Source organism: Pseudomonas sp. NFX183, from assembly GCF_047943075.1.
Lineage (GTDB): Bacteria > Pseudomonadota > Gammaproteobacteria > Pseudomonadales > Pseudomonadaceae > Aquipseudomonas.
In genome coordinates this window covers 112148-336460 of record NZ_CP181333.1, presented here as the reverse complement: position 1 = coordinate 336460, position 224313 = coordinate 112148, and the positions used below count along the sequence as shown (strand labels likewise).

The 224313-nt window shown below is 59.9% G+C and carries 211 protein-coding genes, 4 tRNA genes and 4 pseudogenes (2 of these 219 only partly in view); 141 read left to right on the top strand and 78 right to left on the bottom strand.

The genetic code is table 11. The annotated features are described in order from the left end of the window. The 3 genes in view from ACM530_RS01665 to ACM530_RS01655 are tightly spaced (at most 1 nt apart) and all read left to right on the top strand, a layout consistent with a single transcriptional unit that may run on beyond the window. A protein-coding gene (locus ACM530_RS01665) for an ABC transporter ATP-binding protein (RefSeq protein WP_416364136.1) crosses the window boundary here: on the top strand, positions 1–273 show its final stretch. 684 nt of this gene lie to the left of the window's left edge; 273 of the gene's 957 nt are visible here — the last part of the coding sequence; its start codon lies beyond the left edge, outside the window; the stop codon is at positions 271–273. Further along, positions 270–1268 carry an ABC transporter ATP-binding protein gene (locus tag ACM530_RS01660; RefSeq protein WP_416364135.1) on the top strand — a complete coding sequence of 333 codons (999 nt, stop codon included), beginning with the start codon at positions 270–272 and terminating at the stop codon, positions 1266–1268. Before ACM530_RS01665 ends, ACM530_RS01660 begins: the two co-directional genes overlap by 4 nt. A 1-nt stretch (position 1269) precedes the next feature. Next, positions 1270–2784 carry an ABC transporter substrate-binding protein gene (locus ACM530_RS01655; RefSeq protein WP_416364134.1) on the top strand — a complete coding sequence of 505 codons (1515 nt, stop codon included), beginning with the start codon at positions 1270–1272 and terminating at the stop codon, positions 2782–2784. A 150-nt stretch (positions 2785–2934) separates the two neighbouring features. Here the strand turns inward: ACM530_RS01655 and ACM530_RS01650 are convergent, their stop codons facing one another. From ACM530_RS01650 to ACM530_RS01635, 4 genes are all read right to left on the bottom strand, one after another. Next, the gene (locus ACM530_RS01650; RefSeq protein ID WP_145163133.1) at positions 2935–3675 is read right to left on the bottom strand and encodes a YciK family oxidoreductase; all 741 of its coding nucleotides are present in this window, start codon (positions 3673–3675) and stop codon (positions 2935–2937) included. Between the two features lie 177 nt (positions 3676–3852). Continuing rightward, positions 3853–4524: an N-acetylmuramic acid 6-phosphate phosphatase MupP gene (gene mupP, locus ACM530_RS01645; RefSeq protein ID WP_106576876.1), complete on the bottom strand. Its 672-nt coding sequence runs from the start codon at positions 4522–4524 to the stop codon at positions 3853–3855. 4 nt (positions 4525–4528) lie between these two features. Continuing rightward, on the bottom strand, positions 4529–5227 hold the full coding sequence (ubiG, locus tag ACM530_RS01640) for a bifunctional 2-polyprenyl-6-hydroxyphenol methylase/3-demethylubiquinol 3-O-methyltransferase UbiG (protein ID WP_003189760.1): 699 nt from the start codon (positions 5225–5227) through the stop codon (positions 4529–4531). 63 nt (positions 5228–5290) lie between these two features. Continuing rightward, positions 5291–6622 carry a TRZ/ATZ family hydrolase gene (locus tag ACM530_RS01635; RefSeq protein WP_416364133.1) on the bottom strand — a complete coding sequence of 444 codons (1332 nt, stop codon included), beginning with the start codon at positions 6620–6622 and terminating at the stop codon, positions 5291–5293. A 109-nt stretch (positions 6623–6731) separates the two neighbouring features. Here ACM530_RS01635 and mtnA point away from each other — a divergent pair, with 109 nt between their 5' ends. The 24 genes from mtnA (at position 6732) to ACM530_RS01515 (ending at position 35411) form a co-directional block, all read left to right on the top strand. Next, complete coding sequence (mtnA, locus tag ACM530_RS01630; RefSeq protein WP_416364132.1) at positions 6732–7802, top strand: S-methyl-5-thioribose-1-phosphate isomerase; 1071 nt, start codon at positions 6732–6734, stop codon at positions 7800–7802. 422 nt (positions 7803–8224) lie between these two features. Further along, on the top strand, positions 8225–10882 hold the full coding sequence (gene gyrA / locus ACM530_RS01625; RefSeq protein ID WP_145163138.1) for a DNA gyrase subunit A: 2658 nt from the start codon (positions 8225–8227) through the stop codon (positions 10880–10882). Between the two features lie 244 nt (positions 10883–11126). Further along, on the top strand, positions 11127–12212 hold the full coding sequence (serC, locus tag ACM530_RS01620) for a 3-phosphoserine/phosphohydroxythreonine transaminase (RefSeq protein ID WP_145163139.1): 1086 nt from the start codon (positions 11127–11129) through the stop codon (positions 12210–12212). Beyond that, entirely contained in the window at positions 12212–13306 is a 1095-nt protein-coding gene (pheA, locus tag ACM530_RS01615; RefSeq protein ID WP_053132458.1) for a prephenate dehydratase, read from the top strand. Before serC ends, pheA begins: the two co-directional genes overlap by 1 nt. A gap of 9 nt (positions 13307–13315) precedes the next feature. After that, entirely contained in the window at positions 13316–14428 is a 1113-nt protein-coding gene (gene hisC, locus ACM530_RS01610; protein ID WP_416364131.1) for a histidinol-phosphate transaminase, read from the top strand. A gap of 28 nt (positions 14429–14456) precedes the next feature. Next, positions 14457–16667 carry a bifunctional prephenate dehydrogenase/3-phosphoshikimate 1-carboxyvinyltransferase gene (locus ACM530_RS01605; RefSeq protein WP_416364130.1) on the top strand — a complete coding sequence of 737 codons (2211 nt, stop codon included), beginning with the start codon at positions 14457–14459 and terminating at the stop codon, positions 16665–16667. Further along, positions 16664–17353 (top strand): (d)CMP kinase, encoded by a 690-nt coding sequence (gene cmk, locus ACM530_RS01600; protein ID WP_145163144.1) that lies wholly within the window; start codon positions 16664–16666, stop codon positions 17351–17353. The genes ACM530_RS01605 and cmk overlap by 4 nt, the downstream gene beginning before the upstream one ends. 119 nt (positions 17354–17472) lie before the next feature. Then, positions 17473–19167, top strand: a complete 1695-nt coding sequence (gene rpsA, locus ACM530_RS01595) for a 30S ribosomal protein S1 (RefSeq protein WP_064451489.1) — start codon at positions 17473–17475, stop codon at positions 19165–19167. 163 nt (positions 19168–19330) lie between these two features. Further along, on the top strand, positions 19331–19615 hold the full coding sequence (locus ACM530_RS01590) for a hypothetical protein (protein ID WP_242193867.1): 285 nt from the start codon (positions 19331–19333) through the stop codon (positions 19613–19615). Positions 19616–19747: 132 nt separating this feature from the next. After that, a complete protein-coding gene (gene ihfB, locus ACM530_RS01585) occupies positions 19748–20044 on the top strand; it encodes an integration host factor subunit beta (protein ID WP_003218804.1) in 297 nt (98 codons plus the stop codon). A 24-nt stretch (positions 20045–20068) separates the two neighbouring features. Further along, complete coding sequence (locus ACM530_RS01580; protein WP_416364129.1) at positions 20069–20314, top strand: lipopolysaccharide assembly protein LapA domain-containing protein; 246 nt, start codon at positions 20069–20071, stop codon at positions 20312–20314. 964 nt (positions 20315–21278) lie between these two features. Continuing rightward, a complete protein-coding gene (locus ACM530_RS01575; RefSeq protein ID WP_416364128.1) occupies positions 21279–22409 on the top strand; it encodes a DegT/DnrJ/EryC1/StrS family aminotransferase in 1131 nt (376 codons plus the stop codon). 2 nt (positions 22410–22411) lie between these two features. Continuing rightward, a complete protein-coding gene (locus ACM530_RS01570; protein ID WP_416364127.1) occupies positions 22412–23671 on the top strand; it encodes an O-antigen translocase in 1260 nt (419 codons plus the stop codon). A gap of 13 nt (positions 23672–23684) precedes the next feature. Continuing rightward, a complete protein-coding gene (locus tag ACM530_RS01565; RefSeq protein WP_416364126.1) occupies positions 23685–25133 on the top strand; it encodes a hypothetical protein in 1449 nt (482 codons plus the stop codon). Further along, positions 25130–26365 (top strand): hypothetical protein, encoded by a 1236-nt coding sequence (locus ACM530_RS01560; protein ID WP_416364125.1) that lies wholly within the window; start codon positions 25130–25132, stop codon positions 26363–26365. Before ACM530_RS01565 ends, ACM530_RS01560 begins: the two co-directional genes overlap by 4 nt. Further along, positions 26340–27233: a hypothetical protein gene (locus tag ACM530_RS01555; RefSeq protein ID WP_242193855.1), complete on the top strand. Its 894-nt coding sequence runs from the start codon at positions 26340–26342 to the stop codon at positions 27231–27233. The genes ACM530_RS01560 and ACM530_RS01555 overlap by 26 nt, the downstream gene beginning before the upstream one ends. Beyond that, on the top strand, positions 27214–27903 hold the full coding sequence (locus tag ACM530_RS01550; protein WP_416364124.1) for an acyltransferase: 690 nt from the start codon (positions 27214–27216) through the stop codon (positions 27901–27903). Before ACM530_RS01555 ends, ACM530_RS01550 begins: the two co-directional genes overlap by 20 nt. Positions 27904–27913: 10 nt before the next feature. Then, complete coding sequence (locus tag ACM530_RS01545; RefSeq protein ID WP_416364123.1) at positions 27914–29008, top strand: glycosyltransferase family 4 protein; 1095 nt, start codon at positions 27914–27916, stop codon at positions 29006–29008. Beyond that, positions 28998–30104 carry a DUF1972 domain-containing protein gene (locus ACM530_RS01540; protein ID WP_416364122.1) on the top strand — a complete coding sequence of 369 codons (1107 nt, stop codon included), beginning with the start codon at positions 28998–29000 and terminating at the stop codon, positions 30102–30104. Before ACM530_RS01545 ends, ACM530_RS01540 begins: the two co-directional genes overlap by 11 nt. Positions 30105–30106: 2 nt before the next feature. Next, positions 30107–31117 (top strand): UDP-glucose 4-epimerase family protein, encoded by a 1011-nt coding sequence (locus ACM530_RS01535; protein ID WP_416364121.1) that lies wholly within the window; start codon positions 30107–30109, stop codon positions 31115–31117. Further along, entirely contained in the window at positions 31110–32222 is a 1113-nt protein-coding gene (locus tag ACM530_RS01530; protein WP_416364120.1) for an acyltransferase family protein, read from the top strand. The genes ACM530_RS01535 and ACM530_RS01530 overlap by 8 nt, the downstream gene beginning before the upstream one ends. 20 nt (positions 32223–32242) lie before the next feature. Further along, positions 32243–32803, top strand: coding sequence for a sugar transferase (locus ACM530_RS01525; RefSeq protein WP_106576857.1), 561 nt, complete (start codon positions 32243–32245; stop codon positions 32801–32803). Positions 32804–32922: 119 nt separating this feature from the next. Further along, positions 32923–34920 (top strand): polysaccharide biosynthesis protein, encoded by a 1998-nt coding sequence (locus ACM530_RS01520; RefSeq protein ID WP_416364119.1) that lies wholly within the window; start codon positions 32923–32925, stop codon positions 34918–34920. A 158-nt stretch (positions 34921–35078) separates the two neighbouring features. Beyond that, positions 35079–35411, top strand: a complete 333-nt coding sequence (locus tag ACM530_RS01515) for a ComEA family DNA-binding protein (RefSeq protein WP_106576856.1) — start codon at positions 35079–35081, stop codon at positions 35409–35411. 27 nt (positions 35412–35438) lie between these two features. Here the strand turns inward: ACM530_RS01515 and ACM530_RS01510 are convergent, their stop codons facing one another. Continuing rightward, a complete protein-coding gene (locus tag ACM530_RS01510) occupies positions 35439–36017 on the bottom strand; it encodes a TetR/AcrR family transcriptional regulator (protein WP_416364118.1) in 579 nt (192 codons plus the stop codon). Between the two features lie 132 nt (positions 36018–36149). Here ACM530_RS01510 and ACM530_RS01505 point away from each other — a divergent pair, with 132 nt between their 5' ends. Together ACM530_RS01505 and ACM530_RS01500 are read left to right on the top strand one after the other, a co-directional pair. After that, on the top strand, positions 36150–36794 hold the full coding sequence (locus tag ACM530_RS01505) for a GntR family transcriptional regulator (protein WP_416364117.1): 645 nt from the start codon (positions 36150–36152) through the stop codon (positions 36792–36794). A gap of 14 nt (positions 36795–36808) precedes the next feature. Next, complete coding sequence (locus ACM530_RS01500) at positions 36809–37657, top strand: urea carboxylase-associated family protein (protein ID WP_242193836.1); 849 nt, start codon at positions 36809–36811, stop codon at positions 37655–37657. Between the two features lie 8 nt (positions 37658–37665). Here ACM530_RS01500 and ACM530_RS01495 read toward each other — a convergent pair whose 3' ends face one another. Together ACM530_RS01495 and eat are read right to left on the bottom strand one after the other, a co-directional pair. Next, positions 37666–37833: a DUF2897 family protein gene (locus ACM530_RS01495; protein WP_083359476.1), complete on the bottom strand. Its 168-nt coding sequence runs from the start codon at positions 37831–37833 to the stop codon at positions 37666–37668. Between the two features lie 110 nt (positions 37834–37943). After that, positions 37944–39308 (bottom strand): ethanolamine permease, encoded by a 1365-nt coding sequence (eat, locus tag ACM530_RS01490; protein ID WP_145163183.1) that lies wholly within the window; start codon positions 39306–39308, stop codon positions 37944–37946. 393 nt (positions 39309–39701) lie between these two features. Between eat and kdpF the strand changes: the two genes are divergently transcribed. From kdpF to ACM530_RS01460, 6 genes are all read left to right on the top strand, one after another. Further along, a complete protein-coding gene (gene kdpF / locus ACM530_RS01485; protein ID WP_003218754.1) occupies positions 39702–39791 on the top strand; it encodes a K(+)-transporting ATPase subunit F in 90 nt (29 codons plus the stop codon). Positions 39792–39800: 9 nt separating this feature from the next. Further along, positions 39801–41495, top strand: a complete 1695-nt coding sequence (gene kdpA, locus ACM530_RS01480) for a potassium-transporting ATPase subunit KdpA (RefSeq protein WP_416364116.1) — start codon at positions 39801–39803, stop codon at positions 41493–41495. A 14-nt stretch (positions 41496–41509) separates the two neighbouring features. After that, a complete protein-coding gene (gene kdpB, locus ACM530_RS01475; protein WP_416364115.1) occupies positions 41510–43567 on the top strand; it encodes a potassium-transporting ATPase subunit KdpB in 2058 nt (685 codons plus the stop codon). A 64-nt stretch (positions 43568–43631) separates the two neighbouring features. Beyond that, positions 43632–44177, top strand: a complete 546-nt coding sequence (kdpC, locus tag ACM530_RS01470) for a potassium-transporting ATPase subunit KdpC (RefSeq protein WP_416364114.1) — start codon at positions 43632–43634, stop codon at positions 44175–44177. A gap of 126 nt (positions 44178–44303) precedes the next feature. Then, complete coding sequence (locus tag ACM530_RS01465) at positions 44304–46955, top strand: DUF4118 domain-containing protein (protein WP_416364113.1); 2652 nt, start codon at positions 44304–44306, stop codon at positions 46953–46955. A 37-nt stretch (positions 46956–46992) separates the two neighbouring features. After that, on the top strand, positions 46993–47682 hold the full coding sequence (locus tag ACM530_RS01460) for a response regulator (protein WP_242193825.1): 690 nt from the start codon (positions 46993–46995) through the stop codon (positions 47680–47682). Positions 47683–47804: 122 nt separating this feature from the next. On the opposite strand, the gene ACM530_RS01455 is transcribed toward ACM530_RS01460, so the two are convergent. Beyond that, a complete protein-coding gene (locus ACM530_RS01455) occupies positions 47805–48842 on the bottom strand; it encodes a patatin-like phospholipase family protein (RefSeq protein ID WP_262207617.1) in 1038 nt (345 codons plus the stop codon). Between the two features lie 215 nt (positions 48843–49057). Here ACM530_RS01455 and ACM530_RS01450 point away from each other — a divergent pair, with 215 nt between their 5' ends. The 3 genes from ACM530_RS01450 to ACM530_RS01440 all read left to right on the top strand — a co-directional run bounded on the left by ACM530_RS01450 (position 49058) and on the right by ACM530_RS01440 (position 51028). Beyond that, positions 49058–49336, top strand: coding sequence for a hypothetical protein (locus ACM530_RS01450; protein ID WP_010176194.1), 279 nt, complete (start codon positions 49058–49060; stop codon positions 49334–49336). Between the two features lie 43 nt (positions 49337–49379). Further along, a complete protein-coding gene (locus ACM530_RS01445; protein ID WP_242193821.1) occupies positions 49380–50141 on the top strand; it encodes a CHAD domain-containing protein in 762 nt (253 codons plus the stop codon). A gap of 89 nt (positions 50142–50230) precedes the next feature. Then, a complete protein-coding gene (locus ACM530_RS01440; RefSeq protein WP_145163196.1) occupies positions 50231–51028 on the top strand; it encodes an acyl-CoA thioesterase in 798 nt (265 codons plus the stop codon). 4 nt (positions 51029–51032) lie between these two features. On the opposite strand, the pseudogene ACM530_RS01435 reads toward ACM530_RS01440, so the two are convergent. From ACM530_RS01435 to ACM530_RS01425, 3 genes and pseudogenes are all read right to left on the bottom strand, one after another. Continuing rightward, a pseudogene (locus ACM530_RS01435) lies at positions 51033–51281 on the bottom strand (terminase); the annotation flags it as partial. Positions 51282–51390: 109 nt separating this feature from the next. Continuing rightward, positions 51391–52872, bottom strand: coding sequence for a methyl-accepting chemotaxis protein (locus ACM530_RS01430; RefSeq protein WP_416364112.1), 1482 nt, complete (start codon positions 52870–52872; stop codon positions 51391–51393). A gap of 96 nt (positions 52873–52968) precedes the next feature. Next, the gene (locus ACM530_RS01425; protein WP_416364111.1) at positions 52969–53775 is read right to left on the bottom strand and encodes a TatD family hydrolase; all 807 of its coding nucleotides are present in this window, start codon (positions 53773–53775) and stop codon (positions 52969–52971) included. Positions 53776–54011: 236 nt separating this feature from the next. On the opposite strand from ACM530_RS01425, the gene ACM530_RS01420 reads away from it, so the two are divergent. From ACM530_RS01420 to ACM530_RS01410, 3 genes are all read left to right on the top strand, one after another. After that, positions 54012–55433, top strand: a complete 1422-nt coding sequence (locus tag ACM530_RS01420; RefSeq protein ID WP_145163202.1) for a transglycosylase SLT domain-containing protein — start codon at positions 54012–54014, stop codon at positions 55431–55433. 104 nt (positions 55434–55537) lie between these two features. Next, on the top strand, positions 55538–55972 hold the full coding sequence (locus tag ACM530_RS01415; RefSeq protein ID WP_416364110.1) for a DoxX family protein: 435 nt from the start codon (positions 55538–55540) through the stop codon (positions 55970–55972). Between the two features lie 258 nt (positions 55973–56230). Continuing rightward, the gene (locus tag ACM530_RS01410; protein ID WP_416364109.1) at positions 56231–56539 is read left to right on the top strand and encodes a class I SAM-dependent methyltransferase; all 309 of its coding nucleotides are present in this window, start codon (positions 56231–56233) and stop codon (positions 56537–56539) included. 4 nt (positions 56540–56543) lie between these two features. Here ACM530_RS01410 and ACM530_RS01405 read toward each other — a convergent pair whose 3' ends face one another. The 3 genes from ACM530_RS01405 to ACM530_RS01395 are packed head-to-tail and all read right to left on the bottom strand — an operon-like array spanning position 56544 to position 59953. After that, positions 56544–58289 carry a Gldg family protein gene (locus ACM530_RS01405; RefSeq protein ID WP_416364108.1) on the bottom strand — a complete coding sequence of 582 codons (1746 nt, stop codon included), beginning with the start codon at positions 58287–58289 and terminating at the stop codon, positions 56544–56546. Between the two features lie 15 nt (positions 58290–58304). Then, positions 58305–59030, bottom strand: a complete 726-nt coding sequence (locus tag ACM530_RS01400; protein ID WP_242193808.1) for an ABC transporter permease — start codon at positions 59028–59030, stop codon at positions 58305–58307. After that, positions 59027–59953, bottom strand: coding sequence for an ABC transporter ATP-binding protein (locus ACM530_RS01395; protein WP_416364107.1), 927 nt, complete (start codon positions 59951–59953; stop codon positions 59027–59029). Before ACM530_RS01395 ends, ACM530_RS01400 begins: the two co-directional genes overlap by 4 nt. A 240-nt stretch (positions 59954–60193) precedes the next feature. On the opposite strand from ACM530_RS01395, the gene ACM530_RS01390 reads away from it, so the two are divergent. Continuing rightward, a complete protein-coding gene (locus ACM530_RS01390; protein WP_404487415.1) occupies positions 60194–61192 on the top strand; it encodes a hypothetical protein in 999 nt (332 codons plus the stop codon). Positions 61193–61322: 130 nt separating this feature from the next. Beyond that, positions 61323–61796: a transcription elongation factor GreB gene (gene greB / locus ACM530_RS01385; RefSeq protein ID WP_083360479.1), complete on the top strand. Its 474-nt coding sequence runs from the start codon at positions 61323–61325 to the stop codon at positions 61794–61796. A gap of 45 nt (positions 61797–61841) precedes the next feature. Here greB and ACM530_RS01380 read toward each other — a convergent pair whose 3' ends face one another. Further along, entirely contained in the window at positions 61842–64352 is a 2511-nt protein-coding gene (locus ACM530_RS01380; RefSeq protein WP_262207642.1) for an ABC transporter permease, read from the bottom strand. Further along, positions 64352–65035 carry an ABC transporter ATP-binding protein gene (locus tag ACM530_RS01375; RefSeq protein ID WP_016972350.1) on the bottom strand — a complete coding sequence of 228 codons (684 nt, stop codon included), beginning with the start codon at positions 65033–65035 and terminating at the stop codon, positions 64352–64354. Before ACM530_RS01375 ends, ACM530_RS01380 begins: the two co-directional genes overlap by 1 nt. Positions 65036–65045: 10 nt before the next feature. Here ACM530_RS01375 and ACM530_RS01370 point away from each other — a divergent pair, with 10 nt between their 5' ends. The 3 genes from ACM530_RS01370 (at position 65046) to ACM530_RS01360 (ending at position 67070) form a co-directional block, all read left to right on the top strand. Next, positions 65046–65651 carry an arylesterase gene (locus tag ACM530_RS01370; protein WP_369300540.1) on the top strand — a complete coding sequence of 202 codons (606 nt, stop codon included), beginning with the start codon at positions 65046–65048 and terminating at the stop codon, positions 65649–65651. A gap of 58 nt (positions 65652–65709) precedes the next feature. Continuing rightward, positions 65710–66003: a hypothetical protein gene (locus ACM530_RS01365; RefSeq protein ID WP_016972348.1), complete on the top strand. Its 294-nt coding sequence runs from the start codon at positions 65710–65712 to the stop codon at positions 66001–66003. A gap of 95 nt (positions 66004–66098) precedes the next feature. Further along, complete coding sequence (locus ACM530_RS01360; protein ID WP_145163219.1) at positions 66099–67070, top strand: L,D-transpeptidase family protein; 972 nt, start codon at positions 66099–66101, stop codon at positions 67068–67070. Between the two features lie 134 nt (positions 67071–67204). Here the strand turns inward: ACM530_RS01360 and oprI are convergent, their stop codons facing one another. Further along, on the bottom strand, positions 67205–67456 hold the full coding sequence (gene oprI, locus ACM530_RS01355; protein ID WP_003172710.1) for an outer membrane lipoprotei OprI: 252 nt from the start codon (positions 67454–67456) through the stop codon (positions 67205–67207). Positions 67457–68068: 612 nt separating this feature from the next. Here oprI and ACM530_RS01350 point away from each other — a divergent pair. Next, positions 68069–68350 carry a GNAT family N-acetyltransferase gene (locus tag ACM530_RS01350; protein WP_003189869.1) on the top strand — a complete coding sequence of 94 codons (282 nt, stop codon included), beginning with the start codon at positions 68069–68071 and terminating at the stop codon, positions 68348–68350. Positions 68351–68416: 66 nt separating this feature from the next. Here the strand turns inward: ACM530_RS01350 and ACM530_RS01345 are convergent, their stop codons facing one another. Continuing rightward, positions 68417–69493: a 3-deoxy-7-phosphoheptulonate synthase gene (locus ACM530_RS01345; protein ID WP_145163221.1), complete on the bottom strand. Its 1077-nt coding sequence runs from the start codon at positions 69491–69493 to the stop codon at positions 68417–68419. 131 nt (positions 69494–69624) lie between these two features. Further along, positions 69625–70059: a PilZ domain-containing protein gene (locus ACM530_RS01340; RefSeq protein ID WP_106576830.1), complete on the bottom strand. Its 435-nt coding sequence runs from the start codon at positions 70057–70059 to the stop codon at positions 69625–69627. Here ACM530_RS01340 and ACM530_RS01335 point away from each other — a divergent pair. From ACM530_RS01335 to cysB, 5 genes are all read left to right on the top strand, one after another. Next, the gene (locus ACM530_RS01335; RefSeq protein ID WP_119739477.1) at positions 70058–70444 is read left to right on the top strand and encodes a thioredoxin; all 387 of its coding nucleotides are present in this window, start codon (positions 70058–70060) and stop codon (positions 70442–70444) included. The two genes, ACM530_RS01340 and ACM530_RS01335, sit on opposite strands and share 2 nt — an antisense overlap. Next, a complete protein-coding gene (locus tag ACM530_RS01330; RefSeq protein ID WP_242193801.1) occupies positions 70441–71403 on the top strand; it encodes a putative 2-dehydropantoate 2-reductase in 963 nt (320 codons plus the stop codon). Before ACM530_RS01335 ends, ACM530_RS01330 begins: the two co-directional genes overlap by 4 nt. Before the next feature lie 15 nt (positions 71404–71418). Then, positions 71419–72336 (top strand): 5'-nucleotidase, encoded by a 918-nt coding sequence (locus ACM530_RS01325; protein ID WP_145163225.1) that lies wholly within the window; start codon positions 71419–71421, stop codon positions 72334–72336. A 66-nt stretch (positions 72337–72402) separates the two neighbouring features. Then, a complete protein-coding gene (locus ACM530_RS01320; RefSeq protein WP_242193799.1) occupies positions 72403–72903 on the top strand; it encodes a universal stress protein in 501 nt (166 codons plus the stop codon). Between the two features lie 103 nt (positions 72904–73006). After that, the gene (gene cysB / locus ACM530_RS01315; protein WP_003189876.1) at positions 73007–73981 is read left to right on the top strand and encodes an HTH-type transcriptional regulator CysB; all 975 of its coding nucleotides are present in this window, start codon (positions 73007–73009) and stop codon (positions 73979–73981) included. A gap of 5 nt (positions 73982–73986) precedes the next feature. Here cysB and ACM530_RS01310 read toward each other — a convergent pair whose 3' ends face one another. Together ACM530_RS01310 and ACM530_RS01305 are read right to left on the bottom strand one after the other, a co-directional pair. After that, entirely contained in the window at positions 73987–74469 is a 483-nt protein-coding gene (locus tag ACM530_RS01310; RefSeq protein WP_416364106.1) for a GreA/GreB family elongation factor, read from the bottom strand. A gap of 5 nt (positions 74470–74474) precedes the next feature. Beyond that, a complete protein-coding gene (locus tag ACM530_RS01305; RefSeq protein WP_416364105.1) occupies positions 74475–74846 on the bottom strand; it encodes a hypothetical protein in 372 nt (123 codons plus the stop codon). 132 nt (positions 74847–74978) lie between these two features. On the opposite strand from ACM530_RS01305, the gene earP reads away from it, so the two are divergent. Further along, positions 74979–76112: an elongation factor P maturation arginine rhamnosyltransferase EarP gene (gene earP / locus ACM530_RS01300; RefSeq protein WP_416364104.1), complete on the top strand. Its 1134-nt coding sequence runs from the start codon at positions 74979–74981 to the stop codon at positions 76110–76112. 49 nt (positions 76113–76161) lie between these two features. Continuing rightward, on the top strand, positions 76162–76734 hold the full coding sequence (locus tag ACM530_RS01295) for an elongation factor P (RefSeq protein WP_003218698.1): 573 nt from the start codon (positions 76162–76164) through the stop codon (positions 76732–76734). Between the two features lie 266 nt (positions 76735–77000). Here ACM530_RS01295 and ACM530_RS01290 read toward each other — a convergent pair whose 3' ends face one another. The 3 genes from ACM530_RS01290 to ACM530_RS01280 all read right to left on the bottom strand — a co-directional run bounded on the left by ACM530_RS01290 (position 77001) and on the right by ACM530_RS01280 (position 79159). Beyond that, entirely contained in the window at positions 77001–77420 is a 420-nt protein-coding gene (locus ACM530_RS01290) for an organic hydroperoxide resistance protein (protein ID WP_416364103.1), read from the bottom strand. 255 nt (positions 77421–77675) lie between these two features. Next, a complete protein-coding gene (locus tag ACM530_RS01285) occupies positions 77676–78128 on the bottom strand; it encodes a MarR family winged helix-turn-helix transcriptional regulator (RefSeq protein WP_179606946.1) in 453 nt (150 codons plus the stop codon). 80 nt (positions 78129–78208) lie between these two features. After that, positions 78209–79159 carry a LysR family transcriptional regulator gene (locus tag ACM530_RS01280; RefSeq protein ID WP_416364102.1) on the bottom strand — a complete coding sequence of 317 codons (951 nt, stop codon included), beginning with the start codon at positions 79157–79159 and terminating at the stop codon, positions 78209–78211. Between the two features lie 108 nt (positions 79160–79267). On the opposite strand from ACM530_RS01280, the gene ACM530_RS01275 reads away from it, so the two are divergent. Beyond that, positions 79268–80017: a sulfite exporter TauE/SafE family protein gene (locus ACM530_RS01275; RefSeq protein ID WP_106576820.1), complete on the top strand. Its 750-nt coding sequence runs from the start codon at positions 79268–79270 to the stop codon at positions 80015–80017. Here the strand turns inward: ACM530_RS01275 and ACM530_RS01270 are convergent. After that, positions 80007–80861 carry a LysR family transcriptional regulator gene (locus ACM530_RS01270; RefSeq protein ID WP_145165127.1) on the bottom strand — a complete coding sequence of 285 codons (855 nt, stop codon included), beginning with the start codon at positions 80859–80861 and terminating at the stop codon, positions 80007–80009. The genes ACM530_RS01275 and ACM530_RS01270 overlap by 11 nt on opposite strands. Before the next feature lie 97 nt (positions 80862–80958). On the opposite strand from ACM530_RS01270, the gene ACM530_RS01265 reads away from it, so the two are divergent. Continuing rightward, the gene (locus ACM530_RS01265) at positions 80959–81165 is read left to right on the top strand and encodes a DUF1127 domain-containing protein (RefSeq protein WP_256676509.1); all 207 of its coding nucleotides are present in this window, start codon (positions 80959–80961) and stop codon (positions 81163–81165) included. 45 nt (positions 81166–81210) lie between these two features. Then, positions 81211–82428 (top strand): winged helix-turn-helix domain-containing protein, encoded by a 1218-nt coding sequence (locus ACM530_RS01260; protein ID WP_145165123.1) that lies wholly within the window; start codon positions 81211–81213, stop codon positions 82426–82428. A 170-nt stretch (positions 82429–82598) separates the two neighbouring features. On the opposite strand, the gene ACM530_RS01255 is transcribed toward ACM530_RS01260, so the two are convergent. Next, the gene (locus tag ACM530_RS01255; protein ID WP_242193789.1) at positions 82599–83945 is read right to left on the bottom strand and encodes a class II 3-deoxy-7-phosphoheptulonate synthase; all 1347 of its coding nucleotides are present in this window, start codon (positions 83943–83945) and stop codon (positions 82599–82601) included. Positions 83946–84069: 124 nt separating this feature from the next. On the opposite strand from ACM530_RS01255, the gene ACM530_RS01250 reads away from it, so the two are divergent. Further along, complete coding sequence (locus tag ACM530_RS01250) at positions 84070–84825, top strand: spermidine synthase (protein WP_242193787.1); 756 nt, start codon at positions 84070–84072, stop codon at positions 84823–84825. A 102-nt stretch (positions 84826–84927) separates the two neighbouring features. Here ACM530_RS01250 and ACM530_RS01245 read toward each other — a convergent pair whose 3' ends face one another. Further along, a complete protein-coding gene (locus ACM530_RS01245) occupies positions 84928–85719 on the bottom strand; it encodes a crotonase/enoyl-CoA hydratase family protein (protein WP_145165117.1) in 792 nt (263 codons plus the stop codon). 421 nt (positions 85720–86140) lie between these two features. Here ACM530_RS01245 and ACM530_RS01240 point away from each other — a divergent pair, with 421 nt between their 5' ends. Beyond that, on the top strand, positions 86141–87814 hold the full coding sequence (locus ACM530_RS01240; RefSeq protein WP_065872724.1) for a DEAD/DEAH box helicase: 1674 nt from the start codon (positions 86141–86143) through the stop codon (positions 87812–87814). Positions 87815–87925: 111 nt separating this feature from the next. Here ACM530_RS01240 and ACM530_RS01235 read toward each other — a convergent pair whose 3' ends face one another. Further along, entirely contained in the window at positions 87926–88693 is a 768-nt protein-coding gene (locus ACM530_RS01235) for a DODA-type extradiol aromatic ring-opening family dioxygenase (RefSeq protein ID WP_145165115.1), read from the bottom strand. Positions 88694–88797: 104 nt separating this feature from the next. On the opposite strand from ACM530_RS01235, the gene ACM530_RS01230 reads away from it, so the two are divergent. Continuing rightward, a complete protein-coding gene (locus ACM530_RS01230; protein WP_242193786.1) occupies positions 88798–89454 on the top strand; it encodes a thiopurine S-methyltransferase in 657 nt (218 codons plus the stop codon). Positions 89455–89626: 172 nt separating this feature from the next. Here ACM530_RS01230 and htpX read toward each other — a convergent pair whose 3' ends face one another. After that, positions 89627–90514 (bottom strand): protease HtpX, encoded by an 888-nt coding sequence (gene htpX, locus ACM530_RS01225; protein ID WP_106576811.1) that lies wholly within the window; start codon positions 90512–90514, stop codon positions 89627–89629. Positions 90515–90818: 304 nt separating this feature from the next. Continuing rightward, the gene (locus ACM530_RS01220) at positions 90819–92030 is read right to left on the bottom strand and encodes a pyridoxal phosphate-dependent aminotransferase (protein WP_027607001.1); all 1212 of its coding nucleotides are present in this window, start codon (positions 92028–92030) and stop codon (positions 90819–90821) included. Between the two features lie 202 nt (positions 92031–92232). On the opposite strand from ACM530_RS01220, the gene msrB reads away from it, so the two are divergent. The 3 genes from msrB (at position 92233) to ACM530_RS01205 (ending at position 93835) form a co-directional block, all read left to right on the top strand. Beyond that, the gene (gene msrB, locus ACM530_RS01215) at positions 92233–92625 is read left to right on the top strand and encodes a peptide-methionine (R)-S-oxide reductase MsrB (RefSeq protein ID WP_416364101.1); all 393 of its coding nucleotides are present in this window, start codon (positions 92233–92235) and stop codon (positions 92623–92625) included. Positions 92626–92861: 236 nt separating this feature from the next. Beyond that, a complete protein-coding gene (locus tag ACM530_RS01210) occupies positions 92862–93347 on the top strand; it encodes a glutathione peroxidase (RefSeq protein WP_416364100.1) in 486 nt (161 codons plus the stop codon). Beyond that, positions 93344–93835 carry a MarR family winged helix-turn-helix transcriptional regulator gene (locus tag ACM530_RS01205; protein WP_416364099.1) on the top strand — a complete coding sequence of 164 codons (492 nt, stop codon included), beginning with the start codon at positions 93344–93346 and terminating at the stop codon, positions 93833–93835. Before ACM530_RS01210 ends, ACM530_RS01205 begins: the two co-directional genes overlap by 4 nt. Here ACM530_RS01205 and ACM530_RS01200 read toward each other — a convergent pair. Next, a complete protein-coding gene (locus tag ACM530_RS01200; RefSeq protein ID WP_145165102.1) occupies positions 93789–96098 on the bottom strand; it encodes a hybrid sensor histidine kinase/response regulator in 2310 nt (769 codons plus the stop codon). The two genes, ACM530_RS01205 and ACM530_RS01200, sit on opposite strands and share 47 nt — an antisense overlap. Before the next feature lie 172 nt (positions 96099–96270). Here ACM530_RS01200 and ACM530_RS01195 point away from each other — a divergent pair, with 172 nt between their 5' ends. Together ACM530_RS01195 and ACM530_RS01190 are read left to right on the top strand one after the other, a co-directional pair. Then, positions 96271–97161, top strand: coding sequence for an ATP-binding protein (locus tag ACM530_RS01195; RefSeq protein ID WP_416364098.1), 891 nt, complete (start codon positions 96271–96273; stop codon positions 97159–97161). Then, positions 97158–97640 (top strand): GAF domain-containing protein, encoded by a 483-nt coding sequence (locus ACM530_RS01190; protein WP_145165098.1) that lies wholly within the window; start codon positions 97158–97160, stop codon positions 97638–97640. Before ACM530_RS01195 ends, ACM530_RS01190 begins: the two co-directional genes overlap by 4 nt. A 37-nt stretch (positions 97641–97677) precedes the next feature. Here ACM530_RS01190 and ACM530_RS01185 read toward each other — a convergent pair whose 3' ends face one another. The 8 genes from ACM530_RS01185 to ACM530_RS01150 form a co-directional block, all read right to left on the bottom strand. Next, on the bottom strand, positions 97678–101316 hold the full coding sequence (locus ACM530_RS01185; protein ID WP_416364097.1) for a transporter substrate-binding domain-containing protein: 3639 nt from the start codon (positions 101314–101316) through the stop codon (positions 97678–97680). Positions 101317–101324: 8 nt separating this feature from the next. Next, on the bottom strand, positions 101325–101948 hold the full coding sequence (locus tag ACM530_RS01180; protein ID WP_106576804.1) for a response regulator transcription factor: 624 nt from the start codon (positions 101946–101948) through the stop codon (positions 101325–101327). Between the two features lie 255 nt (positions 101949–102203). Further along, entirely contained in the window at positions 102204–102599 is a 396-nt protein-coding gene (locus ACM530_RS01175; RefSeq protein WP_145165094.1) for a response regulator, read from the bottom strand. A gap of 172 nt (positions 102600–102771) precedes the next feature. After that, complete coding sequence (locus tag ACM530_RS01170) at positions 102772–104103, bottom strand: deoxyguanosinetriphosphate triphosphohydrolase (RefSeq protein WP_106576802.1); 1332 nt, start codon at positions 104101–104103, stop codon at positions 102772–102774. 71 nt (positions 104104–104174) lie between these two features. Continuing rightward, positions 104175–105338 (bottom strand): EAL domain-containing protein, encoded by a 1164-nt coding sequence (locus tag ACM530_RS01165; protein ID WP_416364096.1) that lies wholly within the window; start codon positions 105336–105338, stop codon positions 104175–104177. Between the two features lie 92 nt (positions 105339–105430). Continuing rightward, positions 105431–105766 carry a hypothetical protein gene (locus ACM530_RS01160; RefSeq protein WP_145165090.1) on the bottom strand — a complete coding sequence of 112 codons (336 nt, stop codon included), beginning with the start codon at positions 105764–105766 and terminating at the stop codon, positions 105431–105433. After that, a complete protein-coding gene (locus tag ACM530_RS01155; RefSeq protein WP_064451560.1) occupies positions 105763–106149 on the bottom strand; it encodes a phage holin family protein in 387 nt (128 codons plus the stop codon). Before ACM530_RS01155 ends, ACM530_RS01160 begins: the two co-directional genes overlap by 4 nt. 4 nt (positions 106150–106153) lie before the next feature. Next, on the bottom strand, positions 106154–106468 hold the full coding sequence (locus tag ACM530_RS01150; RefSeq protein ID WP_106576799.1) for a DUF883 family protein: 315 nt from the start codon (positions 106466–106468) through the stop codon (positions 106154–106156). A gap of 361 nt (positions 106469–106829) precedes the next feature. On the opposite strand from ACM530_RS01150, the gene ACM530_RS01145 reads away from it, so the two are divergent. After that, positions 106830–108038, top strand: a complete 1209-nt coding sequence (locus ACM530_RS01145; protein WP_145165088.1) for an ammonium transporter — start codon at positions 106830–106832, stop codon at positions 108036–108038. Here ACM530_RS01145 and ACM530_RS01140 read toward each other — a convergent pair. After that, positions 108025–109743, bottom strand: a complete 1719-nt coding sequence (locus ACM530_RS01140) for a cation:proton antiporter (protein WP_416364095.1) — start codon at positions 109741–109743, stop codon at positions 108025–108027. The genes ACM530_RS01145 and ACM530_RS01140 overlap by 14 nt on opposite strands. Positions 109744–110086: 343 nt before the next feature. On the opposite strand from ACM530_RS01140, the gene ACM530_RS01135 reads away from it, so the two are divergent. The 3 genes from ACM530_RS01135 to ACM530_RS01125 all read left to right on the top strand — a co-directional run bounded on the left by ACM530_RS01135 (position 110087) and on the right by ACM530_RS01125 (position 111696). Next, positions 110087–110323, top strand: a complete 237-nt coding sequence (locus ACM530_RS01135) for a glutaredoxin family protein (protein ID WP_145165084.1) — start codon at positions 110087–110089, stop codon at positions 110321–110323. A 74-nt stretch (positions 110324–110397) separates the two neighbouring features. Further along, positions 110398–110733, top strand: coding sequence for a hypothetical protein (locus ACM530_RS01130; RefSeq protein WP_017529348.1), 336 nt, complete (start codon positions 110398–110400; stop codon positions 110731–110733). Between the two features lie 72 nt (positions 110734–110805). Beyond that, positions 110806–111696 carry a pseudouridine synthase gene (locus tag ACM530_RS01125; protein WP_416364094.1) on the top strand — a complete coding sequence of 297 codons (891 nt, stop codon included), beginning with the start codon at positions 110806–110808 and terminating at the stop codon, positions 111694–111696. A gap of 56 nt (positions 111697–111752) precedes the next feature. Here the strand turns inward: ACM530_RS01125 and ACM530_RS01120 are convergent, their stop codons facing one another. Both ACM530_RS01120 and mobA read right to left on the bottom strand, forming a co-directional pair. Continuing rightward, the gene (locus tag ACM530_RS01120) at positions 111753–111974 is read right to left on the bottom strand and encodes a YgdI/YgdR family lipoprotein (RefSeq protein ID WP_065901933.1); all 222 of its coding nucleotides are present in this window, start codon (positions 111972–111974) and stop codon (positions 111753–111755) included. Between the two features lie 79 nt (positions 111975–112053). Beyond that, a complete protein-coding gene (gene mobA, locus ACM530_RS01115) occupies positions 112054–112656 on the bottom strand; it encodes a molybdenum cofactor guanylyltransferase MobA (RefSeq protein ID WP_416364093.1) in 603 nt (200 codons plus the stop codon). Positions 112657–112732: 76 nt separating this feature from the next. On the opposite strand from mobA, the gene moaB reads away from it, so the two are divergent. Further along, positions 112733–113272 (top strand): molybdenum cofactor biosynthesis protein B, encoded by a 540-nt coding sequence (gene moaB / locus ACM530_RS01110; protein WP_416364092.1) that lies wholly within the window; start codon positions 112733–112735, stop codon positions 113270–113272. Between the two features lie 22 nt (positions 113273–113294). Then, complete coding sequence (glp, locus tag ACM530_RS01105; RefSeq protein WP_416364091.1) at positions 113295–114482, top strand: gephyrin-like molybdotransferase Glp; 1188 nt, start codon at positions 113295–113297, stop codon at positions 114480–114482. A gap of 237 nt (positions 114483–114719) precedes the next feature. On the opposite strand, the gene ACM530_RS01100 is transcribed toward glp, so the two are convergent. After that, positions 114720–115049 (bottom strand): EscU/YscU/HrcU family type III secretion system export apparatus switch protein, encoded by a 330-nt coding sequence (locus tag ACM530_RS01100; protein WP_242193754.1) that lies wholly within the window; start codon positions 115047–115049, stop codon positions 114720–114722. Next, positions 115046–116623 carry a flagellar hook-length control protein FliK gene (locus tag ACM530_RS01095; RefSeq protein WP_416364090.1) on the bottom strand — a complete coding sequence of 526 codons (1578 nt, stop codon included), beginning with the start codon at positions 116621–116623 and terminating at the stop codon, positions 115046–115048. Before ACM530_RS01095 ends, ACM530_RS01100 begins: the two co-directional genes overlap by 4 nt. Positions 116624–116823: 200 nt before the next feature. Here ACM530_RS01095 and ccmA point away from each other — a divergent pair, with 200 nt between their 5' ends. From ccmA to ACM530_RS01045, 10 genes are all read left to right on the top strand, one after another. Further along, positions 116824–117459, top strand: coding sequence for a cytochrome c biogenesis heme-transporting ATPase CcmA (gene ccmA, locus ACM530_RS01090; RefSeq protein WP_416364089.1), 636 nt, complete (start codon positions 116824–116826; stop codon positions 117457–117459). Beyond that, the gene (gene ccmB, locus ACM530_RS01085; protein WP_416364088.1) at positions 117456–118124 is read left to right on the top strand and encodes a heme exporter protein CcmB; all 669 of its coding nucleotides are present in this window, start codon (positions 117456–117458) and stop codon (positions 118122–118124) included. The genes ccmA and ccmB overlap by 4 nt, the downstream gene beginning before the upstream one ends. Positions 118125–118205: 81 nt before the next feature. Continuing rightward, positions 118206–118961, top strand: a complete 756-nt coding sequence (locus ACM530_RS01080) for a heme ABC transporter permease (RefSeq protein ID WP_145165067.1) — start codon at positions 118206–118208, stop codon at positions 118959–118961. Beyond that, positions 118958–119134 (top strand): heme exporter protein CcmD, encoded by a 177-nt coding sequence (ccmD, locus tag ACM530_RS01075; RefSeq protein WP_106576792.1) that lies wholly within the window; start codon positions 118958–118960, stop codon positions 119132–119134. The genes ACM530_RS01080 and ccmD overlap by 4 nt, the downstream gene beginning before the upstream one ends. Then, entirely contained in the window at positions 119131–119586 is a 456-nt protein-coding gene (gene ccmE / locus ACM530_RS01070; protein ID WP_106576791.1) for a cytochrome c maturation protein CcmE, read from the top strand. The genes ccmD and ccmE overlap by 4 nt, the downstream gene beginning before the upstream one ends. A gap of 4 nt (positions 119587–119590) precedes the next feature. Next, the gene (locus tag ACM530_RS01065) at positions 119591–121579 is read left to right on the top strand and encodes a heme lyase CcmF/NrfE family subunit (RefSeq protein WP_416364087.1); all 1989 of its coding nucleotides are present in this window, start codon (positions 119591–119593) and stop codon (positions 121577–121579) included. Continuing rightward, positions 121576–122112 (top strand): DsbE family thiol:disulfide interchange protein, encoded by a 537-nt coding sequence (locus ACM530_RS01060; RefSeq protein ID WP_404487433.1) that lies wholly within the window; start codon positions 121576–121578, stop codon positions 122110–122112. The genes ACM530_RS01065 and ACM530_RS01060 overlap by 4 nt, the downstream gene beginning before the upstream one ends. Further along, complete coding sequence (locus ACM530_RS01055; RefSeq protein WP_065901641.1) at positions 122109–122582, top strand: cytochrome c-type biogenesis protein; 474 nt, start codon at positions 122109–122111, stop codon at positions 122580–122582. The genes ACM530_RS01060 and ACM530_RS01055 overlap by 4 nt, the downstream gene beginning before the upstream one ends. Then, positions 122575–123765, top strand: coding sequence for a c-type cytochrome biogenesis protein CcmI (gene ccmI, locus ACM530_RS01050; protein ID WP_416364086.1), 1191 nt, complete (start codon positions 122575–122577; stop codon positions 123763–123765). Before ACM530_RS01055 ends, ccmI begins: the two co-directional genes overlap by 8 nt. A gap of 16 nt (positions 123766–123781) precedes the next feature. Further along, positions 123782–124177, top strand: a complete 396-nt coding sequence (locus ACM530_RS01045) for a hypothetical protein (RefSeq protein ID WP_416364085.1) — start codon at positions 123782–123784, stop codon at positions 124175–124177. A gap of 315 nt (positions 124178–124492) precedes the next feature. Here the strand turns inward: ACM530_RS01045 and ACM530_RS01040 are convergent, their stop codons facing one another. After that, complete coding sequence (locus ACM530_RS01040; RefSeq protein WP_416364084.1) at positions 124493–124768, bottom strand: DUF6124 family protein; 276 nt, start codon at positions 124766–124768, stop codon at positions 124493–124495. 384 nt (positions 124769–125152) lie between these two features. Between ACM530_RS01040 and ACM530_RS01035 the strand changes: the two are divergent. The 3 genes and pseudogenes from ACM530_RS01035 to phnP all read left to right on the top strand — a co-directional run. After that, positions 125153–125520: pseudogene (locus ACM530_RS01035) on the top strand (alpha-D-ribose 1-methylphosphonate 5-triphosphate diphosphatase); the annotation flags it as partial. Next, on the top strand, positions 125520–126092 hold the full coding sequence (phnN, locus tag ACM530_RS01030; protein ID WP_242193740.1) for a phosphonate metabolism protein/1,5-bisphosphokinase (PRPP-forming) PhnN: 573 nt from the start codon (positions 125520–125522) through the stop codon (positions 126090–126092). The pseudogene ACM530_RS01035 and the gene phnN, both read left to right, overlap by 1 nt. Beyond that, positions 126083–126832: a phosphonate metabolism protein PhnP gene (gene phnP / locus ACM530_RS01025; protein ID WP_416364083.1), complete on the top strand. Its 750-nt coding sequence runs from the start codon at positions 126083–126085 to the stop codon at positions 126830–126832. Before phnN ends, phnP begins: the two co-directional genes overlap by 10 nt. A 113-nt stretch (positions 126833–126945) precedes the next feature. On the opposite strand, the gene ACM530_RS01020 is transcribed toward phnP, so the two are convergent. Continuing rightward, positions 126946–127641 carry an ArsR/SmtB family transcription factor gene (locus ACM530_RS01020; RefSeq protein ID WP_416364082.1) on the bottom strand — a complete coding sequence of 232 codons (696 nt, stop codon included), beginning with the start codon at positions 127639–127641 and terminating at the stop codon, positions 126946–126948. A gap of 75 nt (positions 127642–127716) precedes the next feature. Between ACM530_RS01020 and ACM530_RS01015 the strand changes: the two genes are divergently transcribed. Together ACM530_RS01015 and ACM530_RS01010 are read left to right on the top strand one after the other, a co-directional pair. Further along, positions 127717–128835, top strand: coding sequence for a cytochrome P450 (locus tag ACM530_RS01015; RefSeq protein ID WP_416364081.1), 1119 nt, complete (start codon positions 127717–127719; stop codon positions 128833–128835). Positions 128836–129159: 324 nt separating this feature from the next. Beyond that, positions 129160–131199 (top strand): M10 family metallopeptidase C-terminal domain-containing protein, encoded by a 2040-nt coding sequence (locus tag ACM530_RS01010; RefSeq protein WP_416364080.1) that lies wholly within the window; start codon positions 129160–129162, stop codon positions 131197–131199. On the opposite strand, the gene ACM530_RS01005 is transcribed toward ACM530_RS01010, so the two are convergent. Beyond that, on the bottom strand, positions 131156–132070 hold the full coding sequence (locus tag ACM530_RS01005) for a LysR family transcriptional regulator (protein ID WP_416364079.1): 915 nt from the start codon (positions 132068–132070) through the stop codon (positions 131156–131158). The genes ACM530_RS01010 and ACM530_RS01005 overlap by 44 nt on opposite strands. Positions 132071–132084: 14 nt before the next feature. Beyond that, positions 132085–132741: a peroxiredoxin-like family protein gene (locus tag ACM530_RS01000; protein WP_145165039.1), complete on the bottom strand. Its 657-nt coding sequence runs from the start codon at positions 132739–132741 to the stop codon at positions 132085–132087. A 225-nt stretch (positions 132742–132966) separates the two neighbouring features. On the opposite strand from ACM530_RS01000, the gene ACM530_RS00995 reads away from it, so the two are divergent. Beyond that, entirely contained in the window at positions 132967–133155 is a 189-nt protein-coding gene (locus ACM530_RS00995) for a type II toxin-antitoxin system HicA family toxin (RefSeq protein WP_065901605.1), read from the top strand. An 11-nt stretch (positions 133156–133166) separates the two neighbouring features. Beyond that, complete coding sequence (locus tag ACM530_RS00990) at positions 133167–133571, top strand: type II toxin-antitoxin system HicB family antitoxin (RefSeq protein WP_159955072.1); 405 nt, start codon at positions 133167–133169, stop codon at positions 133569–133571. 6 nt (positions 133572–133577) lie between these two features. Here the strand turns inward: ACM530_RS00990 and ACM530_RS00985 are convergent, their stop codons facing one another. Continuing rightward, positions 133578–134774, bottom strand: coding sequence for an MFS transporter (locus tag ACM530_RS00985; protein WP_242193729.1), 1197 nt, complete (start codon positions 134772–134774; stop codon positions 133578–133580). Positions 134775–134952: 178 nt separating this feature from the next. Between ACM530_RS00985 and ACM530_RS00980 the strand changes: the two genes are divergently transcribed. Beyond that, complete coding sequence (locus ACM530_RS00980) at positions 134953–135567, top strand: DUF5666 domain-containing protein (protein ID WP_145165032.1); 615 nt, start codon at positions 134953–134955, stop codon at positions 135565–135567. A 136-nt stretch (positions 135568–135703) separates the two neighbouring features. Here ACM530_RS00980 and ACM530_RS00975 read toward each other — a convergent pair whose 3' ends face one another. The 8 genes from ACM530_RS00975 to gcl all read right to left on the bottom strand — a co-directional run bounded on the left by ACM530_RS00975 (position 135704) and on the right by gcl (position 145158). After that, entirely contained in the window at positions 135704–136708 is a 1005-nt protein-coding gene (locus tag ACM530_RS00975) for a sulfate ABC transporter substrate-binding protein (RefSeq protein ID WP_106576766.1), read from the bottom strand. A gap of 105 nt (positions 136709–136813) precedes the next feature. Then, positions 136814–137638: an ion transporter gene (locus ACM530_RS00970; RefSeq protein WP_416364078.1), complete on the bottom strand. Its 825-nt coding sequence runs from the start codon at positions 137636–137638 to the stop codon at positions 136814–136816. A 31-nt stretch (positions 137639–137669) separates the two neighbouring features. Continuing rightward, entirely contained in the window at positions 137670–138539 is an 870-nt protein-coding gene (locus ACM530_RS00965; RefSeq protein ID WP_416364077.1) for an urea transporter, read from the bottom strand. Positions 138540–138661: 122 nt separating this feature from the next. Then, positions 138662–140077, bottom strand: a complete 1416-nt coding sequence (gene pyk / locus ACM530_RS00960) for a pyruvate kinase (protein WP_416364076.1) — start codon at positions 140075–140077, stop codon at positions 138662–138664. Next, on the bottom strand, positions 140067–141347 hold the full coding sequence (locus ACM530_RS00955) for a glycerate kinase type-2 family protein (protein ID WP_369300490.1): 1281 nt from the start codon (positions 141345–141347) through the stop codon (positions 140067–140069). Before ACM530_RS00955 ends, pyk begins: the two co-directional genes overlap by 11 nt. Positions 141348–141524: 177 nt before the next feature. Then, a complete protein-coding gene (locus tag ACM530_RS00950; protein WP_145165023.1) occupies positions 141525–142415 on the bottom strand; it encodes a 2-hydroxy-3-oxopropionate reductase in 891 nt (296 codons plus the stop codon). Between the two features lie 174 nt (positions 142416–142589). Further along, entirely contained in the window at positions 142590–143372 is a 783-nt protein-coding gene (hyi, locus tag ACM530_RS00945) for a hydroxypyruvate isomerase (RefSeq protein WP_242193717.1), read from the bottom strand. A 10-nt stretch (positions 143373–143382) separates the two neighbouring features. Further along, a complete protein-coding gene (gene gcl, locus ACM530_RS00940; RefSeq protein WP_145165019.1) occupies positions 143383–145158 on the bottom strand; it encodes a glyoxylate carboligase in 1776 nt (591 codons plus the stop codon). Between the two features lie 256 nt (positions 145159–145414). Between gcl and ACM530_RS00935 the strand changes: the two genes are divergently transcribed. Then, entirely contained in the window at positions 145415–145855 is a 441-nt protein-coding gene (locus ACM530_RS00935) for a GlcG/HbpS family heme-binding protein (protein ID WP_106576758.1), read from the top strand. Between the two features lie 108 nt (positions 145856–145963). Here ACM530_RS00935 and ACM530_RS00930 read toward each other — a convergent pair whose 3' ends face one another. Both ACM530_RS00930 and ACM530_RS00925 read right to left on the bottom strand, forming a co-directional pair. Further along, a complete protein-coding gene (locus ACM530_RS00930; protein ID WP_416364075.1) occupies positions 145964–146422 on the bottom strand; it encodes an REP-associated tyrosine transposase in 459 nt (152 codons plus the stop codon). Positions 146423–146629: 207 nt separating this feature from the next. Next, the gene (locus ACM530_RS00925) at positions 146630–147235 is read right to left on the bottom strand and encodes a TetR/AcrR family transcriptional regulator (protein WP_145165015.1); all 606 of its coding nucleotides are present in this window, start codon (positions 147233–147235) and stop codon (positions 146630–146632) included. A 241-nt stretch (positions 147236–147476) separates the two neighbouring features. On the opposite strand from ACM530_RS00925, the gene ACM530_RS00920 reads away from it, so the two are divergent. The 6 genes from ACM530_RS00920 to ACM530_RS00895 all read left to right on the top strand — a co-directional run bounded on the left by ACM530_RS00920 (position 147477) and on the right by ACM530_RS00895 (position 158223). Beyond that, positions 147477–148604, top strand: coding sequence for an efflux RND transporter periplasmic adaptor subunit (locus ACM530_RS00920; protein WP_145165013.1), 1128 nt, complete (start codon positions 147477–147479; stop codon positions 148602–148604). A gap of 13 nt (positions 148605–148617) precedes the next feature. Then, positions 148618–151680: an efflux RND transporter permease subunit gene (locus ACM530_RS00915; protein ID WP_416364074.1), complete on the top strand. Its 3063-nt coding sequence runs from the start codon at positions 148618–148620 to the stop codon at positions 151678–151680. A gap of 4 nt (positions 151681–151684) precedes the next feature. Further along, on the top strand, positions 151685–154810 hold the full coding sequence (locus tag ACM530_RS00910) for an efflux RND transporter permease subunit (RefSeq protein WP_416364073.1): 3126 nt from the start codon (positions 151685–151687) through the stop codon (positions 154808–154810). Continuing rightward, positions 154807–156216 carry an efflux transporter outer membrane subunit gene (locus tag ACM530_RS00905; protein WP_416364072.1) on the top strand — a complete coding sequence of 470 codons (1410 nt, stop codon included), beginning with the start codon at positions 154807–154809 and terminating at the stop codon, positions 156214–156216. Before ACM530_RS00910 ends, ACM530_RS00905 begins: the two co-directional genes overlap by 4 nt. Before the next feature lie 582 nt (positions 156217–156798). Further along, entirely contained in the window at positions 156799–157704 is a 906-nt protein-coding gene (locus tag ACM530_RS00900; RefSeq protein WP_416364071.1) for a DUF808 domain-containing protein, read from the top strand. A gap of 147 nt (positions 157705–157851) precedes the next feature. Next, positions 157852–158223 carry a DUF805 domain-containing protein gene (locus ACM530_RS00895; protein WP_353188882.1) on the top strand — a complete coding sequence of 124 codons (372 nt, stop codon included), beginning with the start codon at positions 157852–157854 and terminating at the stop codon, positions 158221–158223. 64 nt (positions 158224–158287) lie between these two features. Here ACM530_RS00895 and ACM530_RS00890 read toward each other — a convergent pair whose 3' ends face one another. Beyond that, entirely contained in the window at positions 158288–159076 is a 789-nt protein-coding gene (locus ACM530_RS00890) for a VacJ family lipoprotein (RefSeq protein ID WP_145164999.1), read from the bottom strand. Beyond that, positions 159069–160367, bottom strand: coding sequence for a serine/threonine protein kinase (locus tag ACM530_RS00885; protein WP_106576749.1), 1299 nt, complete (start codon positions 160365–160367; stop codon positions 159069–159071). The genes ACM530_RS00890 and ACM530_RS00885 overlap by 8 nt, the downstream gene beginning before the upstream one ends. A gap of 235 nt (positions 160368–160602) precedes the next feature. Between ACM530_RS00885 and ACM530_RS00880 the strand changes: the two genes are divergently transcribed. After that, positions 160603–160971 carry a hypothetical protein gene (locus ACM530_RS00880; protein WP_106576748.1) on the top strand — a complete coding sequence of 123 codons (369 nt, stop codon included), beginning with the start codon at positions 160603–160605 and terminating at the stop codon, positions 160969–160971. 90 nt (positions 160972–161061) lie between these two features. Here ACM530_RS00880 and ACM530_RS00875 read toward each other — a convergent pair whose 3' ends face one another. Next, a complete protein-coding gene (locus ACM530_RS00875; protein WP_416364070.1) occupies positions 161062–162615 on the bottom strand; it encodes a glycosyl hydrolase family 17 protein in 1554 nt (517 codons plus the stop codon). A 331-nt stretch (positions 162616–162946) separates the two neighbouring features. Here ACM530_RS00875 and ACM530_RS00870 point away from each other — a divergent pair, with 331 nt between their 5' ends. The 3 genes from ACM530_RS00870 to ACM530_RS00860 all read left to right on the top strand — a co-directional run bounded on the left by ACM530_RS00870 (position 162947) and on the right by ACM530_RS00860 (position 166051). Further along, complete coding sequence (locus tag ACM530_RS00870) at positions 162947–163798, top strand: glycine betaine ABC transporter substrate-binding protein (protein WP_145164995.1); 852 nt, start codon at positions 162947–162949, stop codon at positions 163796–163798. Positions 163799–164084: 286 nt separating this feature from the next. After that, the gene (locus tag ACM530_RS00865; RefSeq protein ID WP_106576745.1) at positions 164085–164396 is read left to right on the top strand and encodes a DUF485 domain-containing protein; all 312 of its coding nucleotides are present in this window, start codon (positions 164085–164087) and stop codon (positions 164394–164396) included. Beyond that, positions 164393–166051 (top strand): cation acetate symporter, encoded by a 1659-nt coding sequence (locus tag ACM530_RS00860; protein WP_145164993.1) that lies wholly within the window; start codon positions 164393–164395, stop codon positions 166049–166051. The genes ACM530_RS00865 and ACM530_RS00860 overlap by 4 nt, the downstream gene beginning before the upstream one ends. Positions 166052–166270: 219 nt before the next feature. On the opposite strand, the gene gltA is transcribed toward ACM530_RS00860, so the two are convergent. After that, positions 166271–167560: a citrate synthase gene (gltA, locus tag ACM530_RS00855; protein WP_078047629.1), complete on the bottom strand. Its 1290-nt coding sequence runs from the start codon at positions 167558–167560 to the stop codon at positions 166271–166273. 365 nt (positions 167561–167925) lie between these two features. Between gltA and sdhC the strand changes: the two genes are divergently transcribed. The 11 genes from sdhC (at position 167926) to ACM530_RS00800 (ending at position 181998) form a co-directional block, all read left to right on the top strand. Then, complete coding sequence (gene sdhC / locus ACM530_RS00850) at positions 167926–168300, top strand: succinate dehydrogenase, cytochrome b556 subunit (RefSeq protein WP_106576743.1); 375 nt, start codon at positions 167926–167928, stop codon at positions 168298–168300. Beyond that, on the top strand, positions 168294–168662 hold the full coding sequence (sdhD, locus tag ACM530_RS00845) for a succinate dehydrogenase, hydrophobic membrane anchor protein (RefSeq protein ID WP_003172805.1): 369 nt from the start codon (positions 168294–168296) through the stop codon (positions 168660–168662). The genes sdhC and sdhD overlap by 7 nt, the downstream gene beginning before the upstream one ends. Positions 168663–168665: 3 nt before the next feature. Beyond that, on the top strand, positions 168666–170438 hold the full coding sequence (sdhA, locus tag ACM530_RS00840; RefSeq protein ID WP_145164991.1) for a succinate dehydrogenase flavoprotein subunit: 1773 nt from the start codon (positions 168666–168668) through the stop codon (positions 170436–170438). Positions 170439–170449: 11 nt separating this feature from the next. Beyond that, positions 170450–171154: a succinate dehydrogenase iron-sulfur subunit gene (locus ACM530_RS00835; RefSeq protein ID WP_003172807.1), complete on the top strand. Its 705-nt coding sequence runs from the start codon at positions 170450–170452 to the stop codon at positions 171152–171154. A gap of 261 nt (positions 171155–171415) precedes the next feature. Then, entirely contained in the window at positions 171416–174247 is a 2832-nt protein-coding gene (locus ACM530_RS00830; protein WP_145164989.1) for a 2-oxoglutarate dehydrogenase E1 component, read from the top strand. Positions 174248–174291: 44 nt separating this feature from the next. After that, positions 174292–175524, top strand: coding sequence for a 2-oxoglutarate dehydrogenase complex dihydrolipoyllysine-residue succinyltransferase (odhB, locus tag ACM530_RS00825; protein ID WP_262210685.1), 1233 nt, complete (start codon positions 174292–174294; stop codon positions 175522–175524). A 99-nt stretch (positions 175525–175623) separates the two neighbouring features. Next, entirely contained in the window at positions 175624–177060 is a 1437-nt protein-coding gene (gene lpdA, locus ACM530_RS00820; protein WP_106576739.1) for a dihydrolipoyl dehydrogenase, read from the top strand. Between the two features lie 202 nt (positions 177061–177262). Next, on the top strand, positions 177263–178429 hold the full coding sequence (sucC, locus tag ACM530_RS00815; RefSeq protein ID WP_003233235.1) for an ADP-forming succinate--CoA ligase subunit beta: 1167 nt from the start codon (positions 177263–177265) through the stop codon (positions 178427–178429). Next, positions 178429–179310 carry a succinate--CoA ligase subunit alpha gene (gene sucD / locus ACM530_RS00810; protein ID WP_003172813.1) on the top strand — a complete coding sequence of 294 codons (882 nt, stop codon included), beginning with the start codon at positions 178429–178431 and terminating at the stop codon, positions 179308–179310. The genes sucC and sucD overlap by 1 nt, the downstream gene beginning before the upstream one ends. Before the next feature lie 418 nt (positions 179311–179728). Further along, positions 179729–181042 carry a branched-chain amino acid transport system II carrier protein gene (gene brnQ, locus ACM530_RS00805; RefSeq protein ID WP_106576738.1) on the top strand — a complete coding sequence of 438 codons (1314 nt, stop codon included), beginning with the start codon at positions 179729–179731 and terminating at the stop codon, positions 181040–181042. Positions 181043–181257: 215 nt separating this feature from the next. Then, positions 181258–181998 carry a DUF599 domain-containing protein gene (locus ACM530_RS00800; RefSeq protein WP_145164982.1) on the top strand — a complete coding sequence of 247 codons (741 nt, stop codon included), beginning with the start codon at positions 181258–181260 and terminating at the stop codon, positions 181996–181998. A gap of 102 nt (positions 181999–182100) precedes the next feature. Here ACM530_RS00800 and ACM530_RS00795 read toward each other — a convergent pair whose 3' ends face one another. Then, positions 182101–182358, bottom strand: a complete 258-nt coding sequence (locus ACM530_RS00795; protein ID WP_106576736.1) for a hypothetical protein — start codon at positions 182356–182358, stop codon at positions 182101–182103. Between the two features lie 158 nt (positions 182359–182516). On the opposite strand from ACM530_RS00795, the gene ACM530_RS00790 reads away from it, so the two are divergent. The 4 genes from ACM530_RS00790 to ACM530_RS00775 all read left to right on the top strand — a co-directional run bounded on the left by ACM530_RS00790 (position 182517) and on the right by ACM530_RS00775 (position 186230). After that, positions 182517–182993, top strand: coding sequence for a PaaI family thioesterase (locus ACM530_RS00790; RefSeq protein WP_416364069.1), 477 nt, complete (start codon positions 182517–182519; stop codon positions 182991–182993). Beyond that, entirely contained in the window at positions 182990–183442 is a 453-nt protein-coding gene (locus ACM530_RS00785) for a PaaI family thioesterase (protein WP_106576734.1), read from the top strand. Before ACM530_RS00790 ends, ACM530_RS00785 begins: the two co-directional genes overlap by 4 nt. An 89-nt stretch (positions 183443–183531) precedes the next feature. After that, a complete protein-coding gene (gene htpG / locus ACM530_RS00780) occupies positions 183532–185436 on the top strand; it encodes a molecular chaperone HtpG (protein ID WP_369300470.1) in 1905 nt (634 codons plus the stop codon). A gap of 65 nt (positions 185437–185501) precedes the next feature. Continuing rightward, positions 185502–186230, top strand: coding sequence for a dienelactone hydrolase family protein (locus ACM530_RS00775; protein WP_145164974.1), 729 nt, complete (start codon positions 185502–185504; stop codon positions 186228–186230). A gap of 98 nt (positions 186231–186328) precedes the next feature. On the opposite strand, the gene ACM530_RS00770 is transcribed toward ACM530_RS00775, so the two are convergent. After that, complete coding sequence (locus ACM530_RS00770; protein ID WP_416364068.1) at positions 186329–187195, bottom strand: pirin family protein; 867 nt, start codon at positions 187193–187195, stop codon at positions 186329–186331. A 64-nt stretch (positions 187196–187259) separates the two neighbouring features. After that, positions 187260–187676 (bottom strand): OsmC family protein, encoded by a 417-nt coding sequence (locus ACM530_RS00765; RefSeq protein ID WP_145164970.1) that lies wholly within the window; start codon positions 187674–187676, stop codon positions 187260–187262. Between the two features lie 140 nt (positions 187677–187816). Here ACM530_RS00765 and ACM530_RS00760 point away from each other — a divergent pair, with 140 nt between their 5' ends. The 3 genes and pseudogenes from ACM530_RS00760 to ACM530_RS00750 all read left to right on the top strand — a co-directional run bounded on the left by ACM530_RS00760 (position 187817) and on the right by ACM530_RS00750 (position 190562). Beyond that, complete coding sequence (locus ACM530_RS00760) at positions 187817–188839, top strand: amidohydrolase family protein (RefSeq protein ID WP_369300466.1); 1023 nt, start codon at positions 187817–187819, stop codon at positions 188837–188839. After that, positions 188823–189707, top strand: a pseudogene (locus ACM530_RS00755) (MCP four helix bundle domain-containing protein); the annotation flags it as partial. The gene ACM530_RS00760 and the pseudogene ACM530_RS00755, both read left to right, overlap by 17 nt. Beyond that, on the top strand, positions 189699–190562 hold the full coding sequence (locus ACM530_RS00750) for a methyl-accepting chemotaxis protein (protein ID WP_410017234.1): 864 nt from the start codon (positions 189699–189701) through the stop codon (positions 190560–190562). The pseudogene ACM530_RS00755 and the gene ACM530_RS00750, both read left to right, overlap by 9 nt. 177 nt (positions 190563–190739) lie before the next feature. Here the strand turns inward: ACM530_RS00750 and fabB are convergent, their stop codons facing one another. The 5 genes from fabB to ACM530_RS00725 form a co-directional block, all read right to left on the bottom strand. Next, on the bottom strand, positions 190740–191960 hold the full coding sequence (gene fabB, locus ACM530_RS00745; protein ID WP_106576728.1) for a beta-ketoacyl-ACP synthase I: 1221 nt from the start codon (positions 191958–191960) through the stop codon (positions 190740–190742). Between the two features lie 11 nt (positions 191961–191971). Beyond that, entirely contained in the window at positions 191972–192487 is a 516-nt protein-coding gene (gene fabA, locus ACM530_RS00740; protein WP_003210552.1) for a 3-hydroxyacyl-[acyl-carrier-protein] dehydratase FabA, read from the bottom strand. A gap of 249 nt (positions 192488–192736) precedes the next feature. Beyond that, positions 192737–194638: an ATP-binding protein gene (locus tag ACM530_RS00735; protein WP_145164964.1), complete on the bottom strand. Its 1902-nt coding sequence runs from the start codon at positions 194636–194638 to the stop codon at positions 192737–192739. Further along, a complete protein-coding gene (locus ACM530_RS00730) occupies positions 194635–195564 on the bottom strand; it encodes an ABC transporter substrate-binding protein (protein WP_369300461.1) in 930 nt (309 codons plus the stop codon). Before ACM530_RS00730 ends, ACM530_RS00735 begins: the two co-directional genes overlap by 4 nt. A 1-nt stretch (position 195565) precedes the next feature. After that, positions 195566–197686: a TonB-dependent receptor plug domain-containing protein gene (locus tag ACM530_RS00725; protein WP_416364067.1), complete on the bottom strand. Its 2121-nt coding sequence runs from the start codon at positions 197684–197686 to the stop codon at positions 195566–195568. A 195-nt stretch (positions 197687–197881) separates the two neighbouring features. Here ACM530_RS00725 and ACM530_RS00720 point away from each other — a divergent pair, with 195 nt between their 5' ends. The 9 genes from ACM530_RS00720 to ACM530_RS00680 all read left to right on the top strand — a co-directional run bounded on the left by ACM530_RS00720 (position 197882) and on the right by ACM530_RS00680 (position 206471). After that, positions 197882–198907, top strand: a complete 1026-nt coding sequence (locus ACM530_RS00720) for an NAD(P)H-dependent glycerol-3-phosphate dehydrogenase (protein ID WP_416364066.1) — start codon at positions 197882–197884, stop codon at positions 198905–198907. Between the two features lie 10 nt (positions 198908–198917). Then, positions 198918–199265: a DUF4389 domain-containing protein gene (locus ACM530_RS00715; protein WP_416364065.1), complete on the top strand. Its 348-nt coding sequence runs from the start codon at positions 198918–198920 to the stop codon at positions 199263–199265. Further along, a complete protein-coding gene (gene sixA, locus ACM530_RS00710; protein WP_242193686.1) occupies positions 199262–199711 on the top strand; it encodes a phosphohistidine phosphatase SixA in 450 nt (149 codons plus the stop codon). The genes ACM530_RS00715 and sixA overlap by 4 nt, the downstream gene beginning before the upstream one ends. Positions 199712–200538: 827 nt before the next feature. Beyond that, positions 200539–202188, top strand: a complete 1650-nt coding sequence (locus tag ACM530_RS00705) for an AMP-binding protein (RefSeq protein WP_416364064.1) — start codon at positions 200539–200541, stop codon at positions 202186–202188. Positions 202189–202219: 31 nt separating this feature from the next. Next, on the top strand, positions 202220–202663 hold the full coding sequence (locus tag ACM530_RS00700) for a hotdog fold thioesterase (protein WP_145164952.1): 444 nt from the start codon (positions 202220–202222) through the stop codon (positions 202661–202663). 97 nt (positions 202664–202760) lie between these two features. Next, positions 202761–203564, top strand: coding sequence for an alpha/beta fold hydrolase (locus ACM530_RS00695; protein ID WP_145164950.1), 804 nt, complete (start codon positions 202761–202763; stop codon positions 203562–203564). Continuing rightward, entirely contained in the window at positions 203561–204415 is an 855-nt protein-coding gene (locus ACM530_RS00690; RefSeq protein WP_416364063.1) for an alpha/beta hydrolase, read from the top strand. Before ACM530_RS00695 ends, ACM530_RS00690 begins: the two co-directional genes overlap by 4 nt. 102 nt (positions 204416–204517) lie before the next feature. Continuing rightward, a complete protein-coding gene (locus tag ACM530_RS00685; protein ID WP_242193681.1) occupies positions 204518–205336 on the top strand; it encodes a DUF4892 domain-containing protein in 819 nt (272 codons plus the stop codon). Positions 205337–205409: 73 nt separating this feature from the next. Beyond that, the gene (locus tag ACM530_RS00680) at positions 205410–206471 is read left to right on the top strand and encodes an AI-2E family transporter (protein WP_145164944.1); all 1062 of its coding nucleotides are present in this window, start codon (positions 205410–205412) and stop codon (positions 206469–206471) included. Here ACM530_RS00680 and ACM530_RS00675 read toward each other — a convergent pair. Further along, positions 206468–207502 carry a sensor histidine kinase gene (locus tag ACM530_RS00675; RefSeq protein ID WP_145164942.1) on the bottom strand — a complete coding sequence of 345 codons (1035 nt, stop codon included), beginning with the start codon at positions 207500–207502 and terminating at the stop codon, positions 206468–206470. The two genes, ACM530_RS00680 and ACM530_RS00675, sit on opposite strands and share 4 nt — an antisense overlap. Beyond that, positions 207502–208266 carry a response regulator gene (locus ACM530_RS00670; protein ID WP_106580678.1) on the bottom strand — a complete coding sequence of 255 codons (765 nt, stop codon included), beginning with the start codon at positions 208264–208266 and terminating at the stop codon, positions 207502–207504. Before ACM530_RS00670 ends, ACM530_RS00675 begins: the two co-directional genes overlap by 1 nt. 261 nt (positions 208267–208527) lie before the next feature. Between ACM530_RS00670 and pyrF the strand changes: the two genes are divergently transcribed. Then, complete coding sequence (gene pyrF, locus ACM530_RS00665) at positions 208528–209226, top strand: orotidine-5'-phosphate decarboxylase (RefSeq protein WP_416364062.1); 699 nt, start codon at positions 208528–208530, stop codon at positions 209224–209226. 122 nt (positions 209227–209348) lie between these two features. On the opposite strand, the gene ACM530_RS00660 is transcribed toward pyrF, so the two are convergent. Then, entirely contained in the window at positions 209349–210356 is a 1008-nt protein-coding gene (locus tag ACM530_RS00660; protein ID WP_416364061.1) for an NADP-dependent oxidoreductase, read from the bottom strand. A gap of 228 nt (positions 210357–210584) precedes the next feature. On the opposite strand from ACM530_RS00660, the gene ACM530_RS00655 reads away from it, so the two are divergent. The 4 genes and pseudogenes from ACM530_RS00655 to ACM530_RS00640 all read left to right on the top strand — a co-directional run bounded on the left by ACM530_RS00655 (position 210585) and on the right by ACM530_RS00640 (position 215044). Beyond that, entirely contained in the window at positions 210585–211346 is a 762-nt protein-coding gene (locus tag ACM530_RS00655; RefSeq protein WP_145164936.1) for an SDR family oxidoreductase, read from the top strand. Positions 211347–211549: 203 nt separating this feature from the next. Next, positions 211550–212962 carry a PLP-dependent aminotransferase family protein gene (locus ACM530_RS00650; RefSeq protein WP_416364060.1) on the top strand — a complete coding sequence of 471 codons (1413 nt, stop codon included), beginning with the start codon at positions 211550–211552 and terminating at the stop codon, positions 212960–212962. A 114-nt stretch (positions 212963–213076) separates the two neighbouring features. Continuing rightward, a pseudogene (locus ACM530_RS00645) lies at positions 213077–214183 on the top strand (HAMP domain-containing protein); the annotation flags it as partial. Then, on the top strand, positions 214163–215044 hold the full coding sequence (locus ACM530_RS00640) for a methyl-accepting chemotaxis protein (protein WP_416365070.1): 882 nt from the start codon (positions 214163–214165) through the stop codon (positions 215042–215044). The pseudogene ACM530_RS00645 and the gene ACM530_RS00640, both read left to right, overlap by 21 nt. A gap of 39 nt (positions 215045–215083) precedes the next feature. Here the strand turns inward: ACM530_RS00640 and ACM530_RS00635 are convergent, their stop codons facing one another. Then, positions 215084–215896: an alpha/beta fold hydrolase gene (locus tag ACM530_RS00635; protein ID WP_416364059.1), complete on the bottom strand. Its 813-nt coding sequence runs from the start codon at positions 215894–215896 to the stop codon at positions 215084–215086. Positions 215897–216011: 115 nt separating this feature from the next. Then, positions 216012–216782: a hypothetical protein gene (locus tag ACM530_RS00630; protein ID WP_416364058.1), complete on the bottom strand. Its 771-nt coding sequence runs from the start codon at positions 216780–216782 to the stop codon at positions 216012–216014. A gap of 358 nt (positions 216783–217140) precedes the next feature. Between ACM530_RS00630 and ACM530_RS00625 the strand changes: the two genes are divergently transcribed. The 5 genes from ACM530_RS00625 to gltS all read left to right on the top strand — a co-directional run bounded on the left by ACM530_RS00625 (position 217141) and on the right by gltS (position 218967). Continuing rightward, a tRNA-Glu gene (locus ACM530_RS00625) sits at positions 217141–217216 on the top strand. A gap of 3 nt (positions 217217–217219) precedes the next feature. Further along, positions 217220–217295, top strand: a tRNA-Gly gene (locus ACM530_RS00620). A 104-nt stretch (positions 217296–217399) separates the two neighbouring features. Further along, positions 217400–217475, top strand: a tRNA-Glu gene (locus ACM530_RS00615). A 3-nt stretch (positions 217476–217478) separates the two neighbouring features. Next, positions 217479–217554, top strand: a tRNA-Gly gene (locus ACM530_RS00610). Positions 217555–217755: 201 nt separating this feature from the next. Continuing rightward, on the top strand, positions 217756–218967 hold the full coding sequence (gltS, locus tag ACM530_RS00605; RefSeq protein WP_416364057.1) for a sodium/glutamate symporter: 1212 nt from the start codon (positions 217756–217758) through the stop codon (positions 218965–218967). 11 nt (positions 218968–218978) lie between these two features. On the opposite strand, the gene ACM530_RS00600 is transcribed toward gltS, so the two are convergent. Further along, complete coding sequence (locus ACM530_RS00600; RefSeq protein ID WP_416364056.1) at positions 218979–219770, bottom strand: helix-turn-helix domain-containing protein; 792 nt, start codon at positions 219768–219770, stop codon at positions 218979–218981. Between the two features lie 139 nt (positions 219771–219909). Here ACM530_RS00600 and ACM530_RS00595 point away from each other — a divergent pair, with 139 nt between their 5' ends. The 3 genes from ACM530_RS00595 to ACM530_RS00585 all read left to right on the top strand — a co-directional run bounded on the left by ACM530_RS00595 (position 219910) and on the right by ACM530_RS00585 (position 221575). Beyond that, positions 219910–221013: a polyamine ABC transporter substrate-binding protein gene (locus ACM530_RS00595; protein WP_242193668.1), complete on the top strand. Its 1104-nt coding sequence runs from the start codon at positions 219910–219912 to the stop codon at positions 221011–221013. Positions 221014–221051: 38 nt separating this feature from the next. Further along, a complete protein-coding gene (locus ACM530_RS00590) occupies positions 221052–221264 on the top strand; it encodes a hypothetical protein (protein ID WP_416364055.1) in 213 nt (70 codons plus the stop codon). 65 nt (positions 221265–221329) lie between these two features. Next, complete coding sequence (locus ACM530_RS00585; RefSeq protein ID WP_145166078.1) at positions 221330–221575, top strand: hypothetical protein; 246 nt, start codon at positions 221330–221332, stop codon at positions 221573–221575. Between the two features lie 23 nt (positions 221576–221598). Here ACM530_RS00585 and ACM530_RS00580 read toward each other — a convergent pair whose 3' ends face one another. After that, positions 221599–223080, bottom strand: a complete 1482-nt coding sequence (locus ACM530_RS00580; RefSeq protein WP_416364054.1) for a PLP-dependent aminotransferase family protein — start codon at positions 223078–223080, stop codon at positions 221599–221601. 77 nt (positions 223081–223157) lie between these two features. Between ACM530_RS00580 and ACM530_RS00575 the strand changes: the two genes are divergently transcribed. Beyond that, positions 223158–224313, top strand: the 5' portion of a protein-coding gene (locus ACM530_RS00575; protein WP_416364053.1) for a M24 family metallopeptidase. The gene runs 506 nt beyond the window's last position; the window shows 1156 of its 1662 coding nt (coding positions 1–1156); the start codon lies at positions 223158–223160; its stop codon lies beyond the right edge, outside the window.

Genomic DNA, 224313 nt, shown 5'->3' with positions numbered 1-224313 from the left:
TACGCCGGGCGCCTGTGCGAGCACGGCAGCAAATACGAGTTGCTGGCCAACCCGCAACACCCGTACACCGCCGGCCTGATTGATTGCCAGCCCGCCCACAGCAGTGGGCACGCGTTGCTGCGCACGATTCCCGGCCAGCCGCCGTTGCTGGACGCACTGCCGCAAGGGTGTCGCTTCAACCCGCGCTGTGCGCAGGCGGGCGCCTTGTGCACGCAGTTGTTGCCGGAAGGCGCGCGGGTGGCGTGTCACTATCCCTTGGGAGACCGATCATGAGCCTGTTGCAGATCAAGGATCTTGAGGTGCGTTTCGCAGCGTCCGGTACCGGTGTGTTCGGCCTGCATAGACAGTGGGTGAGGGCGGTCAATGGTGTCTCGCTGAACCTGGCCGCCGGTGAAACCCTGGGGCTGGTGGGCGAGTCCGGCAGCGGCAAGAGCACGCTCGGCCGGGCGATCCTGCACCTCAACCCGATCAGCGCTGGCCAGGTGCTGTTCGATGGCGTCGACATGGCCCACGGCAGCGCTATTGATATCGCCCGCCTGCGCCATGAAACCGCGATGATCTTCCAGGACCCGTACGCCGCGCTGAACCCGCGCCACACCATCGGCGAAACCCTTGCCGAAGTGTTGCGCGTGCAGCGCAAAGTCGCGCCGCAGCAGATACCGGCCCGCGTGAATGAACTGCTCGATCTGGTCGGCCTGCGCCCCGAATTGGCCAGCCGCAAACCCGGCTCTTTAAGCGGCGGCCAGTGCCAGCGTGTGGGTATCGCGCGGGCGCTGGCGGTGGAGCCGCGCTTGATCATCGCCGATGAATGCGTGGCGGCGCTGGATGTGTCGATCCAGGGCCAGATCATCAACCTGTTGCTGGAACTGCAGCAGCGCATGAACCTGGCGATCCTGTTTATCGCCCATGACCTGGCCATCGTGCGGCGCCTGTGCGACCGCGTGGCGGTGATGTACCTGGGCAAAATCGTCGAGGAAGGCCCGGTGGAAGCGGTGTTTACCGCACCGCGCCATCCGTACACAGCGGCGTTGATCGAGGCGATCCCCGAGATCGATCCGCACCGGCCGTTGCCTGCAGAACCTTTGCCCGGTGAGCCACCGAGCCCGCTGAATTTGCCCACAGGCTGTGCCTTTCACCCGCGTTGCCGATACGCCCGAACGATGTGTTCCGTGGTGTTGCCGCCGACGCATTTCCTGCACGAGCATCGATACAGTTGCGTGCTTGAAGCGCCATTAACCCTTTCTGCCGTCCTAAACAAGGAGTTATGACATGCAATCCCGCCATTTGAAGTTGCTCGCCGCCGCTACGTTGACCGCGTGGTCCCTTACTGCCGGCCTGGCCCAGGCCGCCGGTGTGCTGACCATCGGCTGCCGTGAAGACAGCACCACGTTCGACCCGATCAAAAGCGCGCAAAACCGCGACACCTGGGTGTTCGCCAACGTCTACGACACGCTGGTGCGCGTGGATAACCTGGGCACCAAGATGGAACCGGGCCTGGCAGAAAGCTGGGACATTTCCAAGGACGGCCTGACCTACACCTTCAAGCTGCGCGAGGCGAAGTTTTCCGACGGCTCGCCGATCACCGCCGACGACGCAGCGTTCAGCCTGTTGCGTATCCGCGATAACAAGGCCTCGCTGTGGAGCGACCCGTTCAGCCTGATCAACACCGCCAAGGCGTCGGACCCGCACACCCTGGTGGTCACCCTGAAAACTCCGGCTGTGGCCTTTCTCTCGCAATTGGCGTCGCCGACGGTGTCGATCCTGTCGGAAAAAGCCATGACCAAGATGGGCGAAGACGCTTACTCGGAAAACCCGGTGACGTCCGGCGCGTTTACCGTGGACGAGTGGCGCAAGGGCGACCGGGTGATTTTGAAGAAGAACCCGAATTTCTGGCAGGCCAACAACGTGAGCCTGGATGGTGTTGAGTGGGTGTCGGTTACTGACGACAACACGCGCATGCGCATGGTGCAGAACAACGAGCTCGACACGGCGATCTTCGTACCGTTCTCCCGCGTGGAAGAGCTGAAAAAAGACAAGAACGTGGTGATCCACTCCGACCCGTCGACCCGCGAAGACCACTTGCTGATCAACCACGCCCACGGCTTGCTGGCCAAACAGCAAGTGCGCGAGGCGCTGGACATGGCCATCGACAAACAATCGCTGGTCAAGACCGCCACTTACGGTCAGGGCACCGTGGCCTATTCCTACATTCCGAAAGGCTCGCTATACCACTACGCCAACAACCTGCAACGCCCGTATGACCCGACCGCCGCCAAGAAGCTGCTGGAAGAGGCCGGGGCCAAGGACTTGAAGCTCAACTACGTGGTCAACGCCGGCAACGAAGCCGACGAGCAGATTGCGGTGATCATCAAGGACCAGTTGGCCAAGGTCGGCGTGACCGCCAACCTGCAGAAAGTCGACCCGACCCAAAGCTGGCAGATGCTGGTGGACGGTGAGTACGATATTTCGGTGATGTACTGGACCAACGACATCCTCGATCCGGACCAGAAAACCACCTTCGTGCTCGGCCACGACACCAACCAGAACTACATGACCCGCTATAAGAACGACAAGGTCAAGGCACTGGTGGCGGCCGCGCGGATCGAGGCTGACCCGGTCAAGCGTGAGCAGATGTACGTCGAGTTGCAGAAGCTGGCGAAACAGGATGTGAACTGGATCGACCTGTACTACAGCCCGTACATCAACATCTCACGCAAGAATGTGAGCAACTTCCTGCAGAACCCGCTGGGGCGTTTCACCCTTGAGGAAGTGGTGAAAAACTAACCCCCAGATACACCGCAAACCAATGTGGGAGCTGGCTCGCCTGCGATGGCATCAACTCGGTATGTCAGATACACCGCGGTGATGCCATCGCAGGCAAGCCAGCTCCCACTTAAACCCGGTTCCACAGTTTGATTTGTGCTGTGTCAGGTTTTATTGCGCATCAAACGCCTGCCCATTAATACCGGTACTGTCCGGCCCCATCAGGTACAGGTACACCGGCATGATCTCTTCCGGCGCCGGCCTTTCCATCGGGTTTTCCCCTGGATATGCCTGAGCGCGCATGCTGGTGCGCGTGCCGCCTGGGTTGATGCTGTTGGAACGCACCGATGCGACATCCTCCAGCTCATCTGCCAGGGTTTGCATCAAGCCTTCAGTCGCGAACTTCGATACGCCGTACGCGCCCCAGTAGGCACGGCCCTTGCGCCCGACGCTGCTGGAGGTGAACACCACCGACGCATCCTGGGACAGCTTGAGCAGCGGCAGCAACGTGCTGGTCAGCATGAACATCGCGTTGACGTTGACGTGCATCACCCGCATGAAATTCTCACCGGACAGCTGCTCGATCGGCGTGCGCGGGCCGATGATCGAGGCGTTGTGCAGCAGGCCGTCGAGGCGGCCGAACGCCTTTTCGATCATCGCGGCCAGCTCATCGTATTGATGGGGCAGGGCGGTCTCGAGGTTGAACGGGATCACCACCGGTTGCGGTTGGCCTGCCGCTTCGATTTCGTCATACACCTGAGCCAGGTTGGCTTCGGTTTTGCCCAGCAACAGCACGGTAGCGCCATGGGCGGCGTAGGTTTTTGCCGCCGCCGCGCCAATCCCGCGACCGGCGCCGGTCACCAGGATCACCCGGCCTTTGAGCAGTTCTGGACGTGCGCAGTAATCAAACATAAATAGCCTCGACAGAATTCAAGATATTGCAGCTCTTGAAGTGGAATCCATTTCAGGTGGGAGCTGGCTTGCCTGCGATAGCAGAGTGCCTGTCTCCAGATGTGCTGGCTGGCAGACCGCTATCGCAGGCAAGCCAGCTCCCACATTGATCTCAGTGTTGGCGAGATCTTCCAACAATCAGCAACTGCACAGTGCGTTATCCAGCACCTTGCGCAGTTCCAGCGGGTGATCCACCACGACATCGGCGCCCCAGTTGCGGGGGTTGTCGTCCGGGTGGATGTAGCCGAACGTGACCGCTGCGGTACGGGTGCCAGCATCGCGGCCGGACTCGATATCGCGCAGGTCATCGCCCACGAACAGCACGCTGGCCGGGTCCAGGTCGAGCATCTTGCACGCCAGGATCAGCGGCTCCGGGTCTGGCTTGCTGTTTTTCACGTGGTCCGGGCAGATCAGCAGCGCCGACCGCTCGGCCAGGCCCAGCTGCTGCATGATCGGTTCGGCAAAGCGCAGCGGCTTGTTGGTGACCACGCCCCAGACCAGGTTGGATTTTTCGATGTCCTGCAGCAGTTCTTCCATGCCGTCGAAGAGCTTGCTGTGGATGGCGCAGCCCTTGAGGTAGCGCTCCAGAAACTCCAGGCGCAACGCTTCAAAGCCTGGGGATTCCGGGTCCATCGAGAAGGTCACGGCAACCATCGCCCGCGCGCCGCCGGAGATTTCATCGCGGATGTGCTGGTCGTTGATCGGCGCCAGGCCGCGGTCGGCGCGCATCGCCTGGCAGATCGCGATGAAGTCCGGCGCGGTGTCCAGCAATGTACCGTCCATATCGAAGAGAACCGCTCGCAACTTCACAGGCTTACTCCTCGCGCAGGGTCTGGATCATGTAGTTGACGTCAACGTCGTTGGCCAGCTTGTAGTGCTTGGTCAGCGGGTTGTAGGTCAGGCCGATGATGTCTTTGACGGTCAGCCCGGCCTGGCGGCTCCAGGCGCCCAGCTCGGAAGGGCGGATGAATTTCTTGAAGTCGTGGGTGCCGCGCGGCAGCAACTTCATGATGTATTCGGCGCCGATGATCGCGAACAGGTAGGCCTTGGGGTTGCGGTTGATGGTGGAGAAGAACACCTGGCCGCCTGGCTTGACCATGCGGAAACAGGCGCGAATCACCGAGGAGGGGTCTGGCACGTGCTCGAGCATCTCAAGGCAGGTGACCACGTCGAACTGCTCGGGCATTTCCTCGGCCAGGGCTTCGGCGGTGATCTGGCGGTATTCCACGCTGACGCCGGATTCCAGCTGGTGCAGTTGCGCGACGGCCAGCGGGGCTTCGCCCATATCGATGCCCATCACGGTGGCGCCACGCTGGGCCATCGCTTCGCTGAGGATGCCGCCGCCGCAGCCGACGTCGAGTACCTTTTTGCCGGCCAGGTTGACGCGTTCGTCAATCCAGTTGACCCGCAGCGGGTTGATGTCGTGCAGGGGTTTGAACTCGCTTTCGCGGTCCCACCAGCGGTGAGCCAGGGCTTCGAATTTGGCGATTTCGGCGTGGTCGACGTTGCTCATGGTGAATCCTCTAAATCTGATAAATCGGTTTGCAGGTGTTCAAGCGTAGGTGCAAACCCTGCGTTATTCGCTGTGCCCGCTGATGCGTTGGCCCCAGGCAATGGCCGTGGCGGTCAACTGTTGTTCATCCATGCGGGTCAATTGCCGGTCGTCGAGCAACTGCTTGCCGGCGACCCAAAGGTGTTTCACGCAATCGCGTCCGGTGGCATAGATAAGCTGTGAGACCGGATCGTAGATCGGTTGTTGCGCCAGCCCCGAAAGATCAAAGGCCACGATGTCGGCAGCCTTGCCGACCTCCAGTGAGCCAATCTCGCTTTCCAGGCCCATGGCGCGCGCGCCGTTGAGCGTGGCCATGCGCAGGGCGCGATGGGCGTCCAGGGCGGTGGCCGAACCGGCGACGGCCTTGGCCAGCATGGCGGCGGTACGGGTTTCGCCGAGCAGGTCGAGGTCATTGTTGCTGGCGGCGCCGTCGGTGCCGATCGCCACGTTGACACCAGCCTGCCACAGACGCTCCACCGGGCAAAAGCCGCTGGCCAGTTTCAGGTTCGATTCCGGGCAATGGATGACGCTGGTGTTGCTTTCTACCAGCAAAGCCAGGTCGTCCTCGCTGATTTGGGTCATATGAACGGCCTGGAAGCGCGGGCCAAGCAGGCCGAGACGGCCCAGGCGCGCGAGTGGGCGTTCGCCGGTCTGCTCGACGGCCTGCTGCACTTCGAAGGCGGTTTCGTGCACGTGCATATGGATCGAGGCGTCCAGCTCTTCGGCAATTATCCGGATCTTTTCCAGGTTTTCATCGCACACGGTGTACGGCGCGTGGGGCCCGAAGGTGATCCGGATGCGCGGATGGTGCTTGAGGTCGCCGAACAGCTCGATGCCCTGGCGAATCGCCTCGTCGGCCGTGCTGGCGCCGGGAATCGGGAAGTCGAGGATCGGAATCGCGATCTGCGCGCGCATGCCGCTGTTGTGCACGCAGTCGCTGGCGACCTTGGGGTAGAAGTACATGTCGCAGAAGCAGGTGATGCCGCCCTTGAGCTGCTCGGCGATGGCCAGGTCGGTGCCGTCGCGCACGAAGGCTTCATCGACCCACTTGGATTCGGCGGGCCAGATGTGTTTTTCCAGCCAGGTCATCAGCGGCAAGTCGTCGGCCAGCCCGCGAAACAGGCTCATCGCCGCATGGCCATGGGCGTTGATCAAGCCCGGGCTGAGCAGCATGCCCGGCAGCTCGCGCACCTCGGTGGCGGCCAGCTTCAATGCCGCGGCCCGTGGCCCGATAAAGGCGATGCGACCATCGCGGATGCCCAGGCCATGTTCCTTGAGCACCACGCCGGCAGGTTCGACAGGTACCAGCCAGGTCGGCAGCAGCAATAAGTCGAGCGGGGCGGCAGTGGAGGTCATCGCAGGCTTCTTCCCGGGCAGCTATAAAAGAAGGGCGAAGTATACCCGAGCGTCCTGGCTGGCGGATCGCTATAATCGGCGGCTTTTGTTCATGAGTGCGGGGTAAGGGATGCGCGAGCGACTGTTAGCAGCGGAGAAAGTGAAAGCCATCGAATGGCGTGATGGCGCGCTGCACCTGCTCGATCAGCGTGCCTTGCCGTCTCGGGAAACCTGGGTTGCCTGCACCTCTGTGGCTGAAGTGGCCGATGCCATACGTACGATGGTGGTGCGCGGCGCGCCGGCCATTGGTATCAGCGCCGCCTATGGCCTGGTGCTCGCCGCGCGTGAACCCATCGCTGAAGGCGGCGACTGGCAGGCCGCGTGGGAAGAAGACTACGCGCTGTTGGCTGATAGCCGTCCGACAGCCGCGAACCTGTTCTGGGCCTTGAAGCGCATGCGCGATCGCCTGGACCGCATCAAGAAGCACGCCGACCCGGTGGCGGCGCTGGAGGCGGAAGCGATTGCGATCCATGAAAGTGATCGGGAGGCCAATGTGGTCATGGCCCAGTTGGGCCTCGAGCGGATTCGCAAGCACCAGGGCAACGCCCAGGCGATCCTGACCCACGGCAATGCCGGCGCACTGGCCACAGGCGGCGTCGGCACGGCCCTCGGGGTGGTTCGCGCCGCGTTTCTGGAGGGGTTGGTCGAGCATGTCTATGTCAACGAGACGCGCCCCTGGCTGCAAGGTTCGCGGCTGACGGCGTGGGAGCTGGCAGGCGAGGGTATTGCGGCGACGGTGAATGCTGACTCGGCTGGCGCGCATATCCTCAAGACCAAGGGCGTGACCTGGGTGATCGTCGGCGCCGACTGCATTGCCGCCAACGGTGATGTGATCGGCACGATCGGCACGTATCAGTTGGCCGTGTGCGCGATGCACCATGGCGTGCGCTTTATGGTGGTGGCGCCAAGCTCGACACTCGATTTGATGATGGCCACGGGTGAAGACGTCGCTTTGGAGGAGCGTGATCCCGGTGAGTTGCTGGAGGTCATGGGGCAACGGTTGGATGTGGCCGCTTTGAATCCCGTGTTCGACGTAACCCCGGCTGATCTGATTGATGTGATCGTGACCGAAAAAGGCATCGTTGAGCGCCCGGACACCGCCAAGCTGGCCAAGTTGATGTGCCGTAAGCGCCTGCATTGAGGGCGTTGGTGACTGTCTGACGGCTATCGGGGGCAAGCCCCCTCCCACATTTTGACTGTGTTCACACTTCGAGTGTGGGAGGGGCTTGCCCCCGATTGGCCTTATAAGTCAATAAAACCCTTGGATCTGCCCTCAAAAAACAGCACCACCCTACCTCTGAGCCCCTCTCGTCGCCCTCAGGCCCGTCATCCGTCAACTAACTATGCTCCATGCGCATCTGGGGGATAGGTGCGTGGCGGCGATTGTGATAACATCCGGCGGTTTCCAGGGCTGCCTCAAGGGGCTGCCCATAACGTGCAGATCCGTGTCATAACTCGTTGATTTGTCGTAAGTCGTTGTCAGGCACTCTGCCGGCAGCGGCGAGCTTCGTTCGTCCCATAGGATGTGACGAGGTTTCACCCGAAAAAGGAATCAGGCTTCTCATGGGCGAACTGGCCAAAGAAATCCTCCCGGTCAATATCGAAGACGAGCTGAAACAGTCCTACCTCGACTACGCGATGAGCGTAATTGTCGGTCGAGCACTGCCTGATGCGCGCGATGGCTTGAAGCCCGTGCACCGGCGTGTGCTGTTCGCGATGAGCGAGCTGGGTAACGACTGGAACAAGCCGTACAAGAAATCTGCCCGTGTTGTCGGTGACGTGATCGGTAAGTATCACCCTCACGGCGACACTGCGGTGTACGACACCATCGTTCGGATGGCGCAGCCGTTTTCCCTGCGCTACCTGCTGGTAGACGGCCAGGGCAACTTCGGTTCGGTCGACGGCGACAACGCTGCGGCCATGCGATACACCGAAGTGCGCATGACCAAGCTGGCGCACGAGCTGCTGGCCGACCTGCACAAAGAAACCGTGGACTGGGTGCCGAACTACGACGGCACCGAAATGATCCCGGCCGTCATGCCGACCAAGATCCCCAACCTGCTGGTCAACGGCTCCAGCGGTATCGCCGTCGGCATGGCGACCAACATCCCGCCACACAACCTCGGTGAAGTCATCGACGGTTGCCTGGCCCTCATCGACAACCCTGAGCTGACCGTCGATGAGCTGATGCAATACATCCCCGGTCCGGACTTCCCGACCGCCGCGATCATCAACGGTCGCGCCGGCATCATCGAAGCCTACCGCACCGGTCGCGGCCGCATTTACATGCGCGCCCGCTCGATCATCGAAGACATCGACAAGGTCGGTGGCCGTCAGCAGATCGTCATCACCGAACTGCCTTACCAGTTGAACAAGGCGCGTCTGATCGAGAAGATCGCCGAGCTGGTTAAAGAGAAGAAGCTGGAAGGCATCACCGAGCTGCGCGACGAGTCCGACAAAGACGGTATGCGCGTAGTGATCGAACTGCGTCGTGGCGAAGTGCCTGAGGTGATCCTCAACAACCTCTATGCCCAGACCCAGCTGCAAAGCGTGTTTGGCATCAACGTGGTTGCACTGATCGACGGCCGTCCGCGCATCCTGAACCTCAAGGATCTGCTGGAAGCCTTCGTGCGTCACCGCCGCGAAGTGGTTACTCGCCGTACCGTGTTCGAACTGCGTAAAGCGCGCGAACGTGGTCACATCCTGGAAGGCCAGGCCGTTGCCCTGTCGAACATCGACCCGGTCATCGCCCTGATCAAGGCTTCGCCGACGCCGTCGGAAGCTAAAGAAGCGCTGATCAAGATGCCGTGGGAATCCAGCGCCGTTGTGGCGATGGTTGAGCGTGCCGGCGCCGATTCGTGCCGCCCCGAGACCCTCGACCCGCAATACGGCCTGCGTGACGGCAAGTACTTCCTGTCGCCGGAACAGGCCCAGGCCATTCTGGAACTGCGCCTGCACCGCCTGACCGGTCTGGAGCACGAGAAGCTGCTGGCCGAGTACCAGGAAATTCTCAACCAGATCGGCGAGTTGATCCGCATCCTCAGCAGCGCCGTGCGCCTGATGGAAGTGATCCGCGAAGAACTGGAAGTGATCCGCGCCGAATACGGCGATGTACGTCGCACCGAAATCCTTGATGCGCGCCTCGACCTGACCCTGGGTGACATGATCCCGGAAGAAGAGCGCGTGGTGACCATCTCCCACGGTGGCTATGCCAAGACCCAGCCGTTGGCTGCGTACCAGGCCCAGCGTCGTGGTGGTAAAGGCAAATCGGCTACCGGCGTGAAGGATGAGGACTACATTGCTCACCTGCTGGTCGCCAACAGCCACACCACGCTGCTGCTGTTCTCCAGCAAAGGCAAAGTGTACTGGCTGAAAACCTACGAAATCCCGGAAGCCTCGCGTGCCGCCCGTGGTCGCCCGTTGGTCAACCTGCTGCCGCTGGACAGTGATGAATACATCACCACCATGCTGCCGGTCGAGGAATACACCGAAGGTCACTTCATCTTCATGGCTACCGCCAAAGGCACCGTGAAGAAGACCCCGCTGGAATCCTTCAGCCGTCAGCGCAGCGTGGGCCTGATCGCCCTGGAGCTGGACGAAGGCGACGTGCTGATCTCCGCTGCCATCACCGACGGCGAGCGTGAAGTCATGCTGTTCTCCGACGGCGGCAAAGTAACGCGCTTCAAGGAATCCGACGTGCGTGCCATGGGCCGTACTGCCCGCGGTGTGCGCGGTATGCGTCTGCCAGAAGGGCAGAAGCTGATTTCGATGCTGATTCCGGAAGAAGGCAGCCAGATCCTCACCGCTTCGGCGCGTGGTTATGGCAAGCGCACGGCGATCACCGAGTTCCCGGAGTACAAGCGAGGCGGCCAGGGCGTTATCGCCATGGTCAGCAACGATCGCAACGGCCGTCTGGTCGGCGCGGTCCAGGTGCTCGATGGCGAGGAAATCATGCTGATTTCCGACCAGGGCACCCTGGTGCGTACCCGTGTGGCCGAAGTGTCGAGCCTGGGCCGTAACACCCAGGGTGTGACCCTGATCAAGCTGGCCAAGGATGAAAAACTGGTCGGCCTGGAGCGTGTGCAGGAACCGTCGGAAGTTGAAGGCGAAGAGCTGGAAGAAGGTGAAGAGTTCGACGGCGAGGTGATCGCAGCTGGCGATGACAACGTCGACGAGCCAACCCTCGATGCTGCCGCAGACGAAGAAGAACCGCAGGAATAAGCGGACACACAGGGGGCGGATGAAGATTCGCCCCCTTGTTGTTTGTCCCCTTTGAAATACAAGTCCTTTGTCCGGACTCGGTCCATGTGGGAGCTGGCTTGCCTGCGATACAGGCACCTCGGTAGTTCAAGTGATACCGCGGTGATGCCATCGCAGGCAAGCCAGCTCCCACAGAGGTTCGCTCCAGAAAAGGGACGTTGCCAAACATGATTGCAGCCCCAACCAGATCAGAGTGAGATTGGATGTGAGCAAGAGAGCCTATAACTTCTGTGCCGGTCCCGCGGCGCTTCCTGAAGCAGTCCTGCAGCGCGCGCAGGGTGAACTCCTCGACTGGCATGGAAAAGGCCTCTCCGTGATGGAAATGAGCCATCGCAGCGATGAGTTCGTGTCCATTGCCACCAAGGCCGAGCAGGATCTGCGCGACTTGCTGGACATCCCCTCCCACTACAAAGTGCTGTTCCTGCAAGGCGGCGCCAGCCAGCAGTTTGCTCAACTGCCGCTGAACCTGCTGCCCGAAGATGGCACGGCCGACTATATCGACACCGGTATCTGGGGGCAGAAGGCCATTGAAGAGGCCTCGCGTTACGGTCACGTCAACGTGGCGGGCACTGCCAAGCCTTACGACTACTTCGCCATCCCTGGTCAGAACGAGTGGAAGCTCTCGAAAGATGCGGCCTACGTTCACTACGTCGCCAACGAAACCATCGGCGGCCTGGAGTTCGACTGGGTGCCGGAAGTGGGCGATGTGCCGTTGGTGTGCGACATGTCCTCGGACATCCTCTCGCGCCCGATCGACGTGTCCAAGTACGGCATGATCTACGCCGGGGCGCAGAAGAACATCGGCCCTAGCGGCATCCTGGTCAACATCATCCGTGAAGACCTGCTGGGTCGCGCCCGTTCGGTGTGCCCGACCATGCTCAACTACAAGGTCGCGGCCGATAACGGCTCGATGTACAACACGCCGCCGGCGTTCGCCTGGTACCTGTCTGGCCTGGTGTTCGAGTGGCTCAAAGAGCAGGGCGGTGTCGCCGCCATGGGCAAGCTCAACGAAGAGAAGAAGCGCACCCTGTACGACTTCATCGACGCCAGCGGCCTGTACAGCAACCCGATCAACCTGACCGACCGCTCGTGGATGAACGTGCCGTTCCGTCTGGCTGATGATCGCCTGGACAAGCCTTTCCTGGCCGGCGCCGACGAGCGCGGCCTGCTGAACCTCAAGGGCCACCGTTCGGTCGGTGGCATGCGCGCCTCCATCTACAACGCTGTCGACATCAACGCGATCCACGCGCTGGTTGCCTACATGGCAGAGTTCGAAAAGGAACACGGCTAATGTCTGAGCAAGAACTCAAGGCCCTGCGTGTACGCATTGACAGCCTGGACGAGAAAGTCCTGGAGCTGATCAGTGAGCGCGCGCGGTGCGCCCAGGAAGTGGCACGGGTAAAAATGGCGTCCCTGGCTGAAGGCGAAGTACCGGTTTTCTACCGGCCTGAGCGTGAAGCGCAGGTGCTCAAGCGCGTGATGGAGCGCAACAAGGGGCCATTGGGCAACGAAGAAATGGCGCGGTTGTTCCGTGAAATCATGTCCTCGTGCCTGGCGCTGGAGCAGCCGCTGAAAGTGGCTTACCTCGGCCCTGAAGGCACCTTCACGCAAGCGGCGGCCATGAAACATTTCGGCCACGCAGTGATCAGCAAGCCAATGGCGGCGATTGACGAAGTGTTCCGTGAAGTGGCGGCCGGTGCGGTGAACTTTGGCGTGGTGCCGGTGGAAAACTCCACCGAAGGCGCGGTCAACCACACGCTGGACAGCTTCCTTGAGCACGACATGGTGATTTGCGGCGAAGTCGAGCTGCGTATCCACCACCACCTGCTGGTGGGCGAGAGCACCAAGACCGACAGCATTAGCCGCATCTACTCCCACGCCCAATCCCTGGCCCAGTGCCGCAAGTGGCTGGACGCACATTACCCGAATGTCGAGCGCGTGGCGGTGTCCAGCAACGCCGAAGCGGCCAAGCGGGTCAAGGGTGAGTGGAATTCGGCAGCAATCGCCGGCGATATGGCAGCGGGCCTGTATGGCCTGACGCGCCTGGCCGAGAAAATCGAGGACCGCCCGGACAACTCCACGCGCTTCTTGATGATTGGCAGCCAGGAAGTGCCGCCGACCGGCGACGACAAGACTTCGATTATTGTCTCCATGAGCAACAAGCCCGGCGCGCTGCATGAGCTGCTGGTGCCATTCCACGACAACGGGATTGACCTGACGCGAATCGAGACACGTCCTTCGCGCAGCGGTAAATGGACTTATGTGTTCTTTATCGACTTCATCGGCCATCACCGCGACCCACTGGTCAAGGGTGTGCTGGAGAAAATCAGTCAGGAAGCCGTGGCACTCAAGGTGCTGGGCTCTTACCCGAAAGCGGTTTTGTGAGGCTTTAACATGAGTGGCAACTTCCTCGCCCTGGCTCAGCCGGGCGTGCAACAACTGTCGCCTTACGTTCCAGGCAAGCCTGTGGACGAGCTGGCGCGTGAGTTGAACCTGGACCCGTCAAAGATCGTCAAGCTGGCCAGTAACGAAAACCCGCTGGGCCCGAGCCCCAAGGTATTGGCGGCGATTCGTGACGAGTTGGCTGAGCTGACCCGCTACCCGGACGGTAATGGTTTTGCCCTCAAGTCTCTGCTGGCGCAAAACTGCCGGGTCGAGCTGAACCAGGTGACCCTGGGTAACGGCTCCAACGACATTCTTGAATTGGTCGGCCGTGCTTACTTGGCGCCTGGACTGAATGCGGTATTCAGCGAGCACGCGTTTGCCGTTTACCCGATCGTCACTCAGGCAGTCGGCGCCGACGCGCGAGTTATTCCGGCCAGGGATTGGGGGCACGACCTGCCGGCCATGCTGGCGGCCATCGACGCCCAGACCCGCGTGGTGTTTATCGCCAACCCGAATAACCCGACCGGCACCTGGTTCGATGCGCAAGCGTTGAACGACTTCCTGCAAGACGTGCCGGAGCATGTGCTGGTGGTGCTGGACGAGGCCTACATCGAGTACGCAGAAGGCAGCGACCTGCCGGATGGTCTGGATTTTCTCGCGGCGTACCCGAACCTGCTGGTGTCGCGCACCTTCTCCAAGGCCTACGGCCTGGCGTCGTTGCGGGTTGGCTACGGCTTGTCGACGGCGGTGGTGGCTGATGTGCTGAACCGTGTGCGCCAGCCGTTCAACGTCAACAGCCTTGCCCTGGCGGCGGCGTGTGCGGCGGTGAAAGATGCCGAGTACCTGGAAGAAGGTCGTCGCATCAACGAAAGCGGCATGCTGCAACTGCAGGAAGGTTTTCGTGAGTTGGGCTTGGGCTGGATTCCGTCCAAGGGCAACTTTATTTGTGTCGATCTTGCTCAAGTCGCCGCCCCGGTGTTCCAGGGGCTGCTGCGCGAAGGCGTGATCGTGCGCCCAGTGGCTAACTACGGCATGCCGAACCACCTGCGTATCACCATCGGATTGCCGGCGGAAAACAGCCGCTTCCTGGAGGCATTGGCCAAGGTTCTGGCTCGTGGTTGATGTCACTGCATTGCAACCTGCTGTGCCTATGATCGGACGCCTGGTGGTGGTGGGTCTGGGATTGATCGGCGGCTCGTTTGCCAAAGGCCTGCGTGAAAGCGGGCTGTGCCGCGAAGTGGTCGGTGTGGACCTGGATCCGCAATCGCGCAAGTTGGCGGTTGAGTTGGGCGTGGTGGATCGCTGTGAAGCAGACCTGGCGCTGGCTTGCCAGGGTGCGGACGTGATCCAGCTCGCGGTGCCGATTCTGGCGATGGAGAAGCTGCTGGCCTTGCTGGCCGGCATGGACCTGGGGCAGGCGATTCTCACGGATGTCGGCAGTGCCAAGGGCAACGTGGTGCGCGCGGCGCAACGGGCGTTTGGCGGCATGCCGGCGCGTTTTGTGCCGGGCCACCCGATTGCCGGTTCCGAGCAGAGTGGTGTCGAGGCGTCCAATGCGCAGTTGTTCCGTCGTCATAAAGTGATCCTGACGCCGCTTGAGCAAACCGACCCGGCCGCCTTGGCTGTGGTCGATCGCCTGTGGCGTGAACTGGGTGCGGATGTCGAGCACATGCAGGTCGAGCGTCACGACGAAGTGCTGGCGGCGACCAGCCATTTGCCGCATTTGCTGGCTTTTGGCTTGGTGGATTCGCTGGCTAAACGTAACGAGAATCTCGATATTTTCCGCTACGCCGCCGGTGGTTTCCGCGATTTCACGCGTATTGCCGGCAGTGATCCGGTGATGTGGCATGACATCTTCCTTGCCAATCGCGAGGCGGTGTTGCGCACCCTGGACACCTTCCGCAGCGACCTCGACGCCTTGCGCGACGCGGTGGATGCCGGGGACGGCCATCAATTACTGGGCGTGTTCACCCGTGCGCGGGTGGCGCGTGAGCACTTCAGCAAAATTCTGGCGCGTCGGGCTTATATGGAAACTGCTGTGAACGCCGATGAGCAGACCTTCCTCGCCAACCCGGGTGGCCGCCTGAGCGGACAGATTCGGATGCCGGGCGACAAGTCGATCTCCCATCGCTCAATCATGCTCGGCTCGCTGGCCGATGGCGTGACAGAGGTTGAAGGTTTCCTTGAGGGCGAAGATGCCCTGGCGACCTTGCAGGCGTTTCGCGACATGGGCGTGGTGATTGAAGGGCCGCACCATGGGCGCGTGACCATCCATGGCGTTGGCCTGCATGGCTTGAAGCCGGCGCCGGGGCCGATCTACCTGGGCAACTCCGGAACGTCGATGCGCCTGTTGTCCGGCTTGCTGGCGGCGCAGCGCTTCGACAGTGTGTTGACCGGCGATGCTTCGCTGTCCAAGCGCCCGATGAGCCGCGTGGCCAAGCCACTGCGCGAAATGGGCGCGGTGATTGAAACCGGGCCGGAAGGGCGTCCGCCGTTGACTATTCGTGGAGGTCAGGCATTAAAAGGCCTGACCTATACGCTGCCAATGGCCAGTGCGCAGGTTAAATCCTGCCTGTTGCTGGCGGGCTTGTATGCCGAGGGTAAAACCTCGGTGACCGAGCCTGCACCGACCCGTGACCACACCGAACGAATGCTGCGCGGCTTCGGTTATCCGGTGCAGGTGCAGGGCGCTGCGGCGTCGGTTGAGTCGGGCCATGCGTTGACCTCCACGCATATTGAAGTGCCGGGGGACATTTCTTCTTCTGCATTCTTCCTGGTCGCGGCGTCGATTGCCGAGGGTTCCGAGCTGTTGCTGGAGCATGTGGGGATCAATCCGACACGGACCGGCGTGATCGATATCCTGCGGCTGATGGGCGCGGACATCACGCTGGAAAACCTGCGTGAGGTCGGCGGGGAGCCGGTCGCCGATCTGCGCGTGCGTGCTGCTGCGCTGAACGGCATCGAGATTCCCGAGGCGTTGGTGCCGCTGGCGATTGATGAGTTTCCGGTGTTGTTCATCGCGGCGGCCTGTGCTCAGGGCCGTACCGTGTTGCGCGGCGCTGCAGAGCTGCGCGTGAAGGAATCCGACCGTATCCAGGTAATGGCCGACGGTCTGCTGGCGTTGGGCGTGAAGTGTGAACCGACACCCGATGGGATTATCATTGACGGTGGCCTGATAGGCGGCGGCGAGGTGCATTCCCATGGCGATCATCGAATTGCCATGGCCTTCAGTGTGGCGTCCCTGCGGGCGACAGCGCCGATTCGTATCCGTGACTGTGCCAATGTGGCTACATCTTTTCCGAACTTTCTTACACTGTGTGCCCATGTCGGCATTCGTGTTGCCCAAGAGGCTCAATTGTGAATATCAAAGCACCGGTGATTACCATCGACGGGCCAAGCGGCTCGGGCAAAGGCACGATTGCCGGCATTTTGGCCAAGCGCCTGGGCTGGTGCCTGCTGGATTCCGGCGCGCTGTACCGTTTGCTGGCCTTTGCCGCGCGTAACCACGGCGTCGACCTGACCAACGAAGAATCCCTGAAGCTGCTGGCGGCGCATCTTGATGTGCAGTTCGTCGGCGCGACGGAAGGTCATCCGCAACGCATCATCCTCGAAGGCGACGATGTGACCGATGATCTGCGTAACGAACAAGTTGGCTCCTGGGCCTCCCAGGTTGCCGCGCTGCCGGCCGTGCGCGACGCGCTGCTGCAGCGCCAGCGGGCGTTTCAGGAGCCGCCGGGCCTGGTCGCGGATGGTCGCGACATGGGCACCGTGGTGTTTCCAGACGCGCCGTTGAAGATTTTCCTGACCGCCAGCGCCGAAGAGCGGGCGCGCCGCCGTTACTTGCAGTTGAAGGGCAAAGTCGATGGTGTTAGTCTGTCGAGTCTGCTAGATGAGATCCGTGCACGCGATGAGCGTGATACCCAGCGTGCGGTAGCCCCGCTCAAGCCGGCGGCTGACGCCATACAGCTGGATTCCACGGAGTTATCCATCGAGCAGGTGCTGGAACGCATCTTGAGTGAAATCGCCATTCGCGATATCACCGGGTGACCAAGAAGGCTGCAGGGGACCAGTCATAGTCCTGCGGTGCTTCTTTTAATTGAAACTGACCCACACCGTCTGGGGTGTGGAGATGGGCGTATTCTTCGCCCTTATCAACAGGAATTAAAATGAGCGAAAGCTTTGCGGAACTCTTTGAAGAAAGCCTAAAAACCCTGAACCTTCAGGCAGGCTCCATCATCACCGGTGTTATCGTTGATATCGATTACCAAGCTCGCTGGGTAACCGTTCACGCTGGTCTGAAGTCTGAAGCTCTGATCCCGCTGGAACAGTTCTACAACGATGCTGGTGACCTGACTATCAATGTCGGTGACGAAGTTCACGTTGCTCTGGACTCGGTTGAAGACGGTTTCGGTGAAACCAAGCTGTCCCGTGAAAAAGCCAAGCGCGCTGAATGCTGGATTGTTCTCGAAGCAGCCTTCGCAGCTGAAGAAGTGGTCAAGGGCGTTATCAACGGTAAGGTTAAAGGCGGCTTCACTGTCGACGTTAACGGCATCCGTGCGTTCCTGCCAGGTTCTTTGGTCGACGTTCGTCCAGTGCGCGACACCACGCACCTGGAAGGCAAAGAACTCGAATTCAAGGTCATCAAACTCGACCAGAAGCGCAACAACGTTGTCGTTTCCCGTCGCAGCGTCCTGGAAGCAGAGAACTCCGCCGAGCGTGAAGCTCTGCTGGAATCCCTGCAGGAAGGCCAACAAGTCAAAGGTATCGTCAAGAACCTCACCGATTACGGCGCATTCGTCGATCTGGGTGGCGTCGATGGCCTGCTGCACATTACCGACATGGCTTGGAAGCGTATCAAGCATCCTTCTGAAATCGTCAACGTTGGCGACGAGATCGATGTCAAGGTTCTGAAGTACGATCGTGAGCGTAACCGCGTTTCCCTGGGCTTGAAGCAGCTGGGCGAAGATCCATGGGTTGCTATCAAAGCTCGTTACCCAGAAAGCACTCGCGTAACCGCGCGTGTTACCAACCTGACCGACTACGGCTGCTTCGCAGAGCTGGAAGAAGGCGTGGAAGGCCTGGTACACGTTTCCGAAATGGACTGGACCAACAAAAACATCCACCCTTCGAAAGTCGTACAAGTCGGCGACGAAGTGGAAGTTATGGTTCTGGACATCGACGAAGAGCGTCGTCGTATCTCCCTGGGCATCAAGCAGTGCAAATCTAACCCATGGGAAGATTTCTCTGGCCAGTTCAACAAGGGCGATAAAATCTCCGGCACCATCAAGTCGATCACCGATTTCGGTATCTTCATTGGTCTGGACGGCGGCATCGACGGCCTGGTTCACCTGTCCGACATCTCCTGGAACGAAGTTGGCGAAGAAGCTGTTCGTCGTTTCAAGAAGGGCGACGAGCTGGACACCGTTATCCTGTCGGTTGACCCTGAGCGCGAGCGCATCTCCCTGGGTATCAAGCAACTGGAAAGCGATCCGTTCTCCGAGTACGTTCAAGAGAACGACAAAGGCGCAATCGTTAAAGGCACTGTGAAAGAAGTTGACGCTAAAGGCGCCATCATCACTCTGGCCGACGATATCGAAGCGACTCTGAAAGCCTCCGAAATCAGCCGTGACCGCGTTGAAGACGCACGTAACGTTCTGAAAGAAGGCCAGGAAGTAGAAGCCAAGATCATCAGCGTTGACCGCAAGAGCCGTGTAATCCAGCTCTCCATCAAGTCGAAAGACGAGATCGAAGAGAAAGAAGCCATTCAGAGCCTGCGCGACAAGCCAGCCTCTTCTGAGCCTTCTGCTGGTCCTACCACTCTGGGCGACCTGCTGCGTGCACAGATGGAAAAACAGAACTAAGTTCTGTCAGACCATAGAAAAAGGGCGACTTCGGTCGCCCTTTTTTGTGCCTGAAATTCGTTGAATCAATACCTAGAACCAAGGTGCGCAGCACAGTGTCAGAACTGGCTATAGTTTTATTAAAAGCACGGTTGTCAGTGATGTTGTTTCAATAAGGATTTCGATGAACAAGTTTATTTTAATCTTCGCCGCAGTCATGCTTGCCGGCTGCTCTACCACCAGCGCCAAAACTCACGTCAAGCGCGGTGTCAGTGGTATCGAGGTCGACTGCTCGGGCCTCGGTGGCAATTGGAGCAAGTGCGAGAAGCGCGCTGCTCGCGAATGCAAGATGCAAGGCTATAAGGTCATCACTCGATCCAGCGATGCCAAGGACGAAGAGGGCGACTATCCGTTCGGCTGGAATCCCGCCGGCGCTGTAACTCGCACTATGCTGGTGATCTGTAATTGAGGCTCAAAGGCGCATGTTGCGGGTGTCCGCCTGTGCAGCAGATAAGTTGTCGAGTGGGCTGTTCAAATTCATCAAGTCATGCTAAAACCTTTGAAGCGCTTTTCCTAGCTGCTTGAAAAAGAAGGGAAAAATATGACGAAGTCGGAGTTGATCGAACGAATTGTCACCCATCAAGGGCTGCTTTCATCCAAGGATGTAGAGCTGGCTATCAAGACTATGCTTGAGCAAATGTCCCAATGTTTGGCTACTGGGGATCGGATTGAGATCCGTGGTTTTGGCAGCTTCTCCTTGCATTACCGCGCACCGCGCGTCGGCCGTAACCCAAAAACCGGGCAGTCGGTCAGCCTTGATGGCAAGTTTGTACCTCACTTCAAGCCTGGAAAGGAATTGCGGGACCGGGTGAACGAAGACGAGGAAGAAGGCGTCTGAGTCTTTTTGGGGTGGGAGAAATTTATGCGTGGGGTAAAGCGCGTTGTTCTGGTGCTGGCGGCATTGATTGTTGCGCTAGTAATTTTAGGCTTTGTGCTGGAAAACCAGCAGAGCGTGGCCCTTTCATTCCTGGGCAGGACGACTGTACAGATGCCAGTGTCGGTGTTTGTAGTGGTCGCGTTGATCATCGGGATGTTGATCGGTCCACTGTTAGGCGTTGGGTTGGCGCGTAGCCGGCGCCATAGGTCGACCTCGGCAGTGCGCGGTTAACCTCCTATCCTGATGCCAAAGGTGTGCGGTGAGGTCGTTGTCTAACCGCTAGAGCTCTATCACGTGGGCTTACGGGTCTGTAGTGCTGTAGTTAGATATCTTGAGGTATTAGCCATTCTAATGCTTTTTCTTTGAGTATTCAGTGCGCCGCACTCTGATTACTCGGATATGTACTACACATATGTCTGACCTGTTAGGCGTTAGATTCAGGGTGAGCGGGAAATGCTGCTGAAAGATGGCGCATAGCGCACCCTCATTTGGTAGAAGCACCAGGTCATAGATAGTGTAACAACGCCTGTAAGTGAAAAATCTCTACACTCTTCTTGCAAAACTGCCCTCTGCGCAGCTTCAACTCGTTTTACCTCAAAGAAAATCTCGGTCGTTAGTGTCTCGGATGGCAGCATCTGCGGTCGCCAGTATTCCTTGTGATCGCCCTTGAATACAAAGCAAGTAGCGACTATTGCTCTGGAACGATTAACGAATCCACCGCCTTCGATCGAGCAACGAGCAAAGGAGCATGCGTCAGGAGCGAAGACTCGGTGAACGCGCCGTTTGGCGTGCGTATTTTCTGTAGGCTCATTATTGAAAGCCGTTGAAAGTCTTATACACCTAATAAGTTAGCGAGCTATTTAATTGGTTGCGCACTAATGGGGTGTGGCAGATCAGTACCATTGTGGGCAACTCTTTCAGCATTAGTCGCTTTTTCATCATTCAGTTTTGTTGAATTGGAGAATAGGCGCTGTATCATCAACACCCCAGCGTTTTGTTAACACATACGCGCCCAGTTAAAGACGGAAAGTTTTGCGGATCCGATCGATCAAGCGTGACGCTTTGGAGAGATCAGGTATCGCAGCCCGGATTTCCGATCCTAGTCGGATCAAAGAGGGCATGAATTTGTGGTGGTGCAGAGACCTTCTGTGCCTCCACGCACCTAATAACGAAGCACCTACGTCAGGTATTTTTGATGATTCAATTTCTCGATCTAAAGTCATTGAACAAGGCTCTCCGTGAAGAGCTCGTTGAGGCGGCCACACGTGTCATCGACTCGGGCTGGTACATTCAGGGTGAGTTCCTCAAGCGCTTCGAGGAAGAGTTTTCCATTTATACCGGCGCCAGCCACACCGTCGGCGTTGCCAACGGCCTTGATGCTCTGACACTGACTATTCGTGCCTGGAAAGAGCTGGGAAAGCTCAAGGATGGCGATGAAGTCATTGTTCCGGCCAACACCTACATCGCAACGCTACTGGCTGTAACGGAAAACAACCTGAAGCCGGTTTTGGTCGAGCCTGACGAAATTACCTACAATCTTTGTCCTGAGAATCTCGAGCGTGCGCTGACGACCAAAACTCGGTTGATCCTGCCGGTCCATCTCTATGGGCAACTGGCCGATATGCGCGCAATCAATACGATTGCCAAGCGTGAGAATCTACTGGTACTCGAGGACTGTGCCCAGGCTCATGGTGCGCAGATCGACGGCAGAAGTGCCGGCAACTGGGGTGATGCGTCCGGTTTCAGTTTCTACCCAGGTAAAAACCTCGGAGCGTTGGGTGACGCAGGCGCGATCACGTCCAACGATGCTGAGTTGGTGAACATGATTCAGGCTCTGCGAAACTACGGCTCACACGAAAAGTATAAGAATTTGGTGCAAGGCGTAAATAGCCGTCTGGATGAGATTCAAGCCGCAATGTTGAGCGTCAAGCTCAAGTATCTGCAGGCACAGACAGAGGCTCGTCGTCGTGTGGCAAGCCTTTATATGAATGGAATTAAAAATCCCTTGATTAAACTGCCCTTGGGCAGCGACGTCGATGTAATGAAACATTTTTCCCACGTCTGGCATCTGTTCGTGGTGCGCTCCGAGGTTCGGGAAAAGCTGGTACGTCATCTCAACGCGTCGGGTATTCAAACATTAATTCACTATCCGATTCCACCTCATCAGCAACAGGCCTATGCGAGCGCCGATTTTTATAACCAGTCGCTTCCTGTTACGGAGCGCATCCACAGCGAGGTATTGAGCCTGCCGATGAGCCCGATCATGACCGATTCAGAAGTTCACAGTGTCATTGAGGCCTGCAACGCTTTCTCTATAGACGCCTGAATATGACGCTGCTCAGAACAAGCTTCCTCAACGGTATCGCGGTCGTTATCAAGATGCTCACCTTGCTGGGCATCAATAAAATGTTGGCCATCTATGTAGGTCCATCGGGCTACGCTGCCTTAGGGCAGTTTCAGAACGCCGTGCAGATGGTAACGACGTTCTCGACAGGGGCCATCAGTACTGGCGTTACGAAGTACACTGCTGAATATCAAAATGATGAAGATGCGCAGCGCCGGGTATGGCGTACGGCGGGTACGATTGCCTGTATAGGATCTGTATTGACATCGGTGCTTATCGTTATATTCAGCAAGCCGTTGGCTGTGTGGTGTTTTAATGATGAGGCCTTATATAGCGTATTTATCTGGTGCGCAGCCACCGTCATATTCTTTTCATTTAATACATTGCTGCTTGCGATCCTCAATGGCAAAAAAGAAATTAATCGATACATACTGGCTAATATTGGTGGAAGTCTCCTTTCTCTATTAGTCATTATCGTTATGGTGAGGCAGTTTGGTCTATATGGTGCGCTGATTTCATTGGTGCTGTATCAGTCTATCGCTTTCTTCGTGACATGCCTGCTGTGTTACAAAACCGAATGGTTCCGATTTTCCAGTCTGCTCGGAAAGTTAGACAGGCAAATTGCGATCAACCTGACAAAGTTCACGGCGATGGCGCTCACGACTGCTGCATGCGTGCCCGTTAGCCATATCCTGGTGCGTAATTATCTAGGTGCGGAGTTCGGCTGGGAAACCGCCGGGTATTGGGAGGCCATGTGGCGTCTGAGTACCGCTTATCTTCTGTTAGTGACTACAACGCTGGGCTTGTATTTTTTACCCAAGTTGTCAGAGCTGGTCAATCCGCTGGATATCAAGAGAGAGATTCTTCAAGGTTATAAACTGATCCTTCCTGTCGCGATGGTCTGTGGGGTGGTGATCTATAGCTTGAGGGATTTTATTATCGGCTTGCTTTTCACCCAAGCGTTCAGTCCGATGCGGAATTTTTTCGCATGGCAGATGCTGGGAGACACGCTTAAAATTGCCAGCTGGATACTTGCTTACCTGATGCTGGGTAAGGCAATGGTTAAAATGTATATTCTCACAGAGATATTTTTTGCACTGAGTTTTTACGTGCTTACGGTGTTGCTGACGAAGGTGGGCGGTCCGGTGGGTGTTACGTGGGCTCACGCAGCTAATTACGGTATGTATTTGATAGTCATGTACTTTCTTATTTATAGAAAACTAAATAAAAATAACGCAGGATGAGGATGTTTCGCCCATGAGTCGCTTGCTATCTTCAATCCGCGATTTAATTCTAATGCAAAAAGACGTTAACAAGAGCGTCGATTTAGCGGAAGTGTATGGGGCAATATTGTGGGCGGTTGATAAAGGTATTTACGACGATCCCGAACTGGAGGAAATATTAACTGCTCGATGCATGAGTGTGTTGTCAGTTGGCGAAATTCACTCGCCGTTGAAGGATTGTATCCATCTGATCTCTGAGCCGTATCTCATTGGTGGGCACACGCGGCTTATGGAACAGCTTTCGACAATGCATACGGAAAAGCCTGCTCTGCTGATAACGCGTAAAAGTGCCGAGCGTGCGCTTGAGCGAACCCGAGGTTTTTTTTTCGAAAGCACCCTGATCAGTGCTTACACACCCATCGAGAAAATTGCTGAAATTATTCAATGCCTAAAACCTTATAAAAGAGTGGTGTTGCATATTCACCCAGATGATATGGTTTCTGTCATCGCATGCAAGATTCTAAAGACTGTCAGCACGACGAAGATCTATTTCGTAAACCATGCTGATCATGTGTTTACTTACGGCAGTTCGGTAGCAGATATATACTTTGAACTGAGCACGTTTGGCCGTCGTCGAGACCTGAAGAAAACGATCTCTGGAAGCAAGTCTTTTCTAGGGATTCCGTTGACTAGTAAGTTGTTATCAAAGCATCACAGCCTGCCCAATAAAAATAGCACATTAAATTTTTTCAGTGCGGCGTCGCCCTTCAAGTTTAAACCGGTCAAAGACTATGATCTCAGGCCAGCCATACGCAAAGTGCTAGCTGAGTTTAAACACTCAACCTTCTGGGTCGTCGGCGCCAACCCGCTTACCAATACGTGGTGGTGGCCAATAAAATTGCGGTATTGGAATAGGTTTAAAGTAGTTTCCTCGTTGCCTTACGAAAGCTACCTGGCACTCTTGGAGCGCGCAGATTTTTACGTCGACAGTTACCCTACTCCGGGCGGGACTGCCTTTGCGGAGCAACTCTTCAATGGCCGCCGTTGTGTCGGGTTACGCGCGCCTATACAAGGTTATTCACCGGCCGATAATTTGAAGCGTGACAGTGTAGAGGCGTTTATTAACAGCATTTTTCAGGGGAGCAATGATAGAGCTGTTATTGCGTCAGTGCTGGCTGTTAACGGGTATGAGGCAGTTAAGTCCCGCTATCTGGCTTGTCTCTACGAAGATATCATGTGTGCCAACGAGATGGAGAAGCACGTGGCGTGGACGGGAGATATTAGCGTCTACGAGCAGCCGGGAAAAATAACGTCGGCAATTCCGCCGGAGGTCGTTTCCAGATTAATTGAATTTGATAAAAAATTTATGCGTGCTCTATTTCTCGAACTCAGCGCCACGCAAAAAATCAAAGTAGCCCTTAAGCTGGCGCGTTTGAAAATCAACGAACTTCGCTTTAAAGAAAGCCGGACGGGTAAAGCATGAGGGCGTTAGGTCTACGCTTACTTCTGATGATGCTCATACTCTCGGACTACGTCATTTTAACGCTTCACGCCCCTAGTGTCGTTGGAGCCTGGCGCGAAGGTATTGTACTAGCGTATATTCTTCTCACTGTGCTAATCACTTTTTTCCAAGTGGGAACCCGGTATACGATTCCTCGGCGGTATAAAGAACAGCTTCTGACCATCCTGTTTTTTGTAATATTTTATTGCATCTGCGGCGAGTTTTCCGAAGCATCGTTCCGAATATTCCGATCATTCGCCATGCCGATTCTCTTTGCGCTGATGATCAATGCAGTGTGCCTGGGTCTGGCGCTTGAAACAAAGTTGCGTATTATATTTTCCACGCTCGTCGTAATGACTTTTGTCTCAGGCGCATATGCTATTTATCAATACCTGACAATCAGCGATGCGGGACAATTCTGGTATTGGCCTCTACTGTCCGAGAAAGGTTTCGAACTGGAGATCTATAATTCGATGAGAGATGGAAATCCGAGGATGTCAGGTTTTTTTACGGGCACCCTTGAGTTTTCGGCCTTTATTTTGAACACCACGCTCTTTGCGTGTTGCCTGCTTGTGCAAGTCTTCAGGAAGAGGACCTATGATCGAAGCTTTTTCCTGTATCTGCTGGTGGCCCTGTTTTCCACTGTGCTGATTATTTATGGTTCGGTGAGGACGGCGGCTATCGGTATGGTTTCAGCTGTTTTTTTCCTGGCAGTGTTACAGTCATTACGTCGAAGCATTTTTATCGGGCTTCTAGGATACAGTTATTTTATTTGCGTGACGGGCTCTATTTTTCTATACCTGGCACTCGGATATACAGAGGATCTCTCCGCTCTTGACAGGGTTCGGCAGTGGTCGGTGGTACTTGAATCGCTCAATACAATGCCATTGGGTCTTGGTTTCGGGGCTATTGGGCCAGGTCAGACATATTGGTTTGACTCGCTGTGGTTGAATCTGCTGGCGTCCTCTGGTTATCTGGGCGTTGCTTTAATGCTCGGGTTGATCTGTTTCTATAGCAAGATTGTCATCGCTACTCAACAGCTGCGTATCGGGGGGAATGTATTTATCAGGGGAGTGGCTGATTATATGGTAATCAGCTACCCTTTTTTCCTTAGCAGCTTTTTCTTTCAGTCATATACAAATAGTGTAGTGCTGTACCTGTTCGCGTCAATTACAGTGGTGGTGATGTATGAGTCGAAATATCGTGCAAACTAAGATTTCGATATTGATCGTTCTTTATAAAAGGCATTATAAAGAATCTGCTGCCATCACAACATTATTGAGTAATGTCGACATCTTCGATGCGCAAGGTATCAGCGTTGAATTTTTCGTGTGGAATAATACGCCTCAATGCTCACCGGCGTTGTCGAGCGAAAATTTGACGTGGTTTGAGGGTGATAATAACGGTTTGGCTTATATTTATAATCGCGTTGCGGACATAGCTTTTGCAGGGGGCGCAACGCATTTCATGATCTCGGATGATGATACGGATTATTCAAGCCAGAATTATGTTGAGGCGATTTCCCGAGCGCTTGAATATGAAGCCGCGTCGGCAGTTGATTTGTTTGGCGTCATGTTGCCAAAAATTTATTCAAGAGAGAAATTGGTAAGTCCGGGACTACGCTTCTGGTTCTTCGGCCGATTGTCCGACCACGTTGACAGTGGCATTAATTCATCACGTAATAAGTTGGCTATCAATAGTGGTGTGATTTTCAATAAGTCTTGTTACGAAAAAATGTCGCCCCTGTTTGATGAGCGTCTTAAGTTTTACGCGACGGATACCGCATTCTTTGTAAGGTACGAATCCTTTTATCCTCATTTTTATGTGTTGGACACTTGCCTGCAGCACGACCTTTCCGAACATACATCGGACAGCGCTGAACGAGCCATTTTTCGCTTTCAAGAAATGATCCGGGGGCTGCGCGTCATCTTTGAGCATAAGGGTTACCTCTTTCGTTGTGTCATGGAGGCCTATTTGCTTGTCTCATCGTTAAGAAAGAGCTTCTCGTATAAGAACGCAGGATTTTTCCATTCCTACTATTCGTCGTTTAAAGGAAAAAATAATGCTGATAGAATTAGTTGAATTTCTTTCTTTTAGAGTGAGAAAGCGTGGCATCAAAATTGACAAGCGTATTTCTGATACCTATCTTTTGAATTTCGTTGTTTCAAAAGCGCTAATGGCATTTAACGGGTTTTTAAAATTCAGGAGGTTGTCAGTTATTCTTGTAGGAAAAGGCGTCACTTTAAAGGCCCGATCAATGATCACTGCAGGTAAAGGCTTGGTCATTGACGATGGATGCTTTATCGATGCATTGGCGGTCAAGGGCATTGTCTTTGGGCGGGGGGTTTCCTTAAAGAAAAATGTTACCATCGAGTGCACGGGTAGTTTGACCCAATTAGGCGAAGGACTCTCGGTAGGCAATGATGTAGGCATCGGCAGCGGTAGTTTTTTGGGTTGCGCCGGTGGCATTACTATAGGGAGTGACACAATTATCGGGAATTATGTTTCGTTTCATTCGGAGAATCATAATTTTTCTGATCCCACACTACCTATTCGCCTTCAGGGCGTTAACAATGAAGGGATCCACATCGGCAATAATTGTTGGATAGGGGCTAAAGTGACTGTTCTGGATGGTGTTGTACTTGAGGACGGGTGCGTTGTAGCCGCAGGAGCAGTTTTGAAGGCTGGACGATACGCTGCCAACTCCATATACGCGGGCGTTCCGGCAAAGCGTATAAAAGAACGCAGCTAAAGGACTTGCAGTGAAAAAAATTATATTTTTCCACTTGTTGAATGACTATAGCGGGAGCCCGAAGGTTCTTTTGCAGGTTATTGAGGCAGTGGCAAAGAAAGGCTTCGAGGCCGAATTGTATGTGGGAGGAGGCGCGGAAGGTGGTTTTCTCTCCTTAGCGCCATGCGTACAAAAGCGCTATTTTTATAAAAGATTTGAAAATAAGTATTTGACGCTGTTGAGTTATAGTCTTTCGCAGTTGATTCTGTTTATAAAGTTATTACGCTATCGTCACGCCTCTGCGATTTTCTATGTCAATACGCTACTTCCCTTCGGCGCGGCGTTAGCAGGGAGAGTGCTCGGCATACAGGTTATTTATCATATTCATGAAACCTCCATCCGCCCTAAACCGCTGAAGCTGTTTTTGCGGTGGATGGTTGAAAGGTGCTCCAGCAGAAATATTTTCGTCTCGCGCTTTCTAGCCAAGGCTGAATGTTTTTCAAACATAGAAAGCCGTGTGATTTATAATTCGATTCCACAGGATATGGCGAGTAGTGGTGCGAGTCACGTATATCCCTACGCGTCGGGTAATAAATTCTGTGTGCTGATGATCTGTTCCTTAAAGTCTTACAAAGGTGTGAATGAGTTCGTACGTATAGCTGATCTGTTAAACGATCAAAAGGATATTGAATTCAGTCTGGTGCTCGGTGCCAGCGATTCTGAAGTGGACGATTTTTTTTCGACGGTCACATTGCCTGATAACTTGACTATTATTTCCCGGTGCAAGGATGTGATTCCTTATTATCAGAGGGCGAGTGTTTTACTGAGCCTTTCGAAGCCGCAGGAGTGGGTGGAAACGTTTGGCTTGACGATTCTCGAGGCGCTTTCCTTTGGCGTACCCTGTATTGTTCCTCCGGTAGGTGGACCTGTCGAACTGGTGTCGGAGGATAAGGAAGGTTATCTCATTGATTCAAATCGTGTGGAGGACATAGCCGCCAAACTGGCGTTTCTTCATAAAAATCCTGAGGTGTGCTTTCGCTTGTCTGAGGCTGCGAGAGTGAAGTCACTTAGTTTCTCAGTTGATAACTTTGAAAGTGACGTGATTGAGGTGTTTAATGGAGTTTAAGATAGCAGTGATCGGCACGGTCGGTCTCCCAGCCCAGTATGGTGGGTGGGAAACGTTATCGGAGCAATTGGTCACTTACTTGGATCGTGAATACGGGATCTCGGTCTATTGCAGCGCAACGTCATATCCAACGCGGCCTGCAAAGTATCGCAATGCCGATTTGATTTACCTTCCGTTAAAAGCTAACGGCGTGCAAAGTATTCCTTACGATATTGTCAGTATGTTACATGCCTACCGAAAGAATGATATTTTGGTGTTGCTGGGCGTTTCGGGTTGTATTGCGCTTCCTTTTTTAAAGCTGCTTACCAAGAAAAAGGTTGTAGTCAATATTGACGGATACGAGTGGAAGCGCGCCAAGTGGTCGACCCTGGCGAAAAAATTCCTGAAATTTTCAGAAGCCATGGCAGTTAAATACGCCGATGCGATTGTTACCGATAATAAAGTGCTTCAGGACTATGTCCGCGATGAGTATTCACGTGAAAGTACTCTCATTGCCTACGGCGGCGATCAGGCGGCTACCAGTGCACTGAGAGAGGCGGACTTTGAGCATTATCCATTCCTTCGTAAGCCTTACGCATTCTCAGTCTGTAGGATCGAGCCGGAGAATAATATTCATATTATTCTCGAGGCCTTCAGTATGGGTTGCTTGCCGTTGGTGATTGTGGGGAACTGGAAACAAAGCGAATACGGCGTAGCGCTGCAGGATAAATACGCGAGCGTTGGACATCTTCACTTATTGGATCCTATCTACAAAAGTGAGGAACTGAGCCCGCTGCGCAGTAACGCGACCGTCTACATTCACGGTCATAGTGCGGGTGGCACCAACCCGTCTTTGGTTGAGGCCATGTGGCTGAGCTTGCCTGTGATTGCATTCGACGTATCTTTCAATCGTGCGTCTACCGAGGACGGTGCAAAGTTTTTTTCGTCCAGCGAGGCACTGGTCGATTGCGCGTCACGTCTTTTTGCAAATGAAACCGAGCGCGCTGCGCTGGGCGTAAAAATGCATGAGATTGCGGTGCGTCGTTATCGTTGGGAAGGCGTCTCCTCTCAATACGACAAGTTATTTAAAACGCTTCTTTCATCTGAGAGGACTTAACAGTGTTGGATGAAATTAGCGTTGGTTCCGCTGCAGGCGCGCCCACAGTGCTTGTTACGGGCGGAACGGGTTTTGTAGGGCGCTCAGTGCTGGATGCGCTGGTTAAGGCTCAGTATCAAGTGGTGAATGTAACCCGCAAGACGGACACTTCGCCGCGCCCTGGCGTGCAGGATTTTGTTATTGAGTCGTTGACCGGGGACATTGACTGGACAGCGCCACTGTCGGATGTTGACGTAGTCATTCACTCTGCCGGTCGAGCGCACATCATGAACGAAACCCATAGCAATCCGTTGCAGGCGTTTCGGGAAGTTAATGTGAACGCTACGCTCAATCTGGCTCGGCAAGCAGCTGACGCCGGCGTGCAGAGATTCATTTATATAAGCTCGGTTAAAGTCAATGGTGAAGAAACCAGCGCTGGCCGTGCGTTTACGTCAAAGGATGCCCCTGCACCGCTCGACGATTATGGAGTGTCCAAGCTGGAGGCAGAGCAAGCGCTTTTAGAGCTGGCGCGTCACACCTCAATGGATGTCGTCATCATTCGGCCTGTCCTGGTCTATGGGCCAGGCGTGAAAGCCAATTTTGAACGAATGCTTTCTGTCGTTAACAAAAAGCTGCCACTTCCTTTTCGCACGATTGATAACCGAAGAAGCCTCGTCTTCATTGATAATCTGGTCGATCTGATTTGCGTGTGCATCAAACATCCTGCCGCGGCGAACCGTGTGTTCCTGGTAAGCGATGGTCACGATCTGTCTATTGGACAGATTCTGAAAAAGCTCGCCGTGGCGATGAACAAGCCGTCCTATGTTTTTGCTTTTCCTTATGCATTGTTGAATGTTGCAGCAGCGTTAGTGGGCAAGAAAGAGTTTTTGCAACGGTTGTGTGGTTCGCTTCAGGTCGATATCACGGACACGCGGGAATGTTTAGACTGGACACCTCCAGTCAGTATTGACGAGGCTTTTGCAATCACGGCTCGGCATTATCAAGAAAAACAGAGCGGACCGTCGCATGGGTAATTTGGCTGAGCTGCTTAAGTCCAGAGATAATAATTTCAATTTTATCCGGATGGTTGCGGCATTTTTCGTGTTGGTGTCACATTCGTTTCCGCTATCCCGAGGCGCTACCGAAGTTGAGCCGTTGATGGCTCAGCTCGGAATAACACTCGGCGGCTTGGGCGTATTCACTTTTTTTTGCATATCCGGATTTTTCATATCGCTGAGTTATGAGCGGTCCAAGACAAAGATTGATTTTGTCGTGGCCAGGTTTTTAAGGTTGTACCCTGCGCTGTTGGTGGTCCTGGTATTAAGTGCTTGGGTAATCGGTCCGTTGTTCACCGATTTTAGCGTGCATGATTATTTTTCTTCTAAAGAAGTACATAAATACATCACAGGAAATCTGAAGCTGAAGGATATTCACTTTCAGTTGCCAGGCTTGTTTCAGGACAATCCCTACCCCGGAATCAATGGTTCGTTATGGACGTTGTATTATGAGGTGCTGCTGTACGCGATGGTGTTCGCGCTCGGTGTTATCGGTTGTTTGACACATACTCGCCGGGTTTCGATATTTTTCGTGCTGTATTTTGTGTTTTATGCAGTATTTAACCTGTTGCAAAAAAATGAATACTTGATTGCAGGTTTTCAGTTTCGCACGTGGGTGCAGTGGAGCTTTGCGTTTGTTATTGGCATGGTATTTTATGCCTACCGAACCAAGGTTCAGCTGAGCGTCTGGATGTTAACCCTCAGCTGGTTGGCCGCGCTGTGTTCCTACAAGTCCCCTTTGTTCGTAGAAGTGTTCGTGATCGCATGGAGTTATTCCGTCTTTTTCGTTGCCTTCAACACCCAGTGGTTCGCACGCCAATACAATAAGCTCGGGGATTACTCTTACGGTCTGTACATATATGCTTTTCCTACCCAGGAGATCCTTGCGCACACGTGGAAAGGAATATCGCCTGTTGAAATGATTTTCGTGGCGCTTCCCGTTGCACTGGCTCCGGCTGTCCTGTCGTGGCATTTGATAGAACACCCTTGTATTCTGCGCAAAAAAGCGCTGGCGTCCTGGTTGTCCGTTTCAATCGCCAAATATTCAGGAAAGTTCGCTAAATATTCGTCTAAACGGTTGTGAATTGAAAGGTTGGTGGAAACATGAAGCGTTTTTTTGATCTAGTACTGAGCCTCTTTGCCTTGCTCATACTCTTGATCCCGATCTTGCTTGTTACGGTGGCGGTTAAATTGACGTCAAAAGGACCCGCACTGTATTGGTCTGACCGCGTAGGGGTGAACAACGTATTGTTCAGGATGCCAAAGTTTCGCTCGATGCGTATTGGTACGCCTGCTGTGGCCACGCATTTGCTGCTCGACCCGTCTAAATACTTGACGCCTATTGGCAACTTTTTAAGAAAGTCCAGCCTGGATGAATTGCCTCAGCTGTGGAGTATCATCGCAGGTGATATGAGTTTTGTAGGGCCCAGACCCGCGCTTTTTAATCAGGCCGATTTGATTGAGCTGCGTACCGAGCAAGGCGTACACCTTATCCGTCCAGGTCTTACGGGGTGGGCGCAGGTCAACGGCCGTGACGAGTTGCCCATACCGGTTAAGGTTGGCTATGATGCTTTTTACGCGAAAAACATGAGTGTTCTTTTCGACCTAAAAATCTTGTTTTTAACAGCCTTGAAGGTCATCAAACGTGATGGTGTTTCACATTAATACCGTAGCAAGTGTTTGATTGGCCGATTCAGGTTGATTATACAAAGTATGTTTTTTGTTCTGCGTTGTAATGCGATCAAGAAATTTTTTTGATCTGACGCATAGGCGATAGGTGAATCATGATAAACCGGTTGCGTACGTGGCTATTGAAATTGCCTCGTCATCAAAAACGACTGATTCAAGTATTGGCGGACGTCATACTCGTATTTTTGGCACTGTGGATGGCGTTTTTAGTCCGTCTCGGAATCGACGAGATGATCAACCCGGTCAAAATGCACTTGTGGTTGTTCCTGGCGGCTCCGGTGGTTGCGATACCTCTGTTCATTCGCTTCGGTATGTACCGCGCTGTCATGCGTTATTTTGGCAACGATGCGTTGGTCGCAATTATCAAGGCCGTCAGCCTTTCTTCTTTAATCCTGGGTGTGGTCGTTTATTGGTATAGCAACCATCAGAACGTGGTGCCCCGGTCGATCATTTTCAACTATTGGTGGTTGAGTTTGATCATGGTCGGTGGCTTGCGTTTGACCATGCGTCAGTACTTTTTAGGCGATTGGTTTGCTGCTGCCCAACACGTCCCGTTTACCAGCCGTGACGATGGTCTTTCACGTGTTGCCATCTATGGCGCCGGTGCGGCGGGGAATCAGCTGGTGGCAGCGCTTCGCATGGGCCGAGTGATGCGCCCGGTTGCGTTCATTGACGATGACGCGTCTATTTCGGACCGTGTCATCTCGGGCCTCCAGGTCTATAGGCCCAAGCATATCCAGAGGATGATCGACGCTACGGGAGCACAGGAAATTCTCTTGGCAATCCCGTCCTCCAATCGCGGGCGGCGCCGGGAGATTCTCGGTTTTCTCGAAGGTTTTCCGCTACACGTTCGTAGCGTCCCGGGTTTTATGGACCTGGCCAGTGGACGGGTCAAGGTTGACGATATTCAAGAGGTCGATATTGCGGACTTGCTGGGACGTGATTCGGTGCCTGCGCAAGGCGATCTGCTTGAGCATTGCATCAAGGGGCAGAGTGTCCTGGTCACGGGGGCGGGTGGCTCGATCGGTTCAGAACTCTGTCGGCAAATTCTGGAGCTTAAACCTAAAACCTTGCTCTTGTTTGAGCACAGCGAGTTCAATCTCTACAGTATTCTTTCAGAATTGGAACAGCGTATTACTCGTAAATCGTTACCGGTAAAACTGCTGCCTATCCTGGGTTCAGTGCGGGACCCGTCAAAGCTGCTGGATGTCATGAAGGCCTGGCGGGTAGATACCGTTTACCACGCTGCCGCCTATAAGCATGTACCCATTGTCGAGCACAACATCGCAGAGGGTGTGCTGAACAATGTTATCGGCACGCTGAACGCGGCGCAGGCGGCGGTTCAAGCGGGCGCATCGAATTTTGTGTTGATTTCCACCGACAAGGCCGTGCGTCCAACAAACGTGATGGGCAGCACCAAGCGTCTTGCCGAGTTGACCCTGCAGGCATTGAGCCGTGAACCTGCCCCCGTGCTGTTTGGGGACAAAACCAACGTGTCGCGGGTGAATAAAACCCGTTTTACGATGGTTCGATTTGGCAATGTATTAGGCTCCTCCGGTTCGGTGATCCCGCTGTTTCACAAGCAGATAAAGTCTGGTGGACCGCTGACGGTCACGCACCCGAAGATCACCCGCTACTTCATGACCATTCCTGAAGCGGCTCAGTTGGTCATTCAAGCGGGTTCCATGGGGCTTGGCGGAGATGTGTTCGTGCTGGACATGGGTGAGCCCGTCAAGATTGTCGAACTGGCTGAAAAAATGATCCATCTCTCAGGGCTGAGTGTGCGGTCCGACAAAAATCCTCACGGCGATATTGCCATTGAGTTTTCCGGTTTGCGCCCGGGCGAGAAGTTATATGAAGAGTTGCTTATCGGGGACAATGTTGTTGCAACACAACATCCGATGATCATGAGCGCTAACGAGGACTACTTGCCGTGGGAAGTGTTGAAGGTCAAGCTTTCTGAGCTACTCGCCGCAATTGATCAGGACGATTTCAGTCGGGTTCGCCAGTTGTTGCGCGACACCGTCAGCGGTTATACGCCGGATGGGGAAATTGTTGACTGGATATATCAGCAGCGTCGACTTGAACCATGAGTTTAAAAGTTACAAATCTACGAGTGAGTCGTTCTGCCGGAATAGAAAAACACACGCTGTAACTGACTCACTTTTGACTCCCTCCAAACATCACCTAAGTTAGAAAGGCAGCTTCGGAAAAGCTGCTTTTCTTCTACCGATGTCATGGAGCGTCACCTATGCAAAACACCTATATCTCTTCCCTGATCTTTGCCTTCCTCGCGAGTGTCTCCGTCGCCACCACCGCAGCCCCATCCGCCAAACCCGAAGCCCCTACGCCCATCGTCGCCCAGATGGCGAAAGTTGAAGAAACGACCAAGGTCAATCTCAACACCGCCGACGCCGAAGTCCTGCGCCGCGATCTGTTCGGCATTGGGGCTGCCAAGGCCAAGGCGATTGTCGCCTATCGCGACAGCAATGGGCCTTTCACTGCAGTAGACGAGTTGCTGGAAGTCAAAGGCATCGGTAAGGCATTGCTGGAGAAAAACCGCGACAGGCTGGCTATTAATTGAGTCTGTAAACGTTGCCCAAGAGGCCGGTCATTGACCGGCCTTTTCTTTGTCTGAGATCTGATCTTTCAAGTTCTCGCGCACGACTTTCATGATCCGCGTTGCCAATGCCTGGCTCTCTACGCTCCTGGCCAGCACCAACGCCCCTACCAACGTCGACATCAGTACCAGGCTTCGTTCGTCGGCATTCGCGTGATCCAACGTTGATTCAACCTGCCTCAATCGCGCTTCAAGCACAGCATCCGTGGTTGGACTCTGCTGTCCCCTCTGGCCCAATTCCGAAGACATGGTCGGCAGCGGGCAGCCTTCAGCGGGGGAGGTCTGGTGCCAGTCAGACAGATAGTTGTCTATGAATGCATCCAGCGGCCGTTCCTGACTGAACAGTGTTTCGCAATGAGCATCCAGTTCTGCAGCGGCAGCCTGCAGGGCCTTTTCCACCAGATCATCCTTGGATTTGAAATGCGCGTAAAAGCCACCGTGCGTCAGATTGAGTGCTTTCATCAGGGGCTGCAGGCCGGTCGCGCTGATGCCGTCGCGGCGAAAGCGCACTGAGGCTTCCTTGATGATGCGTTGATGGGTCTGGGCTTTATGGTCTGCTGAATAACGCATGGGCGGCCTCGTGGACGAGCGGGCATGTTAACGGAGTTAAGCTTTTTTACCCATCCACACATCGTTCAGCGGTACTGGCATGAAAAGTGATTACATCTGGTTCAGGGATTGTTCAACAATCGTGAGGTGATCATGACGCTCAGCTTGTCTCTGGCGGATCAGATTGCACTTGAACTGCGTGCCGACATCATTGGCGGGCGGCTGTTGCCCGGCATGGCGCTGGTCGAGGTGGACCTGGTCAAAATTTATAACGCATCGCGCAATACCATTCGCGAGGACTTGCACCGTTTGGGGCAGGAAGGGCTTACCCGTTATGTGCGCAACAAAGGCGTGATGGTGCGGCGGCTGGAACGAGATGAAGTGCGTGACCTGTTCGTTGTACGCCGAACCCTCGAATTGCAGGCTATCGCCCAGAGCGGTGGGCTGACGGATGCTCAGTCCGAGCACATGCAAAACGCAATCGAAGCCACCTCCCTGGCCAGGGAGCGCGAGGACTGGCGCGCAGTGGCGACTCACAGCCTGACGTTCCACCAACGGATTGTCGGGTTGATGCGCAGCCCACTGTTTGATGAGTTTTTCGCCCAGGTCATAGCTCAGCTACGGCTGGTGTTTTGCGCGGCACCCGATGAGCAGCGTTTCCAGTCGCCCTGGCTGGAGCGCGACCAGGAAATCTATGCGTTGCTGACGTGCGGCAACAAAGCGGCTGCGCAGGAGGCGATGAGCCTGTACCTGGACGATTCCGAACGCCTTTCCCTGGCCTTGTTTGATCACCCCTGATGGAGGATTGCCCCATGTATAAAGACTATCCGGCCGCGTACCAGGTCAGTAAAGGTTCTGCGCTGCAGGTTGATACCGCGTTCTATGAGCGCATTCGTGATCGTGCGGACCAACGCACATTGATCGAGCAGTTCGACGTGCCGATTCGCACGGGCAAAGCGTGGAAGGTGCCGGCCGGGCATGTGTTCCGGGTTACCACGCCGGTTGGGCCACAAGTGGGTGACTTCAACGTGTGGAATGCCAACGATCCTCGCGAACGTCTTTGGGCCGCACGCACCCGCCAGTTACAAGGCGCACATGTCAGCACTCATGATCGACTGTGGTCGAACCTGCCGTTTCTGCGGCCGCTGGTGACCATTACCGATGACAGCCTGGCGAGTTATGGCATCGATGAGCATGGCGGGCGCCTGCACGACTTGCTTGGCACGCGCTGCGATCCGTATGTGAATCGCATGCTCACCGGCGAAGACTTTCATCACCATTGCCACTCAAACCTGACACGCGCGGTGCTGCCCCACGGTCTGACGGAATTCGACGTGCATGACGTGTTGAATATTTTCCAGTGCACCGGCCTCAATCACGATGACATGTACTTCATGAAAGCCTGCCCGGCGCAGAAGGGCGACTACCTGGAGTTTTTTGCCGAGATTGATTTGCTCTGCGCGCTGTCGACGTGCCCGGGCGGGGATTTGTCGCTGCCGATGTGGGGGCCTGACGCGCAGGATCCGTTGACGGTGTGTCGCCCTTTGGGTGTGGAGATTTATCGTCTGGAGGAGGAGTTGCTCAATGGCTGGAGCCAGCCCGAACGTGCGGCCTATAAAGGCCAGCACGGGTTGCATATCGCCAAGGCGGCGTGGGAGTAGCGCCAGGTTCAGCGGTCCTGGGCGTCCTTTGAGTCTGCCTGGGCGTTGCGCTCGGCCACGCGTTTGCGTTGTTCGTCGGTGAGTTCCACCTTGTTGGCGCTGTCACGCAGCATCAATAAACCACCGACGATCGAACCGATCGCGACCACTAAAATCAACCAGGCATACCACGGCATAGGGCTCTCCTTGAGGCAGCAAACCGTGGGGAAATTTCCCACGGTAATAGCTGCTTTGAGTCACGGGCTTTCTTAGTAGTTCATTGTAGGCCCGTTCTGCCCCAGTAGCCTCACAGCCCCGTCAACATCGCATCGGCCGGTGCGTCGGCGCGGTCCTGCGCGGTCAGTTGGAAGTACACAAACCCCACCACCATGAAGCCCAGGAAAATCAGCCCGATCAGCGCGTTGAACCAGGCCATGGCCACCAGGCAGACCACCGCCAGCACCAGCGCTATGCCGGGCACGATCGGATAGCCCGGTGCACGAAAGGTGCGTTCCAGCAGCGGCTCGGTTTTGCGCAGTTTGAACAGGCTGAGCATGCTCATGATGTACATCACGATGGCACCGAACACCGCCATGGTGATCATCGCGGCGGTCAGCGTCATGCCGCCCAGGTTGATCAGGCCGTCGCTGTAGATGGCGGCGATGCCGACCACACCGCCGGCAATGATTGCCCGGTGCGGCGTCTGAAAACGCGACAGTTTGGCGAGGAAAGAGGGCAGGTAGCCGGCGCGCGCGAGGGCGAAGAACTGGCGCGAGTAGCCGAGGATGATGCCGTGAAAACTCGCCACCAGGCCGAACAGACCGATCCACACCAACATGTGCAGCCAGCCGGAGCTGTCGCCCACCACGGTTTTCATCGCTTGCGGCAACGGGTCATTGATATTCGACAGCGTGCGCCAGTCGCCCACGCCGCCGGCAAAGAACATCACGCCCATGGCCAGCACCACCAGCGTCAGGATCCCGCTGATGTAGGCTTTTGGGATGGTGCGCTTGGGATCCTTCGCTTCCTCGGCAGCCATCGCTGCACCTTCGATGGCAAGGAAGAACCAGATGGCGAAAGGAATGGCCGCAAACATCCCGGCTATCGCCGGCGCGCCGAAGGTGTCGGACCCGGCCCAGCCATTGAGGGCGAAGTTGCTGAAGCTGAACGCCGGCGCTACCACGCCCATGAACACCAACAGTTCGGCGACGGCGAGCACGCACACCACCAGCTCGAAGGTGGCCGCGAGTTTCACCCCGAGAATATTCAGGCCCATGAAGACGATATAGGCACCGACGGCCGCGTGTTTGGGGTCGAGTGCCGGAAACTGCACATTCAGATAAGCGCCGATGGCCAAGGCTATCGCAGGCGGGGCAAAGACAAATTCGATCAACGTTGCCAGGCCGGCGATCAAGCCGCCTTTCTCACCAAAGGCGCGACGGCTGTAGGCAAATGGGCCACCCGCGTGAGGAATCGCCGTAGTCAGTTCGGTGAAGCTGAATATAAAGCAGGTGTACATGGCGGCGACCATCAGCGAGGTCACCAGAAAGCCCAGCGTACCTGCGACGCCCCAGCCGTAGCTCCAGCCGAAGTACTCGCCGGAAATCACCAAGCCGACGGCAATGCCCCACAGATGCAGGGTGCCCAAGGTGGGTTTGAGTTGTGTGTTCATCGTGTTGCGCTCCCTGAACGATTTGGAATATTTCAGGGTGTTGCAGCGGCCATGCCAGTGCGCCATTCATTGTCGTAAAGACGCCGAACTGTCGTCGAGGAGACGGTTTGGCGTTTGAAATCTTCTGTCATTGCACCAGTTGAGTGCAGGGGCGTTTGAGCTGCCGTCATCGCGGGCAAGCCCGGCTCCCACAGGGGGCTGCGGTTACCTGTGGGAGCCGGGCTTGCCCGCGATGAGGCCCCAACAGCCACCACCGACCTCTGTAAACCCCGCATAAACCCACTCTTTACGCCGTCTTTACGCCCGGCCCCCAGCGTCGCTCTCGTTCCTTTACGCCACTCCTGCGGACAATTGCCTCACACGCGGCAATCGCCGCAAAACGGAGAGACTTCCATGAGCGTTCTGGACGGGGTGTCACTGCTATTGGCCGTGGCGCTGTTCATTTATCTGCTGGTTGCGCTGTTACGCGCGGATCGGAACTAGGAGCAGGCTATGCACAGTTATGACTATTGGCTGATCATCGCCTTCTTTGCCGTGGTGCTGGTGCCGGCACCGTTCCTGGGAAGGTTCTATTACAAGGTGATGGAAGGCCAGCGCACCTGGCTCACGCCGGTGCTCGGCCCGGTTGAGCGCGCGTGTTATCGCCTGTCTGGCGTGGACGAACACCAGGAACAGTGCTGGCAGAAGTACACGATGGCGCTACTGGCGTTCAATCTGGCCGGTTTCGTGTTGCTGTTCGCTGTGCTGTTGTTCCAGGAGTATCTGCCACTCAACCCGCAGAAATTGCCAGGTCAGGAATGGACGCTGGCCTTCAACACCGCGGTCAGTTTCATGACCAACACCAATTGGCAGAACTACAGCGGTGAAGCCTCCCTGAGCTACCTCAGCCAGATGATCGGCCTCACCGTGCAGAACTTCGTCAGCGCCGCCACCGGCCTGGCTGTGCTGGTCGCGCTGTGCCGTGGTATCGGGCGTAAGTCCACCAAGACCCTGGGCAACTTCTGGGTCGACATGACCCGCGCTACCCTCTACGGCTTGTTGCCGTTGTGCCTGGTATTCGCGTTGTTCCTGGTGTGGCAGGGCGTGCCGCAAACCTTCGCGCACTACGTGAATGCCGTGACGATGCAGGGCGTGGACCAGGTGATCCCACTCGGCCCGGCAGCCAGCCAGATTGCGATCAAGCAACTGGGCACCAATGGTGGCGGCTTCTTTGGCGTCAACTCGGCGCACCCGTTTGAGGACCCGACGGCCTGGGCCAACCTGTTCGAGCTGTCGGCAATCATCCTGATCCCGGTGGCGTTGGTGTTCACCTTCGGTCACTACGTGAAGGACCTGCGTCAGAGCCGCGCGATTCTCGGCTGCATGCTGGCGCTGTTCCTGATCGGCGGCGCGACGTCGCTGTGGGCCGAGTACCAACCCAACCCGACCCTGAACAACCCGGCCGTTGAGCAAACCGCACCGCTGGAAGGCAAAGAAGCGCGCTTCGGCACCACCGGCACGGTGTTGTGGTCGGTCACCACCACGGCGGCGTCCAACGGTTCGGTCAACGGCATGCACGACAGCCTCAACCCGCTGAGCGGCATGGTGGCGCTGGTCAACATGATGGTCGGTGAAGTGATCTTCGGCGGCGTCGGTGCCGGTATGTACGGCATGTTGCTCAACGTGTTGATCGCGGTGTTCCTCGCCGGCTTGATGATCGGCCGCACCCCGGAATACCTGGGCAAGAAGCTTCAGGCCAAGGAAGTGCAATTGCTGGTGGTGACCTTGCTGGTGATGCCGGTGGGCACGCTGGTACTGGGCGCCATTGCCGCCAGCCTGCCGGGCCCGGCAGGTGCCATCAGCAACCCTGGGCCGCACGGTTTCAGCCAGTTGTTGTACGCCTACACCTCGGCCAGTGCCAACAATGGTTCGGCGTTCGGCGGCTTCAGTGGCAACACCGCGTTCCACAACCTGATGTTGGGCCTGGGCATGTTGATCGGCCGCTTCGGCTACATCCTTCCGGTACTGGCTCTGGCTGGCAGCCTGGCAATGAAAAAGACCGCTCCGATTGGCCAGAACAGCTTCCCCACGCATGGCCCGCTGTTCGTGACCCTGTTGACCGTGACCATTTTGCTGGTGGGCGGCCTGACTTTCCTGCCGACACTGGCACTGGGCCCAATCGCTGAACACCTGAGCATGGGCTTCTAAGAGGGGATATGAAAATGAATATGCCTGCAAAAAACGCGGCCCCTGTGACCACTCAGGAACCCGTCAAAACCGCCATCTCCGCCCTGTGGCGCCCGGCGCTGGGCCAGGCGTTCGTCAAGCTCGACCCGCGCCAGCTGCAACGTTCGCCGGTGATGCTGGTGGTCGAACTGACCGCCATCCTCACCACCGTGTTGTGCTTCGTGCCCGATACCGCCGTGCCGACGTTCGTCGCCGTGCAGATCGCCGTGTGGCTGTGGTTCACCGTGCTGTTCGCCAACTTCGCCGAAGCCTTGGCCGAAGGTCGCGGCAAGGCCCGCGCCGACAGCCTCAAGGCTGGCAGTGAAGGCCTCAGCGCACGCCGCAAGGAGGCCGACGGCAGCTTCAAAGTCGTGCCGGCCACCAGCCTGCGCAAAGGCGACGTCGTGCGCGTCGCCGCCGGAGAAATGATCCCCGGTGACGGCGAGGTCATCGAAGGCATCGCGGCGGTCAATGAAGCGGCGATCACCGGCGAATCCGCGCCAGTGATCCGCGAGTCCGGCGGCGACCGTTCGGCCGTCACCGGCAACACGCGGCTGGTGTCGGACTGGTTGCTGATCCGCATCACCGTCAACCCGGGCGAGTCCACGCTGGACCGCATGATCGCCCTGGTGGAAGGCGCCAAACGCCAGAAAACCCCCAACGAAGTCGCGCTGGATATCCTGCTGATCGGCCTGACCCTGATCTTCCTGCTGGTGGTGGTCACCCTGCAGCCGTTCGCGCACTTCGCCAATGGCAGCTTGCCGCTCGTGTTCCTGGTCGCACTGTTGGTGACGCTGATTCCTACGACCATCGGCGGCTTGTTGTCGGCCATCGGTATCGCCGGCATGGACCGTCTGGTGCGCCTCAATGTGATCGCCAAATCCGGGCGCGCGGTGGAAGCGGCGGGTGACGTGCATGTGTTGCTGCTGGATAAAACCGGCACCATCACCTTTGGCAACCGTCGCTGCGCGGCGGTGATCGCCGCGCCTGGCGTCAGTGGCCGGGATTTGGCCGAGGGTGCGCTGCTGGCCTCGCTGGCAGACGACACCGCAGAGGGCAAATCCATCGTCGAATACCTGCGCGCCTTGCACCCGCAGGCTGAGCCGACCCTGGACCAACTGACCTCGGTGCCCTTCAGTGCGGAAACGCGTTTGTCCGGTGTCGATTACGAAGGCCGTGTGTTCCGCAAGGGCGCGGTGGATTCGCTGCTGGCGTTTATCGGTCAGCAACGTCGCGACCTGCAACCGGCACTGTCGCGGGAAATCGACAAGATCGCCCAAAGTGGCGGCACCCCCTTGCTGGTGTGCGCCGACGGCAAATTGCTCGGTGCGATCCACCTCAAGGACGTGGTCAAGCCTGGCATCCGCGAACGTTTTGCCGAGCTGCGCAAACTGGGGATTCGCACCGTGATGGTGACGGGCGATAACCCGCTGACCGCTGCGGCGATTGCTGCCGAAGCCGGCGTGGACGATGTGCTGGCCGAAGCCACGCCGGAGAAAAAACTCGCGCGCATTCGCCACGAACAGAACGACGGTCGTCTGGTTGCCATGTGTGGCGACGGTGCCAACGACGCGCCGGCACTGGCCCAGGCCGACGTCGGCATGGCGATGAATGACGGCACCCAGGCGGCTCGCGAAGCGGCCAACATGGTCGACCTCGACAGCGACCCGACCAAGCTGCTGGACGTGGTGCAGATCGGCAAGGAATTGCTGGTGACCCGCGGCGCGCTGACCACGTTTTCCATCGCCAACGACGTGGCCAAGTACTTCGCAATCCTGCCGGCACTGTTCGCCTCGATCTACCCGCAATTGGGCGTGCTCAACGTGATGCACTTGCAGAGCCCGCAGAGCGCGATTCTCTCGGCCATTGTGTTTAACGCGTTGATCATTGTGGTGCTGATCCCGCTGGCGCTGCGCGGTGTGCGCGTGCAGGCGGCGAGCGCGGCGGCGTTGCTGCGTCGCAACCTGCTGATCTATGGGCTGGGCGGGATTGTGGTGCCGTTCGTGGGCATCAAGGCGATCGACATGCTGCTGACCGCGCTGCATCTGGTTTGACCCGATTCCTGTGGGCGCCACGTCGGCGCCCACAGGTTGCAATGACTCACGTGAGGAATCTGAAATGTCCACCATGATCCGCCCGGCCTTGAGCCTCCTGGTACTCATGACCCTGATCACTGGCGTCGCCTACCCATTGGTGGTGACCGGTGTCGCGCAAGTCGCTTTTCCTGACCAGGCCAACGGCAGCCTGGTGCGCGATGCCGACGGCAAAGTGCGCGGTTCCAGCCTCATCGCCCAGGATTTTACCGGCGATCAGTGGTTCCATCCGCGACCGTCGGCCGGCGCATTTGCGACGGTTTCCAGCTGCGCGAGTAACCTGGGCCCAAGCAACCCGGCGTTGGCCACGCGGGTTTTCGATGATGCCAATAAACAACTGGTGCCAGGCCAGGGGCCGGTGCCGTTGGCCTCGCTGACTACCTCTGGCAGCGGTCTTGATCCACACTTGCCTCCACCGGCGATTGCCTATCAACTGGCGCGGGTGGCAGCCGCACGAAATGTGCCGGTGGCAACCCTGCAGCGCTTGCTGGATGAGCACATCGAAAGCCCGCTGGTGGGGCCGCCGGTGGTGAACGTGTTGGCGCTGAACATGGCGCTGGAAAAGTTGTAAGTCGTGGTGCCGCCATCGCGGGCAAGCCCGGCTTCCACAGGGGAATGCACTCCAACTGTGGGAGCGAGCTTGCCCGCGATGGCGGCCTGAAGGACTCCAAATAAACACCTGAAGGAACCGCAACGCATGAGCGACTCCGGCCGCGCCGACGCCCTGTTAGCCGATCTGCCCCGGGACGGCCGTGGCCGGCTCAAAGTCTTTCTCGGCGCCGCGCCGGGCGTGGGCAAGACCTACGCCATGCTCCAGGCCGCCCACACCCAGCTGCGCCAGGGCGTGCGGCTGATCGCCGGGGTGGTCGAAACCCACGGCCGCGCCGAGACCGAGGCCTTGCTCAGCGGTCTGCCGCAGCAACCGTTGGTGCGCACCGAATACCGCGGCGTGATGCTCGAAGAAATGGACCTGGACGGCCTGCTCGCCGCCAAGCCCAAGCTGGTGCTGGTCGACGAACTGGCCCACAGCAACGCCCCCGGCAGCCGGCATGAAAAACGCTGGCAGGACATTCAGGAACTGCTCGCCGCCGGCATCAACGTGTTCACCACGGTCAACGTCCAGCACCTGGAAAGCCTCAACGATCAAGTGCGCGGGATCACCGGCGTGCAAGTGCGCGAAACCCTGCCGGACTGGGTGCTGCAAGAGGCAGACGAGTTGCTGCTGATCGACCTGCCATCACGCGAACTGCTGGAGCGTCTGCGCGAGGGCAAGGTGTACGTGCCGGAGCAGGCCCGTGCGGCCATCGACGCGTTTTTCACCCAGACCAACCTGATGGCCCTGCGCGAACTGGCGATGCAGACCGCCGCCGCCCACGTCGATGACGACCTGGCCCAGGGCTATCGGCAACTGGGCCAGGCTGCGCCGGCGGTGCGCGGCCGCTTGCTGGTGGGCGTGGATGGCGATGCGCAGGCCGAACGCCTGGTGCGTCATGCCAGCCGCGTCGCTCAACGCCGACATTTGCCCTGGAGCCTGGTGCATATCGACAACGGCCGTGCGCGCGATGAGCAAGCGCGCCTGCGCCTGCAAAACGCCCAGCAACTGGCCGAGCGCCTTGGCGGCGAAGTGGTGTTGCTGCGCGCGGGCGAGGTGGCGAAGACGCTGATCCAGCATGCTGCCGAACGCCGCGCGAGCCTGCTGCTGGTCGGGCAGTCGCGCATGCGTTGGCGGCGTCGGTTGTTCGGCGGTGGGCTGGCGGCGCGCTTGCTGCGCAATGCGCGCGGTCTGGAAATCAACGTCCTCGACAGCGACGACATGCCCGCACCGCCGCGACTGCCGGATGTGCGCGGGTTGGTGTGGTTCGATTATGGCCTGGCAGTCGTCGCGACGATCGTGGCGGCGGCGCTGGCCTGGGCGGTTGCCAGCGTGTTGCCGCTGCCGAATATCTCGCTGGTGTTTCTCGCGGCGGTATTGCTGGTGGGCGTGCGCAGCAGCCTGGGGCCGTCGCTGGTGTGTGCGGCGCTGTCGTTTCTGACCTACGATTTTCTGTTTATTCCGCCGAATTTCTCCTTCGCCATCCAGCGTGAAGAGGACGTGTTGACGCTGCTGTTCTTTCTGCTGATGGCGGCGTTGACCGGCAACCTGGCCGCGCGTCAGCGTCGGCAGCTGCAGGCCTTGCGCGATACTCAGGAAGAGACCAGCGAACTGCTCGATCTGTCGCGCAAACTCACCGCCGCCACCGATCGCCAGGCGGTGATCAGTGCGGCGGCCCATCATCTGGAAGGCTGGAGCGATCTGGAGCTTTGCCTGGTCAATCGGGACGCGCATGGCGATTGGCAGGTCGAGACCGGTTCCCCGCTGAACCTCACAGAAGCCGAACGCGCCGCCGCCGATTGGGCCTGGCAGCACGATCAACCGGCCGGCATGGGTACCGGCACGTTGCCGTTCGGGCGTTGGTGGTGGTGGCCGCTGTCGGGCGAGGAGGGGCCGCTGGGTTTGCTCGGCGTGAGCCCCAAACCTGGCCTGGAACTGAGCGGGCAGCGTCGTCGCCTGCTCACCGCATTGAGCCAGCCGCTGGCCCAAGCGTTGGCGCGGGCGCAATTGGCGCAGGAACTTGAATCCGCGCGTCTGCATGGCGAAACCGAGCAACTGCGCAGCGCCTTGCTGGCCTCTGTGTCCCACGACCTGCGTACGCCGTTGACGTCGATGCGCGGCAGCATCGACAGCCTGTTGGCGCTCGGCGAGGCGATTCCTCTGGAGGATCGCCGCGAATTGCTTGAGGGCACCCGCGATGAAGCCGAGCGCCTGGACCGCTATATCCAGAACTTGCTGGACATGACGCGCCTGGGCCACGGTGCGCTGAAACTGGCGCGTGATTGGGTTTCGCCCGGCGATATCGTCGGCAGCGCCCTTGGCCGTTTGCGCGCGGTGCTGGCGCCGCTGCAGGTCAAGACCGACGTGCCGGCCGAGTTGCCGTTGCTGTATGTGCACGCCGCCTTGATCGAACAGGCGCTGGTCAACGTGCTGGAAAACGCCGCGCGTTTCTCACCCGCCCAAGGCCGTTTGGAGGTGAGCGCGGGCGTGGCGGATGACCAATTGTTTTTTGCGGTGGCCGATGAAGGGCCGGGGATTCCCGAAGACGAGCGCGCGAAGATTTTCGATATGTTCTACACCGCCGCCCGCGGTGATCGCGGCGGGCAGGGCACGGGCCTGGGCCTGGCGATTTGCCAGGGCATGGTTGGCGCACACGGTGGGCGTATCAGCGTCGCCGAGGGCATTGAAGGGCGGGGCACGTGCATCACCTTGTTCCTGCCGTTGCCGACTCAGCCTGGCCTGGAACGCGAGGCTTGAGCTACCCTCTTTTTTCCACGGATTTTGATTGGACACCATGAGCCAGACCGCGACGATTTTAGTCATTGATGACGAACCGCAGATTCGCAAATTCCTGCGCATCAGCCTGGCCTCCCAGGGCTACAAGGTGATCGAGGCCGGCACCGGTAACGAGGGCCTGGCCCAAGCGGCATTGAGCAAACCGGATTTGCTGGTGCTCGACCTCGGCCTGCCCGACATGGACGGCCAACACGTGCTGCGCGAGTTTCGCGAGTGGTCGACGGTGCCGGTGCTGGTGCTGTCGGTGCGCGCCAGTGAAGTGCAGAAGGTCGAGGCCCTGGATGGCGGCGCGAATGATTACGTGACCAAGCCTTTTGGCATCCAGGAATTTCTCGCCCGCGTGCGCGCATTACTGCGCCAGGCCCCGGCGGGGGAGGCTCAGGAAGCGGCCTTGAGTTTTGGCCCGCTGACGGTGGACCTGGCCTATCGCCGCGTGCTGCTGGACGGTGCCGAAGTGGCGCTGACCCGCAAGGAGTACGCGGTACTGGCGCAACTGGCGCGGCATCCGGGGCGGGTAATCACCCAACAACAACTGCTCAAGGATATCTGGGGGCCGACCCACACTGAAGACAGTCACTACCTGCGCATTGTGGTGGGGCATTTGCGGCAGAAGTTGGCGGATGACCCGACTCAGCCGAGGTTTATCGTGACTGAGGCGGGAGTGGGGTATCGGTTGTTGAATGCCTGAGTTTGGCGGCGCCCGTGCAGGCCTCATCGCAGGCAAGCCAGCTCCCACCATTGAATGTGTTCACAGATCAGAATGTGGGAGCGGGCTTGCCCGCGATAGCGCCATCAGCCACAGCACACATTTCAGCCCTGCTCACTCTCATATTTGTCCAACGTATCCCTGGCAATTTCCCGTCCCAAAGCGATCAACTCCGGCGCTTTGTAAAACTCGAAAAACCGGCACACGCGCTTTGGCACGTTGATCAGCACATCCGGCGGGTAACCGGCGATCTTGTACTGCGCCAGCGATGTCTGCATCACCTCGAAACTCTGGTTGATCAGGTCCAGCAGGGACGCCGGGCCGACGTTGTCGATGATGAACGAACCGGTCGCCGACTTTGGCGCCCCGGCTTTCTCCGGCGCCGCCGCGGGTTGCTGGGATTCTGGTTCGGCCGATTCCAGCCATGGGTTGATCTCAGCTGTCTGAGCGTGCAAAGCCTCCTGCTCAAGCTTCATTAACTGTTCAGCTTGTTTGCGGCGAAACGGCAGGTGTGAACCCAACGACTTCGCCAAGCTGTTGAAGCGACTCTTGAACGCCGGCGGACGCTGGATCACGGGCAGTTGGTAATGTTTTTGGTTGGTGGCGTTGAGGTTGACCGCGATGATCAAGTCGCAGTGGCTCGACACCACCGGCACGATAGGCAGCGGGTTGAGCAGGCCGCCGTCCACCAGCATACGGTTGCCCTGCATCACGGGCGTGAACAGGCTTGGAATCGCCGCGGAGGCGCGCATGGCCTGGTGCAGGCAACCTTCCTGAAACCAGATTTCCTGCTGGTTGGTCAGGTCGGTCGCGACGGCGGTGTAGGGGATGCGCAGTTCTTCGATGTTGATCTCGCCGACGATCTTGCGGATCTGGCCGAAGACTTTTTCGCCACGAATCGCACCCAGGCGAAAGCTTACGTCGACCAGGCGCAGTACATCGAGGTAGTCGAGGCTTTCGATCCAGTTGCGGTACTCGTCAAGCTTGCCGGCTGCATAGATCCCACCCACCACGGCGCCCATGGAGCAACCGGCGATACAGGCAATGTCGTAGCCGCGCCGTTCGATCTCCTCGATCACGCCGATATGGGCATAACCGCGGGCTCCACCGGAGCCCAGCACCAAGGCAACACGTTTCTTCATGGTCCATGTCCTTCACAAAGCAGGTGCCCACAATGCACCCATTGAGGGGCAAGCTTCAATCTTCGCCGGGGGCTGTAATATTTTTCCAGGATCAGCGCAGTGCTCGGGTATGCTCTGACGATAGGCGCTCTGATTTCAGGCTGCGAACAAGGCACTTTTCCTTGTAGGCAACGTCTACACCCTACGACTGTTTTTCTTTATTTGAGGTGTCATCGATGAAAGCCTGGATGTGTGTGCCTGTGATTGTGTTGGCCCTGGCCGGCTGTGCCGGGAAAACCGCATACCGCGACAGCTGTGGCACGCAACTGGATGCCGCGTGGCACGAGCTGGACCTGGCCAAGGCTGAAGGTTTTGCCGGCACCGTGAGCTACTCCAAGGCATTGTCCTTGTTGACTGGCGCCAAGACCCAGCAGCAATTCGAAGCGTTTGAAGGCTGCTCCAACAAGGCCGAAAAGGCGCGGTTCTATATTCGTGAGTCGCGCGCCGGACGTTAATTTCTAGCGCCAAACAGGATTTTCATCGTCAAGGGAGGAAGGCATGTCAGCTTTGGTCGATCAGTTAGTCGCTCAGGTCATTGGCCTGGAAGTAGGGTTACTGAGCTGCCAGGCTCGCCTCGCCGCCGTCACCGACGATGAAGCCCTGCATGACCTGCGCACCACCGTGCGGCGCCTGCGCAGTTTGTTGCGCCCGTTGCGCGGATTGCCGGGAGTCGAACAACTCGAATTGGCCGCCAGCACAGTCGGCCAAATGACTACGCCGCTACGCGACCGTGAGGTCCTGGCGGCGTATCTGCATCAGCACGGCTATCACCAGGCCGCTGAACGGCGCCTGCGCCTGCAACCCGACGCCTATCGCCAGGTGGCGCAGAGCCCGGAAGTGGCGCACCTGTTGCAAATTCTCGATGCGTTCCCACGCTTTATCCGGGCTTCGCAGCATCAGAAACTGCTCAAGGGCCTACGCCCGCGCATCGAGAAGCGCTTGGGCAAGCAATGGCACAAACTCGGTGATGCCCTCAAAGACCCAACCCATGATCGCCATCGCCTGCGGTTGCTGATCAAGCGTGTGCGCTACGCCGCCGAGGCCTACCCCGAACTGGACAAACTGCCTGCCAAAGCCATGTCGCGCCTCAAACAAGCCCAAGGCGCTCTGGGCGATTGGCACGACTGCTGGCAGTGGCTGGCGCAGGCCGGGCACCAAGCGGATTTGCAACCGTGCGTGTCGGTGTGGCATCGCACCATGAGCAAGGCAGAAGGCCAGGCGGATCGGGTGCTGGACAAACTCAGCGCGGATTGTTTCTAGGCCGGTCCGGTTTTTGGCCGGAATGGGCGCTGTACCTCACCGGCTCGATGGTTAAGATCCCTCATCGGTTTTCTTGATGTGAGGTCGCCATGCGCTTTAGTGATTTGCTCGACGCAGCCCGTAACAACCCGTTGGACGTGACCATCCCCGCCGAATGGGCTCAGGGCCGCGCGACCTTTGGTGGCCTGGTTGCCGCGTTGCAGTACGAAGCCCTGCGCGCCCAAGTGCCGGCAGATCGACCCCTGCGATCTTTGGCCATCACCTTTGTCGGCCCCGTTGCGCCGGATGTGCCGGCCAGTTATCAAGTCGAAGTGTTGCGCGAAGGCAAGGCCGTCAGCCAGTTGCTTGGCCGCGTGGTGCAAAACGGTGAAGTGGCGACGCTGGTGCAGGCCAGCTTTGGCGCGCCGCGTGAGTCAGTGATTGAAGTCGCAAGCGAGGCGCCGCCTAGGTTCAAGCACTGGGATGAATGCCAGGAACTGCCCTACATCAAGGGCGTGACACCGGAGTTCATGCGCCACTTGGCGATGCGCTGGAGCGTCGGTGGGTTGCCGTTCACCGGCAATAAATCGCGCGACATGGGCGGTTGGGTGCGCCTGCGCGGGGACGTGAAGGAGGAGCCGTTGACCGAGGCGCATATCCTCGCATTGGTCGATGCCTGGCCCCCGGCCTTGCTTCCGCACCTGACCCAACCGGCGCCGGGCAGCACGCTGACCTGGACCATTGAATTTATCCAGCCGCTGCAAGACCTGACCACCCTCGACTGGTGCCAGTACTACGTCAACATCGAACACGCCCGCGACGGCTACGGCCATGCCGCGGCCGCGCTCTGGAGCCCGGCCGGCGAGTTGATCGCCATCAGCCGCCAGACCGTGGTGGTTTTCGCCTGAATCAGAACCGCTGGCTGCCTTGCGCTTCTAGTTTGCGACCGTGGCGCTGAAGCGCCACGCCTGCCAACACGCCGATAACGCCGACGGCAAAACTGGCCAGGCTCAGGCTGAACACGCCGGACGCCATCAACAGAAAACCGATGATCAGCAGCGGTACGGCAATTAACTGCAGCCCCAAGTTGGTCGGGTGCTGATGGGTTTCTGGGTGCGTGCGCCATTGCCAGGCGGGGAAGTTGGGGTGACGTTTGCCCATGATGATGAATCCTCTGTCCGTTGAAACAACTTGAACAAAGTTTAGATCGCGGGCGGGCGGGGCGGCGAATCAAAGCTGGCTATGGGGGCTATAGCCAACCTTGTTTGGTTTACAACTTCAACTGCCCAATCGCCTTGCTCAATTCCCCGGCCAACGTCGCCAGCTCATTGCTGGTGGTCGCTGAATCCACGGTCTGCTGCACCGTGTTTTCGGTCACATCACGAATGCTCACCACGGCGCGGTTCATCTCTTCGGCGACATGGCTTTGCTGTTCGGCCGCCACGGCGATCTGGGTGTTGCTTTCGCGCATCTGCGCCACGGCGCCGGTGATTTCGGCGAGGGCCGCGCCGGCTTCCTGGGCTTGCTGTACGCAGTCGTCGGCCTTGAACGAGCTTTCCTGCATGAAGTCCACCGCGTCGCGGGTGCCGGCCTGCAGCGCCGAGACCATGTGGGTGATTTCGTCGGTGGAGCTTTGCACGCGTTTGGCCAGGTTGCGCACTTCGTCGGCGACCACGGCGAAACCACGGCCCATTTCGCCGGCGCGGGCGGCTTCGATGGCGGCGTTGAGGGCGAGCAGGTTGGTCTGTTCGGCGATGCTGTGGATCACGCCGACCACGCCGTTGATTTTCTGGCTGTCCTCGGCGAGCTTCTGAATCATCTCGGCAGTCTGTTGCACGCCGGTGGAGAGCCCGGCAATCGAACGCTGCACCCGGCTGACCACTTCCTGGCCGCTGCCGGCGAGGGTGTCGGCGGTTTGGGACAGGTCGCGAGTGGCGCCGGCGTGCTGGGCGATGTGGTAGACGGTGGCGGTCATCTCATTGATCGCGGTAGCGGCCTGATCGGTTTCGCTTTGCTGGCCGAGCATGCCGTGTTGCACCTCGTTCATGCTGCTGGCCAGGCGCGCGGCGCCGTTGTCCAATTGCTGCGCGGTGTGTGCCACGGTGCTGACCACCCGCTGGTAGCCGGCTTGCATGGCGTTGAAGGCGCTGGCCATCTGGCCGACTTCGTCCTTGCAGGCCAGTGGTACGCGGGCCGACAGGTCGCCGGTTTTTTCGACGTGCAGCATCACATCCTTGAGGGTGTTGAGTTGGCTGAGCAAAAAGCGGATCAGCAGTTGCGAGGCACCGAGCATCGCCAGCATCAGGATCAACACCGCCACCGCGTAGTTGGCGAAGCGTTCGCCGAACACTTGGCTCAGGCTGCGTCCGTAGGCCAGCACGGCGACCTGCTGGCCGTCGGCACGCGCGATTACGTCGGCACCGATCAGCGGGTTTTCACCGAACAACGGCATGTGATTGAGCTCGATCCAACCGCTGGCGTTGCCCAGGGCTGACAGATCCTGATCGGCCAGCTGTGGGACTTGTCCACGGGTAAACGTCAGCCAATGCTCGCCCTTGGGCAATGGCTTGTCGGCGGGCCAGGCACTCAGCAACCGCGCCTGCGCCTGTGCCGAAGCCTGGGCGACATCGCTGCGCGCCTGTTGCTCGAGTTGCACGGCGTAGAGCACAAGCAACAAGGTGGTGATGAAGGCGACCGCGTTGACGGCCCAGAATTTGTATTTCAGCGAGATATTGCTAAGCCAGGCACCCATGGAAGGTTTTCTCTGATAGCGGAAACAGCATTGGCAAGGTGCCATTATTGTGCCGCTACTCAGGAAGCCGGTTTTGACATGGGTCAATGCGCCGCATTAATCCACTTGAGGCAAACCAAAAAACGCGCGCGAACAGGCGGTACTGTGTGCGGCCACGTCTTCCAGGGTTTCGTTGCGGTGCAGGGCGACTTCGCGCAGTACTTCCGGCAAGTAGGCCGGTTCATTGCGGCCGTTTTTCGGCTTGGGCCGCAGCGTGCGCGGCAGCAGGTAGGGCGCGTCGCTTTCCAGCATCAGGCGGCCACGTGGGATTTCCCTGACCAGCGGGTGCAGGTGCGTCCCACGGCGCTCGTCGCAGATCCAGCCGGTGATGCCGATATGCAAGTCGAGGTCGAGGTAGCTGAACAGCGCCGATTGTTCGCCGGTGAAGCAATGCACCACGGCGGCGCTCAGGTGGTCGCGGTAATCCTTGAGGATCTCCAGCAAGCGCTGGTTGGCGTCGCGCTCGTGAAGAAACACTGGCAGTTTCAGCTCGACGGCCAGTGCCAGGTGTTCTTCGAGGACTTTTTCCTGTTGTGGGCGCGGGGAAAAATCGCGGTTGAAATCCAACCCGCATTCGCCCACTGCACGCACGCGGCTTTCGCTGAGCAAACCACGCAATTGCCGCGCGCTGTCGCCGTTCCAATCGCTGGCGGAGTGGGGATGAATGCCGGCGGTGCTGAACAGGCGCTGGCCGCTGTCATCGAGTTTTATGCAAAGCTCCAAAGCCTGCTCGCTGCCGTCGACACTGGTGCCGGTGAGCACCAATTGCTGCACGCCGGCGGCATAGGCACGGTCGAGAACGGCCTGGTGCCTCTCGTCGAAACTGGGGTTGGTCAGGTTGACGCCGATATCAATGAGTTGCATGGTGCTATCTCCGCCTGCGGCCGGAAAGCATATCAGAGCTGTAGATTTATAAGAAAAACGAAGAACTACAACAAGTTATAGCTGTCTTTGAACGTCGCAAGTGACATTGTGGTCGGTTGTACGCCGTCCTCCATGCCACCGTTGCGCGCCTTGCCAGCGCTTAAAGCGCTCTGTTTCTGACCTCCAGCCCTTCGCCTTTCGCGAGGGTGCTGGCCAGTATTCTTTCCGGAGAGCGGATGATCCGACCCTCGGCGTTGCTTGTGTTGTGCCTGACGTTACTGCTGCCCATGGCGGCGGTCGCACGTCTGGATGGGCCGCTGGAAGTGACCAAGCCCGGCAAGGTACGCGACCTGGCGCAGATTCGCTCCAGTCGCACGCTGCGTGTGCTGGTCAACCAGAGCCGTAACAGTTCCGGTGAGGTTCAGGGCCAGGCCATCGGTGTTGAGTACCATCGCCTGCGCGCCTTCGAGCAATACCTGAACGGCCACGCCCGTGACGGCGAAGAAATCACTCTCAAAATTATCCCGAAAGCCAAGGACCAACTGCTCGGCGCGTTGGCCCGTGGTGAAGGCGACCTGGTGGCTCCCGGTGAATTGCTTGATGTGAAGGCTGCGCACAAGATCAGCACCAGCGACCCGATTGCCAGTGATGTACCGTTGTGGCTGGTTGGCGTGAAGGGCGAGCGACGCTTTACCAAGCTGGAGCAGTTGTCCGGGCGCACGCTGGCCCTGACTACCGGCAGTGCAGCGGCGGATGCCATCAATCAGGTCAACCAGCAACTGGCCCTGCACAAGCGACCGCCGGTGAAGGTGGAATGGGTCGATCCGACGTTGGCGGTAGAAGATGTATTGGAGATGGTCCAGGCCGGGATCTTCCACCTCACCATTGTCGAGAAACCCATTGCCGAACGCTGGTCGAAAATCCTGCCCAAGCTGCGCTTTGATCGGCAAGTGGCAATCAGCGAGCCGGGCGATGAGTACTGGTTTGTGCGCCAGGATGCCTCAATGCTGCGGGCCAGTATTGACCGTTTCCTCAAGACCTACCGAACCCCAGCCGACCAGGACGTGGCATTCCAGCGTATCTACCGACGCCTTTATCAAGTGCGCAACCCATTGGCTCGCGCCGACCGTCAGCGCCTGGAGAAACTGCGCCCGGTGCTGCAAAAGCATGCGCGAGAGCAGGGCATGGACTGGTTGAACCTGGCGGCGCTGGCGTTCAAGGAGTCGGCGCTGGACCCCGGCGCGCGCAACAGTGGCGGCCCGACCGGGCTGATGCAGATCACGCCTTCGGCGGCGCAGCGAGTGGGCGTCAACAATATCGAGAGTCTGGACAGTAATGTGCAAGCGGGCGCCCGGTATCTGGCGATGATCCGTCGCAAGTTCTTCGCCAGCCCCAAGCTTAACGAGCGCGAGCGTATGGCCTTCGTGCTGGCGGCTTACAACATGGGGCCGGAGCGGGTGCAAGGCATGCGGGCCGAGGCTCGGCGCCGCGGTCTGAACCCCAACCAATGGTTCTTCCAGGTCGAGCGTATTGCCATGGAGCAAGTGGGCATGGCTGGCGTCAGCTATGTTAATAGCGTGAACAAGTACTACTTGGCGTTTGATCGGGAGCGGGAGTCTCTGGAACCGTCAACGCCAAAACTTGCCTCGCGTAAATGATCGGATTTATAGATGATCATTAAGCGATTTTTGCGCTTTTATCATTGCTTTATCCGATTAATATAGCGGCCAACCCACCCTCTACCTGGAAAAGGATTAGCACCATGAGCCCACTGATCAACCGTATCCTGTCTACCCGCGCTGGTTATGGCCTGACCATCCTGCGAATTTTTGTCGGCATCATCTTCGCTGCCCATGGTTCGCAAAAACTCTTTGGCTGGTTTGGTGGCTACGGCCTGGCGGGCACTGCGCAGTATATGGAAAGCCTTGGGCTGACTCCGGGCACCTTGATGGCGGTGTTGTCGGGCGGCACGGAATTTTTCGCCGGCCTGGCGTTGATCATCGGTTTGCTGGCGCGCCCGGCGGCCTTGGGCCTGACCTTCCTGTCGCTGGTAGCAATCTTCTCGGTGCATATTCATAACGGGCTGTTTATGGCCAACAACGGTTATGAATTTGCCCTCGCCTTGCTCGGCGGCTCTTTGGTGGTGCTGCTGGAAGGGGCGGGCAAATTGTCTGCCGACCGCGCCATCGCCCGCTGATACTCAGATAAAACCCGGAAAAAGCCCGCCCTGTGCGGGCTTTTTCGTTGCTCGGGATTCTTGACACTGCCCCACCGGCTTCTCTAGGATGCTGCTCATGCGCCGATTTAAACAGCTAATTGCGGGGCGCCACTGGGCTCGATACAGCCCGACAGAAGTATGCACTCATCGAGAGGCAGGCTTCGAAATACCGCTAAAGCGCTGGTTCGGTGTTGCCTCTCACCTGCCCGCAGACTTTTGAGGCAGAGACACGACACGATGAATGCACTTCGCCCCCTCATACGCCTGGCCCCGATTACCGCGGACCTGACGCAACGCAATCCGAAAATCCTCCTGGGTGGCAAGCACCAGCCTACGCTGCTGCGTTACCTCGATGGCTGGCCGCGTCGCACCGGGCGACCTTCGGCGTTCCTGATCCAGTTTGTGGAAGATGGCGACTCCCTGGTCCGCTTTGCCGCCAACAGTTTCGACCTTGCAGTGATTCAGGCGCCCAGCGCCGCTGATGCCGATGAAGTCATCCGTCAGCTGACGCGCATTGCCCGCCAGGGACTGATCGCTCGTCGTTGAGTGCTTAAAGCAGGTTGGCGGTCACGGCTGATCGACGTCGCCGGTTGTAAAGCGACACTGTCCACGCGATAAAGCACAACAGCAGCGGTACGGCGCTGATCAGCAGCAGTTTCAGGATTAGCTCCAGTTGATGCACCGATGCGTAAGCCTCGACCTTGAGCGCCTGTAACTCCATGGGCAGTCGCAGGCGTTCCTTGTTCAGTGCTTGCAACTGGGTATTGGTATTCACCGCTTGGGTGCCGAAGCCGGTGTCCGGCGGTTTCAAGCGTTGCCATTCGTGCTCGGTTCGCTCAAGCCGTCGTTCAAGTTCCCCTGCCTTTTGGGCGTAGGCCTGTGCAGCGGCTTCGCGCCTGTCTGAAAGCGGGTTGGGTGATTGGCTGGCCATTGCACGGGGCCGAATGCTCGCGAGAACATCAGGAGCCGCCAGGTTATCCAGGGTATTCAAAACAAACGTAACGTTGCCGTTGGCGGCTGAGCTGATGACAGAGTCCATGAGTAAATCAGTGTCGGCGACCACCACCACCTGAATGTCTGCAGCCTTTTGCAAACCAGCGGGCTGCCCGTCGACACCGTCTGGAAATGCCGAATAAGCGGGGCCGCCAAGGCGAGCCGCTATCACCTGGCGTTGGCCGACAGCAGACGGTTGATCGATTTGTGAGTCGAGTGCGCTGGCTGATGCAAAGCGCGCAGCGTCCAATAGCGCAGACTGCGTGGAGCTTTGCAGCAGCGGGGTGAGCAGCGTGCGGCTTTTCCTGAGGCGAGAAAGTGCGCCACTGCTCGAGACAATCACCGTATTCAGTTTCCACGCGCTGACGTCGTCCGCCGTCATCGCCTGGCGTGGCAGGCTCAATCTGGCCGGATGGAAGACGGTCGGCTCGCCAGCGCCGGAAGACGCGGACGAGGCATAGAGATTATCCACCAGCAGCTTGTCCGCCGGCATCTGTACGCCCCACGCGGCAAGCAGGCCGTCCAGCGTGGAGTTTGCCGGCGCGGCGTCTGCCGCGCTCTCGCTCAAAGGGTCGAGAAAGATCATCAACTTTCCGCCCCTCAATACAAACTGTTCGATCGCGTACAGGGTTCGCTCGGGCAGTGCACGCGGGTGGACGACCATCAGTGTCCCGATCGATTCAGGCACCTGTGGAATGTTCGATGCCAGGCTTTCGAGGGTGAAGTGCTGACGCATTTTCGTCAGTAACTGCCCGGCGGACTCGTTCAACGCCAGCCCTGTCAGCACGCCAACAGTGGGTGGCGCTGGGTGCCCCAGTGTGTAGATCAAGTGGCTTATTTCATATTCGAGCACCGGCTCGTCATCCAGGCTGAATGCGTCGATACGTTGTGCAGCCTGGCCTGCACGCACGCCTATCAGACCGAGAAACCCGTGGGTGTCGTCCAGCCCGAACAGGCCCGCTTTATAGGCCTCTTCTGAATAAGGCGCCGGATCAATAACGTGCAAGTTAATCCTGCCCTTGGCGGCTTTTTCGAACTCTTCAAGCAAGTCTTCCACACGCTCGCCATAGCGTTTCAACGCCTGGCTTTTTCGCGGGTCATGGCGTGAGTTGAAGTAATACAAATCCACGGGGGCCTCAAGTGAGGCGAGCAGATGCCGTGCCTGCGGCGACAACGTATGGATTTTGTGTTGTGAAAAGTCCCAACGGATATCGGGAAGGTTGTTTACCCAGACCAGATTAAAGGCCAGAAAGAGTAATGATATGACCGTAAGTGTCATACCCGTGCGAATAGCGGATCGCATGCGGTGCTTTCCTTCTCAACGGGCTTTGTAATTGAGTGTGACTGCTGTTGCCGCAAGAAAGGCAAGGATCACGCTGACGAAGTACAGGCTGTCATGGAGTGTCAGTTTGCCGTTGTCGAGAGCGCCAAAGCGTAAGATCGGGTCAAGCGCGATCAAACTGTCTACTACCCAAATAGGCGCCTGGTGCTCAAGGGCGTCCAGTGCTGAAGAAAGCATGCTGACGGTAAGCAGCAAACCGAGCGTTAGTAGGAAAATGACGATGCGCCGGTGGGTCAGCGCGCAGATAAAGCATCCCACCGATAGATAACTTCCCGCGAGCAACCCGCTTGCCAGAAATTGTGACGTGATAACGGCGTTGTCCGCGGCGCCCAGGTAGTTGGCGACAACCACCAGAGGAAAGGTCAGGGCCAAGGCAATGCCACACACGACCCATGCGGCCAGAAATTTTCCCAGCACGCGCTCGATGGTCGTGATGGGCAGCGTTTTCATCATGTCGCGCATGCCAGGGTGATGTTCGTCCGACCACAGCTGCGTTGACAAGGTTGGAATCAGCAGCAGGTAGAGCCAAGGGTGTAACTGGAAAAACACTTGTAAGTCAGCACCGCCTTCTTCGAGCCACGGGCTCGTATTCAGCCCCAGTGCCGCGCACAGCAGCACAAACGCAGCAACACTCAAGTACGTGCCTGGCGTACGGGCATAGCTGACGAGTTGACGCTTGAAAATCACCGGCAGCAGTTTCACAGAGATACCTCATGACTCAAATGGCGAACGACTTCGTTCAGGCGCCCTGTTTCCAGTTTCAATGACGTTATGTTCCAGCCGCGGTTGGCGATCAGTGCGTTGATAGAGGGATAGATGCTGTGCCCGGGCAGGGCCAGAACGGTCACGGTGCCGGGTGTATGCCGGTCTTCTTCTATGCCTGCGACGCCGGGCAAGACGGCCAGTGCGAGTAAATCCAGAGGAGTTTCTGCGGCCAGGGTGACTGCCCGGTAGTGGCGGGATTTGCGCTGAAACTCGGACAGCGGCGTGTCAGCCACCAACTGGCCGCGCGCGATGACCAGCGCCCGCGTGCAAAGGCTGGCCAGTTCGTCGCAATGACGCGAGGCGATAATCACCGCCATTTCTTCGGTCAGGGACTGGACCAGTGTTCTGAATTTGAGCCGTTGATTCGGCGCCAGTCCTTCGCTCGGTTCATCCAGCAGAAGCAGGCTGGGTGAATGCAGGATGGCTTGGGCGATGGCTACCTTGCGCTTCAAACCTACGCAAAGCGCACCGATAGGAACGTTGAGCACACGCGACAACTCCAGGCGCATGGCCGCTCGATCCACCCTGCTGCGTTTTTCAGCCCCGCTGAACCCTCGCACGTCGGCAATGAAATTGAGAAAGCCTTTAACGGACATCGTCTGATGGCTGAGCCCGGCCTGGAGTTGATAGCCGAGAACTTTGCGTGCTTGAAGTGGATGGGTCTGGGTGTTGAACCCATGGACGGTGATGGACCCGGAGGAGGGGTTAGCGATGCCGGAGATCAAGTTCAGCAAGGTTGTTTTGCCGGCGCCGTCTTCCCCGAACAGACCGATACACTCCTGGCGCTGAGCAAACAATGAGAAATTGTTGATTACATTACTTTTGCCCAAGTGCTTAGTCAGGCTGCTTATCTCGAGCATGTTTTTACCGATTAAGTTTGGCTGAGCGTATGGAACGTGCGTGTTGTGTATGGATGAACTTTAAAAAGGTTACGTTTAATCAATACGCTTGGGAACGCGCGGGCGAAGTTATAAGAAAACTCCTACGTCAAGCCGGATAACTTACTGAAACAATTGCGCTGTTTCGAGAATGGTTAACGGTCGGATTTTTTATCTGGCGTTTATGTAAGGTTTGCTCTTTTGTAACGAGACCTGATTATCATGATGCTTCTACGTACCCTTGTTCTTGAACGCAGTGGCCAGGACGCCCCGGTTAACGGTGCGCTGCTCTGCGGGTTTGCTGTTGCCCAGATCGACTGCAACTTTCTCGTCTATAGCCTTGATGAAGAGACTGAGCCGGGCAACTCCAGGGTTTACATCGCTGCGTTGCGTAAAAAACTTGATCGGCATTTTCTGGGCAGTATCGAGTCCAAAGAAGACCTGCAAGTGGCCATGCAAGTCTTCAAGCAAATCCTGATGGCCGCGGCAGCCTCCGGCACTAAAGCCAGCGCAGTGAACGACAGTTCGATTGCATTCCATTTTATTGATTTGAAAGGCTGCAAATTACCGCCCGCCAGGCCCGAGGATCACCATTCGATGATCATCAAGAAGGCATTGGTAATGAAGGTGATTACCTTGGGCATGTCTGCGCCTGTCTTGCCTGCGATCGAAAGTGCTTCCTTGATCGTGCCGTCCATTCGCTTCTCATCACAAATGATCCCGCCCGCCAGAACTTCAAATCTACCCACGCCCGTCGAGCCGCCGGTGCTTGAGCCTGTGGTTGCTGAGGCGTTGGATATTCCCGTCGCAACTGCGCAGAAGGTAGCGCTGGCAGAGCCCGTTGCGCAGCCGGCTCAATTGGCACCGAGTGAACCCGCGCCATTGCAGCGCCCCGTTGAAATGGAACATGCATTGATGCCTGAGCTGGACAGTACGCTGACCAATCTTGCCAAGGTCGCCCAGGACCTGACGCAACAAAAAAACGCGGTCATTGAGCGAGAAAAAGTGCTTGAGCAGTGGCAGGCCCGACTGCAACAAAAACAGGGCGAACTGGATGAAAAGGATCGTCAGTTGGAGCAGCACGCGACGCAACTCCAGGAGCAGCAAGCATACGTCAGCCAAAAAGCCCAGAAGCTGGCGCTGGCGATGTCGCAGGTGTCGGGTATGCGACAACGTTTGCAGGGTGTGCTGCTTGAACTGGATCAAACCCTGGAAGGCTAGAGGTGACGCAATGTGCTTGCCGATCTGGCTACTTTTCATAGTTCATTTATCATCACCCCTGCCAGTCGACGCCAAGGCATGATGCTGTGGCGTTTCGGCACCATTGGACATTGTCTGGGGATGCAAGCGTTTGAGTACCAAGCTGATTACCAAAGAAGGTCATGAGGCGCTAAAAAAAGAGCTGGATTATCTGTGGCGTGAAAAACGTCCGGACACCACGCGTAAAGTGACCTGGGCAGCGTCTCTGGGGGATCGCAGCGAAAACGCGGACTACCAGTACAACAAGAAGCTGCTGCGCGAAATTGACCGGCGGGTGCGCTACTTGCGCAAGCGGCTGGAAGATATGCGCGTGGTGGAATACATGCCTGAGCAGGAAGGCAAGGTGTTCTTCGGCGCCTGGGTTGATATCGAAAACGAGCAGGGCGAGACCAAGCGTTTTCGTATCGTTGGCTATGACGAGATTTATGAGCGCATGGACTACATCTCCATCGACTCACCGATGGCCCGGGCGTTGCTCCGTAAGGAGGTCGACGATGAGGCCATCGTGCAAACCCCGACCGGCGAGGTGTGCTGGTGGATTACCGGTATCGAGTATGTGAAATAAACGCTGCTGGCCCGTACTCCGAATAGCGTACGGGCCATCAATGTTTCAACCTTCGCGCAATACCGTCAGTGGGCTGGCATTCAACGCACGGCGCGTGCCGAATACGCCGGCACCGCCGATCAGCACGGCACCGATCACCGGCAGCAGCAACAGCCACGGGTGTGGGTGCCAGGCCAGATCGAACGCATAGCGGTACAACACCCATGTCACCAGTTCTGTACCCAGCGCTGCCAGCAGGCCGCTGACTGCGCCGAGCAAGCCGAACTCGATGCGGCGTGCCTTGACCAGCAACTTGCGCTCTGCACCCAGTGCACGCAGCAGCGCCCCCTGGCGAATGCGCTCATCCAGGGTGGCCTGCAAGCCGGAAAACAGCACCGCCATGCCGGCCGCCAGTACAAACAACAGTACGTATTCCACCGCCAGGGTCACTTGGGCGAGGATGCTGCGCAACTGCTCCAGCAAGGCCTCGACCTGCAGGATAGTGACGGCCGGGAACGCCCGGGACAGGTCAACGATCTGCTGATCATGGCCTGGCGCCAGGTAGAAGCTGGTCAAGTAGGTCGCGGGCAGGTCCTTCAAGGTGCCCGGTTGGAAGATCATGAAGAAGTTGGGCTGGAAGTTATCCCAGTTGATGGTCCGCAGGCTGGTGACCCGCGCTTCACGATTTTCTCCGCCGACGGTAAAGATCAGATGATCGTTGAGTTTGAGCTTCAGGCTTGCAGCGACCTTGGCTTCCACCGAAACCCCGGGGACTTCATCGCCCGGCTGCTGCGACCACCAGGAGCCGGCTGTCAGCACATTGCCCGGTGGCAGGTCGGCGGCCCAGGTCAGGCTCAAGTCACGCTGCACCGCTCGGTCGCCGCTCGAGTCTTTGCTGACAATTTCCTGCACCGCTTCGCCATTGATGCTGATCAGTCGGCCCGGCACCACGGGGTACAACGGCGCCGATTGCGCCTGTACGTCCAGGAGTCGGGCGCTGAAGGCGTCCTTGTCGGCCGGCAGGATGTTCAGGGCGAAATAGTTGGGCGCATCCTTGGGCAGCTGGTTTTGCCAGGTGTCCAGTAACTCGCCACGCAGCAGGGCGATCAAGCCCATGGACAGCAGGATAAGGCCAAACGCCAGCGACTGCCCGGCCGCCGCCAACGGATGACGCAGCAACTGCCCAAGACCCAGACGCCACGGCAGCGTGGCGCGAGCCAACAAGCGCCGCAGGCTTTGCAGCAACAGCAGCAGCAAGCCGCCGAGGATCAGCGCAGCTACCACGCCGCCGCCCAGCAAGGCGAAGGTCAGCACCAGGTCGAGGCTAAGGCGCCACATAATCAGGCCGAGCGCGAACAGCGCCGCGCCATACACCATCCAGGTACTGGACGGGATCGGCAGCAGGTCACGGCGCAATACCCGCAGCGGTGGCACACGCCCCAGTGCCGCCAGGGGCGGCAAAGCGAAGCCAGCGAGGGCGACCAGCCCGGTGCCGATGCCTGCGACCGCCGGCAGCAGCCCGCCGGGCGGCACGTCCGCCGGCAGCAGGTCGTGCAGGAAATAGAACAGACCAAACTGCGCCAGCCAGCCCAGCAGGGCGCCGGCCAGGCTTGCCGCCACGCCCAGCACGCTCAGTTGCAGGGTGAACAGCAACATTGCTTCGCGGCGCGACAGCCCAAGGCAGCGCAACAGTGCACTGGCATCGAAACGTCGGCTGGCGAAGCGATTGGCCGACAATGCCACCGCCACGCCGGCCAGCAAGACCGCCACCAGGCTGGCCATGTTCAGGTAGCGCTCGGCCTTGCCCAGCGCGCCGCCGATCTGCTGGTTGCCGTCTCGCGAATCCTGCAGGCGCTGGTTGGCGGCGAGGCCCGGCTTGACCAGGTCGCGATAGGTTTGCAGTGCCGTGCTGCCTTGAGGCGCGCGCCACAGTTCACGGTAACTCACGCGGCTGCCGGGCTGCACCACGCCGGTGGCATCGAGGTCGGCAAGGTTGATCATGACGCGGGGTGTAAGGCTGTAGAAGTTACCGGCGCGGTCTGGCTCGTACGTCAGTATGCGCGTCAGTCGCAGGGTCTTCATGCCGACATCGATGCTGTCGCCGACTTTCAGGTCCAGCGCCGTCAGCAGCCTTGCTTCCACCCAGGCCTCACCGGGCTTGGGTCCACCGCCAGGAGTTTCAGTGCCGAACGGTTCTGCCGCACTTTTGAGCTCGCCACGCAGCGGGTACTGCTCGTTGACCGCCTTGATGCTGGAAAGCTGAATGCCATTATCCGTGGCGATGACGCTGGAAAACTCAACGATGCGGGCATGATCCAGGCCCAGTTCAGTCCCGGACTTGATTTGTTCGGGACGGGCTGGCGAGCTGCCTTCAAGCACCAGGTCGGCGCCGAGGAACTCGGTGGCACGCAACAGCATGGCGCCATTGAGACGCGCACCGAAGTAGCCGATGGCAGTGCTGGCCGCCACGGCCACCACCAGCGCGAAGAACAATACGCGCAACTCGCCGGCGCGGGCATCGCGCAGCAATTGACGCATGGCAAGGCTGAACAGGCGCAACAGCGGCAAACGGGCCATCAAGGCTCCAGGGGCGCGACCATCAGGCCGGCTTCAAGGCGGATCAGGCGTCGGCAACGGTGGGCCAGGCGCTCGTCGTGGGTGACGAGTACCAGGGTCGTGCCGCTTTCTTTATTAAGTTCGAACAGCAGGTCGCTGATGCGTTCGCCGGTGTGGCTGTCGAGGTTGCCGGTGGGTTCGTCGGCAAACAGCACATCCGGTTCGGCGGCGAAGGCTCGGGCGATGGCAACCCGTTGTTGCTCGCCACCGGAAAGCTGGCGTGGCGAGTGGGTCAGCCGCTGGCCCAGACCGACGCGCTCGAGCAGGTGTTTGGCGCGCTCGCGGGCGTCCTTGCGGCCGTCCAGTTCCAGCGGCAGCATGACGTTTTCCAGGGCATTGAGACTGTCGAGCAGTTGGAATGACTGGAACACGAAGCCGACGTGCTCGGCGCGGATGCGTGCGCGTTGGTCTTCATCCAGGGTGCTCAAGGCTTGGCCTGCCAGTGTGACTTCGCCACTGCTGGGCAGGTCGAGGCCGGCCAACAGGCCCAGGAGGGTGGATTTGCCGGAGCCGGAGCTGCCGACGATAGCCAGGCTATCGCCCTTGTTCAGTTCCAGGCTAAGTTCGTGCAGGATAGTCAGTTCACCTTCCGCGCTGGGAACCACTTTGCTAAGGTTTCGCGCGGTGAGAATGCTTGCGCCCATGGAGAATCCGATGCGAATGTGGTTTTTGAGTGCTGGCCTGGCCTTGATGTGCATGGCCCAGAACGCAGCGGCGGGTACTGTCCTGATCGTTGGCGATAGTATCAGTGCCGGTTTCGGCCTGGATACCAGCAAAGGGTGGGTGGCCTTGCTGCAGCAGCGGCTCAAGCAGGAAGGTTTTGACGACAAAGTGGTCAATGCGTCCATCAGCGGCGACACCAGCGCAGGTGGCCTCGCGCGGCTGCCGGCGGCGCTTGCAGAGCATAAGCCGGACCTGGTGATTCTCGAGCTGGGCGGTAACGACGGCCTACGCGGTCAGCCGCCAGCGCAATTGAAACAAAATCTTGCGTCGATGATTGACCAGTCCAAGGCCGGCGGCGCCAAGGTGCTGCTGCTGGGCATGCAGCTGCCGCCCAACTACGGTCCTAAATACACCACGGCGTTTGCCGACGTGTATGGCGCCTTGGCCAAGGAAAAAAGTATCCCGCTGGTGCCGTTTTTCCTTGAGGGTGTGGGCGGCCATCCGGAGTTGATGCAGGCCGATCAGCTGCACCCGGCGGTCGGTGCCCAGGGCAAGTTGCTGGAAAATGTCTGGCCAACGCTAAAACCGCTGCTATGACGCTTTTATACCGGCAGGCTTTCGGCTAAGGTGGCGCCCCCCCGATCTGGAGCCCCCGATGTCGCGCCCTGCCTGGTCCCTGTTCAATTACCAACTGATCGAGCCTGACGAGCAGCTGGACCTGTTCGCCTGCCAGGAAGTTCGGGTGCATCTGGTCGCGCGTCAATTGGAGTTGGGCGGCTCGATCGATCGCACGCTTTGCGGGACTTTATTGCCCGCACAACCGCGTTGGTCATCTGTCGACCGCTCGATCTTTCAAGACCAGCGACTGTGCCCCCTGTGCCGAGCCATCCTCGAATCGCAGAAGCGTGGCACACCGCCGATCTGGCCGGAGCTGCGTTTCGAGCTGTAAAGGCTTGCGCACGGTCGCAGGCCCTCTGCCTTCCCCTCTGACACCCGTGTACAATCAGTTTTTTCCTACCCGTCGTTCTGCGAAGGATTTTCCGGATGTTGTCGCGCCTTTCCGTCGTTTCCTGCTGCCTGTCCCTCGCTGCGCTCTGTGCAGCCGGTTCGGCATCAGCGCTGCAGTTGCCCTTGCCGCCGCCAGGTGAAGACATTGTCGGTCAGGTTCAGGTGATCAAGGCCAAGTACGAAGACACCTTCGCCGACCTTGGCACCACCTACGACCTGGGTTATTCGGAAATGGTCGCGGCCAACCCTGGCGTCGACGCCTGGTTGCCGGGGGCCGGTACCGAGATCGTGCTGCCGACGCGCTTCATCCTGCCGCCGGGTCCTCGCGAAGGCATTGTGATCAACCTGGCGGAATACCGGCTTTACTATTACCCCAAGGGCCAGAATGTGGTTTACACGTTCCCCTTGGGCATCGGCCGTGAAGGCTGGGGTTCGCCGGTCGCGCACACCACCATCACTGGCAAGATCCCCAACCCGACCTGGACGCCGCCCGCGTCGATCAAGGCCGAGCACGCTGCCAATGGTGACCCGCTGCCTAACGTGGTGCCTGCCGGTCCGGACAACCCACTGGGCCCGTTCAAGTTCACCCTGGGCACGCCGGGTTATTTGATTCACGGCTCCAACATGAAGTTTGGTATCGGCACGCGTACAAGCCACGGCTGCTTCCGCATGTTCAACAACAATGTGCTGGAGATGGCCGACATGGTGCCGGTCGGCACATCGGTGCGCATCATCAATGATGCCTACAAGTTCGGCAGCAGTGGCGGCAAGGTCTACCTTGAGGCGCATACACCTCTGAACGATGACGGCACGCCGTCCGTGGTCGACAAGCACACGGCGGTTATCAATGCCCTGCTCAAGCGCGAAGACCTGGCCAATAACCTGCGGGTGAACTGGGATCAGGTGCGCGATGTGGTGGCGGCCGAAGACGGTCTGCCAACGGAGATTGGTGTACCAGGCGCCACTGCGCCGGTGGCGTCCAGCACGCCGGTCGATCTGCAGCAGTAAGCCTGCTCGATCCCTGGCCCGCCTCAGCCTTGCGCCGCGGCGGGCTTTTTATTGCGCGGGCTTCAGGGCCGAATCCCGGGCAATAAAAAGCCGACCCAAGAATGGATCGGCTTGATAACAACCCCGAAGGATTATTACTTGCGGCTTGCTTTTTCAAGCATGCGCAGAGCGCGCTCGTTAGCTTCGTCAGCAGTCTGTTGTGCTTTTTGAGCAGCAGCCAGAGCTTCATCAGCTTTACGGTAGGCTTCGTCTGCACGAGCCTGGGAGCGAGCTGCTGCGTCTTCAGTTGCAGTCAGACGAGCTTCGGTTTCTTTGGAGACGCTGCTGCAACCGGTAGCCAGAACTGCGGCCAGAGCCAGAGCAGAGAATTTCAGAACGTTGTTCATCGTGTTCCCCTTCAAGGACTTTCTATTAAATGGCTACTTTCTCAGAGTGAGCGGATAGCCGGCGTACATACTACTCATTACTTGTAGTAAGTAAACTGACGTAGCGCAAGAAGCAAAAAAAATTCTTGCGCCGAATCTGTTTTGGCTAATCTTTAGGAGGTTTGTATAAAAACCCTCCAGATTTTTTCATTTCCCTGGGAACTCGATCCAGGCTGAGAGGTACGGCCCGCATGTGCCGGGTCCGGTAAACAGGTAAAGATTTATATATCGAGGTTGACACTTTTTTTCAGTGGGCCGTTACCGCCTCGCGCATCTTTTGCGTATGTAGAGGTGACTTTAAGAGCGGCAGTTCGTCTCAAGATTCAACTGCCGGCAATGTTCAGGCTATCGATCACTGATTGATCGAGGCCCTTTCTGTAACCGCCAGCGGCAAGGGATGACGAGTGCGCCTTGAGCTATTGCAGCATTGGTGACTACTATTCCCTACGTGCTGGTTGTGAGCGCTATAGGTTTTCTCGTTGTCGAAACCGGCACGGGGTGGCGTAGATGTTCCTTCGCCGGAAAAACATCGGTAAGGTAGGGGTCAAAATCCAAGACCCGCGAGGAGTAGTGATGAGCGAGGCGTTGTCCATCCACCATGACCAGGCAGGTCATCAGTTCGAGACCAATGTGGACGGTCATCGTGCCTATCTGACCTATATGGACCTCGGTAAACAGACCCTGGATATCTATCGCACCTTCGTGCCCAACGCGTTGCGCGGCCGTGGCATTGCTGCGGCGTTGACCGAAGAAGCGTTGAAGTTCGCCGAAGAGGCCGGCTACACGGTGATCCCCTCGTGCTCTTATGTAGAGCGCTACATGGAGCGCCACCAGCGCCATGCCGCGAAGCTGTAACTGAGCGACCGCACCACGAAAAACGCCGGGCTAAGCCCGGCGTTTTTGTGTGCGCGATTCAGCGGTTCAAGTGCGTTTGCGTTTCGGCAATACGTCCTTGAGCTTGGCGTGCATGCTGCGCAGGGTGGTTTCGGTGGCGGACCAGTCGATGCACGCATCGGTGATCGACACGCCGTACTGCAAGTCGGCCAGGTCTTTTGGAATGGCCTGGCAACCCCAGTTCAGATGGCTCTCGACCATCAGGCCGATAATCGACTGGTTGCCTTCGAGGATCTGGTTGGCGACGTTTTCCATTACCAGTGGCTGCAGGGCCGGGTCCTTGTTGGAGTTGGCGTGGCTGCAGTCGACCATGATGTTCGGCTTGATGTTGGCCTTGTTCAGCGCCTGCTCGCACAGCGCAACGCTGACCGAATCATAGTTGGGTTTGCCGTTGCCGCCGCGCAAGACCACGTGACCATAGGCGTTGCCCTTGGTGGTGACGATGGACACGCCACCTTCCTGGTTGATCCCCAGGAAGCGGTGCGGGCTGGACACCGATTGCAGCGCGTTGATCGCGACGGTCAGGCCGCCATCGGTGCCGTTTTTGAAACCCACGGCCGAAGACAGGCCGGACGCCATTTCGCGGTGAGTCTGGGATTCGGTGGTGCGCGCGCCGATGGCCGACCAGCTGATCAGGTCCTGCAGGTACTGCGGGGAGATCGGGTCGAGGGCTTCGGTGGCGGTGGGCAGGCCCATTTCGGCCAGGTCCAGCAGCAATTGACGACCGATGTGCAAGCCGTCCTGAATCTTGAACGAGTCGTCCAGGTACGGGTCGTTGATCAAACCTTTCCAGCCGACGGTAGTGCGCGGTTTCTCGAAGTAGACGCGCATCACCAGGTACAAGGTGTCGGACACTTCAGCCGCGAGCACTTTGAGGCGCTCGGCGTATTCGTGGGCAGCCTTGAGGTCGTGGATCGAGCAAGGGCCGATCACCACAAAGAGGCGGTGGTCGGTGCCGTCGAGAATGTCACGGATGACTTCGCGGCCCTTGGTGACGGTCTGCAGGGCAGCGTCGCTCAAAGGGATTTCGCGCTTGAGCTGATCGGGCGTGATCAGGGTCTCGTTGGATTCGACGTTAAGGTCATTGATCGGTAAATCAGCCATCGTGTTACTCGTCAGGGTCACGGGTGCCGGCCGCCAGCCATCCCCGTGCGGCGGAGCACAGCATGATTTGAATGCAGGGGGGAGGAACCTTAGCGCGTAACACGGGCCCGCGACAATGGGCAAAACCGGCTTTAATCCAGCGCCGGCGCCACAAAAGTCTCGCGGGAGAACTCACCGGCATGGCGCGAGACCCACTCGCGAGCCATGGCTTCGAGTTGCGCAGGCGTCGGCTCGGCGTCTTCATGCAAGCGGCAGTAGCGTTCGATCTGGCACACTTGCTCGCCCATTCGCGCACCGAACAAGGCGTGCTCATCGGTAAAAGAGATGCCGATGCGATAGCCTTTTTCAAGCTTGCGACACCAGGCTACATAGCCTGGATAACGGGCGCTGGCGCCCAGGGAAGGGATGCGCAGATCAACCGCCGTACCCTGGCGCCAGGCACGCGGGCAATTGCAGGCGACGCCGCCCAGGCCGATAGTGTGCAGGCGTTGGCGGGGAATGGCAGGAGCGGGGCGTTGGATTAACTCGACAGCGACATCATCAGGGTGAGGTAAAAAACGACCCATGTACACGGACTCCGAGCACCGTCCAGTTGACGGCGGTGGCAGCAGTATAGTGAAGGAACTGGAATTAACCGACCTGGATATTGACCAGCAACTACTGGGATTGCCAGGTATTTCGCTGGTGGTATTTACCAGTGTCGGTTGTTCCAGTTGCCGCTGGGCACGCCAGCAGCTGCCCGGCTGGCGTTTGCCGGTCGACCGCGTGTGCTGGGTGGATGCCGGGCACAACGGCGGTGCGGTCGAGCGCTACCAGATCTTTCATTTGCCCGCGTTATTCCTCGTGTGCGAGGGTCAATTTCTTGGGCAGTTGCACACCCGTCTTGCACTTGCCGACCTCACCGAGGCAGTGAATCAAGCACTTACCCGCACACCAGAGGATTTGCCATGACCGCAGTTGCATCCCCGTCGCCACGCATTGGCATTATCGGCACCGGTGCTATCGGTGGGTTCTACGGCGTGATGCTGGCGCGTGCCGGGTTCGACGTGCACTTCCTGTTGCGCAGCGAATACGCGGCGGTCAGCGAGCACGGCCTGCACCTCAACAGTACGCTGCATGGCAAGTTGCACCTGCACCCGGTGCAGGCCTACGCCCGCGCTGCGGACATGCCGGCGTGCGACTGGCTGCTGGTGGGCACCAAATCCACCGGCAATGTGGACCTCGCGCCGACCATCGCCCAGGTCGCCGCGCCCGACGCTAAGGTGGTGCTGTTGCAAAACGGCCTCGACGTCGAGGACAGCCTGCGCGAACACCTGCCGCCGTCGCTGCACTTGCTGGGTGGCCTGTGCTACATCGGCGTGCACCGCTCTGCGCCGGGCGTCGTCGAGCATCAGGCCTTGGGCCGGGTCAATCTTGGTTACCACAGCGGCACAGCGGCCAACGATGAATCGCGCCAGCAGGCGATTGTCGAAGAGGGCGCCGCGCTGTTTCACCAGGCCGGTATCGAGTCCCAGGCCATGGCCAATGTGCACCAGGCTCGCTGGCACAAGCTGGTGTGGAATGTGCCGTATAACGGCCTCTCCGTGTTGCTGGGCACTGGCACCACCGCGCTGATGGCTGATGAATCGAGCCGCGAGTTGATCCAGGCATTGATGGCTGAAGTGGTCAAAGGCGCGCACGCCTGCGGCCATGAAATCCCTGCCAGTTACGCCGAGCAGATGTTCGCCATGACCGAAACCATGGACGACTACCTGCCCAGCATGTATCACGACCATGTGCACAAACGTCCGTTGGAACTGGCGGCGATCTACGCCCGGCCATTGGCCGCGGCAAAAGCGGCGGGTTGCGAATTGCCACGCATGCAGGCGCTTTACCAGGCCTTGAGTTTTATTGATCGGCACAACCGCTGATTCGGGGGAAACACCATGGCGAAGGGATTGGGCGACAAACTGGTGCTGGCGATTTCGTCGCGTGCACTGTTCGACCTGAGTGACAGTCACAAGGTCTACCTGGCCGAAGGGGTAGAGGCTTACCGCAAGTACCAGATCGAGCACGAGGAAGAAACCCTCGAGCCTGGCGATGCCTTTCCTTTGGTCAAGAAGCTCTTGAGCCTTAACGCCAGCTTGGGCCGGGCCCGCGTCGAAGTGGTGCTGGTGTCGCGCAACAGTGCCGACACCGGCTTGCGCGTGTTCAATTCGATCCAGCATTACGGCCTGGATATTTCCCGCGCCGCGTTCGTCGGCGGGCGCAGTCCCTATCCTTACCTGGCCGCATTTGGCTGCCACCTGTTTCTGTCGACCCATGCCGAAGATGTGCGCAGTGCACTGGATGCCGGGTTTGCCGCGGCGACGATTCTGTCGGGCGGCCCGCATCGGGCCTCGAGTGAAGAATTGCGGATTGCGTTCGACGGCGATGCGGTGCTGTTTTCCGATGAGTCCGAGCGTGTCTATCAATCAGGCGGGCTGGAGGCGTTTCTGGCCAACGAGCGCGAGTCGGCGCGCCAGCCGTTGCACGGTGGTCCGTTCAAGGGGTTTCTGGCGGCGCTTAACGTGTTGCAGAGCGAGTTCGCAGACGAGGCATGCCCGATTCGCACAGCGTTGGTCACCGCGCGTTCGGCGCCGTCCCACGAGCGGGTGATTCGCACCCTGCGCGAATGGGATATCCGTCTGGACGAGTCGTTGTTCCTCGGTGGTCTGGAGAAATCCGCGTTCCTGGAGGCGTTCGCCGCCGATGTGTTTTTCGATGACCAGGCCGGTCATTGCGAGAAGGCCAGGGAGGTGGTGGCCACCGGACATGTGCCCCACGGCATCAGCAATGAGTTGAAAATCCACACCGAGAGCTGAGCCCCAGTCCCGCAGGCGCTGCTAAGCTCATTCAATCCCCGCCATCCTGGCCGTCCAGGAGGTTCTATGATTCGTTCGATGCTGTACGCCACGGACCTCGGTCTGTATGCGCCCTATGTCATGCAGCATGCGCTGGCACTGGCCCGAACGTTCAAGGCGGATTTGTATGTGATTCATGTGGTCGAGCCGCTCGGGCTGTTCGCCGAATCGGTGTTGCAAAGCTACCTTGATGAGAAAGCCCTGAACGAATGGCAGAGCCAGGGGCTGACCACGGTGATGGCAACCATCGAGCAGCGGGTGCTGGACAGTTTTCGCGAGGAGCTGGGGGAAGGGGAGCAGGACCTGAAATTGATTCGCTCGGTGCGCGTGATCCAGGGCGACCCGTGCGAGGTGATTCTCGACCAGCTGCGAAAACTTTCCGTCGACTTGTTGATCGTAGGAAGTCACAGCCACGCAACGGCCGCTGCCACGCCGCTGGGGCGCACGGCTGCCAGGGTGCTGCAATTGGCGACGGTGCCGGTTTATATGGTGCCCTCGCTGCAGCGCCGGCGCAGTGACGATGCCTGATCGGTAAAAACGATAAAAAGTTCTAGATTTATCCGTCTAACCTTTAATATAGTTATATACCGTCGCTGATACCCGTGGCGTCTATCTGCTTTGAGGGACACATATGAAGCTTCAACAACTGCGCTACATCTGGGAAGTGGCGCACCACGACCTCAACGTTTCCGCTACCGCTCAAAGCCTTTACACCTCGCAACCCGGTATCAGCAAGCAGATCCGCCTGCTCGAAGACGAGCTGGGCGTCGAAGTGTTCGCGCGCAGCGGCAAGCACTTGACCCGCGTCACCCCGGCCGGCGAGCGCATCATCACCACCGCCGGCGAGATCCTGCGCAAAGTCGAAAGCATCAAGCAGATTGCCCAGGAATTCTCCAACGAGAAAAAAGGCACCCTGTCGATCGCCACCACGCATACCCAGGCGCGTTATGCCTTGCCGCCGGTGATCCGCGATTTCATCAAACAATACCCGGACGTCGCCCTGCACATGCACCAGGGTTCGCCGATGCAGATCGCCGAGATGGCCGCTGACGGCACCGTCGATTTCGCCATCGCCACTGAAGCCCTCGAGCTGTTCGGCGACCTGGTGATGATGCCGTGCTACCGCTGGAACCGTTGCGTGGTCGTGCCCCAGGGGCACCCGTTGGCCAAGCTGCCGAAGTTGACCCTCGAAGCCCTGGCCGAATACCCGATCGTGACTTACGTGTTCGGTTTCACCGGCCGCTCCAAGCTCGACGAAGCCTTCAGCCATCGCGGCCTTACGCCGAAAGTGGTGTTTACCGCAGCCGACGCCGACGTGATCAAGACTTACGTGCGACTGGGCCTGGGCGTGGGTATCGTCGCCAAGATGGCGGTCGATACCAACCTCGACAAAGACCTGGTGGTGCTCGACGCCAGCGAGCTGTTCGAGTCCAGCGTGACCAAGATCGGTTTCCGTCGTGGCACGTTCCTGCGTGGCTTCATGTGCGACTTCATCGAGAAATTCGCGCCGCACCTGACCCGCGAAGTCATGGCCAAGGCGATCCAGTGCCACAACAAGCAAGAACTGGAAGAGCTGTTTGACGGCGTAGAACTGCCCGTCCACTGAGTGGCTTATCGGGCCTCGGTAACCGTGAAGTGTTGCCGGGCGCCCGCCACCAGAATCTCCACCTCATCACCCTCGAACTTGCCCAGCAGGCTTTTGCCCAGCGGCGAGCGCGGGGTGATGACAGTCACCGGTTGCCCCACCACGTCAACCTTCAAGCCCGCCGCATCCGGCGCCAGGAACAGCCACTGCTGGCGACCGTTCTCGTCTTCCAAACCCAGTAGCGCGCCGACTTCTACGCCGCGCTGATCGTCGTAAGCACGCAACTGCAGGTTCTGGCACAGCGCCAGCGATTGCTTGATTTCTTCGACGCGCTTGGCTTGCCCGGCCGCGAGGTAAGACGCTTCCAGCCCCAGCGTGTCGTATTTGTTCTCGGCGATATTCTCTTCGTGGGTCGCGGTCTCGTAGGCGGTCTGCGCGGCGCGTTGGGCAATGTCGAGGTCGACGGTGAGTTTTTCCAGGATCAACTGGAGGACGGCGTGCTTATTCATGGGCATCAATCGCAGAATTGCAGGACATTCGCCTTGCTCTTTTCATTGGGCGCGTTCTGGTCCTGTTGCAGCCAGAACTGGCATTTGGGATTGGACAGGTTGCGCGCGTTGTTGCGCACCTGGTCCAAGGTTTGCTGTTGTTCCTGCTTGCGAAGGTTTTCCTGGTACTGCTCGAACATACGGTTCGGCGGCTCTGGCGCAACAACGCTGGCGGGCTTGCCCAGTTGCTGGACGGCCTGCGCCACCGGCGCCAGGCTTTGCGGGAACACGTAGCGCGACGCCAGCCAGGTGGTCAGCACAATGGCGATAAACCCCAGCCACAGGCCGAACGCCACTGCGATACTGAGCTTGAACAGCGACAACGAACGATCAGACATAGTGGCCTCCTGGCGGGCATTTGCGGCGTGGCGGCGATTGTCGCACAGCCACTGTGCAGAATAATCGCGATCAAGCCTTCTGCATCGGCGCATTTATGCGGACAATCGAGCCTTTGAGTGTTGGAGCCCGGAATGAAAGCCCGCTGGGATATTTTTTGCAGCGTCGTCGACAACTACGGCGACATCGGCGTGACCTGGCGCCTGGCCCGGCAATTGGTGGTGGAGCACGCCTGCGACGTGCGCTTGTGGGTCGATGACTTGCGTGCTTTTGAACGCATGTGCCCAGAGATTGATGTGCAACTGAACCAGCAATGGCAGGAGGGCGTAGAGGTGTGCCATTGGCCGGCGCAATGGCGCGACATGCCTTGCGCCGATGTAGTGATAGCAGCCTTTGCCTGCCAGTTGCCACCTGAGTACATGGAAGCCATGGCCGCGCGCGACAGCACGCCGTTGTGGATGAACCTGGACTACCTCAGCGCTGAAGACTGGGTGGTGGGTTGCCATCGCCTGCCGTCGGTGAAGTTCAAGGGCGTACAGAAGTATTTCTTCTTTCCTGGCTTTCGGCCGGGCACTGGCGGGCTTTTACGCGAAGGCGGCTTGCTGGAGCAGCGTCAGGCTTTTCAAGAGGATCGCGCCGCACAGCGACAATTCCTGCAAGCGCTGGGCGTATTTCCGGCAGATGGCGCGCGTTTGATGTCGCTGTTCGCCTACGAAAACGCCGGGCTCGCCGGTTGGCTGGACGTGCTGGCGACGGACGGGCGTGCCACTCATCTGTTGGTGCCGGAAGGGCGCATCCTTGGTGATGTGCAGCGCTGGCTTGGCGTGGAAGGGCTTGCGGTGGGGGCGGTGCATCAGCGCGATGCCCTGACGGTGCAGGTATTGCCGTTCGTACGCCAGGAGCAATATGACCGCCTGCTGTGGTGCTGCGACTTCAACGCCGTGCGCGGCGAAGACTCGTTCGTACGCGCCCAATGGGCCGGGCGGCCGATGCTGTGGCACATCTATCGCCAGGACGAAGACATCCATCTGGACAAGCTCGATGCCTTCCTGCAGTTGTACACCGGCGCCTTATCGCCCGCCGCCAAGGCAGCGGTGGTTGCCCTTTGGCAAGCCTGGAACGCTGATGGCGATATGGCACAACCGTGGAAAATGCTGCTGGAGCACTGGCCAGAGGTGTGTCAGAACGCCCAGGCGTGGTGTCTGGAACAAGGCTTGCAGGCTGATCTTGCGACGGCGCTGGTACAGTTTTATGAAAGTTGGATATGATACGCGACCTTGATTTTTGTAAATCCCATCCAAATTTCGGATATACGCAATGAAAACTGGTAAAGAACTGAAACCCGGTACAGTGATCCGTCTCGAAAACGACCCTTGGCTGGTTCAGAAAGCTGAGTTCACCAAGTCTGGTCGTAACAGCGCAATCATGAAGACCAAGCTGAAGAACCTGCTGACCGGTTACAAGACCGAGATCGTTTACAGCGCCGACGACAAACTGGACGACGTGATCCTCGACCGCAAAGAAGCGACCCTGTCCTTCATCAGCGGCGACACCTACACGTTCATGGACACCACCGACTACACCATGTACGAGCTGAACGCTGAAGATATCGAAGCTGTTCTGCCGTTCGTTGAAGAAGGCATGGAAGACGTCTGCGAAGCGATCTTCTTCGAAGACCGCCTGGTTTCCGTAGAGCTGCCGACCACTATCGTGCGTAAAGTTGCCTACACCGAAGGTTCCGCTCGCGGCGACACGTCGGGCAAGGTCATGAAGCCTGCCAAACTGGCTAACGGTACCGAGCTGCAAGTGGCTGATTTCATCGAAATCGACGACCTGATCGAGATCGACACCCGTGAAGGTGGTTCGTACAAAGGTCGCGCCAAGAAGTAATTCTGGCCCCGCCGATACGAAAAAAAGCCCGACCTTGAGTCGGGCTTTTTCATGGGCGCCTGTTTAGTTCAGGTGTTGCTTGAGCGCTTGCGAGGCCTGCTGCAAGGCTGAACGGACTTCCGGCACCTCGGGTCGCGCCTTAGGCCTGGTTGATCGCCACCGGGTAATGCGCTTGCGGCGAACGCGGTGTTGATCGACAGCGCGAGCAGGGTGCCGAGGGCTTTACCCATTGTGTTCATGGTCTTCTCCAGTGGCGGCAAAGGGCATCAGACAGTCACGTGCAGGCGCACATCGACGTTGCCACGGGTGGCGTTGGAGTACGGGCAGACTTGGTGAGCCGCCTCTACCAGGCTTTGCGCATCATCCTGCGCCAGGCCCGGCAGGCTCACGTGCAGGTCGATGTCCAGGCCGAAACCGCCGGGGATTTGACCGATGCCGACGTGGGCAGTGATCGAAGCGTCATCCGGGATTTTGCGTTTGGTCTGGCTGGCGACGAACTTCAGTGCGCCGATGAAGCAGGCCGAGTAGCCGGCCGCGAACAGTTGCTCAGGGTTGGTGGCTTGGCCGCCGGCGCCGCCCAGCTCTTTGGGGGTGGAGAGTTTGACGTCGAGGATGTTGTCGCTGGAAACAGCACGACCATCACGGCCGCCGGTGGCGGTGGCTACTGCGGTATAGAGCGTTTGCATGGTGTCGTCCTCTTGGTTTTTTAGCGCTAAATATTTGCGCGCTAAGTAGTTGGTGAGGGCGAATGTATAGCGCTAATGTTTGGCGCGCAAGATAAATTTACAAAAATCTTTTCCGGACGTTATTTTCTGGCACACACCCAAACAAATGTGGGAGCTGGCTTGCCTGCGATTGCGCAGTGTCAGTCAATGTATTCATGACTGATGTACCGCGATCGCAGGCAAGCCAGCTCCCACCTTTTTACTGCGTGAATGCCTTTAAATGGCGTCTTGCAGATTGCCCCGCAAGGCAATCAAATCACTTTGCAACTTGCGCAACTGCTCCAGCTGTAACCCGCTGGCGCCGAGGATGCACTGCGGGATGCCCATGGCTTTTTCCTGCAACGCACGGCCTGCCTGGGTCAATTCCACCACCACCACACGTTCATCTTCGCGGCTGCGGGTCCGGCTGAGCAGGCCTTCGGCCTCCAACCGCTTAAGCAGCGGCGTCAGCGAACCCGGATCGGTCAGCAGGCGAGTGCTGATTTCGCCGACGGTCAAACCATCCTCTTCCCACAGCACCATCATCGCCAGGTACTGCGGATAGGTCAGGCCGAGGGCTTGCAGCAGTGGCTTGTAGACCTTGGTCATCAGCAACGAAGTGGAGTGCAGGGCGAAACACAGCTGGTTATCCAGCATGAGGGATTCGCAAGGGTCGGGATTTTTGCGCATGACAGTGCCTCGAAAAAGCGTATATGGGCTGGAATCTAGCGATCAAACCTTTAATGCGCCAGATAATTCTGGCTATTGGGTCAGACCAGGCTGCTTTGTAATGCCAGATCCCAGGGCGGTACTGGGCTGAAGCGGGACTTGAGGTATTCCAGCAGCAGGCGGCTGCGTGCATTGGCCTGCTGTTCCAGACGCAGCGCGTAAATGCCGGTGGTTTCCGGGCTGGGCAGGCCGTTTTCGCAAAACAGCGGTAATAACTCACCACGCACCAGGTATTCACTGGCCAGCCACGTCGGCAAATGCGCGATACCCAGCCCGGCGAGCGCGCCGCACAGCAGTGCTTCGGCATTATTGGCACTCAGGCGAATGCGTTGCGGGCGATAGGTGGCGCGGCGCCCGTCCAGCTCGAAGCGCCAGGCGAACATCGGCGCCAGGCCGTCCCAGTCGAGGCCATCATGCTCGCTCAGCTCCCGAGGATGGGTTGGCGTGCCACGGCTTTTGAGGTAAGCGGGGCTGGCGCAGGCGACGCGCACGATGCTGGCCAATGGCGTGGCGACCAAGCGGGTGTCGACGATGTGCCCGGCGCGCAGCACCAGGTCGACCTTGCCCAAGTGGGCGCCCTGCATGTCGACAAAGCTGTCGATCAAATGCAGGTGCACATCCAGCCCCGGATACACGTTCAGAAAGTCGGCGATCACCGGCGCCAAGTGCCGTCGGCCGAAGGCTGCCGGCGCGTCCACGCGGATCAGGCCCTCCGGCGCGTGGCTCAACGACACCGCCTCGGCCCGGGCCAGTTGCAACTCGCTGACAATCCGTCGCGCCCGTTCGGCAAACGCCAGGCCTGCCGGTGTTGGCACCACGGCATGGGTGCTGCGCTGGAACAAGCGGCTGCCGACCGAGCTTTCCAGGCTGTCAATGCGCCGAGCCACTGCCGAAGGGGTCAGCGGATGGCGGCGGGCGGCGGCGGAAAAACTGCCGGTTTCCAGCACATCAAGAAACAGGCTCAGTTGGTCGGTCAAGGTATTGGGGTTCATGAGGAGGCGCTTATGCGAGTTCGGCACAGCCATTGTGCGTTGCTGTGCGTTTCCACGCCACAGGCGACTGCGTAGCATGCTTCGCCTGGGCTTTTGGAGTGATGCGCGGTGTTGGATTTAGCGATGTACCTGGTATTGGGCGCAGCCCTGGGCACGGTCGGCGGCCTGTTCGGCATTGGCGGCGGGCTGATTGCCATCCCGGTGTTGGGCGTGTTGTTTGGGCTGGATCAACAGCTCGCCCAAGGCACCGCGCTGGTGATGGTGGTGCCCAATGTGATGCTGGCGCTTTGGCGTTATCACCAGCGTAACCGTATCGAATTGCGCCACGCGTTGCCGTTGGGTGTCATGGGTTTCTGCTTTGCCTGGCTGGGCTCGATCTGGGCGGTGGGCCTGGACGCCGGCGCGATGCGCATCGGTTTTATTGCATTCCTGCTGACGCTCTCCGCTTACAACCTGCTGCGCATGTTCACTCGCAATGCGCCGCCGACCGCGCAGATGCGTTATTCCTGGCCTTGGCTCGGCGTGCTCGGCGCCGCCTCGGGTTCCATGGGCGGCTTGTTTGGCGTGGGTGGCGCAGTGGTGGCGACGCCGGTGCTGACCAGTCTTTTCGGTACCACCCAAGTGGTCGCTCAAGGCCTGTCGCTGGCGTTGGCGCTGCCCAGTACCAGCGTGACCCTGGTCACCTACGCCTGGCACCAGGAGGTGGATTGGATGATCGGCGTGCCATTGGCGGTCGGTGGCCTGCTCAGTATCAGTTGGGGGGTAAAAGTCGCCCACGCGCTGCCCGAACGGGTATTGCGCGGCCTGTTCTGCGGCTTTCTGGCGGTGTGCGCGGTGATGCTGACGTTTAAAGTCTGAAGCCTTCGAGGATGTATTCGGCCAGGCATTCGGTGATGGGTGAGGCCATCGCCGGGTTGCGCAGCAGGCGCAGGCTCATCGACGGCAGAGGCGGAAAGCCTTCATCGCTGCCCAGGATCCGTAAGTCGTCGGTCACCAGGCCTTCCATGCTGACCATCACCGCCAGCCCCGAGCCGACCACGGCTTGAATCGCCGCGACGTTGGAGCTGTGGTACGCCAGGCGATAGTCGATGCCGGCAGCATCCAGCGCGGTGCGGGTCCATTGGGTGCAAAAGCTGTCGACGCCGGAAATGGCCAGGGGCAGGGTTTCGTGCTCATCCACGCAGAAGCACGGCGCCGCCACCCAGACCATGCGCTCACTGCGCAGCAGTTCGCCGATTTCATTGCCGGGCTCGCGGCTGATCACGGTCAGCGCCAGGTCGCGCCGCTGCATCAACACCGCCGACGACTCGCAGTGCATTTCGATCTGGATCAGCGGGTAGGCCTTGGAAAACCGTTTGAGAATCCCCGGCAGGAAACGCATCACGTAATCATCCGGCGTGCCGATGCGCACCAGCCCGACCATGTGAGGTTCGCGCAGGGTGTTGAACACCTCACTGTGCAGTTTCAGGATGCGCCGCGCATAACCCAGCAATACCTGGCCTTCGGCCGTCAGCCGCACTTGACGACCGTCGCGCTCGAACAGCTTGCGCTGCAGCACGTCTTCTTCGAGGCGCTTCATTTGCATGCTCACCGCCGACTGTGTGCGGTTGACCAGTTCACCGGCGCGGGTAAAGCCGCCCTGATCGGCGATGGCGACGAAGGTGCGCAGCACTTCAGTGTCGATGCTTGGGTAGCCGGACAATTGATCAATCTCCGAGATGTATTACATAAGAAACATTCGTTGGATTGATCATAGTGCCAGGCACACACTCTCGTCATCCCCATTGGAGGGCGAGAAGATGAAAGGTCAGAAAGGTTTTGTGTTGATGACGAAACGTCCGTTTTCCGGGCTGTTTCAGCGGGTTGCCCGGTGGCAGGCGCTGCACCATGAGCGCCAGGCGCTGGCGAGTTTGAGCGACGATGCGCTCAAGGACATCGGGCTTAATCGAGGCGATGTGGAGCAGGACAGTCACCTGCATTTCTGGCAAGACCCGCTGCGAAAGTAACCTGGAATGCAGTAGGGTTGTCGGCGAGCCCACACGGAGAGACTCATGCCCGCCGACCTGTCTTTTTCACTCAAGCACGCTCGACGCATGGCGCTGGCGGCCCAGGGTTTTTCCGGGCGCCAGGCGCCGGCACTGATCAAGGCTACGCATCTCAATCGTTTGATCGAGCGCTTGGGTGTGCTGCAGATCGATTCGGTCAACGCCGTGGTGCGCTCGCATTACCTGCCGCTGTTTTCCCGCCTTGGCCAGTACTCCCCGCTGATCCTCGAACAAGCTGCCTGGAGCCAGGGGCGGCGGCGCTCGCTCTTTGAGTATTGGGGCCATGAGGCCTCGTTGCTGCCCATGGCGCTGTACCCGTTGATGCGCTGGCGCATGGAGCGGGCCAAGCAGGGGCAGGGGATTTATGCGCAAATGGCGCGGTTCGGGCGCGAGCAGCAGGCCACCATCCAGCGCGTGCTGCAGACCGTCGAGCAACAGGGCGCGGTGGGTGCTGGCAGCTTGTCCACCCGTGAGGAGCGCGCCGGCCCGTGGTGGGATTGGAGTGATGAAAAGCACGCACTGGAATGGCTGTTTGCTGCGGGATTGGTCACGGTGGCGGGGCGTCGCGGGTTTGAGCGGCTCTATGATTTGCCCGAGCGCGTCATCCCCGCCGACCTCCTTCTGGCCACCGTGAACGAGGCCGAGGCCCAGCGCGGTTTGTTGCTGCACAGCGCGACTGCCTTGGGCGTTGGTACCGAAAAGGATCTGCGCGATTATTTCCGCCTGGACCCTGCCGACAGCCGTGGCCGCTTGGCCGAGCTGGTCGAGGATGGGCTATTGCGGATGTGTGAGGTGCAGGGCTGGAAGCAACCGGCCTACTGCCTGCCGGAACCGAAGGTGCCGCGCAAGGTACCGGCCAGCGCCTTGTTGTCGCCGTTCGACTCGCTGATCTGGGAACGCAGCCGCACCGAGCGATTGTTTGATTTTCGCTACCGGCTGGAGATCTACACCCCGCAAGACAAGCGGGTGTACGGCTATTACGTGCTGCCGTTTTTGCACAATGAGCGGATCGCCGCGCGTGTCGACCTGCGCGCCGAACGCGCCCATGGGCGGCTGGCGGTGCATGCGGTGCACGAAGAAGAGCCGGGGCTGGACGAGGAGGGCATGCAGGCGCTGGCCTTGAACCTGCGGCAGATGGCTGATTGGTTGGGGCTGGAACAGGTCCAGCTCAATTGCCAGCGGCCAAGTGCTGCTCGCTTAAGGGTCGCAATGCTGCAAACCTGAGTTGCAGCTGGTTTTTGTGGCGAGCGGGCTTGCCCCGCGTTGGGTGGCGAAGCCCCCCAAAAACCATCCACCTCATTCTTCCAGACACACCGCAGTGGTTGTAGTGGGGCGGCTGCGCCACCCAACGCGGGGCAAGCCCGCTCGCCACAGGAAGCCCGCTCACCCAAATCTCAGCGTTTGACTTGCTTCAAGGTCTCGGCAATCAAAAACGCCAATTCCAGCGACTGATCGGCATTCATCCGTGGGTCGCAGTGGGTGTGATAGCGGTCCGACAGGCCATCTTCGGTGATCGGTCGCGCGCCGCCGATGCATTCGGTGACGTTCTGCCCGGTCATTTCGATGTGAATCCCGCCGGCATACGAGCCTTCGGCTTGATGCACCTGGAAGAACTCTTTCACCTCGCCAAGAATCTGCGCAAAGTCGCGGGTCTTGTAGCCGCTGCTGGCCTTGATGGTGTTGCCATGCATCGGGTCCGAGCTCCACAGCACCTGCTTGCCCTCGCGCTGCACGGCGCGGATCAGGTTGGGCAGGTGGTCGCCCACCTTGCCGGCGCCCATGCGCGCGATCAGGTTGAGGCGGCCGGGGTCGTTGTCCGGGTTGAGAATGTCGATCAAGCGGATCAAATCGTCGGGGTTCATGCTCGGGCCGACCTTGACGCCGATCGGGTTGTTCACCCCGCGCAGGAATTCGACGTGGGCGCCGCCCAGCTGACGGGTGCGGTCGCCGATCCAGAGCATATGGGCCGAGCAGTCGTAGTAATCGTTGGTCAGGCTGTCGCGGCGCACGAAGGCTTGCTCGTAGTTGAGCAGCAGCGCTTCGTGGGCGGTGAAGAAGCTGGTTTCGCGCAGTTGCGGCGAGCTGTCCATGCCGCAGGCGCGCATGAAGGCCAGGGTTTCGTCGATACGGTCGGCCAGCTGGCTGTATTTTTCGGCCAGTGCGGAGTTGGCAATGAAGTCCAGGTTCCACTTGTGCACTTGATGCAGGTCGGCAAATCCGCCTTGGGCAAACGCGCGCAGCAAATTCAGCGTGGCGGTGGACTGGTGGTAAGACTGCAGCAGGCGATCCGGGTCCGGTACGCGGCTTTTCTCGTCGAAACCGATGCCGTTGACGATGTCGCCACGGTAGGCGGGCAGGGTGACGCCGTCGATGGTTTCATCGTTGGCCGAGCGCGGCTTGGCGAACTGGCCGGCCATGCGCCCGACTTTGACCACCGGGCAGCCGGCGGCGAAGGTCATCACGATTGCCATCTGCAGCAGCACCTTGAAGGTGTCGCGGATTTTTGCCGCGGAGAACTCGGCAAAGCTTTCGGCGCAGTCACCGCCCTGCAGCAGGAACGCGCGGCCCTGGGTCACTTCGGCGAACTGACGGCGCAACTCGCGGGCTTCCCCGGCAAACACCAGTGGCGGGTAGCTGGCCAGGTTCTGCTCCACTTGCAGCAAGTGTGCAGCGTCCGGGTACTGGGGTTGTTGCTGGATCGGCAGGGCGCGCCAGCTGTCGGGGCTCCAGGGTTGGCTCATCGTGAACTCGATTGGTTGATTGACGGTGGGGCGCCAATGTTATCAGCAATTAGTGCGTGACCTGTTGCCGCCGGTTGGCCGACAATCGCGCCTTTGCCGTGCGGTAAACCCTTTAGGAGTAGTGATGACCGAGGAGCGTGTCGAGCGCCTGCTGGCCGAAGTCCATGATGATTTCGGCATGATCCGCGTGCTTGAAGTGGCCGATTACCGCTTTCTCGAGTTTGGCGACGCCATCGAGCAAAGCTGCGTATTCACCGCCGACCCGAGTTGGCTGGAGTACGACTACACCCGCGCGATGCTGATTGGCGCGTTGTGCCACGAGCAACCGGAGAGTGCGCTGTTCCTCGGGCTGGGCGCCGGCACGCTGACCCAGGCGTGCCTCAAGTTTCTGCCGCTGGAAGACGTCGAAGCCATTGAGCTGCGCCCGGACGTGCCGCGCCTGGCCATTGAGTACCTGGGGCTGGATGACGATCCGCGCCTGTACATCCGTATTGGCGACGCGCTGCAGTTGCTCGACACCGCCGAATCGGCCGACCTGATTTTCGTCGACCTGTATACCGACGTCGGCCCGGGCGTGGGGCACCTGGCCTGGACCTTCCTGGAAAACTGCCAGAAGAAACTCAACCCTGGCGGCTGGCTGGTGATCAACCAGTGGGCAACCGATGATGGCAAGCCACTGGGTGCGGCGTTGCTGCGCGGGTTGTATCACCGGCATTACTGGGAGCTGCCGGTGAAGGAGGGCAATGTGATTTTGCTGGTGCCTTCGGAGCTGGATCAGGCACTGGACCTGGGTGCGCTAACGGCGCGTGCCGACGCTTTGGCGCCGCGGTTGGGGTACTCGTTGCAGGCGTTGATCAAGGCGATTCGGCCGGCGACTTAGTTGCCGGTACTGGCGCCATCGCGGGCAAGCCCGGCTCCCACAGGGGATAGGCGATCAAATGTGGGAGCGGGCTTGCCCGCGATGAGGCCGACACTGTTCTACTCAAATCCCCTTGAACACCCCCGGCCGCTTCTCAACCATCGCCCGCACACCCTCTTTGGCATCTTCACTGTTGAGCAGCTTCTCCACCACCACCTGCAACCCGGCGGCGGCAACGGTTTCGCCTTCCATCCGTGCCTGGCGCGCCGACATCAGCGTCGCTTGCACACCCAGCGGCGCCTGGCGGGCAATACGGCTGGCTAGCTCAATGGCGCGCGGCAGCAAATCTTCGCTGGCCATCACTTCTTGCACCAAGCCCAGCCTGAGCGCCTCGTGTGCATCAAATTCATCGCCGGTGAGCAACCAGCGCATGGCGTTGCCCCAGCCGGCCACCTGATGAAAACGTAAGGTCGCGCCGCCAAACGGAAAGATCCCACGCTTTACTTCCATTTGCGCAAAGCGCGTGTTGCTCGCGCAAATATTGATATCGGCTGCCAGCATCAACTCGATGCCGATGGTCAGGCAGTAGCCCTGGGCCGCGACGATCACCGGTTTATTGACCCTCGGCCCGGCGAACACCCCCCATGGATCGCAGCCGCCCAGTGGCGGTTGCCAGCCTCCGGACATCACGCCGCTGACATTGGCCAGGTCCAGCCCGGCGGTGAAGTGGTCGCCGTGGGCAAACACCACGGCCACCCGGGCCTCGTCGTTTCGATCAAATTCGCCATAGGCCAGGCTCAGCTCATTGAGCAGATCCAGGTCAAAGGCATTGCGCTTGGCCACTCGGTCCAGACCCAACAGCAGGACATGGCCCTGTAACTCACGGCTGACGCGACTGCTGCTGGCTTGATTCATCGGGTGTGCCCTCAGGGCTTGGGTGGGTTTCAGACCAAAGGTCTTGATGGGCAGGTGAACCGTTTAAGCGTTATGACCAACAGGGCCGGGCCTTTGAAAAATAGACCCTGGCGCGGCTATCCGCAAAGGCTTTGATGCAGCGCGGTTTATCGGCGCTTTGCGATAAAAAAAGCTCCCTTTTTCAGCTATTTCCGGTATAGTGCGCGCCGGCCTTTAACCGGGCCGCGTTTAGGTAGCGCAATTCCCCGAAGTCAGCTTCGGCTGCACGTCCGCACAGCGGACTCTTCCTTGACGAATCTTTTTCATTCATTCGTTTTCGCAAATCCCCGCCGACAAAGCAGCCAGGGCGACTCTTGAGTCTCAACACGGCATGCGCAGCTTTGGAGCATGGGTCTTTGCGGATGCACTTAGAGGCAGACCCATGACCCAGGAAACCGGCGGCTTCGCCGCTTTTAATCTTAACCCGAACATTCTTGCAGCCGTCATCGCGACCGGCTACGAAGAACCTTCGGCTATTCAGCAGCAATCGATCCCGATCATCATGGCCGGCCAAGACATGATTGGCCAAGCGCAAACCGGTACCGGTAAAACCGCCGCGTTCGCCCTGCCAATCCTGCACTGCATCGATCCTGCCAAGCGCGAGCCGCAAGCCCTGATCCTGGCGCCAACCCGTGAGTTGGCGCTGCAAGTAGCAACCGCTTTTGAAACCTACGCCAAGCAAATGCCAGGCGTAACCGTTGTGGCCGTTTACGGCGGCGCGCCTATGGGCCCACAACTTAAAGCAATCCGTAACGGTGCACAGATCGTTGTCGCCACTCCGGGCCGTCTGTGCGACCACCTGCGTCGTGACGAAAAAGTCCTGTCGACCGTGAACCACCTGGTTCTGGACGAAGCTGACGAAATGTTGAAGCTGGGCTTCATGGATGACCTGGAAGTCATCTTCAAGGCGCTGCCACCGACCCGTCAGACCGTATTGTTCTCGGCCACCCTGCCACAGTCGATCCGTGCCATTGCCGAACGCCACCTGCGCGATCCGCAACACGTGAAGATCCAGACCAAGACTCAGACCGTTACCGCGATCGAACAGGCTCACCTGTTGGTTCACGCTGACCAGAAGACCTCGGCTGTATTAAGCCTGCTGGAAGTCGAAGACTTCGACGCCCTGATCATGTTCGTGCGCACCAAGCAAGCGACCCTGGACCTGGCCAGTGCCCTGGAAGCCAAAGGCTACAAAGCCGCTGCGCTGAACGGTGACATTGCCCAGAACCAACGTGAGCGCGTGATCGACTCCCTCAAGGATGGCCGTCTGGACATCGTTGTGGCGACCGACGTTGCTGCCCGTGGTCTCGACGTTCCACGTATCACCCACGTGTTCAACGTTGACATGCCGTACGACCCAGAGTCTTACGTTCACCGTATCGGCCGTACCGGCCGTGCCGGTCGCGAAGGTCGTGCACTGCTGCTGGTGACTCCGCGTGAGCGCCGCATGCTGCAAGTGATCGAGCGTGTAACCGGTCAGAAAGTTGCCGAAGTCCGCCTGCCGGATGCCCAGGCCGTTCTCGATGCTCGCATCAAGAAACTGACCAACAGCCTGTCGCCGCTGGTGGCTGACGCTGAATCGACCCACGGCGAACTGCTGGACCGCCTGACTGCCGATATCGGTTGCACCCCGCGTGCCCTGGCTGCAGCCCTGCTGCGCAAGGCTACCAACGGTCAAGCGCTGACCCTGGCTGCGATCGAGAAAGAACGTCCACTGGTGCCGAACAACGCTCCGCGCGGTGATCGTCCAGAGCGTACTGGCGACCGTCCAGACCGTGGTGATCGTGAGCGTCGTGCTCCGGTTCCATTGGCTGAAGGCCGTGCTCGTTGCCGTACCGCGCTGGGCGCGCGTGATGGCATCGCGGCCAAGAACCTGCTGGGCGCTATCCTCAACGAGGGTGGCCTGGCACGTGAAGCGATCGGTCGTATCCAGGTTCGTGACAGCTTCTCCCTGGTGGAGCTGCCGGAAGACGGTCTGGAAAAACTGCTGACCAAGCTTAAAGACACTCGCGTTGCCGGTAAGCAGCTGAAGCTGCGTCGCTACCGCGAAGATTGATCCGCCCTTGGGCTGATTGATCGCACATAAAAAATCCCCGACTGGTTCGGGGATTTTTTTTGCCTGGATTTCAGGTTTGGATTAGCACTCAATCCCACATTTAGATCTGCGTTAGCCGAAGCGGTAGATGTCCATCCCGAGCGCACCCATGGTGAACCCCTGATGCGCCACGCTGAATGCGCCACCCGCGCCCCGCGCAAAATACAGCGGCAACAGGTGCTCGTCACTCGGATGGCTGCGCACGGCATGCGGCGCCTGGCGGCGATAATCGTGCAAGGCCGCCTCGTCGTTGGCGGCGAGTTTGTCCACTACCCAGTCGCGGAAATCGCGCGCCCAAGGCTCAATGCTCTCAGGTCCGGCATGCCAGTCCAGTTCGCCCAGGTTGTGGGTGATGCTGCCCGAACCGATCAACAGCACGCCGTGCTCACGCAGACTGGCCAGCGCATGCCCGACGCGGGTTTGCAGGGCAGGGCCCATACGGCTTGGAAGCGACACCTGCACCACCGGGATATCGGCGGCCGGGTACATCAGTGACAGGGGCACCCAGGTGCCATGGTCGAACGGGCGCTGGTCATCGACGCGCGCCTCAAGGCCATCAGCCTTGAGCAGTTCGACTATCTGGGCTGCCAACTGCGGGTCACCGGGTGCGGGGTACTGCACGGCGAACAAATCCCGTGGGAAGCCGCCGAAATCGTGCCAGGTCTCGGGTGCGGCGCTGCCGGTAACCAGCAGGCCCTGGCTTTCCCAGTGCGCCGAGACCACCACAATGGCCTTGGGCCGTGGCAACTCGGCCGCCAGGCGCTTGAGTGCCGGGCCGCTGGCACCGGGTTGCAGGGCGAGCATGGGCGAACCGTGGGAGATAAACAGGCTGGGGAACATAAGTAGGGTCCTGAGCGTTAACATGGGCCCATCTTCAATCAGATCATTGATCTAAATCTAATATAAGTTTTAGCGCCTTTTGATCGAATTTTCAGGGTGATTCCATGGAGCCTAAGTTTTGGCAAGAGCGTTGGGCACGCAACCAGATCGGTTTTCATCTGCCCGAGGTCAACCCCTACCTGCTACGCCACTGGCCAAAACTGGCCTTGGCTGAAGGGGCAAAGGTGTTGGTGCCGCTGTGCGGCAAAAGCCTGGATCTGATGTGGCTGGCAAGCTTGGGGTACCGCGTGCTGGGTGTGGAGTTGTCCGAGCAGGCGGTGGAGGCGTTCTTCAGTGAGCAAGGGCTGATGCCCAAGATCAGCCAGCATGGCGTGTTCAAGGTGTACCAGGCGGATCAGATCGAGGTGTGGTGCGGCGATTTCTTTGCCTTGGACGCCGAAGCGCTGGCCGATTGCTCCGCGCTTTACGATCGCGCGGCATTGATCGCGTTGCCGCCGTTGATGCGGGCGCAGTACGCCGAGCATCTGAATGCCTTGTTGCGCCCGGGCTGTCAGGGTTTGCTGATCACCCTCGACTACGATCAGACACAAAAGGCTGGCCCGCCGTTTGCGGTAACCGATGATGAGGTGAAGGTGTTGCTGGGCTCGCACTGGGCTGTGCAGGTGGTGGAGGAGCAAGACATCCTGGGTGAGAGTTGGAAGTTTGTGCAAGACGGTGTCACGCGGCTGGAAGAGCGCGTGTACCAACTGACAAGGTACTGACCCTGCTATCGCCATCGCGGGCAAGCCCGGCTCCCACATTGACCGCGTCGCTCACCGTGTATGTGAACCTGAGCAGATCCTTGTGGGAGTCGGGCTTGCCCGCGATGGCGATTCAGGCACTCACAAAAAAGGGGCGATCAGATCGCCCCTTTTTTGTGTTACCGCGCAGCTATCAGCCCCGGCGACGCAGTGCGTCGATCCGCTCTTCCAGCGGCGGGTGGCTCATGAACATGCGTGCAAAACCTTGCTTGATGCCACCGTTGATACCAAACGCGGTCAGGCTGTCCGGCATGTGCACGGGCAGGCCCTGTTCGGAGCGCAAGTGTTGCAGTGCCGCAATCATCGCCCCGGTACCGGCCAGGCGGGCACCGGCTTCGTCCGCGCGGAACTCGCGTTTGCGCGAGAACCACATGGTGATCGCGCTGGCCAGGAAGCCCAGCACCACCTCGGCAAAGATGGTCGCCACGAAGTAGGCAATGCCGCGGCCTTCTTCGTTCTTGAAGATCACCTTGTCGACGAAGTTGCCGATGATCCGTGCAAAGAACATCACGAAGGTGTTCACCACGCCTTGTACCAGCGCCAGGGTGACCATGTCGCCGTTGGCCACGTGGCCGATCTCGTGGGCCAGTACCGCTTTCACTTCGTCGTAGGAGAAGCGTTCGAGCATGCCCTGGCTCACCGCAACAAGGGCGTCGTTCTTGTTCCAGCCGGTGGCAAAGGCGTTGGCCTCATACGCCGGGAAAATCCCGACTTCAGGCATCTTGATGCCAGCCTCGCGGGACAACTGCTCAACGGTCTGCAGCAACCATTGCTCATGGCGGGTGCGTGGCTGGGTGATGACCTGGGTGCTGGTGCTCATCTTCGCCATCCACTTGGAGATGAACAGCGAGAAGATCGAGCCGGCAAAACCAAAGACTGCACAGAAGACCAGCAGCTGATTGAGGTTCAGATCAACCCCGTTGGCCGCCATGAACCCGTTGAAGCCGAACAGGCTCAGGGTGATGCTGGCAATCAGCACGACCGCCAGGTTAGTGGCCAAGAACAGCAGGATGCGCATCATGGTTGTAGAATTCTCCTCATGCTTAATATGTCGCGTACTGCGGGGTATATAAGGTGCGGCCTGGGGCGATTCAACCGAGCGACTATTTCAAACTGTGTCCTACAGCCTGAATGTAGAGCCTTGAAAGGATTTTCCGAGCCGAAAAGCCAGCCGCGATCACCCCATTCAAGCCTTCGCGCCCTGCAATTATAGGAGGCTGACCGCTCCGTGGCGTGCAGCGGCGGGGAGGAGGGGGCGGCGGGTAGAGAAGTGTTGCCAGATACTCGCCGTACGACCGAATGTCGGTCGTACGGCGGCATGTGCGTTATTGGCGATAGGACTTGAGGAAGTTGCCGATGCGACCAATGGCCATGTCCAGGTCGTCCACTCGCGGCAATGTCACCACGCGGAAGTGATCCGGCCACGGCCAGTTGAACGCCGTTCCCTGTACCACCAGCAGCTTTTCCGACAGCAGCAGGTCGAGCACGAATTTCTCGTCGTTGAGGATCGGGCAGACCTTCGGGTCGATCCGAGGGAACGCATACAGCGCGCCCATGGGTTTCACGCAGCTCACGCCGGGGATCGCGTTGAGCAACTCCCAGGTACGGTTGCGCTGCTCCAGCAGGCGGCCCTGTGGCAGCACCAGGTCGTTGATGCTCTGGTAGCCGCCGAGTGCGGTCTGGATTGCATGCTGGCTCGGCACGTTGGCACACAGGCGCATATTGGCCAGCATGTCGATGCCTTCGATGTAGCTCTGGGCGTTGTGCTTGGGCCCGGAGATGGCGATCCAGCCAGAGCGGAAACCCGCCACGCGGTAGGATTTGGACAGGCCATTAAAGGTCAAGCACAGCAGGTCCGGCGCCAGAGAGCCGGTGCAGATGTGCACGGCGTCGTCGTAAAGGATCTTGTCGTAGATCTCGTCGGAGAACACCACCAGGTTGTGCTGGCGTGCCAGCTCGAGCATGCCCAGCAACACTTCCCTGGAGTACACGGCGCCGGTCGGGTTGTTCGGGTTGATGATCACCAGGGCCTTGGTGTTCGGCGTGATCTTGGCCTTGATGTCGGCCAGGTCCGGGAACCAGTCGGCGCCTTCATCGCACAGGTAGTGCACCGGGTGGCCGCCAGCCAGGGTCACGGCAGCGGTCCACAGCGGGTAGTCGGGCGCCGGCACCAGCACTTCGTCGCCGTTGTTGAGCAAGGCCTGCATGGACATCACGATCAGCTCGGACACGCCGTTGCCCAGGTAGATGTCTTCGATGCCGACACCTTCCACCTGCTTCTGCTGGTAGTACTGCATCACCGCTTTACGCGCGCTGAACAGGCCCTTGGAGTCGCTGTAGCCCTGGGCGGTCGGCAGGTTGCGGATCACGTCCTGGAGGATTTCGTCCGGCGCTTCGAAACCAAATGGCGCCGGGTTGCCAATGTTCAGCTTGAGGATGCGATGGCCTTCCTCTTCCAGGCGTTTGGCGTGCTTGAGCACTGGGCCGCGAATGTCGTAGCAGACGTTGGCGAGCTTGTTCGATTTGCTGACCTGCATGGCGATGTGATCCTGAAAATGAACGATCCAGACGGCGTGGACACTACCGTACTGCGAATCCTGCGAGGCCTGCACCCATAAATACGTTTGAATGCCGGTAGCGCGGGTGCCAGACTGGCGTTTTTAAGAGGCGCAATCATACGTGCCGCCTGTTCCGTGGAAAAGATACAGATCAGGCTTTTTCAGTTGCCGAGGTGGATTGATGGATAAGTTGCAGAAAACCCTGGATGAGTGGCGGGACATGCTCGACCCCGCGCAGTATCAGGTGTGTCGTCTCAAGGGCACCGAGCGCCCGTTCAGCGGCAAATACAACGAAACCAAAACCGACGGTGTGTATCACTGCATCTGTTGCAATGAGCCGCTGTTCGATTCCAAAACCAAGTTCGACTCCGGCTGCGGCTGGCCGAGCTTCTACGCGCCGATCGCCGACAGCGCGATGATCGAGATCCGCGACGTCAGCCACGGCATGATCCGCACCGAAGTCACCTGCGCCAAGTGCGATGCGCACCTGGGGCATGTGTTCCCGGATGGTCCGCCGCTGACTGGTTTGCGCTACTGCATCAACTCGGTGTGCCTGGACCTCGTCCCGCGCTAGGGCAGGCAGCACCTTCCAAGTGTGGGAGCGGGCTTGCTCGCGAATGCGGTGTGTCAGTCAACCTATTGGTAGCTGACCCACTGCATTCGCGAGCAAGCCCGCTCCCACTTTTGTATCGGACGTGAATGAAGGGATTGATGTGAGCAAATAGGGCCTCATCAATGCGGTCAATTAAATTGCACACAATTGAATTGCCTACTATCGTTTCAGGTCTTTCCCCTGTTTGAGGCACTGCCATGAGCACCAACCTGCTGAGCATCCCGTGCACCACCATCAAAGGTGAGCAAAAGACCTTGGCCGACTTCGCCGGCAAGGCCATTTTGGTGGTCAACACCGCCAGCAAATGTGGCTTCACCCCGCAGTACAAGGGGCTTGAACAACTTTGGCAGCAGTACAAGAACCAGGGCCTGGTGGTGCTGGGGTTCCCCTGCAATCAATTCGGCAAGCAGGAGCCCGGCAACGAAGGCGCGATTTCCGAGTTCTGCGAGTTGAATTTCGGTGTCAGTTTCCCGCTGTTCAAGAAGGTCGACGTCAACGGCAGCGAGGCCCACCCGCTGTTCGTGCAGCTTAAAAAACAAGCGCCGGGCTTGCTGGGTTCCAAGGGCATCAAGTGGAACTTCACCAAGTTCCTGATCGGTCGTGACGGTCAGGTGGTCAAGCGTTTTGCCCCGACCACCAAGCCTCAGGACCTGACCCAAGAGATTGAAGCCCTGCTCAAATGATCGATGTATCCGGCGTGTCCCTGGCACTGGACGACCAGCTGTGTTTCAAGCTCTACGCTGCCTCACGGGCGGTGACGCGTGCTTATAAGCCAATGCTTGACCGGCTGGGCCTGACCTACCCGCAGTACGTGGTCATGCTGGTGCTGTGGGAGTGGCACGAGGCAACGGCCCCGCAGCCGACCGTCAAGGCCTTGGGCGAGCGGCTGATGCTCGATTCGGGCACATTGACGCCGCTGCTCAAGCGTCTTGAGCAACTCGATCTGGTGAGCCGCCAACGCAGCGCACGGGATGAGCGGGAAGTGCACCTGGGTCTGACTCAGGCCGGTGTGCAGTTACGCCACCAGACTCACCGCCTGAAAACCCGCTTGCTGTGTGACAGCGGCATCGACCTGAACCAGGCCGATGCCTTGCGCGAAGGCCTGGACCAGTTGCTGGCGCAGATCAAAGGGTTGTCGTCTGCGGCACCCACAGGTCCAGCAGAGCCTTGAGTTCTTCGCGGCGGAACGGTTTGGCCAGGTAGTCATCCATGCCCGCGGCCCGGCAACGCTCGCGCTCTTCCGAGAGGGCGTTGGCCGTCAAGGCGACAATGGGCAAATCGGGCCAGCGCCCGCTGCGGCGAATCTGCCGGCTGGCTTCGTAGCCATCCATTACCGGCATGTTGCAGTCCATCAGCACCATGTCAAAGCGCTGCTCTTCAAGGAACTTGAGCGCTTCGCCACCGTGCGCGGCCACCACCACTTCGCAGCCGAGCTTGCTGAGCATGCCTTTGGCCACCAGTTGATTGACCGGGTTGTCCTCCACCAGCAGGATGCGCGCCCGGTGCGTAAACGGCGCGGCTTCCATCTGGATCGGGTCGAGGATCAGTGGCGCGTCGCTGCGCAAATTGCGTTGCAGGATCTGATACAGCGCGTTGCGGCTCAAAGGGCGCGCCTGTTGCTGCAGCGGCGCCAGGGCTGCCACTTCCTCACTGGGCATAAAGTTGCCGTAGGCGGTGACCAGCAGAATGGGCGCCTTGATGGCTGGGCGCAGGCGGAACAGGCACTCCGGGCAATCGGTGATCAACAGGTCGGGATTTTGCCCGCTCAGGTCGTCGTCTTGAGAATAAACGCGCGGCGCCAGCCCCCAGTGAGGCAACAGGGTGGTGAGCAATTCCGTCAGGCCGCTGCCGGCGTTGGTGATGGCAATGACTTCGCCTGCCAGTGGCGCGTAACGCGTCGCGGGCAAATGCGTGGGCAGTGGCAGGTCGGCGCAGAACTGGCTGCCAAACCCGACTTCCGAGCTGATGCTCAGCCGGCCCTTCATCGCTTCACACAGATTGTGCGTCAACGCCAGCCCCAGCCCCGTGCCACCAAACTGGCGGGTGATGCCTGCGCCGGCCTGGGTGAACGGCTGGAATATTTTTACCTGCGCATCCTGAGCGATGCCGATACCGGTATCACACACTTCAATCTTCACCCGGCCCTCACTGGCGCTCAGGCGCACGTCGACTCGGCCAAAGCGCGTGAACTTCAAGGCGTTGGAGAGCAAGTTGCTGACGATTTGCCGCACGCGTGTCGGGTCGCCAATCACTTGGGCGGGAAACAGTGGGTCGATCAAGCACGTCAGTTCAACGCTCGGTGCTGCGTTCTGCGACAGCAGGTTGGCGGTGTCTTCCACCAGCGAGCTCAGATCGAACGGGATACGCTCCAGCTCCAGCTGGCCGGCATCAAACTTGGACAGGTCGAGAATATCGTTGAGCAATTCCACCAGCACTTTGCCGGAGTCATGGGCAATCGACAGTTGCTGGCGCTGCTCGGCATTCAACGGGCTGTCCAGCGAGAGGGCGATCATGCCCAGCAGGCCATTGAGCGGCGTGCGAATCTCGTGGCTCATGTTGGCCAGGAACGCCGCCCGTGCCTGGGCCATGCCCAGCGCCGTCATCTTCGCAGCCTCCAACTCATCATTGGACTGGCTCAGGCGTTGGTTGCTGGCCTTGAGCTCCAGCGTGCGTGCGGAGACGATATCTTCCAGTTGGCCCAGGTACTCGGTGAGTCGGTCCTCGGCGTGGCGGCGCTGCTGGATTTCGGTCTCCATGTTTTCGAACTGCTGGTTGGCGACACTGACCAGCACGCCGATTTCGTCGTTTTCGTGCCCTGGCGGGCAATCCAGGTGCGCCTGCTTGCTGGTGCTCAGCGCGCGAATAATACGCACCAGCGGCTGGGTCAGCATCACGTAAAACAGGCCCAACAGGATGCCGGTCAGCAGCAGGCTGCGGGCAAAGCCATTAAGCAGTGTGATCTCGGCGCGGTGCAGGAAACGGCTGCCGAAGGCGTAAGTGTCGACGTCCAGGCGCAACACGCCCAAAGAATCATTAGGCATGTGGCTGAGGAACAACCGATCCTCAAACTGGCGGTTGGCGCCAAACAGAAAATCGCTGATGGGCCGGTACGTGCTTTCCTTGCGCGGGCGATCAACGTCGGCCAGGACCACGCCATTGTTGTCGACCAATTGCGCACGGGTGATCGCCGGGGAGTGCAGCAGGCCCAGCGTCAGTTCCTGGGCGAGTTCGGCGTCGATGTTGTAGGCGATACGGGAGGCGGGGTTATGGCTGATTTCGATCAGCGAGCGGATTTCACGGTTGATGGATGCGTCTTCGCTGGCATAATCAATGCCGATTTGGATCAGACTGAGCAAGGTTCCCAAGACGAAACCGACCAGCACAGTCAATCGAGCTTGTTTATAAGACAAGCGGTGGGCGAACTTGATATCCATCGGGTGTTGAACCACTTCACGTTTCCCTTCGCCCGGCAAGCATAGCTGAACATCCACCGGCTTTGGCTTGCTCGGCATAATCGTTGATTTTTTTACAGGTGCAGCCCTGTCGCAGTCTGCCGCAGGGTTGCCAATACGCCATCTTTTGCAAGAACTTGCCAGAGGAATAGTCGTGGATAATCGATTGAATGCCTTTCTTGAGCGTGCCGACGCGGTACTTGCACGCCTGGAACCGTTGTTGCCGGCGCCCCGCCAAGCCATCGACTGGGACCAGTGCCTCGCCGCCCGCTGGCAGCGCGAAGGCCGCAGTGGCTTTTTGCTGCCCTTGGAAGTCAGCCTGGACATGCGCCTCAGCGACCTGATCGGTGTGGACAAGCAACGCGAACAACTGGCCCGCAACACCCAACAATTTCTCGATGGCTTGCCCGCCAACCACGCGCTGCTGTGGGGTTCGCGCGGCACGGGCAAATCGTCCATGGTGCGCGCCTTGCTCGCCCAGCACGCCAAGGCCGGCTTGCGCCTGATTGAAATCGAGCGCGATCACCTGGCCGACTTGCCGCGCGTGGTCGAGCAACTGCTCAAGCTGCCGCAGCGGTTCATCCTGTTCTGCGACGACTTGTCGTTCGAGGCCGGCGAGGGCGACTACCGCGTGCTCAAGAGTGTGCTGGACGGCTCGCTGGAGCAGGCGCCAGAAAACGTGCTGTTGTATGCCACGTCCAACCGCCGTCACCTGGTGCCGGAAAACCAGAGCGACAATGACAACTGGAAACGCGTGGACGGCGAGCTGCACCCCAGCGAGGCCGTCGAAGATAAAATCGCCCTGTCCGACCGGTTCGGCCTGTGGTTGTCGTTCTACCCGTTCTCTCAGGAACATTTCCTGAACGTGGTCGAGCACTGGATTGGCGAACTGGCCAGCAAGGCCGGTTTGCAATGGCAGTGCGATGAAGCGCTGGATATTTTGGCCGTACGTTGGGCCACCGGGCGCGGCAACCGCAATGGCCGGTGCGCGTATCAATTCGCCCGTTACTGGGTGGGTCTCAAGTTGTTGGAGCGTCAACCATGATCGATTTGCAACAGGCCGGCACGGGCCTGGATGGCTATGCAATGCTGTGTGCGCAACTGGAATCGCTGCTGGCCGATGAACGCGACTTCATCGCCAACAGCGCGCAGTTCTCCGCGTTTCTGTTCAACCAGCTGGATGACCTTAACTGGGCCGGCTTCTACCTCAACCGTGACGAAGAGCTGGTGCTTGGCCCGTTCCAGGGCCAGATTGCCTGCGTGCGCATTCCGTTCGGTCGTGGCGTGTGCGGCGCGGCGGCGGCATCGCGGCAAACCCAGCGGGTGGAGGACGTTCACGCGTTCCCTGGGCATATCGCCTGTGACAGTGCTTCGAACAGCGAACTGGTGGTGCCGCTGATCAAGGACGGCCAACTGATTGGCGTCCTTGATCTGGACAGCCCGTCGCTGGCGCGCTTTACCGCGCAGGACCAGGCGGGCATCGAACAGCTGGCAGCGATTTTCCTGCGTCTGACCGACTGCTGACCGGTGGCGGCAGGGGGAGTGCAAACACTCGCCCTGCCTATTGCAAGACGTCCAGTTCATTAAGGCGCATCTGCAGCATCCTCTCCAATTCAAGCATGCATTTTTCCAGGCTCTTGATGCCGGTTTCGATCTTCGGCCGATCCTCACCCTGGGCGCAGGCGTGCTCCAGCGCTTCACATTCGCCGGCCAGCGCAGCGGCCTGCACGATGCGCGCAGCTCCCTTGATCTTGTGGGCCTGGTCAATGATGGCCTGGGGCGATGCCTGTTGCGCCAACATGGCGGTCAGTTCCTGACGGTCATGACGGCTGCTGTTAAGCAATTCTTCAAGCAGGCGGCGACTCAGCTGTGGGTCGCCGCCCGTCAGCGCCTCCAGGCTGCTGAGGTCGAGCCTCACACCGCCGGGTGGCTGGCCGATCTGCGCCAGTTGCCGCTCCAGCACCGTCAGGCTGATTGGCTTGAACAAGCAGTCGTTCATACCCGCTTGCGCGCAGCGCAGTTTCTCTTCCGGCTGGGCATTGGCGGTGAAGCCCAGCACGACGCAGGCCGGCAGCTGTTCGCGCTGTTCATACTCACGGATCGAGCGGGTCAATTCGTAGCCGTTCATGATCGGCATGTTGCAGTCGGCGATGACCAGGTCGAAGCGTTCCTGACGCCATGCCTTGAAGCCGGCGGCACCGTGCTGGGCGGCGGTGAACTGATGGCCCAGATAACCCAGTTGCTGACACATCAGCAGGCGGTTCGCGGGATGGTCATCCACCACCAGTACGTTGAGTACCGGCGCGAGTGCGGGGGGCGCGGGTTTGAGTTCGCCCACGGGCTGGACCGGCTGCAGGCGGGGCATTTTCAAGTTGACATGCACTTGGGTGCCCACCATCGGCACACTGCTCAGGCTCAGTTGCCCGCCCATCATTGCGCACAGGCTTCGGCAGATCACCAGCCCCAGGCCGGCACCGCTCCTGGCCAGGTGCCCGGAGTTGTCGGCCTGGGCAAACGGCTCGAACAGGCGCAGCTGGTCGTCGCGACTGATACCAATGCCGGTGTCCTCGACCACCAGTTTCATCTCGACCTGCTGCGGTTGATCGGTGGGTTGCACGTCCACTTTGATGTGCACCCGCCCGCGCTCGGTGAACTTGATCGCATTGCTCACCAGGTTGGACAGCACCTGTTTGAAGCGTAACGGGTCGATCAGCACCTCGGTGTCATCCAGCTCGGGCTTGAACTCCAGCAGCAGGCTGAGGGTTTTCTGCCGTGCCAGGCCGTCGAACACGCGCACCACCGACTCGATGACTTCCCGCAGGTTCACGCGTTCCGGCGCCAGGCTCAAACGGCCGGACTCGATGCGCGCGATGTCCAGGATATCGCCGATCAATTCCAGCAGGTCTTTGGCCGAGTTGTAGGCCACTTCAATGGCCGGGCGGTCGAGATGGCCCTGGTCAGCCCGCTTGAGGGTCAACTCCAGCATGCCAATCACGGCGTTCATCGGCGTGCGGATTTCATGACTCATGGTGGCGAGGAAAGTACTTTTGGCCCGGTTCGCTTCATCGGCGCGTTCCTTGGCGGCGCGCAACTCGTCGAACAGCTGGCGCCGCTCACTGATGTCGATCCAGCCCCCGATGATGCCCTGGACTTCACCAACGGAGTCACGGTAGGGAAGAATCCAGTGATAGATCGTCAGTTTTTTTCCATGCAGGTGCAGGGTGCGGTCGAGAATCAGCGTGTTGCCCTGCGCCACGACTTGCTGGTAGTCCGCATGGTATTGCGCCGCTTCCGATTCCCGGGCCATGTCCATCTGGATCACACTCTTGCCGATCACGTCTTCACGCTTGACGCCGAAGACCTGCAAGTAACTGTCATTACAGGTTTGCAACAGGCCGTTTCGATCACGCACATAGATCGGGTGCGGGGTTTCGTTGACCAGTGCGCGCATGAACTCGAACTGATCGTTGAGGGCGCGCTCGGCCATTTTCCGATGCTTGATCTGGCGGCGCATGTGGGCGTTCCAGGTCAGTGAAATCAGCAGCAACAGCCCGGTGCCGACGATGATTTGCGCGATCAACTGGTGGTAATTGCGCCAGTAACTGTCGGAGGCGGCGGTGTAGCCGCGCCAGCGACTGTTGATCACGCCCATTTCGTCCGGAGCAATGCTCAGCAGGGCCTTGTCCAGGATTGAGCTCAGTTCGACGGCGCGGCGTGGCGTCGCCAGGGCGAACGTGGCGGGAAGGGTGCCGATACTGGTGCTGATCTGCAGTTTGTCCTGGAAAACCTGCGAGGACAGGAAGTAGTTGGCGATCACCAGCGAGTTGACGGCACCTTCCACATTGCCTTGGGCCAGCATTTCGGATGCTTTGAAAGTGTCGCCGACCTCCACCAGGCGAATCTGCGGGAAGTCCTGCGTGAGGATTTTTTCCAGTGGGTTGCCCACGGTGATAGCCAGGCGCTTGCCTGCCATCTGCTCCAGGTTCGAGGGCGCGCCGGGCTCTTTGCGGGTCAGCAGGACGTAGGAGTTTTCCAGGTAAGGGCGACTGAAACTCAGCGAAGCCTCCCGTTCAACGCTGGGGACAATGGCCCCGATGATATCGGCTTTCCCGGTGGTGACCTGTTCGATCATCGCGTTGACTTCGCGACTGCGCAGGATCTTGAAACGTAACCCGGTGCGCAGGCGTATCAGTTCCAGCAAGTCTGCGGTGATGCCGCGAAAATTGCCTTCGGCGTCGAAAAACGTCAGCGGTGCGAAGGTCTCATTGACGACGACTGTTACCACCGGATGGTCTTTGAGCCAACGCTCTTCGCGCTGAGTCAGTTGCAGCTTCTTGTCGGTCAGCAAGATATCGCTGCCGGCGCTCCAGCGCTTGGCGATGCTGTCGCGTTCATTGATGGGGATGGCGGCCAGCACCGAGTCGACGATGCTCAGCAAAGTGCGCTGTTCCTGGCGCAGCGCAAAGCTGAAGCCATAGGCTTCATGCTTGCCGAAGTTGGCCATGCGGATGTTTTTCAGGTAGCCCTTGTTGATCATGTAATGGGTGGAAATGGTATCGCCCAAAAACACGTCGGCCTGGTCGAACGCCACCGCATTCAAGGCGTTTTGGTACGAGGGATAGGCGCGGATGTTGGCCTTTGGGTACAGCTTCTGCACTTCATTCAACGGCAGGTAGTGGTAGACCAGGCTCAAGCGCAGTCCGGCCAGCCCATTGCCCAGATTGTAGTTTTCCCCCTCACGGGTCACGAGTACGGGTTGGTCCACCGCGTATGGCTGCGACAGGATGAGATTCGGGTTGGCGGCTTCAAAGCCGTTGGAGGAGCCCAACAGGTCGATTTCGCCTGTTTCAAGCGCGTGGATCGATGCTTCTCGGGTGGGGTAGCGCACCACCTTCACGGGCAATGCCAGGGCTTGGGCCAACAGCCCTGCGTAATCGGCGGTCAGGCCCTCGTAGTCGCGGCCGCTGGAGGTCAGGTCGAAGGGCGGGTAGTCCGGTGCCGAAGTGCCGAGCATCAGCTCGCGTTTGTTCTGTAACCACTGGCGCTGGGCCTTGTCCAGTTGAACATCCAGTTGTACCGCACTTGCACGGCTCAACAGCGTGAAGTGTTCCGGGCCGGGAGCGGGGTCCGCAGGCACCGTCGTGCTGAAACACACACCGGCGATTAATATAATCAAATAGTCCTTTATACGGCTGGGCATCCGCTTTCTCACACTAGCGCGTTTCGTTTTGCCATCTCGATAAGTTCTACCAAGGACTTGGCTTTAAGTTTTTGCATCAGCCTTTTTTTGTAAGTGCTTACTGTTTTGTTACTTAGAAACATCCCTTTGGCGATTTCCTTATTGGTGCGACCTTGTGCGAAAAGTTGTAATACCATCAGTTCCCGGTCGTTCACGGTTTTAAACAGTTCAAGTTCCAGCGTGTCTGTGCCGTCTGCATTACCATTGAGGGCCTGGCTGGGAAAATAGTTATAACCCGACAGCACGGCGCGGATGGCACTCAGCAGTTCGCTGAGGTCGCCTTCCTTGCACACATAGCCATCCGCGCCCGAGCGCATGCAGCGGGTGGCAAACAGCGTCGGGCTCTGAGCGGTCAGAATCAGGGTTTTCATCGATGTGTTCATGGCGTTGAACCGGCACAGCACTTCGAGGCCGTCAAGTTTGGGAATGCTGATATCCAGAATGATCAAGTCCGGCAGGCATTCGCGAACCATTTGTATCGCATCACAACCGTTGTCCGTTTCACCGACGACTTTATAACCCTCATGTTCCAGCAACATGCGGATCGCCAGCCTGATAACGGGGTGGTCATCAATGATAAAAACCGTGTTCATAATCACATTCCATGCAAGTGCAAATAAAGCGGGCACATTAGCTCAGAAGAAGAGGGAGGAGCATGAACCATGGTGGGAACAGGTATAAAACAGGAGAATTCCTACATGAAAAAAGGTAGTTATCTACCAGTTGTTAAGGCTTTGTGACGCTGGATGTAAGCAAGTTTTAATTCGGTGCAGTCATTGACAGTGCCAGCGATTCAGCGATTGGCCCAGGTATATTTTCGTAGGTAGGCAGAGTTTAAAGTCCTACATTTATAATCGGATCAGGGGCGCAATCAACTTTGCAAGTTCGTCTTTATTCAGCGGTTTGGATAAATAACCAAGCAGCGGCAAACCACGCTGCAGGGCTTGGGTGGTCAGGTTGAAGAGTTCCGAGGAAGGCAGCCCGCTCAGCAGAATGGCGCCGGTTATAAAATGTTGGCGACTGGCAATTTCCACCAGCTCCAGGCCGAGTAAATCAGGCAGGCATTGGTCGCACAGCATCAGGTCAAACGGCCTTTTGGATTCAGACATCGCGCGGATCGCCTGTTCGGCATTTTCTGCCAGCGTCAGGTGGTCGAAGCCGAAGGTGTTAAGCAGGCACTGAGTGGCCAGAAGCTGAAAGGGGTGATCCTCCACCAATAGGATTCGAAGAGGGTGTCTGGGCATAGGGGCACACGGGTCAGTCAAGCGTCGATGGGGTGGCGCGTAGGAATTGCTCGCCAGGTCCGCCAGAAGCGGGCGTGATTATTCCTTGAATGAGTGTACGAATTCGATCAGGCAGCTCTGTTCCCGTCGTAGGCAGATTCTGTTCGGGGAACAGGCGGCGTGATCGCAAGCGTCATTGTGGGCTTGAACGCCCGGTCATCTCCCGCGCCATCTCGGTGGCGTAGCTGTCGGTCATGCCGGCAATAAAGTCGATCATTCGCATGAACGAGGCGTGCAACGGCCACGCCGGGTCCGGTGCGCTGTTGCCGAGCAGATCGAGGATGCGCCGGTTCTTGAACGACGGCGTGCGCCCGCCATGCTGCTCCAGCGCGGCACCGCAAAACGCATTCAAGAGGATTTCCAGGGTGGTGTAGGCGCCGATTTCATGCAGGGTCTTGCGCTTGTCCTGGAAGATTTTCTTGCGGGCCATGTCCTTGGCATCCAGCACGCAACGCTTGGCGGGGCCATGCATGTGCTCCACCAGATCGCCCGGCAGTGTGCCGGCAAGCAACGCATCCTGCTGTTCCACGAAAGCCCGGGCGGCGGCATTGGTCAGGTGCTCGATGGCCTTGCCGCGCAAAATCGCCAGCTTGCGCCGGCGCGAGTCCTGTGCGCCCAGTTGCCGGTAAGTCTGGGGCAGGTCGTCACCCACCAGGTCGAGCAACAGCGACTCGACCTCGGCGTATTCGAGCAACTCCATTTCCAGGCCGTCTTCGAGGTCGATCAAGGCATAGCAGATATCGTCTGCCGCCTCCATCAGGTACACCAGCGGGTGACGGGCCCAGCGTTGTTCTTCCAGTTGCGGCAGGCCGAGCCTGTGGGCGATCTGCTCAAGGATCGGCAGCTCGCTCTGGTAACAGCCGAACTTATGCTTCTTGTACCCAAGCGAGTCGGCGTGGCGGGCGGTCCAGGGGTATTTCAGGTAGGTGCCCAGGGTGGCATAGGTCAGGCGAGTGCCGCCGTCGAACTGGTGGTACTCAAGCTGGGTCAGCACCCGAAAACCCTGGGCGTTGCCTTCGAAATTGAGGAAGTCATTGCGCTCGGCGCTGCTCATGTCGTCCAGCCAGCCGCGCCCGGCCGCCTGTTGAAACCAGTGGCGGATGGCATCTTCGCCGGAATGCCCGAACGGCGGATTGCCGATGTCATGGGCCAGGCAAGCCGATTGCACGACCATGCCCAGATCGCTGGGGTCGCACCAGTCGGGCAGGGCGCTGCGCAGGGTTTCGCCCACGCGCATGCCGAGCGAACGGCCGACGCAACTGACTTCCAGCGAGTGGGTCAGGCGCGTATGAATATGATCGTTGCTGGACACCGGGTGCACTTGGGTCTTGCGGCCCAGGCGGCGGAAGGCGCCGGAGAAAATAATACGGTCATGGTCTTTGTGAAACGGGCTGCGGCCGAGTTCTTCCGGGCTGTGCAGAGGCTTTCCAAGACGTTCGCGGGTAAGCAGGGTGGGCCAATCCAAGGCGGGTACTCTCCGTGCGGTGAATGACCCTCCCAGCTTCCCGGTTCAGCTGCACCGGGGCAAGCGAAAATCTACAAGCCGACCGCGTCTATATCGATTAACAGCAAACGCTGACCGTTATCGAAGAATTGTCCGGCGGTCAGGCAATACTGATTGGTGGTGGCGTCGCGGTAAGTCGAAGAAAGGGTCAGACGCCGCTCCTCCCAGCCTTCGGCCAGCAGGTGATAGAAGTAGGGGCGCCACGACCAGTTGTGCCCCAGGTAGCGGCTGTCGGCCTGCCAGGCGTCCTGGCGCCATTCGAAGTTGGGCGTCAGTTGGGTGCCATGCCGGTCGCACTGATAAAAGCGCAGCAGCCAGGGGAAATCCGGCAATTGAGGTAACTGGTCCAGCGGCGCCTGGCCCTGCGCCCAGTTCTGCAGGATCTTCATCAGTTCGGACAGTTGCAGGCGCAACTGCATGATGCGGCCGCGTTCAGCCAGTTTCTGCTGCACGTAAACCGTACGCAGGCGAGCAAACTGCGGCACGAAGGCATCGGTGGCAAACCAGTCGAGTTGCGCCTGGGCAAACAGGTAACCCTGCACATACCGCGCGCCGCATTCCAGGGCGAAGCTCAGCTGCGCCTCGGTTTCCACGCCCTCGGCGATGATCCAGCAGCCCGTCTTCTCAGCCATTTGCGCCAGCGCACGCACGATCTCACTGCTCGGTCCGCCCTTGGCGGCTTCCTGGAACAGGCGCATGTCCAGCTTGAGGATATCCGGCTGCAGCGCGAGTACGCGGTCAAGCTGGGAGTAGCCGGCACCGAAGTCATCGATGGCAATGCGTGCACCGGCCTCACGATAGCGCGCCACCACCTCGGCCAGACGCTGGATGTCACCACCCAGTTCGGTGATCTCGAACACAATGCGCTGCGGATCGACGCCATGCGCATGCACCTGCTTCAGGCTGGGCAAGGCTTGGCCGGGGCGCAGACGGTTGATCCAGCGGGGTGAGATGTTCAGGCTCAAAAACCAGTCTGCAGGCGCTTCATGCAGGCGGCTCAAGGCATTGTCGCGGATCTGCCGGTCGAGGCAGCGTAAGGCCACGCCCGGTGTGCGCGGGTCGGCAAACAGCGGGCCGACTGACAGCAAGCGCCCATCAGCCTGGCGCAGACGGCCGAGTGCCTCGACGCCGGCGATGCGCCCGGTGGCAGTGTCGATAAATGGCTGGAAGCAGGCGAGCGGTTGCCCGTCGATCACGGGGCCTCCTTAAGAGAGCTGGCGAAAAAAGGCCCGGCGCTCAATAACGAGGGCCGGGCCAATTCTGTTTGCAAGAATGCAGCCAGTCGCGCTTAACCCTTGCGCCCTGCCATGGCCAATTTGATCAACGGGATCAAACCGGCGCCCAGCCGCACCAGGCGCGTCACGCTGCTGATACTGCCGCCCTTGGCGCCCTTACCGGTAAAAAAGCCCATCAGCGTCACCGCGGCCACGCCCCACAGCGGCGCGTGCTTGATGCCCAGGCTGTCCTGCCAGTTATGGCGCAGGTCACGCACTTTGTTCAGCGGGACCATCAATTGATGGGATTCATGGCGGATTTCCTGACGGTGCATTTCCATGCGCAGGCGGATCAATGCCTTGCGCATTTCCCGACGGGAGGTGTTTTGCGGGATTTCAGTCATGCTCATGGCAGCAGGCGCTCCCGATCATTGGCCAGCTCTTCGAGGGTGGCATGGAAGGGCGTGGATTCATCGAATATCGCCGCTTTCAAGCGCACTCCGCAAAACGCTGCGGCCAGGCTGTAGAACACGCAGAGGCTGATAATCCCGGTAAGACGGTAGGTGTCCCAGACCAGAATCATCACCAGCGCCGATAACCCCACCAGTAACAGCAGGGCAAATACCAGCGCCAGGCCTGCAAACAGCAGCAAGCTGACCGTGCGGGATTTCTGCTCCTGCAACTCGATGCCAAACAATTCGACGTGGCTGTGCAGCAAGCCCAGAACGGCCGCGCCCAGGCGTCGGGAAGTGGAGCTTGAACTCGTGGACGAGCCGGATTCGCCGATAGACATGGTATTAGCGCCTTGTAGCCAGCAGACCGATCAGAAAGCCAACGCCGGCGGCAATGCCGACTGACTGCCAAGGGTTGGCTTGCACGTAATCTTCGGTGGCGGTGACAGCCGCCTGGCCGCGTTCACGCAGGGAATCTTCGGTCAGTTGCAGGGTTTCGCGGGCCTTGAGCAGGCTGTCGTGGATCTTGGTGCGCAGCTCGTCGGCTTGGTCGCCGGCCAATACCGCGGTGTCGTCCAGCAACCTTTCAGTGTCACTGACCAAGGTTTGAAAATCCGCCATCAGTATTTCTTGAGCAGTCTTTGCAGTTCTTCGGGCCATGGTTATCTCCGTGATTGGCTGATCTGTGCGTCTGGTGCGTTACGTTTGTTTTCGAGTCACCGCTAACGGTGAAGGTTCACTGCAATTGTCTGGTACAGCTTTTGCTTTGCCTTGGTGCGCCTGCCCCAGGGTATGCGCTGAATCCGGGCGACCCGAGGCTAATGCCTTGAAAAACCTTACCCTAAATAAATAAAACCCGCGGAAAAACCCTGTCGGCAACGGCCTTTTGTGTTGATCGCTGCGCTAAAGCGGTTCACACCTTCTGCACAGAGGTGGGGCCGGTGGTACCAATTTAGTGCGCGACACCCTGGCTTGAACCGCTTTGGTGCTTTTTGCCTTTAATGCAGGCCTGCCAACCTCCATGGAAAATTTGCAAAGTGCAGTGGACACGCTTGTTCACAGCTCCAACACCCTGTTCATCCTGATCGGTGCGGTCATGGTTTTGGCCATGCACGCCGGCTTCGCGTTCCTGGAAGTCGGCACCGTGCGCCAGAAAAACCAGGTGAATGCCCTGTCGAAGATCCTCAGCGACTTCGCCATCTCGACCCTGGCCTATTTCTTTATAGGCTATTGGATCTCCTACGGCGTGAGCTTCATGCAACCGGCGGCGGTGATCAGCGCCGATCATGGCTACGGCCTGGTGAAGTTTTTCTTCCTGCTGACGTTTGCAGCGGCGATTCCGGCGATTATTTCCGGGGGCATTGCCGAGCGCGCCAAGTTCGCTCCGCAGCTGTGTGCCACCGCGCTGATCGTGGCGTTTATTTACCCGTTTTTCGAAGGCATGGTGTGGAACGGCAACTTCGGCCTGCAAGCCTGGCTGCTCGCAACCTTTGGTGCCAGCTTCCATGATTTCGCCGGTTCCGTGGTGGTGCATGCCATGGGCGGCTGGCTGGCGCTGGCGGCGGTGCTGCTGCTGGGACCGCGCAATGGTCGATACCGGGAAGGGCGCTTGGTGGCCTTTGCGCCGTCGAGCATTCCGTTCCTGGCGCTGGGCTCGTGGATCCTGATTGTCGGCTGGTTCGGCTTCAACGTGATGAGCGCGCAGACCCTCAATGGCGTCAGCGGCCTGGTCGCCGTGAACTCGTTGATGGCCATGGTCGGCGGCACCGTTGCCGCGTTGGTGATCGGCCGCAATGACCCAGGCTTCCTGCATAACGGCCCGTTGGCCGGGCTGGTGGCGATCTGCGCCGGTTCCGACCTGATGCACCCGGTGGGCGCGCTGGTCACCGGTGCGGTGGCCGGTGGTTTGTTTGTGTGGTTCTTCATCGCGGCGCAGGATCGCTGGAAGATCGACGACGTACTGGGTGTATGGCCGCTGCACGGCTTGTGCGGCGTATGGGGCGGCATTGCGTGCGGCATCTTTGGCCAGACGGCCCTTGGCGGCCTGGGCGGCGTGAGCCTGATCAGCCAGTTGATCGGCACGGCATTGGGCGTGGCGGTGGCGCTGGTCGGCGGGCTGGTGGTGTACGGCGTGATCAAGCGTGTACACGGGCTGCGCCTGAGCCAGGAGCAGGAGTACTACGGCGCGGACCTGTCGATCCACAAGATTGGGGCGGTCAGTCAGGACTGAGCGGTTTTTCGGTCTGCGCATCAAAGCCGTGCAATAGGCGATAACGGTTCTGGCGCACCTCATCCACCCGCGCCTGCACCTGGTGGTCCGGCAGGCCCAGCAGGATCAAGGCGTGGGAGGCGAGCATCAGGCTCGATTCCAGTAGCTCGGGCACCACTTCGCTGGCGCCCGCCGCTTTCAACTCGGCCAGTTGGCTGTCATCGCGTGTGCGCACCAGCACGGGGACGTGTGGGTTGATCCTTCTGGCCTCTTTCAGGACCGTGAGGGCCACATCGCTGTTGTCCACGGCAATCACCACCAGCCGCGCGCGCTCCAGGCCGACCGCACTGAGTAGCGCCCCACGGCGGCAGTCGCCGTAATGCACGCTGCTGTCTTCGGTTGCGGCCTGCGTCACGCGCTCGGGGTCGTCATCCAGGGCGATGAATGCCTGATGTTCCCGACGCAGAAAGCGCCCGATGGATTGCCCGACGCGGCCATACCCGCAAATCACCGCGTGGCCACGTAAATCGGCATTGAGCGCGGTGATTTCCTCCAGTTGCACTTGCTGGTTGGGCTTGCGGTGCAGGCGCAGGGCGATGCCCGGTGCGGCGCGCAGCAACAGCGGGGTCAGCAGCATCGAGCAGAAGGTGGCGGCCAGCAGCAAACCGTTGAACTCGTCCGGGATCAGCCGGCTCTGCTGCATCTGCGCCATTAACGCGAAGCAGAATTCGCCGCCTTGCGCCAGGGCAAGGCCGCTGCGCCACGCGGTTTCACTGTCGCTGCCGCGCAGCTTGACCAGCGCTGCCACCACGCAGCCCTTGATCAGCATCAGCGCGAGGGTCAGGCCGAGGATCAGCACGCTGTGGCTGACAAACAGTTGCAGGTCGATAAGCATGCCGATGCTGACGAAAAACAGCCCGAGCAGAATGTCGCGAAATGGCCGTATGTCCGCTTCAATCTGATGCCGGTAATGGCTTTCGCCCAACAGCATGCCCGCCAGAAAAGCCCCGAGGGCAGGGGACAGGCCGAGCAAATGCGTGAGCCAGGCGGTGAGCAAGACGATCACCAGCGCCAACAGCACAAACAGCTCAGCCGAATGGGACGCGGCAACTTCGTGGAACAGGCGGGGCAGCAACCAGCGACTGGCAAACAGCAGGCCGACGAACAACAGCACGGTTTTGCCCAGCGTCAGCGGCAGCGCCCAATACCAGGCGTGTTCGCTGCTGCCGGCAAACACCGGCACCAACGTGAGCAGCATTACCGCCACCACATCCTGGAACAGCAACACGCCAATCGCATTCTGGCCGTGGCTGCTGAAGATTTCCCCAAGGCTGCTCAGCTCCTTGCTGACAATCGCGGTGGAAGACAGTGCCAGCCCCGCGCCGAGCAACAGCGCGACGCTTGGCGACAGACCGAAGCCCATCAACAGGCCTCCCAGCAAGGCTGCGCACCCCAGCACCTGCAAACTGCCCAAGCCAAACACCACACTGCGCAGGGCGAGCATCTTGGTCAGAGAAAACTCCAATCCCAAAGAAAACAGCAGGAACACCACCCCCAGTTCGGCAAGGTCGGGCAGCTCCTCGCTGTCATTCACCCAGTCCAGAGCGGTGGGCCCCACCGCCAGGCCCACGCACAGGTAACCCAGCACGGGCGGCAATTGCAGGCGTCGAAACAGCGCTATCACCACCAGGGATGAGGCCAGAATGATCAGCAAATTGGCAAACACGGGCAGCTTCCTTGCAGGTTGAGCGGACAAAAAGGCGCGAGAATCGCTGAATCAGTTATAGGCCATGGTGATCTGGGTCAGGCTTTCAATGCCCAGCAGGCGAGTTGTAGCAAGCGGGCCTGCTGTGGCAAGCGTGCCTGTCGTGGCGAGCGGGCTTGCTGTGGCGAGCGGGCTTGCCCCGCGTTGGGGTGCGAAGCGCCCTGAAACCCGCCAGCCACGTCCATCCCGAACAAACACACCCGCTTCCTGAGCCCTTTCGCCAATCAACCCGGATCGCCCCGCTCGCCACCGGTATTTGGCAGGCTTAGAATGATTGCCTGTTTCCTGATCAGGCCCATTCGCCATGCTTCCTGAATGCCAGTTATTCGGCACCCTGGGTTGCCATCTTTGTGAGATTGCCGAAGTCGAAATCATGCCGCTCGTCGAACACGGGTTGCTGGTGGAACTGGTGGACATCACCGACCCCGATGACCTGACCGACGCCTACAGCCTGCGGATTCCGGTGCTTCGCCGGGTGGATACCGGGGCAGAGCTGGACTGGCCATTCGACACCGGACAGGTTGTTGCCTTCCTGTCCTAGGCTTTCTCCGATGGCGAGTTTCCAAATATTACGTTACTGTATGTTTGTACAGCGATTGAATAGAGGGAACGCCCGTGGTGAATGTTGAACAACTGAAAAGCAGCGTCAATCGCATGTCCGCCGACGTCGTGCGCGATGCGGTGAACGAGCTGCGCCTCGATGGCCTGGTCACGGAAGGCAAGACGCCGTTTAACAAAGTGCACTTCAATACCTGCTTTGCTGAAATCGAAGCGTTGTTCCAGCGCGCCGGTTATCACAAGCAGTTGGATGTGGTGGGTTACCAAGGGTTGTTGTACGCGCTTTATGATCCGGGTCGCTGGGAAGCGGTGGACGTACTGCGTTGGCTCAAGGAGTTCACCGAGGCGGCCAGCGCTTCGCCGATCCTGCGCGCGCAATTGGCCAAGGCCTGAGATCCGCCCTAGGCTCCATCGCGCTCCATGCGGGATAATGCCCGCCTGATTTTCCAGGCTTCGAGCATTGTCATGTCATCTTCCGGTTTTTCCGCGTCGCAACACCAAGCCAGCACGTTGTATTTGCCACCTGGCAATTGGGCGACGGTGCTGGAGTGTCTGTGCGAGCATTTCCCTGCAATCGGCCGCGAGCACTGGCTGGACCGCATCGCCCGTGGCCGTGTACTCGACATCAACGGCACGCCGATCAGAATGGATTTGGCCTACAAGGAAGGCCTGTGCATTTACTACTTCCGTGAAGTGCCGAATGAAAAGGTCATTCCGGTTGAGGAAACCATCCTGTATGCCGACGAGCACCTGGTGGTCGCCGACAAACCGCATTTTCTCCCGGTGACCCCGGCGGGCGAGTACGTTGAACAGACCTTGTTGCGCCGCTTGATCCGGCGCCTGGATAACCCTGCTCTGGTGCCCTTGCACCGCATCGACCGGCACACCGCAGGGCTGGTGCTGTTCTCGGCCAACCCACACAGCCGTTCAGCTTATCAACAGCTGTTTCCAACACGGCGCATCGACAAATTCTACGAAGCCATCGCTCCAGCGTTGCCTGATTTGACCTTCCCCATGGTTCACAAAAGCCGTCTGGTGGAGGGCGAACCGTTCTTTCGCATGCAGGAAGGTCCCGGCGTCAGCAACACCGAGACGGCGGTGGAAGTCTGTGAGAAAAACGCCGACCTGTGGCGCTACGGCCTGTTCCCCGTAACCGGCAAGAAGCACCAGCTGCGCGTACACATGACCGCGCTGGGGGCGAGTATCTGCAATGACCCGTTCTACCCCGACGTCATCAAGGACGCCGAGGACGACTACGCCAACCCGCTCAAGCTGCTGGCCCAGGGCGTGCGGTTTATCGACCCGGTCACCAGTGAGCAACGCGATTTCCGCAGCCGGATCACCCTCGACTGGTAAACCCTGCAAACGACAAGGCCCGCGCGAGGCGGGCCTTGTGGGTCCAGCGTTAAGACTTACAGGTCTTTAACGGTGCGAACCTGATCCTTGTTGATGCGGGTCTGCTTGCCGTCAAGTTGTTCGAACTCGTAGAAGCCCGAAGCCTTATCGAATTTAGGGGTGTCGACGGCCTGGATTTCGCGACCGTCATTCAGGGTGATCACTGTAGGCGAGGCGCAACCGGCGAGAGTAGCGAGGCCCAGTGCAAGCATGAGAGCGGCGATGGTCCGTTGAGTCATGAGTGTGTCTCCGAGAGAATGCTTTTAAATTGCTGACCTTGTGACGCGCGGCGCGTCGACAAAGTTCCTTGTGCGAGGTTCATTCTGACACGCCGAAGGCTGCGTGCAACAGTTCAGGTGTATTCAGGTTGGCCAGGCGCGGGTCATTCGCCGGGCACTCCAGGCCCACGCCGCCCAGTTGCAGCAGAATCTTGCGCGGGCTGCGTTCACCGGCTTCCCAGGCCCGTTCTACTTCGGTTTGCAGGTGGGTCGGGATGATGCAGATCAAGGGTTCCCAGAATTCGCCCTGACGCACCATCACCGGCATCAGCGGTGTGCGGCGTGCAGTTTCACGCAGATCGGCGAGCAGCGCCGTGTCAATGTTTGGCACGTCGCAGGGCAGGATCAGCAGCTGTGCGTGGCGCGCGGCGGCCAGCCCGGCGCGAATGCCTGCCAGCGGGCCGGGAAAGTCCGGGCTGTCGTCGCTCACCAACTGGTCGGCGTAGGGCGCATACAGGTCATGGTTGCGATTGCACGAGATAATCAGGTCATCCGTCAGCGGGCGGGTCAGGCGCTGCAGGTGGGCAATCAACGGCTGGCCATGCCAGGGCAGCAGGCCCTTGTCCTGACCACCCATGCGCTGGCCGCGGCCACCGGCCAGCAGCAGAATCGAACAGGGCAGGGGCGAAGAATCGAGAGACATGGCGGTTCCGCTGCGGCAGGTAAATAGGGCCCTGTGATATAACATCGGGCTGTTCCTTCGACAACCGGACCGAGCCATGAAAGCCAAGGCTGATGCGCCCTTCGTACCCCTGAATATTGCTGTGCTGACTGTCAGCGACACCCGCACCCTGGACACCGACACTTCAGGCCAGGTCTTCGTCGACCGCCTGACCGCCGCCGGCCACACCCTGGCCGAGCGCGCGCTGCTCAAGGACGACCTCTACAAAATCCGCGCGAAAGTCGCCCACTGGATCGCCGAAGACGTGGTGCAAGTGGTGCTGATCACCGGTGGCACCGGCTTCACCGGCCGCGACAGCACGCCCGAAGCGGTGAGCTGCCTGTTGGATAAACAGGTCGATGGCTTTGGCGAACTGTTCCGCCAGATCTCCGTGGCCGATATCGGCACCTCCACTGTGCAATCGCGCGCGCTGGCCGGCCTGGCCAATGGCACGCTGGTGTGCTGCCTGCCGGGTTCGACCAACGCGGTGCGTACCGGCTGGGACGGCATCCTCGCCGAGCAACTGGACAACCGTCATCGCCCGTGCAACTTCGTTCCTCACTTGAAGCAGGCCGAACCCTGCGAATCCCGTGGATAAGCCCGGCAAAACTGGCGCCCTGATGCCAGTGGAAGACGCGCTGCGCCAACTGCTGGGCATGGCCGAAGCCGCGCCGATCCGTGAGCCGCACGTGGTGCCGCTGGCCGACAGCGACGGCCGCGTGCTCGCGCAAGACCTGATCTCTACCCTCGACCTGCCGCCCTGGCCCAACAGCGCCATGGACGGTTACGCCCTGCGCCAGGCGGACTGGACCGGCGAGCCCTTGCCCGTCAGCCAACGCATCTTCGCCGGCCAGGCGCCGCAGCCCTTGGCCGCTGGCACCTGTGCGCGCATCTTTACCGGTGCGCCAGTGCCCGAAGGCGCCGATTGTGTAGAGATGCAGGAAAATGCCATGGTCCACGCTGATGAGCGCGTGAGTTTCAGCGAACCCTTGCAGGTGGGCCAGAACATCCGCCCGCAAGGCCAGGAAACCACCGTCGGCGAGTTGGTGTTGAGCGCCGGCACCCGCCTGGGCCCGATCGAGCTGGGCCTGGCCGCCTCCCTGGGGCACGACCGCTTGAGCGTGGTGCGCCGCGTGCGCGTGGCCGTGTTGTCCACCGGCGACGAGTTGATCGAGCCCGGTTTGCCGCTCGGCCCGGGGCAGATCTACAACAGCAACCGACGCGTGCTGTGCAGTTGGCTGGCGCGCATGGGCTGCGAGGTGATCGACGCCGGGATTCTGCCGGATGACCTGGAAAAAACCCGCAAACGCCTGGCGGACCTGGGCAGTGTCGACCTGATTCTGTCGACCGGCGGAGTGTCGGTGGGCGAGGCTGACTTTCTCGGCATCGCCCTGCGTGAAGAGGGCGAGTTGGCCCTGTGGAAGCTGGCGATCAAACCAGGCAAACCGCTGACCTTCGGGCATTTTCGCGGTGTGCCGGTGATTGGCCTGCCCGGCAACCCGGCGTCGACCCTGGTGACCTTTGCGTTGCTGGCGCGGCCTTATCTGCTGCGCCGCCAAGGCGTGCAAGAGGTGGAGCCGTTGCGTTTCGAAGTGCCGGTGGGTTTCACCTGGCCCAAGCCGGGCAACCGCCGCGAATACCTGCGCGGCCGGATCGAGCAGGGCAGGGCGATCATCTACCGCAACCAGAGCTCTGGCGTGCTGCGCAGCGCGGCGTGGGCAGAAGGGTTTGTGGAAGTGCTGGAAGGCACGACGCTGGCTATCGGCGACAACGTCAATTTCATTCCGCTGAGCGAAGTGCTGAACTGACAATAGCGATCTAAATGTGGGAGGGCTCCCTGTGGTGAGCGGGTTCGTTGTGGCGAGCGGGCTTGCCCCGCGTTGGGGCGCGAAGCGGCCCTAATACAGCCGGCACGGTTTTTCAGAAAGATGTAATCGTCGGGGTTTGGGGCTGCTGCGCAGCCCAACGCGGGGCAAGCCCGCTCGCCACGACAAGCCCGCTCGCCACAACATATCCGCTCACCGCAAGGGGCATGAGGTCTGCGTCTAGTAATCATCCCCGCGCTCAGTCACATCCCTTTCCACCGGCTCGGCGTTCGGGTCGTACCCCGCCGGAAACTTGCCCTTCAGTGTCCACGCAAAGGCAATGATCTCCGCCACCGTGCGGTACAACTCTTCCGGAATGCTGTCGCCCAGCTCCATGCGCGCCAGCAGCTTGACCAGCTCGGCGTTCTCATAGATCGGCACTTCATTTTCCCGCGCCAGCTTCAAAATGGCTTCGGCCAAGGCATCGTCGCCCTTGGCCGTCAGGGTCGGCGCTTGCTGGCCGTCGTACTTGAGGGCAATCGCCTGGCGTGGTGGGGCTGGATTTTTCATGCGGTTTCATCCACCCAGCGTTGTTCCAGGCCGGTTCTTGGGCCGCGCGGTGGCGTGCCGAGGTGGCAATCCAGGTCGCCGACGTTGAGGCCCGAGGTCACCAGGCGCTCGCGCAAATGGCCCAAATGGCTTTCGATCAAACTGGCGGTAAAGGGCCGGGTTGCCCACAGCTGGCTGGACAGTTTGCCCTGGGTCAGTTGCGCCTGAACCTGCAATGGCCCCAGCGGCTCCATGTCGAACGCCAACTCGACGCGCCAGAGCATCTGCTTGGGGTCTTTCTTGTCTTTGCGTTCGGGCTGATCCTTGTCCGGCGTCGGTTCCTCGCGCTGGAACTTGACCTGCAACGGCACGATGTCCTGCAAGGTGCGCATGGGAATTTCCAGTTGCCAGGTGGTTTGCAAGCGGCCATCGGCGGTGGTGCCGGTTTGTTCCAGGCTCGACAGCTGATGGCTCTGCAGGCGCGAAATCGCACCGGCGGCCAGGCGCAGCAGGTTTTCCAGGTCACTTTCGCCTTCCAGGCGCTGCATCAGCCGATCCGGCAGCGGAAAGCCGGCGGGTGCCTGGCGCGCGCCGATCTGGCCGAGCGTATTCAGCGGGTTACGCACAAAATTGGGCAATACCTGGGCCAGGGTATTGGCGGCGAGGATGGCGTTGAGATTGGTGGCACTGGGCAGCGCCGGCAGCAAGTCGGCGACCAGGCGCAGCAACGCGCCTTTCATGTCCAGCGGCGGGATTTGCGGGTTTTGCCCGGCGAGCAACTTGGCTTCAAGAAACGCGCCGCTGTTCTGTGCCAGCTGCGCCAACATTTTGGGGTTGCTCACTTGTGCCAGGTCGGGCAACGCCGCCAGCAACCGCGCCGCCGCGGCGCGCAGGTCGGTGGACGTGCTGTCGTCGGTGGGCAGGTTTTGCAGGGCGGTGAAAACCATGTCCAGCGAGCCTTGGCGACTTTGCTGAGTAGAAAGCTGTTGGGCCACGGCCAATTGATCCTTGAGCCCGCTCAACGGCACGAAGTTCAAGGTCTGCGCATTTTGCACCACGGCGCTGAGCAAGCTGCCCACCCGCAGTGGCTGCGGGCTTTCCAGCGTCAGCGTGGTGCCGGCGAGGGCGTTGTTGAGCACCGTCACCAGCGAGCGGTAGATCGCCGGTTGCGTGGTGCCTTGCGGCAACATCTGAGTGGTCAGCACCTTGGCTTGCAACAGCGTGCCCACCGGCATTTGCGTGGTGTCGATACGGGTGAGGGCAGCCACGTTGGCGCTCAAGGCCTGCTGCAACGAGAGCGTCAGGTTGCCGGCTGGCGTCTGGCTCACCGCTACATTGCTGCCCAACGGCAGAGGCTGGGCGCTGCTGGCTTGCACCAGGGTCTGGCGGCCGCCTTCAAGGGTCAATTTGAGCAGCAGCTGAAACGCATCGCCGCCTTGTTTAAGCGCGATCACCTCGGCGTTGGCGGTTTTCCCAGGGTCGATCAGTCCGGCCTGCGGCTCCAGCAGTTTGAGCAACTCGCCGGCCGGCGGCAGCGGGGCGGGCCCGGGCGCCGGGGCAGGAGGCAGCGTAGGAAGGTTGATCTCACCGGTCATCGTGCGCATCGTCTCTGGGGAAATTGCCCTCTTTAGAGTAGGGCATCACATGTATAATGCCGCCCGTCTGCAAAGAGAGCGGTAAAAACCTCACAACTATTTGATCCAGCTCTCTAAAATCGGTCGCCAAAGCCGTTATTGTGCATCTCTCTATAACGGCCGCTGCACCGCCGACTTGAACCGTAAAGGCCCGCGATCTCTTGACCAGCCCTCTTCTTGAAGCCGTAGCGCTCGCCTGTGAACGCGACCTGCGGATGCTGTTCGAACACCTCGAACTGCGTCTGACGGGCGGCGACATGGTGCAAATCAGCGGCCCCAACGGCAGCGGCAAGACCAGTTTGCTGCGCCTGCTGGCCGGCCTGATGCAGCCGACGGCAGGGGGTGTGCGGCTCAACGGCCAGCCGCTCAACGAACAACGCAGCGAACTGGCCCGTAACCTGATCTGGATCGGCCACGCCGCCGGCATCAAGGACGTGCTCACGCCGGAAGAGAACCTCAGCTGGCTCAGCGCCCTGCATCACCCGGCCTCCCGTGATGCCATTTGGCAAGCCCTGGCGGCCGTCGGCCTCAAAGGCTTTGAAGATGTTCCCTGCCATACCCTCTCCGCCGGCCAGCAGCGCCGCGTCGCCCTGGCGCGTTTGTACCTGCCGGGCCCGCCGCTGTGGATTCTCGACGAACCGTTCACTGCCCTCGACAAACAAGGCGTCGCCCAGCTCGAAGAACACCTGGCCCGACACTGCGAGCAGGGCGGTTCAGTGGTGCTTACCACTCACCACACGCTGACGCGCATGCCCGCCGGTTACCGTAATCTGGATTTGGGCCGGTGGTCGCTATGAGTGTGTTCGCGCTGCTGGTGGCCCGTGAAGCACGGCTGTTGTGCCGTCGCCCGACTGAATTGGCCAATCCGTTGGTGTTCTTTGCCATCGTCATCGCCTTGTTCCCGTTGGCGGTCGGTCCCGAGACTAAACTGTTGCAAACCTTGTCCCCAGGATTAGTGTGGGTCGCGGCGCTTTTATCGGTGCTGCTCTCGTTGGACGGGCTGTTTCGCAGCGATTTCGAAGACGGTTCCCTCGAACAGTGGGTCCTTTCGTCGCACCCGCTGCCACTTCTGGTTCTGGCCAAGGTACTGGCACACTGGGCTTTTTCCGGCTTGGCGCTAGTCTTGCTCTCACCGTTGCTGGCGATGATGCTGGGCTTGCCCGTCGAATGCCTGCCGGTATTGTTGCTGTCCTTGTTGCTCGGTACGCCGGTGCTCAGCCTGTTGGGGGCGGTGGGCGCAGCGTTGACCGTCGGTTTGAAGCGGGGCGGCCTGTTGCTGGCCCTGCTGATTCTGCCTTTGTATATCCCGGTGTTGATCCTGGGCAGCGGCGCCTTGCAGGCCGCGCTCATGGGCATGCCGGCGACCGGTTACCTCCTGTGGCTTGGCAGCCTGACCGCCCTGGCGGTAACCCTGACACCCTTTGCTATAGCGGCTGGCCTGAAGATCAGCGTCGGCGAATAATGAGGTCTGGTTAAGCGTTATTAACCAGTAAAGACCCTGAGTTTCTCGCCAAGACGAGAAACCACCGTGATGGAAACAGCAATGAACTGGACCTGGTTTCACAAGCTCGGCTCGCCCAAATGGTTTTACGGCATCAGCGCCAAGCTGCTGCCGTGGTTGAGCATTGCCGCCGTGTTGCTGATCGGCATCGGCCTGGTCTGGGGCCTGGCCTTCGCCCCGCCGGACTACCAGCAAGGCAACAGCTTTCGCATCATCTATATCCACGTGCCCGCCGCGATGCTGGCGCAGTCCTGCTACGTGATGCTGGCCGTGTGCGGCGTGGTCGGGCTGGTGTGGAAGATGAAACTGGCCGACGTCGCCCTGCAATGCGCCGCGCCCATCGGCGCGTGGATGACCGCCGTGGCGCTGGTCACCGGCGCCATTTGGGGCAAGCCGACCTGGGGTTCATGGTGGGTGTGGGACGCGCGCCTGACCTCGATGCTGATCCTGCTGTTTCTGTACTTCGGCCTGATCGCCCTGGGCAATGCCATCAGTAACCGCGACAGCGCCGCGAAGGCCTGCGCGGTGCTGGCGATTGTCGGCGTGATCAACATCCCCATCATCAAATACTCGGTGCAGTGGTGGAACACCCTGCACCAGGGCGCCACGTTCACCCTTACCGAAAAACCGGCGATGCCCGTGGAAATGTGGGCGCCGCTGCTGCTGATGGTGCTGGGGTTTTACTGCTTCTTCGGCGCAGTGCTGCTGATGCGCATGCGTCTGGAAGTGCTCAAGCGTGAAGCCCGCACCAGCTGGGTCAAGGCCGAAGTGCAAAACAGCCTGGGAGCGCGGGGATGAGTTTCAACTCTTTCAGTGATTTTCTCGCCATGGGCCACCACGGCCTGTACGTCTGGACGGCCTATGGCATCTGCCTGGCGGTGCTGGCCCTCAACGTCGCCGCGCCGATCCTGGCCCGCAAGCGTTACCTGCAACAAGAGGCGCGTCGTTTGCGCCGGGAGACCGATAAGTGAATCCGCTGCGTAGAAAGCGTCTGTTGATCATCCTGGCCATCCTGGTCGGTGTGAGTGTTGCCGTGGGCCTGGCGATGAGCGCCCTGCGGGAGAACATCAACCTGTTCTACACCCCGACCCAGATCGCCAACGGCGAAGCGCCGGTAGACACGCGCATTCGCGCGGGCGGCATGGTGGAGAAGGGCTCGCTCAAGCGTTCCGGCGATTCCCTCGACGTCACCTTCGTGGTCACCGACTTCAACAAGGCCGTGACCATCACCTATCGCGGCATCCTCCCGGACCTGTTCCGCGAAGGCCAGGGCATCGTCGCCCTCGGCAAGCTCAATGCCGACGGCGTGGTGGTTGCCGATGAAGTGCTGGCCAAGCACGATGAGAAATACATGCCGCCGGAAGTCACCAAGGCCCTGAAAGACAGCGGCCAACCCGCTCCAACCCCGGCAAAGGAGGGCTAAGTTGATGACGTCCGCACTGTTTATTCCCGAGCTGGGCCAGTTGGCGATGATCCTCGCCTTGTGCTTTGCCGTCGTCCAGGCCGTGGTGCCCTTGCTTGGCGCCTGGCGCGGCGACCGCCTGTGGATGAGCCTGGCCCAGCCGGCCGCCTGGGGCCAGTTTGCCTTTTTGCTGTTCGCGTTTGGTTGCCTGACCTACGCCTTCATGAATGATGACTTTTCTGTCGCCTACGTCGCCAACAACTCCAACAGCGCGCTGCCCTGGTACTACAAATTCAGCGCCGTGTGGGGCGCCCACGAAGGCTCGTTGCTGTTGTGGGCCTTGATTCTTGGCGGCTGGACCTTCGCCGTGTCGGTGTTCTCGCGCCAACTGCCGCAAGTCATGCTGGCGCGGGTGCTGGCGGTGATGGGCATGATCAGCATCGGCTTTCTGCTGTTCCTGATCATGACCTCCAACCCGTTCAGCCGCATCCTGCCGCAGATCCCGGTGGACGGGCATGACCTCAACCCCTTGCTGCAAGACATCGGCCTGATCGTGCACCCGCCGATGCTCTACATGGGTTACGTGGGTTTCTCGGTGGCCTTTGCTTTCGCCATCGCCGCCTTGCTCGGCGGGCGTCTCGATGCCGCCTGGGCGCGCTGGTCGCGGCCGTGGACCATCGTCGCCTGGGCCTTTCTCGGGATCGGCATCACCTTGGGCTCGTGGTGGGCCTATTACGAACTCGGCTGGGGCGGCTGGTGGTTCTGGGACCCGGTCGAAAACGCCTCGTTCATGCCGTGGCTGGTGGGCACCGCGTTGATTCACTCGTTGGCCGTCACCGAAAAACGCGGCGTGTTCAAGAGCTGGACCGTGTTGCTGGCCATCGCCGCGTTTTCCCTCAGTTTGCTTGGCACGTTCCTGGTGCGTTCGGGCGTGCTGACGTCGGTGCATGCGTTTGCGTCCGACCCGGCGCGCGGCGTGTTCATCCTGATCTTCCTGCTGTTTGTGGTCGGCGGCTCGCTCACCCTGTTTGCGTTGCGCGCGCCGGTGGTCAAGAGCCAGGTCGGCTTCAACCTGTGGTCGCGTGAAACCCTGTTGCTGGGCAATAACCTGGTGCTGGTGGTGGCCGCGTCGATGATCCTGCTCGGTACCTTGTACCCGTTGGTGCTGGACGCGCTGAGCGGCGCCAAGCTGTCGGTCGGCCCGCCATACTTCAACGCGTTGTTTATCCCGCTGATGGGCCTGCTGATGGTGGTGATGGCAGTCGGCGTATTGGTGCGCTGGAAAGACACCCCGGTGAAATGGCTGGCGGGCATGCTGATGCCGGTGCTGCTGGGCAGTGTGGCCTTGGCGGTGATCGCAGGCTTTGCCTACGGCGACTTCAACTGGGCGGTGCTCGCGACCTTCCTGCTCGCCGCCTGGGTGTTGCTGGCCGGCGTGCGCGACATTGTCGACAAAACCCGTCACAAAGGCCTGATCAAAGGCTTGCCGACATTGACCCGCAGCTATTGGGGCATGCAGGTCGCGCACCTCGGCATCGCGGTGTGCGCCCTCGGCGTGGTGCTCTCCAGCCAAAACAGCGCCGAGCGCGACCTGCGCCTGGCACCCGGTGAGTCCATGGACCTGGCCGGTTACCACTTCATCTTTGAAGGCGCCAAGCACTTTGAAGGCCCGAACTTCACGTCGGACAAAGGCACCATCCGCGTGGTGCGCAATGGCAAGGAAGTGGCCGTGCTGCACCCGGAAAAACGCCTGTACACCGTGCAAAGCTCAATGATGACCGAAGCGGGCATCGACGCCGGTTTCACCCGCGACCTGTATGTGGCGCTCGGTGAACCCCTGGGCGACGGCGCCTGGGCGGTGCGCGTGCACGTCAAACCGTTTGTGCGCTGGATCTGGTTCGGCGGGTTGCTCACCGGCGTTGGCGGTTTGCTGGCCGCGCTGGACCGGCGTTATCGGGTCAAAGTAAAAAGCCGCGTGCGTGAAGCCCTCGGCCTGCAAGGAGCGCCGGCATGAAGCGTTGGTTGATGGTGTTACCGCTGGCGGCCTTTCTGGTGGTGGCGGTGTTTTTGTATCGCGGCTTGTACCTGGACCCGGCCGAGCTGCCTTCGGCGATGATCGGCAAGCCATTCCCGGCGTTCAGCCTGAAAACCGTGCAGGGCGACAAGACCCTGACCCAGGCCGACCTGCTGGGCAAGCCGGCGCTGGTCAACGTGTGGGGCACCTGGTGCATCTCCTGCCGCGTCGAACACCCGGTGTTGAACAAACTGGCCGAGAAGGGCGTGGTGATCTACGGCATCAACTACAAGGACGACAATGCGGCGGCCTTGAAGTGGCTGGCGGAGTTCCACAACCCGTACCTGATGGATATCCGCGATGAAGACGGCAACCTTGGTTTGAACCTCGGCGTGTACGGCGCCCCGGAAACCTTCTTTATCGATGCCAAAGGCGTGATTCGTGACAAGTATGTCGGCGTGATCGATGAAGTGGTGTGGCGCGAGCAACTGGCCGCCAAGTACCAGGCGCTGGTCGATGAGGCCAAGCCATGAAGCGTCTGTTAGCCGCTGCTGTTCTCGCTCTCGGATTGGCCGGCGTAGCCCATGCTGCCATCGACACCTACGAATTCGCCAAGGACGGTGACCGTGAGCGTTTTCGCGAACTGACCAAGGAACTGCGTTGCCCCAAATGCCAGAACCAGGACATCGCCGATTCCAACGCGCCGATTGCCGCCGACCTGCGCAAAGAGATTTTCCGCATGCTGGGGGAGGGCAAGGACAACCAGCAGATCATCGACTTCATGGTCGACCGCTACGGTGATTTTGTGCGCTACAAACCGGCCCTCACCGGCAAGACCGCGCTGCTCTGGTTCGGCCCCGCCGGGCTGCTGCTGGCCGGTGTAGTGGTCATGGCCGTGATCGTCCGCCGCCGCCGCGCCGCGCCTACCGATGGTTCCGACGCGTTATCCCCTGAAGAGCGCAAACGCCTCGACCAATTGCTGGACACCAAGACTGATGATTGATTTTTGGCTCGCAGCAGGGTTGCTGCTCCTGATTGCCCTGAGTTTCCTGTTGATCCCTGTATTGCGCGGCCGCCGCGCCCAGCGTGAAGAGGACCGCACCGCGCTCAACGTGGCGCTTTACCAGGAACGCGTCGCCGAGCTGCAAGTGCAGCAGGACGAAGGCGTGCTGAATGCCGCGCAACTCGACACCGGCCGCGCTGAAGCGGCCCGTGAGCTGCTGGCCGATACCGAAGGCGTGGAAAAACCTCGCGAATCGCGCCTGGGCAAACCGTTGCCGTTTTTGGCGGCGTTTCTGGTGCCGGTCCTGGGCGTTGCGCTGTACCTGCATTACGGCGCCAGCGATAAGGTCGAGCTGACCCGCGAATTCTCCCAGCCGCCGGTGTCGATGCAAGACATGACCCAGCGCCTGGAACGCGCCGCCGCTGCCCAGCCGGATTCGCCGGAAGGCTTGTACTTCCTCGGTCGCGCCTACATGGCCCAGGACCGTTCCGCCGATGCGGCCAACGTCTTCGAGCGCACCGTGGCTTTGGCTGGCCGCCAGCCGGAACTGCTCGGCCAGTGGGCGCAGGCGCAGTACTTTGCCGACAACAAGCAGTGGTCGCCCAAGGTGCAGGCGCTGACCGATGAAGCCTTGAAGCTGGACCCCAAGGAAGTCACCAGCCTTGGCCTGTTGGGTATTGCCGCCTTTGAAGGCCAGCGTTATCAGGACGCCATCGACTACTGGAACCGTCTGTTGGCGCAGCTGCCACCGGAAGACAATTCCCGGGTCGCGCTGCAAGGTGGTATCGACCGAGCGGCGGAAAAGCTCAGGGAGAGCGGTGGTACTGTCGCTCAAGCGCCCAAGGCTGTTCTGAAAGTCCGTGTGGATTTGTCCGCCGAGGTGAAGGCCAAAGCCCTGCCCACCGACAGCGTGTTCATTTTTGCCCGCGCCGTCTCCGGCCCGCCTGCGCCGCTGGCGGCCAAGCGCGTGACCGTCGCCGAACTGCCAGTCACCGTCGAACTGGGTGATGCGGACGCGATGATGCCGCAGTTGAAACTGTCGAACTTCCCCGAAGTCCAACTGGTTGCGCGCATATCCCGGGCCGGTCTTCCGACCGCTGGCGAGTGGATCGGCCGCAGCCAACCCTTGGCCAGCACTACCACTGCGCTGCAGCAGCTGACCATCGACAGTCCGGACAAGTAAATCGAGGAAAACGCCTATGCCCGCATTTGCACGCATCACCTTGCTCAGCCTGGTACTCGGCCTGAGCGCTTGTGCGGTCCACCGGCCACCTCCGGCACCCACCGGCCCGACCATCCCACCGTCGGGCCCTTCGACCCAGCCGAGCACCCAACCGTCCGGCCCGGTGACCCCGCCGCCGAAACCGCTGCCAAGCAAATCGCCAACCTTCGCCCCACCCCCGGGCGCCGCCAGCCACTGGGACGGCAAGATGCAGGTGTATGTGCTGGAAGAACAGCCCGACACCTTCTACCGCCAGCGCATCTACTACCGCTGGAGCAACGGCTGGAGCCGCTCCATCAGCCCGAACGGGCCGTGGGAAGAAACCGATGTGCACGGCGTACCGCCTGGGTTGAGCAAGCAATACGCGCAATGAAAAAAGGCGACCTTCGGGTCGCCTTTTTCATACCCGCTAAATGCATTCTTGCATTCACTGAAGACCAACTGTGGGAGCGGGCTTGCTCGCGAAAGCGGAGTGTCAGCCAGCCTATCAATCACTGACCCACCGCCTTCGCGAGCAAGCCCGCTCCCACAGGAGACCTCTGTACAGCCCGCAAATGCATTCCTACCGACACCAAAGCCCAAGTGTGGGAGCCGGGCTTGCCCGCGATGGCGGTGTGTCAGGCGCCGACTCAATTGCAGCTATAGCGCCATCGCAGGCAAGCCAGCTCCCACAGGAATCACCGCGCTATCAAGCTACGGGACACTCCCGGTTCAGCGCTTGATCCACCAACAACTGCGCAATCTCAATCATCTGCACCACCGCCAGCACCTGCTTGCGGCCTGTGCCCTCCAAGTGCTCGGCACAGTCGTACGCACACACGGTCGCCGATTCGAGCATCTCACTGGCATTGCTCAAGGCAACTTCGGTGCTGAGGCCGGGGCGGATGGTGAAGATGAGGTTGGGCGGGGGTTGTGGGGTGTCATCCGAATGGGATGGCGGGGGGGTAGGCGTGACTTTTTTCATGGGGAAGCTCCTATGAATGAGCACCTCCATCTCGCTACCACACGATGTAAGGAGGCGACTGTACACGGGGTGGTAGACCGGTCATAGAAACCCGGCAGGCCGAAGCCTCCCGTGCACAGCCGCCACAAAGCAGCCCGCACAAAAAAACGCCCTGGAGCGTTTTTGGGAATCTATGAACGAACCGGGCTACCACACCCGTTCGCTGATTTTGCAGCGACCCGCGAAGGTTAGCGGCGAGGTTACTCGGACGCAACCCGAAAACTGTGTAGGGCAGGTCCTAAAGGTCGAATGATTATATAGAGGCGAACCCTTGTGGCGAGCAGGCTTGCCCTGCGTTGGGCTGCGAAGCGGCCCCAAAACCTAACGGCGCGTTCTGCCTGAGTTCGTGGGTTGTCGGTGGCCAACCATGACGACGCAACGTTGGCGCATGTTGAAGAGTCGGCGCGCTACGGCATGACCATCGCCGAATTCCCCACTACGCTTGAAGCAGCCCAGGGCTGCCAGGCGCTGAACATGAAAGTGTTGATGGGCGCGCCGAACGTGGTGCGCGGCGGGTCACACTCGGGTAATGTGGCCGCCGCCGACCTGGCCCGCGCGGTCAAGATGATCAGCCTGGCGCCCGCGCGCGCGGCGGGCCTGACCGATCGCGGTGAAATTGCGGTGGGCCTGCGCGCCGACCTGGTCCAGGCCAAACGCCGTGAAGGGCTGCCGTGGTGCAACAAGTGTGGCGACAAGCGAAGAGGGTGTTTTGATGGCAGGCAGGTTGATCTATCTCATCGGGCCATCGGGTTCGGGCAAGGACAGCCTGCTGGATGCCGCCCGCCCGCGCTTGGCCGAGCGCGGCTGCCGAATTGTGCGGCGGGTGATCACCCGTTCGGCCGAAGCCGTGGGCGAGGCGGCTCAAGGTGTGAGCCCGCAGCAGTTCGCCGCGATGCAGGCCGAGGGCGCGTTTGCCCTCAGCTGGCACGCCAATGGGTTGTCGTACGGCATCCCGCGTGTGATCGACGATTGGCTGGCGGCGGGGGAAGACGTGCTGGTCAATGGGTCCCGCGCGCACCTGGCGCAAACCCGCGAACGGTATCCCTCGTTGCTGGTGCTGTTGCTGACGGTCGACCAAACCGTGTTGCGTCAGCGCCTGATCGCGCGGGGGCGCGAGTCGCTGGCCGATATCGAGGAGCGCCTGGCACGCAATGCGCGGTTCACCGCAGACCTGATCGCCGGCAATGGTGCGGGGCTGCTGGTGCTGGATAACTCCGGCCCGCTGGTGCATACCGTTGAGCGCTTGCTGTGCTGCCTGGATCACGGGCACTCGGCATGCGCCTGACCTTGCTTGGCACCGGTGACGCGCGGCAAGTTCCGGTGTACGGCTGCGAATGCGCCGCCTGCGCCCTGGCGCGCAGTGATGAAGGGTTACGCCGCCGACCGTGCAGCGCGTTGATCGAATGCGGCGACCAGCGCTGGTTGATCGACAGCGGTTTGCCGGACCTGACCGAACGCTTCCCGCCGCGCAGTTTCAACGGGATTTTCCAGACGCACTACCACGCTGACCATGCGCAAGGTTTGCTGCATTTGCGCTGGGGCCAGGGGCTGGTGATTCCGGTGCATGGCCCGGCGGATCCGCAAGGGTTGTCCGACCTTTACAAGCACCCGGGGATCCTGGATTTCAGCCAGCCGTTTGGCGCATTCGAAACCCGCGAATTTGGCGAGTTGCGCGTGACGGCGCTGCCGTTGCAGCACTCCAAACCCACCTTCGGTTATCTGCTGGAAGGCGAAGGTCGGCGCATCGCCTACCTCACCGACACGGTCGGCCTGCCACCTGCCACCCTGGCCTGGCTGCAGCGCGCGCCGCTGGAAGTGTTGGTGCTCGATTGCTCCATGCCACCGCAGCCGCAGGCACTGCGCACTCACAACGACATGACGCTGGCGTTGCGCAGCATTGAGGAATCAGGTGCGCAATTGGGCGTGCTGACGCACGTCGGGCATACGCTGGATGCGTGGTTGCTGGAACATCGGCGCGAGTTGCCCAGGCATGTGACAGTGGCGTGGGATGGCCGAGTTCTTTGAGCACGGCATGACCCGTGTGGGAGCGGGCTTGCTCGCGAATGCGGTGTGTCAGTTGAGGGATTCTTCACTGACCCAGCGCATTCGCGAGCAAGCCCGCTCCCACAGTGTGATCTTTATTGTTTGCACGTCTCCATTCCAAATCGGCTTGCCAACGCCCGGTGTCCCTTGGCCGTTAATGCCAATGCGCGACTGTCCAGGTCTTGGGTCACCCATTCACGGCGGATAACACTTTGCAGTAATGCCGCGCCCAAAGCACCGGCCAGGTGCGGGCGGCGCATGCTCCAGTCCAGGCACGAACAGGCGAAGCGTCGCCGCTGCGTGCGCAGTGCGGGCACATCGATGCCCAGCTCGGTCATGGCTTGTTCACCCGCCGCGCTGAGTTGGTAAGCGCCGTCGCCAACCAACCAGCCGGATGCGATGAAATGGTCGTGCAGGTGCACCGCCAGGGTCCCGGCCATGTGGTCGTAGCAGGTGCGCGCAAACTGCAAACGCGTGGGCGTGGTCGGGACGAAACCCTTGCTGGTGTTGCGGCTGATCACCATCAGGCCTTCGATGGCCTGGGCCACGTGCGGCCCAGCCAGGCTGTAATAGCGATGCCGTCCCTGGGTGTGCAGCGTAAGCAGGCCATCGTTCTTGAGCCTGGCCAAATGGGCACTGGCGGTCGAGGCGCTGACCTGGGCAATCGCCGCCATCTCGGTGCTGGTACGCACGTGGCCATCCATCAGCGAACAGAGCATTTTCGTGCGCGCGGGCTCCGCAATCGCCCCCGCCACGTGTGAAAGCGCCGTGTCCTCGTCCTGAGCGTGCATATTTCGTTCCTGAGCGAATCGTTGCCGTGTGAGAGGGCAGATAGTAACGCTTCTTTTGCAAACAGGACGTGCCCGATGACACCGCTGCAAGCCGCTACCCATGCCGACCCTTACGCCTATTACGCGGCCCTTCGGCGTAACGATGGGCTGTCGTTCGATGCTGAACTGGGACTGTGGATCGCCAGCAGCGCCAGGACTGTCGAGGCCGTGCTGACGCACCCTGACTGCCGGGTACGCCCGTCACATGAGCCGGTGCCTGCGGCGATCGCGGACGGTGCGGCGGGGCAGGTGTTCGCCAAGTTGATGCGCATGAACGAGGGCGCGGCCCACCAGTGCCCCAGGGCGGTGGTCGAACCTGCTCTGGCCAGGTTGGACGCAGGGCATATCGCCAACGTGGTGAGGCAAGTCAGCACGCGCCTGCAGAGCCTCGATGAGTGGATGTTCACGTTGCCGGTCGCCGTGGTCGGCTCGCTGCTGGGTGTGCCTGGCGAGCGGTTGCACAGGGTCGCCGCGCTGACCCGGGATTTTGTCGCGTGTCTTTCGCCGCTGAGCAGCCAGGCTCACTTGCGCGCCGCCGATGCTGGCGCTGTGCAACTGGGGCAGATGTTCATTGCGGTGCTTGAGCAGACCGGGTTGCTCAAGCAGCTTCTCCACGGCGAGTGGGGTGACCAGGATGCACTGACGCCTAACCTGATCGGCTTGCTCTCCCAGACGTGTGAAGCGAGTGCCGGCCTGATTGGCAATACGCTGGTCACACTCGCCCGGCGGCCTGACTTGCTGGCGCACATCCAGCGCGTGCCGGCCTTGGTGCCAGCGCTGGTGGAGGAGGTGGCCCGCTATGACTCGCCGGTGCAGAACACGCGGCGATTTGCGGCCGGGCCCTGCTCGATTGGCAGTAGCCTTCTAGAGACGGGCGACACCGTTCTCGTGCTGCTGGCCGCTGCGAACCGGGACCCCGAAGCGAACCCTGACCCGGACAGCGTTCTGCTTGAGCGACCCCATCGGCGCTTGTTCAGCTTTGGCGTCGGCAAACACCAATGCCCGCGCCAACTGCTCGCGTTGAACATCGCATCGCAAGCGCTGCGCGAATTATTGCGCCAGCCGAGCGCCTGGGCCGATGCTCGCCAGTGCGGTTACTGGCCGTCGCTGAATGGGCGCATCCCGCGGTTTGAATCTGCAGGGATAGGTCAGTAACGCGAGCCACTTCCAGACGAGTACGTGTGTAGGGTTTTGTTTCCATGCTGAGTTTAAAGCGTAAGGTAATTCTAAACTTTATATGTTTTATAGTGTTTTAAGTTCCCTGTTTCCGGGCCGGGTTTTGATTGTGCTGTGCGCGTAGATGAATATTCTTGTGTGTGGATGTTAAGTTTATGTATCCAGTTGTTATATGTTTGGGCGTGAAACATAGTCAGGGCTGGTACTCGGTTTTTTGATGTGGGAGGTTAGTTTGGCGGTTAAGTAAGTTGCCGCGTCTTGGGCCCTGTTTCGGGTCGGCTTAACGTTTTCAAAGGATGTTATATGCGCGTTGCCACTTCATTTGTTGATCATCATCCACATCACCCTCAATTACCTGCATCCAGTGCACCTGCTTTCACACACCCTGCGCACGTTGCCACCGCACCCGCCCGCAAACCCGCTTTCGGCACGGACGAGGCTGCCAAACAGATCCTGCGACGAGGCTATCGCCATTACGATCGCGATGGCGACGGTAAAATCGAGTTGTCTTTTACCCTTGACGAAAAGTTCTCTGCACAACAAAAAGTGTCCATTCGCCAGGCACTTCAAATGTGGCAAGACGTGACTACTATCATATTCAAAGAGAATTCAACCTGCGCAGACGGCTCAATAACCATTGCAGCCGATCCTCATACCAGTGGTGGCGTGTCACAGTTACCCAATCAGTATTACGGTGACATGAACGCCACCATTGGAACGCAGGGTGCGTGCGAAGTCCCTGCGCACGGCGATTACTTTTTATTTACCGCAGTTCATGAGTTGGGTCACGCCCTGGGCCTTGGTCACCCTGGCGAATATGGCAAGCAAGTGCACAACTATGCCCAGACCCCCTACGAGCAAGACACCAAGGCCTGCAGCGTAATGAGTTATTGGGATGAGACCAATCAGCCGGGCCATGACTTCCACCGGCGTCATCCGTGCGTGCCGATGAAAGATGACATTGCCGCGATACAAAAACTCTACGGCGCCAATTTCAATACGCGATCGACCGATACGACCTACGGGTTCAACTCCAACACAGGCCGTGATCACTTGAGCCTTGAGTCCGCGAAGGATGCGCCGATCTTTTGCATTTGGGATGGGGGCGGTAATGACACGCTGGACGTTTCCGGGTTTTCCCAGAATCAGACCATCAACCTGCACGCTGAGTCGTTTTCCAGTGTGGGCGGCTTGAAGGGCAATGTATCCATCGCCAAGGGCGTTACGCTGGAAAACGCTGTCGGCGGTTCGGGCGACGACCAAATCAACGGAAACGAGGTGGGCAACAGGCTCCGCGGTGGAGCGGGTGCGGACAGGTTGCGCGGCGGTGGCGGCGCGGATGTCTTTGTGTACGACAGGGCGAGCGACTCTACCCTGGGTCAGCCAGACGAGATTCTGGATTTCACCAGCGGCACCGACAAAGTCGATCTTTCCGGCCTGTTGAAAAATACCTCCATCGGGCATTTTTACGTGGTTGAGCAGTTCACGGGACGGCCCGGCGAGATCGTCCTCAGCCATGACCAAAGCAGTGGCGCTGGCAGCTTGAGCCTTGACCTGACGGGCCAGGGCAAAGCCGATTTGTTTCTCAAAAGTGCAGGGAGGATTCGCGCCAGTGACATTGTCACGGGTGCCGGGGCCGTGCGTGGGCTGACGAACCTCAAACGCCAACGCAGCTCCACGTCGGGGTTTGTATCTGGCCTCAAGGCGCACGATACGGTTTATGGCTTCAACGCCAACAGCGGTGATCGCTCAAGCAGCCTGCATGCCGGCAGTGGCGCGCCGCGCTTTCTGGTACAGGACGCGGGCGGCAACGATACCCTGGATTTTTCCGGTTTCGAGCATCACCAAACCATCGATTTGCGCCATAACTCCGCCTCCAGTGTGGGCGGTCTGCGCAACAACGTCGCCATTGCCAGAGACGTTGTCGTGGAGAATGCGATTGGCGGCTCCGGCCAGGACACGCTCATCGGCAACGCGGTGGACAACGTCCTCACTGGCGGTGCTGGCGGCGATGTGCTCTGGGGCGTGGGCGGTAGAAACACGTTCAAATATGACCAGGCCAATGACTCGACCTGTCACGATGCCGATGTGCTCATGGATTTCGCCAGTGGCGAGGACACTATCGATCTGAGGGCACTGGCCAAGCAGTACGCGACCCCCTTGCGTCTGGTGCAAGACTACACGGGGCGCGTTGGCGACACCGTGGTCAAATACCACCCACAGAGCGGCCGCTACTTTGTCGGCATCGACCTATCGGGCGACCGCCAGTCTGACTTCCTGATTAAGAGCCCGCGTTTGATCAAGCCCCAGGATGTGCTTGGCCTGACTGCGCGTCGGCGCTGATCAGGGTTTGCACGTACTCCACAAACGCGCGTGTCTTGGCACTCGCCATCCTGCCGGTGGGGAACACCGCCCATAAATCAATCGGCGGCAGTTGCCAGTCGGTCAGCACGGGCTTGACCTCACCACTGGCCAGTTCCGGGGCAAACATCCAGGTCGATGCCATGGTCAGGCCCAAATGGTTCAGCACCGCGGCGCGCACGCCCTCTGCGGCGGTGACGCGGATGCGGCCGCGGGCGACGACCGGGTAGTGACTGTCGCCCTGGCTGAACGTCCAGTTTGAGCCGCCGCCCAGGCTGTAGATGATTGCCTGGTGTTGCAGCAAATCCGCTGGCGTGGCCGGCTCGCCACAGCGTTCGAAGTAGGCCGGGGTGGCGAGGATTTGCCGCGGGGATTGGCCGATCTTGCGTGCGGTAAGGCCCGAGTCGCTCAAGTTGCCCATACGCAGGGCGACGTCGATGCCTTCTTCCACCAGGTTGAGGCTGTGGTCGTTGAGCACCACTTCGACGTTCAAGGCGGGGTATTGCGCCAGGAACGAGCCCAGGTGAGGAATGATGTGCAACCGCGCGAAGGTGGTTGCAGCGCTGATGCGCAAGTTGCCCGACAGCCCGGCGCCTGCACCGCGTGCGGCGTCATCGGCCTCGTTGGCTTCGTCGATGGCGCGCTTGGCCTTTTCGAAAAACGCCAGGCCCGCCTCGGTCGGTGTCAGGCCGCGCGTGGAGCGCAACACCAACCGCACCGCCAGGCGCGCCTCCAATTGCGCGATGCTTTTGGAGACAGCGGGCTGGCCTATCCCCAAGCGTTTGGCGGCAGCTGAGAACGAGCCGGTTTCGACCACGTTCACGAAGGTTTCCATGGCGGTGAGGCGGTCCATCGGGTGTCCTTGGGTTATTGGGTGAGGGCGTCGAGCATCGCCGACGGTTCTGGGCGTTGAGTGTAATCCGGGTTGACCTCGGCGTAACGAATCACGCTGTCCTGGCCGATCACGTAGCGCGCTGGCATCGGCAGGGTCCAGGCTGGGTCGTCATTGATCAGCGGCAAGTTGTTGCCCAGGGCCTTGTAGAGTTCGATCAGGTAGTCCGGCAGCTGAAAGCGCAGACCGAATGCATCGGCAACGTCGTTGTGGGTATCGCTGAGGATCGGGAAACCCAACTCGGTGATGCGTTCGGATTTACGGCTGTTGGCGGCAGTCTGTGGCGACAGGGCCAGCAGGCTCGCGCCGTGGCCTTTCAACGTCGGCAAAAAGGTTTGCAGCGCTTGCAGCTCCATATTGCAATACGGGCACCACACGCCGCGGTAGAACGTCAGCACCAAGGGGCCGTTGGCCAACAGATCGGCTGAGGACACCAACGCACCGTTGGCATCCTTGAGACTGAACAACGGCGCCTTGTCACCCACCTTCAACGCACGCTGTGCGGCGCCGGACGCGATCAGCTCGGCTGTGGCGCGTTCCATGATCGGATGGATATGCGCTGGCGCGTTGTAGGGAGGCTTGCCGGCTTTGAAGTCAGCACGGAAGGCATCAAGTGTGGCTTGAAGTGTCATGGTGATATTCCCTCAGGAGATGAGCCGAGTTGGCTGGAGGGATAATGGGCGCGGCAGAGCGGGCGAAGAAGCAGGGTAAGGTGCATATGAATTATGCCCTGCTGGAATAAACACCGTTTATTTCCAATATTTAGACATACAGCCGTCACTCCTGTTGAAGCAATCTGTGCTTGAGTAAATATAACTCTAGGGTTACTTTTATCAAGCCAAGCCAAGGAGGCTGAGGTGCAAAGCAGGTTATTGATCAAGGAGCTGCAAGAGGCGGGTTGGGTGCTGGATCGGGTTACGGGCAGTCATCACATTTTCACTCACCGCTATAACCCGTACACGATCCCGGTGCCGCACCCCAAGAAAGACTTGCCCCTGGGCACCGTCAGAAGCATCAGGAAACGCGCCGGGCTGTTTCAGTTTTAAGGAGAGCACTCATGCAATATCCAATGTGTATCGAATGGGGCGATGACTTTACCGCCACCGGTATTCAGATCCCCGATATTCCAGGCGCGGTCACCGCCGGGGACAGCTTCGAAGAGGCGTACAACGCCGCCGTGGAAGTCGCGCACATCATGCTGCAAGAGATCGCCGCCGAAGGCGGGCCGATTCCGATGCCCACCTCGGTGGCTAACCACCACGCGAACGAAGACTACGCCGGGATGGGCTGGGGGATGTTGGAGTTGGACATCTCGCCCTATCTGGGCAAGACCGAGAAGGTCAATGTGACCTTGCCCGGTTATGTCATCCAGCGAATCGACCGCTATGTGCGCGAGCACAAGGTCAAAAGCCGCTCGTCATTTCTGGCGGATGCGGCCTTGGAGAAGTTGGTGCGCTCCTAGTCGCGATCAGGCCGTGGCAACGGCCACCGTGCGCGAAGCACTCAGGAACCGCAACAACGCCACCAGTGGGAACGCACTGCCCACCAGCATCACGCCCAGCCAGCCGCCGTGTTCATACACACTGCTGGCAATCGCCGAGCCGAAGGCGCCGCCGATGAAGATGCTGGTCATGTACAGCGCATTCAAGCGGCTGCGGCTGTTGGCGTCGAGGGCGTAGATGGCGCGTTGGCCGAGGACCATGTTCATTTGCACGCAGAAGTCCAGCACCACACCGGTGACGGCCAGGCCGATCACGCTGTACAGCGGATGCACGAAGGCGGGCAAAAAGCTCAAGGCGGCAAACAGCATCGCCAGCAGTGAAGCGCGGTGCGTGTGGCCGGCGTCGGCCAGGCGGCCGGCGATTGGGGCGGCGATCGCGCCCAGTGCACCGACCAGGGCGAACAGCGCGATCTCGCTTTGGCTCAGGCCATGATTGCGTGCCAGCTCAAGCGGCGCGGCGGTCCAGAACAGGCTGAAGGTGGCAAACATGCAGCCTTGGTAGAACGCCCGCTGGCGCAATACCGGTTGCTTGCGCAGCAGCGTACCGAGTGAGCGCAGCAGTTGGCCGTAGCTGGCGCTGTGGTCGGGCTGGCGCTTGGGAATGGTCATCAGCAAGACCACGCTGATAAAGGCCATCAAGGCCGCGGCGGCCATGAACATCGCGCGCCAGCCGAAGTGGTCGGCCACCACGCTGGACACCGGCCGTGCCAGCAGAATGCCAAGCAACAGGCCGCCCATGATGCTGCCAACCACGCGGCCACGGGATTCGGCGGGCGCCAGGTGCGCCGCCAGCGGGATCAGGATCTGCACCGAGACGGAACTGAATCCGATCAACAACGACACAAGCAGGAACAAATTCGGCTGCTCGGTGAAGGCGGCACCCAGTAGGCTGGCGATGGCCAACACGGTGGTGGCGATCATCAGCTTGCGGTTTTCCAGCAAGTCACCCAGCGGCACCAGGAAGAACAGGCCCAAGGCGTAGCCGATTTGTGTCAGCGACACGATCAGGCTGGCCATCGCCGGAGTCAGGCCAATGTCGGGTGCAATCAGTTCGATGATCGGTTGGGCGTAGTAGATGTTGGCAACAATGGCGCCGCAACAGAACGCAAACAGCATCACCATGCCTCGGGTCATGGTGCTTGAAGCGTGTGGGGTAGCGTTCATGGTGTTCTCGTTAAAGCGAAGGAAGATGGCGTGCGAGAGTAAAGACAACCGCACGGCCGGAGTAGGGCGCTATGGGTGATAACACTCATGCCGCAAATTAATGACTGAATCGTTAACTGTTGAGTCGAACGGCAATGATACATTCAGTCACAACTGCCGAAACAGGAAATCCACTTTCATGAAAATTTCGCTGAACAAGATGATCCTGGCTTCAACCTTGGCCGCCGCCATGGCCATCGGGTTGGCCAATGCCGCCGACGCGCCGCGGGTCGGTGTGCGCGGCGCTATTACGGCAATCGATGGCGACGCAATGCACGTCAAGGTCAACAGCGGTGAAGACGTCACCGTGCACCTGACCAAAGACACCCAGGTCCGCGCCGTTACCCTGGCCAAAATTGATGAAATCAAGCCCGGCAGCTACATCGGGTCGGCCGCCATGCCGAATGCCGATGGCACCCTGACTGCCCTGGAAGTTCACGTGTTTCCACCGGCCATGGCCGGCACGGGCGATGGGCACCGTGCGTTCGACTTGAAAGAAGGCAGCAGCATGACCAACGGTACCGTTGGCGACCTGGTGGTCAGCAACGGGCGCACCTTGACCGTGAAGTACAAAGGCGGCGAGCAGAAGATTGTAGTGCCGGATGATGTGCCGATCGTCAACCTGGAGCCAGGGGATCGCAGTTTGTTGAAGCCCGGTGTGAAGGTGGTGATGTTTGCATCGCAGGCGGCGGATGGGACGGTTACCGCTCAGGCGATTTCGGCCGGTAAGGACGGCGTGACACCGCCGATGTAACCGCCAAACACTCAACCAGATGTGGGAGCTGGCTTGCCTGCGATGCAAGCACCTCGGTGTTTCAGGCATTGCGAGGTGATGCTGTCGCAGGCAAGCCAGCTCCCACACTTGACTGCATTTCTTCAGTTAAAGCGGTTTACTGACCGCTGTAGATCTGATCAAAAATCCCACCATCATTGAAGTGGGTTTTCTGCACGGTTCGCCAGTCTCCAAAGGTCTTCTCCACCGACAGGAAGTCGACTTTCGGGAAGCGGTCGGTGTACTTGGCCAACACCTTCGGGTCGCGGGGACGCAGGTAGTTGTTGGCTGCGATTTCCTGACCTTCAGGCGACCACAGGTACTTCAAGTAATCTTCGGCCGCCACGCGGGTGCCTTTCTTTTCGACGACTTTGTCGACCACCGACACCGGTGGTTCCGCCTCGGCAGAGACGCTTGGGTAGATCACTTCGAACTGATCACGGCCAAATTCACGCGCGATCATTTCTGCCTCGTTTTCAAAGGTCACCAGCACGTCGCCAATCTGGTTGGTCATGAACGTGGTGGTGGCTGCACGGCCGCCGGTGTCCAGCACTGGCGCGTGTTTGAACAGTTCGCCAACGAACTTCTTCGCCTTGTCTTCATCGCCGCCGTTCTTGAGCACATAACCCCAGGCCGACAGGTAGGTGTAACGGCCGTTGCCCGAGGTTTTCGGGTTGGGCACGATCACTTGCACGCCATCTTTGAGCAGGTCTGGCCAGTCTTTGAGGGCCTTGGGGTTGCCCTTGCGCACGATAAACACGGTGGCGGAGGTGAACGGCGCGCTGTTGTTCGGCAGGCGGGTGACCCAGTTGTCCGGCACCAGCTTGCCGTTGTCCGCCAGGGCATTGATGTCGGTGGCCATGTTCATGGTGATCACGTCAGCCGGCAGGCCGTCGATCACCGAGCGCGCCTGTTTGCTGGAGCCGCCGAAGGACATCTGCAAGGTCAGCTTGTCGTTCGGGTGCTCGGCTTCCCAGTGCTTTTGGAAGGCGGCGTTATAGTCCTTGTAGAAGTCGCGCATCACGTCATAGGAGACGTTGAGCAGTGTGACGGGGGCAGCCTGGACGGCGCCCGCCAGGGCTAGGCCGGCGGCCAGTAAGGAGGCGCTAACGAGTTTTTTCACTGCTCATTCCTTGTTGTTCGAGAAGGTTGTCGATTGAGTGGGGGCATTTTGCCACCGACTATAGCCGCGCCCGTATAGACGTTTAAAGATTAAAACGAACTTTGCTTATTCCACTTTACGAAACAGGTTGCTGCCACAGCGCGAGCAAAACGCTGCGTTGGGCTCGTGGTTGTCTTTCTTGCACACCGGGCAATCGTGCTGCAGTTGTTCACCGCGCATGGCACTGGCCAACTCGGCGGTAAAAATCCCGGTGGGCACGGCGATGATCGAGTAACCGGTGATCATCACCAGCGACGAAATGACCTGGCCCAGCGGGGTCTTCGGCACGATGTCGCCAAAGCCCACGGTGGTCAGCGTCACGATCGCCCAGTAGATGCCTTTGGGAATACTGGTAAACCCGTGTTCCGGGCCTTCGATCACGTACATCAGCGTGCCGAATACGGTCACCAGGGTGCACACGCTGACCAGAAACACCACGATCTTCTGCTTGCTGCCACGCAGCGCGGCCATCAAGTAGTTGGCTTGCTTGAGGTACGGGCTGAGCTTGAGCACGCGGAAAATCCGCAGCATCCGGATGATGCGGATGATCAGCAGGTACTGCGCGTCGCTGTAATACAGCGCGAGGATGCCGGGCACGATGGCAAGTAAATCCACCAGCCCATAAAAGCTGAACGCATAACGCAACGGCTTGGGCGAGCAATACAGCCGCAGGCTGTATTCGATGGCGAAGATGACGGTAAAGCCCCACTCGATGTAGGCCAGCACGTCGGCGTAGTTGTCGTGGACGGTCTGGATACTGTCGAGGATCACGATCACAAGGCTGGCGAGGATGATCAGCAACAGGGTGCTGTCGAAGCGCCGGCCGGCCACGGTGTCGCTTTGGAACACCATTACATAGAGGCGCTGACGCCAGTCGTTGTTGCTGTGCATAAATCCCGCCCGAATCGAATATCGGGCAAGCCTAGGGGGATTCGAACGGGCTGTCCACGCGGGCTTTGAACATCCGCTGGCTGGCGTGTACCAGCCAGCAGGCGAGGATAAACGGCGCCGTCAATGCGGGCAGGTGCAGGGCGGCGAAACCGGGCGTGAGCATGACCGCCAGAAGGATGCCGAGCAGCGGCTGCCAGGGGCGGCGTGACTGGCTTAACGCCAGCGCGGCCAGCGCCGGGTTATAGCTGTGCAGGCCGAGGAGGGCGCTGGCGGGTTCGTCCAGCCACAGGGCGATCAACACGCCGGTAGCGGCGCCCGTGAGTGCCCACAGCGCGGCGCGGCGGTTGGCCAGCAACAGGCCAAGCGCAATCAGAGCGCCCGCCAATGGCTGGTCCAGCAACATGATTTGTGCGAGCCCGGTGAAGGGCGCGGTGAGCACGTCCAGGGTGTCGGGTTCGGTCAGCGTGAATGTGCTGTCAGGCACTGCGCCGATCAGCAACCAGCCGAGGCCGACAAAGGGCGCGGTGTAGGCGGGCAAGTCATCTGGTGCAGGGGCGTGTTTCAACCATTGCCGCGTGAGCATCGCACTCAGGCCGCCGCACGCCAGGATCAGCGGCGGCAACAAGGCCGACCAGGCGAAGTGCTGGCTGATCAGCAAGCCCAGCAGCACGCCGTTGTAGCTGTAAAGGCCCGCTTGGCGTTCGGCCTTGGGATAACCCCGGCGCTGGGCCGTGAGCAAACCGGCGACGCCACCCAATAATGCGCCGCCGAATAAGGCCGGGGCGCCGATCAGGATGGCCAGCAGGCACAGCAAGCCACACAGTGGCTGGCGTTGCAGGAAGATCTGGCTGAAGCCATTGAGCAGGGCTTCGGCCCAGTCGGGGCAGGTTGGGTTGTGCATGGTGGTTTAGTCAGTGAGACCGAGTCGTCCCCAATCGCAGGCAAGCCAGCTCCCACACTTGATCGGGTTCACAACAATCAAATGTGGGAGCGGGCTTGCCCGCGATGAGGCACTTACAGACGCTAAATCAACGTCTCGATGCGCAACGAGTTGGTCGACCCCGGCTGCCCGAACGGCACCCCCGCCGTAATCACCAAGGTATCCCCGCGCTGCGCCATGCCTTGCGCCTGAGCAATCTCCAGCGCGGTGGAACACACCTCATCCACCTGGCGCAGTCGATCGTTGACCACCGAATGCACGCCCCACGCCACGCTCAAACGCCGCGCCGTAGAGAGGTTCGGCGTAAGGTTGAGGATTGGCGCCACCGGCCGCTCCCGCGCCGCGCGCAGGCTGGAGCTGCCGGACTCGCTGTAGTTGACCAGCACCGCCACCGGCAGAATGCTGCTGATACGCCGGATCGCGCAGCTGATCGCATCCGACACCGTGGCGTCCGCCTTGGGCCGGCTGACGTCCAGCTGCGTCTGGTAGTCCGGGCCGTTTTCCACCTGGCGGATGATCTTGCTCATCATCTGCACGGCCTCCAGCGGGTATTCACCCGAAGCGGTTTCCGCCGACAGCATCACCGCGTCTGCGCCTTCGGCCACCGCGTTGGCCACATCCGTCACTTCGGCGCGGGTCGGCGCCGGCGAAAAGCGCATGGATTCGAGCATCTGCGTGGCCACCACCACCGGTTTGCCCAGCTGGCGGCAGGTGCTGATGATGTTTTTCTGGATCTGCGGCACGCTCTCGGCGGGCACTTCCACACCCAGGTCGCCTCTGGCCACCATGATTGCGTCACTCAGCTCAGCGATTTCCTGCAAGCGTTGGACGGCGGACGGCTTTTCGATCTTGGCCATCAAAAACGCCTTGTCGCCGATCAACTCGCGGGCCTCGCGGATGTCTTCCGGGCGCTGCACGAATGACAGCGCCACCCAGTCCACGCCCAGCTCCAGGCCGAAACTCAGGTCGCGGCGGTCCTTGGCGGTCAGTGGGCTGAGTTCCAGCAAGGCTTGTGGCACATTCACGCCTTTGCGGTCCGACAGTTCGCCGCCATTGAGTACGGTGGTGTCGATGGCATCGGCATGCTTGGTGATCACGCGCAGGCGCAATTTGCCGTCATCGAGCAGCAGGTCCATGCCCGGCTCCAGCGCCGCGATGATTTCCGGGTGGGGCAGGTTGACCCGGCACTGATCGCCCGGCGTTGGGTCCAGGTCCAGGCGCAACGCCTGGCCTCGCACCAACTGCACCTTGCCCTCGGCAAACGTGCCGACGCGCAGCTTCGGCCCTTGCAGGTCCATCAGGATGCCCAGTGGGTAATTGAGCTGGCGCTCCACCTGGCGGATCCACTGGTAGCGTCGGGCATGATCGGCGTGGTCGCCATGGCTGAAGTTGAGGCGAAAGATATTCACCCCGGCCTCCACCAGCTCGCGGATGTCATCGATGCCGTCGGTGGCCGGGCCGAGGGTGGCGAGGATTTTGACCTTCTTGTCAGGCGTCATGTTTGGCAGTCTCAAGAATCAGGATGGCGCGCAAGTCATTGACATTGGTGCGGGTCGGCTCAGTGATGATCAAACCGTCGAGGGCGGCGAAATAGCCGTAGCCATTGTTGTTGTCCAGCTCGTCGCTGGCCGACAGGCCCAGGGCTTCGGCGCGGGCGTAGCTGGTAGGGGTCATGATCGCGCCGGCGTTGTCTTCCGAACCGTCGATGCCGTCGGTGTCGCCGGCCAGGGCGTACACGCCGGGCAGGCCCTTGAGGCTGTCGGTGAGGCTGAGCAGGAACTCGGCATTGCGCCCACCACGGCCATCGCCGCGCACGGTGACGGTGGTTTCACCGCCGGAGAGGATCACGCACGGTGCCGCCAGCGGCTGGCCGTGCTGCACGATCTGCCGGGCAATGCCGGCGTGTACCTTGGCCACGTCCCGCGCTTCGCCCTCGAGGTCGCCGAGGATCAACGGGCTGAAACCGGCCTGGCGCACTTTCACCGCCACGGCTTCCAGTGATTGCTGCGGGCGGGCGATCAGTTGGAAGTGGCTGCGTGCGAGCACCGGGTCGCCGGGTTTGACGGTTTCCGACGCTGGGTTTTGCAACCAGCTGCGCACCGAGGCGGGCGCGTCGATGCTGTAACGCTTGAGGATTGCCAGGGCTTGCTGCGAGGTGCTTGGGTCGCCGACGGTGGGGCCGGACGCGATGACGGTGGCCTGATCGCCCGGCACGTCGGAGATCGCGTAGGTGTAGACCGTCGCCGGCCAAGCGGCCTTGGCCAGGCGCCCGCCCTTGATCGCCGAGAGGTGCTTGCGCACGCAATTCATCTCGCCAATGGTCGCGCCGGATTTGAGCAGGGCTTTGTTGATGGTCTGCTTGTCGGCCAGGGTGATGCCTTCGGCGGGCAAGGCCAGCAAGGCAGAACCGCCACCGGAGAGCAGGAAGATCACGCGGTCGTCTTCGGTGAGGTTGCCGATCAGTGCCAGTACGCGCTTGGCCACCGCCAGGCCGGCGGCATCGGGCACCGGGTGTGCGGCTTCGACCACTTCGATTTTTTTGCACGGCGCGCCGTGGCCGTAGCGGGTGACCACCAGGCCCGAGACGTCGCCTTGCCAGCACTCCTCGACCACGAGTGCCATGGCCGCCGCGGCTTTACCAGCGCCGATCACGATCACACGGCCGCTGCGGTCGGCGGGCAGATAAGGTTCAAGCACTTGCCTGGGGTGGGCGGCGTCGATGGCTGTGGCAAACAGCTCGCGAAGCAGGTGTTGCGGATCGACCGACATAAGCGGGCTCCCGGGGGGATTCTTGTTGTTAGGGATGCAGCGATGTTGGATTGCAAAGCGCTCAACTGTGGGAGCTGGCTTGCCTGCGATAGCGTTCCTTCAGTGACAGATCAGTTGCCTGACACACCGCTATCGCAGGCAAGCCAGCTCCCACACTGGTCTGCATTTCAAATTGACTTACTTATCGCGAATCGAAAAATTCGCCATATGCTCCAGGCCCTTGATCAGCGCCGAGTGGTCCCAATTGCCGCCGCCAATCGCTGTGCAGGTACTGAACACCTGCTGCGTACCGGCGGTGTTCGGCAGGTTGATGCCCAGCTCCTTGGCACCGGCCAGTGCCAGGTTCAAGTCCTTCTGGTGCAGGTTGATGCGAAAGCCCGGATCGAAGGTGCCCTTGATCATGCGCTCGCCATGCACTTCGAGAATCTTCGAGGAAGCAAAGCCGCCCATCAGCGCTTCCCGCACTTTGGCCGGGTCGGCGCCGTTTTTCGAGGCGAACAACAGCGCTTCGGCCACCGCCTGAATATTCAGCGCGACGATGATCTGGTTGGCGACCTTGGCGGTCTGGCCATCGCCGTTGCCGCCGACCAGGGTGATGTTCTTGCCCATGCTCTGGAACAGTGGCAAAGCGCGTTCGAAGGTCTGCGGCTCGCCACCGACCATGATGCTCAAGGTGCCGGCCTTGGCGCCGACTTCGCCACCGGACACCGGCGCGTCGAGGTACTGCGCGCCGGTTTCGTTGATCTTCGCCGCGAACGCCTTGGTGGCGGTGGGGGAGATCGAACTCATGTCGATCACTACCTTGTTCGGCGACAGGCCGGCCGCGACGCCATCCTTGCGGAACAGCACGTCATCGACCTGCGGGGTGTCGGGCACCATGACGATGATGAATTCGGCTTCCTGCGCCACTTGCTGGGGGTTGGCCAGGGCCACGGCGCCGGCGTCGATCAGGGCCTGCGGGGCCTTGCCGTGGTGTTCGGAGAGGAACAGTTGGTGACCTGCTTTCTGCAGGTTCGCAGCCATGGGTTCGCCCATGATGCCGGTACCGATAAATCCGATTTTAGCCATGATCAAAATCCTCTTTTTATTAGATGGGCAGGCCTGTCTCGGGCCTGCCAAACACCGAAGATCTACTGTGGGAGCTGGCTTGCCGGCGATAGCGGCCTGTCAGTTGATAAATAGTTGGCTGATACACCGCCATCGCAGGCAAGCCAGCTCCCACCTTGTTCTGTGGTGTGTCTGTTAGATGGCGTTGTGGGTTTTGAGCCAACCCAATCCCGCCTCGGTCGTGGTCAACGGCTTGTACTCACAGCCAACCCAACCCGCATAACCAATGCGATCCAGATGCTCGAACAGGAAGCGATAGTTGATCTCCCCGGTTCCCGGCTCGTTGCGCCCCGGGTTGTCCGCCAGCTGGATGTGGTTGATCTCACCCAGGTGCGCGGCCATGGTCCGGGCGAGGTCACCTTCCATGATTTGCATGTGATAGATGTCGTATTGCAGGAACAGGTTGGCGCTGCCCACCTGCTCGCGAATCGACAGGGCCTGCGCGGTGTTGTTGAGGTAGAAGCCCGGGATGTCACGGGTGTTGATCATCTCCATGACCAGCTTGATGCCCGCGGCTTGCAGCTTGTCGGCGGCGTACTTGAGGTTGGCGACAAAGGTTTTTTCCACGGTTTGGTCGTCAACGCCTTGTGGCCGGATGCCGGCCAGGCAGTTGATCTGGGTATTGCCCAGCACCTGGGCGTAGGCGATGGCCAGCTTGACCCCGGCGCGGAATTCCTCGACCCGGTCCGGGTGGCACGCCACGCCGCGCTCGCCCTTGGCCCAGTCCCCGGCCGGCAAGTTGAACAGCACTTGGGTCAGGCCGTTGGCGTCCAGTTGCGCCTTGATCTCGGCGGAGCTGAACTCGTACGGGAACAGGTACTCGACCCCCTGGAAGCCGGCATCGGCAGCTGCTTTGAAGCGGGCGAGAAAGTCCTGCTCGGTAAACAGCATGGACAGGTTGGCGGCAAAACGCGGCATAGGGTTCTCCTTAATCGAGCAGGGAAATGGCAGTCGGTGCATCGTTGCCGACCAGGGCCAGATCTTCGAATTCGTTGACGGCGTTGATCTCGGTGCCCATGGAAATATTGGTCACGCGCTCCAGAATAATCTCAACAATCACCGGAACCTTGAATTCTTCGATCATTTCCTTGGCCTTGCGCAGCGCCGGGGCGATCTGGCCCGGTTCGAACACACGCAGCGCCTTGCACCCCAGGCCTTCGGCGACGGCCACGTGATCGACGCCATAACCATTGAGTTCCGGGGCATTGAGGTTGTCGAAGGACAACTGCACGCAGTAGTCCATTTCAAACCCGCGCTGGGCCTGGCGAATCAACCCCAGGTAGGAGTTGTTCACCACCACGTGGATGTACGGCAGCTTGAACTGCGCGCCCACGGCCAGTTCTTCGATCATGAACTGGAAGTCATAGTCGCCCGACAGTGCTACCACTTTGCGGCTCGGGTCAGCCTTGACCACACCCAGCGCGGCCGGAATGGTCCAGCCCAAGGGACCGGCCTGGCCGCAGTTGATCCAGTGACGAGGCTTGTAGACGTGCAGGAACTGCGCGCCGGCAATCTGCGACAGGCCGATGGTGCTGACGTAGCAGGTGTCTTTGCCGAACACCTGGTTCATCTCTTCGTACACGCGTTGCGGCTTGACCGGCACGTTGTCGAAGTGGGTCTTGCGGTGCAGGGTGGCCTTGCGCTCCTGGCAGTCGTGCAGCCAGGCGCTGCGGTCCTTGAGTTTGCCGGCGGCTTTCCACTCGCGGGCCACTTCAATGAACATCGTCAAGGCGGAGCCGGCATCGGAAACGATGCCCAGGTCCGGGGTGAACACGCGGCCAATCTGCGTCGGCTCGATGTCGACGTGGATGAATTTGCGCCCCTCGGTGTACACCTCCACCGAACCGGTGTGGCGGTTGGCCCAGCGGTTGCCGATGCCCAGCACCACGTCCGATTTGAGCATTGTCGCGTTGCCATAACGGTGCGAGGTTTGCAGGCCGACCATGCCGACCATCTGCGGGTGATCGTCCGGGATCGTGCCCCAGCCCATCAAGGTTGGGATTACTGGAATACCGGTCAATTCGGCGAACTCCACCAGCAATTCGCTGGCGTCGGCGTTGATCACGCCGCCACCGCTGACCAGCAATGGGCGTTCGGCCTGGTCCAGCAGCGCCAAGGCTTTTTCGACCTGGATGCGCGTGGCCAAGGGCTTGGCCAGGGGCAGCGGCTGGTAGGCGTCGATGTCGAATTCGATCTCGGCCATCTGCACGTCGAATGGCAGGTCGATCAGCACCGGGCCTGGGCGGCCGGAGCGCATTTCATAGAAGGCTTTCTGGAACGCGTAAGGCACTTGGCCGGGTTCCAGGACGGTGGTTGCCCACTTGGTCACCGGCTTGACGATGCTGGTGATGTCGACGGCCTGGAAGTCCTCTTTGTGCATGCGTGCACGCGGGGCTTGGCCGGTGATGCACAGAATCGGGATCGAGTCGGCCGAGGCGCTGTACAGGCCGGTGACCATGTCGGTGCCCGCCGGGCCCGAGGTACCGATGCACACACCGATATTGCCGGCCTTGGTGCGGGTGTAACCCTCGGCCATGTGCGAGGCGCCTTCAACGTGGCGAGCAAGGACGTGATCGATGCCACCGACCTTCTGCAAGGCCGAATACAGCGGGTTGATGGCGGCGCCTGGAATGCCGAAGGCGGTGTCTACGCCTTCACGGCGCATCACTAGGACGGCGGCTTCGATTGCTCTCATTTTGCTCATGGTTTTGGTGCCTCTTGCGTTTTGTAATTGTATACAAGTGGTTTCTGGTCGAAGTGTATTCACGGCGAGCGGGGCAGGTCAATGCATTTTATAAACTGGCCTTTACGCGGGTCTGGATCGCTTTTTTCGACGTATGGAGCCTTTGTGCGCAAATATTGTATACAAAAAATAATTTCATTGTGTTCTATTTGTTTGATCGAGCTTCTCATGAAACAGATTTCAACCTTTTCCCAATAACAAAAGAAGGACGGCACCTATGAGCGCTTTAACCTTGAAACTCGCCACCCAACTGGCCAGCCAGGCCCTCACCGCAGGCCGCACCATTTGCGCCGCGCCGCTGACCATTGCGGTGCTCGACAGCGGCGGCCACTTGGTCACCCTGCAACGCGAAGACGGCGCCAGCCTGCTGCGCCCGCAAATCGCCATCGGCAAGGCCTGGGGCGCGATTGCACTGGGCAAGGGCTCGCGTTTGCTGGCGTTGGATGCGCAGCAGCGCCCGGCATTTATCGCGGCGTTGAACAGCCTCGGGCAGGGCAGCGTGGTGCCGGCGCCGGGCGGCGTGTTGATTCGGGATCAGGCGGGGGCGGTGCTGGGGGCGATCGGGATCAGTGGGGATACGTCGGATATTGATGAGCAGTGCGCGATTACGGCGATTGAGGGCGTGGGGTTGTTGGCGGATGCGGGGGTGTCTGCTTGATTTGAGGTGGCAGATAGATTGCCATCGCGGGCAAGCCCGCTCCCACATGAGTATGCATTCCAAATGTGGGAGCGGGCTTGCCCGCGATGGCGGCGACTCGGTCTTCAGTCAAATCCAGATCGCATCCCAAAGCGGATAATCGCCAAACTTCTTCACCAGGCCTGCTCGCAGGGGGGTGGCCACAATGTAGCGGGCTATACCTTCCAGGCTTTCTTCGCGCCGCACGGCATGATCGTGAAATCCAGGTTGCCAAAGACGTCCCTGACGCCCGGCAACTGCATTTACGACTCGAGTGCTTTTGGATTTCACCTGGCGCATCAAGTCGCAAAGGGAACCTTTCTCTAGTGAGATAAGCCAGTGGAAATGGTCAGGCATGACTACCCATGCCAACGACGTTGCCAAGCCTTGGTTCTGGGCGATTCTGAATTGTTGGACAACCAGTCGGCCAAGTTTGAAGTCCTTGAAAATGGGCGCGCGATCAAGGGTGTTGGTGGTGAGTAGGTAAATTCGGTTGGATTCGCTGTAACGACCGATGCGCAGTCGTTTTGATGCGGGGAGATCAGGCATTCCATGGCCTCTTTTCAGATGGTGTTCTGAGAGGCTAGGTGTGGAAAGCAGGGGTTGATTGACAGGCTTTTGGCAGGATGTGTAGGGGAGGGTGCTATCGCGGGCAAGCCCGCTCCCACATTGGCTTTGCGGTGTTCATACAGCGTGTGTCTGGCACAGTTCCAAAGGTGGGAGCTGGCTTGCCTGCGATGGCCATACCGCGGTCTCTCAGTCCGGCTCACACCCCTTAAGCACCAACCGAATAATTGTCTGCGCCGCCGCTTCATAATCGGCCTCATCCAGCTTGGCCTTGCCGGTCACGGCCGATATCTGCCAATCAAAGTCGGCATAGGTCTGCGTCGCCGCCCAGATGCTGAACATCAGGTGATGGGGGTCAATGGCGGCGATCAGGCCGCGATCCACCCAGCTCTGGATGCAGTCGATGTTGTGCTTGGCCTGGGCGTTCAGTTGCTCGACCTGCTGGCTGCTCAGGTGCGGTGCGCCGTGCATGATTTCGCTGGCGAATACCTTGGAGGCGAACGGCAGGTCGCGGGAGATGCGGATCTTGGAGCGGATGTAATTGCTCAGCACCACCGCGGGCTCGCCGTCTGGATTGAACGGCGTGGACGCGGCCAGGATCGGCTCGATAATGCTTTCGAGCACCTCGCGGTAGAGGTTGTCCTTGGACTTGAAGTAGTAATAGACGTTGGGCTTGGGCAGCCCGGCCTTGGCGGCGATGTCGCTGGTTTTGGTCGCGGCGAAGCCCTTGTCGGCAAACTCCTCGCTGGCCGCCCGCAGGATCATTTCTTTATTGCGCTCGCGAATGGTGCTCATAAACCAGGATTTTCCTTGCCAGGACAGGCGGTCGAGCATGGTAGCACCGGCTTGACGCAGCGCTCAAGAATGCCGGCGCAGCCCTTGTACGCCGGGCGTTGCAGCTGACTTTGTCTGTCTTGATGCTGAACGTATTCACGGTAGTACAGGCACAGGCTGGCCGCGCTGCTAGAGTTCAGAGCAAGGACGCGGCCATCTGGGCCGGCGTTCAGTCCTGTAGTCGGCGTTCGAGTGAGAAACCGTGGAGAAAAGCAGACGACGTACGTTCGCTTGGGTGGTTGGCGCGTTATTGGTGGTGGCGTTGTTGATTGGCCTGGGCATGCATTTGTTTGGCGGCGCTCATAAAGGCAAGCCCGTGTCCCCCGGCGAACCGGTAGCAGCAGTGCCGGTGGCCTTGCAGGATGTGCCGGTGTACATCGACGCCCTCGGCACCGTCACACCCACCCGCAGTGTCACGGTGGTGACCCAGGTCGATGGCATCCTCAGCAGCGTGGAATTCAAGGAAGGCCAGCACGTCAGCAAAGGCCAGGTCATCGCCCGCATCGACGACCGCGCGCTCAAGGCGCAGCTGGCCGTGGCCAAGGGCACCCTGGCGCATGACCAGGCGGTGTTGAGCAATGCCCAGCGCGACCTGGCCCGTTACCGCGACCTGGTCAAAGCCGGCTCCACCAGCCAGCAAACCCTCGATACCCAGGCCTCGCTGGTGCAGCAACAACAAGGCACTGTGGCCGCCGACCAAGGCAACGTACAAAACCTCGACGTGCAATTGAGCTACTGCACCATCACCTCGCCGGTGGATGGCGTGGTCGGTCTGCGCCTGGTCGATCCCGGCAACTACGTGACCACCGCCAGCACCACCGGCATCGTGGTCATCACCCAGATGAACCCGGCCACCGTGGTGTTCGCCGTGCCCGAAGATGACCTGGGCGCCATCAACCAGGCTCTGGCGCGCGGCAGCGTCACGGTGCTGGCCTACGACCGCAACAAGCAATCGTTGCTCGCCACCGGCAGCCTGCTGGCGCTGGATAACCAGGTGGACACCAGCACCGGCACGATCAAGGTCAAGGCGCAGTTCGATGACTCGGGCAATGCGCTGTTTCCCAATCAGTTCGTCAACGCCCGGCTCAAGGCCGACACCTTGAGCCAGATCGCCGTGGTCCCGACCCGTGCGATCCAGCACGGCAGCAAGGGCGACTTCGTGTTTGTGGTCAACGGCAACAAGGCCAGCCTGCGCACGATCAAGACCGGCCCGTCCACCGGCGATGTCTCGGCGGTGCTCGACAATGGCGTCAAGGCCGGTGAGCAGGTGATCACCGAAGGCGCCGACAAGCTCGATGACGGCTCGGCGGTGAAGGTCGTCGCCCAGTGAGGAGCCGCCGAGCATGAATATTTCGCGGCCCTTTATCGAACGCCCGGTGGCCACCACGCTGATGATGGTCGCGGTGTTGCTGCTCGGCCTGTTGGGTTACCACTTGCTGTCGGTGTCGGCGCTGCCGGAGGTGGATTACCCGACCATCCAGGTGTTCACCCAATACCCCGGTGCCAGCCCGGACGTGGTCAGCTCGTCGATTACCGCGCCGCTGGAGCGCCAGCTCGGCGAAATGCCGGGGCTCAAGTCGATGAACTCGACCAGCTCGGACGGCGCTTCGGTGGTGACCCTGCAATTCGATTTGTCGCTGTCGCTGGACGTGGCCGAACAGGAAGTGCAGGCGGCGATCAACGCGGCGGGCACTTTCCTGCCGGCCAACCTGCCGTACCCGCCGGTGTACAGCAAGGTCAACCCGGCGGATGCGCCGGTGCTGACCCTGTCGTTGACCTCCGACGTGTTGCCGCTGACCAAGGTCGAAGACCTGGCCGACACGCGCCTGGCACAGAAAATCTCGCAGATCACCGGCGTCGGCCTGGTCACCATCAGTGGCGGCCAGCGCCCGGCGGTGCGGGTCGAGGCCAACACCTCGGCGCTGAACAGCCTCGGCCTGTCCCTGGATGACCTGCGCACCTCGCTCGGTACGGCCAACGTCAACCAGGCCAAGGGCAATATCGATGGCAAGTTCCAGGCCTATTCCATTGGCGCCAACGACCAACTGCAGTCGGCCGAGGAATACCGCGACCTGGTGATTGCCTACAAAAATGGCGCGCCGATTCGCCTGTCGCAGATCGCCAGTTCCACCCAGGGCGCGGAAAACCCTCGCCAGGCGGCGTGGACCAATGACACGCCATCCATCGTGCTGAATATCCAGCGCCAGCCCGGCGCCAACGTGATCGAAGTGGTCGACCGTGTGCAGCAGCTGCTGCCCAAGCTGCGCGCCAGCCTGCCGGGCACCTTGAAGGTCGCGGTGCTCACCGACCGCACCCAGACCATCCGCGCTTCGGTCACCGATGTGCAGTACGAGCTGGGGCTGGCGATTTTGCTGGTGGTGATCGTGATCTTCATCTTCCTGCGCAATATCCCGGCCACGATCATTCCGGCCGTGACCATCCCGCTGACGCTGATCGGCACCCTGGCGGTGGCCTACGCGCTGGGCTTTTCGCTGAACAACCTGACGTTGATGGCATTGACCATCGCCATCGGTTTTGTGGTCGATGACGCCATCGTCATGATCGAAAACATCACGCGCTACCTGGAGGCCGGCGACACGCCGTTGCAAGCGGCGCTCAAGGGCGCGGAGCAGATCGGTTTTACCATTATCTCGCTGTCCATCGCGCTGATTGCGGTGATGATCCCGCTGCTGTTCATGGGCGATGTGGTCGGGCGGTTGTTCCGCGAATTCGCCATGACCGTGGCGGTGACCATCGTGATTTCGGCGGTGATTTCACTGACGCTGACGCCCATGATGTGCGCGCGCATGCTCAAGTCCAAGCATGAAGAGCGCCGCCCGGACTTCTTCGACCGCATCAACAACCACTATGTACGCGGCCTGGATTGGGTGTTGGCGCACCGCACCTTGACGCTGATCTCGGTGGTGCTCACCGCCGCGCTGACCTTGTTCACCTTGGTGATCATGCCCAAGGGCTTTTTTCCCGATCAGGACACCGGCCTGATCCAGGGCATTTCCCAGGCCTCGCCGACCATCTCGTTCCAGCAGATGCAGGTTGAACAGCAACGCCTGGCCGCACGTATCCTCAAGGACCCGGCGGTGCAAAGCCTGTCGTCGTTCGTTGGTATCGACCAGACCAACCCGACCATCAACCAGGGCAATTTGCTGATCAACCTTAAGGCGCGTGGCGAGCGAGACAGCGCCACCGAAGTGATCCGCCGTTTGGCCGATGCCAACGCCGACGACGCCGGCATCCGCCTCTACCTGCACTCGGTGCAGGACCTGACCCTGGACGCCACGGTGTCCACCACCAGTTACCGCCTGGGCCTGCAAGCCACCGACCCGGATGAGCTGGAGCAGTGGACCACCAAGTTGCTCGCCGCGATCAAGCAAGACCCGATGTTCACCGACGTGCAAAGCCAGGCCATGCAGTTCGGCAACCAGATCAAGCTGACCTTCGACCGCGCCACCGCCTCGCGCCTGGGGATTACCCCGCAGGCCATCGACGATGTGCTGTACGACGCGTTCGGCCAGCGCCAGGTCTCGACCATTTACACCCAGCTCAACCAGTACCACGTGGTGATCGCCACCGACCACCCGCCGCGCAATTTGCCGGATTTGCTCACCGGTTTGTACGTGGACATTCCCGGCGGCGGCGTGGCGCCGCTGTCGAGCATGGCGACCCTGGAAGTGGTGCGCTCGCCGGTCACCATCAACCGCCTGGGGCAGTTTCCCTATGCGGACGTGTCGTTCAACCTGGCCCCCGGGCAGACGCTGGGCGCGGCGGTGACGCGCTTGCAGGACATTGAAGCCAAGGTCGGCCTGCCGCTGTCGGTGCAGGCCAACCTCGAAGGCGCGGCGGCGACGTTCCAGGCGTCGCTGTCCAACCAGGTGTTCCTGGTGCTGGCGGCGATTGTGGTGGTGTACCTGATGCTGGGGATTTTGTACGAGAGCTTCGTGCACCCGGTGACGATCCTGTCGACGCTGCTCTCGGCGGCCCTCGGCGCCTTGCTGGCGCTGCTGGTGACGGGCACGCAGTTCGACATCATCGGCTTGATCGGCATTGTGTTACTGATCGGCATCGTCATGAAAAACGGCATCATGATGGTCGACTTCGCCCTGGAGCTTTTACGTGAAGGCGGCTTGAGCCCGGTGCAAGCGATTCGCCAGGCGGCGGAGCTGCGCTTTCGGCCGATTCTGATGACCAGCATGGCCTCGCTGTTCGGTGCAGTGCCGTTGGCGCTGGGCACCGGCATTGGCTCGGAGCTGCGCCACCCGCTGGGCATTGCGATTATCGGCGGGTTGCTGCTCAGCCAGTTGCTCACGCTGTTTTCCACGCCGGTGATCTTCCTCGCCATGCACGGCCTGGGCGAACGCTTCAGCCGTCGCTCGGCGGCGGTGGAATGATGCGATGAACCTCAGCGCGCCGTTTATTCATCGCCCGATTGCCACCACGCTGCTGGCGGCCGGGCTGGCCTTGTTTGGCGTGTTGGCGTTCAACCTGTTGCCGGTGGCGCCGCTGCCGGAAGTGGACTTCCCGACCATCAGCGTCAGCGCCTCGTTGCCCGGCGCCGACCCGACCACTGTCGCAAGTTCTGTGGCGACGCCGCTGGAGCGCCAGTTCGGGCAGATCGCCGGGGTCACGCAAATGACCTCCGCCAGCAGCCTCGGCTCCACGCGCATCACTATGCAGTTCGACCTGAGCCGTGACATCGACGGCGCGGCGCGGGATGTGCAGGCGGCGATCAACGCCGCGCGCAGCAACTTGCCCAGCGACTTGTCCGGCAACCCGACCTACCGCAAGGTCAACCCGGCCGACTCGCCGATCCTGATCATCAGCCTGACCTCCGACAGCGCCACGCCGGGGCAGATGTACGACGCGGCCTCGACGGTGCTCGAACAGCGCCTGTTGCAGACCACTGGCGTCGGCGACGTGACGGTGGGCGGCGGTGCATTGCCGGCGGTGCGCATCGAGCTGAACCCGGACCGGCTGAACAGGTACGGCGTCAGCCTGGAGCAGGTGCGTCAGGTCATCGGAGCGTCCAACGCCAACTTGCCCAAGGGCAATGTGGCGGTGGGCGATCGCTCGTATGGCATCGGCGCCAACGACCAGTTGCTCGACAGCAATGATTACGGGCCGCTGGTGGTCAAGGCCAGTAACGGCGACCTGATCCACATTGCCGACCTCGGCTACGTGCGCGAAGACGTGCAGGACCTGCGCAACTTCGGCCTGTCCAACGGCAAGCCGGCAGTGTTGCTGGTGGTGTTCAAGCAGCCGGGCGCCAATGTGATCGACACGGTGGACGCGGTGAAAGCGTCGCTGCCGTTTTTGCAAAGCTCGATCCCGGCGTCGATCAAGCTCAACCTGTTGATGGACCGCACCACCACTATTCGCGCGTCGTTGCATGACGTGGAAGTGACTTTGCTGGCCTCGATCCTGCTGGTGACGCTGGTGACCTTCGGCTTCTTCCGCGACTGGCGCAGCACTCTGGTGCCGGCCGTGGTGGTGCCGTTGTCGTTGCTTGGCACCTTTGGCGCGATGTACTTCCTCGGCTACAGCCTGAATAACCTGTCGTTGATGGCGCTGACCATTTCCACCGGCTTTGTGGTCGACGATGCGATCGTGGTGGTGGAAAACATCATGCGTCACCTGGAGCGCGGCAAGACGCGGGTGGAGGCCGCGCTGGCCGGGGCGCAGGAAGTCGGTTTTACGGTGCTGACCATCAGCGTGTCGCTGGTGGCGGTGTTTATTCCGTTGCTGCTGATGGGCGGGATTGTCGGGCGGCTGTTTCGCGAGTTCTCCGTGTCGCTGTCGGTGGCCATCGTCATCTCGATGGTGATTTCGCTGACGGTGACGCCGATGCTCGCCAGCGTGCTGCTGCGCGCGCCCAAGGAAATCCGCGAAGGCAACGAGCACCCGGATTCACGCTTTCACCGCTTCTACGACCGCACGCTGGGCTGGGTGATCGAGCACTCGATCCTGATGGGCGTGGTGACGGTGCTGGTGATCGTGCTCGCGGGCGTGCTGTACGTGCTGGTGCCCAAGGGCTTCTTTCCCCAGGAAGACACCGGCCGCCTGCAGGGCAGCATCATCGCGGCGCAGAGTATTTCCTACGGGGCGATGCAAAAGGACTTCACCCAGATCAACCATAAGGTCATGCAAAACCCCAATGTGGAAACTGCTGCCGGGTTTGTCGGCGGCGGTGGCGGTGGCGGCGGGGCGGTCAACAGTGCGCAGCTGTTTGTGCTGCTCAAGCCGATTGATCAGCGCAAGGACAGTGCCGTCGATGTGATCGGCCAGATCCGCCGCAGCCTCGGCGATCTGCCTGGCACCAAGCTGTTTTTGCAGGCCGCCCAGGACATCACCGTGGGCGGCCGACAAAGCGGCGCGCAGTACCAATACACGCTGACTGCCGACGACCAGCAATCCCTGGATGAATGGGTGCCCAAGGTGGTGGAAGTGCTGCACACGTTGCCGCAACTCACCGACTTGAACACTGACCAGCAAGACAACAGTCTATTGGCCAATGTGAGCATCAACCGCGACACCGCCGCGCGGCTCGGCGTGGGCATGTCGGCGGTGGACCAGACGCTGTACGACGCGTTCGGCCAGCGTCAGGTCTCGACCCTTTACCGCGCCGCCAACCAGTACCACGTGGTGATGGAAATCGCCCCGCAGTACTGGACCGACCCTCAAGCGCTCAAGGGGATTTACGTGCCGGCCGGCAACACCGCAGTGGCGGCCAAAGGCACCACCGCCGCGCCGAACCTGACCGCGCCCACGACGTTGGTGCCGCTGTCTGCGCTGGCCGATAACAGCATCTCGCGCACGGCGATTTCGATCAGCCACCAAGGCACTTTTCCGGCCGTGACCGTCTCGTTCAACCTCGCCCCCGGCACCTCGATCGGCCAGGCCACCGCGCTGGTGGAGGACGCGGTGAAACAGTTGCGCATGCCGGCCAGCGTCACCGGCCAGTTTGCCGGCACGGCCCAGGTGTTCCAGTCGTCGGTGGCCAGCGAGCCGCTGCTGATCGTCGCCGCATTGCTCTCGGTGTACATCGTGTTGGGCATTCTGTATGAAAACCTGATGCACCCGCTGACTATCCTTTCCACCTTGCCCTCGGCGGGCGTCGGCGCGTTGATCGCCTTGCTGCTGACCGGCACCGAGCTGTCGATCATCGCGCTGGTGGGCGTGATCCTGTTGATCGGCATCGTGAAGAAGAACGCAATCATGATGATCGACTTCGCGATCACCGAACGGCGGGAGTTCGGCCTCACGGCCAAGGAAGCGATCCGGCGCGCCTGCCTGATCCGCTTCCGGCCGATCATGATGACAACGCTGGCGGCGATTCTCGGCGCGCTGCCGCTGGTGCTCGGCTCAGGTTATGGCTCGGAACTGCGCCGGCCGTTGGGGATTTCGATTATTGGTGGGCTGTTGTTCAGCCAGGTGCTGACGCTCTACACCACTCCGGTGATTTACCTCTGGCTCGACCGGGCGTCTCAGCGCCTGGGGCGGCACAAGGAAGCAAGGTCATGAAACTCAGATATAGCGTGCTGTTGGCCAGCCTGGTGCTGGGGGGCTGCATGGTCGGGCCGGACTACCAGAAGCCGGCGATGGAACTGCCGCAGTCGTTCAAGGAGGGCGCGCAGTGGCAGCGCGCGGTCTCCAACCCCCAAGGGGCGTTGGACAGCCAGTGGTGGCTGGCCTATCAGGACCCGGTGCTCAATGACTTGGTGGCGCGTTCGGCCAAGGCCAACCAGTCGATCATTGCGGCTGAGGCGGCGTATCGGTTGGCCCAGGCGCAGGTGGCATCGAGCCGCGCCGGGCTGTGGCCGACGGTGGGCGTGGGCTTGTCCGGGTCGCGCGGCGAGGGCGGTGACGGCAGCACGTCCAGCACCACCACCGCATCGACCGGGGTGAAGAACAGTGTCAGCGCCACATTGACCGCAAGCTGGGAGCCGGATTTGTGGGGGGAAGTGCGCCGGGGCATCGAATCGAGCCAGGCCACAGCCCAGCAATCGGATGCGCTGCTGGCCGGTGTGCGGTTGTCGATCAGTTCCAGCGTGGCGAGCAATTACCTGGCGTTGCGGCAGATGGATATCGATGTGCGCCTGTTGCAACAGCAGCAGACCATCAATCAGCAATTGCTCGACATGATCCAGGCGCAGTTCACGCAGGGCGTGGCCACTAATGACCAGTTGCTGGTGGCTCAGGATCAATTGACCACCTCGATAGCCGGCTTGCAGACCTCGCTGCGTGATCGCGAGCAGTACGAGCATGCCTTGGCGGTGCTGGTGGGCGTGGCGCCGAGTGAGTTCAGCATTGCGCCACGGACTGATTTTGCATTCGTGGTGCCACGGCCACCGTTGACCTTGGCCTCGACTTTGTTGCAACGCCGGCCTGATGTGGTTGCGGCCGAGCGCTCGGCGGCGGCGGCGAATGCCAAAATCGGCGTGGCTGAGGCGGCGTTCTTTCCCACGCTGGACCTGACTGCTCAGCTGGGGTATCGCGGCAGTGCCTTGGGTGGGTTGTTCTCCCTGCCCAATCGCATCTGGACGTTGGGCCCGGCGTTGGCGGAGACGATTTTTGATGGCGGCGCGCGGGAGGCGGCGGTCAAGCAGGCTGAGGCGAGTTATGACCAGATTGCAGCGAATTACCGGGGCACGGTGTTGAGTGCCTTGCAGAATGTCGAGGACAATTTGTCGGCGATCAATCATCTGCAAACTCAGGCGGATGCCTTCCAGCAGGTGTACCAGCGCAATCAGCAGTTGTTCGGCAGTCAGCAAGCGCAGTTGCGTGCGGGCACTGTCAGTCGGGAGACGGTGTTGACCCAACAACTGGTGTTGCTGCAAGCGGAGCAGAATTTGCGCGATACGCAGGGGCAGTTGAGCCAGGGCAGTGTGGCGCTGATCCAGAGCCTGGGCGGTGGTTGGCAGCACTGACACACTGGTGCCCCACTGTGGGAGCTGGCTTGCCTGCGATAGCGACCTCCGAGCTGCCCATTATCTTGCTGACCTAGCACATTCCAATTGTGGGAGCGGGCTTGCTCGCGAAGGCGGCGTGCCGGTTGGCTGGGATGTCTAGTCGGAGTACATATCCATTCCTTTGGTAACGGCCACTTGGGGTTCCGCTCTTACAGCGGCTCACTTTTTGAAGGACCGGAATGCCGGCCCAGCAAAAAGTAAGCAAAAAGTCCTCGCCCCACCACTCGGCACCTCGCTCACGCTTCGGTGTGCCCGAACGAAGGCTTGAATCCGTGGGCCGCCGCGATGGGCCATCCATGGCCCAGCGCGGCTAACCCGGCGTCCTGCCGGGTTGCCCACGGATTCAAGCCTGCGTTCGGCCAGCGTGGTTGACGGGGCGACTCAGATCAAAAGCAAAAGCAGAGCAAAAGCAAAAGCAGAGCAAAAGCAAAAGCAGAGCAAAAGCCAGATCAACAGCAATCCTTCACGCAGCGGAAACCTATATTCCCTCACGGTCGCCGCGTTATATTCGCGGCACTTTACTTACAGGATGACCGCGTCATGGCAGGAAGCAGCTTACTGGTACTGATCGACGACATCGCCGCCGTCCTCGACGATGTGGCGTTGATGACCAAAATGGCCGCCAAGAAGACTGCCGGGGTGCTCGGCGATGACTTGGCGTTGAATGCCCAGCAGGTTTCCGGGGTGCGGGCCGAGCGGGAGATCCCGGTGGTGTGGGCGGTGGCCAAGGGCTCGTTTCTCAATAAGTTGATTCTGGTGCCTGCGGCGCTGCTAATCAGCGCGTTTGCGCCGTGGGCGGTCACGCCGTTGTTGATGCTGGGCGGGGCTTATCTGTGTTTCGAGGGCTTTGAAAAGCTCGCGCATAGCTTCATACACAAGCGCACTGAGGAACAGGCGCATTTGGTCGAAGCAGTGGCGGACCCGGCGACTGACTTGGTTGCGTTTGAGAAGGACAAGATCAAGGCCGCGATCCGTACCGACTTCATTCTGTCGGCGGAAATCATCGCCATCACCCTCGGCACGGTCGCCGATGCGCCGTTGATGCAGCAAGTGATCGTGCTGTCGGGCATCGCCATTGTCATGACCATCGGCGTTTACGGCCTGGTCGCCGGTATCGTCAAGCTCGATGACCTCGGCCTGTGGCTGACCCAAAAGCCCGGCCAGGCCGCGCGCAGCATCGGCGGGGCGATTCTGCGCGCCGCGCCTTACATGATGAAAAGCCTGTCGGTGATCGGCACGGCAGCGATGTTCATGGTCGGCGGCGGGATTCTCACCCACGGCGTGCCGGTGGTGCATCACTGGATTGAGACGGCGAGCCAGAGCGTCGGCGCCATGGCGTGGCTGATGCCGACGCTGCTCAATGCGGTGGCCGGGATTATTGCGGGGGCGGTAGCGTTGGTGGTGGTTCAAATCTTCGAGAAAATTTGGCACGCAGTAAGACATTGACAGGTGTTTGCCAGGGCGTGTGAGTCAGTCTGGTCGCAGCGCTTTAGGCTTTTCCCTACAGAGGACCAATTCAATCCTTCCTAAGATCTGCGGCTCTGTTTGGCCTATCCAGGCGTTTTACAGAGTCTGTTAATCAGGGAGTTTTAAATGAATTGGTATCTGGACGCACTGAAGAAATCATTTGTATTCGAGGGGCGGTCGAGCAGGAGAGCTTTCTGGTATTTTCAGTTGGTTGATAAGGTAATTGAAGGGGCATACATAGCTATTTGCTGGTGGTTTTTTGAAGATTGGATAAAAACTACCTTGGGTATTGGCTTGGGTTATTTGCTGCTGACGCTGCCTGCCAGGGTCACTCTGTTATGCCGAAGGCTCACCGATAACGGCATCAGCCAGGTCAACTCGTTCTGGACGTTGTTGCCTTTTGTCGGGTCGCTCTTCTGGGTTGGTTTTGGGTTATGGCCGGGCGCTAAAGAACAATCTGCCAGTCGCTCTGTGGATACGTCACGTACTGCTGAGTGATGTTGGAGCACAAACAAAAAAGCCACTCATTCAGGTGAGTGGCTTTTTCGTATCTGCAGGGCGTTTACTCGGCAATCTGCAACTTGCGCGATTCGGTGTAGATGTAGCGCACCTTTTCATACTCGAACGGCGAGTTCATCTGACCGTAGCGGAAGCTGGTCTGATAGCGTTTGTCGACGGCGCGCAGGGCCCAGATTTCCGGGTGGTTTTCGCTGACCTTGGACACGTTGAGGAAGTTGATCTCGGTTTCCGCGCCGTAGTCGACGATCAAGCCGGTGGTGTCGCGCAGGTTCGACGGGCCGAAGATCGGCAGCACCAGGTAGGCGCCGCCGGGCACGCCGTAGAAGCCCAAGGTTTGACCGAAGTCTTCGCTCTGGCGCGGCAGGCCCATGGCGGTGGCCGGGTCCCACAGGCCGGCGACGCCAATGGTGGTGTTGAGCAGCAGGCGCCCGGTGGTTTCCAGGGAACGATGGCCCTTGAGCTGCAGCAGGCTGTTCAACAGGTTGGGCACATCGCCCAGGTTGTTGAAGAAGTTGCTCACGCCGGTGCGCAGGAAGCTCGGGGTGACATAGCGGTAGCCGTCAACCACCGGCAGGAACACCCACTGGTCGAAGCGATAGTTGAAGTGGTACACGCGGCGGTTCCACGACTCCAGCGGGTCATACACGTTGAGCGCGGTCAGCGATGAACGCTCGAACTCGCGCTGGTCCAGGCCCGGGTTGAACTTGAGCTTGGTCAGCGGCTCCTTGAAGCCATCGGCGTCGACCTTGACCGGTTCATGCGCCTTGCTGTTGTCGGCATTGGCGACGCCCGCGCACATCAGGGCGGCGAGCAGCAGAAGATATTTAGCCACGGAAGAACTCCAGCATGGCGTCGGCGTTGACGCGGTAATTGAGGTTGCCGCAGTGGCCGCCCAGAGGGTAGACGGTCAAGCGATCGCCGAAGGTTTTACGCAGGAAACCGAGGTCACCAGGGCCGAGGATCACGTCGTCGGCGTTGTGCATCACCGCGATTTTCGGGCTGCTGTGCAGGTAGTCCTTGAGCGCGTACAGGCTCACCTGGTCAACCAGTTGCAGCAGGCTGCCGCCGTCGGAACGCGCGCGCCACATGGGGATCACTTGTTCGGTGAGGTAGCAGTCGAAGTCGCATTGCAGCGCACGCTTGAGGAACGGCGTGAGGCTGGTGCCTTCGGTGATCGGGTACTTAGGCGGAATGATCAGACCGCGGCGGTTGATCAGGTCCGAGGTAAAGGCAATGTCGGCCGCCGAGAAGCGGAACGAGGTGCCGATCAGCATCGCCATTTGTTCGTTGGTCAGGTGCTGCTTGGAGTTCTGGAAGTCGTAGAGCAGGGCGTCATTGAGGTCGATGTAGCCCTTTTGTTGGAAGTAGCGCGTCAGCTTGCTCAGCACCAGCTCATAGAAGGTGGTGGTGTTATTGATGCCTTTGACCTCGGTCTGTACCAGCTTGTCGAGGTTGGTGATCGAGGTGTAGAGGTTGACCGGCGGGTTGAGCAGCAGCACCTTTTTGAAGTTGAAGCTGCGACGGGTCTCGTCGAGCTTGCTGACAAACGCCGCATCCAGGGCACCCAGGCTGTAGCCGGTGAGGTAGAAGTCGGTCACCGGCAGCGAGGCGTTCTGCGCGCGCACGGCTTGCATCACGCGGTACATGTCCTCGGCGTCTTCCTGGGTGATCCCCGGGGTGGCGAAGCGCGAGGCGGCGCTGATGAAATCGAAGCTGGTTGGCGACGACAGCTGCACCACGTGGTAGCCGGCCTGGTAATAGAGTTTTTTCAGGTATTCGTTGATGCTGCTGTCAAACCGCGCGCCGGTGCCTGCGATCAGGAAGATCAGCGGCGCGGCGTGGTCTTGTTTGGCGATGCGATAGGTGAGTTTCTTCACCGCCCAGAAGTTGTCCGGCAGGCTGAACTCGCGCTCGGGGCGCATGTTCAGCGTGTAGTCGGACTGGTTGATCTCGTCGTCGGTCGGCAATTTAGGCCGAAGGTCAGGCGGGGTGGTCGCAATGGTCGCTTCGAACGGGTTGGTCAAAGGGTAGCCATAGCTGGCTTGGTCGATGTCGACGGCCAGTGCTGACGCACTCAAAAATAGGCTGCCCAGCAAGGCAGCACAGCGCAAGGAACGGAGCATGACTTAATCCCTAAGAGGAAACGTGCTGAATGAAGTTCGCAGGCTATGACCACCGCGTCGCCACCGAAGTGCCAGCTCTCGGCACTAAAAGTCGGAAAAAAGCCACGGAATCGGGGTAATAGTAGCCAGAAGATACACTTTGCGAGGCATGGATGAATACTTATCTGTGCACACCGCTTGCTAACGGCCGCCGTGGGATTAAGCTGAGCGCCGTTTTTGTCTATCGGAGTGCCCCATGTCCCGTCGTTTGCCGCTGATCCTGCTGCTTATTGCCTTGCCTTTATGGCTGGCCGCCAGTTATGGCGCACGTTACGGTTTTATGGAGGATGGCCAGTGGGTTGGCATCTGCGCCGATGAGGCCAGCCGCTGGGAATGCCAGTTGCGTTCGAACCTGGGGTTGATGATTCACTTCAAGGTCTTGGGCTGGGCGGCGTTGGTTACATCGGTGCTGGGATTTTTTGTGCCGGGCCGTGCCGGATGGGGCCTGGCCGTGTTGGGGATGGTGTTCGGCTTGCCGGCGCTGGCGTTGTACAACACCACGTTTGCGGTGTTTGCGGTGGTGATTGCAGGGTTGCGGTTGGTCAGGAAGCCGCGGGCTGCCTGACAGGGTCTCGTCGCGAGCAAGCCCGCTCCCACATTTTGACCGCGTGAATCCGGCCTTAATGTGGGAGCGGGCTTGCCTGCGATGGCGGTCTTAGGCCTTGCGCACGCGCAAGCAACGCCACAAGGCTACAACCATCAGCACACTCACGATTGCCCAACCCCACGCCTGCTGGTTCTGCAACCCTTCGCGATACAGCTGTGGCGCAATGCCTGCGCCGATGATGAAGGCCAGCAGCGCAATCTCCCGACGCGGGCCGGTTACCGGGCGAACCAGGTAAACCAGCGCCGGCAACACCAGCGCCGCACTCGGGAAGCTGCGATAACGCGGGTCAAACACCAGCGCGAGCATCATTACCGCACCGGCAAACCCGGCGATTGCCACCAGCCAGCCCGCGCGTTGCTCCAGCCAGTGAAAGGCCCGCTCACGCCAACCGTCGCGCGCGCTCAGGGCCAGGGCGGCGTGGGCCAGCACCAGCAGGTTCAACACCACCAGCAAGCTTGCCCACACCCATTCATCGTTGAAGCGCGCGGTAACGCGGTTCAGCTCGGCCCAGGTGCCGATGGAACAGGCCGCCACGGCACCGAGAAATGGCAGCATGAGTGCTGCGCGCGTGCTGCGAACGCGCCCGCCAAGTACCAAAGTGCCCAGCAGGATAATTCCGCCCACGCTCAGCCACAGCGGCCAGTACGGCACATTGCTGACCGGCCCGGCGAGGATGCCCTTGTCCTGGCGATCAGCATCAAACAGCCCCCAGTAACCCCCAACCGCGCCTTCGCTGGCGCGTTTCCATGGCTGGTCAAAAGCTTCGATCAGGTTGTAATGCCAGCCATTGGCCTCGGCCATGGCCACAAAGCCGCGCATGAACTTGGCCTCATTGACCCGGCTCGGCACGGCGGTTTCGCGTTGGCGGCCTTCGCTGGGCCAGCCGGTCTCGCCGATCAGCACATCCTTGGGAGCGAACGTGTTGCCGAAAGTCTGACGTACATCACCCACGTGCTTGAGCGCCTGGTCGATGCCCGACGGGTCATCTTCCCAGTACGGCAGCAGGTGAATGGTCAGGAAGTCCACCGCCGGAGCGATTTCCGGGTGCTTGAGCCAGAACTCCCACACGTCGGCATAAGTCACCGGCTGCTTGATCTGGCTTTTGACCTTATGGATCAGCGTCACCAACTGCTTGGCGGTGACTTCCTTGCGCAGCAGCGCTTCGTTGCCGACGATCACCGAGGTGACCACGTCCGGGTTGGCGTTGGCCGCAGCGATCAACTCGGCGACTTCTTTTTCGGTGGCAACCGGGTCACTGCTGACCCAGGCGCCGGCCATCAACTTCAACCCATGCTTGCGCGCCAGGTCCGGCAAGGCTTCCAGGCCGGTCATGGAGTAGGTGCGAATGCATTCAAAGCGGGTGGCCAGCAGGGCCAGGTCGGCGTCCATGCGCTCGGGGCGCAGCTTGAAGGGCTGGTCGAACGGCGACTGGTCCTTGTCGAACGGCGTGTACGAGGCGCATTGCATTTTGTGGCTGGCGCTGGCCACGTCCGGCAACACCACGGGCCGGCCGAGGCCGTACCAATAGCCGACAAGGGCAAGTACGCCGAGGATCAGGGCGAAAATATAGGGCAGGGCAGGGAAGCGGGCAGTCGCGGGCATGGTCGGCTTATCTGGGGAGCAAAGGCGCGCATCTTACCCGGATTTAGCCCTTCCCAGTGGGGCCGCATAATTTAGACATGCAAAGTTCGGGCGGGATTTTGCTGCGATGTCCTACAAAACGTCCTGCTGGCGATGTGATGTCGTTTCTTGCTTACCTGAGGTCGCAGTCAGAGCAGGTCCAAGGTCCCGGCAGGTTGATGATCGAAGTGTCAGCACTCCACTGATGTCTGGGCCGCCGGATCGATGCGCGTGAAGGGGGCGCGGTGCACCACATAACAACAGGTTGACGTCGCTCGGCATCCGCCGGGCGCAGCACTTTCGGGGAAGTACTATGAAGATGCGACGACTCTTGGGCGCAGCTGCCACTCTGGTAGTTGCGATGAGCTCCACACTGGCCAGCGCCGACAGCAAAACCCTGAGCATCGGTTACGTAGATGGCTGGTCTGACAGCGTTGCCACCACCCACGTGGCGGCAGAGGTGATCAAGGAAAAGCTCGGTTATGACGTGAAACTGCAGGCCGTCGCTACCGGGATCATGTGGCAGGGCGTGGCCACCGGCAAGCTCGACGCCATGCTCTCCGCCTGGCTGCCCGTGACCCATGGTGAGTACTGGGCCAAGAACAAGGACAAGGTGGTCGACTACGGCCCCAACTTCAAGGATGCAAAAATTGGCCTGATCGTGCCGGAGTACGTCAAGGCCAAATCGATTGAAGACCTCAAGACCGACACCACCTTCAAGAACAAGATTGTCGGCATCGACGCCGGTTCAGGCGTGATGCTCAAGACCGACGAAGCGATCAAGGCCTATGGCCTGGACTACAAGCTGCAAGCCAGCTCGGGCGCCGCGATGATCGCCGAACTGACCCGTGCCGAAGACAAACAGGAGTCCATTGCGGTCACCGGTTGGGTGCCACACTGGATGTTCGCCAAGTGGAAACTGCGTTTCCTGGACGATCCAAAAGGAATTTATGGGGCTGCTGAAACCGTCAACAGCATCGGCAGCAAGGGCCTGGAGAAGAAAGCGCCGGAAGTCGCGGCCTTTTTGAAGAAATTCCAGTGGGCCTCCAAGGACGAAATCGGCGAAGTCATGCTCGCAATCCAGGAAGGCGCCAAACCTGATGCCGCGGCCAAGGATTGGGTCGCCAAACACCCTGAGCGTGTGGCCGAGTGGACTGCCAAATAAAGCACTAACTCTTTAGAAGCCCCACCACAAACCCAATGTGGGAGCGGGCTTGCCCGCGAAGGCGGTGTGTCAGTCAGCCCATGTATTGACTGATGCACCGCCTTCGCGAGCAAGCCCGCTCCCACATTTTTTTGCCTGCATTCAGGCTGTTGTTTATTTGTTGGCTTAAAAACTTGCGAAGTTGCTATCTCGTTCTACTACTAAGGTCGTCTGGAACCTGTTCCGCAGCCGCATACAGTGGATATGTTCCAAAATAATAAAAAGCTGTGCTGCGAGGATAAAAACAATGAACGACAGCATTTACCTCTCGATTCAAAACAGCCCGCGTTTCAAGGAGCTGGTGAGAAAAAGGGAAAGGTTCGCCTGGATTCTCTCGGCGATCATGCTAGGGCTTTACTCCGCTTTCATCCTGTTGATTGCCTACGGGCCACAAGTGCTGGGCGCCAAGCTCAGCCCCGGTTCCTCGATTACCTGGGGAATCCCGATCGGGGTCGGGCTGATTGTGTCGGCCTTCATTCTTACCGGCATCTACGTACGACGCGCCAACGGCGAATTCGACGACCTGAACAATGCGATTCTCAAGGAGGCTGCGCAATGATCCGGCGTCTATTGGCTGTATGTGGCGCTTCGATCTTCGCGCCCGCCGTTTGGGCGGCGGATGCCTTGACCGGTGAAGTGCACAAGCAACCGCTGAATATCGCCGCGATCCTGATGTTCGTGGCGTTTGTCGGTGCAACCCTGTGCATCACCTACTGGGCGTCCAAGCGCAACAAATCGGCGGCTGACTACTATGCGGCCGGCGGCAAGATTACCGGCTTCCAGAACGGCCTGGCGATTGCTGGCGACTATATGTCGGCGGCGTCTTTCCTGGGTATTTCCGCGCTGGTGTTCACCTCCGGTTACGACGGCCTGATCTATTCGATCGGCTTCCTGGTGGGTTGGCCGATCATCCTGTTCCTGATCGCCGAGCGCCTGCGTAACCTGGGCAAGTACACCTTTGCCGACGTGGCGTCCTATCGCCTCGGGCAAACCCAGATCCGCAGCCTGTCGGCCTGTGGCTCGCTGGTGGTGGTGGCGTTCTACCTGATCGCGCAGATGGTCGGCGCGGGCAAGCTGATCCAACTGCTGTTCGGCCTGGATTACCACGTTGCGGTGATTCTGGTGGGTATCCTGATGTGCCTGTATGTGTTGTTCGGCGGCATGCTGGCGACCACCTGGGTACAGATCATCAAGGCTGTGCTGTTGCTGTCCGGTGCCTCGTTCATGGCGCTGATGGTGATGAAGCACGTCAACTTTGACTTCAACACGCTGTTTGCCGAGGCGATCAAGGTTCACCCTAAAGGTGAAGCGATCATGAGCCCGGGCGGCCTGGTGAAAGACCCGATCTCGGCGTTCTCCCTGGGACTGGCGCTGATGTTCGGTACTGCTGGCCTGCCGCACATCCTGATGCGCTTCTTCACCGTAAGCGACGCCAAGGAAGCGCGTAAGAGCGTGCTGTATGCCACCGGTTTCATCGGTTACTTCTACATCCTGACCTTTATCATCGGTTTTGGCGCGATCCTGCTGGTCAGCACCAACCCGGCGTTCAAGGATGCGGCAGGCGCCTTGCTCGGCGGCAACAACATGGCGGCGGTGCACCTGGCCAACGCGGTGGGCGGCAGTATTTTCCTGGGCTTCATCTCGGCCGTGGCGTTTGCCACCATTCTGGCAGTGGTTGCCGGCCTGACCCTGGCGGGTGCTTCGGCGGTGTCCCATGACCTGTATGCCAGCGTGATCAAGAAAGGCAAGGCCAACGAGAAGGATGAGATTCGCGTGTCGAAGATCACCACCATCGCCCTGGCGGTGCTGGCAATCGGCTTGGGTATCCTGTTCGAAAGCCAGAACATTGCGTTCATGGTCGGCCTGGCGTTCTCCATTGCCGCCAGCTGTAACTTCCCGGTGCTGCTGCTTTCCATGTACTGGAAAAACCTCACCACCCGTGGCGCGATGATTGGCGGCTGGCTGGGCTTGATCAGTGCCGTTGGCCTGATGATCCTCGGCCCGACCATCTGGGTGTCGATCCTGCACCACGAGAAAGCCATCTTCCCGTACGAATACCCGGCGCTGTTCTCGATGATCATTGCGTTCATCGGTATCTGGTTCTTCTCCATCACCGACAAGTCGGCGGCGGCAGAGAAAGAGCGTGCGCTGTACTTCCCGCAGTTTGTGCGTTCACAAACGGGCCTGGGGGCGAGTGGGGCGGTTAACCACTAAGTGTCGTAACGGTTACAAAAAAAGCCCCGGTCGCGAGATCGGGGCTTTTTTTTGCATTTATTGGTCACGGATACGACAAAACTGTTTCTTAAATCCTGCATCAATAAAAGTGGTTTTCAGCGGGTGAGGGGGGTGGAAGTGATCGGTGTTGGCGCGCGTTCGGCAGAAACAAATAAGGCCTCCAGAGGAGGCCTTATTCGGTGCAACTAAGCGGTTGGCTTACTTGCGGTCTTCCAGCTTGGTGATGTCACGCGACTCGTAGCCGGTGTACAGCTGGCGCGGGCGGCCAATCTTGTACGGGCTGGAGAGCATTTCTTTCCAGTGGGAGATCCAGCCCACGGTCCGCGCCAGGGCGAAGATCACGGTGAACATGCTGGTTGGAATGCCGATCGCCTTGAGGATGATCCCCGAGTAGAAGTCGACGTTCGGGTACAGCGAGCGCTCGATGAAGTATGGATCGGTCAGCGCGATCTCTTCCAGGCGCATGGCCAGTTCGAGTTGCGGATCGTTCTTGATGCCCAGTTCCTTCAACACTTCGTCGCAGGTCTGCTTCATCACGGTGGCGCGCGGGTCACGGTTCTTGTAGACGCGGTGACCGAAGCCCATCAGCTTGAACGGATCGTTCTTGTCCTTGGCCTTGGCGATGAACTTGTCGATGTTCGAGACATCGCCGATTTCATCGAGCATGGTCAATACGGCTTCGTTCGCACCGCCGTGGGCAGGGCCCCAGAGTGCGGCGATACCGGCGGCGATACAGGCGAACGGGTTGGCACCCGAGGAGCCTGCCAGGCGTACGGTCGAGGTGGAGGCGTTCTGCTCGTGGTCGGCGTGGAGGATGAAGATCCGGTCCATGGCCTTGGCGAGCGTCGGGCTGATCGGTTTGATCTCGCACGGGGTGTTGAACATCATGTGCAGGAAGTTTTCCGCGTACGTCAGGTCGTTGCGCGGGTACATCATGGGTTGACCCATGGAGTACTTGTAAACCATTGCGGCCAGGGTTGGCATCTTGGCAACCAGGCGGATTGCGGAGATTTCGCGATGCTGCGGGTTATTGATGTCCAGGGAGTCGTGATAGAAGGCCGACAGGGCGCCAACCACGCCGCACATCACGGCCATCGGGTGGGCGTCGCGACGGAAGCCGTTAAAGAAGGTCTTCAACTGCTCGTGAACCATGGTGTGGTTCTTCACGGTGCTGACGAACTGGGCTTTTTGCTCGGCTGTTGGCAATTCGCCATTTAGCAGCAGGTAGCAGGTTTCGAGGTAGTCCGATTGCTCGGCCAGCTGCTCGATCGGGTAGCCCCGGTGCAGCAGAATGCCATTGTCGCCGTCGATATAGGTGATCTTCGACTCGCAAGAGGCGGTCGACATGAAGCCTGGGTCGAAAGTGAAACGGCCCGTGGCCGTCAGGCCCCGTACGTCGATAACATCGGGACCAACGGTGCCGGTTAAAATGGGCAGCTCGACGGGGGCTGCGCCCTCGATGATCAACTGCGCTTTTTTGTCAGCCATGTGGCCTCCTATTTATGCTTCAAATCATCAGACAGACCCCCCACGCAGGGCCCGCACCACTATAGTGAGATAAATTCAGATGTCAATTTGCCTAAAGTCTTGCTCCAGAAGGCTTTAACCGTACTTTTTCGTCGAAATTGACTGCCATTTACGCCTTTTATCCCGCCAGCGCAATCAGCTATTAGGGTGAGGAGCGCGCGTTGTCATTAGTAACCTAACTGTCTATACTCGGCCACCGACCGCCAAGGGCTTTTGGGCTTGCTTTCATTGGGGGTCGCACTCCCTGGGTGGTGCTTACCTGACCAGTCGCACTCCCCAACAACTTTGCCCTGATTGTTAGGGGCTCTTCAGTGTGAAAAAAAGCCGTGAATAGCCAACGACCTGTAAACCTAGACCTAAGGACCATCAAACTCCCCATCACCGGCGTTACGTCGTTCCTGCACCGTGTTTCCGGCATCATCCTGTTCCTGGGCTTGGGCATCATGCTTTATGCATTGAGCAAATCCCTGGGTTCCGAGGAAGGTTTTGCCGAGGTGAAGGCATGCTTGACCAGCCCGCTGGCCAAGTTCGTAGCATGGGGCCTCCTGTCCGCTCTGCTTTATCATCTGGTAGCCGGCGTGCGCCACTTGATCATGGATATGGGCATCGGTGAGACGCTGGAAGGCGGCCGCCTGGGCTCGAAAATCATCATCGCCATTTCCGTGGTGCTGATCGTTCTGGCAGGAGTTTGGATATGGTAACCAGCGTTACGAACCTTTCGCGTTCGGGCCTCTATGACTGGATGGCACAGCGTGTGTCTGCGGTCGTTCTCGCGGCTTATTTCATTTTCCTGATCGGATACCTCGTCGCAAACCCGGGCATCGGCTATGAGCAATGGCACGGCCTGTTTTCCCACAATGCGATGCGAATCTTCAGTCTGCTGGCACTTGTAGCTCTGGGCGCTCACGCCTGGGTCGGCATGTGGACCATCGCGACTGACTACCTGACGCCAATGGCGCTGGGCAAGTCCGCGACTGCAGTCCGTTTCCTCTTCCAGGCAGTATGCGGCGTCGCGATGTTCGCTTACTTCGTCTGGGGTGTGCAGATTCTTTGGGGTATCTGATTCATGGCTAACATTCCAACTATTTCCTTCGACGCCATCATTATTGGTGGCGGCGGTGCTGGCATGCGCGCAGCGCTGCAGCTGGCCCAGGGCGGTCACAAGACTGCCGTGATCACCAAAGTGTTCCCAACGCGTTCCCACACCGTGTCGGCACAGGGTGGCATCACCTGCGCCATCGCGTCCGCCGACCCGAACGATGACTGGCGCTGGCACATGTACGACACCGTCAAGGGTTCCGACTACATCGGTGACCAGGACGCTATCGAATACATGTGTCAGGAAGGCCCGGCCGCCGTGTTCGAGCTGGACCACATGGGTCTGCCGTTCTCGCGTACAGAACAGGGTCGTATCTACCAGCGTCCATTCGGCGGCCAGTCGAAGGATTACGGTAAAGGCGGCCAGGCTGCCCGTACGTGCGCCGCTTCCGACCGTACCGGTCACGCGCTGCTGCACACCCTGTATCAGGGCAACCTGAAAGCCGGCACCACGTTCCTGAACGAATACTACGCGGTTGACCTGGTGAAAAACGCTGACGGCGCATTCGTCGGCGTGATCGCCATTTGCATCGAAACCGGTGAAACCTCCTACATCCGCGCCAAGGCTACCGTTCTGGCGACTGGCGGTGCAGGCCGTATCTACGCATCGACCACCAATGCCCTGATCAACACCGGTGACGGCGTCGGCATGGCACTGCGTGCAGGCGTACCGGTGCAAGACATCGAAATGTGGCAGTTCCACCCAACCGGTATTGCCGGCGCCGGCGTACTGGTAACCGAAGGTTGCCGTGGTGAAGGTGGCTACCTGATCAACAAGAACGGCGAGCGCTTCATGGAGCGTTACGCTCCGAACGCGAAAGACCTTGCCGGTCGTGACGTTGTAGCCCGTTCGATGGTCAAGGAAATCATTGCCGGTAACGGCTGTGGCCCTAATGGCGACCACGTACTGCTCAAGCTCGATCACCTGGGCGAAGAAGTACTGCACAGCCGCCTGCCGGGTATCTGTGAGCTGTCCAAGACCTTTGCTCACGTTGACCCGGTGGTTGCTCCGGTTCCGGTTGTTCCGACTTGCCACTACATGATGGGCGGCGTGCCGACCAACATTCATGGTCAGGCGATCACTCAGAACGCCGACGGCGTGGACGAGATCATTCACGGCCTGTTCGCGGTAGGCGAAGTGGCGTGCGTATCGGTTCACGGCGCCAACCGCCTGGGCGGCAACTCGCTGCTCGACCTGGTGGTATTCGGTCGCGCTGCCGGCCTGCACCTCGAGAAGGCACTGTCCGACGGCATCGAATACGATGACGCGACCGACGCCAACATCGAAACTGCCCTGGCGCGCCTGAACGCTCTGAACGAGCGTACCGATGGCGAAGACGTGGCAACCCTGCGTCGCGAGCTGCAAAACTGCATGCAGAACTACTTCGGTGTATTCCGTACCGGCGAATACATGCAGAAGGGTATTGCCCAGCTGGCCGATCTGCGCAAGCGCATCGCCAACGTCAAGATCAACGATAAGAGCCAGGCGTTCAACACCGCTCGTATCGAAGCCCTTGAGCTGCAAAACCTGTTGGAAGTGGCTGAAGCGACTGCGATCGCCGCCGAGGTTCGTAAAGAATCCCGTGGTGCTCACGCTCGTGAAGACTTTGAAGACCGCGACGACGAGAACTGGTTGTGCCACACCCTGTACTTCCCGGGTGACAAGCGCGTGACCAAGCGTGCCGTGAACTTCTCGCCGAAGACGGTTCCGACGTTTGAACCGAAGATTCGGACTTACTAAGGGTGGCTGCCATGTTGAAAGTCAGTGTTTATCGCTACAACCCTGATCAGGACGCTGCGCCGTTCATGCAGGAATTCCAGGTTGATACCGGTGGTAAAGACCTGATGGTGCTGGACGTGCTGGCCCTGATCAAAGAGCAGGACGAGGGTTTCTCCTATCGTCGCTCTTGCCGTGAAGGTGTGTGCGGTTCCGACGGCATGAACATCAACGGCAAAAACGGCCTGGCGTGCATCACGCCGCTGTCTGCCGTGGTTAAAGGCAACAAGCTGATCGTTCGTCCTCTGCCAGGTCTGCCGGTTATCCGTGACCTGGTCGTCGATATGAGCATCTTCTACAAGCAATACGAGAAAGTTAAGCCGTTCCTGCAGAACGACACGCCGGCTCCGGCCATCGAGCGTCTGCAGTCCCCGGAAGAGCGTGAAAAGCTCGACGGTCTGTACGAGTGCATCCTGTGCGCTTGCTGCTCGACTTCGTGCCCGTCCTTCTGGTGGAACCCGGACAAGTTCCTGGGTCCAGCTGCACTGCTGCAAGCGTATCGCTTCCTGGCAGACAGCCGTGACACCAAGACGTCCGAGCGTCTGGCCTCACTGGATGACCCGTTCAGCGTATTCCGCTGCCGCGGGATTATGAACTGCGTCAACGTATGTCCCAAAGGCCTGAACCCGACTAAGGCCATTGGTCACATCCGTAACATGCTGCTGCAAAGCGGCGTGTAACCGACGTTGTAATAAAGCAGGACCGTTGTGCCCGTAAATGCTACGGCGCAGGCTTCAACCGGCGCCGTAGTTTTAACTTGAGCAGCGACTTACAAAGCCGCGGCTCTTATTTTGAAGAAATGAGACAAGCAGGGGCATTCGGGTTGGTACCCGAACTATCAGCGTGATCCTAAGTGGCTTGTTTTGGTCGCTGCACTTGGCCTTTTGCAAGCAAACTCGGTGTTTTCGCCGGTGGTGTCCCCAAATCGAGGGTGACCAAGCATGCAAGAAAGCGTGATGCAGCGCATGTGGAACAGCGGCTATCTTTCAGGTGGTAACGCTGCCTATGTGGAAGAGCTTTATGAGCTCTACCTGCACGACCCTAACGCTGTGCCAGAAGAATGGCGCACCAAATTTCAGACGTTGTCTTCAGACGGCAACGCTGCCACCGATGTATCGCACGCAACAATTCGCGATCAGTTTGTGCTGCTGGCAAAGAACCAGCGCCGCGCTCAGCCGGTTTCCGCCGGGAGCGTGAGCAGCGAGCACGAGAAGAAGCAAGTTGAAGTACTGCGACTGATCCAGGCTTACCGGATGCGTGGCCACCAGGCGGCCCAGCTTGACCCGCTGGGGCTCTGGAAGCGTCCTGCACCTGCTGACCTGTCGATCAATCATTACGGCTTGACCAATGCCGATCTTGATACGACCTTCCGTGCCGGCGACCTGTTCATCGGCAAAGAGGAAGCGAGCCTACGCGAAATTCACGAAGCGTTGCAGCAGACATATTGCCGCACCATCGGCGCTGAATTTACGCACATCACCGATTCCGAGCAGCGCCACTGGTTCCAGCATCGTCTGGAAGGTGTGCGTGGCCGTCCGGTTTTGTCTGCCGACGTACGCAGCCACTTGCTGGAGCGCGTGACCGCAGCCGAAGGTCTCGAGAAATACCTGGGTACCAAATACCCGGGCACCAAACGTTTCGGCCTGGAAGGCGGCGAGAGCCTGATTCCAATGCTCGACGAGCTGATCCAGCGTTCCGGTTCCTACGGCACCAAGGAAATCGTGATCGGCATGGCTCACCGTGGTCGCCTGAACGTGTTGGTCAACACCTTCGGCAAGAACCCGCGCGAGCTGTTCGACGAGTTCGAAGGCAAGAAGAAGGTCGAGCTAGGTTCCGGTGACGTTAAATACCACCAGGGCTTCTCGTCCAACGTGATGACCACCGGCGGTGAAGTTCACCTGGCCATGGCCTTCAACCCATCCCACCTGGAAATCGTTTCTCCAGTGGTCGAGGGTTCGGTACGTGCTCGCCAGGATCGTCGCAACGATTCCACCGGTGAAAAGGTTCTGCCGATTTCCATCCACGGTGATGCGGCTTTCGCCGGTCAAGGCGTGGTTCTGGAAACGTTCCAGATGTCGCAGACGCGCGGCTTCAAGACCGGCGGTACGGTTCATATCGTCATCAACAACCAGGTGGGTTTCACCATCAGCAACCCGCTGGACGCGCGCTCTACCGAGTACGCCACCGACGTTGCCAAGATGATCCAGGCGCCGATCCTCCATGTGAATGGTGATGATCCGGAAGCCGTGCTGTTCGTGACCCAACTGGCCATCGACTACCGCATGCAGTTCAAGCGTGACGTGGTGATCGACCTGGTCTGCTACCGTCGTCGCGGTCACAACGAAGCGGATGAGCCTAGCGGCACCCAGCCGTTGATGTACCAGCAAATCACCAAGCAGCGCACCACCCGTGAGCTGTACGCCGACAGCCTGATCAAGGCCGGCGTGGTTGACGATGCGCGTGTTCAGGCGAAGATCGATGAATACCGCAACGCGCTGGACAACGGTCTGCACGTAGTAAAAAGCCTGGTTAAAGAGCCGAACAAAGAGCTGTTCGTGGACTGGCGTCCGTACCTGGGCCACGCCTGGACTGCGCGTCACGACACCTCGTTCGATCTGAAAACCCTGCAGGAACTGTCCGCCAAGCTGCTGGAAATTCCAGATGGCTTCGTGGTGCAGCGCCAGGTTGCGAAGATCTACGAAGACCGTCAGAAGATGCAAGCCGGCGGCCTGCCGATCAACTGGGGTTACGCTGAAACCATGGCGTACGCGACCCTGGCGTTCGAAGGTCACCCGATCCGCATGACCGGCCAGGACATTGGCCGCGGTACGTTCTCGCACCGCCATGCGGTATTGCACAACCAGAAAGACGCGGGCACCTACATCCCGTTGCAGAACCTGTACGAAGGCCAGCCACGTTTCGACCTGTACGATTCGTTCCTGTCCGAAGAAGCCGTACTGGCGTTCGAATACGGTTACTCGACCACCACGCCAAACGCGCTGGTGATCTGGGAAGCCCAGTTCGGCGACTTCGCCAACGGTGCCCAGGTGGTTATCGACCAGTTCATCACCAGCGGCGAGCACAAGTGGGGCCGTCTGTGCGGTCTGACCATGCTGCTGCCACACGGTTATGAAGGTCAGGGGCCGGAGCACTCTTCGGCCCGTCTGGAGCGTTACCTGCAGCTGTGCGCCGAGCACAACATCCAGGTGTGCGTGCCGACTACTCCGGCCCAGATCTACCACTTGCTGCGTCGCCAGGTGATCCGCCCGCTGCGCAAGCCGCTGGTAGTGCTGACCCCGAAATCGCTGTTGCGTCACAAATTGGCCATCTCGACCCTGGAAGATCTGGCCGACGGTTCGTTCCAGACCGTGATTCCAGAAATCGACACCCTGGACGCCGCCAAGGTCACTCGCCTGATCCTGTGCAGCGGCAAGGTTTACTACGACTTGCTGGAAAAACGCCGTGCCGAAGGCCGCGAAGACATCGCCATCGTGCGGATCGAGCAGCTTTACCCGTTCCCGGAAGACGACCTGATGGAGGCCATCGCGCCTTACACCAACCTCACCAACGTGGTGTGGTGTCAGGAAGAACCGATGAACCAGGGCGCGTGGTACAGCAGTCAGCATCACTTGCGTCGCAGCATCGGTAACCACAAAACAGGCCTTGGCCTTGAGTATGCCGGTCGTGATGCTTCTGCTGCACCTGCGTGTGGTTATGCGTCGATGCACGCCGAGCAGCAGGAAAAACTGCTGCAAGATGCTTTCACTGTTTAACGCCTTCGCGCTGACTGAAACCGAATTTTAAGGACCCACAGATAATGGCTATCGAAATCAAAGCCCCGTCATTCCCGGAATCGGTTGCCGATGGCACCGTTGCCACCTGGCACAAGAAACCAGGCGACGCCGTAAAGCGTGACGACCTGATCGTCGACATCGAGACCGACAAAGTCGTTCTGGAAGTGTTGGCTGAGGCTGACGGCGTACTGGGCGCAATCGTTGCCGAAGAAGGCGCTACCGTTCTGTCGAACCAGATCCTGGGCTCGATCGAAGAGGGCAGCGCTGCTGCTCCTGCTCCAGCCGCTGCCCCGGCCGCCGCTGCTGCACCGGCTGCTTCGGCTCCAGCTGCACCGGCTGCTGCTGGCGAAGATCCAATCGCTGCACCGGCTGCGCGTCAGCTGGCCGAAGAAAACGGCATCAACCTGGCGTCCATCAAAGGCACCGGCAAAGACGGCCGTGTCACCAAGGAAGACGTGGTAGCTGCAGTTGAAGCCAAGAAAAACGCTCCAGCTGCCGCACCTGCCAAGGCCGCTGCTCCGGCTGCCGCTGCGCCTGTGTTCGCCGCTGGCGACCGCACCGAGAAGCGCGTACCGATGACTCGCGTACGTGCCACCGTGGCCAAGCGCCTGGTCGAAGCACAGTCGAACATGGCGATGCTGACTACCTTCAACGAAGTCGACATGACCGAAGTCATGGCCCTGCGTTCGAAGTACAAGGACCTGTTCGAGAAGTCCCACAATGGCGTGCGTCTGGGCTTCATGTCGTTCTTCGTGAAAGCGGCCACCGAAGCGCTGAAACGCTTCCCGGCAGTCAACGCTTCCATCGACGGCAGCGACATCGTTTACCACGGTTATGCAGACATCGGCGTTGCCGTGTCCAGCGACCGTGGCCTGGTGGTACCGGTTCTGCGTAACGCCGAACTGATGAGCCTGGCTGAAATCGAAGGCGGCATCGCCGGCTTCGGCAAGAAAGCCCGTGACGGCAAGCTGACCATCGACGAGATGACCGGTGGTACCTTCACCATCACCAACGGTGGTACCTTCGGTTCGATGATGTCGACCCCGATCGTCAACCCGCCACAAGCTGCGATCCTGGGCATGCACAACATCATCCAGCGTCCGATGGCCATCAACGGCCAAGTCGTGATCCGCCCAATGATGTACCTGGCACTGTCTTACGATCACCGCCTGATCGATGGTAAAGAAGCCGTGACTTTCCTGGTGACCATCAAGAACCTGCTGGAAGACCCGGCTCGTCTGCTGCTGGACATCTAAAGACGCAGCGGCAAGTTGCGAGCTACAAGCTGTAGGAAAAAGCAGCTTGGCTTGCGGCTTGTCGCTTGAAGCTTGTCGCTGAATAGAGGAACTATTTTCATGTCGCAGAAATTTGACGTTGTAGTGATTGGTGCAGGTCCTGGCGGCTACGTTGCCGCTATCAAGGCCGCACAACTGGGCCTCTCGACTGCTTGCATCGAAAAATACACCGACAAGGAAGGCAAACTGGCGCTGGGCGGTACTTGCCTGAACGTAGGTTGCATTCCTTCCAAGGCGCTGCTGGACAGCTCCTGGAAATTCCACGAAGCCCAAAGCGGTTTCGCGATCCACGGCATTAACCATGCTGGCGTGACCATGGACGTGCCAGCAATGGTCGGCCGTAAAGCCAACATCGTTAAAGGCCTGACTTCCGGCGTTGCCACCCTGTTCAAGGCCAACGGCGTTACTTCCCTGCAAGGTCACGGCAAACTGCTGGCCGGCAAGAAAGTTGAAATCACCAAGCCGGATGGTTCGGTAGAAGTCATCGAAGCCGAGAACGTGATCCTGGCTCCAGGCTCGCGTCCAATCGACATTCCACCGGCTCCCGTTGACCAGAACGTGATCGTTGATTCGACCGGCGCCCTGGAATTCCAAACCGTGCCTAAGCGTCTGGGCGTGATCGGCGCTGGCGTCATCGGTCTGGAGCTGGGTTCGGTATGGTCCCGCCTGGGTTCGGAAGTGACCGTTCTGGAAGCTCTGGACACGTTCCTGCTGGCTGCCGACACCGCGGTGTCCAAAGAAGCGCTGAAAACCCTGACCAAACAAGGTCTGGACATCAAGCTGGGCGCCCGTGTTACCGGTTCCAAGGTCAACGGCGAAGAAGTCGTGGTGACCTACACCGATAAAGAAGGCGAGCAGACCATCACCTTCGACAAGCTGATCGTAGCCGTGGGTCGCCGTCCAGTGACCACCGACCTGCTGGCTTCCGACAGCGGCGTGAACATCGACGAGCGTGGTTTCATCCACGTTGACGATCACTGCGCTACCACCGTGCCTGGCGTGTACGCCATCGGCGACGTGGTGCGCGGCATGATGCTGGCGCACAAGGCGTCCGAAGAAGGCATCATGGTTGTCGAGCGCATCAAGGGTCACAAAACCCAGATGAACTACGACCTGATCCCGTCCGTTATCTACACCCACCCGGAAATTGCATGGGTCGGCAAGAACGAACAGCAGTTGAAAGCTGAAGGCGTTGAAGTTAACGTCGGCACCTTCCCGTTTGCCGCTTCTGGCCGTGCCATGGCAGCCAACGACACCGGTGGTTTTGTCAAAGTCATCGCTGATGCCAAGACTGACCGCGTATTGGGCGTCCACGTGATTGGCCCAAGCGCTGCAGAACTGGTTCAGCAAGGCGCGATCGGTATGGAATTCGGCACCAGCGCCGAGGACCTGGGCATGATGGTCTTCTCCCATCCGACCCTGTCCGAAGCGTTGCATGAAGCCGCGTTGGCTGTGAATGGCGGCGCCATCCACATCGCCAACAAGAAGAAACGCTAAGCGAGATAATAAGAAACCACGGCGGTTGCCCGTCGTGAGCCTTGCGCGCAAGACTCACCGCGGAATATCCGCTGGACGCAGTCTTGCGCAGCTTTACGGGCGTTAAGCCCTGCAAGTTGTGCAAGCAGCAGTCACAGGTGGCGCGGCACTCATAATGAGCGCAGCGCCGAATGCGCAGTACCTAACGAAGACGGTAAAAAGCATGAATCTTCACGAGTATCAGGGTAAGCAGCTGTTCGCTGAATACGGCCTGCCAGTATCCAAGGGTTACGCAGTAGACACCCCGGAAGCAGCAGCAGAAGCTTGCGACAAAATCGGTGGTACCGAGTGGGTTGTCAAAGCCCAGGTCCACGCTGGTGGTCGCGGTAAAGCGGGCGGCGTTAAGCTGGTTCGCAGCAAAGAAGACGCCAAGGCCTTCGCACAGCAGTGGCTGGGCAAGCGTCTGGTGACTTACCAGACTGATGCCAATGGCCAACCAGTCACCAAGATCCTGGTTGAATCGTGCACTGATATCGCTAAAGAGCTGTACCTGGGCGCTGTCGTTGACCGTTCGAGCCGTCGCATCGTGTTCATGGCTTCCACCGAAGGTGGCGTGGACATCGAGAAGATCGCTCACGAAACCCCAGAAAAAATTCTGAAAGCCACTATCGATCCACTGGTTGGCGCTCAGCCATTCCAGGGTCGTGAGCTGGCTTTCCAGCTGGGCCTGGAAGGCAAGCAAGTTGCCCAGTTCGCCAAGATCTTCGTAGGTCTGGCCAAACTGTTCCAGGATCACGATCTGGCCCTGCTGGAAGTGAACCCGCTGGTGATCAAGGCTGACGGCGATCTGCACTGCCTCGACGCCAAGATCAACATCGACGCCAACGCCATGTACCGTCAGCCTAAGCTGAAGACTTTCCACGATCCGTCGCAAGACGATCCGCGCGAAGCGCACGCTGCCAAGTTCGAACTGAACTACGTAGCGCTGGAAGGTAACATCGGTTGCATGGTCAACGGTGCTGGCCTGGCCATGGGTACCATGGACATCGTCAACCTGCATGGCGGCAAACCAGCCAACTTCCTCGACGTGGGCGGCGGTGCTACCAAAGAGCGCGTAACCGAAGCGTTCAAGATCATCCTGTCCGACTCCAACGTCGCTGCAGTATTGGTCAACATCTTCGGCGGCATCGTTCGTTGCGACATGATTGCCGAAGGCATCATCGGTGCAGTGAAAGAAGTTGGCGTTAAAATCCCGGTTGTTGTACGCCTTGAAGGTAACAACGCTGAACTGGGCGCTAAAGTACTGGCAGAAAGCGGTTTGAACATCATCGCGGCTACCAGCCTGACCGACGCTGCTCAACAAGTTGTCAAAGCTGCGGAGGGCAAATAATGAGCGTCCTGATCAATAAAGACACCAAAGTTATCTGCCAGGGTATTACCGGTTCGCAAGGTAGTTTCCACACCCAGCAAGCCATCGAATACGGCACCAAGATGGTTGGCGGCGTAACTCCGGGCAAAGGCGGCACCGAGCACCTGGGTCTGCCAGTGTTCAACACCGTGAAAGACGCTGTAGCTGCCACTGGCGCCACCGCCAGCGTGATCTACGTTCCAGCACCTTTCTGCAAGGATTCGATCCTGGAAGCAGCATTCGGCGGCATCAAGCTGATCGTGTGCATCACCGAAGGCATTCCTACCCTGGACATGCTGGACGCTAAAGTTAAGTGCGACGAGCTGGGCGTAGTTCTGATCGGCCCTAACTGCCCAGGCGTGATCACCCCAGGCGAATGCAAGATCGGCATCATGCCAGGTCACATTCACTTGCCAGGCAAAGTCGGTATCGTTTCGCGTTCCGGCACCCTGACCTACGAAGCTGTGAAGCAAACCACTGACGCCGGTTTCGGTCAGTCGACTTGCGTCGGCATCGGCGGTGACCCGATCCCAGGCTCGAACTTCATCGACATCCTGAAACTGTTCCAGGAAGACCCGAAGACCGAAGCGATCGTGATGATCGGTGAGATCGGCGGTTCGGCTGAAGAAGAAGCGGCTGCCTACATCAAGGCACACGTGACCAAGCCGGTTGTTTCCTACATCGCTGGTGTGACTGCCCCTGCGGGCAAGCGCATGGGCCATGCTGGCGCAATCATCTCTGGCGGCAAAGGCACTGCAGACGAGAAATTCGCTGCACTGCAGGACGCAGGCGTTAAAACCGTGCGTTCGCTGGCAGACATCGGCAAAGCCCTGGCTGAGCTGACGGGTTGGGCTGTCAAGTAAGCCTCGCGCTTAGCTGACGCTTCACCCACACAAAGGCCACCTTCGGGTGGCCTTTGTGCGTTCTGGAGATTGTTGAAGATCAAAATGTGGGAGCGGGCTTGCTCGCGAATGCGCAGGATCAGTCGGTAAATTTGGTACTGACAGACCGCATTCGCGAGCAAGCCCGCTCCCACATTGTTCTGTATTAACAACGTTAAGTATGAAAACGCGACATTTGGATGTCGCTTATCGGACAGTTCGCCCCGCAACAGTGCGTTTGTCAGCCCAATTCTGTACTCTAGCCGCCTCTTTATGCGTCCGCATCCCAAAAGGAAGTCGCGCGCCAGACCGGTCGGTCCCCATAAGGACCGGCAGCAGTTCCCTCATCCACAGGGAATCCCTCTCTAAATTCCGATTCAGTAGTGTGGTATTTCCTGAAATGAAAGTGTTGAAAAGCCAGGATATCCTGGCGTTAGGCTTTATGACTTTTGCCCTGTTCGTGGGCGCTGGCAACATCATCTTTCCGCCTATCGTTGGTTTGCAGTCCGGGCCTCACGTCTGGATGGCAGCGCTGGGCTTCCTGATCACCGCGGTCGGTCTGCCGGTGGTCACCGTCATCGCCCTGGCCAAGGTCGGTGGCGGTATGGACGCGTTGAGCAGCCCGATCGGCAAGATCGCCGGCGGCCTGCTCGCGGCGGCGGCGTACCTGGCAGTAGGGCCGCTGTTCGCCACCCCGCGTACCGCGACCGTTTCGTTTGAAGTGGGCTTGGCGCCGCTGACCGGCGAAAGCCCGCTGGCGCTGTTCCTCTACAGCTCGGTGTATTTCCTGGTGGTGTTCTTCGTGTCCCTGTACCCGGGGCGCCTGCTGGACACTGTCGGTCGCTTCCTGGCGCCATTGAAAATCATCGCCCTGGCCATTCTGGGCATCGCTGCATTTGCCTTGCCGGCCGGTGATGTGGGCGTGGCGACACCGGAATACGTGGCCGCACCGTTCTCCCAAGGCTTCATCAATGGTTACCTGACCATGGATACCCTGGGCGCGCTGGTGTTCGGGATCGTCATCGTCAATGCCATCCGTTCCCGTGGCGTCGAATCGCCACAGCTGATCACTCGCTACGCAATCATTGCCGGGTTAATTGCCGGCGTGGGCCTGGCGCTGGTGTACGTCAGCCTGTTCCGCCTGGGTTCGGGCAGCCACGCCGTGGCCGCCGGCGCGAGCAACGGTGCGGCCGTGCTGCACGCTTACGTGCAACACACGTTCGGCTCCCTGGGCAGCGGCTTCCTCGCCGTGTTGATCTCCCTGGCATGCCTGGTCACCGCTGTGGGCCTGACCTGCGCGTGCGCCGAGTACTTCAGCAAAATCCTGCCACTGTCCTACAAGACGCTGGTCGTGATCCTGGCGCTGTTCTCGCTGTTTGTGTCCAACCTGGGCCTGACCAAGCTGATCGCCTTCTCGATTCCGGTGCTTACCGCGATCTACCCGCCGTGCATCGTGCTGGTGGCCCTGAGCTTCTGCAAAGACTTCTGGCTGGAGCAGGGCCGTATCGTTGGCCCGGTGATGCTGGTGTCGTTCATCTTTGGTTGCATCGATGCGCTCAAGGGCGCGGGCCTGGCCGATTGGTTGCCTGCCCAGCTGGCGCACCTGCCGCTGAGCGAGCAAGGCCTGGCATGGCTGGTGCCGTCGGTGATGACGCTGGTCGTTGCATTTGTGGTTGATCGCATGCTCGGCAAGCGTAGCGAAGCCATCGCGTAACGAGCGGTTTCACGCGGCATCGAAATGCCCCGTATCAATCGATACGGGGCATTTTTTATGCCTGTGAGACTACTACCCTCTAAAGTTGAAACGCGGTCGATGTGGGAGCTGGTTGCCTGCGGTTGCTGTATCGCCCGATCCAGCGCTATCGCAGGCAAGCCAGCTCCCACATTTTGAACCGCGTTCGTCTCCATCCATTGTGCATAAGGCCCCGCATGTCGTTCATCGAAACCAATCAGGTCCACCTGCTTGCCGCCCTCTGGTTCGTCCTGTGCTGGGGGGGTTACACCCGATACGCCACTTGGAAAGCCCGCGACACCGCCTGCCTGGCCAGCGTGCTGCATTTGTATCGCGAAGACTGGATGCGCCGCATGTTGCTGCGCGACAACCGCATCGCCGACGCCAGCGTGATCGGCAACCTGGAGCGCAACGCTTCGTTCTTCGCCTCCAGCACGTTGATCATCCTCGCCGGCATTCTTACCGTGCTCGGTGCGTCCGAGCGGGCGGTGTCGTTGCTGGCGGACATCCCCATGGTGCAGCAGGCGTCCCAGGGCATGTCGGAAATCAAGCTGCTGTGCCTGGCGCTGGTGTTCGTCTACGCGTTTTTCACCTTCAGTTGGTGCATGCGCCAATACAACTTTGCCGCGGTGCTGGTGGGGTCGGCGCCGATGATCGGTGAGCGGCATGTGTCGGAGCAGGAGCGCAAAGCGTTTGCGCTGCGAGCAGCCAGGGTGATCTCGATGGCCGCCAACCAATTCAACTTTGGCCTGCGCGCTTATTATTTCGGCATGACCATGCTCGCCTGGTTTGTCAGCCCCTGGTTGTTCATGTTGATGAGCGGCGGGGTCGTGGTGGTGTTGTACCGTCGGGAGTTTCATTCCGACGTACTGCAGGTGATGGTCTATACCCCGACTGATACGCCGGCGTCCGAAGTGGCTAAAGACGCAGTGTCTTAACTAGGGCGTCCGGTTAGTCCAACTTTTAACCCACGGCTAAACAGCAGACAAAGAAAAGCCCGCTATGTAAGCGGGCTTTCTTTCGCAGCAATTGCCAGGCTATTAAGGCTTGGCAGGTGCTACTGGAGTAGCGGTACCGTCTTCTTTCGCTTTTTCAGCGTTTGCATCAGCCTGAGCTTTGGCAGCATCGGCGTTTTCTTTTGCAGCGTCGTTCACTTTATCCTGTGCTTTCGCCATGTCCTTCTGAGCTTGCTCAGAATGCGACTGTGCATCTTGGGCTTTGTCTTCGGATTTTTTATCGCAGGCAGCGAGGCCGAGGGCAGCGGCGAGCATCATGGAAATAGCTAAAGTCTTGCGCATGGGGTGTTTCTCCTTATTGAAGATATCTACTGGCCTTTCGAGCCTGGGGGGTCAGCATTAGTTCCTTTTATTCCCCAGATATATAAACACCGGTGATCAAGGAACTTTCAACCGCACGACATACTCCGCGGATCAACACTAATAAGAGTCTAGACCACATGACCGAAAATCCCCTGTTAGCCCGTGCCACGCGCTTTGTTTCGGCGCTGCGCCATTGCCAGGTGCTGGGCATCACCGTCCATGCTGCCAGCGACGAAGGCATGACGCTGTGCCTGCCTTACGGCCCGCATATCGTCGGTGATCCCCAGACCGGCGTGATTCACGGCGGCGCATTGAGCTCCTTGATGGACACGGCCTGCGGCATGGCAACCCTGTGTGTATTGCCCGAGTTCGAGGTGTGCCCAACCCTGGACCTGCGCGTTGACTACATGCACCCCGCCGAACCGCACAAACCTGTTTATGGCTTTGCGCACTGTTACCGGGTGACCACCGACGTGATCTTCACCCGTGGTTTTGCTTATCAGGAGGACCCGCAACAGCCGATTGCCCATGTGGTGGGCACATTCATGCGCATGGGCAAGCGCCTCAAGGGCACCCAAGGGCTGGGCAGCGCCATAAAGGGAGAGCGGGCATGACACACCGATTCAAAACCCGCCTCGAACAGGCCCATGAGCGCGGTAACTATGAGGCGCTGCTCGACCTGATTCCCTACGCCAAGCTGATCGGCATTGAGTGCACGCGGCTGGGAGATGAATTGCTGTTTCGTATGCCGGCCAACAAGGACAACATTGGTAACCCGATATTGCCGGCGCTGCACGGTGGCGTGATTGCCGGGTTCATGGAGTTGTCGGCGGCGTTGCACCTGCTGGTGTTTACCGGCTCGCCCGGCATTCCGAAAATCATCGACTTTTCCCTCGATTACCTGCGTGCCGGCCAGTTTCGCGACACTTACGCCAAATGCCAGGTATGGCGCCAGGGCCGCCGAGTTGCCAATGTGGCGATCACCGCCTGGCAAAGTACCCCGGCCGAACCGATTGCCACCGCCCGCGCACATTTCAAGATTGAGGAATCGGCGCGCCCTTGAAATCCTGGTCTTAGCCCCCAACTTTGATGACAACCCGCCGCCAACCCTCAAGGGCGCGGCCACTGCCATCCAATTGGAGTTTGATGACCATGAGTGTGGAAACTCAAAAGGAAACCCTGGGCTTCCAGACCGAGGTGAAGCAACTGCTGCACCTCATGATCCATTCGCTGTATTCCAACAAGGAAATCTTCCTTCGCGAATTGATCTCGAACGCCTCAGACGCTGTCGACAAATTACGTTTCGAAGCCCTGTCCAAGCCTGAGTTGCTGGAAGGTGGCGCCGAACTGAAAATCCGTGTGAGCTTCGACAAAGACGCCAAGACCGTCACCCTCGAAGACAACGGCATCGGCATGAGCCGCGAAGACGCGATCACCCATTTGGGCACCATCGCCAAATCCGGTACCGCCGATTTCATGAAAAACCTGTCGGGCGACCAGAAAAAAGATTCGCACCTGATCGGTCAGTTCGGTGTGGGCTTCTACTCGGCCTTCATCGTCGCCGACAAGGTTGAAGTGTTCAGCCGTCGCGCCGGCCTCGACGCCAGCGAAGGTGTGCACTGGTCCTCCAAAGGTGAGGGCGAGTTCGAAATCGCCACCATCGACAAGGCTGACCGTGGCACCCGCATCGTGCTGCACCTCAAATCCGGTGAAGATGAATTCGCCGACGGTTACCGTCTGCGCAACATCATCAAGAAGTACTCCGACCATATTGCTTTGCCAATCGAACTGCCTAAAGAACAGGCGGCTGTCGAGGGCGAAGAGAAACCTGCCCAGGAATGGGAAGTGGTCAACCGTGCCAGCGCCCTGTGGACCCGTCCTCGCACCGAGGTGAAGGACGAGGAATACCAGGAGTTCTACAAGCACATCGCTCACGACTACGAAAACCCGCTGAGCTGGAGCCACAACAAAGTCGAAGGCAAGCTGGAATACAGCTCGCTGCTTTACGTACCGGCCCGTGCTCCGTTCGACCTGTACCAGCGTGAAGCGCCAAAAGGCCTGAAGCTGTACGTGCAGCGCGTGTTCGTGATGGACCAGGCGGAATCCTTCCTGCCGTTGTACCTGCGCTTCATCAAAGGTGTGGTCGACTCCAACGACCTGTCGTTGAACGTGTCACGCGAAATCCTGCAGAAAGACCCGATCATCGACTCCATGAAGTCGGCGCTGACCAAGCGCGTGCTCGACATGCTGGAGAAACTGGCGAAGAACGAGCCTGAGCAATACAAGAGCTTCTGGAAAAACTTCGGCCAGGTCATGAAAGAAGGCCCGGCGGAAGATTTTGCCAACAAGGAAAAAATCGCCGGCCTGCTGCGTTTTGCGTCCACCCTGGGTGATGACGGTGAGCAGGTTGTGTCGCTGGCCGAGTACCTGGCGCGCGCCAAGGAAGGTCAGGACAAGATCTACTACCTGACCGGTGAAACCTACGCGCAGGTCAAAAACAGCCCGCACCTGGAAGTCTTCCGCAAGAAAGGCATCGAAGTGCTGCTGCTGACCGACCGTATCGATGAGTGGCTGATGAGCTACCTCAGCGAGTTCGACGGCAAAACCTTCGTCGACGTGGCCCGTGGTGACCTGGACCTGGGTAACCTGGACTCCGAAGAAGAGAAAAAAGAAGCCGAAGAAGTCGCCAAGGCCAAAGAAGGCCTGGTTGAACGAATCAAGTCCGCCTTGGGCGATGCCGTCAGCGAAGTGCGGGTTTCCCACCGTCTGACCGACTCTCCGGCGATTCTGGCCATCGGCGAGCAGGACCTGGGCATGCAGATGCGTCAGATCCTCGAAGCCAGCGGTCAGAAGGTTCCGGATTCCAAGCCGATCTTCGAATTCAACCCGGCTCACCCGCTGATCGAGAAACTCGATGGCGAGCAAAGCGAAGAGCGTTTTGGCGACCTGTCGCACATCCTCTTCGACCAGGCGGCGCTCGCCGCTGGCGACAGCCTGAAAGACCCGGCCGCCTACGTGCGCCGACTGAACAAGCTGTTGGTTGAACTGTCGGTTTAACACCGTTGTAGAAAAACCCGCTTCGGCGGGTTTTTTCGTTCTACGCATCTCAACTGGAGTAAATGATGAGCCAAGTCACTGTGCGTTCCGTGGTCTATCAGATTGATGGCCAGTCTTATGAAAGCCGCCTGGCGTTCGATGCCAGCCATAAGGGCCCGCTGCCGGGTCTGCTGATGGCGCCGAACTGGATGGGTGTGAGTGCCGGTGCTGAAGAGATCGCCAAGAGCGTGGCTGCCAAGGGCTACGTGGTGCTGATCGCCGACCTTTACGGCCAAACCGTGCGCCCCTCCAATGGCGATGAAGCCGGCGCGGCCATGATGCCGTTGAAGAATGATCGCCCGCTGCTGAACAAGCGCATGCAGGCGGCCTTCGAGCAACTGCAAGGCCAGAGCGAGGCGGCGGTGGATACCTCCAGGCTTGCGACCTTTGGTTTCTGCTTCGGCGGTTGCTGCTCCCTGGAGCTGGCGCGTACCGGCGCCCCGTTGAAGGCCGCCGTGTCGTTCCACGGCACCCTCGACACGCCGAACCCGGCGGATGCGAAGAACATCAAAGGCGCGGTGTTGGTGCTGCACGGTGCGTCCGATCCCTTGGTGCCGAAAGAGCAACTGCCAGCGTTTGAAGATGAAATGAACGCGGCCGGTGTGGATTGGCAACTGCTGAGCTACGGCGGCGCCGTGCATTCCTTCACCGACCCGCACGCCAATGTGCCGGGCAAGATGATGTATGACGCGAAGACCGCTGCGCGGGCGTTCCAGTCGATGCATAACTTGCTGGATGAAGTGTTCAAGGGCTGAATCTTCGGCGCCTGTTAGGGCCTCATCGGGGGCAAGCCCCCTCCCACATTTTGAATGTATTCACAGTTCAAGTGTGGGAGGGGGCTTGCCCCCGATGGCTATCTCCCAGGCAACTCAATTCTTTCAGTTTCCCCCGGCACCGTCGGCCAATCCCCGGCCGCCCATCGTTGCCGCGCTTGTTCGATCATTGCTGGGTCGCTCGCGACAAAATTCCAGTTGATCCGCCGTGGCCCGTCCAGCGGCGCGCCGCCAAACACCACCAGGTGGCAATCACTTTCAGCGAACAGCGTCATTTCCTGCCCGGCAGGCAGCACAACCAGGCTACGCACCGCCAAGGCCTCGCCGTCCAACTGCGCTTCACCCTCCAGCACATACACCGCCCGTTCCTCGTATTCATCCGAAATCAGCAGCGTCGTGGCCGTCTGCATCTGCACTTCGGCATACACGGTGGGCGAGAGCACCGGCACTGGCGATTTGAGGCAGAAGCCGGCGCCTGCGATCAGGCGAACCTGCACGCCCAGGTTGTCACTGATCGGTAAGCTCGCCGCCGCGTGATGGCTGTAATGCCCGGGTCCGGTTTCGTGGTCCTTGGGGGAGGCCAGCCACACTTGCAGCCCGTGCAGGCTGAATCCGTCGGCCTTGAGTGCCTCGGGCGTGCGTTCGACGTGGGCAATCGCGCTGCCGGCGGTCATCCAGCTGACGTCGCCGGCCTGCACCACCTGGTCCGAGCCGAGGCTGTCCTTGTGCTGCAGCGCGCCCTCAAACAAATAGGTCAGCGTGGACAACCCGATATGCGGGTGCTGGCGGATGTTCATGCCGGTACCCGGCGCATAGCGCGTGAGCAGCATGTGATCGAAAAACACGAAAGGCCCGACGCTACGGCATTCGCGCGACGGCAGCGGGCGCAGGATTGGCTGGCCCTCGACCTCTTCGGCGCGCGGGCGGATCACGGTGAGGATGGGCATGGTGCGTCCCTGTCTGAGCGGGTTGGATGACCAAGAGCATAACCCGCTCGACGGGAGGTTGGCGCTATTGGCTGAAAGCGCCTTCGGACAATGTGGTCTCGATGGTGACGTCGGCGGTGGTCATCAGTTTGTGTACCGGGCAGCGATCGGCGACGTGGTGCAGCTCATCGCGCTGTGCGTCGGTGAGCACGCCTTTGAGTGTCAGCTTGACGTTGAGCTTGTATTTGCCTTTTTGCTCCTCGGTGCTGTCGTGGGTGACTTCCACAGTCACGCCGGTCAGCGGGATGTCTTTCTTCTGGGCGTACAGCTTGACGGTCAAGGCCTTGCACGAGGCCAGGGCAGCATCGAAATAGTCGTGGGGGGAGGGCGCCGAGTCGTCGCCGCCCAGGCTCTTGGGCAGGTCGGTGAACAGTTCGTGGTTATTGATATTCACACTGTGGCGAAAGTTGTCGTGGTTCAGGGTGTTGACGGTAACAGGCATGGTGAACCTCACAAGGTTGGCAGGATGAAGGTCATGCAGTTATAGAACATGCTGGCACTTAGGTGTTCCGCGTTTTTGGCCGATGAACCGTGGCGCTGTGCACACGGTCTACCCGTATTAGCCGATACCGAGGTTCTACCGTGCTCCTGACCCGCCTGAGTCTCGCCCTGCTGTTCGCCGCCGCCAGCGTTGCGGTGCAGGCGCGCGACTATGCCTACAGCGACGCGCACCTGCACTACGTGGATTTTTTCCAGGAAACGGCGGGCATGGATGCATTGCTCAAGGCGATGGCCGACGCCCACATCGAACACGTGATGATTTCCGGTATTCCCGTCGCTAAAAAATGGCACGAAGACGAACCCAAGCGCCCGCGTTACTACGCCGGTGACGATGCCGATGCCTATTGGTACAGCGCCACTGACGTGATCGTTGCGGCTGCGGTGAACAAACTCACACCTGAGCAGCGTCGGCACTTTCACCCGTTTTTATCCGGCTTCAACCCTAACGACAAAAATTCCGCGGCCCATATCCAGCGCATGCTGGATCTCAACCCCGGGCTTTGGCAGGGCATCGGTGAGGTGTTCACGCGCCACGATGACCTCACGGCCTTGACCGCCGGCGACACCCCGCGCGCCAACAACGAAGCCATGAGGCGCATCTATCACCTCGCCGCCGAAAACGATCTGCCGGTGATGCTGCACGCCAACATTACCTCCAAGCGCGAGCGCAACCCGCTGTACCTGCCGGAGGTGGAAGAATCGCTGCGCAACCACCCGCACACCCGCTTTATCTGGGCCCATGCCGGCACCAGTAAAGAGATTCACCGTCATCAGGTGCAGATGGACTTTCTTCTGCCGACCTTGAACCGCCTGCTTGAGGCGTATCCCAATCTCTACATTGACCTGTCCTGGAGCATGCTCACGCCGTACTTGCTCGATGAAGCGGGCAAGCCTCGGCCCGAGTGGGTAGAGCTGGTAGAGCGCTTCCCGGAGCGTTTTATGCTGGGTTCGGATGTTGTAGGGCGCTTCAGCAAGCTCGGTAAGGAAATGCATCGCTTTGCACCCTTTCTCGACGCTCTGCCCGAGGAGGTAGCCCGCAAGGTGGCGCGAGACAACTTCCTGGCAGTTCTGCCGAAATCAGCTCGCGATGAGCAAGCACATTGATATCGCCTTTTCGTCTTACGCAATATTGAACACGGGCCGATACCTTTCAGGAGACCCGCTGCAGGTGGATGCAGCGCATTTGGAAGGAATCCAGGCAATGAGTATCCGTAGTCTGAATATCGCCCCCCGCGCCGGTTTGGGCTTTGGCGTGCTGGCATTGATGGTGTTCGCCTTGGGCGGCTTTGCCCTGTTGCAGATGGCCAATATGCGCCAGCAGTCGGATCAGGTCGAAAACAACTGGTTGCCCAGCGTGATGGCGGTGGGGGAGATGAGCCAGGACCTGTTGCGGGTTCGTGCGCTGACCCTGCGCTTGCTGGTCAATCGAGACCCACAGGCGCTGGCGCAGAACGAGCAGAAACTCACCGAGCTCAAAAGTGGCCTGCACCATGCGCAAACCCTCTATGAAGCGCTGATTGTGCTGCCCGAAGAGCGCACGCTGTTTGATCGCTTCAAGGCCGGGGAGCAGCAATACCTGCAGCGCCAGGAACAGGTCATGACGTTCTCCAAGGCCAATCGGTTGGAAGACGCAATCAAGGTGGTCAACGGCGAGATGAATCAACTTGCCGATGAGATGGCCGGAACGCTGCACGACCTAGTGGCCTTGAACAAGGCCAGTGCCAATCAGGCTGCGAGCCTGGCGCAACGGGTGTTCGCTCAATCTCGCACTTGGGTGGTCGGCATGATCGTGGTCACCGCGTTGATCACCATCGGGCTTGCGGTGTGGCTGACTCGCAGTATCGTGCTGCCGCTGGCACAGTCGTTGAAAATCGCCCAGGGCGTGGCCAGTGGCGACTTGACGGGTGAGATCAGCGTGACGGGCAGCGACGAGCCGGCGCGTTTGCAGCAGGCGCTCAAAGGCATGCAGGAGAACCTGCGCGACACCATTCGGCGTATTGCCGAATCGTCCAACCAATTGGCCTCGGCGTCCGAAGAGCTCAGTTGCGTCACCGAAGACGCTACCCGCGGCTTGCACCAGCAGAATCAGGAAATCGAGCAGGCGGCGACAGCGGTTAATCAGATGACGGCGGCGGTGGAAGAGGTGGCGAGCAACGCCGTGGCGACGTCACAAGCCTCCCGTGAGTCCGACCGCATTGCCCAGCAGGGGCGTGAACAGGTACACCAGACAGTCGAATCGATCGAGGCCCTGGCCACGGATGTGACCGCCAATGCGACCCAGGTCGAGGAGCTGGCGCAAAAGGTGTATGGCATCAGCAAAGTGCTGGATGTGATTCGCTCAATTGCCGAGCAGACAAATTTGCTGGCCTTGAATGCGGCGATTGAAGCGGCCCGCGCCGGGGACGCCGGGCGTGGGTTTGCGGTGGTCGCCGATGAAGTGCGGGCCTTGGCCCACCGCACGCAACAGTCGACCCAGGAAATCGAGCAGATGATCAGCGCAATTCAACAGGGCACCGATCAGGCCGTGAGTTCGATGCAGCAGAGCAATACGCGGGCACGGTCCACGTTGGGCATCGCCAAGTCGGCGGGCACGGCGCTGGAAGAGATTGCGTCGGCGTTTACGCTGATCAACGAGCGTAACCTGGTGATTGCCAGCGCGTCGGAGCAGCAGGCCGCGGTGGCGCGCGAGGTGGATCGCAACTTGATGAATATTCGCGATTTGGCGCATCAGACGTCGACCGGGGCGAATCAGACCAGTGCGGCGAGCCAGGAGTTGTCGCGGTTGGCGGTGGATCTGAACACGATGGTGGCGCGGTTTTCGGTGTAGGGCCGTAAACCGAGTTGACGCTATCGCAGGCAAGCCAGCTCCCACACTTTGATGTGTGACCACAGTCAAATGTGGGAGCTGGCTTGCCTGCGATGCGGCGACTCGGTCTCAAATCCAGCCACCCATAAAAAAGCCCCGAACCAGTCGGGGCTTTTTCACATGCTCAGCTTACAGGTCTTACTTACCCTGCCAGCGTTTCAGCACCAGGGTGGCGTTAGTGCCACCGAAGCCGAAGCTGTTGCTCATCACGGTGTCGATTTTTGCGTTCTCGACGGTCTTGGTCAGGATCGGCATATCGGCGACGACCGGGTCGATCTCTTCGATGTTGGCCGAACCGGCCATGAAGTTGCCTTCCATCATCAGCAGGCAGTAGATCGCTTCGTGAACGCCAGCGGCGCCCAGGGAGTGACCAGACAGGCTCTTGGTGGAGCTGATGGCCGGAGCCTTGTCGCCGAATACCGCACGCACGCCTTCCATTTCCTTGGCGTCGCCGACCGGGGTCGAAGTGCCGTGGGTGTTCAGGTAGTCGATTGGGGTATCCACGGTGGACATGGCCATCTGCATGCAACGGATAGCGCCTTCGCCGCTTGGCGCAACCATGTCGTAGCCGTCGGACGTGGCGCCGTAACCGACGATTTCCGCGTAGATCTTCGCACCGCGGGCCAGAGCGTGTTCCAGCTCCTCGACCACGACCATGCCGCCACCGCCGGCGATGACGAAACCGTCACGCTTGGCGTCGTAGGCGCGGGAGGCCTTTTCCGGGGTTTCGTTGTACTGGGTGGACAGTGCGCCCATGGCGTCGAACAGGAACGACTGGCTCCAATGCTCTTCTTCACCACCGCCGGCGAAAACGATGTCTTGCTTGCCCAGCTGGATCTGCTCGACCGCAGTGCCGATGCAGTGAGCACTGGTGGCGCACGCGGAGGAGATCGAGTAGTTCACGCCCTTGATCTGGAACGGCGTGGCCAGGCAGGCCGAAACGGTGCTGCCCATGGTCCGCGTTACACGGTACGGGCCAACGCGTTTCACGCCTTTTTCGCGCAGGATGTCCAACGCTTCCATCTGGTTGAGGGTCGATGCGCCGCCGGAGCCGGCGATCAGGCCAGTGCGTACGTTCGATACCTGGTCTTCGCTCAGGCCGGAATCAGCGATGGCGTCTTTCATGGCCAGGTAGGCGTAAGCGGCAGCGTGGCCGACGAAGCGATAGATCTTGCGATCGATCAGTTCTTCGAGGGGCAGGTCGATGGAGCCGGAAACCTGGCTACGCAGACCCATTTCGGCATATTCCGGGTTGAAGCGGATGCCAGGGCGACTTGCACGCAGGTTAGCGGTGACGGTCTCTTTGTCATTGCCCAGGCAAGAAACAATGCCCAGACCAGTGATAACGACGCGGCGCATGCGGATAACCCTTAAAAGTTGTCAGTGGAAGTGAATACGCCGACCCGAAGGCCTTCGGCAGTATAGATCTCGCGACCGTCGACAGTGACCGAACCATCGGCGATTGCGAGGTTCAGCTTGCCCTTGAGGACGCGCTTGATTTGAATGTTGTAGGTGACTTTCTTGGCGGTCGGCAGGACCTGGCCGAAGAACTTCACTTCGCCCGAACCCAGTGCCCGGCCGCGGCCCGGCAGGCCTTGCCAGCCCAGGTAGAAGCCGACCAGTTGCCACATGGCGTCGAGGCCCAGGCAACCTGGCATGACAGGGTCGCCTTCGAAATGGCAGGCAAAGAACCACAGGTCAGGGGTGATATCCAGCTCGGCGACCAATTCACCTTTGCCGTACTTGCCACCCTCTTCGCTGATATGGGTGATGCGATCCACCATCAGCATGTTCGGGGCGGGCAGTTGCGCGTTACCTGGGCCGAACAGCTCACCGCGACTGCAGCGCAGCAGGTCTTCCCGAGTAAAGGCGTTTTGTTTGGTCATGCGAGCTCCTCAATAATCCCATGCGGCAGGGTAGGGCAAATCTTCCCGAACCGAATGAAGCGTTCATGCCTCATGTCGGCAGCCTACACATAGACTATTGCGTTGTAGTGAAAGTCACAGCGTCAAGGCACTGAATGTACACTTGTTCACTGAAATTTTAAACCGAGCCTGTTTATAGGCCCGTTCGGGTGCCTAAGACTGCCGCACTTTCGTGTTTCACGCCAGTCGCAGTTGGTTGATGGCGCAGCGCTATTGCACCCAACGTTGCAGTATTTGCTGCAAATCCGTGCGTTTGAACGGCTTGGCCAGGTAATCGTTCATTCCGGCTGCCAAACAGGCCTCGCGATCGCCCTGCAACGCGTTGGCGGTGAGCGCGATAATCGGCAGATTGGCGCAGCCGGGCAGTTGGCGGATCTGGCGGGTGGCTTCATAGCCGTCGATCAGCGGCAAGCGGCAATCCATCAGAATGGCGGTGAATATCAGGCTTTCGGCACTGCGGATCGCCTCGGCGCCGTCGGTGGCCAGGCTCACTTCAAAGCCCAGGCTGCGCAACATGGCTTCAACCACGGTGCGGTTGACCGGGTTGTCTTCCACCAGCAGCACGTGGCGGCCGTTACCGGCGCTGGTTTTGCCTTCGGCATGCAGGTCAATGGTCGGCAGGCTTTGCTGGTCGATGGCCAGCGGAATTTCCAGGGTAAACACCGAGCCACGGCCTTCTTCGCTCTGGGCGCGCAGCGTGCCGCCCATGCGTTCGGCGAGGGTGCGGGCGATCGGCAGGCCCAGCCCGGTGCCGCCGTAACGTCTTGAAATGGAACTGTCGGCCTGCTGGAACGCATCGAACATCAGTTCAAGACGCTCGGCGGAAATGCCGATGCCGCTGTCGCGCACGGTGCAGGTGAACCACACCAATTCATGGTCGAGGGTTTGCCAGTGAGGCTCGACGGTGACCGTGCCATGCTCGGTGAACTTCAGCGCGTTGCCGATCAGGTTCACCAGGATCTGCCGGATCCGCGTCGGATCGCCCTGCACCCGCAAGGACTCCATGCCCGCCGGAATCGGCAACGCCAGTGCCAGGCCGCGTTGCTGGGCGCTGTGCTGGAAGGCCTGGGCGCAGCTGCTGATCAGGTCCGCCAGATTGAACGGGATATGCTCCAGCTCCAGCGCGGCGCGCTCGATGCGCGAGAAGTCGAGGATGTCGTTGATCACCTTGAGCAAGTGTTCGGTGGACTCGGAGGCCAGCGCCGCGTACTCGGTCTGCTCCTCGGTCATCTCGGTGGTTTCCAGCAGTTGCAACATGCCCAGCACGCCGTTCATGGGCGTGCGCAGCTCGTGGCTCATCATCGCCAGGAAGTCCGACTTGGCATTGTTCGCGCGCTCGGCTTCTTCGCGGGTCTGGATCAACTGGGCCATGGCCTGGTGCTGCTCGCGGCTGGCCTGGTTGAGGCCCTCGGCGAGGTTGTTGATATGGCGCGACAGGTCGCCGAGCTCCGAGTCGTCGACGATCGGCAGCGGCGTCTTGTAGTCGCCTTGCTGGATCGCTTTGACCGCGTGGCCCATGGCGCTGATCGGCTGCGACAGGCTGGCGGCCAGACGCCGTGCGAGCAGGAAGGTAAACAGCAGGGCGAACAGGGCGAGAATCCCGGCCTTGAACAGAATCTCCTGTTGGCGCTGGCTGAACGCGTCGTTGGACATGCCGACGATCACCCGGCCCAGGTAATCCGCCCGCGGCGCCTTGGGTTCGTTGAGGTTGTCCTGGAAAAAGTCATTGCCCAGCTGGATATGTTGCAGACGGATCGGTGCCTGGAACACTTTCACCGACAGCGAATGGTCGTGCTTCTCCGACGGCTGTTCGACGTACAAGAGGATTTTCTCGGTGCTGTCCTGAATCTCCAGGAAGCGCACGTGCGGCGTGGCCAGTGTCGCGCGCAGCAAGCTGTCTAGCACATCGATGTTGCCGGAAATCACGCCGTATTCGGTGGCGGGGGCCAGTTGGTTGGCGATCAGCTGACCGGTGTGGTCCAGCTCCTGGCGCAAATCCTGAATACGCACGAAGGTAAAGAAGCTGATCAGCAGCAGGGTCAGCAACAGTGCCGGGCCCAAGGTGATGAGCTGGGTGCGGGTATTGATGTCCCAACGACGACGCAAGGTCATGGGCGTTTTTCTCCTTCGGCCAGTCCGGCGGCGACGGCGACTTCGTCAACCTGTTCGATGCCCAGTGAGCGCGCGACTTGCGGGTTGCCCACGACTTTGAAGTGTTCCGGGTACAGCGTGCGTGGCCAACTGGCGGGCGGATGGTTCAGCAGTCGGTCGAGCACGTCGAGCCAGTCAGCCTGGTCGCTGTAGGTGCTGGCCAGGCTGCCGGCCTTGACGAACCCGGCATTGGGGCCCACCAACGGCAGTTGCTGGGCATAGCTGCTGAGCAACAGGTTCTTCACGGTCTTGGGGTTGTACAACTGCGGGTCGTCAAGGCCGAGCAACACATCACTGTTCTTGAACAGGTTCAGCAAGGGGCGACTGTCATTAATGTTGTCCCAGCGCTGCGGCACAATTTCCAGCCCCATGGGCGCCGCATACTGACGCAGCTCCTGCAGCAGGAATTCACTGTCGATGCCGTAAAGCACGCCGATGCGTCGGTATTGGGGCAGGATGCTGGCGATCAGCCTCAACTGGCGTTCCAGCGGCGGGTCGCTCCACAACAGGCTGATTCTGGCCGGATGTGTGCTGCCCAGCCGCTGGCGAGCTTGCAGGCGGCTGATGCGCAGCACCAGGGTCGGCGGGCCCTGGGCATCCTGCAGGCGCCAGTCAAGACCGGGCAGGTCCAACAGGATCAGGCGGGTGCTGGCCGGCAACTGGCTCGGCGCCGGCAAGTCTTTGAGCGGGGTGAAGGTCACATGGTCGTCGGGGCGGCGCTGGGCAAGGGCCTGGGCGAAGGCCTGGACGCCGGCACCGTCTTCGGCGGCGGTCAGCAGGATGTCGGCGCTCCACACCGGCGCACTCAGCAGCAGGCACGCCAACAGCACGCCTCGCCGCCAGAGCCGGGGAAAAAACCGCAGGGTCATCCGTGACTGATCGCCCATGTCAGAACTCTAACTCCGCGCTGAAGTAGAGCACGTGGCGACTGTCGTAATTGTTGTCGGCCCAGGTGGTGGGCTGGTTATCGAGGCGTTGTTGCAACATGCCGGCCAGCTCCACATTGGCGTTGCCCAAGGCAATGCGCTTGGCCACCCGCAGGTCGACCCGTTCGAAGCGATACCTGTTGAGCGCGTCGTCGCCATAGTAGAACAACGCACTGGACCAGCCCTGGCCCCATTCACGCAGCCAGCCGGCCGAGCCGCTGTTGCGTGCGGTTTGTGCCTTGTCCAGCGGGTTGCTTGAAGCGGCGTCGACGTAAGCATAGGTCAGCCGCAGGCGGTCGGCGTTGCTCATGCGCCAGTCGAACTGCGACTCGGCGCCGGTAAACCGTGCGCTGTTGGCGTTGCTGGCAATGTATTGGTTGTTGCGCAGTGGCGAGCTGATCATGTCGGTGATTTCGTCGTAGAACAGTTTCACGTCGACATTCAGCCCAAGGTCGGCAAAGAAGCCGTTGTAGCCCAGCTCGCGCGAGCGCATCAACTCTTTATCGAGGTTGCCGGGGCCGCGAGTTACCACAAAATATTGCCCGGAGTTTTGCCCATAGGCCGGGGAGCTGAGATTGGTGACGCGATAGCTCCAGTTGACGTTGTTCTCGAACATGTCCGGCGAGCGAATCGCCTCGGAATACACCGCGCGCAGGCCGTGGCGCGGGTTGATCAAATAATTGACCGCCACCCGCGGCGTCAGCGAGTTGCCGCTCAAGTGGGTGTCTTCGTACATCGCGCCACCTTGCAGCAGCCAGTGTTCGCTGGCGCGCCATTCCAAGTGGCCGAACAGGCGCCAGGTGGTGTCGTCGAGGGTGCCGTTGAAGTAAGTGTCGGAATCGGCGCGGTCGTAGCGGTAATTCATGCCGCTGACCAGGCGCAGGCTGTCGGACAGGCTCAGGGTGTCCTGAAGCTCAATGTCATAGCGGCTTTCGCGGGTGCTTTGGTCGATATTGCCGCACACGCTCTGGCTGGCACCCTGGCGCCACTGGTCCAGCACCTGGTTGCCGAGTGCTTGTTCGGCGGCGGTGCCGGACGGGGCCGTGCCCTTGCTGTAGATGTCCATGTGGCGGGCCAACTGCTCGGCGTAGTTGGGGTTGAGCTGCCACAGTTGGGTCAGTTCCGGGCTGAACGACACCTTGGCGTCACAGGCTTTCCAGACCTGCTGGCGGTCCCATTGCTGGGCTGAGCCCTGGATATACAGGCTGTGTTCGGGGTTGAACTCGACGTTCCAGCGCACGGAGCCGGCATAGTCCTTGGCCGTCACGTCGGAATTGGTGCCACCTTCGGTAATCCCGGCGAATACCGGGGTGTAGGTGTAAGGGCGCTGGTTGCTGCCTTCCTTGGCGTCGAGTTGCAAATCGAGGCTCTGCTGCGCGTTCAGGGTCTGGCTCACCGCCAGGCTGAAACGGCTGAGGCGGCGGCTGTCACGGCGGTCGGCGCCGACGGCGTCGCTGTCAAAGCCATCGTCCTGTTGCCCGGACATCGACAGGCGCAAGTCACCGGTTTCCCAGCCCATGCCCTGGCTGGCATAGAAGTCGTTGATCCCACGTTCGCCACGGATCACTTTGACCCGCGAACCGTGGCTGTTGGACGGCGAGCGCGTGAGGATATTGACCACCGCCATCAGCGCATTGGCGCCATAGCTGACTGTGTTGGGGTCGCGAAACACCTCGATACGCTCGATGTCTTCCATCGCCACCGGAATATCGCTCCAGTCCACCGTGGCCAGGCCCGCGCGGTACACCGAGCGCCCATCGATCAACACCTGCATGCGCCGCGCATCGCTGGCGCTGGTGCCGTGGTAGTTCACCGCCGCCTGGTTGCCGGTGGTGTAGCCGACCATCATCCCCGGCACCAGGCGCAGCAACTCGGCGATGTCCCGCGCGCCGCTGGCCTTGATCAGCTCGCTGTCGATTACGGTCATGCTGCCGGGCACGGCGGCGGCCGATTGCTTGAGACGCGTGGCCGTCAGCACCTGTGGCAGCGGCTGACTGTCCAGAAACAGGTCATCCGCCACGGCAGGCACACTGCACAACAGCATCAACCATAGAGATGAGCGAGGAGGAGGGCCCAGATACACGGCACGGCCTTGATAATTACGGATAGCCGCCCATGTTAACTGAGGTGGGGCCATTTGCCAGTCGTGGGCCGCGCAATTACTTCACCCAACGGTGGCATTTTCCGACAAGCGCGGGAATTGATACGGGGGCTGGCCGCAAGCGGGTCGCCCCGTATAATGCCGCCATCGCCACTGGTATGGATTAACGGATTGCATATGACTGAACAGCGCCCTATTGCGGTCCTGGGAGGCGGAAGTTTTGGTACCGCCGTGGCAAACCTGCTGGCCGAGAACGGCCACGCGGTGCGCCAATGGATGCGCGATCCCGAGCAGGCCGAGGCTATCCGCGTTCATCGGGAAAACCCCCGTTACCTTAAAGGCATCAAGATTCATGCGGCGGTCGAACCGGTGACCGATCTGCTGGCCACGCTGGCTGAATGTGACCTGTGCTTTGTCGCACTGCCTTCGAGCGCCTTGCGCTCAGTGCTGGCGCCTCACGCTGAACGCCTGGCGGGCAAGCTGCTGGTCAGCCTGACCAAGGGCATCGAGGCGCACACTTTCAAGCTGATGAGCGAAATCCTCGAAGAGATCGCCCCTCAGGCGCGCATTGGCGTGCTGTCCGGGCCGAACCTGGCGCGGGAAGTCGCCGAGCACGCGCTGACGGCCACCGTGGTCGCCAGTGAAGATGAAGCGTTATGTGAACGCGTCCAGGCGGTTTTGCATGGCCGCACCTTCCGCGTCTATGCCAGCGGCGACCGCTTTGGTGTCGAACTGGGCGGGGCGCTGAAAAACGTCTACGCCATCATCGCCGGCATGGCCGTGGCCCTGGGCATGGGCGAGAACACCAAGAGCATGCTGATCACTCGCGCGCTGGCAGAGATGACCCGCTTTGCGGTGAACCAGGGCGCCAACCCGATGACTTTCCTGGGCCTGGCAGGCGTGGGTGATTTGATCGTGACCTGCTCGTCGCCGAAAAGCCGCAACTACCAGGTCGGTTTCGCCCTGGGCCAGGGCTTGAGCCTGGACGACGCGGTCACGCGCCTGGGCGAAGTTGCCGAAGGCGTCAACACGCTTAAAGTGCTGAAGGCCAAGGCCCAGGAAGTCGGCGTGTACATGCCGCTGGTCGCCGGGCTGCACGCGATCCTGTTTGAAGGGCGCACCTTGAACCAAGTCATCGAGTTGCTGATGCGCGCCGAGCCCAAGACCGATGTCGACTTTATTTCCACCAGTGGTTTCAACTGAGGAACGCGCCATGAACGACCCCAAAGCGGCCCCGAAATACGAGTCCATTCTCCTGCGCATCCTGTGGATGCTGGTGTTTGCCCTGGTGTGGCAAGTCGCGCAGTTCCTGCTGGGCGCGCTGGTGGTGGTGCAGTTGGTGTATCGCCTGGTCTACGGCGCGCCGAACCTGGGCCTGATGAACTTCGGCGACAGCCTCAGCCAGTTCCTCGCGCAGATCGGCCGTTTCGGCAGCTTCCACACCGAGCAGAAACCCTGGCCCTTCGCCGATTGGCCAACCCCGCGTGCACCCGAGGGTGAAGCCGCCCACAGCGTGCCGCCGGCGCCGCACTCGGTGCGTGATGAAGAACCAAAACTGTGAAGCTGTGGATTTTGCGTCACGGTGAAGCCCAAGGGCATGCGCGCACCGACGCCGAACGCAACCTCACCGAGCATGGCCGCGGCGAAGTGTTGCGTTCGGCCGCGCACCTGATCGGCCAGCCGATCAGCGCCATCCTCGCCAGTCCGTATGTGCGTGCGCAGCAAACTGCCCACTTGGTGCGTGACGCCTTGGGGTTTGAGCCGCAGATTCGTACCGTGCCGTGGTTGACGCCTGACAGCAGTCCGTTGCAGGTCTTGGAAAAGCTCGACACCGATGACAACGTGCTGCTGGTCAGCCATCAGCCGTTGGTGGGCAGCTTGATCAGCTTTTTGCAGCATGGTCATCTGCGTCAGCCGCAACCGATGCACACTGCCAGCCTTGCGGAGCTTGAGGGGGATTTTCCGTTGGCGGGGTTGATGAGTCTGGTTGGTGTGAAGAACCCGTAGGGTCGGGGGCATATCCGTTGCTGCGGTAACGGCTTCGTAGGGTTCCGCTCTTACTGCGGGTCACTTTTGGCAAACGCCCGGAATGCCGGCCCAGCCAAAAGTAACCAAAAGGTCTGTGCCCCACCCCTGGGCACCTCGCCTGGGCTCGGCCAGCGTGTATCTGATGCTGAGATCCAAATGTGGGAGCGGGCTTGCTCGCGAAGGCGGGGTGTCAGTGACACATAAGCTGACAGACCCACCGCCTTCGCGAGCAAGCCCGCTCCCACAAGTTGACCGAGTGCATCTGCCGGCACCGCACGGCTTTGCCTTTCTGTAGGAGCTGGCTTGCCTGCGATGCAGGCACCTCGGTATCAGTGACACACAATAGATGCCATCGCAGGCAAGCCAGCTCCCACATTTGATTGAGTTCAGCTTCCAAGATCAGGTCGGCTGTCAGACCGCCTCGCTTCCGCTTTTGATCTAACCACTCAGGTCGGCTACCAGGCCGCCGTGCTTTTGCTTTTGATTTTGATCTTAGGCGCGCCGTTAAACCACGCTCCAAAGCCTGCGTGAGGGGCACACCGAGCCTAAGCGAGGTGCCGAGTGGTGGGGCAAGAGCCTTTTGGTTACTTTTGGGCTCTTTTCAAAAGTGACCCGCCGTAAGGGCGGAACCCATATCCGCCATCACCTAAATAACGGATATACCCCCAGCAACCCCGTAACAACCCCAAAAAAAACATGCGTAACCCCCAAAGGCTCCAAGGATAAATCACCCCCCAGTGTGTGCTATACAGTCAACCAAGCAAGTGCTTGGTTGGCTATGGCCGGATCACAAAGGAGCGCGTCCCATGCCCGTCGCTTTTCGTTTGCCGTTGCAGGTCTTCTTCGAACGTGAAGCGCGACACCCGCGCAAAACCTTTCTGGTGCAACCCATCGGCGCTGGCGAGGTGCAGACCCTCACCTGGGGCGAGGTCGGTCACCAGGCCCGTTGCGCCGCGCATTGGCTGCGTGCCCGCGAGCTGCCGCAAGGCTCGCACATCGCGCTGATCTCAAAAAACTGCGCACACTGGATCATCGCCGACCTCGCGATCTGGATGGCCGGGCACGTCTCGGTGCCGCTGTACCCCAACCTCACCGCCGACTCCGTCGCCCATGTGCTGACCCATTCCGAGGCGGCGCTGGTATTGATCGGCAAGCTGGATGACTGGCCTGCGATGGCGCCGGGTATCCCCGCCGGGCTGCCGACCATCAGCCTGCCCCTGTGCCCGGCCGGCGACTTCGATTACCGCTGGGCCGACCTGCAAGCCTGCTCGCCGATCCAGGACAACCCTGAACCTGGCGCCTCAAGCCTGGCCACCATCGTCTACACCTCCGGCACCACCGGCTTGCCCAAGGGCGTGATGCAAACCTTTGGCGCCTTGGGTTTTGCCGCCACCCGTGGCACAGAGTTGTTTGGCCTGGGGGAGGGCGACCGGTTGCTGTCCTACCTGCCGCTGTGCCATGTGGCCGAGCGCATGTTCGTGGAATTGGCCTCGATCTACACCGGGCAAACCGTGTATTTCGCCGAGAGCCTCGATACCTTTCTGGCGGATCTGCGTCGGGCCCGGCCAACGGCGCTGTTCGGCGTGCCGAGGATCTGGACCAAGTTCCAGATGGGCGTCTACAGCAAGATCCCGCAAAAGCGCCTCGACAGCCTGCTGCGCCTGCCATTTATCGGCAAGCGCGTCGGCCATAAGGTCCTTGCGGGGTTGGGCCTGGATGCCCTGCGCATTGCGTTGTCCGGGGCGGCGCCCGTGCCCGAAGCGTTGCTGCGTTGGTATCAGCGCCTGGGGCTGGATGTGCTGGAGGTGTATGGCATGACCGAAAGCTGCGGCTATTCCCATGTGTGTCGCCCCGGCCAGCAGACGCTCGGCTGGATCGGCCTGCCGTGCCCTGGCGTTGAAGTGCGCATCGATGCGTCGGGCGAAGTGCAGGTGCGCAGCGGCGCGACCATGCTCGGCTACTTCAAGGACCCGCAGAAAACCGCCGAGACCCTGACCGATGATGGCTTCCTGCGTACCGGCGACAAGGGCGAACAGGACGCCGACGGCCGCCTGCGTCTGACCGGGCGGCTCAAGGAAATCTTCAAGACCAGCAAGGGCAAATACGTGGCCCCGGCACCGATTGAAAACCGCCTGGCCGAACATGCACGCATTGAGCAAGTGTGCGTGGTGGGCGATGGCCTGACTGCGCCGATCGGCCTGTGCGTGTTGTCCGCCGGGCCTCAGGACCGAAACGCCTTGGGCAGCAGCCTCGAACGCTGGCTGGAACAGGTCAACCAGGCACTGGATAAACACGAACGCTTGCGCCAGCTGGTGGTGGTGAAAGACAGTTGGGCGGTGGAAAACGGCTTTCTCACGCCGACCCTGAAGATCAAACGCACGGTGATCGAGTCGACCTACGGTGCCCAGCTTGCAGTTTGGAGCGCGCGCAACGAAGCCATTGTGTGGCAGGATTAGGGTCGTAATAAAAACCAATAAGGACACCTTCATGAGTTTGTGGCGCACCCAACCGAATATCGAGCAACTCAACGCGAGCCAGAAAAACACCATTGGTGAGCTGCTGGACATCCGCTTCGAAAGCTTCGACGACGAGTCCCTGACCGCCAGCATGGTGGTCGACCATCGCACCCATCAACCCTACGGTCTGCTGCACGGCGGTGCATCGGTGGTGCTGGCTGAAAGCGTCGGTTCCATGGCGGCTTACCTGTGCATCGATGCCAGCAAGTTTTATTGCGTGGGCCTTGAGGTCAATGCCAACCACCTGCGCGGTGTGCGCAGCGGGCGGGTCACGGCGGTGGCCCGGGCGATCCATATCGGCCGTACCACTCAAGTGTGGGACATTCGCTTGACCAGCGATGAGGGCAAATCCAGCTGCGTGTCGCGCCTGACCATGGCCGTGGTACCGCTGGGCGAGAACCCGCCGGCGCGATAGGCGTGGCGTGAGTGTCATCATTCCTGGCGGTTACAGTCATTGCTGTAACGGCCGGGCATGGTGACAATCAACTTCTGTTTTTGCAGATGGATCCGGTATGTCGCAGCACGTGTTTTTTGCCCACGCCAATGGCTTCCCTTCGGCCACTTACGGCAAGTTGTTTGCCGCCCTGGCCCCGGAATATGCCGTGGCTCACCTGCCGCAACACGGTCACGACCCCAGGTTTCCGGTGGACGACAACTGGCAGAACCTGGTGGACGAGTTGATCCACCATCTGCAGTTGCAGCCGGAACCGGTGTGGGGTGTGGGCCATTCCCTGGGCGGTGTGTTGCATTTGCACGCGGCCATGCGCTGTCCGCAGCTGTACCGCGGCGTGGTGATGCTCGATTCGCCGGTGCTGACCCGCGCTGACCGCTGGGTGATCCGTGCCGCCAAGCGTTTCGGCTTTATCGACCGCCTGACCCCGGCCGGGCGTACGCTGGGCCGCCGTGAAGAATTTGCCGATCTGGAGGCCGCGCGCAGCTACTTTGCCGGCAAGACGCTGTTTCGCGGGTTCGATCCGGAATGCTTTGACGCGTACCTGCAACATGGCTTGCAACAGGTGGGCGATCGCCTGCGTCTGCGCTTTGATCCGGCCACTGAAATCAGCATCTACCGCGGCGTGCCTCACACCAGCCCTGGCCAGGTTCGTCAGTTGAAGGTGCCGTTGGCGGTGGTGCGCGGCCGTCAAAGCCGCGTGGTGATGCGTCACCATGCCAGCGGCGTCGACCGCCTGCCGATGGGCGAAATGCTCACCATGCCCGGCGGCCATATGTTTCCCCTCGAACGCCCGCAGGACACCGCGACCTTGATCAAGAACCTGTTTTCCCGCTGGGCAGCCCGCGAGCGCAGTTGCGCATGAGCACGCCCGTCGAAGAAGTCCGCCTGAGCCTGCCGCACATCGAGTTGGCGGCGCATCTGTTTGGTCCCGAAGACGGTTTGCCGGTGATCGCCCTGCATGGCTGGCTCGACAACGCCAACAGCTTTGCGCGGCTGGCACCGAAGCTGCACGGTTTGCGTATCGTCGCGTTGGACATGGCCGGTCATGGGCACTCGGCGCACCGTCCTGCCGGCGCCGGTTATGCCCTGTGGGATTACGTCTTTGATGTGTTGCAAGTTGCCGAACAGCTGGGCTGGAAACGTTTTGCATTACTTGGCCACTCCCTCGGCGCCATCGTCTCGCTGGTGTTGGCCGGTGCCTTGCCGGAGCGAGTCACGCACCTGGGGTTGATCGACGGCGTGGTCCCGCCCACCGCCGCGGGCGAGAGCGCCGCCGAGCGGCTGGGCATGGCGCTGCAGGCGCAACTGAACCTGCAGGACAAGCGCAAACCGGTCTACACCTCGCTGGATCGCGCCGTGGAAGCACGCATGAAAGGCGTGGTGGCGGTCAGTCGCGAAGCCGCCGAGCTGTTGGCCCAGCGCGGTTTGATGCCGGTGCCGGGCGGTTACACCTGGCGTACGGACAGCCGCCTGACGCTCGCCTCGCCGATGCGCCTGACCGATGAGCAGGCGATGGCTTTCGTGCGGCGCGTGGGTTGCCCTACACAGCTGGTGGTCGCGGCTGATGGCATGCTGGCGAAACATCCAGAATTGCTTTCTCAGCTACCTTTTACGGTGAAGACGCTGCCCGGCGGCCATCATTTACACCTTAATGATGAGCCCGGCGCGCTGCTTGTTGCAGACTGTTTCAATCGGTTCTTCCACGCGCCTTGACTTGACGCGGGCAACTGCCGAGGCTGGGCGGATTGAAAGGGAGTCAACCATGAACGCTATGAACACTGCTGCGACCTCTAATGGCCAGGGCTCACCGATCCGATGAGCCTGCGCAAAGGATGTATCCGTGCCCTCGGGCTGTGCTGTTTCAGCCCCTTGGTGTTCGCCGCCGACCTGCCGGGAAGCCAGGATTTACCGGCCGTGGCCCGTCAGACCGATGCGCAAATCGTCGATTACCGCCCCGCTGAAGAAAAGGAACGCATCTACCCGATGGGCGCAATCCGCAAGATCAGCGGCCAACTGCGTTACGAAGGCCAAGCCACAGCGCGTGGCCAGACCACCGCCATCACCTATGAGCTGCCCGCCGAGCACACTTCCAGTGCCGCGTTTACCGCGACGCGCGAAGCGTTGCAGGCCAAGGGCGCGCAGCTGTTGTTCTGGTGCCAGGCTCGCGATTGCGGCGAAAGCAGCCTGTGGGCCAACGAAGTGTTCGGCAACGCCAAACTGGTCGGCGCCGATGGGCAGCAGGAATACCTGCTGCTGCGTCTGGCGGCGCCGCAGGACAATTCCCTGGTAGCGCTGTACGGCATCACGCGCGGCAACCGTCGCGCCTATCTGCATGTTGAACAGCTCGACGCCAGCGCGCCGCTGGGGGACTTGCTGCCCACCTCGGCCACCTTGCTGCGTGAGTTGAAAAGCACCGGCGAACTGGACTTCCCGGCGTTGGGCGCCGAACCCGACGCCACCTGGCTGACCCTGATTTCCCGTGGCTTGAACCTCGACGCCACCTTGCGCGTCAGCTTGACCGGGCCGACCGCCGAAGCCTGGCGCCAGGGCCTGATCGACAGCGGCGTGCGCGCCGCGCGCATGGAAACCGGCAGCGGTGACGCTAAGGGTTTGCACCTGCATCTGATACGCTGACCCGCAACAGGGCGAACGGACCCGCGCCGTTCGCCTAAGCTTTCTTCCTACAGCCTTATTCTCGAGATACCCGATGCTCAATAACGATCGCCTACTGGTGCAAATCCTGCTGCTGGTGTTGTTTGGTGCCAGCTTCTGGGTGATGGCGCCGTTCTGGTCGGCGCTGTTCTGGGGCGCGGTGCTGGCGTTTGCCAGCTGGCCGCTGATGCGTTTGCTGACCCGCTGGCTGGGCGGCCGGGAATCCCTGGCGGCGGGCATTCTGACCCTGGGCTGGATGCTGCTGGTGGCGGTGCCACTGGTGTGGCTGGGGTTCAACCTGGCCGACCATGTACGCGACGCGGTGGGCCTGATCAAGGATATCCAGGTTGACGGTCTGCCGGCCGCGCCAACGTGGCTGGGTTCGATTCCATTGGTCGGTGAGCGCCTGGTGGCCACCTGGGACAGCATCGACCAGCAGGGCGCGGCGTTGATGGTCAGCATCAAGCCGTACCTGGGCCAGGTCGGCAACTGGTTGCTGGCGCGCAGCGCGCAGATCGGCGGCGGTATCCTCGAATTGACCCTGAGCCTGGTGTTCGTGTTTTTCTTCTACCGCGACGGGCCGCGCCTGGCGACGTTCGTGCATCGCCTGCTGGAACGCTTGATCGGCGACCGTGCCGGTTACTACATCGAGTTGGTGGCCGGCACTGTGCAACGCGTGGTCAACGGCGTGATTGGTACCGCCGCCGCTCAGGCGTTGCTGGCGCTGATCGGCTTCCTGATCGCCGGCGTGCCGGGCGCATTGGTGCTGGGCATTGTCACCTTCCTGCTCAGCCTGATCCCCATGGGGCCGCCGCTGGTATGGATCCCGGCTACGGCCTGGCTGGCCTGGAAGGGCGATTACACCTATGCGGTGTTTCTCGGTGTGTGGGGCACGTTCATCATCAGCGGCGTCGACAACGTGCTCAAGCCGTACCTGATCAGCCGCGGCGGCAACCTGCCGCTGGTGATTGTGCTGCTGGGCGTGTTTGGCGGGTTGATCGCCTTTGGCTTTATCGGTCTGTTTATCGGCCCGACCTTGCTGGCGGTGGCCTACAGCCTGCTGACGGATTGGAGCGCGACCCAGGCGCAAGTGCGTCGCGAAGACAAACCCCTTTAAGCCCTCGGCAACCGCATCACGGCGGTCAGGCCGCCGCCTGGGGTTTCCTCCAGGCTCAGGCTGCCGCCGAGGCGTTCCACCGCTTCCTTGGAAATCGTCATGCCCAGGCCGACGCCGCCGGAGTTGCGGTTGCGTGAGCCTTCCAGGCGAAAGAACGGTTCGAATACGGCCTCACGTTTATCCGCCGCAATCCCCGGCCCGTGGTCGATCACACGGATGACCAAGGCTTCGCGGCTGTCGCTCAGTTCCACCCGCGCCGTACCGGCATAACGCAGTGCATTGTCGATCAGGTTGTTGAGGCACGAGCGCAGTGCCATCGGCTGCACCTGCAAGGGCGCGCAATTGCCCGCGAACTGCACATCAGAGCCCTGGTCCTGGGCGTTTTCGCTGAGGGATTCGACCAGCGCCTGCACGTCGAGCCAGTGCCGGGTTTCGCTGGTGCGCTGTTCGTGCAAGTAGCTCAGGGTGGAGTCGAGCATGTCGATCATGTCGTCCAGGTCCTGGCGCATCTGACCTTGCAGCTTGGTGTCTTCGATCTGCTCCAGACGCAGCTTGAGGCGTGACAGCGGGGTGCGCAGGTCGTGAGAAACGGCGCCGAGCATGCGTGCACGCTGGCTGACTTGCTCGCGAATGCGTTTTTGCATCAGGTTGAAGGTCGATGCAGCCTGGCGCGCCTCGCGAGGCCCGGACTCATTGAGGGGTGGGCTGTCGAGGTCGAGGCTCAAGCGTTCGGCGGCTGCGCTCAGGCGCTGGATCGGCCGGCTCAGCAATTTGGCGCCATACCAGGCGGCAATGATCAGCGAGATAAATTGAAACGTCAGTGGCACCATCGGGCCGCCGAACCAGGGGCGATGGTGCTTGGGCAGCGGCTTCATCGTTCCATCCGGCTGCTCGACAAAGGTTTCCTGAGGCGGCGGCGGTGGCGAGCCATAGTGGTGAAACCAAAAGAACGCCAGCACGTGGGCCAGCACAATGGCCACCAGCAATACGCCGAACAGCCTGCCGAACAGCGTATTGAAGGTGGCGCGCATCAGCCGATATCCCGCGCGTCAAACAGGTAGCCTTCGCCGCGGACAGTCTTGATCAACTGCGGTGCCTTGGGGTCATCGCCCAGCTTCTGGCGCAGGCGCGAGACCAGCAAGTCGATGCTGCGATCAAACGCCTCGATGGAACGGCCGCGCGCGGCATCGAGCAATTGTTCACGGCTCAGCACGCGGCGCGGGCGTTCGATAAACACCCACAGCAGACGAAACTCGGCGTTGGACAGCGGCACCACAAGGCCGTCGTCGGCCACCAGCTGGCGCAGTACGCTGTTGAGGCGCCAGTTGTCGAAACGGATGTTGGCGCGCTGCTCGGTACGGTCATCGCGTACTCGGCGCAGGATGGTCTGGATGCGTGCCACCAGCTCGCGCGGTTCGAAGGGCTTGGACATGTAGTCATCGGCGCCCAGTTCCAGGCCGATAATGCGGTCGGTGGGTTCGCAGCGCGCGGTGAGCATCAGGATCGGGATGTCCGATTCGGTGCGCAGCCAACGGCACAGTGACAGGCCGTCTTCGCCCGGCAGCATCAGATCGAGCACCACCACATCAAAGGTTTCAGCTTGCATGGCCGTGCGCATGGCGGTGCCGTCGGTGACGCCGACGGCGAGAATATTGAAGCGCGCCAGGTAGTCGATCAGCAGTTCACGAATCGGTAGATCGTCATCGACGATCAGCGCACGGGTATTCCAGCGCTTGTCTTCGGCGATCACCGCGCCTTTTTGCTCTTCGTTTACAGAGACGGTAGGGGTATGCATAGTGCGATCATCTGCCTGGGTTGTTGCTGTCAGCATAGGCGCCCAGCTCCATGGCTGGAAGTGCTGGACGGGCGGTCATGTGCGCGAGGCTAGACGTGGTGCGTGTTGAGGGCATGTCGTGAATGTATCAGTCTTGACACAATTGCGCTAAATGCCGAGTTATGGGCGCTCGATCAGTATTTTACCGATCATCGGATCCCGCAACGGCGCCGCTTGCGCTACAATCCGCGCCGATTTCGACTTGCCTGAGAGCCCATTCCAATGTCCGTCTGCCAGACTCCTATCATCGTCGCCCTGGATTACCCCACTCGTGACGCCGCACTGAAGCTGGCTGACCAGTTGGACCCCAAGCTTTGCCGGGTCAAGGTCGGCAAGGAACTGTTCACCAGTTGCGCCGCCGAAATTGTCGGCACCCTGCGTGACAAAGGCTTCGAAGTGTTCCTCGACCTGAAATTCCATGACATCCCCAACACCACCGCCATGGCAGTCAAGGCCGCGGCTGAAATGGGCGTGTGGATGGTCAATGTGCACTGCTCCGGCGGCCTGCGCATGATGACGGCCTGCCGTGAAGTACTGGAACAGCGTAGCGGCCCGAAACCGCTGCTCATTGGTGTGACCGTGCTGACCAGCATGGAGCGCGAGGACCTGGCCGGCATCGGCCTGGATATCGAGCCTCAGGAGCAGGTATTGCGCTTGGCGGCGCTGGCGCAGAAGGCAGGTCTTGATGGTCTGGTGTGCTCGGCGCTGGAAGCCCAGGCCCTGAAGACCGCTCACCCGTCGCTGCAACTGGTCACACCCGGCATTCGCCCGGCGGGCAGTGCCCATGACGACCAGCGGCGCATTCTGACGCCGCGTCAGGCGCTGGATGCGGGTTCGGACTACCTGGTGATCGGTCGCCCGATCAGCCAGGCGGCGGACCCGGCGAAAGCCTTGGCGGCAGTGGTCGCCGAAATCGCCTGAATATCGCTGAGCTAAAATGTGGGAGCGGGCTTGCTCGCGAAAGCGGAGTGTCAGTCACCGGATGTGTGTCTGATACACCGTATTCGCGAGCAAGCCCGCTCCCACATTTCGATCCACAGTGGTCAGCTGACTTTCAGCACCAACTTCCCGAAGTTCTCGCCGTTGAACAGCTTCATCAACGTTTCCGGGAACGTCTCCAGCCCCTCGATAATATCCTCCTTGCTCTTGAGCTTGCCCTGCGCCATCCAGCCGGCCATCTCCTGCCCGGCTGCGGCAAAGTTTGCCGCATGGTCCATCACCACAAAGCCTTCCATCCGCGCACGGTTGACCAGCAACGACAAGTAGTTGGCCGGCCCTTTCACGGCTTCTTTATTGTTGTACTGGCTGATGGCACCGCAAATTACCACCCGCGCCTTTAACGCGAGGCGGCTGAGTACGGCGTCGAGGATGTCGCCGCCGACGTTATCGAAATACACGTCCACGCCTTTAGGGCATTCGCGCTTGAGGGCGGCTGGCACGTCTTCGCTTTTGTAGTCGATGGCTGCGTCGAAGCCCAATTCATCCACGAGGAATTTGCACTTGTCGGCGCCGCCGGCGATGCCGACCACGCGGCAGCCTTTGATCTTGGCAATTTGCCCGGCAATGCTGCCCACCGCCCCGGCGGCGCCGGAGATCACCACGGTTTCGCCGGCCTTGGGCGCGCCCGTGTCGAGCAGGGCGAAGTAGGCGGTCATGCCCGTCATGCCGAGGGCGGACAGGTAGCGCGGCAGCGGCGCGAGTTTGGGGTCCACCTTGTAGAAGCCGCGCGGTTCGCCGAGGAAGTAATCCTGCACGCCCAGCGCGCCATTGACGTAGTCACCCACTGCAAATTTCGGGTTGTTCGACGCAATCACCTTGCCCACGCCCAGCGCGCGCATCACTTCACCAATGCCGACGGGCGGAATGTAGGACTTGCCCTCGTTCATCCAGCCACGCATGGCCGGGTCCAGGGACAGGTATTCGTTGTGCACCAGCACTTGCCCATCCCCTGGCGTGCCCACCGGTACTTCCTGATAGGTGAAGGTCTCCCGTGTCGCCGCGCCGACCGGGCGTTTGGCGAGCAGGAACTGGCGGTTGGTCTGGGCAGTCATGGCAAAGGACTCTTTAGAAATGAACCCCAAGTGATAGACCTCTAACGGCCTGAGAGCAAGGTTGCGCGAGAGGCGCGAATGCCCGCCGATAGGCCTGGTTGATAGTGAGGCTGGTTGCCTTATCACTGCGATTCATACACAGCCAACCGGCCTTCTGATAGTGCTGACGCGCCCATCCTACGGTTGGCTAGACTCGGCCCACGGCTATTTTCCCCACAGGACATCCCCATGAGCATGACGTTTTCCGGCCAGGTCGCCCTGGTCACCGGCGCCGCCGCCGGTATTGGCCGCGCCACCGCGCTGGCATTTGCCGCCGAAGGCTTGAAAGTGGTGGTTGCCGACCTGGACGTGGCGGGCGGCGAGAGCACCGTTGCGCTGATTCAACAGGCGGGCGGCGAGGCGTTGTTTGTGCGCTGCAACGTCACGCTGGAAGCCGATGTGCAGCAGTTGATGGCGCAGACTGTCGCCGCCTATGGTCGGCTGGACTACGCCTTCAACAATGCCGGGATCGAGATCGAGAAGGGCAAGCTGGCCGACGGCAGCCTGGATGAGTTCGACGCGATCATGGGCGTTAACGTCAAGGGCGTGTGGCTGTGCATGAAGCACCAGTTGCCGCTGTTGCTGGCCCAAGGCGGCGGGGCGATCGTCAACACCGCCTCGGTGGCGGGTTTGGGGGCAGCGCCGAAGATGAGCATTTATGCGGCGTCCAAACATGCCGTGATCGGCCTGACCAAATCGGCGGCCATCGAATACGCGAAAAAGAAAATCCGCGTGAATGCGGTGTGCCCTGCGGTGATCGACACCGACATGTTCCGGCGTGCCTATGAAGCCGACCCGCGCAAGGCTGAGTTTGCCGCCGCCATGCACCCGGTCGGGCGCATCGGCAAAGTCGAGGAAATCGCCAGTGCGGTGCTGTACCTGTGCAGTGACGGTGCCGCGTTCACCACGGGCCAGGCATTGGCGGTGGACGGTGGCGCGACAGCCATCTAGGACTCGGCGCCACTGCCTATTCGAAAAGGCCAGGGGCGCTGTGGGGCGTTTCCAGGGCTGGCACAAGGCCTCGTCAGAATGTGTATCAGTAGGTAAATAATCCAATAAAATCAATACTTTAATAAATTTCGGCGACAGGTCGAACCCGGCTTCTGTGCTTAACTGTTTGGGGTTGAATAACAGACAGTTGAAGTGAGTGGCTCATGGATTTAGGCATCGATCGACAGGCCCTTGTACCGGTGGTGCAGCAAATCGTCAGCGCGGTGGCGCAATGGATTCGCACGAGCGGGGCAAGCCCCGGCACCCGCTTGCCATCCATCCGGCAATTGGCCCTCGACAACCTGCTCAGTCAATCCAGCGTCATCGAAGCCTTTGAGCGAATGGTGGCGCAGGGGGTGTTGGTGGCAAAACAGGGCGCGGGGTTTGTAGTGGCCCAGCCGCCGGTTTCCCTTGAAAGCCACTGGTATGAAGGCGCCGAGCTGGGCTGGGGCGCCTACGTCGATGGCCCGTTGGGCGAGTTGAAACTGGGCTGCGGCTGGCTGCCGGACGCCTGGCGCGAAAGCGATGACATTTGTTACGCCATACGCGAGGTCAGCCGCACCGACACCGCCGGGTTGTTCAACTACAGCACGCCGCTGGGGTTGCCGGCACTGCGTGAGCAACTGCTCAAGCGCCTGACACAGATGAAAGTGCCCAGCAGCCTCGACTGCATCCTCACCACCCATGGCGCCAGCCATGCACAGGACCTGCTCATACGGACGTTGCTCAAGGCCGGCGATACGGTGGTGGTCGAGACGCCCGGGTATGCCAACCTCTACCGTCAGTTGGAACGCCATGGCGTCAAGCTGCTGCACGTCCCGCGCACGCTGGGCGGCCCGGATATTCCGGTGCTGGAGACGCTGCTGAAAAGCCATCGCCCCAAGTGCCTGTTCATCAACTGCCTGTATCACAACCCGACCGGCACCAGCCTGTGCCGCGTCGTGGCCGAGCGCCTGCTGCAATTGGCGAGCAGCGAAGACTTCCTGATTGTCGAAGAGGACGTCTACGGCGACTTGCAGCACGCCAGTTGCACACGGCTGTCGGCGCTGCCCCATGACGGTCGGGTGATTTATATCTCGAGTTTCTCCAAGACCCTCAGCAGTGCCTTGCGCGTGGGGTACCTCAGCGCCAGCGCAGCGATTATTGCGCCCATGGTGACGCTCAAAACGCTGACAGGCATCGGCACGTCGCGGTTTGCCGAGGCGGTGCTGGCCACGCTGCTGGCCAATGGCACCTACCGTAAGTGGGTGCAGCGCCTGCGCAAGCGCTTGAACACACAAATGGCCGCGACCCTGCAGGTGCTGGAGGACGAGGAGTGGGAGGTGTTCGCCGTGCCCGCCGGGGGCCTGTTTGTGTGGGCCCGGCCCGGCAGGGGCGATCATTCACGGTTGCAGGCGTGCGCCCGACGGCTCGGTGTGTTGTTGTCGCCAGGGGCGCTGTTCAATCCCGAGGGCGAACACAGCGACTGGCTGCGCATCAATGTGGCCTATGCTGCTGATCAGCGAGCGCTGGCGTTGTTTCGTGCCATGGGGCCTGCCAGATCGACCTCGACCATTCTGAAAACGACGGGCATGTAGCTTTTTGCCATTATTGTGGCGCCAACGTCTTGTGCCGCTGGCTCGTCGTTGCGAATCTCGCTGCATGCAAACCAGGCTCGATGGCATCTGCCATTGCAAGAGGATTCAAGTGCAATGATTTCAGGCGTGCAACGACGTTTTGCCAACCTCGGTATGGCGAAGAAACTGGGCTTGGGTTTCGCTCTGGTGCTGCTGTTGACGGCGCTGGTGGCGGCCATTGGCGTGTGGTCCCTGCAAACCGTTGGCCAGCGTTTTGAAGGCCTCAAGGCCATGTCATCGCTCAACAGCGGCTTGCTCAAGGTGCGCCTGATCGAGCAGGACTACGCGCTGCACGCCGACCCCAAGTCCGTCGATGCCCTGCATGAAAGTGTCGATGCGCTGGCGGCGATGGCTGCGAGCCTCAAGGCCCGGTCAGCCACGAATGTGCCAGTGATGGGCGATGTCGAGCAGGCGTTGGCGGCGTATCGCAAGGCATTCGACGAGTTTGTCGAACTGACCCAGACCAAGGACCTGGCGCTGGAAATGGCCAGTTGGTCGGTGTCCAGTGTGGCCAATAACCTCGATGTGTTGCAGGCCGGCCTGGCCGACGATGGCGCCTATGGCCTCAAGGAAAGCCAGGGCAAGGACGGCGCCGAGTTTATCGAGCAGGCCGGGCAGGTCAGCCAGGTCTCGCGGCTGATGTTGCAAGCCATGAATGAGGCGCACGTGCGCCTGGATCAGAGCCGCAAGGCCGATGCCGACAACGCCGAGCAAGGCAAGATCGAACAGGCCGACCAGGCCCTGGCGCAAGTCGAGCAGTTGAAAACCTCGGTCAAGGATGCGGGTTACCAGACCGTACTCAATGAAGTCTCCGGGCATATCGCGGCATTCAGCGAAAAACTCGGCGAGTACACCGGGCTGCTGGCCCAGGAAAAAGTCGTCTACAAGCAGTTGCATGATCGCGCCGACCAAGTGGTCAGCCGGGTCAACCAGGCGTACGACGCCGAAGACCAGTCCATGCAGGCGCAATTGAAGAAAAGCGCGTTGTTGATCATCGGCTCCTCAGCCCTGGCGCTGCTGGTGGGCTTGATCGCGGCGTGGATGATTACCCGGTTGATCGTGGCGCCGCTGCGCACGGTGATCGCCGTGGCCCAGCAGATTGCGTCCGGCGACCTGAGCGGGCGGATGGAAGTCAGCCGCCGCGATGAAATCGGCCAGTTGATGCAGGCGATGCATCAGATGGGCAGCGGCCTGAGCCAGATGGTCAGTGGGCTGCAAGCGGGCATCGAGCAGTTGGCCAGTTCGGCACATTCACTGTCCAGCGTCACTGAGCAGACCAATGTTGAAGTCAGCAGCCAGAAGGAGGAGACCGAACAGGTTGCCACGGCAATGAACCAGATGACCGCCACGGTGCACGACGTGGCGCGTAACGCCGAAGAGGCCGCGCAAGCCGCGCAGACCGCCGATGACAAGGTCGACAGCGGTCAGCAGGTGGTACGCCAGAACCTGCAACGGATTGAATTGCTCGCGTCCTCCAGCACCAGTGCCAGCGCGAGTATCGAAAGCCTGAGCGCGGAAATCCAGAATATCGGCACGGTACTGGGCGTGATCAAAAGCGTGGCCGAGCAAACCAATCTGCTGGCCCTTAACGCCGCCATCGAAGCCGCCCGCGCCGGCGAGCAGGGCCGAGGGTTTGCAGTGGTGGCCGATGAAGTGCGGGCGTTGGCCAAGCGCACGCAGCAATCGACCGAGGAAATCGAGCGTCTGGTCAGTACGTTGCGCAGCGCAACGCAGTCGTCGGTGCAGCAAATCCAGCAGAGCGGCGAGCTGGTGAAGTTGGCGGTCAGCGATGCGCTGGAAACGGAGAGCGCGTTGGGCAGCATTGCCGCGGCGGTGTCATTGATCCAGCAAATGAACCAGCAGATTGCCGCGGCGGCCGAGGAGCAAAGCTCGGTGGCCGAAGAGATCAATCGCAGCGTGACCAGCATTCGTGCGAGCGCCGATCAGTCGGCGTTGAGCATGCAGGGCAATGCCGCGTCGAGTATCCAGCTGGCGCAGTTGGGCGCGGAGCTCAAGGGCATGGTGGGGCACTTCCGCCTTTGATCGCAGCGGGTGAGCTGCGAGCAAAGGGCAGGGCGCCGATCAGGCGTGGTTGGCGAGGAAGGTCAGCAGCGCTTCATTGACGAAGTCCGGGTTTTCCCGGGCCGAGATATGCCCCGCGTCGGGAATCAGCGTGAGGCTGCAGCCAATCAGTTCAGCCATTTCCTGTGATTCGGTGGGCGGCCGCGGTTTGTCCTGCTCGCCGCACATCACCAGCGTGGTGTCCGAGTCCAGACGGGGCAGTTGGTCCAAAATGGTCTCGCGGCTGAAGATCAGGCGACCCAGTGGCACGATGCTGTTCAGCAGGCGCTCTTTGGGTAAGGCCTGCAACGCATTGCGAAAATCCTGGTACAGGGCTGACTCGCGGTCGATGCCAGGGCGGAAGAAAATCGGTGCAACCACATCCAGCAACGGCTCGGGGATGGCGCCGGCGTCTTCGATCATCTTGAACAGCGAGAAGTAATACTGGCGCGTGGCGTCGGGCTCGGCGCCCAGGTAGGTGTCCATCAGCACCACGCTGTTGATGCGCGCCGGTGCCAGCAACGCCAGGCGCGCGCCCCACATGCCGCCGACCGACAGGCCGACCAGATTGATTTGCGCGATATCCAGCTGATCCAGCAGCGCCAGGGCCTGGCGCGCGAGGTCGTCGAGGGAGCGGGTATGCGTCGGCAGCGGGCCGGACTCACCGTGGCCCCACAGTTCCGGCACGATCACGCGGTACTGTTGCGACAGGGCTTCAATTTGCGGGGCCCACATGTCGCGGTCCCACAGGTAACTGGAACCCAGCAGGACGACCGGGCCGGTGCCCTGGTCGACATAGTGCAGCGGTTGTCCATCAATCACGGCAACAGGCATAGCAGGCCTCTAACTTCACGGAGTGAGGGGCACTTTTTTACGCTAGTCGGGGGCGGGCGGATAGATGCAAAGTGATGGCATGTGGCGACCCGAGGTCGCCACATGGGGCAGGCGATCAGTCGTAGATGACTTTCTTCTTCCATTCGGCGTCGGCGTCGACGACTTTCAGGCCTTCGGTCAGTTCGTTGACTTCGTCTTCGGCCGGCTTGCTGTTGGTCAGCACCGTGGAGTTGGCGCGGGCCAGTTGCGATTCCAGCAGTTGCAGCTGTGCACTGTAGAGCACCGGCTCCGGCTGTTTGCGCAAATACTGCACACCACGCTCGAACGCCAGGCGTGCCTGGCCAGGCTGGCCTTGTTGCAGGGCGTGCTGGCCCAGGTTGTTGAAGAACTCAATGTGCAGCAACACCAGGATGTGGCGAATTTCCTTGATCCAGTGCTTGGCTTCGTTGGTCGGCAGAAAACCGTCCTGGGCGGCACGGGTCACTTGACCGTGCAGCGCCTCGAGCAGGAAACGCACGTCCTTGGCCTTGGCTTCGGTCTGGATCGGCGCGGGCGGGTTAGCCACCGGGATCGATTCGCCCTGGGCGATCAGCGCGTTCAGCTCAGCGATCCGCGCCTTGAGCGGCGCGCTGGATTTTCTGAGGTTCAACAGGCGCTGGGTGACGTTGAGTTCCAGGCGAGTCAGCAACAGTTTGAGTTTCGGGGTCATCAACTGGCCGGGGAACGTTTCGGTGATCTCACCGCAACGACGCAGCCGATCGTTAAGCTCGATTTCGGTGCGCTGCTTTTCCAGTTTGTTGTTTTCCACCACGTGGTTCATGTAGCCAATGGCGATCAGTATTACGATCCCGGCTATTACCAGCAGGGTGATCATGAGTGGTGTCACCGGTGTGACCTCTTTATAGGGTTTGCTGTGGAGTGTAGTGACTGGGCCTTCCGACGGATAGGATTGTTCGACCAGTTGCCCAGGTAGTTTCTTCTATATAGGTAAGCGTTCCCTGCGTGGATGCACATTGCCATCATTTGCCTGGGCGAACTATAGCGCCTTGTCGGGCGCCAGAATATAGGCGTCAAAGCCCGGACGGGCACAATGCCCGCAAAGGCCTGGAAAGCAGGGCGAAGTCATTGATTTAAATAAATTTATCCTTGGGGGTTGACGACCTTTCAATCCATCCATAGAATGCGCGCCACTTACAGCGTAAAGCACACAGCGAAACGCGGTAGGGAGTGAATGTTGTACGTGTGTCCCCTTCGTCTAGTGGCCTAGGACACCGCCCTTTCACGGCGGTAACAGGGGTTCGAGTCCCCTAGGGGACGCCATATGCGGGAATAGCTCAGTTGGTAGAGCACGACCTTGCCAAGGTCGGGGTCGCGAGTTCGAGTCTCGTTTCCCGCTCCAAATTTAAGCAGTGTGGCCTTCGGGCGACACTGAGTGAAACCAGGGCATAATCTTCGGATTTAATCTCTGGGCACTGAAATACACACCATGTGTTTCAGTAGCGTGTCCCCTTCGTCTAGTGGCCTAGGACACCGCCCTTTCACGGCGGTAACAGGGGTTCGAGTCCCCTAGGGGACGCCATTTGCGGGAATAGCTCAGTTGGTAGAGCACGACCTTGCCAAGGTCGGGGTCGCGAGTTCGAGTCTCGTTTCCCGCTCCATATTTAACGAAAACGCCGATCAGTGATGATCGGCGTTTTTGTTCGTGTCGCTTTTTTGCCTGCAAAACACACCACGCGTGTAGGCCATGTGCTGATGTGCGTAGGAATAGTCTGTAATCAATGTCGGGTAGCTGTGTACCTGTTCCGCTGTCTCTACTCTGGCCAGCCCATTTTCCTTGTTTACTTCAAAGGACTGTCCAGATGCTTCAGCTCGATTTCTATTCAACCCTGGTCGCTGCCTCCCTGGTGCTTTTATTGGGCCGTTGGCTGGTGGCCCGGATCGGCTTTCTACGCGCCTACAGCATTCCGGAGCCGGTAGCCGGCGGCCTGTTGGTTGCCGCTCTGCTGCTGGCGTTGCGTGCGCTGGTGGATGTCGAGGTTCGCTTCGACACATCCTTACAAACTCCATTGATGCTGGCGTTTTTCGCCACGATTGGCCTGAACGCAGATTTCGCCAGCCTGAAGCGAGGCGGGCGCGTGCTGGGTATTTTCCTGCTGGTCGTGACGGCCCTGTTGGTGGTGCAAAACGCCATGGGCATCGCGTTGGCCAAGGCGCTGGGGCTTGATCCATTGATGGGCTTGCTGGCTGGCTCCATCACCCTGTCGGGCGGGCACGGCACGGGCGCCGCGTGGGGCGCGGTGTTCAGTGAGAAGTACGGCGTGGCCTCCGCGTCTGAACTGGCAATTGCTTCGGCGACCTTTGGTTTGGTGCTGGGGGGCTTGATTGGCGGCCCGGTCGCGCGCTTGTTGATCAAGCGCGTCCAGGTGCCTGGCGTTGAACACTCGCAGCCGCGGCGCCCCAAAGGCTTTGAGCGCCCCGACCAGGAACGCATGATCACCTCGTTTTCCTTTATCGAAACCCTGGCCTTGTTGGCGATCAGCTTGCAGGTTGGCACGTGCCTGAGTGGTGTTATCCAGGGCACCGCCTTCGAGTTGCCCACCTTTGTCTGCGTGCTGTTTGTCGGCGTAGTGCTGCGCAATGGCTTGTCGGCGCTGGGTTGGCATCAGGTGTTTGAGCGCGAAGTGTCGCTGCTGGGTAACGTCAGCCTGTCGTTGTTCCTCGCGATTGCCCTGATGTCGCTCAAGCTCTGGGACTTGGCGGCGCTGGCGTTGCCGATCGTCATCCTGCTGGCGGCACAGGCGCTGTTAATGGCCCTGTTCGCGATTTTCGTAACGTTTCGGGTGATGGGCAGCAACTACGATGCGGCGGTGCTGGCGGCCGGGCATTGCGGTTTCGGATTGGGCGCGACACCCACCGCCATTGCCAATATGCAGGCGGTGACACAACGCTTCGGCCCCTCGCAGATTGCCTTTCTGGTGGTGCCGATGGTGGGGGCGTTTTTCATCGACATCACCAATGCGGTGGTAATCAAGCTGTTCCTCGCGCTGCCGTTTCTCGGCACGGCGGGCTGAGGGCCGCGCCTTCAGCTCACCGCGTAGACGTCCTGTTTTGGCATGAAGAAACGCGCAAAGAGTTCGGACTGGGACTTGATGTTCAGCTTGGTGTAAATGTTGCGCCGGTGCACTTTCACCGTTTCTGTCGACAGGGACAGTTTGCCGGCGATTTCTTTGTTGGAGAACCCGCTCAACAGCAACTTGAGCACGTCCTTTTCACGCGTTGTGATCTGGCTGCCCAGTTGAACAATTGCCTGCGACCAGGGCGGTGTCTCATTGAGGTTTTTTTCAACGTCGATCTCAAAGCACATACGCTGGTGCATCAATGCCAGCACCCAAGGCTTGATGATATCCAGTGTGGTGATCTGTTCCGGGCTGTAGCGCACGTTACTGCCAAATGAAATACACAGCGTCCTGTCCTCATCGAGCTGAACGTTGTACTGCACCTCATCCACCGAGACGTACTGGGCGAAATACTGATGGTAATACTCGGTGGTCAGAAAGTGCTCCGGCGCTATGTCTGACAGGTGAAAGAAGCCACTCTGCGGGTTTTCCCGGTTGGCAATGTAGAACGGGTCTAACAGGTACAGCCCTTTGAGGTAGCGCTGAGTCAGGGCATCCACCTCCTCGGCATCGGCCACTTCAGTAAAGCTGATGACGTTGACTCGTTGATCGCTGAAAACCAGGACAACCCAGTTGTCGATCTGCACATATTCATTCAACACGCGAACCAGCGAGCTCCAGAAAGCCGGGCGATTGAGCTCCATGATCAGCTTGCCGGCCGATCGGTGCCAGGCCAGGTTATGAAGGTCGAGTGACATGTTCTACCCCTTTAGGGTTAGGCGTTCATAGGCGCGAGCTAAGTACTTGTAGGTATTTACTATTCGACGACGCCGGGTATATTCACCTCCCAGCGGATGCAGGCCATGAAGGCCTGTCGTTTTTGACAAGGATAGTTATATGAGTCAATCACATTTGCGAGCCATTTTTTTGGCCTCGCTTGTCTGTGTGGGTATCAGCGCGCCCGCAGCGGCGGCGCAACCTCAGGTGAATCTGTACAACTGGTTCGGGTTGATCGCGCCAGAGACGCCCAAGGAATTCGAGCAAAAAACCGGCGCGCGCATGCACGTGGATGCCTTCGACAGCGCCGAGATCATGCAGAGCAAAGTCATGGCCGGGCGCACAGGCTATGACGTGGTTGTCGCCACCTCCAATGTCCTGCCCGGCCTGATCAAGGCAGGCGTGCTTGCACCGCTGGACCGCAATCAACTGAGCAACTTCTCCCATATCGACCCAGAGATGTTGGCGCTGCTTTCGGTGAATGATCCGGGCAACCGCTACGCCGTGCCCTACTTGTGGGGCACCACCGGGATTGGCTATGACGTTGATAAAGTCAAAGCCGCGTTGGGTGATAACGCCCCGGTGGACAGCTGGGACTTGATCTTTAAAGAAGAAAACATCAGCAAGCTCAAGTCCTGCGGCGTGGCGATGCTCGACTCGCCCAGCGAGGTCATTTCGATCGCGTTGAATTACCTCGGCCTGCCGAGCAACAGCCAGAACCCTGAGGATTACCAGAAAGCCCAGGCGCTGCTGTTGAAAATCCGTCCCTATATCCTCTACTTCGACTCATCCAGAACCGACGCCGACTTTGCCGATGGCAATATTTGTGTGGTCGTGAGCTGGGCGAGCGGGGCGCTGACGGCACAGGCCATCAATGAGAAAAACAACACCGGGCGCAAAATTGCCTACAGCCTGCCGCGTGAGGGTGGGTTGGTGTGGTCGGAAAACTTTGTGCTGCTCAAAGATGCGCCCCATGCCAAGGAAGGTCTGGCGTTCATCAATTACATGCTTGAACCGCAAGTGATTGCCAAGAGCTCGAACCACACGCTTTACCCGAACGCTAACAAGGACGCCACTGAGTTCGTCGAGCAGAAGCTGCGCGACAACCCGTGGATTTATCCTGACAAGCATACGGTTGCCACCCTTGTTCCGCTTGAACCACTACCGTTGAAGTTGGAACGAATCCGCACGCGCGTGTGGACCAAGGTCAAGAGCGGTACGTAACCCCGCTGGGTATTCATCTTTATCGGCGGAGGGCTTACATGGCTATTTGCAAAAAAAACAAAGCCGACACTTATCAATTAGTGACGCTGATAAAGATGGTTGAGGCCTATGAGGCGCAAAGCACCCACGGCCTTACGTCACTGGGTAATCAAGAACAACTGCTGAACCGCATCGAGGCATTGCTCCATAAACATGATGGGGGAGTCGCTCGACGAAAGTCGATCAGCGCCGGCGTATGCATGGGGCCATAACGTCCCAGCGTTATCCGTCGGCAGACCAAGGGGCTGTCGCAGCGTTTTCAGGGAGGAGAAAAATCATGCGCCAAGCGGCTGACCCATACGTTTTGAAGCCGGACGAATACCAGGCCTACAAGGACATCGAAGAACAGATCGGCCATTGCACGCCCGAGCAAGCCTGGGCGATGTATTACGTCTCGAGCGGGATGGTGCGCGAGTTCATCACGCTGGCGGTGATGGAGCATATCGGTCGCGGCAATCGGGCGCTGTTGCTCGAGTTTCCCGACCTTGCGCGGCTTCAAAACAGCGGCCATGGCGCGCTCTAGCGGGTGTCGATGCGTGCGTGTGATCAGCGCCTGCTCATCACCTTTGCCAACCGCAGTGTGGCTTCCCGGATCTCATCCCGATCAAGCGAGGCGAACCCCAGGCGCAGGGCATTTTCCGGCACATTCAGCGGTGAAAACTGACGCGCACTGCGCACCACCACGCCCTGGCCCCGGGCCGCGGCGAGCAACTGATCGACGTCGGTTTCATCCTGGAAGCGAACCCAGAGGGCCAGGCCGCCTTCTGGCTCTCGCACTTGGATTCGATCGCCGAATGCGCTGTGCAAACAGCTGTGCAGCACCTCTCGACGCGCCATGTACTCTTTCGAAACACGGCGCAGGTGCTTCTTCAATTCCCCCTGATTGATCAGGTCCGCGAGCATTTTTTGTGCAACCGCGTCGGTGTCGCCTACCACCAATGCCGCGCTGTTCTGCAGCACCTCAATCACGCTGGCCGGAGCCACCACATAACTGCAACGAAACGTCGACCCCAACGCCTTGGATAACGAGCCGATGTAGATCACATGGCGTTGCGCGCCATCACTGGCCAGCGGCAAATAGGGCCGCCCGTTGAAGTGATATTCGTGGTCGTAGTCTTCTTCGATCACGCAGAAATTGTGCTGCGCCGCCAACGCCAGCAGGTGTTGCCGACGGGCCGCATGCAGGCTCACCGTGGTGGGAAACTGGTGGTGCGGCGTGAGGTAAATCATCCTTACATCATGTGCGTGACATAACTGCTCGATGTGGTCCGTGCGACAGCCTTCATCGTCCATATCGACGGTGATCAAATGCGCGCCGAGCTTGCGGAAAATTTCCCACGCCGGCGGGTAACTCAGGCGTTCCACCAACACCACATCACCGGGTTTGATCAGCAGGCTGGCCGTCAGGTACAGCGACACCTGAGTGCCGGGCGTGAGGCAGATATTCTCGGCGCTGACTGTTAGCCCGCGATTGTTGCGCAGCATCTCTGCCAGCGCGCAACGCAATTCATAGCCGGTGCCTTCGCTGCCGTAGCGCACCGAGTTGGACGCAAAACTGCTGCGCAGGGCACTGCGGTAATAGCGGTGTAAAACGGCCTGGGGCAGCAAGCGGTGGTCGCAGGCACCGTTATCGAAAAACAGCGCGTCATGCCGATGCTGCAGCGCGATGACTTGGGCATTCTGCTCGAAATACGGCACCACTGGCTGCGCCAGCAGTGGTGGCGCAAAGGAGTGCTGCGCGCGGCTGGACGCGGGCGTTGGCGCCAATTGCGCATTGACGAACGTGCCCCGGCGCGGCTCGCTGATCAGCCAGCCTTTGGTTGACGCTTCCTCGTAAGCCAGGATCACCGTCTTGCGGTTGACGTCGAGTATCTGCGCCATTTCCCGTGTGCCCGGCAGCAGCGTGCCGGGCGGCAGCCGTCCTTCGAGGATGGCCTGCACCAGGCCTTCGGCAATCTTGCGATAGGACGCCTGGGGCGTGCGCTCGTCGAGCTTGAGCAGCGGGCGCCATTTACGCATCTGGACCATGTAAAGTATCCAAAACTGGAGGTTTTAATGGGCCTAGTCTAGCGCAACAATCAAGCCTCACTGACCCCGAGGTGCTTATGAACACACGCCATGTCATCGAACTTTCCCCCTCAGGGAAAACTTTTGAAGCCGGCGATGAGCTGTTGCTGGACGCGATGCTCGCCAGCGGCCTGTCTGTGCCGTTCTCGTGCCGGCGCGGCGCCTGTGGTTCGTGCAAGGTGGTGGTCACGCAAGGCCATTACCGCGCCAAGCAGCTGGCGCCGGGCGCGCCCGCGCCGTGCTACCCGCTGGCAGCGAATGAAATGCTCTTGTGCCAAAGCCACGCCTGCGCCGACATGCGCCTGGAGATTCCCGGTTGGTCGCTGGACACACCTGCGCTGGTGGTCGAGGCGACGGTGCTGAGCAAGCGTGCCCTGAGCCCCGACATCATTGAGTTGGTGGTGATGCCGGACAGGCCGTTGGCCGTGCGGCCGGGCCAGTACCTCAAGTTCCGCCTGGTCGATGGCGACTCGCGCTGTTTCTCGATCGCCAACCTGCCGGCCGACGGCGATGGGCGCCTGGTGTTTCAGATTCGCCGGGTGCGCGGCGGGCTTTTTTCCGAGACCCTCCTGGACAGCCTTGAGGCTGGCGATCTGTTGACGCTGGAGGGGCCTTTTGGTGCCTGCACCTGGCAGGACGATGACGATGCGCCTGTGGTGCTGTTCGCCACAGGCACCGGCTACGCGGGTATCAAACCGATCCTGCTGAGCGCGTTGAAGCAGGATGTGGAGGTGACGTTTTACTGGGGCGGCGCGCACGCGGCAGACTTTTACGACCGCGTATTTCTGGATCAGGCGGTCATCGACCACCCGCGTTTTCACTGGCACCCGGTATTGGCGGCGCAGGGCAGGGTGCAGGAAGTGGCGCTCAGCCATGGGCACCGTTGGGAGGCGGTTCAGGTGTATGCCTGCGGTAACGGCGGCATGATCAGCCAGGCGCGTGCCGATTGCCTGGAAGCGGGTTTGCCGAGCCATCGTTTTGTCGCCGAAGCGTTTGTGCCCAGTGGCCAGTCGAGCGCCGACACGTTGCTCAATGGACTGGATGAAACCTGGGAAAAAGTCGGCCCTCGGTACTCGCTGGACGGCATGCTCGCCGCCCGTGAAAAAACCATCCGCGCCCTGGCAGCGATTGCCAGCCAGCTCAAAGTCGGCATGACCACCGGGGAGGCCCTCGACATGGCTGCCGCGCAATTGC

Excerpts from the sequence above, each read along its gene's own strand:
- ACM530_RS01660 (WP_416364135.1), top strand. The coding sequence starts at position 270 with ATGAGCCTGTTGCAGATCAAGGATCTTGAGGTGCGTTTCGCAGCGTCC.
- ACM530_RS01655 (WP_416364134.1), top strand. The coding sequence starts at position 1,270 with ATGCAATCCCGCCATTTGAAGTTGCTCGCCGCCGCTACGTTGACCGCG.
- ACM530_RS01650 (WP_145163133.1), bottom strand. The coding sequence starts at position 3,675 with ATGTTTGATTACTGCGCACGTCCAGAACTGCTCAAAGGCCGGGTGATC.
- ubiG (WP_003189760.1), bottom strand. The coding sequence starts at position 5,227 with ATGAGCAACGTCGACCACGCCGAAATCGCCAAATTCGAAGCCCTGGCT.
- ACM530_RS01635 (WP_416364133.1), bottom strand. The coding sequence starts at position 6,622 with ATGACCTCCACTGCCGCCCCGCTCGACTTATTGCTGCTGCCGACCTGG.
- mtnA (WP_416364132.1), top strand. The coding sequence starts at position 6,732 with ATGCGCGAGCGACTGTTAGCAGCGGAGAAAGTGAAAGCCATCGAATGG.
- gyrA (WP_145163138.1), top strand. The coding sequence starts at position 8,225 with ATGGGCGAACTGGCCAAAGAAATCCTCCCGGTCAATATCGAAGACGAG.
- pheA (WP_053132458.1), top strand. The coding sequence starts at position 12,212 with ATGTCTGAGCAAGAACTCAAGGCCCTGCGTGTACGCATTGACAGCCTG.
- hisC (WP_416364131.1), top strand. The coding sequence starts at position 13,316 with ATGAGTGGCAACTTCCTCGCCCTGGCTCAGCCGGGCGTGCAACAACTG.
- ACM530_RS01605 (WP_416364130.1), top strand. The coding sequence starts at position 14,457 with ATGATCGGACGCCTGGTGGTGGTGGGTCTGGGATTGATCGGCGGCTCG.
- rpsA (WP_064451489.1), top strand. The coding sequence starts at position 17,473 with ATGAGCGAAAGCTTTGCGGAACTCTTTGAAGAAAGCCTAAAAACCCTG.
- ACM530_RS01590 (WP_242193867.1), top strand. The coding sequence starts at position 19,331 with ATGAACAAGTTTATTTTAATCTTCGCCGCAGTCATGCTTGCCGGCTGC.
- ihfB (WP_003218804.1), top strand. The coding sequence starts at position 19,748 with ATGACGAAGTCGGAGTTGATCGAACGAATTGTCACCCATCAAGGGCTG.
- ACM530_RS01580 (WP_416364129.1), top strand. The coding sequence starts at position 20,069 with ATGCGTGGGGTAAAGCGCGTTGTTCTGGTGCTGGCGGCATTGATTGTT.
- ACM530_RS01575 (WP_416364128.1), top strand. The coding sequence starts at position 21,279 with ATGATTCAATTTCTCGATCTAAAGTCATTGAACAAGGCTCTCCGTGAA.
- ACM530_RS01570 (WP_416364127.1), top strand. The coding sequence starts at position 22,412 with ATGACGCTGCTCAGAACAAGCTTCCTCAACGGTATCGCGGTCGTTATC.
- ACM530_RS01565 (WP_416364126.1), top strand. The coding sequence starts at position 23,685 with ATGAGTCGCTTGCTATCTTCAATCCGCGATTTAATTCTAATGCAAAAA.
- ACM530_RS01560 (WP_416364125.1), top strand. The coding sequence starts at position 25,130 with ATGAGGGCGTTAGGTCTACGCTTACTTCTGATGATGCTCATACTCTCG.
- ACM530_RS01555 (WP_242193855.1), top strand. The coding sequence starts at position 26,340 with ATGAGTCGAAATATCGTGCAAACTAAGATTTCGATATTGATCGTTCTT.
- ACM530_RS01550 (WP_416364124.1), top strand. The coding sequence starts at position 27,214 with ATGCTGATAGAATTAGTTGAATTTCTTTCTTTTAGAGTGAGAAAGCGT.
- ACM530_RS01540 (WP_416364122.1), top strand. The coding sequence starts at position 28,998 with ATGGAGTTTAAGATAGCAGTGATCGGCACGGTCGGTCTCCCAGCCCAG.
- ACM530_RS01530 (WP_416364120.1), top strand. The coding sequence starts at position 31,110 with ATGGGTAATTTGGCTGAGCTGCTTAAGTCCAGAGATAATAATTTCAAT.
- ACM530_RS01525 (WP_106576857.1), top strand. The coding sequence starts at position 32,243 with ATGAAGCGTTTTTTTGATCTAGTACTGAGCCTCTTTGCCTTGCTCATA.
- ACM530_RS01520 (WP_416364119.1), top strand. The coding sequence starts at position 32,923 with ATGATAAACCGGTTGCGTACGTGGCTATTGAAATTGCCTCGTCATCAA.
- ACM530_RS01515 (WP_106576856.1), top strand. The coding sequence starts at position 35,079 with ATGCAAAACACCTATATCTCTTCCCTGATCTTTGCCTTCCTCGCGAGT.
- ACM530_RS01510 (WP_416364118.1), bottom strand. The coding sequence starts at position 36,017 with ATGCGTTATTCAGCAGACCATAAAGCCCAGACCCATCAACGCATCATC.
- ACM530_RS01505 (WP_416364117.1), top strand. The coding sequence starts at position 36,150 with ATGACGCTCAGCTTGTCTCTGGCGGATCAGATTGCACTTGAACTGCGT.
- ACM530_RS01500 (WP_242193836.1), top strand. The coding sequence starts at position 36,809 with ATGTATAAAGACTATCCGGCCGCGTACCAGGTCAGTAAAGGTTCTGCG.
- ACM530_RS01495 (WP_083359476.1), bottom strand. The coding sequence starts at position 37,833 with ATGCCGTGGTATGCCTGGTTGATTTTAGTGGTCGCGATCGGTTCGATC.
- eat (WP_145163183.1), bottom strand. The coding sequence starts at position 39,308 with ATGAACACACAACTCAAACCCACCTTGGGCACCCTGCATCTGTGGGGC.
- kdpF (WP_003218754.1), top strand. The coding sequence starts at position 39,702 with ATGAGCGTTCTGGACGGGGTGTCACTGCTATTGGCCGTGGCGCTGTTC.
- kdpA (WP_416364116.1), top strand. The coding sequence starts at position 39,801 with ATGCACAGTTATGACTATTGGCTGATCATCGCCTTCTTTGCCGTGGTG.
- kdpB (WP_416364115.1), top strand. The coding sequence starts at position 41,510 with ATGAATATGCCTGCAAAAAACGCGGCCCCTGTGACCACTCAGGAACCC.
- kdpC (WP_416364114.1), top strand. The coding sequence starts at position 43,632 with ATGTCCACCATGATCCGCCCGGCCTTGAGCCTCCTGGTACTCATGACC.
- ACM530_RS01465 (WP_416364113.1), top strand. The coding sequence starts at position 44,304 with ATGAGCGACTCCGGCCGCGCCGACGCCCTGTTAGCCGATCTGCCCCGG.
- ACM530_RS01460 (WP_242193825.1), top strand. The coding sequence starts at position 46,993 with ATGAGCCAGACCGCGACGATTTTAGTCATTGATGACGAACCGCAGATT.
- ACM530_RS01455 (WP_262207617.1), bottom strand. The coding sequence starts at position 48,842 with ATGAAGAAACGTGTTGCCTTGGTGCTGGGCTCCGGTGGAGCCCGCGGT.
- ACM530_RS01450 (WP_010176194.1), top strand. The coding sequence starts at position 49,058 with ATGAAAGCCTGGATGTGTGTGCCTGTGATTGTGTTGGCCCTGGCCGGC.
- ACM530_RS01445 (WP_242193821.1), top strand. The coding sequence starts at position 49,380 with ATGTCAGCTTTGGTCGATCAGTTAGTCGCTCAGGTCATTGGCCTGGAA.
- ACM530_RS01440 (WP_145163196.1), top strand. The coding sequence starts at position 50,231 with ATGCGCTTTAGTGATTTGCTCGACGCAGCCCGTAACAACCCGTTGGAC.
- ACM530_RS01430 (WP_416364112.1), bottom strand. The coding sequence starts at position 52,872 with ATGGGTGCCTGGCTTAGCAATATCTCGCTGAAATACAAATTCTGGGCC.
- ACM530_RS01425 (WP_416364111.1), bottom strand. The coding sequence starts at position 53,775 with ATGCAACTCATTGATATCGGCGTCAACCTGACCAACCCCAGTTTCGAC.
- ACM530_RS01420 (WP_145163202.1), top strand. The coding sequence starts at position 54,012 with ATGATCCGACCCTCGGCGTTGCTTGTGTTGTGCCTGACGTTACTGCTG.
- ACM530_RS01415 (WP_416364110.1), top strand. The coding sequence starts at position 55,538 with ATGAGCCCACTGATCAACCGTATCCTGTCTACCCGCGCTGGTTATGGC.
- ACM530_RS01410 (WP_416364109.1), top strand. The coding sequence starts at position 56,231 with ATGAATGCACTTCGCCCCCTCATACGCCTGGCCCCGATTACCGCGGAC.
- ACM530_RS01405 (WP_416364108.1), bottom strand. The coding sequence starts at position 58,289 with ATGCGATCCGCTATTCGCACGGGTATGACACTTACGGTCATATCATTA.
- ACM530_RS01395 (WP_416364107.1), bottom strand. The coding sequence starts at position 59,953 with ATGCTCGAGATAAGCAGCCTGACTAAGCACTTGGGCAAAAGTAATGTA.
- ACM530_RS01390 (WP_404487415.1), top strand. The coding sequence starts at position 60,194 with ATGATGCTTCTACGTACCCTTGTTCTTGAACGCAGTGGCCAGGACGCC.
- ACM530_RS01380 (WP_262207642.1), bottom strand. The coding sequence starts at position 64,352 with ATGGCCCGTTTGCCGCTGTTGCGCCTGTTCAGCCTTGCCATGCGTCAA.
- ACM530_RS01375 (WP_016972350.1), bottom strand. The coding sequence starts at position 65,035 with ATGGGCGCAAGCATTCTCACCGCGCGAAACCTTAGCAAAGTGGTTCCC.
- ACM530_RS01370 (WP_369300540.1), top strand. The coding sequence starts at position 65,046 with ATGCGAATGTGGTTTTTGAGTGCTGGCCTGGCCTTGATGTGCATGGCC.
- ACM530_RS01365 (WP_016972348.1), top strand. The coding sequence starts at position 65,710 with ATGTCGCGCCCTGCCTGGTCCCTGTTCAATTACCAACTGATCGAGCCT.
- ACM530_RS01360 (WP_145163219.1), top strand. The coding sequence starts at position 66,099 with ATGTTGTCGCGCCTTTCCGTCGTTTCCTGCTGCCTGTCCCTCGCTGCG.
- oprI (WP_003172710.1), bottom strand. The coding sequence starts at position 67,456 with ATGAACAACGTTCTGAAATTCTCTGCTCTGGCTCTGGCCGCAGTTCTG.
- ACM530_RS01350 (WP_003189869.1), top strand. The coding sequence starts at position 68,069 with ATGAGCGAGGCGTTGTCCATCCACCATGACCAGGCAGGTCATCAGTTC.
- ACM530_RS01345 (WP_145163221.1), bottom strand. The coding sequence starts at position 69,493 with ATGGCTGATTTACCGATCAATGACCTTAACGTCGAATCCAACGAGACC.
- ACM530_RS01335 (WP_119739477.1), top strand. The coding sequence starts at position 70,058 with ATGTACACGGACTCCGAGCACCGTCCAGTTGACGGCGGTGGCAGCAGT.
- ACM530_RS01340 (WP_106576830.1), bottom strand. The coding sequence starts at position 70,059 with ATGGGTCGTTTTTTACCTCACCCTGATGATGTCGCTGTCGAGTTAATC.
- ACM530_RS01330 (WP_242193801.1), top strand. The coding sequence starts at position 70,441 with ATGACCGCAGTTGCATCCCCGTCGCCACGCATTGGCATTATCGGCACC.
- ACM530_RS01325 (WP_145163225.1), top strand. The coding sequence starts at position 71,419 with ATGGCGAAGGGATTGGGCGACAAACTGGTGCTGGCGATTTCGTCGCGT.
- ACM530_RS01320 (WP_242193799.1), top strand. The coding sequence starts at position 72,403 with ATGATTCGTTCGATGCTGTACGCCACGGACCTCGGTCTGTATGCGCCC.
- cysB (WP_003189876.1), top strand. The coding sequence starts at position 73,007 with ATGAAGCTTCAACAACTGCGCTACATCTGGGAAGTGGCGCACCACGAC.
- ACM530_RS01310 (WP_416364106.1), bottom strand. The coding sequence starts at position 74,469 with ATGAATAAGCACGCCGTCCTCCAGTTGATCCTGGAAAAACTCACCGTC.
- ACM530_RS01305 (WP_416364105.1), bottom strand. The coding sequence starts at position 74,846 with ATGTCTGATCGTTCGTTGTCGCTGTTCAAGCTCAGTATCGCAGTGGCG.
- earP (WP_416364104.1), top strand. The coding sequence starts at position 74,979 with ATGAAAGCCCGCTGGGATATTTTTTGCAGCGTCGTCGACAACTACGGC.
- ACM530_RS01295 (WP_003218698.1), top strand. The coding sequence starts at position 76,162 with ATGAAAACTGGTAAAGAACTGAAACCCGGTACAGTGATCCGTCTCGAA.
- ACM530_RS01290 (WP_416364103.1), bottom strand. The coding sequence starts at position 77,420 with ATGCAAACGCTCTATACCGCAGTAGCCACCGCCACCGGCGGCCGTGAT.
- ACM530_RS01285 (WP_179606946.1), bottom strand. The coding sequence starts at position 78,128 with ATGCGCAAAAATCCCGACCCTTGCGAATCCCTCATGCTGGATAACCAG.
- ACM530_RS01280 (WP_416364102.1), bottom strand. The coding sequence starts at position 79,159 with ATGAACCCCAATACCTTGACCGACCAACTGAGCCTGTTTCTTGATGTG.
- ACM530_RS01265 (WP_256676509.1), top strand. The coding sequence starts at position 80,959 with ATGAAAGGTCAGAAAGGTTTTGTGTTGATGACGAAACGTCCGTTTTCC.
- ACM530_RS01260 (WP_145165123.1), top strand. The coding sequence starts at position 81,211 with ATGCCCGCCGACCTGTCTTTTTCACTCAAGCACGCTCGACGCATGGCG.
- ACM530_RS01255 (WP_242193789.1), bottom strand. The coding sequence starts at position 83,945 with ATGAGCCAACCCTGGAGCCCCGACAGCTGGCGCGCCCTGCCGATCCAG.
- ACM530_RS01250 (WP_242193787.1), top strand. The coding sequence starts at position 84,070 with ATGACCGAGGAGCGTGTCGAGCGCCTGCTGGCCGAAGTCCATGATGAT.
- ACM530_RS01245 (WP_145165117.1), bottom strand. The coding sequence starts at position 85,719 with ATGAATCAAGCCAGCAGCAGTCGCGTCAGCCGTGAGTTACAGGGCCAT.
- ACM530_RS01240 (WP_065872724.1), top strand. The coding sequence starts at position 86,141 with ATGACCCAGGAAACCGGCGGCTTCGCCGCTTTTAATCTTAACCCGAAC.
- ACM530_RS01235 (WP_145165115.1), bottom strand. The coding sequence starts at position 88,693 with ATGTTCCCCAGCCTGTTTATCTCCCACGGTTCGCCCATGCTCGCCCTG.
- ACM530_RS01230 (WP_242193786.1), top strand. The coding sequence starts at position 88,798 with ATGGAGCCTAAGTTTTGGCAAGAGCGTTGGGCACGCAACCAGATCGGT.
- htpX (WP_106576811.1), bottom strand. The coding sequence starts at position 90,514 with ATGATGCGCATCCTGCTGTTCTTGGCCACTAACCTGGCGGTCGTGCTG.
- ACM530_RS01220 (WP_027607001.1), bottom strand. The coding sequence starts at position 92,030 with ATGCAGGTCAGCAAATCGAACAAGCTCGCCAACGTCTGCTACGACATT.
- msrB (WP_416364101.1), top strand. The coding sequence starts at position 92,233 with ATGGATAAGTTGCAGAAAACCCTGGATGAGTGGCGGGACATGCTCGAC.
- ACM530_RS01210 (WP_416364100.1), top strand. The coding sequence starts at position 92,862 with ATGAGCACCAACCTGCTGAGCATCCCGTGCACCACCATCAAAGGTGAG.
- ACM530_RS01205 (WP_416364099.1), top strand. The coding sequence starts at position 93,344 with ATGATCGATGTATCCGGCGTGTCCCTGGCACTGGACGACCAGCTGTGT.
- ACM530_RS01200 (WP_145165102.1), bottom strand. The coding sequence starts at position 96,098 with ATGGATATCAAGTTCGCCCACCGCTTGTCTTATAAACAAGCTCGATTG.
- ACM530_RS01190 (WP_145165098.1), top strand. The coding sequence starts at position 97,158 with ATGATCGATTTGCAACAGGCCGGCACGGGCCTGGATGGCTATGCAATG.
- ACM530_RS01185 (WP_416364097.1), bottom strand. The coding sequence starts at position 101,316 with ATGCCCAGCCGTATAAAGGACTATTTGATTATATTAATCGCCGGTGTG.
- ACM530_RS01180 (WP_106576804.1), bottom strand. The coding sequence starts at position 101,948 with ATGAACACGGTTTTTATCATTGATGACCACCCCGTTATCAGGCTGGCG.
- ACM530_RS01175 (WP_145165094.1), bottom strand. The coding sequence starts at position 102,599 with ATGCCCAGACACCCTCTTCGAATCCTATTGGTGGAGGATCACCCCTTT.
- ACM530_RS01160 (WP_145165090.1), bottom strand. The coding sequence starts at position 105,766 with ATGAGCATGACTGAAATCCCGCAAAACACCTCCCGTCGGGAAATGCGC.
- ACM530_RS01155 (WP_064451560.1), bottom strand. The coding sequence starts at position 106,149 with ATGTCTATCGGCGAATCCGGCTCGTCCACGAGTTCAAGCTCCACTTCC.
- ACM530_RS01150 (WP_106576799.1), bottom strand. The coding sequence starts at position 106,468 with ATGGCCCGAAGAACTGCAAAGACTGCTCAAGAAATACTGATGGCGGAT.
- ACM530_RS01145 (WP_145165088.1), top strand. The coding sequence starts at position 106,830 with ATGGAAAATTTGCAAAGTGCAGTGGACACGCTTGTTCACAGCTCCAAC.
- ACM530_RS01135 (WP_145165084.1), top strand. The coding sequence starts at position 110,087 with ATGCTTCCTGAATGCCAGTTATTCGGCACCCTGGGTTGCCATCTTTGT.
- ACM530_RS01125 (WP_416364094.1), top strand. The coding sequence starts at position 110,806 with ATGTCATCTTCCGGTTTTTCCGCGTCGCAACACCAAGCCAGCACGTTG.
- ACM530_RS01120 (WP_065901933.1), bottom strand. The coding sequence starts at position 111,974 with ATGACTCAACGGACCATCGCCGCTCTCATGCTTGCACTGGGCCTCGCT.
- mobA (WP_416364093.1), bottom strand. The coding sequence starts at position 112,656 with ATGTCTCTCGATTCTTCGCCCCTGCCCTGTTCGATTCTGCTGCTGGCC.
- moaB (WP_416364092.1), top strand. The coding sequence starts at position 112,733 with ATGAAAGCCAAGGCTGATGCGCCCTTCGTACCCCTGAATATTGCTGTG.
- glp (WP_416364091.1), top strand. The coding sequence starts at position 113,295 with ATGCCAGTGGAAGACGCGCTGCGCCAACTGCTGGGCATGGCCGAAGCC.
- ACM530_RS01100 (WP_242193754.1), bottom strand. The coding sequence starts at position 115,049 with ATGAAAAATCCAGCCCCACCACGCCAGGCGATTGCCCTCAAGTACGAC.
- ACM530_RS01095 (WP_416364090.1), bottom strand. The coding sequence starts at position 116,623 with ATGACCGGTGAGATCAACCTTCCTACGCTGCCTCCTGCCCCGGCGCCC.
- ccmB (WP_416364088.1), top strand. The coding sequence starts at position 117,456 with ATGAGTGTGTTCGCGCTGCTGGTGGCCCGTGAAGCACGGCTGTTGTGC.
- ACM530_RS01080 (WP_145165067.1), top strand. The coding sequence starts at position 118,206 with ATGAACTGGACCTGGTTTCACAAGCTCGGCTCGCCCAAATGGTTTTAC.
- ccmD (WP_106576792.1), top strand. The coding sequence starts at position 118,958 with ATGAGTTTCAACTCTTTCAGTGATTTTCTCGCCATGGGCCACCACGGC.
- ACM530_RS01065 (WP_416364087.1), top strand. The coding sequence starts at position 119,591 with ATGACGTCCGCACTGTTTATTCCCGAGCTGGGCCAGTTGGCGATGATC.
- ACM530_RS01060 (WP_404487433.1), top strand. The coding sequence starts at position 121,576 with ATGAAGCGTTGGTTGATGGTGTTACCGCTGGCGGCCTTTCTGGTGGTG.
- ACM530_RS01055 (WP_065901641.1), top strand. The coding sequence starts at position 122,109 with ATGAAGCGTCTGTTAGCCGCTGCTGTTCTCGCTCTCGGATTGGCCGGC.
- ccmI (WP_416364086.1), top strand. The coding sequence starts at position 122,575 with ATGATTGATTTTTGGCTCGCAGCAGGGTTGCTGCTCCTGATTGCCCTG.
- ACM530_RS01045 (WP_416364085.1), top strand. The coding sequence starts at position 123,782 with ATGCCCGCATTTGCACGCATCACCTTGCTCAGCCTGGTACTCGGCCTG.
- ACM530_RS01040 (WP_416364084.1), bottom strand. The coding sequence starts at position 124,768 with ATGAAAAAAGTCACGCCTACCCCCCCGCCATCCCATTCGGATGACACC.
- phnN (WP_242193740.1), top strand. The coding sequence starts at position 125,520 with ATGGCAGGCAGGTTGATCTATCTCATCGGGCCATCGGGTTCGGGCAAG.
- phnP (WP_416364083.1), top strand. The coding sequence starts at position 126,083 with ATGCGCCTGACCTTGCTTGGCACCGGTGACGCGCGGCAAGTTCCGGTG.
- ACM530_RS01020 (WP_416364082.1), bottom strand. The coding sequence starts at position 127,641 with ATGCACGCTCAGGACGAGGACACGGCGCTTTCACACGTGGCGGGGGCG.
- ACM530_RS01015 (WP_416364081.1), top strand. The coding sequence starts at position 127,717 with ATGACACCGCTGCAAGCCGCTACCCATGCCGACCCTTACGCCTATTAC.
- ACM530_RS01010 (WP_416364080.1), top strand. The coding sequence starts at position 129,160 with ATGCGCGTTGCCACTTCATTTGTTGATCATCATCCACATCACCCTCAA.
- ACM530_RS01005 (WP_416364079.1), bottom strand. The coding sequence starts at position 132,070 with ATGGACCGCCTCACCGCCATGGAAACCTTCGTGAACGTGGTCGAAACC.
- ACM530_RS01000 (WP_145165039.1), bottom strand. The coding sequence starts at position 132,741 with ATGACACTTCAAGCCACACTTGATGCCTTCCGTGCTGACTTCAAAGCC.
- ACM530_RS00990 (WP_159955072.1), top strand. The coding sequence starts at position 133,167 with ATGCAATATCCAATGTGTATCGAATGGGGCGATGACTTTACCGCCACC.
- ACM530_RS00985 (WP_242193729.1), bottom strand. The coding sequence starts at position 134,774 with ATGAACGCTACCCCACACGCTTCAAGCACCATGACCCGAGGCATGGTG.
- ACM530_RS00980 (WP_145165032.1), top strand. The coding sequence starts at position 134,953 with ATGAAAATTTCGCTGAACAAGATGATCCTGGCTTCAACCTTGGCCGCC.
- ACM530_RS00970 (WP_416364078.1), bottom strand. The coding sequence starts at position 137,638 with ATGCACAGCAACAACGACTGGCGTCAGCGCCTCTATGTAATGGTGTTC.
- ACM530_RS00965 (WP_416364077.1), bottom strand. The coding sequence starts at position 138,539 with ATGCACAACCCAACCTGCCCCGACTGGGCCGAAGCCCTGCTCAATGGC.
- pyk (WP_416364076.1), bottom strand. The coding sequence starts at position 140,077 with ATGACGCCTGACAAGAAGGTCAAAATCCTCGCCACCCTCGGCCCGGCC.
- ACM530_RS00955 (WP_369300490.1), bottom strand. The coding sequence starts at position 141,347 with ATGTCGGTCGATCCGCAACACCTGCTTCGCGAGCTGTTTGCCACAGCC.
- ACM530_RS00950 (WP_145165023.1), bottom strand. The coding sequence starts at position 142,415 with ATGGCTAAAATCGGATTTATCGGTACCGGCATCATGGGCGAACCCATG.
- hyi (WP_242193717.1), bottom strand. The coding sequence starts at position 143,372 with ATGCCGCGTTTTGCCGCCAACCTGTCCATGCTGTTTACCGAGCAGGAC.
- gcl (WP_145165019.1), bottom strand. The coding sequence starts at position 145,158 with ATGAGCAAAATGAGAGCAATCGAAGCCGCCGTCCTAGTGATGCGCCGT.
- ACM530_RS00935 (WP_106576758.1), top strand. The coding sequence starts at position 145,415 with ATGAGCGCTTTAACCTTGAAACTCGCCACCCAACTGGCCAGCCAGGCC.
- ACM530_RS00930 (WP_416364075.1), bottom strand. The coding sequence starts at position 146,422 with ATGCCTGATCTCCCCGCATCAAAACGACTGCGCATCGGTCGTTACAGC.
- ACM530_RS00925 (WP_145165015.1), bottom strand. The coding sequence starts at position 147,235 with ATGAGCACCATTCGCGAGCGCAATAAAGAAATGATCCTGCGGGCGGCC.
- ACM530_RS00915 (WP_416364074.1), top strand. The coding sequence starts at position 148,618 with ATGAATATTTCGCGGCCCTTTATCGAACGCCCGGTGGCCACCACGCTG.
- ACM530_RS00910 (WP_416364073.1), top strand. The coding sequence starts at position 151,685 with ATGAACCTCAGCGCGCCGTTTATTCATCGCCCGATTGCCACCACGCTG.
- ACM530_RS00905 (WP_416364072.1), top strand. The coding sequence starts at position 154,807 with ATGAAACTCAGATATAGCGTGCTGTTGGCCAGCCTGGTGCTGGGGGGC.
- ACM530_RS00900 (WP_416364071.1), top strand. The coding sequence starts at position 156,799 with ATGGCAGGAAGCAGCTTACTGGTACTGATCGACGACATCGCCGCCGTC.
- ACM530_RS00895 (WP_353188882.1), top strand. The coding sequence starts at position 157,852 with ATGAATTGGTATCTGGACGCACTGAAGAAATCATTTGTATTCGAGGGG.
- ACM530_RS00885 (WP_106576749.1), bottom strand. The coding sequence starts at position 160,367 with ATGCTCCGTTCCTTGCGCTGTGCTGCCTTGCTGGGCAGCCTATTTTTG.
- ACM530_RS00880 (WP_106576748.1), top strand. The coding sequence starts at position 160,603 with ATGTCCCGTCGTTTGCCGCTGATCCTGCTGCTTATTGCCTTGCCTTTA.
- ACM530_RS00875 (WP_416364070.1), bottom strand. The coding sequence starts at position 162,615 with ATGCCCGCGACTGCCCGCTTCCCTGCCCTGCCCTATATTTTCGCCCTG.
- ACM530_RS00870 (WP_145164995.1), top strand. The coding sequence starts at position 162,947 with ATGAAGATGCGACGACTCTTGGGCGCAGCTGCCACTCTGGTAGTTGCG.
- ACM530_RS00865 (WP_106576745.1), top strand. The coding sequence starts at position 164,085 with ATGAACGACAGCATTTACCTCTCGATTCAAAACAGCCCGCGTTTCAAG.
- ACM530_RS00860 (WP_145164993.1), top strand. The coding sequence starts at position 164,393 with ATGATCCGGCGTCTATTGGCTGTATGTGGCGCTTCGATCTTCGCGCCC.
- gltA (WP_078047629.1), bottom strand. The coding sequence starts at position 167,560 with ATGGCTGACAAAAAAGCGCAGTTGATCATCGAGGGCGCAGCCCCCGTC.
- sdhD (WP_003172805.1), top strand. The coding sequence starts at position 168,294 with ATGGTAACCAGCGTTACGAACCTTTCGCGTTCGGGCCTCTATGACTGG.
- sdhA (WP_145164991.1), top strand. The coding sequence starts at position 168,666 with ATGGCTAACATTCCAACTATTTCCTTCGACGCCATCATTATTGGTGGC.
- ACM530_RS00835 (WP_003172807.1), top strand. The coding sequence starts at position 170,450 with ATGTTGAAAGTCAGTGTTTATCGCTACAACCCTGATCAGGACGCTGCG.
- ACM530_RS00830 (WP_145164989.1), top strand. The coding sequence starts at position 171,416 with ATGCAAGAAAGCGTGATGCAGCGCATGTGGAACAGCGGCTATCTTTCA.
- odhB (WP_262210685.1), top strand. The coding sequence starts at position 174,292 with ATGGCTATCGAAATCAAAGCCCCGTCATTCCCGGAATCGGTTGCCGAT.
- lpdA (WP_106576739.1), top strand. The coding sequence starts at position 175,624 with ATGTCGCAGAAATTTGACGTTGTAGTGATTGGTGCAGGTCCTGGCGGC.
- sucC (WP_003233235.1), top strand. The coding sequence starts at position 177,263 with ATGAATCTTCACGAGTATCAGGGTAAGCAGCTGTTCGCTGAATACGGC.
- sucD (WP_003172813.1), top strand. The coding sequence starts at position 178,429 with ATGAGCGTCCTGATCAATAAAGACACCAAAGTTATCTGCCAGGGTATT.
- brnQ (WP_106576738.1), top strand. The coding sequence starts at position 179,729 with ATGAAAGTGTTGAAAAGCCAGGATATCCTGGCGTTAGGCTTTATGACT.
- ACM530_RS00800 (WP_145164982.1), top strand. The coding sequence starts at position 181,258 with ATGTCGTTCATCGAAACCAATCAGGTCCACCTGCTTGCCGCCCTCTGG.
- ACM530_RS00795 (WP_106576736.1), bottom strand. The coding sequence starts at position 182,358 with ATGCGCAAGACTTTAGCTATTTCCATGATGCTCGCCGCTGCCCTCGGC.
- ACM530_RS00790 (WP_416364069.1), top strand. The coding sequence starts at position 182,517 with ATGACCGAAAATCCCCTGTTAGCCCGTGCCACGCGCTTTGTTTCGGCG.
- ACM530_RS00785 (WP_106576734.1), top strand. The coding sequence starts at position 182,990 with ATGACACACCGATTCAAAACCCGCCTCGAACAGGCCCATGAGCGCGGT.
- htpG (WP_369300470.1), top strand. The coding sequence starts at position 183,532 with ATGAGTGTGGAAACTCAAAAGGAAACCCTGGGCTTCCAGACCGAGGTG.
- ACM530_RS00775 (WP_145164974.1), top strand. The coding sequence starts at position 185,502 with ATGAGCCAAGTCACTGTGCGTTCCGTGGTCTATCAGATTGATGGCCAG.
- ACM530_RS00770 (WP_416364068.1), bottom strand. The coding sequence starts at position 187,195 with ATGCCCATCCTCACCGTGATCCGCCCGCGCGCCGAAGAGGTCGAGGGC.
- ACM530_RS00765 (WP_145164970.1), bottom strand. The coding sequence starts at position 187,676 with ATGCCTGTTACCGTCAACACCCTGAACCACGACAACTTTCGCCACAGT.
- ACM530_RS00750 (WP_410017234.1), top strand. The coding sequence starts at position 189,699 with ATGCAGGAGAACCTGCGCGACACCATTCGGCGTATTGCCGAATCGTCC.
- fabB (WP_106576728.1), bottom strand. The coding sequence starts at position 191,960 with ATGCGCCGCGTCGTTATCACTGGTCTGGGCATTGTTTCTTGCCTGGGC.
- fabA (WP_003210552.1), bottom strand. The coding sequence starts at position 192,487 with ATGACCAAACAAAACGCCTTTACTCGGGAAGACCTGCTGCGCTGCAGT.
- ACM530_RS00735 (WP_145164964.1), bottom strand. The coding sequence starts at position 194,638 with ATGACCTTGCGTCGTCGTTGGGACATCAATACCCGCACCCAGCTCATC.
- ACM530_RS00730 (WP_369300461.1), bottom strand. The coding sequence starts at position 195,564 with ATGGGCGATCAGTCACGGATGACCCTGCGGTTTTTTCCCCGGCTCTGG.
- ACM530_RS00720 (WP_416364066.1), top strand. The coding sequence starts at position 197,882 with ATGACTGAACAGCGCCCTATTGCGGTCCTGGGAGGCGGAAGTTTTGGT.
- ACM530_RS00715 (WP_416364065.1), top strand. The coding sequence starts at position 198,918 with ATGAACGACCCCAAAGCGGCCCCGAAATACGAGTCCATTCTCCTGCGC.
- ACM530_RS00705 (WP_416364064.1), top strand. The coding sequence starts at position 200,539 with ATGCCCGTCGCTTTTCGTTTGCCGTTGCAGGTCTTCTTCGAACGTGAA.
- ACM530_RS00700 (WP_145164952.1), top strand. The coding sequence starts at position 202,220 with ATGAGTTTGTGGCGCACCCAACCGAATATCGAGCAACTCAACGCGAGC.
- ACM530_RS00695 (WP_145164950.1), top strand. The coding sequence starts at position 202,761 with ATGTCGCAGCACGTGTTTTTTGCCCACGCCAATGGCTTCCCTTCGGCC.
- ACM530_RS00690 (WP_416364063.1), top strand. The coding sequence starts at position 203,561 with ATGAGCACGCCCGTCGAAGAAGTCCGCCTGAGCCTGCCGCACATCGAG.
- ACM530_RS00685 (WP_242193681.1), top strand. The coding sequence starts at position 204,518 with ATGAGCCTGCGCAAAGGATGTATCCGTGCCCTCGGGCTGTGCTGTTTC.
- ACM530_RS00680 (WP_145164944.1), top strand. The coding sequence starts at position 205,410 with ATGCTCAATAACGATCGCCTACTGGTGCAAATCCTGCTGCTGGTGTTG.
- ACM530_RS00675 (WP_145164942.1), bottom strand. The coding sequence starts at position 207,502 with ATGCGCGCCACCTTCAATACGCTGTTCGGCAGGCTGTTCGGCGTATTG.
- ACM530_RS00670 (WP_106580678.1), bottom strand. The coding sequence starts at position 208,266 with ATGCATACCCCTACCGTCTCTGTAAACGAAGAGCAAAAAGGCGCGGTG.
- pyrF (WP_416364062.1), top strand. The coding sequence starts at position 208,528 with ATGTCCGTCTGCCAGACTCCTATCATCGTCGCCCTGGATTACCCCACT.
- ACM530_RS00660 (WP_416364061.1), bottom strand. The coding sequence starts at position 210,356 with ATGACTGCCCAGACCAACCGCCAGTTCCTGCTCGCCAAACGCCCGGTC.
- ACM530_RS00655 (WP_145164936.1), top strand. The coding sequence starts at position 210,585 with ATGAGCATGACGTTTTCCGGCCAGGTCGCCCTGGTCACCGGCGCCGCC.
- ACM530_RS00650 (WP_416364060.1), top strand. The coding sequence starts at position 211,550 with ATGGATTTAGGCATCGATCGACAGGCCCTTGTACCGGTGGTGCAGCAA.
- ACM530_RS00640 (WP_416365070.1), top strand. The coding sequence starts at position 214,163 with ATGCAGGCGATGCATCAGATGGGCAGCGGCCTGAGCCAGATGGTCAGT.
- ACM530_RS00635 (WP_416364059.1), bottom strand. The coding sequence starts at position 215,896 with ATGCCTGTTGCCGTGATTGATGGACAACCGCTGCACTATGTCGACCAG.
- gltS (WP_416364057.1), top strand. The coding sequence starts at position 217,756 with ATGCTTCAGCTCGATTTCTATTCAACCCTGGTCGCTGCCTCCCTGGTG.
- ACM530_RS00600 (WP_416364056.1), bottom strand. The coding sequence starts at position 219,770 with ATGTCACTCGACCTTCATAACCTGGCCTGGCACCGATCGGCCGGCAAG.
- ACM530_RS00595 (WP_242193668.1), top strand. The coding sequence starts at position 219,910 with ATGAGTCAATCACATTTGCGAGCCATTTTTTTGGCCTCGCTTGTCTGT.
- ACM530_RS00590 (WP_416364055.1), top strand. The coding sequence starts at position 221,052 with ATGGCTATTTGCAAAAAAAACAAAGCCGACACTTATCAATTAGTGACG.
- ACM530_RS00585 (WP_145166078.1), top strand. The coding sequence starts at position 221,330 with ATGCGCCAAGCGGCTGACCCATACGTTTTGAAGCCGGACGAATACCAG.
- ACM530_RS00580 (WP_416364054.1), bottom strand. The coding sequence starts at position 223,080 with ATGGTCCAGATGCGTAAATGGCGCCCGCTGCTCAAGCTCGACGAGCGC.